The sequence below is a fragment of the Rhodococcus pseudokoreensis genome (assembly GCF_017068395.1).
In the GTDB taxonomy this organism is placed as follows: domain Bacteria; phylum Actinomycetota; class Actinomycetes; order Mycobacteriales; family Mycobacteriaceae; genus Rhodococcus_F; species Rhodococcus_F pseudokoreensis.
This window is the reverse complement of record NZ_CP070619.1, coordinates 3838767-4069452: the sequence shown is the minus strand read 5'-3', so window position 1 is coordinate 4069452 and position 230686 is coordinate 3838767. Positions and strand designations below refer to the sequence as shown.

Genomic DNA, 230686 nt, shown 5'->3' with positions numbered 1-230686 from the left:
GATCCTCGAGCGGCTGACCGACCGCTACACGCTGCTGACCCGTGGCAGCCGCGGTGCGCCGACACGGCAGCAGACGTTGCGGCTGTCCATCGACTGGAGTTTCGAACTGTGTACCGCCGGTGAGCAACTGATGTGGGGACGGTTGGCGGTGTTCGCCGGCAGCGTCGAACTCGATGCCGCGGAGCAGGTCTGCGGCGCCGGCCTGGGCCCGGACGAATTGCTCGACACACTGACCTCCCTGGTGGAGAAGTCGATCCTGATCCGGGAGGGGCACGGGCCGGTGGTGCGGTTCCGGATGCTCGAGACTCTCCGAGCGTACGGCTACGAGAAACTCGGGCAGACCGGCGAGACCGTGACTTTGCGTCGCCGTCACCGGGATTGGTACGAGACGCTGGCGCTGGGGGCGGAGGCCGAGTGGATCAGCGCCCGGCAGTTGGACTGGATCGCCCGTTTGAAGCGGGAGCAACCGAACCTCCGTGAGGCGCTGGAGTTCTGCGTCGACGACGATCCCGCCGTCGGCCTGCGCACCGCGGCCGCACTCCGCTGGTTCTGGACCTCCCAAGGCCTGTACAGCGAAGGGCGGCGCTGGTTCTCCGACCTGCTGGACCGCTACCCCGGAGAACCGACGGTCGACCGGATCAGGGCGCTGTACTGCGCCAGCGTGATGGCCAACGTGCAGGGCGATCTCGAGGCGGGGGCCGGACTCGTGGCGGAGGCGCGGAACCTCACCGGGCACACGAGCGATCCCATGATGCGCGCGTTCGTCTCCTTCGCCGACGGAACGCTGGCCCTCTACAGCGGGGACCTTTCAGATGCATGCACGCACCTCGAAACCGCACTCGCGGAGTTCAGCACGCGCGGGGATCGCACACTCGAGACGAACGTGCTCTATCTTCTCGGGTTGGCCTACGGACTGTCCGGCCAGACTGAGCGAGCCGTCGAATGCCACGAGCGGGTCCTCGCGATCACCGAAAAGTACGGCGAGAAGATGTACCGATCGCATTCGCTGTGGGCCTTGGGAATTGCGGTGTGGCGACAGGGCGCTGCCGATCGCGCAGTGCGATATCTGGAGGAATCGCTGGAGCTGTCGCGGCAGGTGCACAGCCCCCGCTTCGCCGCCGCGGCCGTCGAAGCGCTGGCCTGGATCGCGTGCGAGAGACGAGACCCGACTCGGGCCGCAGTGCTGATGGGAGCCGCGCAATGGCTGGCGAGGTCGGTGGGCAGTGCCGCGGTCATCCATTCCAATCTGATCGTCTACCAGACGGAATTCGCCGCGAAGGCCCGGCAGGAACTCGGGGGCAAAGCATTCGCGGCGGCCCACCGCAAAGGTGAAGGGTTCGGCTTCGACGCGGCCATCGCCTACGCCCTCCACGAAGTGCAGCCCGGCACCTCCACACCGGACACCGGCGCGCCGACCCGACTGACCAAGAGGGAAAGCCAAGTTGCCGACCTCATCGCGGAAGGCCTGACCAATCAGGCCATCGCCGACCGCCTCGTGATCTCACCGCGCACCGCCCAAGGCCACGTGGAGCACATCCTGGCCAAGCTGGGTTTCACCTCCCGCACCCAGGTCGCGGCGTGGGTCGTGGAGCAGGCGCACGACTAGGTCGGTGGCCGAGTTCGGTCTCTCGGACGCAGCGCACCGATGGCTGCGGCGATCAGGCAGGCGACGGCTCCGAGAAGCAGTCCTGCGCGGCCGCCCCATTGCTCACACACCCATCCGGTGATGGGTCCGCCGACCGCGGTGGATCCGATGAATGCCATGCCGAACAGGGCCATGACCCGTCCGCGTTTGTCCGGTGCGGCGGCAAGTTGCAGTGTGCTGTTCGTCGTCGAGTTGAACGCGACACTGCATGCTCCGACGCAGGCCATGACGACCAGCATGACCCAGAGATTGGGGGCGACCGCGGCGACGAGGAGAGCGGCTCCGAACGCCGTCGCGGTGAGGACGAGCGGCCGGGTTCCGGTACGGCCCCAGGTTGCGACCGCGAGTCCGCTCATCACCGATCCGGCGCCCATCGCGGCGGTGATGAAGCCGTATGCGCCCGGCCCGGCGTCGAGGGTCTGGTCGGCGATCACCGGCAGGACCACGGGGAATTCGAGGGCGAAACAACCAACCAGCGCCATCATGGTCAGCGGTACGGTCAGTTCGGAGGACTGCCGGACGTACGCGAGACCCTCGCGGAGCTGGCCGCGAGCCCGGGTTGTTGGCGGCGACGGATTCAGCTGCGAGACATCGAGGGTGAGCAGGGAGATCACGACCGCGACGAAACTTGCGGCGTTGAGAAGGAAACACAGTCCGACACCGCCGGCGGCGATGACGAGCCCGGCGATGGCAGGACCGACCATGCGGGCCGTGGAGGTGAGCACCGATTGCAGGCTGACGGCGTTGCGCAGTTGATCGGCCCCGACCATCTCGAGCAGAAACGATTGGCGTGTCGGAGTTTCGAAGCACTGGTTGAGGCCGAGCACGAGCGCGAGAACGTAGACGTGCCAGAGGTGGACCGTTCCGGTGACGGTGAGGATTCCGAGGACCAGTGCCTGCACCCCCATCAAGGTTTGCAGGGCGATCATCAGGCGTCGCTTGTCGACCCGATCGGCGACGACGCCGCCATACGGGGCGACGAGGAGCATCGGCACGGTCTGCAACGCCATCACCGCCCCGATTGCGGTGGCGGAGCCGGAAAGTTCGAGGACGAGCCATGATTGGGCAATAGTCTGCATCCACTTGCCGGCCTGCGAGATCGTCTGGCCGGTGATGTAGCGGCGGAAGTTGGTGGTGCGCAGCGACGCGAAGGTTTGTCCGCGGAGGCCGGAGAGGACGGTCATCGGCGTGGTTCCTCCCTTCCATCGGCGATCCTGAACATGCCGGTCGGCCGGGTGTTCGGCTCGGAGGAACCGAACACCCGGCAGGACCCGCGGTTTCTTGCGAAAAGTAGCTATCCGGCCAGGCCGGGGTACAGCCGTCGTGCCGTGCCCGCGAAGATTTCCCGGCGTTCGGGCTCGGGAACCTCGGCCAGCACCTCCTGGGCGAGGGCGACGAGTTCGGGCAGCGACTGTTCCGCGGCGGGAAGGTTGGAGCCCCACGCGATCCGGTTCGCTCCGAAGCTTTTGAGCACCGGATCCAGGAAACCTGCGGCCTTCGTGCCGGCGTCGTGCAGGCGTTCGAGGTTGCGGTGGGTCAGCTTGAGGTGCAGGGCGGGGTGAACAGCCAACTCCGCCACAGTCTCACCGGCATCGGTGGGCGAGGCGGCAATGTCGGGGTACCCCATGTGGTCGAGCAGCACGCGGACCTTCGGGAACCGGCGCAGCAGAAGATGCAGTTGTTCGGTTGCCGGACCGAGCCGCATCTGCAGGCACACCGTGACTCCGAGTTCGGTGGCCTTGTCCCAGAAGGGATACGTCTCCGGCGCGGCGAACCACTCGCCCTGCGTGGGCACCGTGCTGCCGCTGGTGAACAGCCGGACCCCGGCGAGGCCGGTGTCGCCGACCGCGGCCTCCAGGTTGTCGGCGGCGTCCGGCCGCAATGGATCCACCGTGCCCACCACGATGAACCGGTCCGGCCGCTGCGCCCGGCTGTCGAGTACGTAGGAGTTGTCGTAGCCGTAGGCGGTTGTGGCCTGTACCAGTACGGCCTGGCCGATCCCGGCCTCGTCCATGCGCTCGACCATGCCGTCGGCGGTGACCGGGCGGGTGGTCGCCCAACCGGACTGGGTCCCGCCGATCGGGGCCCGGGGGTAGCGGGTCACGTCGTCGGAGATGATGTGGCAGTGGGTGTCGACGATGTCCAAGGTCTACACCTTTCTCGTTCGGTGGGCTGGCTCAGGCGTCCGGGTACTCGCCCTTGGCGAACACCTGGTGGGGATCGGTGGAGAAGTCCGGGTCGAGGAGCCCCTGGTCCCGGGAGTACTTCACGAGCGCGCGCACACTCGCGTCGTTGGCATCGAGACCGTAGGGGATCGGATCGCCCTGGATCTTGTTGGCCTGCTTGCCCAGTCGCGGCAGCGCCGACCACTGCGGATCGGCCTCGATCTGACGGCGCTTGCTCTCGGCGAATGCGGCGTACAGGGCGGTGGGCAACGCCGGGTCGCGGTCGACAAGTTCGCTGCGGATCGCGATCACCGAGTGCAGCGGATAGATCCCGGTGCGCAGGTACCAGTCGGTGGCGAGCACCTCGTGGTCGGGGAACAGCGGGTACGGCCCGTCCTCGACCGCGGGTTGCTCGGCCGCCGCCGACCACCCGGCCCGCGGCGCCCCCGCACGTCCGGTGCCGGCGTTGCCGCTGAATGCGGCGTCGATCTCGCCGGCCCGCAGCAACTCGCCGAGCGAGCGGCCGTCGGTGACGCGCTCGACGTTCGAGGGAGCACGGCCTTCGATGTGGTCGTCGTCGTCCACGACCCACTTCACGGTGTCGATGTCGAGGCCGTACTCGTCGCGCAGGATGCCGCGCATCCACACCCCGGTGGTCACCGTGTACGCGCGGACACCGATCCGCTTGCCTTGGAGATCGGCGGGGAAGCGGATTCCCGACGCCGAACCGCACTGCACGTCGGCGTGGTGGAAGCGGCGGTTGAGGAAGACCGGGATACCGGTGAGCGGAACGCCGGCCTGCAACGCCATCAGGTAGGAGGTCGGCGCGAGTTCGCACACGTCGAACTCGAGATCGCGGATCATCCGGCGGTATGCGCCGATGATCGGGCTGACCTCGACCGGTTTCACGTCGTAGCCGTTCACCGGGACGTCGCCGCCCAGCAGGGCCTGCACGTGCTGGTAGTCGCCGAGTGCGACCGAGAGCGTGTTCATGTTCAGCCTTTCGTATTCCAGAAGGAGCGAGTGGTTCAGCCGCCGAGCCGGGACGCGGTCACCCCGAGCGCGGCGCAGGTGCGATCGACCAGTTCGTCGAATTCGACGCGGCGCGGCAGCACCCCCTGCTCGTAGGCGTAGCGGGCGGCGTCGGTGACAGGTCCGCGCAGACCGTCGAACCCGACGGGGCTCAGGTTCACCGGACCCGCTGTGGGAGCGGTAGTCGCGGCGGCCTCGGCCAGCGCGTCGTACACCGCGAGTACGGCTTTCGGGTCCTCGTCGGCGGCCGCCGCGCTGAACCCCACCACGTGGTTGATCGGAGCGAAACCCTTGCGTGCAGCCCATTCGGCGGCGACCGCGAGCGCGTTGGGAATGGCGGTGCGGATCCGGTCGTCGGAGGGCAGTTCATTGCCCATGATCCCGTAGTCGAGTCGGCCTTCGAGGAAGTCGGCCTGCAGTCTGGCGTCCTCGGGGGCGCGCGTGACCCACTCCGGGTCGGTGGCCCCGTCGACGTGCCCGCCCTCGTACGTGTGCCAGTTCACGTCGGAGAGATCGAGGCCGTACTGCTCGCTGAGGAACCCGCGCAGCCACACCCCGGTGGTCTGGCTCCACGAGCGCACGCCGACGCTCCGGCCCCGCACACCTTCGACGCCCAGTTCGCCCAGCGTCACCAGGGTCTGATGCTGGTACCGGCCGAGCATGGTGATCGGCAGCAGCGCCACCGGCTTGTCGTACGCGGCCGCCTGCAGCAGCGTCACCACGGCCAGCTCGCACACGTCCGCCGCCGCGTCGTTCACGAAACCGCGCGATGCCTTGTGCACGGGCCGGATGTCGACACGTTCGGCCGTGGCACCGGCGGCCGCGGCCCCCTCGACGGCGACGGCAGCGAGATCGTCTCTGCCCAATACGATTTTCATTGACGAGTCCTCGTTTCGTTGGTCGTGAACAGTCCCCGCGCGGTCATACGTCCTCGCCGTACTGCATGCGCCGGTACGGCACGCTGAGCACGTCGCGGGTGATGCGCACGTCGATCACGGTGGGCCGGGGGTCGCGGACGTACTCGGCCAGCGCGGCGCGCAGTTCGTCGGTCGTGCGGACGGTGGCGCCGCCGCCGCCGAGTGCCTTCCCGACCGTGCCGAGTTCGGGGGTGGGGATGACGGCGAGCTCCGGGTCGAGGCCCTTGGCCTTCGCCTTGTGGTACTCCGCGCCGAGGCCTTCGTCATTCATGACGACCACGAGCACCGGAAGCCCGTAGCGGCACGCGGTCTCGAACTCCGACAGGTGCATCAGGAAGCTCGCGTCGCCTTCGACCACGAACGTCGGCTTGCCGCCGTTGGCGACGACGGTTCCGATGGTCAGCAGCGGGGCCTGGCCGATGGCACCGAACATGCCGTAGTTCGAGGTGATCTCGCGGGACCGCTGGAAGAGCATGGTGCCGAAGTCCGTCTGGTGTCCGCTGCCGAGCACCAGCCCGATCTCGCCGGGAAGTTCGGCGTCCAGCACCGAGATCGCCGCGCGCGGGTCGAGAAGGCCCGGCTGACTGCGGTAGTCGGCAGGGTCGATCAGCGGGGCCGTGAGCCGGCCGTGCACCTCGGGGGTGTGGAAGCCTTCCATCTCGATACCGCGAACCCCCAGCGCGCCCGACAGGGCATCGAGGGCGGTGACTGCGTCGGCCTGCATGTAACAGTCGGCGACCTGACCGTTTCCCATCACCAGGTGCGGCGCCGTGTCGATCTGGATGAACCGGGCTTCGGGGAACAGGTATCCGCTCTCGATGGTGTAGTGGTTGAGGCTCGCGCCCACCGACACCACGCAGTCGGCTTCCTGCAGCAGCTCCATCGCGAGCCTGCTGCCGAACAGTCCCGCGATCCCCACGTGGTACTCGGTGTCGCCGCTGAGCCAGTTCTTGGCCTGCAGCGTGGTGGCGAGCAGGGCGCCGGTGCGACGCTGAAGCGCGAGGATCTGCTCGCCTGCTTCCGCGTTGCGGGCGCCCCGGCCGGCGACGATCACGACTCGTTTGCTCGCCCCGATGATTTCGCACGCCTGCTGGATCCGGTCCGGGTGCGGTAGCAGCTTCGGGGCCCGGAGCAGCTCGGTGGACGGGACGTACGGCATGTCGTCCTCGAACTCCTGCAGCTGCACGTCGAACGGGGCGCTGATCATCACCGGCCGGGATTGGGTGCGGGCCAGGTAGAAGGCGCGCTGCACCACTTCTGCGGCCGACTCGGCCTTGGTCACCTGGAGGAACTCGCACTCGATCGCGGCGGCGAACCGACGCTGGTCGAGGTACTGCACAGCGCCCTCGTCACCCAGCGGCGTCTCCCCGCAGAACGCGACCAGCGGGATGCGCGCCCGGCTCGCCACGATCATCGACGTGGCCAGCTGCGCGGTACCGGGCCCGCTCGTCGTCGTCACGACGCCGGGCCGGCCGGATGCGCGGGCGTAACCGTGCGCCATGCTCAGACCCGCACCCTCGTGACGCACCTCGTACAGGCGCGTCCCGCGGGTGGCCAGGGCATTCATCCAGTGCATGTTGGCGTCGCCCATCATGCCGAACACATCCGTGGTGCCCTCGGCGGCGAACGCTGCTGCGAGCGCTTCGTAGACCTTCACTGCGCGACCTCTTCTTGCTTGTGGTGGTTCCGGACGTGGCTTGCGAGGCGCGGGAACACCTTCAGCGCGTTGCCGCCGTAGATCGCCTGCCGGTCGGCGTCGCTGATGGAGTCGATGGAGTCCAGCAGCGCCTTGGTGTCGTCGAAGCGGCGCCCGGTCTCCGGGTCGACGCTGCGAACGGCGCCGATCATCTCGGAGGCGAAGAGCACGTTCTCGGCGGGGATGATGTCCGTGAGCAGTTCGAGGCCCCGCTTGTGGTAGACGCAGGTGTCGAAGAAGACGTTGCGCAGCAACGATTCCTCCAGAGGGGGCCTGCCCTGGTCCTGCATCATCCCGCGGTAGCGGCCCCAGTGGTAGGGCACCGCGCCGCCGCCGTGCGGCAGGATCAGCCGCAGCGTCGGGAAGTCGGTGAACAGGTCCGACTGGCACAGCTGCATGAAGGCGGCGGTGTCGCCGTTGAGGTAGTGCGCGCAGGTGCCCTGGATCGCGGGGTTACGGGACATCGCGACGTGAATCATCGCGGGCACGTCCAGTTCCACCATCTTCTCGTAGAGCGGGTAGTAGATCCGGTCGGTCAGCGGCGGCGCCTGCCAGTACCCGTCGGAGGGGTCCGGGTTGAGGAGACAGCCGACGAATCCGAGTTCTTCGACGCAGCGCTCGAGTTCTGCGGCAGAGTTCCGGATGGACGAGGCCAGCGCGTCGCCGGGCGACTGCGGAAGCTGGCACACCGCGGCGAAACGATCGGGGAACAGGCCGCACACCCGGGCGATGAGGTCGTTGCTGACCTGCGACCAGACCAGGCTGGTCTGCTCGTCGCCGTAGTGGTGGGCCATCTTTCCCGCGCCGGGGGAGAAGACCGTGAGGTCGGTGCCGCGTTCGATCTGGAGCTTCAGCTGCCCCTGTTCGATTGCGGTCCTGATCTCGTCGTCGCTGATGTGCAGCGTCTCGGGTGAGACGCGCGCGCCCGAATCCTCGAACGCCTTGATCTGGCGCTCGCGCCACTGTCCGAGCGCCGGTGGCGCGGTGGTGAAGTGGCCGTGACAGTCGATGATCATGAAGGTTTTTCTCCAGGTGAGTGTTCGGGGTCAGGAGCGACCGGTGAGTTTGCGGCCCAGTTCCAGGCCGGGATAGCTGCGCACCGGCGCGGACATGAGGAAGCGGTAGCCCTCTTCGAGCACCTGCTCGACGTTGCCCGGGGTCACGTGCGGATGGCCGACCACGACGTCGTGGTCGTGACAGATCTTCACGATCCGGCTCCTGGCCTCGACCATCAGCGGGTGGTCGAGTTGGCGGGGCACGCCCAGTTCCTGGCTGAGATCGCCCTCGCCGATGAGGATGAGACCGATTCCGGGCACCTGTTCGAGGATCGCCGGGAGGTTCTCGATGCCCAGTTGATCCTCGATCTGGATCACGACGAGGATCTCGCCGTCCGGGGCGAGCGGCCACACGTCGGCCTTCGCGTAGTACTCGTCGTTCGACAGGCCCCAGTAACGTGCGGCGGCGGCAGGCGCGTCGCCGCGCAGACCCGGCGGGTCGTACCGCTCCTCGCCCGGCAGACGGGGGTACCGGCAGGCCGCGACCGCGTTGCGCGCCTCCTCGACCCGGCTGATGTGCGGCCACACGATTCCGTACGCTCCGAGATCGAGTGCCTGCTTCGCATGCCACTGGCCGTGTTCGGCGCCGTTGACGGGAATCCGGATCAGCGGGGTGGGCGACGGGGCGAGCGTGCCCGATTCGAATATCCGTCGCCGGTTGAGCAGGTACTGCAGGCTGTCCCGCAACGTCGTTGCGTCCCAGGGCTTGTGCTCGGCCTCGAACACCAGACCGTCGTAGTCGCTGGTCGCGAAGTCCAGCGCTGCCGCCGGCTCGGGAGCAGCGAACGCCGCGAAGGCGTGCTGTCCCGATTCCAGCGCACCGATCACACTATTGAGTCTTGCCACTTGCCACTCCGCTCTGCTCGCTCTGTCGCTTGTGAATGGTCCTGAGCCACCAGGCGCGCACGCGGGCCCACACGGTCGGCCGACTCGGTGCAGGCACGACCGCCGTGTCCCCGGCGCACCGGCGCACCAGTTCGTCTGTGAAGTCGTTGGTCATCCGGGACACCACGGCGCCGGCGCCCGCTTCGATCACCGACGCGAGCTTGCCCGCGAGGGCTACCTCTCCGGTCACCTGCACCCGTGCGCCGCCCGCGTGGTCCTCGGTGATCCGGAAGTTCGCGTGCGCGGTGAACCGCGTCGCGCCCTGCCCGTCCCGTCCACGCGCCGAAAGTCGTCCCTCCCAGGCGGGCTCGTCCAGCTCCAGCGACATCCGGGCGCCGAACCGCACCCGGATCGCGCTGAATTTCACGACCAGCGTGCCGTCGAACGAGCCGTCGTCGTGGAACTGTCCGAGTTCGGCACCGTTGATGCACGACACCACCTCGGTGGGGTCGGAAATGACTTCCCACACCCGCCCCGGTGGTGCGGGTACGGCGATTGCTTCGTCGATCTTTATCACAACTGTGTCCTCGCTTGGCGATCGTGAACAGCCACCACAGACCACTGTGGCGCTTCGGGGAAACTCGCGAGACTCGATCAGCGAGCTGGTGTCGGAGGGCGTGCCCTCGCCGGCAGCGAGCAGGCCGGTCACCAGATGGCTCTGGCATCATCCGAGTCTCCCCGGTCGGCTCTCGGATTGTTTAACAACTTTCTGTCGCCAGACTAGCAGCGGGATGCGACGAACAGCAAGAACTTGTTTTCCTGGCATCGGATTGCCCGTCAATCCCAGCTCGATCGGGTTCATCTTGTAGAACAATCGTGAATCGAGGGTGGATTTTCCCAGTGTGGTCGCGCCGCCGGACGCGAACCCGGAGTCGTCGCTGCCCGCTCCACGCCGACTTTCGCGAAGTTGTTAGACGATCCGGGCCTCAAAGGCTTGTAATGGGCGTCACTCCCGCGTAAATTGAGCGAAACCGTAAGACAAAACCGATATTCACTCATCGGTCGAATGACGGCATCGGCGCACTGACACCAGTGCACTCCCCGGGTTCGGAGGCACACCACATGCACTCCCCGGGTTCGGACGCAACAGAGGAGTTGTATTCATGTCCACAACCTTGTCCATCGCGGCGAAGTCCTACCCGCACACGGCGTTCCTCACGGAACCCGGCTTCAACGTCGAGGGGCATCCCGTCGAGCTCGCGGCAGCGGATCCGATCTACAAGGCGTTCGCTCCCATGGTGCGTGAGCTCCGGTACGACTTCAGTGAATTGGCCATCGCCACCTATCTGCAGGCCCGGGAGGCCGGCGCCCCGATCGCGCTGCTGCCGGTGGTGCTCAGCGGCGACTTCCACCACCACTCCCTGACCCGCTGGCCCGGTTCGGCCGAGATCAGCCCGGCGGACCTGGCAGGCAAGCGGGTCGCGGTCCGGGCCTACAGCCAGACGACCGGCCTGTGGGTGCGCGGAATCCTGCACGAGGAGTTCGGCGTCGACGCCAAAGAAGTCACCTGGGTGACCACCGAGGAGCCACACGTCGCCAGCTACGTCGAGCCGCCGAACGTCGAGCGCACGACGGGCAAGGTGCTCGACGTGCTGGGGCGCGGCGACGTCGTGGCGGCGGTCCTCGGTCCGCCGGCGCTCGACGGGGCGCAGGGGCCGCTGGTGCCGATCATCCCGAACTGGCGGGAGGCCGAGGAGGCGTGGGGCGCCCGGCACAAGACGGTGCCGATCAACCACGTGCTCACCGTCCGGCGGGACCTCCTCGAGGCCGAGCCCCGCACGGTATCGGCGCTCTACCAGGCTTTCGGAGACCGGATCGAGGCGCGCAAGGCCGCCGAAACCGAGCCCGGTCCCCGCGTGCGCGCCCTCCGCTTCGGAGTGACCGACGAGCTCGTCGCCGGTCTGCAGATCGCGATCGACTACGCGTTGCAGCAGAACGTCATCCGCACACCCGTGACGGTGGCCGAACTCCTCGACGACTTCACCCGGCACCTCGGCGACCTCGCCTGAGCGTGCCCGCCTGCCACTTTCCGCCCGCCACCCCACCCACCAGTCGTGAGGTACTGATGTTCAGCGTCGACACACACACCCACATCATTTCGCCCGACACCGATGCCTACCCCGCAGATCCGCTCGGCGGCCACCGGTCCACCTGGTCCCAGGAACGACCCACCGACATCGACGGCCTGCTGCGCGCCGCCGACGCCGCCGACGTCGACCACCTGGTCGTCGTCCAGGCCTCCACGGTGTACGGATTCGACAACAGCTACGTAGCCGACCAGCTCACACGGCACCCCGACCGCCTCAGCGGGGTGTGCTCGGTGGACTTCCTCTCCCCGAAGGTGGTCGACGACCTCCACCACTGGATCGACGAGCGCGGCTTCTCGGGGGTCCGCATCCGGGCCGCGGACGGGACGACCGCCGTCCCGACGCCCGGCCGCGGGCTCGACGACGAGCGCATGGCGCCGGTCTGGCAGTTCCTGTCCGACCGCCGGGTGCCGGTCTGCATCCAGATGCACGCCCAGCACGCTCCGATCCTCGCCGGGCTCCTCCAGCAGTACCCGGGACTCACCGCGATCCTCGACCACGCGGGCCGACCGCAACTGGACTCCGCGCCGTACCCGAGCGCGGACGGAGTTCCCCAGCTCAGCGAGACGGGCCGCGTGTTCATCAAGATCACGCCGCCGGCCGTACTCCGCGCGCAGCGCGAGAGCGGATCCGCGGCACCGCTGGTCCGCACGCTGATCGAGGAGTTCGGCGCGGCCCACGTCATGTGGGGTTCGAACTTCCCCGCCTCGGCCGGATCGCTGGCAGAGCTGGCCGACCTCATCAGGGAGCAACTGCCGTCACTCGACACATCCGACCTGGAACTGATCGCGGGCGGCACCGCCGGCCGGCTGTACGGGCTCTCCCGGGGCAGCTCCGTCACCACTGCCGCGAAGGAATGTTGATCGCTATGAAGCGCTTTCGGCGCAGGCTCTGCATGGCCTCGGTCATGGCAGTCGCCGTCGTCCTGACCGCCTGCGGCGGTCCGCCGCCCGTTCCGGACACCAAGAACCTCGACGAGCTGTACCAGGCGGCCAAGGCCGAAGGGGAGGTCGTCTGGTTCGCGCCGAAGCCGGAGGCTCAGATGAAGCCGGCGATCGACGCGTTCGAGAAGAAATACCCGGGGATCGAGGTCCGGTACACGAACAAGAAGGCACCGGATCTGGTCACCCAGCTCAATGTGGAGCAGGCCGCCGACCGGGTGACGTTCGACGTGTCCAACGCAGGTGGGCTCACGGTCCTGCCGTCGCAGTCCATGGCGGCGAAGGTCGACTGGGCATCCTACGAGGTGCCCAGCGACCAGATCTTCGCCGACGACTTCGTCTACGTGTGGGCGGTACCGAAGGTCTGGGCCTACAACACCGACGCCCTGTCCCCGAATGATGTGCCCGCGAGCTGGAACGACCTGCTGGATCCGCGATGGAACGGCGGAAAACTCAGCGTCGAGTCGCGTGGCTCCTTCATGACCGTGTGGGCCCAGGACCCGGCCCTCAGCACCGACGCCGGTCTCGACTACGCGTCCCGGCTGGCCGAGCTGAACCCCCACTACACCGAGAACACGACGCAGGCCCACACACTCGTCGTGTCCGGTCAGACACCGGTCGGCACCGACCTCATCAACCTCGTGCTCGAGGACGAGGCGAAGGGCGCGCCGGTCGCCGTCGCACCGGTCGGCCCCACGAACGCCAACAAGTCCTACCTGTTCGTGGCCGACGGGGCCCCGCACCCGGCGGCCGGTCGCCTGCTCACCGCCTTCCTCGCCTCCGAAGAGGGCCAGTCCGCCCTGGTCGACACGTACAACTCGGCCATCCCCACCAACACGGACTGCACCGACGCCGCCACGAACCGTGTCATCGGCGCCCTGTGTGCCGCCGGCGTCGAATGGTTCGGCGAAACCGACCTCGCGCAGTACGAGCAGTTCTCAGATTTCTTTCCCGAGGTCGAAGAGGCCTTGGGTACCAACGTCAACTGACGGCTCCCACCGCCGCACCGCTGCCCGTGACGGGCGGCAGACTCTATCCCCTCACCCTTGGAGACTTCAGCGATGCAGTCCGGCACCCAGCTCTCCACCGGCGTACGCCCTCGACCCGACGACGTACGCCCTCAGCCCGCCGACGTACACCACCCCAAGCGCCGGGACCGCGTCCTGGTCGGCGTCAACATCGCCATCGGCGGGATCGTCGCCTATCTCATGCTCTTCCCCCTGGGCATGCTGTTGTTCAGCAGCCTCAAGGACAGCGAGACCAAGCTGCCCTTCCAGGTTTCCGGGTTCACGCTCGCCAACTTCACAGCGGTCTTCTCCTCGAAGCGCCTCGTCGACGTTGCGCTCAATTCGTTCGTCTTCGTGGTCGGCACCGTGTCACTGGCGCTGGTCGTCAGCGTCAGCCTGGCCTACCTGTTCGAGCGGACCGACATTCCGGGTCGCCGTTTCCTCGCACCGAGCACGCTGGCCCCCATGGCCGTGCCTGCGACGGTCATGGCGGTGGCCTGGGTCCTGGCCGCCAACCCCACCAACGGCCCGATCGCCATCGTCATCGAGCGGGTTTTCGGGCTCTCGATCGACATCTACTCGCTGCCGGGCATGATCCTGGTGGCCGGCATCTTCGGTGTCCCGGGCATGTACATCATGCTCGCGCCGACGTTCGCCCGGCTCAACCTCGAATTCGAGGAGGCCGCGGCCACGTCGGGTGCCGGCTGGTGGACGCGAACCCGCAAAGTGGTTCTGCCGCTGACGATGCCGGGGATTTCCGCGGCAAGCATGCTGCTCGTCGTCATCGCGCTCGAGGAGTTCGCGATCCCGGCCATCCTCGGAATGCCGGACCAGATCTTCGTGTTCAGCAGTCTCATCCAGGCGTCCCTGCAGCCGCCGTCGGGTCTGGCCAACTACGGCCAGGCCAGTGCCTACGGCATCATGCTCGTCCTGCTGTCCCTCGTGATGATCGCCGTCTACCGGCGTCAGACCCGTGAGTCCCACCGATTCCAGGTGGTGGGAGGCAAGGGGTACCGGTCCACACCGGTGCGGCTGGGGCGGTGGCGCATCCCGGTTGCCGGCATCGTCTCGTTCTACGTTCTCGTCGCGATCATCGTGCCCATCCTGACCCTGGTCTGGACGAGCCTGACCCCGTACCTGCAGCCGATCAACTTCGACAACCTGGGTGCGCTCAGCCTCGCCAACTACGGCGCAATCTTCACCAACCCGAATCTGACGCACGCGGTCGTCAACACCCTGGTGATCAGCCTGATCACGGCGACGCTGACTGCCGGATTCGCCCTGTGGCTGGCGCTGGCCTCGACCCGCGCCGGGCGCCTCGGCAGGGGCCTGTTCGATCTGTCCTTCCTGGTCTTCGCCATCCCCAGCGTCGTGCTCGGCATGGCGGTGCTGTTCCTCTACCTGTACCTGCCCATCCCGATCTACGGCACGATCTGGATCATCATCATCGCGTTCACCACCCGGTACATCCCGCGCGGATCACGCATGATTCAGACGGCACTGTTGCAACTCGACAAGGGACTCGAAGAGGTGGGACGCGTCAGCGGTGCGTCCAACGCCGTCGTGCTGCGGCGGGTGGTCTTCCCGCTCGTCGCTCCCGCGGTGTCGAGCACGTGGCTGTGGGTGTTCGCCAACTCGCTGGGCGAACTTCCGATCGCGCTGCTGCTGTCCAGTTCCGACAACCGCACCGTCGTGGTGCTGCTGTGGGACATGATCGGTGAAAGCGCGAACTATCCCGAGGCCAGTGCCCTCGCGGTCCTCCTGCTCGCCCTGTCCGCCGTCTCCGTCTGGTGGGTCAACCGCCGTGGCTTCCAACAACACATCTGAGGTGCCGTGAACATGAAAAACCTCGTTGGTTCCGACCATTCCGTGCAGATCTCCGGCCTGCAGAAGCACTTCACCCGCCCGCACAGCGGCGAGGTGACCCGCGTCATCGACGATGTCAGCTTCTCCGTGCCGCAGAACAGCTTCTTCACCCTGCTGGGGCCCAGTGGGTGCGGCAAGACGACCACCCTCCGCTGCCTCGCCGGGCTGGAGACCGCCGACAGCGGCGAGATCTGGATGAACGGTCAGGCCGTCTTCTCCGCCGCGGCGGGGCGCGACGTTTCTCCCGACGTCCGGCCGATCGCGATGGTGCCGCAGTCCTACGGAATCTGGCCGCACATGAAGGTGTTCGACAACGCCGCGTTCCCCCTGCAGTACGGCCGGAAGACGTACCCTCGCGCCGAGCGGGAGCGTCGCGTCCGGATGATGCTCGAACAGGTGGGCCTGTCGGAGTACGCGGACCGATGGTCCACCCAGCTCAGCGGCGGTCAGCAGCAGCGCCTGGCGCTGGCCCGCGCGCTGCTGTGCGAGCCGGAGGTCCTGCTGCTCGACGAGCCGCTGTCCAACCTGGACGCGAAGCTGCGCTCACAACTGCGCGCCGAGTTGCGCTCGTTCCAGCAGAAGTTCGGCGTCACCACCATCTACGTGACGCACGACCAGGGTGAGGCCCTGGCCATGTCCGACACGATCGTGGTCATGAACCGTGGCCGGGTCGAACAGATCGGGTCCCCGAGCGAGATCTACGACTCGCCGGCGACGCGGTTCGTGGCCGACTTCGTCGGCAGCGCCAACCTCATCCCCGGCGTGCTCGACCGGCCGGCGGGCTCCGGCGACCGCGTCGTCGACGCCAAGACGACCGTCGGAGTGGTGCGGTGTGAGCGTTTCACCACGCCACCCACCCCGCCTGCCGCCGGCCAGGAAATGTTCGTGTGCATCCGGCCCGAAAACATCCGCATCATCCCCGAAGATCGGGAAACCCACGGCCCCAACCGGTTCCCGGGACGCATCGTGACCACCGAGTATCTCGGCGACCGCCAGGAGATGGTCGTCACCGTCGGGGACGTGTCGCTCCGCGCGCACGCCGACGCGCACCTGCGGGCTCACCCGGGCGACGACGTGACCGTCGTCCTGGACCCGGCATGGACGGTCGCGCTGTGGTCATGAGTGCCGGGTGGGAACGTGCGGCCGGCGTGTTGTCCTGAGTCGGCCGAGGACCTCCTCACGAATCGAGGAGGTCCTCACCGCCAGTGTTCAGCCGACGGGAGCGCCGAACCACCGCGACAGCTGCTTGTCGAGTCCCGTCTGGTCGTCGCCGGTCCAGGCCACGTGGCCGTCCGGTCGGAGCAACACGGCCGGCACGCCCACCTCGGCGCCGGCATCGTCGACGGAGTCGACCCGATCCGCCCAGCCGTCGACCGAGAGCCGGCCGGTCCGGTCGAGCAGAAGTCCTCGGCCGCGGTGCATCCGCTCGTACAGGCGCCCGCGCCCCAGACCGATGTCCCGCAGCCGCCTGCCGAGCAGTTCATTTCCGTCGCCGAAGTCGTAGCGGACCCCGATGGCGGTGATCTTCTCCATCAGATATCGGCTCACGACCTCGAAGTCCATCAGCTCCGTCACCAGACGGCGCACGGCCTGGGGGCCCGGCTCGGTGGACATGAGCTCGCTCTGCGCGCGGGTGTTGTTCAGGACGTCGGCGCCCACGGGGTGCCGTTCGGAGTGGTAGCTGTCCAGCAGATCGACCGGCGCCCAGCCGTTGATCTCTGCAGCCAGTTTCCACCCGAGGTTGAAGGCGTCCTGGATTCCGAGGTTGAGGCCCTGACCTCCCAGCGGCGGGTGCACGTGCGCGGCGTCGCCTGCCAGGAACACCCGTCCGACCCGGTAGCGCTCGGCCTGACGGGTGGCGTCGCCGAAGCGGGAGAGCCAGCGTGGTGAGTGGACACCGAAGTCGGTGCCGGCGAACGCGCGCAGCTGCCGCTTCACCTCGTCGAGCGTCGGGGGGACCGTGCTGTCCTCGGTGACCTTCTCGGCGGGGACGACGACCCCGTACAGGCCGTTCCCGGCGGGACCGACGCCGAACCCCTTGTGGGTCTTGCGAACCTCGGCCACGATGGCGGCCAGTTCCTCCGGCGGGGTGGTCACCTCCATCTCGCCCCGTAGCCACTCGACCTTCGCGGGTTCGCCGGGGAATCCGACGCCGAGCAGCTTGCGGACGGTGCTGCGGCCGCCGTCGCAGCCGACGAGGTAGCGCGCACGCAACCGGGTCTCAGCCAGGTCAACGGTTACTCCGTCGGCGTCCTGGCTCAGGCCTACCAGTTCGCTGCCGCGCCGGATGTCGGCTCCGAGTTCGGCGGCGTGCTCGGCCAGCAGGCGGTCGGTGACCGGCTGGGGGATGCCGAGGATGTAGGCGTGCGCGGTGCCCGGATGTTCGGGCCACGGTTTGTCGATGCCGGCGAAGCGACCGCCACCCGGGTACTGCTTGCCGTGCTCGAGGAACCGTTCGAGCAGCCCGCGCTGATCGAGGATCTCGATGCTCCGCACGTGCAGGCCGAGTGAACGGACCTGATCGTTCGGCTGGGTCTCCTTCTCCAGCACCAGCACGTCCACACCGTGCAGCCGCAATTCGGCGGCCAGCATCATGCCGGTCGGGCCGCCGCCGGCGATGATCACATCGGTCATGAAATCCCCGTTCATCCCTTCCGCGGATCCAGCTGGTCGTCCGATGTCGGGAAGTTCAGCTGAAGTGCTCGCCGGGCCGACGACAGGTGATGCCGCATCGCCGCGGCGGCGGACTCCGGGTTGTGCGTGACGATCGCCGCGAGGATGGCTTCGTGCTCCCTGACGGAGTCGGTGCGCGGGTTCGCGCGGCGGTCCGCGTCGCGGTACTGCTGCACGACGAGCGGATAGAGCAGGCTGTCGACGAACCTGGTGAGCGTGGCCTGCCGCGCCGCCTGCTTGACCTGTTCGTGAAACTTGCGGTTGAGGTTCCAGTATTCCTCGCGCCCACCCGGTACCTGCAAGTCCCACATGCGCTTACAGGTCTCGGTCATCGCGGCGATGTCCGCCTCGGTGGCGCGTTCGGCGGCCTTCGCTGCCAGCGCCGACTCCAGGACCGCGCGGGTCTCGAGAATTTCGATCGCCTCGTCCACCGAGAACGACCGGGTGCGCGCGCTCCGGTTCGCCTCGGTGGTGACATAGCCCTCCTGCGCGAGGCGCGCCAGCACCGAGCGAATCGTCCCGCGCGAGACCTGGAGTTGGGTGGTGAGTCCAGACTCGGTGAGACGGGAATCCGGTTCGTAGTGACCGGAGAGGATCAGGGCGCGCAGGTCGTGATACGCCTGCAACGTCCGGTTGGCGCCCGCATCGGGGCCGCCCTCGTTGTCCGGGTCTGCGCCCGCAGCTAGCACCATCGTGTGTCACCTGACTCGCCGGGAGGAGTGAGCATCGTCATCATCGGAGCCTCACCCGTCATGTTGTACAACAACATCGAATGTATCGTGTCGAGCGCTCGTTGCGAACACGGTTCGGGGGCATGAAAATCTTCCCTTCCTGAGTCGATCAGGTCCGTACTGACGTGCACTATTGTTGCACAATTTCAAGCCCGGTCCGATGTCTGCATGGTTGCCTCGACCGGCCACAAGGGACTTCCGGTGATCGCCTGCAGACGCCTCAGGTGGCGGTGCTCGATGAGGCGCAAAACTGTGCTGCGCAAGCAGTTGACGGAAGCGCTCGGGCCCAAGTGCGGGCACGACACGCGCCGACAATGGCCACCAATGGACTTCCGTAGGTGATGATCGCTGGATGGATCCGCTGCAACTCCTCACGCATCTACTCGAGCAAGCAGCCTTGATCGACATCATGGCGGTCGTCGTAGTCACCGGTGGAGTTGTAGCGGCCATCTGGATGGTCTGGACTCGCCTATTTCCACGAGCTAGCGCTCTCGCCGTGCACACCGAGGTGCCTCCCATCGAAGGTTACAGTGACCCTGGGAGCTATCCCTCGCTCGAGCTTATCGAGGGATACATCGAAAGAACCGTCGATTCACAGGAACGACGCGTTACCAGCATGGACCAACGAGGAGGGGTGCTACTCGGTTTTGCCGGTGTCATTGTCGGACTTGTGTTCCGGGACATCGACCATCTGCATGGCTGGGGGATTGTCGGTGGCGTTCTCGCGGTCCTAGCGGGCGCATTGGCCGGGGCTGTTATTTTTCCTGGCACAGCCAACACGCTCTCCCCGGTCGAACTGCTCGAGGGGTATGCGTTGGAGGACCCGGCGGTGACCAGGTTCAACACACTGTCCACTTTGGCGGACTTGTTCAAAGAGGAGGAAGGTCGAGTTCGACGGAAGGGCCAGCTGTTGCAGGGCGCTACCCTCTTGCTTCCTCTTGCGGTACTGGTCCTCTTCATCGGGGCTATTCTGAATTACTAGATCGACGCGTAGCCGAGGAGGCGCAATGAGTGAATCAACCCAAGTTGAACGCGCGCCCAAGGCTGCACCGAGGGTGCGACTGAGGTCGGACCCAAATCTGGTCGGCAATCTCGACGGTGACCAAGGCTCGGTCGCGCGGGCTAAGCGGTACATCGAGCAGAAGGAGACTGAGCGCCGTGGCGAAGAATCAAAGTGAAGCGTCACCGGGAGGGACAGCGCCACCTCAGCCCACCGCCACTGATCCGCAGCCGAAGGCCAGGGCACCCCGGGTGAAAGCATCGTCGGATCCTCGCCTGAAGCAAGAAACCATGCAAAACAAGGTCGACAAGGCGACCGAGGCTCGCGACCTCTAAGAATGCTGCGCTGTGGGCTCGCCAACGCGAGTTGAGAGCCCTTATAGTGTGCCCGCTGCGTCGCCGGCCCCGGGTATGTGCAGGTTGAGGGGTGGAAGCGATTGCCATCCGCCTACCACCCGACTCGGTTGACTCACCTGTCTGCAACTTGAACACGAATATCTACAACATGGGCCAAGCGATCAACAGGACGATTAAGCCGCTTGGGTAAGTTTGGGTGGAGCTGAGGCTGGCATGGAACCCATACCAGCCTCAGCTCAGGTACCTACGCCACGTCGGTGGGGCGCACCCACTTCATGTCGACGAACTGCTTGAACTTGGCGATGAGATCCTCATCGTTCTCGTGCGCGCGCCGAGTGACGTTGAGGTTGGTTACACGACCACGACCGAGACCCGGTTCGTTCATCAGCTGATCCTTCGGGGTCTTGACCAGCTTTCCAGTGCTCAAGCGCACTGCCCGTTCGAGCTGGGCGTAGCCAAGCACCTTGGTCTCGTAGTACCTACCCGCCGGCATCAGCAGCGTCGACCCCACCCAGCCGCTCGGGACGAGGTCGTAGCGGGCGCGGGAGAGGTCTCGCCCCGGGTGAAGTCGCCGTCAGGGTGGGCGGCCAGATTGTCGCGGCGGGTGACGGTGATGCCGCCGGTCTCGACCATCGTGGTTGGCTGGTTGCAGAACACCGTCGGAACACACCCCCGACGTGGACGCCGAACCCACCAACCCTGCCGAGGCGCCGAGCAGCCGGGGCCGGGCCGATCGGAATCGTGCTCGATAATGGGCGCATGCGGTCGCGGAAGAAGATCTTGGACGCCACGCTCGAATTGATCGCGAGCGACGGCTTCGAAGGGGTCACCATCGCGGCGGCGGCCGGCGGTGCGGGCGTCACGCGCCAGACCGTGTACTCCAACTTCGGCTCACGCGAGGAACTGGTCTCGCAGGCGATCTCCGGTCTCGCCGTCGAGGTGCTGGGCGGGATCCGCTCCAGGCTGGACGCCACCGACACCACCTGCGAGTACGTCGTCGAACTCATCGTCGCGGGCCGGGAAGCGGTGCGCACGCATCCGGTGCTGGCCGCCCTGCTCCAGGCGGAACGGGGCAACCCGGTGTTCGACACGGGCATGATGTCTCGCGCGAAACCCGTAGCGCGCGAACTGCTCGCGCCGCTCGCCGAGCGCGACCCCGGTGTGGAGCCGAGTCTGGACGACATCGTGGAGATCGCGCTGCGGCTGGCGTTGTCGGTGGTCCTCTTCGACGACGACGCCGTCCACGCCGACGACGACCTGCGCCGGTTTCTCACCCGCTGGCTGCTGCCCGCGATGCCGGCGTAACCGCAGACCCAGTATTTCTTGACACATCTGGCTCGAGGTGTCTAGTTTGAGCACGCCCAAGTGAAGTGCTCCACGCTGATCGATCGACATCTCGCCGAGTGAGTCCGTCTGTGATCTGGGGGAAATCTGTGCCTGCACTCAACCGCCGTTCCTTTCTCGCCGGGGCCGCCGCCGCGGGCCTCGCGCTGGCGAGTCCGACTGTCGCGCAGGCCGGGACCGGCCGCCGCGCGACCGTTCCGCTCACGCGCGAAGACCACCGGGTCATCGTCGTCGGGTCGGGATTCGGTGGCGGCGTCGCCGCGCTTCGGCTCGCGGAGGCGGGCGTGCCCGTTCTGGTACTCGAACGCGGAATACGCTGGCCGACAGGGCCGGACGCGGAGACCTTCCCCCGTGCGACCGCCCCCGACAAGCGGATCCTCTGGTACCGGTCCAGTCCGCAACTGTTCGGCAGGCCGGTGGCGCTGGAGCCGTACACCGGCCTTCTCGAGGCGGTGCCCGGCGACAACATGACCGCACTGTGCGCCGCGGGCGTCGGCGGCGGTTCCCTTGTCTACCAGGGGATGACGTTGCAACCGGCCGAGGCCGTCTTCAACGCGCACCTGCCCGAGGCTCTCGACTGGGCCACGATGGACCGGGTGCACTACCCGCGGGTCGCGCGCATGTTACAGCTCAGCGTCGCCCCCGACGAGTTGATCGACAGCCCGAATTATCAGGCGGCGAGAGTGTTTGCGCAGAACGCGCAGCGCGCGGGGCTCCCGGTGTCGAAGATCCCGATGCCGATCGACTGGAACTTCGCGCTCGACGAACTCCGCGGCCGGATGAAGCCCTCGTACACCAACGGCGACGGCGCACTCGGGGTCAACAACGGCGGCAAGCACTCGGTCGACGTCACGTACATCGCCGCCGCGGAGGCGACCGGCCGCGTGACGGTGGAAACCCTGCACCAGGTCACCGACGTCGAGCGGGCCGCGGACGGCCGCTGGACGGTGTACGTCGACCGGATCGACACGTCCGGCACCGTGCTCGAGAACAAGATCCTCACCACGAATGCCCTGGTGATGGCAGGCAGCCTGAACACCACCAAATTGCTGGTGCGCGCGGCGGCGACGGGCCGAATTCCGGACCTGCCCGACGGACTCGGGGGCGGCTGGGGCACCAACGCCGACCGGATCTACGTCTGGACGAGCCTCGAACAAGAATTCGGTGTGCCGCAGGGCGGTCCGGTGGTCTACGGCAGTCTGAACTGGGATGACCCCGCCGCCGCGGCCACGGTCATCCAGGCGTCGATACCTCCGCTGTCGTTCGACGCACGCAGCACCATGCTGGTCGGCTACGGCGTCAGCGAGGGGCGGGGGAGTTTCGTGTACGACCCGGCCACCGACGACGCAGTGCTGCGCTGGCCCAAGGAGGGCGACGCCGTCATCCAGAACGGCACCATCGATCCGATGGTGCGGCAGATCGCCGGTCCGGCAAGCATCCTCACGGACACCAACGCACTGTTCCCCTCCACCTGGCACCCGCTCGGCGGGGCGTCGATGGGCTCGGTCTGCGATCTCGAAGGCCGGGTGCTCGGCCAGCGCGGACTGTACGTGCTCGACGGCGCCCTGATGCCCGGCAACACCGCCGCGTGCAACCCGTCGATGACCATCGCCGCGGTGGCCGAACGCGCGATGGACCATCTGGTCGCCCGGGACGTCGGAACGGTTTTCTGACCGACGATTTCGATCCGTAACGAATCGTCCCCGGAATCGGACATATCAGCGGAATCCGAACCAGGGGAGGGATCGACGTGAGTCGAGTAGTGCGACGGTTGATGATCGGGGTGCTCGCGGTGAGCGCATGGATCGGGGGCGCCGCGCCGGCGTTCGCCGAGCCGCCACAGTTCGACGGCGTGACCACCCTCCAAGTTCCCGGGACGGTGGTCGGCTGGCCGTTGACCCGCGGCGGCGCGTTCTACAACATCGTCGTCCACCACGGGCACGGGCAGATCTATCCGACCCCGGACGGCTACGGATACGAATTCCAGTGGATCAACCTTTCGACCGGGGCCTCCGGGGTCATCACCGACCTGACCCCCGGCCGGGACGCGGTCACCACCGGACCCGGCCAGATCCTCGTCACCGTGACCGCTCATCTCCCGGGACTCTACGACGTGTACGGCACACCGAGCGTCGGCACGTTCTACGTGACACCGTAGAAGGCGTGGACCGACTCGAGGAACTCGTCGCGCGCGCCCGGGCGCTGGCCGTGCCGGGCACACGCCGCGTTCTCGGCATCGCGGGACCGCCGGGCTCGGGAAAGAGCACGGTGGCGGCGGCGGTGCTGGCAGAGTTGGGGTCGTCCGCGGTGGTCGTGCCGATGGACGGATTCCACCTGGCGGGTGCGGAACTGGCCCGCCTCGGCCGGGCCGGACGCAAGGGCGCACCGGACACCTTCGACGCCGCCGGGTACGTGGCGCTGCTGCGCAGGCTGCGGGACCCCGACCGCGAGACGGTGTACGCCCCGCAGTTCCACCGTGAGGTCGAGGAGTCGTACGCCGGGTCGATCGCCGTCCCGCCGGACGTTCCGCTGGTGATCACCGAGGGCAATTACCTCCTCCTCGACGAGGGACCGTGGTCGGCGGTGCGTGGCCTGCTCGACGAGGCGTGGTTCCTCGCCCCGGACGGGGACGAACGCGTCGCCCGACTCGTCGAGCGGCACGTCCGGTTCGGCAAGTCGCCCGACGAGGCGCGAGAGTGGGTGCGGCGCAGCGACGAACGCAACACCGCGCTGGTCGCGCCCGGCCGCGCCCGGGCCGACGTCGTCGTCCTCGGAGACCCGGTGTGACCCGGTTCAGGCCGGGTACTCGATGGTCTCCATGCGACCGCTGGTGAGCGAGCGGGTCGCGGCCTCGGCGATCGCCTGCGCCTTCAACGCCTCCGACAGCGTGGGTCCGATGGGGGCGCCGTTCTCCAGCGCGTCGACGAAGTGGTCGAGCGCGGTGCGGTAGCTGGCCCGGATCCTCTCGAACCATCCCGCGTGCATCCCGTCGTCGACGACGCGGCCCGCGCTGTACCGGGAGACGGATCCGGCGCGCTGACGTCGAGCCTCGACCATGCCCGTGGAGCCGAGGACCTCGATGCGTTCGTCGTAGCCGTAGCCGATCCGCCGGGTGCAGTCGATCTGGACGAGTGCGCCGCCGGGCAGACGCAGCGTCACCGCCGACGTGTCGACGTCGCCGTACTCGGCGAGGCGGGGTTCGGCCAGCGTGGAACCGGTCGCGAACACCGAGTCGGGGTCGAGCCCGGAGATCCACCGCGCCAGGTCGAAGAAGTGGACGGTCTGGTCGCGCATCTGCCCGCCCGAGACGGCGATGTAGTCGAGGGGCGGCATCGCCGGGCCGCGGCTGGTCATCTGGATCAGCTCGACCGAGCCGATCTCGCCGGACGCGACCACCCGCTGCAGTTCGGCGTAGTCGCGGTCGAAGCGGCGGTTGAAATCGACCATCGCCCGCAGTGACCGGGAGTCGGCGAAGCGCACGACGTCGACGGCGTGCGCGAGGTCGAGATCGATGGGCTTCTCGCACAGGGCCGGGATTCCCGCCGTCGCCGCGGTGCGGAGGTGCTCGGCGTGGGTGTCGGTGGACGACGCGATGAAGACGGCGTCGATCGCCGTGGGATCGAAGACTTCCGCGAGATCGGTGGTCGCGCGGCTGCCGTGCCGCTTGGCGAGGGCCGTCGCGCGCGCGAGATCGATGTCGAAGACCAGGGCCAGGTCGACGTCGGGGTGCGCGGCGAGGTTGGCGCCGTGCACTCCGCCGATGAAACCGGCTCCGATGAGGGCGAATCGCTGCATGTCAGATACCGACCTTTTCGTGTGCGAAAGCGGGAACGACCCAGGCCGAGTCGGCGGCGTCGGAGGCGGCCGTCGCCTCGACGAACTGGACGCCGATCAGCCCGTCGCGTCCGGTGGGGAAGGAGAGATCGCGGACGGTGGTGGGATCGCCGTCGCGGCGGGCGCGGAGTTCGTCCGCGAGGTCGCGGTAAAAGTTCGCGAACGCCTCGAGGAAGCCCTCGGGGTGTCCCAGACCGGGACGGGTGAGCCGGGCCGCGTCCTCGGACAGTGTGCGCATTCCCTGCGCGAGGATCGTGGTGCCGCCGTCGAGGTCTCGCACCGTCAGGTGCTGCGGATCTTCGTGCCGCCATTCGATGCTCGCGGTGTCACCGAAGACCCGGATGCGCAGGCCGTGCTCGTTGCCGGTAGCAGCCATGCTCGCCCACAGCGTCGCGGGTGCCCCGTTGGACAGGGTGAGGCGCACGGTGGCGTTGTCGAACACCCGCCGTCCGGGGACGAGGGTGTCCAGTTCGGCAGACACCCGGGTCGCCTCGAGGCCGGTGACGAAACGCAACAGCTGGAAGGCGTGGGTGCCGAGATCGCCGACGACGCTGGGGAATCCCGCGACGTCGGGGTCGGTGCGCCACCGCGCCTGCCGATGTTCACCGAGTTCGAGGGGTGTCGCCGCCCACCCGGACGCGTGTTCCACCGCCACGAACCGGATGCGTCCGAGGTCGCCGTCGCGCACCATCCGGGCCGCGTGCCGGACCATGGCGTACGCCGAATAGCAGTGCGGAACGGCCAGAATGGCGCCGGACGACTCGGCGATCGCGACGAGTTCCGCGGCCGACTCCGAGTCGCGGGTGAGGGGCTTCTCACACACCACCGAGATGCCGGCCTCCAGGAACGTGCGTGCGATGTCGAAGTGGCTGTCGTTGGGGGTGGTCACGGCCACCACGTCGACGCCGTCCTCGCGGGCGGATTCCCGTTCGGCCATCTCCCGGTAGTCGCGGTAGGTGCGCTCGGCCGGAACACCGAGGCTCTCTGCGATCTGCGCCGACGACGCGGCGTCCCGCCCGAAGACCCCCGCCTGCAGGTCGTATCGGTCGTCCAGGCGCATGGCGTAGCGGTGGGTCTTGCCGATGTCGGCACCCTGCCCGCCGCCGACCATACCCGCGGACAGCCGCAGGCTTCCGTGCTTGCTCAACTCGGCTCCTTCCGGAAAGGGACAAACGTGGACCGGTCCCAGTTGTGATGAGCGTAACACGGCCCCGGCTCCATATGCTGTCCCTCGTGAACGAATCAGATCGCGGCACGGCCGAGGGTGGGACTGCGGACGTGGCCCCGGGTGCACCGTCGTTTCGCCCACCGACGATCCGCGACGTGGCCGCGCGGGCGGGGGTGTCGAAATCGCTGGTGTCCCGGGTGCTCCGCGGCGAGGCGAATGTCAGCGCCGCCCGCCGCGAGTTGGTCACGCAGGCGATGAAGGAACTCGACTACCGGACGAACACCATTGCCCGCGGACTGTCCGAATCACGCAGCGGCACAGTCGGGGTGATGTTGAACGACCTCCGCAATCCCTGGTTCGTGGAATTGCTCGAGGGGATGACGACGACGCTCGACGCCGTCGGAATCGCGCCGGTGCTGGCCGATAGCCACCTGGATCAGCGCGTGGGGCGGGATACCGTCGAGACCCTGCTGTCGCAGCGGATCGACGGGTTGGTGGTGGTGGGCACCACCGATGCCGGCCCCGCGATCGAACGGGCGGCCGCCCTCGTTCCCGTCGTCCTCGCGGGAACCCACGAACCGAGCCTGCCGAACGTCGACATCGCGGCGGACGACGACATCGCCGGTGCCCGGTTGGCCACCCGGCATCTGCTGGACCTCGGCCATCGGCGGATCGCCTACCTGCAGGGTCCCGGAGTGGTGGGCACGCTGCGCCGGGACGGGTTCACCGAGGCGATGACCGAGGCCGGGTGCGGCGACCTCGCGTCGGTGCAGTTCGCAGGCATGACCGAGGAGAGCGGATACGTCGCGGCCGGGCGGGTGCTCGACGCCGAAACCCGGCCGACGGCGATCCTCGCGTTCAACGACGTCACCTGCGTCGGGGCGTTGTCGGCGGCCGACGACCGCGGCCTGAGAGTCCCCGACGACCTCTCGCTCGTCGGGTACGACGACACGTATCTCGCACGGATCCGGCACCTGTCGCTGACGTCGGTCAACAACGGCAATTTCGCGGTCGGTGCGCAGGCCGCGAAATTTCTGCTGCAGCGGCTGGAGCGACCGTCACAGCCGCGGCGCATCCACCTGCACACACCGACGCTCAGTGTTCGCCGTTCGACAGCGGCGCCCGGCGGCGGGAAGGGGTGACCTTCCTGCTGCCGGGCGCCGCGGTGGAACGTGAAAACAGGTACTACTGAGGTGTTTTGACGGCGAGAACCGGGATCGGGGATTGCAGGATGAGCCGCTGGCTCACGCTGCCGAGGAGTGCCTTGCCGACCGCGCTGCGGCGTTTGACCCCGATTACGAGGCGTTCGATGTCGGGCCGGTCGTCGATCAGATCCAGCACGGCGGTCGCGGGATCGCGGTCGCCGCGGCCGATCCGGTCGAGGACGGTCACTCCGTCGTCCGCGAGGGTGTGCACCTCTTCGGGTTCGGTGAGGGAGAGGTTCACCACCAGCAGATCGGTGTCCAGCATCGCGGCTTCCTTCTTGCCGGCGAGGAGGGCGTGCGATCCTTCGGAGGTATCGGTCACTGCTACGAGCACTGTCATGGGATCAACCTTTCAGGAGACTCGGTGCGTCGGCGGTCACGAATACTCGCGCCGGAACTGCTCTTCGAGCTCCTCGAGGGAGCGGCCGCGGGTTTCCGGGACCTGGGTGGTGATGAACACGAGAGCCAGCACGCCGAGGCCGGCGAAGATGAAGAACGTAGCCGCGATTCCCAGTGCCGCCACGAGCGGCGGGAAGACAAGCGCGACAATAGCATTCGCGATCCACAGCATGAAGATGCAGATGCCGATGGCGAAGCTGCGGATCTTCAGCGGGAAGATCTCCGACAGCATCAGCCACACCAGGGGGCCGATCGTGCCCTGCATCGAGAAGACGAACAGAACCACGAACACGAGGATGAAGTAGGCCTTCGCGGTGCCGTCGGGCAGCAGGAATGCCGACAGGCCGACGAGCAGGTGGAACGTGGTGGTGAGCACGAAACCGCCGATGAGCATCTTGCGACGGTCGATCCGGTTGATCAGGGCGATGCCGGTGAGGACGCCGAGCACGCTGAACAGTCCGTTGAGGGTGTTCGCGACAATGGCTGCGTTGGAGGAGAATCCGGCGTCGCCGAGCAGCTGGGTGCCGTAGTACATCACCGAGTTGATGCCGGTGGCCTGCTGGAACACGCCGAGTCCGACGCCGATGAAGATGAGGCGGCGGATCCACTTCACCGACAGGTCCGCGGGCCCGCCGGTCTGCGCCAGTTTCTCTTCCTCCGCGAGCGCCTGGACCTCCGCCAGTTCGGCACGTGCCCGCTCCGGGGACCGGACCTGGAGGAGCACGGCAAGCGCTTCGTCGTGCCGATCCTGCGACATCAGCCAGCGCGGACTCTCCGGCATCCTCAGCATTCCGGCGAACAGGACGATGGCCGGAGCGACGGCGATCAGGAGCATGAAGCGCCAGACGCTCTCGTGCTCACCCCAGATGTTGAAGATGACGGCGTTGATCACGAATGCGGCGAACTGCCCGCACACGATCATGACTTCGTTGCGGGAGACCACGCTGCCGCGCCGTTCGACGGGGGAGATCTCGGCGAGGTAGACGGGCACCGTCGCGGAGGCACCGCCGACGGCGAGGCCGAGGATGAAGCGGAACAGCGCGAGGATCTCCCACGTGGGGGACAGCACGCAGCCGATGGTGCCGATCATGAAGATGATGGCGAGCACCAGGATGTTGTGCCGGCGTCCGTACCGGTCGGACATCCGGCCGCCGATGAGGGCGCCGATCGCGGCGCCGAAGATCAGGATGCTCACCACCAGGCCCTCGGTGAACGAGGTGAGCTGGAGGTCTTCCTTGAGCGGTTCGAGTGCGCCGTTGATGACTCCGGTGTCGTATCCGAAGAGCAGGCCGCCGAAGGTGGCGACGACGGCGATGACGCCGAGCCTGTGCGAGTGCCGTCCAGGCGCGTCGGCGGGCAGGTGCTGGGCGGTAGTTCGGGTGAGATCGCTGGCCATGAACATCTCCTCGACGTATTCCATGTGCAGAACACGTAATGTGTTTATGTCCGGACAAAGCTAACCCATTGTGACTCGAGGCACAACGGCTAGCTGATCGTCAGGTGGCTCTCGCAGTTCGAGCAACCGCTACCTACCGACGAGTAATAGAACGCATGATCTGTTATCGTTCGCCGTATGCCCAGGCCACGCGTCCACGACCTCGACGCCGCGCTCGATACCGCCGAACGGCTGGCCGTCGACGGCGGGCCGAGTGCGGTGACGCTGCGGGCGGTCGCTGCCGCCACGGAGATGTCCAACGGCGCCATATATCACGCATTCGGCTCCCGCGGAGGGCTCGTCGGACGCGCATGGTTGCGGGCGGCGCACCGCTTTCTCGACCTGCAACAGGAATCGGTCGAGCACGCGCTGGAGCGGGGTCCCGTGGACGCCGTCGTCGCGGCCGCCGACACCCCGGCCGTCTTCGCCGAGAAGTTCCCGCAGTCGTCGCGGCTCCTGCTCACCGTGCGGCGCGACGAACTGCTCGGATCCGACGTCCCCGAGGACGTTGCGGACGAGTTGGCGCGCCTCGACTCCGTGCTCGTCGAACTGTTCGTCCGGTTGGCACAGGCGTTGTGGGGGCGCAGGGACGGTCGCGCGGTCGAGGTGATCGAAGCGTGCGTCGTCGGACTCCCCACCGGACTGCTGCTCCGTGCCCGGCGGAAACCGGACGACGCCATGCGCCGGCGCCTGGAGGCGGCGGTCCGGGCCGTCCTCGCTCTCGACCCCCCGTCCCCGGGGACACGTCACGACAGCACCACGAAAGGTTCCTGATGACCGCCACCCTGACCTACCGCGACAAGATTGCCGTCCTCGACCTCGGCGAAGACGAGAACCGTTTCTCCCCCGAGTGGCTCGACACCGTCGACGGTCTCCTCGACGACGTGCACGAGCAGGGCGCGCAGGCCCTGGTCACCACGGCCACCGGAAAGTTCTACTCCAACGGCCTCGACCTGGACTGGCTGCTGGCCAACGGCGACCGCGCGGACTGGTACGTCGGGCGCGTGCAGGCCCTGTTCAGCCGAATTCTGACGCTCCCACTGCCGACGGTGGCCGCGGTCAACGGGCACGCGTTCGGTGCGGGCGCCATGCTGGGAATCGCCCACGACTACCGGGTGATGCGGTCGGACCGTGGGTTCTACTGCTTCCCCGAGGTCGACATCCACATTCCGTTCACCCCGGGCATGGCGGCGCTGATCCAGGCCAAGCTGACACCGCAGACCGCGATCACCGCCATGACCACCGGCCACCGGTACGGCGGCACCGAGGCGCACGCCAGTGGGTTGGTCGACGGGACCGCGCCCGAAGGCGCGGTCCTCGACGCTGCCGTCGACCTGATTTCGCCCCTCGGCGGGAAGGACGCCGGCACGCTCGGTGCGATCAAGTCGACCATGTTCGCGACGGCCGTCGCCGCGCTCGCCTCGGGTCGATCGTGAATCGCTGAGCGAAACCTATTGGGCGAGAGTGGGGGTCATTCTCCCGGCACGTGGAGGATCAGGGCGTCGCCCTGTCCGCCGCCGCCGCACAGCGCGGCTGCGCCGGTTCCACCACCGCGTCGCTTCAGCTCGAGCGCGAGGTGCAGCACGACCCGTGCACCCGACGCGCCGAGCGGATGCCCGATGGCGATGGCGCCGCCGTTCACGTTGACCTTCGACGGGTCGATTCCGAGTTGCCGGGTCGACTCGATGCCGACGGCGGCGAAGGCCTCGTTGATCTCGACGAGATCGAGGGCGGAAGCGTCGAGTCCCTCCCGGGCGCAGGCCTTGTCGATGGCGTTGGCGGGCTGCTGCTGGAGCGTCGAATCCGGACCGGCGACGACGCCGTGGGCGCCGATCTCGGCGATCCATTCGAGCCCGAGTTCCTCGGCCTTGGCCTTGCTCATCACCACGACGGCCGCGGCGCCGTCGGAGATCTGCGACGCGGACCCGGCGGTGACGGTGCCGTCCTTGCTGAACGCGGGACGCAGCTTCGACAGCGACTCGGCCGTGGTGTCGGCGCGGACGCCTTCGTCCTCGGTGACGACGACCGGCTCACCCCTGCGCTGCGGGATGGTGACGGGAACGACCTCGTCGTCGAAGAGGCCGTTCTTCCACGCGGCAGCGGCACGCTGATGCGACGCGGCGGCGAAGGCGTCCTGCTCCTCGCGACTGATCTTGTCGGTGTTCGCGTTCCGGGTCTCGGTGAGCGCGCCCATCGCCTGGTCGGTGAAGATGTCGTAGAGGCCGTCGTAGGCGAGGTGGTCGACGAGGGTGGTGTCGCCGTACTTGAAACCGCCCCGTGAACCTGGGAGCAGGTGCGGCGCCTGGGACATCGACTCCTGCCCACCGGCGACGACGACATCGAACTCGCCGGCGCGGATCAGCTGGTCGGCGAGCGCGATGGCGTCGAGACCGGACAGGCACACCTTGTTGACGGTCACGGCGGGCACCGACATCGGGATGCCCGCGGCGACCGCGGCCTGCCGGGCCGGGATCTGACCGGCGCCGGCAGTGAGGACCTGCCCCATGATCACGTACTCCACCAGTTCCGGTGCCACCCCGGCCTTGTCGAGCGCGCCCTTGATGGCGATGCCGCCGAGGTCGGATCCGGAGAGGGTGGCGAGTGAACCCGTCAGCCGGCCGACGGGGGTCCGGGCCCCGGCGACGATGACGGACCTGGTGCGTGCAGTCATGGGTATGTCCTTGGTGTCGTGTCGAATGTCGGTCAGACGAGCGCGGATTCGCGGATCTCGAGGGGGGTTCCGGTGGCGGCGACGACGTCGTCGACGGTGACACCGGGGGCGACCTCACGCAGGGCGAGGGTGCCGTCGCCGACCACGTCGATGACGGCGAGGTTGGTGATGATGCGGTTGACGACGCCCTGGCCGGTCAGCGGCAGGGTGCAGGTGTCGATGATCTTGGGGTTGCCGTCCCGGTCGGTGTGTTCCATGAGGACGATGACGCGGCTCGCCCCGTGCACGAGGTCCATCGCGCCGCCCATGCCCTTGACCATCTTGCCGGGAACCATCCAGTTGGCGAGGTCGCCGGTGCGGGAAACCTGCATGCCACCGAGGACGGCGGTGTCGATGTGGCCGCCGCGGATCATGCCGAACGACAGCGCCGAATCGAAGAACGCGGCGCCGGCGTTGACGGTGACCGTCTCCTTGCCCGCGTTGATCAGGTCGGGGTCGACGTTGTCGTCGGTGGGGTAGGGGCCGGTGCCGAGGATCCCGTTCTCCGAATGCAGGGTGACGGTGACGTCGGTGCCGAGGTATCCGGGGATCAGCGTCGGCAGTCCGATGCCGAGGTTGACGTATTCGCCGTCGACCATCTCCGCGGCCGCGCGGGCGGCCATCTGGTCACGTGTCCATCCGTTGGTGCCGGTCATCGAGTGGCTCCTTCCGTGCTGCTGACTGTCCGCTTCTCGATCCGCTTGTTCTGGGGGCCGGTCTCGACGATGCGCTGAACGAAGACACCGGGCAGGTGCACCTGGGCGGGATCGATGGTGCCCGCGGGGACGAGTTCCTCGACCTGCGCGATGGTCACCTTCCCGGCCATGGCCGCGAGGGGGTTGAAGTTCAGGGCCGTCTTGTCGAAGACGAGGTTGCCGGCGGTGTCGCCGCGCAGCGCGTGGACCAGGGCGAAGTCGGCGGTGATGCCGAGTTCGAGGACGTAGCGCTTGTCGCCGAACTGCCGGGTTTCCTTGGCGGGCGACGCGAGCGCGACGGAACCGTCGGCGGCGTAGCGCCACGGCAGGCCGCCGTCGGCGACCGGGCTGCCCACACCGGCGGGGGTGAAGAACGCGGGGATGCCCGCACCGCCGGCCCGGAGGCGTTCGGCGAGCGTGCCCTGCGGGGTGAGTTCCACCTCGAGCTCACCGGAGAGGTACTGGCGGGCGAATTCCTTGTTCTCGCCGACGTACGACGCGGTGACCCGGCTGATCTGGCGGGCGCCCAGCAGGATCCCGAGCCCGTGGTCGTCCACGCCGCAGTTGTTGGAGAAGACCTCGAGGTTCCCGACACCCGAGTCGGCGAGCGCGCGGATCAGCGCGTCGGGGATTCCGCACAGGCCGAATCCGCCCACGGCGATCGTCGCGCCGTCGGACACGTCCGCGACAGCTTCTTCCGGGGTGTCGAACACTCTCGATCCCATGTGCATCCTTTCTTCTGGCCGCCGAACCCGGCGAAACCGCCTTCCCGCGACATTTCGTCCATCCAGTGGACGTCCTCTGCGACGGGCTTTGCTCCACTAAAAGGGGTCGCTTCATGCATTTCAAGGAGATCCGACATGTTGCTCGCGGTCTGGACGTCGTGGACAAGAGCGTTCACTGAGTGGACGTATACTCCGGTCATGAACGAGGCGCAGCGGCCACAGGTCATCCACCGGGTGGGATCGATCCTGCGGGCCGTCGCGGCCCTCGAATCCTCGGGATCCTCGACGTCCGCCCTGGCGCGGGAGACGGGTCTCGCCCGCCCCACCGTGCATCGCCTCCTCGTCTCGCTGGCCGAGGAGGGGCTGGTCGACCGCGACCTGAAGTCGGGCAAATGGTCGCTCGGACCCGAGCTGTATCTGCTCGGCTCGCTCGCCGCCAGCCGGTACGACATCACGGATCGCTCCCGCGACATCCTCCGCGATCTCGCTCGCGAGACCGGCGAAAGCGTGTTCCTGTCCGCTCGCCGCGGCGACGAGACGGTCTGCATTGCGAGCGAGGAGGGCAGTTTCCCGCTGCGCTCGCACGTACTGCACATCGGAATCCGATTTCCGCTGGGGGTGGCGACGGCGGGGATGGTCATCCTGTCGCACCTGCCGGACCGCGAGATCGACGAGTACCTGGCGCGCGCCGACGTCACCGGCGAATGGGGGCTGCAGCACAGCCGGGAGAAGATCGCCGAGCGCATCGCGGAGACCCGCCTCAACGGCTACACCGTCAACCCCGGACTGCTCGTCGAGGGCAGTTGGGGGATGGGCGCCGCCGTCTTCGACACCCAGGGATCACCGGCCTGGGCGCTGAGCATCACCGGCGTGGAGAGCCGGTTCCGTGAGGAACGACGCCGCGAGCTGGGAGAATTCCTCCTCCGCGAGGCGCACCGGCTCACCCAACTGCTCGCCGACCGGCCGCGGAGCCGCGGCTGAACCAGCCGATCGGACCGTGCCTACGCGGCCTTCCGGCCCCGCCGCGGCCGCCCGTGGCGGGTGTCGATGCTCCACACGTGCGTGCAATCGGGGCACTGCAGGTGCACGTGGGTTCCCTGACTGCTCAGCAGGTACTGCCAGTGCCGGTCGCAGTTGCGGCCGGACCCGCAGTCGCCGCAGGTCGAGCCGTGGTCGCAGCCCGGGCACGGCAACCAGGCGCGACGGGAGAAGTCCGCGGTGGGATCAATCGGCAACACGGCCCACCGTCCGATCCGGGAGCACACCCGCCTGCACCAGTTCGTCGTAGATGCGCTGCTGCTCGGGGTCGAGCCCGGAGTACAGCATGTCGTACGCCCGCTCTTCCTCCGCCAGCACGGCGACAGGGTCCCAGTCCTCGCCGATCGCTTCGAGGACAGCGCTGCGCCGCCGCGCTTCGTCCAGCGTGAGGTCGAGAGCGAACGAGAGTTCGGAGTCGCTACCCATGTGGTCACCTTCGTTTCGCGGTCGCCGACATCGAACGGGCTCCGACATCGAAGGGGCCAGGGTCACTCGAGGCGGCCCAAGATCACAATGACCTGGATCACGTGGATCGAAAGTGTTGCGTCGTGTTCACGACGACCGCGCCCCGTCGTCCGGGTGGACGACGGGGCGCGGGTGGTGCTGGTGGGTCAGGCCTGCAGGGCGGCCTCGATCTCGAGGGTGATGGTGATCTTGTCGCCGACGACGGCGCCGCCGCCTTCGAGGGGCATGTCGATGGTGATGCCGAAGTCCTTGCGGTTGAGGACGGTGGTGGCTTCGAAGCCGGCGACCGGTCCGTTGCCCATGCCGGGGTTGACGCCGTTGAACTCGAGGGCGAGCTCGACCTGCCGGGTGACGCCGTGGAGGGTGAAGTCACCCTCGATCACGTAGTCGTCGCCCTTGGCGCGGACGGCGGTGGAGGTGAAGGTGGCGGTGGGGTACTGCTCGGCGTCGAAGAAGTCGGCGGACTTGATGTGGGCGTCGCGGTCGGTGTTCTTGGTGTCGATGGACGCGACCTGGATTTCGGCGGTGACGGCGGTGGTGCCGTCCTCGGCGACGGTGATCGCGCCTGCGAAGTCGTTGAAGGTGCCGCGGACCTTGCTGACCATGAGGTGGCGGACGGAGAAGCCGACGGTGGAGTGGACGGTGTCGATGGTCCAGGTTCCGGCGGTGAGGTTGGGGAGGGTGGCGGTGGCGGTGGTCATGAAAACTCCTTGACGGTGAACGGGGCACTCGAATCGAGGTAATTGAATCTGCAACTACTAAGTTAGAGAGAAGTCGTTGCAATGTCAACTAAAATCTGTGAAAGGTGGGTGAAGTGCGGTTACGGCTTCGGCTGGACCTGGTGGCGGCTGACGATGGAGATCCGGTTGAAGGCGTTCATCGTGACGGCGATCCAGCTCACCGTGGAGATCTCCTGCTCGGACAGATACCGCCGCGCGAAGGCGTAGTCGGCGTCCTGACTGTGTGCGTCCGGGAGGGTGGTGATCGACTCGGCCAGCGTGAGAGCCGCGACCTCGCGTTCGGAGAACAGTGCCGTCTCCCGCCAGGCAGGTAGGACCGCGAGGCGCTGCTGGGTCTCGCCCGCCGCGAGCGCTGCGGCGACGTGTACGTCCAGGCAGTATGCGCAGCGGTTGATCTGGGAGACGCGCACGTTGATCAACTCGACGAACCGCCGGTCCATCCCGGCCTCGGTGGTCGCGTGACGGATGGCCTTGGCGACGCCGATCTGCGCCTGATAGACGGCCGGGCTCTGCTTGTCGATGTGGACGTAGTCGTTCTGCGCTGAGGTGCTGCTCATGACCAGCCTTTCCGGTGGGTGGATCAGGGGTTTTCCAGCAGGTGGGCGCGCATTTCGCCGAAGTCGTGCCCGAGGATGACGACGTCCCGGGGGCTGAGCAGGTCGAACATGTTCCGACGCACCTCTGCCACGTGTCCGGGGCTGGCGGCGGCGAGTTTCTCGGCGCCGGCGTCGGTCAACTCGGCGAGCATTCCCCGCTTGTCGTCCTCGCATTCCACCCGGCGCACCCAGCCCGCCTCGACCAGCCGGTTGATCGCCCGGGTCACGCCACTGCGGGTCGTGGTGACGGCGTCGGCGAGTTCGCGCATCCGCAGTTGCCGCTGCGGCGCTTCCGACAGCACGACGAGAAGTTCGAAGTCGGTGAAGGAGATGCCGGCGTCGCGGGTGAGCTGCCGATCGAGTGCCTGCAGGAGCAGTCGGGTGGCGTCCAGGTAGGCGCGCCACGTGTTCTGTTCCTCGGCGCTGAGCCATCTGGTCGGTTCCACGGGACCAGCATATCCCAAGTAGTTGACAGCGCAACTACTTGGTGTACTGTGGTGATAGTTGAAAGCGCAATCATCGGCGTTTCGCGGAGAGGGGTTCGGGCAATGAGCACCACAGACGAGCAGGAGCGCTCCCAGAGGTTCGCGGCGCAACGCGACCGGATCCGCGCCGAGCACCTGAAGCCCGTGTCGTCGCGGCCCGCATCCTCGGCCCGCGGACTCCACCACACCGCGCTGATCAGCAGCGACGTCGAGCGCACCGTCCGGTTCTATCAGGATCTCCTCGAGTTCCCGCTGACCGAACTGATCGAGAATCGCGACTACCCCGGGTCTTCGCACTTCTTCTTCGACATCGGCAACAGCAACCTGCTCGCCTTCTTCGACTTCCCGGGCCTCGACATCGGGCCGTACCAGGAAGTGCTCGGCGGACTCCATCACATCGCGATCAGCGTCGAACCCGACCGGTGGAATCACCTGCGCACGAAACTGGTCGACGCCGGCGTCGAACTCATCGAACACAGTGAGGTGTCGCTGTACTTCCGCGACCCCGACGGTGCCCGCCTCGAACTCATCGCCGACCCGCTCGGCGAAATGTACGGCTCACACGTTCTGTGAAAACCCTGCTGTGAAAATTCTGGAAAGGATTCACTCATGACTGCCGCCCTGACCCCACCCCGTCTCGACGTCCGCCGCGCCGACGACCGCTTCAAGACGAACGTGGGCTGGCTCGATTCCAAGCATTCCTTCTCGTTCAGCAACCACTACGACCCAGCTAACACCCACCATGGTGTGCTCATGGTCAACAACGACGACATCGTCGACCCCGGACAGGGTTTCGACACCCACCCGCACCAGGACATGGAGATCGTCACCTGGGTGCTCCAGGGTTCGCTGGTACACCAGGATTCGATGGGCCACTCCGGCGTCATCTACCCCGGACTCGCCCAGCGCATGAGCGCGGGAACCGGAATCCTGCACTCGGAGAAGAACGACTCGTGGCGACTGCAGGGAGACGCCGACGAACACCGCGATCCGGTCCACTTCATCCAGATGTGGGTCGTCCCCGACGAAGCCGGGATCACCCCGGGCTACGAGCAACTCGAAATCGACCACGAGTTGCTCACCGGCGGACTGGTCCCCGTTGCGTCCGGCATGCCGGGCCACGCCGACCACTCGGCGATCCGCATCAAGAACAAGTACGCCGCGATGCACGTCGCACGGCTGCAGCCCGGCCAGGCGCCCATCACCCTGCCCGATGCCCCGTTCCTCCACGTCTTCGTCGCGCGCGGCGAAGCCTCTCTGGAGGGTGTCGGCATCCTGGCCGAAGGGGACGCCGTCCGGCTGAGCGGTGGCGGTGGACAGCAGATGACCACCGACACCGGCGCCGAGATCATCGTGTGGGAGATGCACGCGCAGATCGCCGGGTAGCGCCGCCGCGGCTGCTTCCGTTCGGGTTGCGGAAGCTGCTACAGTGCCCGGCAGCAGTGATCTAAGGAAGGGCCTTACAACCGCGCGAGCGGCGACCCAGGCCCGGGTCCTGCATCCGAAGGAGTTCAGTCCCTTGGACACGGCTTCGACCGTCGTCCGCCGATCCACCGTCGAGTACGCCCCCGATCTGTTACTCGATCTCGTACGCCCCGCCGAGGCAGCGCATCCCTTGCCTGCGATCGTGTGGCTTCACGGTGGAGGTTGGCGGCTTCAAGACCGCACTGCATGCCCGGATCTGGTGCAGCACTTCGCAGGACACGGCTACGTCATGGTCAGCATCGACTACCGGCTTGCGCCCGGCACCTGCCACCCCGGCCAGATCTTCGACGTCCGGCGGGCGGTGCGCTGGCTGCGCGCCAACGCCGACGGCCACGGCATCGACCCCGACCGGATCGGTGTGTGGGGCTCTTCGGCCGGCGGGCACCTCGCCGCGCTGGCCGGAGTGCATTCGGCCACAACACGATTGCCCGGGGAAGATCCCGTGACCGTCGACAGTGCGGTGCAGGCCGTCGTCGACGGCTACGGCCCCGCCGACCTGCCCGGTCTCGTCGACCTCTCCGCGCAGCGGGCACCGGCCGAGGACCAGTCCCCGGAGGCGTCGCTGCTCGGCGGCGCGATCCGCGACCGGTTGGACGCGGCAAGATCCGCCAGCCCCGCACTGCATGTGACGTCCGGAGCGCCGCCGTTTCTGATCATGCACGGGCTCGGCGACAATCTGGTGCCGTCCACGCAGAGCGTGGCGTTGTACGACGCGCTCGTCGCCAACGGCAACGACGCCGTTCTCTATCTGATCGAGGGTTTCGGGCACGGGTTCTTCAACCCCGGCCACGTCCTCGAACTCGGTCCCGACCAGACCCTCGACCAAGGGCATCTCGAGCGAGATCCGCACGCGCCGGCCTCGACCCACGCAGTGAGCGACTTCGGGCGTGCCTTCACCGAGCGGTACCCCACTGCGTCGTTCGCGGCGGTCGAGGCGTTCTTCTCGCACACTCTGAAATCAGGTACACACGCATGACCATCTTCGACATCCCCGCTCTGGACGACGTCCACACCGCCGCTCCGCAACTCGACACCCTCCCCGGGCGGTGCGTGCCCTACGCCATGGCCGCCGGTGAAGGCGAGCGCCACGAACTCGGCGGGCAACTGATCACCGTCATCGCCCGCCCGGAAGACACCGGCGGGCAATTCGGTGCCGCATATGTGTACGGCGGCAAGGGAACCGAGACCCCGTTCCTCGCCCACGATCGAGAGCACCGCTTCCTGTACGTCACCGACGGACGGCTGCAGGTGTGGTTGCCGGGCGAATCGCACCTGCTCGTGCCGGGCGACTCGGTCACCGTCCCGGCCGGGACGCCGTACGCGTACCGCATGCTCGCGCACCGGACCCGGTTCCTGAGCTGGCTCACCGTCGGCGACGCACACCGGTGGTCGCAGGCCACCGGTCACGCCACCCAGTCGCACGTCTTCGACGCCGCGGCGGCGCCGATGTCGGACGCGAGACAGTCCGAACTCGCGGACCGCTACGGCATCCGGTTCCACGACCTCGAGAAGAAGGATCTACCCGCGGTGACGGGCACGGTGCTCCCGGCAGGGGAGTCGCCGTACGTGCTGCAGGCCGGCGAAGGCGACCGCTGGGCGAGCCTCGACCAGCTGAACACCTATCTCACGCGGCCCCGGAACACCGGCGGAACGTATTTCGCGATGCACACGATGGGCGGCAAGAGTGCGTACATTCCCCGGCACTTCCATCGCGAGCACACCGAGAACTTCGTCTGCATCGAGGGACGGATCCTCCTGCACGCCAACGGCCGGGAGATCATGTTGACCAAGGGCGATTTCCTCCACGCTCCGGCCGGGACGATCCACAGTTTCGCGTTCGACAGCCACGACACGCAGATGCTCGGCCTGCTGACCACCGGGGTGTTCGAGAAGTTCTTCGAGTACATGAACACCCCGACGGACGCGCACGTGCACACCGAGGGTGGCGACATGCAGTTCCCGGCCGAGGGGTTCGCGCGGGCGCGTGCCGAGCTGGACCTCGAGGTCGTCGGACCGCCACCGGCCCGCGGCGGCGGCAGGTGAGACCGGCCCGGCGCACACACCGCCGGACGGGCTGAGCTCTACACTTGCGCCATGGCGATCCAGAGCACCGTCACCCGGGCCGAGTCCCTGGTCGCCCACATCCAGGACCGTATCGCCGCGGGTGAACTCGCGCCCGGTGACCGGGTGGGCACCCGCAAGGAACTCCAGGAGGAGTCGGGGATGGCCCGCGGAACGGTCATCGAGGCCGTCCGGCTCCTGCAGGACCGTGGAGTCATCACCGTGCGCCCCGGGCCCGGCGGCGGCCTGTTCGTCGCCGAGCCGTCCTCGGTGGTGCGGCTCGGCCGCACCCTGCTGACGGTCGAGGGCGACGCCGCGGGAGTCGCCGACGCCATCGCCGTGCGCGAGGAACTGGAACCCCTCGTGACGGAGTTGGCTGCCCGGCACCGGACCGAGTCCGATGTCGCCGACCTGCGGCGAACGATGACCGTCATGGAGGCGTCGGCGGGCGACCCCGAGGCCTTCATCCGCACCGTGTGGGATCTGCACCGCCGGATCGTGGCGATCGGCCCGAATCATGTGTTGCGCGAGACGTATCTCAGTCTCGAAACCTACGTGGAGCAGCACGCGACCCGCGCGAGCCGCGAACGCAGCGCCACCAACAGCGAGTACTTCGCTCGACGGATCGACGTGCACCGCGCGCTGGTCGATGCCATCGAGTCCGGCGACCCGGCCCGCGCCCGTGATGCCGCCCGCGCGCACGCGCACTGAGCAAGTACTTCTCGCCGACCTTTCTCGAACGCAGTTCTTGACAGAGGGCACCGGTCTGTGGCTACCATCACACATAACGGTTATAACCGTTTATGGAGGAGTCGATCCTCCCCTCACTGACCAGGAGTGTTCCAACATGAATTTCTCCACGTCCTCGCCCGGCGGCCGCGGCAGAGTGCTCGTGCCCGTCCTCTGCTGGGCTGCCCTCCTGAGCGACGGCTACGACCTGTTCGTCTACGGCGCCACGCTCCCCGCCCTGATCGGGCACGCCCCGTGGTTCGTCACGGCGGGAGCGGCCGGCACCGTGGGCAGTGCCGCCCTGGTCGGCGTTCTCGTCGGATCGCTGACCGCAGGCACGCTCACCGACATCCTGGGCCGCCGCCGGTTGTTCCTCGCCTGCCTGACGCTGTTCTCGACGGCAACCCTGGTCACGGCGGTCGCCCCGTCGTTCGAGGTCTTCGCCGCGACCCGCATGGTCGCCGGTCTGGGCATCGGTGGACTGATGCCCACCGCCATCGCGATGGCGGCGGAGTTCGCGTCCCCGGCCTACCGTTCCCGGATTCTCGGGATGGTGCTCACCGGACCGGCGTTCGGCGGCGTCCTCGCGTCGACGGCGTCCCTGCTGCTGCTCGAAGAGTTCGGCTTCCGCCCGGTTTACGCTCTCGGCGCGGTTCCGCTGATCACGTTGCTGCCGTTGGCATTCTTCCTTCTTCCGGAGTCGCGGGCGTTCGCCGTCGAGCGTCCCACCGACGACCGAGCATCGAAGTCGCCGGTCGCCAAACTGTTCGGAGACGGGATGGCGGGGGCCACGGTCGGAATCTGGTTCGTCGCGATCTGCAGCATGCTCACGATGTTCGGCGTCACCACCTGGTTGCCGCAGATCATGCGCAACGCCGGCTACCCCATCGGGTCGGCCGTGACGTTCCTGCTCGTCTACAGCGCCGGCGCCATCGTCGGGACGCTGCTCGCCTCCGTGCTGGCCGAACGTTTCGGGCCCAAACCGCTGGTGCTGTCCGGATTCGGTACGGCGGCAGTCTCTCTCGCGCTCCTGGGAACGCACCCACCGACCGTGGTCCTGATGCTGCTGGTGGCGCTGGCCGGATTCGGCGGCCTCGGCACCCAGAACATGCTCAACGATCACATCGCGACGTTCTACCCGGCCCGGTTCCGGGCAACCGGACTCGGATGGGCGCTCGGAATCGGACGGGCAGGCGCGATCGCGGGCCCCACCTACGGCGCGGTCTTCGTCGCGGGCGGCGGAGCCGTCATCGTCAGCTCGCTGGCGTTCGCCGTGCCCGCGCTGATCGGCGGAGTCGTGATGTCGGCCCTCCCCAGACGACCCCGCACCCCTGCCGAATCGGACAGCCGTCTCGACACGGCCACCGCGCGCAGCACCGAAATTTCCCGCTAGAACTCGCCACCGAAGCGTGGCGGACCGAAAAGGATGAAATAGATGAAGATTGTCGGCTATCGCAAGAAGGATCAGGACGCCGTGACCGTGGGTGTCCTCCGGGACGGCTTCGTCCGGCCGCTCGCCTCCCTCGACGAATTCTGGAGCGACGCCGCCGGCTGGCTCACCCGGGCCGAGCACCTCGAGTCGCCCGAGATCGACGTCACGCTCGTGAGCGTGGTGCCCCCGGTGCCCGACTCCGCCCGCGTCATCTGCGTCGGTCTCAACTACAAGGCCCACGCCGCCGAGGGCGGTTTCACCCCGCCGCCCTACCCGACGCTGTTCGGGCGGTGGACTCCGTCGCTGAGCGTTGACGGAGCCCCGACGCCGGTGCCCGCGAACGAGGCGGGCCTCGACTGGGAGGGCGAGGTGGCCGCGTTCATCGGCACCCGGCTCGAAAGCGTCGACGCGGCCACCGGGCAGGCCGGCGTGCTCGGCTACGCCTGCTTCAACGACCTCACCGCCCGCACGGCTCAGAAGCTGACCGCGCAGTGGACGCTCGGCAAGAACGGCGACCGATCCGGACCGCTCGGGCCGCTCGTCCCCGCGGTCGAGGTCGGCGACCTGTCCGACGGTCTGCGAGTGCAGACCCGCGTCAATGGAACGGTCGTGCAGGACGGCAACACCCGCGACCTGATCTTCTCGGTCGGCGAGATCATCGCCCTCATCAGCGAGACGTTCACCCTGCACCCCGGCGACATCATCGCCACCGGCACCCCGGAAGGCGTCGGCTACGTGCGGAACCCACCGTGGTTGCTCGGGCCCGGCGATATCGTCGAGGTGGAGATCGACAAGCTCGGCGTCCTGCGGACCCCGATCGTCGACGCCAGCGGAAGGAAGGGCGCATGACCGACGTCGCCTCCGGTGCCGACCGGACACCGGTACTGATCGCCGGCGGCGGGCCGTCCGGGCTGGCGGCCGCCCTCGAACTTGCCCACCACGGGGTGTCGAGCCTGGTCGTCGAACCGAGGATCGACGTCGATGCCGAACGCCCCCGCGCCAAGACCACCAATGCCCGGACCATGACGCACCTGCGACGGTGGGGACTGGCCGACGAAGTGCGCGCCGCATCACCACTGCCCGTCGAATGGGCGCAGGACATCGTGTTCTGCTCGACTCTGCTGGGCCACGAGATCACCCGGTTCGAAAACGGTTTCCAGCTCGACGTCGCGACGCCGACCCTCGCGCCCGAACGCGGTCAGCAGGCACCGCAACCCGTGGTGGAAACCGTGCTGCGGGAGGCGGTGCGGCGCAGTGAGTTCGCCGCCCTGAACCTCGGCGCCCGCGTCACCTCGCTCGAGGAACTGCCCGACGGCACCGTCCGTGCCGCCGTGGAGGAACGGGGACGGACCCGGACCGTCGTGGCCGACTACGTCCTCGGGTGCGACGGAGGCGCAAGTGTCGTGCGGGAGGCGATCGGCGCCCGGTTCGAGGGCACGTCCGGCGAGCGCCCCAATCTCAGCATCTTGTTCCGGGCGCCCGGCCTGGCCGAACGGGTGCGGTTCGAGAACGCCGTCCACCACTGGGTGATGGCGCCCGGGGCGGCGGGAATCGTCGGTCGCCTCGACCTCCAGGACACCTGGTGGGCGATCGTGCAGGGCGTCGACGTCCGTGACGAAGAGGCCGACGCCACCGCGCTCGTGCACAGCCTGATCGGCGAGCCCGTACCCGTCGAGATCGTCGCTACCGACCCGTGGGTCGCGCGAATGCTGTTGTCCGACAGATACCGCAAGGGGTCGATGTTCCTCGTCGGGGACGCCGCGCATCTCAATCCGCCGTGGGGCGGGCACGGGTACAACACGTGCATCGGTGACGCCGTCAATATCGCCTGGAAGATCGCGGCGACGCTGCACGGCTGGGCCGGGCCGCGGCTGCTCGACAGCTACGAGGCCGAACGCAGGCCCGTTGCCGCCCGCACCATCGCCGAAGCCGGAGCGCAGGAAAAGGCTCTGGCGCACCACTTCTCCACCGCCCTGATCGGCCAGGACGGCCCGGACGCGGACGATGCGCGCCACCGCACCGCGGAGGCCCTCGCCGTGAAGAAGAGCGAATTCCACTCGCTCGGACTCGTTCTCGGCTACGCCTACACTGCCTCACCCGTCGTCGTTCCCGACGGGACGGCGCCACCCGCGGAAGACCCCGTCGAGTACGCGCCGACCGCGTGCCCGGGATCGCTGCTGCCGCACGCGTGGACGGAAGAGGGGCGTTCGCTCTACGACGCGCTCGGCCCGGAGTACACCCTCATCGTGCTGGACGATGCCACCCGGTCGCCGCGGCACACCGGGGAACTCGACGCGCTCGCGATCGAACCGGATGTCCCGCTGACGGTGCTGCGGCTGCCCGATCCCACGGGCACTCTGGGTGATCTCCTCGGGGCACCGTTCGTCCTCGTCCGGCCCGACCAGCACGTGGCGTGGCGGGGCAGCGACCTCGCGGGCGCCGAGAAGGCCGTCGACATCGCGGCGGGATGGTGACCCGGCACGCGGGGCTCGGCCCCGAAGCCCCGTCGCCGGACGTTCCACCTCCACAACCGAGAAGGAAGATCGACGTGTCTGCTCTCCACGAGGCGCCCCGCACCGCCACCAAGCTGCTCGTGACCGCCATGGGCCTGATCGATACGTTCGACCCCCAGCAACGCGCGACCGCGATCATCGACGACTTCGACGACCCGCGGCGGCTGAACTGGGACATCATCCCCAAACCCGACCGCACGGGCATCCCGCTCCACCAGCTGGACCGTCACCAGAAGGTGCTGGTGTGGGATCTGATCCGGGCGGCGGTGCCGCTGCGCACCTTCACGAAGGTGCTATCGATTCCGCAGCTCGAGCACGTGCTCCGGGACTATGAGCAGGATTTCCTTGGACCGGCACTGCAGACGTGGCGGACGTCGGATTCGTACTTCCTGACGTTCTTCGGCCGGCCGGGATTCGAGGACACCTGGACGCTGCGCTTCCTCGGTCACCACGTCTGCCTCAACCTGACGATCGTCGACGAGCGGTGGATCTCCGCCACGCCGGTCGCGCTGGGCGCGCAGCCCACCGAGTACGACGGCGTGCTCAAACCGCTCGCGGACGACGAGGGCCTGGCCTTCGACCTGCTGGCCTCCCTCGACGACGAGCAGCGTGGCCTCGCCGTCATCCACGACGTCGCACCGGCCGACTTCGTCACGCGGCAGGTGCCGCGGATCGGGGCGTACGAGTACCCGGACCACTACGACCTCGGCATGCCCGGCTACACCATCACCGACGCCGACCGGATCGCCCTGAAGTTCGTCCGCGACCGGCCGTCGGGCATCAGCGGCGCGAAATTGTCCGGTGACCAGCAGCAGGTGCTGCTCGGACTGGTGGACTGCTACCTGGAACGGCTGCCCGAAGAAGCCGGTGAACGCCATCGGCAGGCGCTCCGGGACGGCGGCATCGACCGTGTCCACTTCGCCTGGGCCGGTGCGCAGAAGCGCGGCGCACCGCACTACTTCCGTGTCCACACCGACCGGTACCTCGTCGAAGCGGTCAACGCCGTCGCCGGCGGAAACCACCTGCACACCGTGCTGCGCGACTTCGACAACGACTTCGGGCACGACCTGCTCGCACTCCACGCGGGAACGGATTCGAAGTGGGGCGGCGGGCACCTGAGCAGCCGGACGGTGTCCAGCGAACAGTCCGATCCGCAGCTCGAACCCTGAGCGGCACTCGGCCCCGCACGGCAGACGTGCGGGGCCGCTTCGGGCCCGTCCGGGCTGTGCACGCCTCTGACCTCGGAGTGTGAGACTCGTCAAGTTTGCCCATTTCGGTTTCCTTGTTGCCTTATCAGTGGCGACACTGGTGAAGCAGGCAATTTACGTGGACGAAACAATGAGGTGAATCGTGTTGGGGCGCTCGAAGGCAACCGTGGTGTACTCGGTGTCGGGTCGACCGTCCAACCCGTTCGCACGACCGGTCGATCGCTACGCGGCCACCCTGAGATCCGTCATCGCCGCACTCGCCGGTGTCGCGATCGTGCTTGCCGCCGTGATGGGCACCTGGCAATGGAACCAGGAGAGTGCGCGGGCCGCGCAGCAGCGCGCCACCACCACCCTCGTCACGGCCGTCACCAGCACCGACGCCCCCATCACCATGTCGCCCCGCGGCTCGGTCCGGACCACTCCGATGGTCGAGGCGACGTGGTCGTGGACCGCCGAATCGCGCACCGAGAGCATCGAGGTCCCCTCGGGGACGCCGGCGGGCACCGAGAAGACCATCGCCGTCGACGCGGACGGCAAGTGGGCAGGCCCGCGGGTCACCACCTCCGACGTCGTCAGCGGCGCGGTCGCGGCCGTGCTCCTCACCCTCGCGGCCAGTGCGCTGCTCCTCGGCATGGTGTGGGCGATGTGCGCGCGCGCCGTCGAACGCCGCCGCCAGCAGTACTGGGACGAGAGCATCCGCAGGCTGTTCGCCACCTACAGTCGCTGATCCTTCCCTCGAAGGTCACCTCCTGATTGCACCGTCGCCACGGCGGTTTCGGTGCACTCGCTCCGGGCTATTCAGGTGATGCCGAGGAAAGGTGGAGCCATGTCCGACAGGGATGCTTCCATATTCGAGAGCGAGCGGGAACTCGACGAGGATTCCGTCCGGAACGCTCAGCGGACCGTCGCCCACCACTCGATCGACGCCGACGATTGCCGGATGCTGCTCGCTGCGCTCGGCATCCCCCTCGTCCGGGGTACCGGCAACGAGAGGCTCTCCGGCACGGCGGGCGCCGAAGCGTTGTGACCTGCTCACAGTGACTTCCCAGCGAATCTCCAGGGTGCCCGCACCGGGGGCCGGTTGTATGGGACCCAATCCCCTAACAGCCCTTGGAGGTCCTTATGGCGAACAGCCCGCGTCACCGCCACGCCGAAGAAGTGCACGAGCACGATCGCGGTCTCAGTCACGACCTGATGTCGATGTTGTCGCGTCGCCGCGCCCTGTTCGTGTTCGGCGCCGCGGGAGCGACCGCGCTCGCCGCCTGCTCGACGGCCGGCGGCGAGCAGGCAGCGAGCTCGTCCTCGACGACGGACGCGGCAGCGACCACGGCGGACGCGGCGAGCGACGGCACGTGCGTCGCGGCGGCGCCGCAGGAAACGGCCGGACCCTATCCCGGTGACGGGTCCAACGGCCCGAACGTCCTGGTCGAATCGGGGATCGTGCGCCAGGACATCCGCAGCAGCTTCGGTGCGTACTCCGGGACGGCGGAGGGCGTCGTGACCACCATCGAACTCGACCTGCAGGACCTGACGAAGGACTGCGCGGCCGGCGCCGGAATGGCCGTTTACCTGTGGCACTGCGACCGGGACGGCGAGTACTCGCTCTACGGAAAGGACATCACCGAGCAGAACTATCTGCGCGGCGTCCAGGTGGCGGACTCGGCGGGCAAGGTGTCGTTCACGTCGATCTTCCCGGCCTGCTACTCCGGGCGCTGGCCGCACATCCACTTCGAGGTGTTCGACACGCTCGAATCTGCGGTGGCCGGGGAGGACGCCCGCCTGACGTCGCAGATCGCGGTCCCGCAGGACGCGTGCGCCACGGTCTTCGCCTACGACACCGGCTACGCGAACAGCGTCTCCAACCTGTCGAAGGTCTCGCTCGATTCGGACAACGTGTTCGGCGACGGCTGGGATGCCGAACTGGCCACCGTGACCGGCGAACCCGCCACCGGCATGACCATCTCGATCACGATCGGCGTCGCGGAGAAGTCGGCGAACACGCAGTCCGCTCCGGCCGGTCCCGGCGGGGGCGGCGGACAGCCGCCGGCAGGAGCGCCCGGCCGGTAGCGCCGGTCCGTCAGCTGACGTGCCAACCCGGAGGTCTGTCGAGTTCGTTCCATTCTCGGGTCAACCGGGCCTGCTGGCGGCGGGACGCGACCCAGTGGACGATCAGGAACAGGACGCAGTAGCCGCCGGCCGACGTCACCCAGATCCCGCACGCGACGCTCACCGCCGTGGCGGCGTTCTGCGAACCGGTCTCCGGTGCGGCGACGAGGTCGCCGTTCGGGTTGAGCCAGACGGTGACGGTCTGGCCGGCCTTCGCGCCCGCCGCGGTGGGAACGTCGGCGGTGTGCGTCTGCCCGTTCACCGACCACTGCACCCGCGCGTGGGACTGGTACTGCGGTGACGCGGCCAGGGCCTCGCCGGCGCTGCCGCTGCGGGAATCCTCCACGAGCGTGGCAGGGGTCGAGTGCTGGGTGGCGAGTTCGGCCTGGGTCTGATTGTCCAGCCGCGAGTACGTCTCGGTTCCGACGGCCGCGGCCAGTGGAATCATCAGGAGCACGAAGACCACCCCGACGAGGACCAGCGCGGATCGCAGTCGGTCGCATCCCCGCATGAGCGGGTTGCGGCTCCACGGACCCAGACGCCACAGGCGTATCGGCGCTGCACACGTATCGCTCATCGCGCACCTCCGGGTGGTTGCCCACCACCATTGTGCAACTGAAACGCCTGCGCGTGTAGGGCCTTCTGTCAGGTCTTCATGCCTGGCCTCATTTCTCACCCGCCTGCCGGGTCAGACCTTTTGCACGAGGTCCGGCCACGGTGGACGGCGAAGCATGGCGAGGGTGGCGATCACGGCGGCGGCCAGTCCGATGAATTCGCCGAAGAGCGCTACCCGGGTGCCGTCGACGGCGGGCTCCCACGACACGGTGCCGTCGTGGACGACGAACACCCCGACCGGCGCGGGGCCCAGGATGCCGCGAGATCTGGTCACGGTGAGGATGGTGGTTCCGTCGGTCGTCTCGTAGGGTTCGCCGTAGATCCGCGCAGCGGTGGCGTTCGCCTGCGACTGGTTCACCACGTCCCGAATTTTCACCGCGACCCCTCTCGCCGTTCGGCCGAAGACCGTTCTCATGATGGCACTCGGGCCCGCCCCCGACGCGGCATTCCGGGATCGCGCGTCAGGCACCGATGCCGGCGAAGGCCTCGGTCAACGCCTCGATGCCCGCACGGACCGTGGGCCTGTCGTTGTCGGCGCGGCGGAGTGCGTAGATCTCCCGCTCGAGTGTGGGACGCACCGGGACGATCGCGATGTTGTCCGGCACCCAGACTCGGGCCAGGCGCGGCACGAGGGCGGCGGCGAGGCCGTGTGCGACGAATTCGAGTTGCGCCGCGAATTCCGGTACTTCGTATCGGATGTCCGGTTCGACGCCGCGGCTGCGGAGTGTCTGCACCAGCCAGGTGTGGAAGACCGCCCCCTTCTTCCACGTCGTCCACGGCATGTCCGCGATCTCGTCGAGGTCGACGTGGTCGCGGGAGGCGAGGGGATGGTCCCGGGACAGTGCGACGTCGGCCGAGTCCCGGTGCACCAGGGTGTGCACGGCGTCCTCGGGGAGGTGCAGGGGCATCGTGACCCAGCTGTCGACGACGGCGAGGTCGAGTTCGCGGCGGACGATTGCCGGTATGAGTTCCTCGGTCTCGCCGGCCGAGAAGCTGACCGTGAGTTGCGGGTGCCGCCTGCGCAGCGTGGCCACCGCGGTCGGCACGACGACCCTGCCTGCGGAGGAGAAGGATCCGATGCGCAGTTCTCCGACCACGTCGCGATCGAGGGAGACGACCTCGGATTCGGCCTGCGCCAGCAGCGATATCGCTTCCTGCCCTCGGCGGGCCAGGAGCCGGCCGGCGTCGGTGAGCTGAACGCCGCGGCCGGCGGGCACCAGGAGTGTCACGCCGACCTCCCGTTCGAACTTGCCGAGTTGCTGCGACACCCCGGACGGTGTGACGTGCAGGGCACGGGCCGCGGCGCCGATCGAACCGTGTTCGGCGACAGCGCACAGGGCGCGGAGGCGATCCAGACTCAACATGGTAGCGATGCTACTTCTTTCATGACACGACTATTCACTTGTTGTAACGGTTGGGGACTCGGAGAATTCTCAATGTGACTACTGCCCTCCGTTTGCGTCCCCGTGCCCTCGTCAGCCCCTCGTTCAGCATCGCGTCCGTGGATCCGCGACTGCTCGTTCTTGCGGGTGCGGTGGCGACTTCGCTGACCGGCAGTCTCATCAAATTGTCCGGGGTGGAGCCGGCCACGTCGACGTTCTTCCGGTGTGCGCTGGCGCTGCCGATCCTCGGTTTCCTCGCCCTCCAGGAGTTTCGGCGGCACGGCGGCATTCCCCTCCGGGTGATCGCCGCCCAGGTGCTCGGCGGGATGATGCTCGGTGTCGACTTCGCGCTGTGGGCGCGGTCGATCCAGATGATCGGGGCCGGGATCTCGACGGTCGTCGTCAACGTCCAGGTCATCGTCGTGCCGCTGCTGGCGTGGATCGTCTTCCGTGCGCGGGTGCCGCTCCGGTTCGTGGTGGCGGTGCCGTTCCTGTTCGCGGGAGTCGCCCTCGCCGGTGGAATTCTCGGCGGCAGCGGTGAAGGCGACCAGTTGTTCCTCGGAACCCTGCTGTCGCTGGCCGCGGGCGTGGCCTACGGGATCTACATCTTCGTCATCGGCCGGGCGGGATCCGCGCACCGGGCGTCGTCGCAGGTGTTCGTGTCGACGATCGCGGCGGGCGTCGTCGGGACCGCGGTGGGATCGCTCTGGGGAACGGTGGACCTCACGCCGGGCTGGCCCGCGCTGGGATGGTTGGCGGCGCTGTCGCTGAGCAGCCAGGTGCTCGGCTGGGTCCTCATCGGATTCGCCCTGCCGAGGCTCGCCGCCGAGGTCGGTGCCACGTTGCTGCTGCTCCAGCCGGTCCTGGCGATGATGTTCTCCATCGTGATCGTGCACGAGCGTCCGAGCATCGGGCAGTTCGCCGGTTGCGCACTGGTCGTCGCGGCGGTGTGGATGGTCACCCGGGCGCGGTCGGCGGGCCGTCGTTCGGTGACCGCGCGGATCGCCGAATCACCCGCCGCACGACCCGTGGTCAGGCGTTCCACCCCGTCCGCAGTGACGGTTCGTCGGCCGGCGGCTCGGGCGGGTGGTGTCGCTGCTTCGCGGTGTACAGCTCACGGTCGGCCCGTCGATAGAGCGCGGTGAGCGGGTCGGACTCTCCGGTGCACGACGCGACGCCGAAGCTGAACGAGGTGGGGCTCTGCCGCGCGAGTCGCGCCATCACCTCGGGCAGTTCGGCGTGGTGTTCGCCGACCATGCAGGTGACGAACTCGTCGCCGCCGACCCGGGCGAGCAGGGCGCCGCGCGGCAGGTGCGCGGCGAGGTAGTTCGCCAGATCGACGAGAACCGCGTCTCCTGCGGCGTGGCCGTAGTGGTCGTTGGTCGACTTGAATTGGTCGACGTCGACGAGCGCCAACGTGACGGCGGCCTGCTCCGTGCCCGCGTCTTCGAGCGCGTGCCGGAACGCGAGTTCGAAACCGGCGCGGTTGAGCAGTGCCGTCAGTGCGTCGGTGCTGGCCGATTCGATCAGGGTCCGGGTCAGGGATCCGAACATCTCGGCCGCACCGATCACACAGGTGACCGCCACGACGAGAACAGCGGCCTTCACGGTCGCCGTGTCCACGTCGACCGGCACCAGGGTGAAGGCGGTGGGAGCGAGAACGACCCCGACCGCCATCAGCCCGGTGAGGCAACCGACGAGGAGTCTCGACTGCCGTTTCGGGTAGAACACGACGAAATACATCGCCAGGAACGTCGCCGCGATCGCGCAGAGCAATTGGGCGACGGCGAGGATGAGACCGGACATCACGATCGGTGTGGCAAACAGTGCCGCCACGGTGCTGACCTGGTAGGCCCGCCGTCCCGGCCTACGCCCGCCCCGGTACAGCACCACGAGTGCGAGCAGTCCCAGGAGGATGCCGGCCGAGCGCGCGGCGACGGTCTCCGGCCGGATCGGCAACCCGACCATCGGAGGCAGGACGAACCCGGCCAGGTGCAGTGCCGTCGTGATCCACAGGTACCGGCGCAGGATGCGCGGCCGATAATCCTGAAGGACCGTGTCGACGGACGAAGCAGCGAGGGGCCTCACTGTGGTAATTATCCAGGAACGGTCCCGGGAAAGGCGGGTCCTTCGGGTCAGCCCGATACGAGATACTGCGAGTTACGGGTAACTTGGCTGTGCGTCACCGGCCGAGTACAAGGAGCCTCTCATCAAGATCCTGCAGCACGTCTCGAGCGAGATCCGCGAGTGGGAACAGGCCGTCACGACGGTCGTGCTCCGCATACGCCAGATCGGGGTGCTGATCGACCGCCTGGGTCCCGCCCTCGACGACCTGTCCGAACTGCTCGACGCCGCGAAGCAGATCGCGGAGACCGCGGAAGGGCTCGCCGTCAGCGCGAAGGGTATCGATCAGAGCGCCGAGATCATTGCCCGCGACGCGGAGAAGATCGCGCACGCGCTGCCCGCGGTGGAACGGCTGGGACGGCTCGCGGACCGCCTACCCGGGGGAGGCAGACGGTCCGCGGCCGGCCGATGACGAACGTCGGTCGGGGTTACTGCGCGAGATGCAGCGTCTCCGGTGCGGTGGCGCGCTGCTCCCCGGGTTCCGCGTTCGGGTCGTCAGCGATTCCGGCGATCGGCATCACGGCGAGGGCCTGATCGAACGCGTCGACGAGCCATTCCCCGGTCACCTCCACCAACTGCACGTCCGCGGCGTCCGGTTGCCGCTGGAAGAACCGCACGACCCACGGGTTCTGCGCGTCCGGATCGGAACTGAGATCTCCCGGCGCGTTGGTGGCGAGCAGATGGATGCCGCGTTCGAAATCGACCCGGACCGCGTAACCGGCGCCGGTGTTGACGACGGTCGCCGGGCGATGCGCGGCCAGAGCCAGTGTCATCAGGGCGTCGGCATAACGGGTTGTGTGCTCCACGGTGAGTGGCATGAGCACCTTTCGACTGTTGTGACCGTCGCGCCGCCCGCGGTCTTCGTCATGCAGGCACCCCGCAGATCAATGGGCCGGAAGAACAGACTTCCGGCAGATCACGAGAAGATCGAAATGGAAGGGGCGCCCTCGCGCACTGTGCGCGATCGCTACGCCAGAACGGAGTACGGACACGTTGGACGTCCCGCGAACTCGGTAGCTGTGTACTCAACTTCGACCAACCGTACGGTGCGGGGACCCGATGCGCGACCCCGGGTAGTCCGCGTGTGGGTATCAGTGCTGCAGCGCCGGGTAGTCGGTGTACCCCTTCGCGCCCTCGGAGTAGAAGGTCAGCGGGTCCGGGTCGTTCAGCGGCAGGTCTTCCTCCCAGCGCCGCACCAGGTCCGGGTTGGCGATCGCGGGGCGCCCGACGACGACGGCGTCGGCATGACCGTCGTCGAGGATGGACAGTGCCTCGTCGCGGCTGGTGACGGCGGTGAAACCGCTGTTGACCAGCACGGGACCGCCGAATCGCGTCCGCAGGTCCTGAACGAGGGAGCCGGCGGGGTCCTTGTGCAGAATGCTCAGGTAGGCGGGTTTCAGCGGCGCGATCGCGTCGACCAGTGCTCCGTAGGTCGCCCGAACGTCGTCGGCGTCCAGTTCCAGAACGTCCTGGATGTTGTGTTCCGGGGAGATGCGGATCCCCACCCGGCCCGCACCGATCGCCTGCGCCACGGCCTGGACGACCTCGATCACGAAACGTGCCCGACGTGCGGGGGAGCCGCCGTACGCGTCCTCGCGCCGATTGGACGCCGGGGAGAGGAACTCGTGCAGCAGGTAGCCGTTGGCGGCGTGGATTTCGACGCCGTCCAGCCCGGCCGCCACCGCATTTCGCGACGCCTGGACGAACTCTTCGATGACGGCGGGAAGCTCGTCGGTATCCAGCGCACGGGGCACCGGGTACGGCTCCTTCCCCTCGTACGTGCGGGTCTCGCCCTCGATCGCGACAGCACTCGGCCCGACGACCTCGCGGCCGCCGGTGGTTCCCTCGTGCGTGACGCGACCGGCGTGCATGACCTGGGCGACGATCCGTCCGCCGGCCGCATGCACCGCGTCGGCGACGTTCTTCCACCCGGTGACCTGCTCGGGTGTCACCAACCCGGGCTGGCCGGGAAAGCCCTGGCCGGCGTGGCTGGGGTAGGTGCCCTCGCTGACGATCAAACCGAGCGACGCGCGCTGTCGATAGTGCTCCACCACCAGCGGTCCCGGCACACCGTCCCGCCCGGAACGGACGCGCGTCAGGGGTGCCATCACCACCCGGTTGGGCAGTTCGAGGTCGCCGAGGGTCAACGGGGAGAAGAGAGTCACAGGCAAGTCTTTCGGTAGGCAATGCAGTATCGGGAGCCTCTGGGGCAACGAGTGCACAGGCCCGCCTATTCCGGGCTGAGACGGTCGTCACCGCTCTCGTGTGCCGATCTGAAAATGTTGCAGGTCAAGGAGAATGGTGGCCTGCTACCCGAGATCGCTCGCGAGGACGCGGCTCTGTTTGAGGGTTTCGAGGATCAGCGAGCTTTCCAGCCGGTCGACGTGCTCGAGCCATTCAGCTTCGAGCATCAACGCACGCAGGGCTTCCTTGGACGGCAGCCGGAAATCCGCGACGATCTGGTAATCGCCCATGATGATCGCCGCGTAACGGAGAAACGGCTGACCGGCGAGCGCCTCGGCGACGGCCGACACCCGCGACGGTCGGGCCCGGATCCACAGCAGCGCGGCAACAGGTAGGCCGATCAGCGCCGGGTCGAACACGGCGCGGAACGTGAGCAGCCCGGACTGCCGCATCTTGTCGAGGCGTCGTTTGACGGTCTGTTCGGATATGCCGACGAGGCGGGACAGTTCCTCGAAACTCGCCCGGCCGTTCTCGACGACCAGCCGCACCAGTGCCTTGTCCTCCCGGTCGAGGACGACCGGGTCGGTGAATTGCGGCCAGCGGGTCTTCGGGATCCGGCGTATGGCGGAGGTCTGCGACGGGGTCAGGATTCCCGGCTCCCAGTCGTGAAGCGTACGTATGTATTCCAGCACCGGTGAGATGTCCATCTGCAGAAACCCGGACGGCGTCGCCATCTCCTGCAGGAACAGCCGGGACTGCCGGCGGCGGGGCGCCCAGATGTCGGCGTAGCAGTGCTGCGGTCCCGACAGGACGTAGACGGTCACGCTCTCCGGTCGGTGCGCGAGGGCAACGGCCGCCGTCAACGTGCTGTCCGGCCGGCATCGGCCGTGGACGATGAACGGATCGGAATCGGCGGTGCGATGCGGGTCCGCCATTCCGCGGACTTCCACCATCCCCGTCTCCAGCAGTCGCGAGCCCCGGCGTGCGACCGTCCGCTCGGCCTCGCCGAGGGCGGCGGCGATCGTCGACCACGTCGCGCGGCCGTCGACGATCAGCGCGGCGATGATCTTGCGGTCCAGGGGATCCACTGTGCGTTCCGGCATGATCGGCCAATCGTACGGCTGAATCCTCCATATTGCTCGTTCTTATTGCTTGAATCCGGCGCCAGAGTGACGCTTGGGGCCGAAACTGACGTTCGTCCTGTGAGGAGCCCCCGATGTCCGATCTGATCCAGAAACCCGCACGCGAGGTCGTCCAATTGCTGCGCGAAGGAGCCGAGACGCCGACGAGCGTGCTCGAAGCCCTCCGGAGGCACGTTGCCGAGGCAGACCGGCAGGTCAACGCCCTGCCGATCCAGTTCTTCGATGCCGCCGCCGAACGCGCGGCGCGATTGGAGGACGAAGTTCCCGATCCGGCTGGGCGCGGCCTGCTCGCCGGACTACCGGTCGCGGTGAAGGACTACAACGACGTGGCGGGGCAGCGCACGACGCACGGCTCGCCTCTGTTCGCCGACCACGTCGCCACCCGGTCCGACGCGATGGTGAGCGTCCTCGAGAACAACGGCGGCATTCCGTACGCCAAGTCGAACGTGCCCGAGTTCGCGGGCGGCCACACGTACAACACGCTGTTCGGGCCCAGCCGCAACCCGTGGAACCTCGAGCGGTCGGTGGGCGGTTCTTCCGGTGGATCGGCGGCCGCGCTCGCCTCCGGCAGCGCCTGGCTGGCAACCGGCAACGACCTGGGCGGTAGTCTCCGCACCCCGTCCGGGTACAACGCGACCGTCGGTCTGCGCCCGACTCCCGGGCGGATCCCGCGCCGCAGGCCCGCCATCCCGTTCGACCCGCTGTGGGTGGAGGGGCCGATGGCGCGCAACGTCGGTGACGTCGCCCTGATGCTGGACGCGATGGTCGGGCACGACCTGCACGACCCGTTGACGAAACCGGAACGGCCGCGGTCGTTCCTGGAGCGTCTGACGACGTTCGACCCGCCCACCCGAGTCGGCTTCAGTCCGGACCTGGGGTGCCTCCCAGTGGAACCGGCGATCCGGCGCATCTGCGGTGACGCGATGAAACACTTCGACGCACTGGGCGCCGACGTCGTGACCGACTGCCCCGACTTCACCGGTGCCTACGACGCCTTCCAGGCGCTGCGCAGCCATCTGGTGGCGGCCGTGCACGGCGGGCTTCTCGCCGAGCATCGCGACGAGATCAAGCCCGACATCGTCTGGAACATCGAGCGTGGACTCACCCAGCCCACGGAGACGCTGCTGGCGGCGGAACGCGTTCGCGGACAACTGTTCCACGAGATCGCGGACTACTTCGAGACCCACGATCTGCTGGTGATCCCGTCGGCGCCGCTCGATCCCTTCCCCACGGAGTGGACGTATCCCGAACGCATCGACGGCGTGGAGTCGCGGACGTACATCGACTGGATCGCGATCACGTTCTGCGTGAGTCTCACCGGGTGCCCGGTCGTCGCGCTCCCGTGCGGCTTCTCCGACGCGGGACTGCCGGTGGGGCTGCAACTGGTCGGTGCGCCGGGGCAGGAGGCCCGGCTGCTCGCGCATGCGCAGATGTTCGAGTCCTCGGTGGGCATCGCGGCGAGTCTTCCCATCGTGCCGGGCCGACCGGAGGCAGCGAAATCATGAGCAGCACAGTCGAATCCGCGCTTCGAGACGAGGAGAAGCAGGACGCCCGCGAGGGTTTCCTGGCCCGGGTGGCGCTGCGGTTCGCGTCGGTGATCGAGCGGTGGTTCCCGGACGCGTTCATCTTCGCGCTGCTCGCGGTGGCGTTGGTGGCAGGAGCCGCGCTGGCCATCGGGGCGTCGCCGGCGACGGTGGCGACGAACTTCTCGACCGGTTTCTGGGATCTGATCCCGTTCACGATGCAGATGGCGATGGTCGTGGTCACCGGCTACATCGTGGCGTCGTCGCCACCCGCCGAACGTCTCATCACGCGGCTCGCGGCGATTCCGCGCACCGCCCGCGGCGGCGTCACGTTCATCGCGGTGGTGAGCCTCGTGACGTCGATGGTGAACTGGGGTTTCGGACTGGTCTTCGCGGGTTTGCTGGCGCGGGCGATGGCGCGACGCACCGAACTCGGCCTCGACTACCGGGCCGCGGGCGCCGCCGCCTATCTGGGAATCGGCGGAATCTGGGCGCTCGGGCTGAGCTCCTCGGCGGCGCAGCTGCAGGCGAACCCGAAGAGCCTCACCCCCGAGCTGCTCGCGGTCACGGGTGTCATCCCGTTCCGGGACACGATCTTCCTGTGGCAGTCGCTGTTTCTCGCGGCGGTGATCTTCGTGGTCAGCATCGTGATCGCGTATCTGTCCGCGCCGCACAAGGCGAACTCGGTCACCGCGGAGGATCTGGGGGTGGACGTCCACGACGTGTCGCCGCCGCTGCCGAAGCGGGAGCGCCCCGGCGATTGGCTCGAGTACAGCCCGGTGCTGCCCCTGATCGTCGGTGCGCTCGTATTCGGCTGGCTGCTGAGGGAGTTCGCGGCGAACGATCCGATTCTCGTGATCTCCAACCTGAGCACGTACAACCTGCTGTTCCTGACGTTGGGCATGCTGCTGCACTGGCGTCCGCGGCGCTTCCTGCTCGCGGTGAAGAATGCGGTGCCCGCGTGCGCGAGCATCCTGGTGCAGTTCCCGTTCTACGCCGGGATCGCCGCCATCATGACCCGGGCGCAGGACGCCGACGGCAACACGGTGGCGCACTACATTTCCGAGGGATTCGTCAACGTCGCCTCACACGGCACGTTCGGATTGGTCATCGGTGTCTACTCGGCGGTGCTCGGATTGTTCATCCCGTCGGGCGGTGGCAAATGGATCATCGAGGCCCCGTATGTCATGCAGGCGTCCAACGACCTTCAGGCGCATCTCGGGTGGACGGTTCAGATCTACAACGCCGCCGAGGCGCTGCCCAATCTCGTCAACCCGTTCTGGATGCTGCCGCTCCTCGGCATCCTGGGCCTGCGCGCCCGGCACCTCGTCGGGTTCACCGCGGTGCAGCTCGTCTTTCACCTGCCCATCGTGCTCGGACTGCTGTGGTTCCTCGGTAACACGCTCACCTACAACCCGCCCGTGCATCCCTGAGCGGCGCTACAGGTTGTGGTCGCGTTCGAGGAGGGCGTCGAGCCACAGCAATGCTTCGACGAGGGCCTGCACCCGTGTGAGTTCGGTGTCGGCAGGCACGGGCGGCCGGGGATCGGCTGCCGCCCGGTGCCTGCTGTGCAGGTGACTCACGACGGCGCTGAACAGCCATTCGGCGGGCGCGGGCAACTCGTCGTCCAGCTGGGGTGCGTCGTGCACGACGGGGACGACGCTGATGAAGCTGTCGACGGCGTCGGTGACACTGGCGGTCGGGTCTGCGACGAGGTCGGCGATGGTGGAGACCATCCACGTCACGACGGCGGTGAACACCGACCCGTTGCTGCCGGTGTCGCAGGTGATCCGCGAGATCTCGTGGGCGAGCGCGTGGAAGTCGCGGTCGCCGACCAAGGTCAGGAGGCGACCGCCCAGTTGTGCGCCGTCCGCGCGATCGGGCCCGTCGATCATGGCTGTCCCACGGCAGGTATTCGGCGCCGCTCCGATTGCGGATGGGGCCGGGTCGGTGAGACCTAGCTGCCGAACGGAATGCACAGGGAACCCGTGCACCCTGCGGTGGCTGCGACGGAAAACGGCTGGTCGAGTCCGGCGGCCAGAACGGTAGGGGTGCCGCCGGTGGCGGGCAGGGAGACCACGGAGCCGTTGCTTCCGCCCGCATCGCCCGCTACCGCGACGTAGACGGTGCCCGCCGAGACGGTGAGACCGAACGGGCGGACGAGTCCGGTCGTCAGGACGGTGGGGGTGCCGCCGGTGGCGGGCAGGGAAACCACGGATCCGTCCCCGGCGACGGCGACGTGGAGGGTGCCGCCGGTGACGTCGATTCCTGCCGGGAGATTCAGGCCGGCGGCCAGCACGGTGGGGGTGCCGCCGGTGACGGGCACGGCGATGACGGAACCGGTGCCGGGCGTCCCCGCGCCGGCGACGGTGACGTAGAGGGTGCTGCCTGCGACGGCGACCCCGACCGGTTGCTGGAGACCGGTGACGACCGGGCTGGGGGTGCCACCGCCGGCGGGCAGTGCGACGACATTGCCGGAATCGAACTCGGTGACGTAGAGCGTCCCACCGGACACCGCCACGTCGAACGCGTTACCCAGGCCGGTGGCGAGGGTGGTCGGGCTACCGCCCGCGGCGGGCACCGACACGACCGAGGCGCCGGCGGTGACGAACAGCGTGTCACCCGACACCGCTATCCCGCCCGGGGCCGGCGATTCCGGTGGCCACCGTGCCGGGGGTGCCGCCGGTGGCGGGCACGGACAGCACGGAACCGGTGCCGTTCTCGGTCACGTAGAGCGTGTTCGCGGCCGGCATTGCCGAGGTGGCGGGTGCGGCGGCCACCGCGGTGGCGAGGATCAGCGCGCCGGTAATGATGGCCGCCCGACGGCCGAGTCGGGTGAACGGTGATCGGCGCATCGGCAGTCCTCTCGTGGCCCGTGCCCGGAAGAATACCGCCGCCGAAGCACGATCCACCGCGATTCGGACACTCTGGGTGGCTCAGACCTCCGCGGCGACGGGAGGCTTGACCCCGACGACCGGGCACTGCGCCTCGAGGAGCACCCGCTGCGCGACGCTGCCCATGAGGAGTTTGCCGACGGGGGAGCGGCGCCGCATGCCGAGGACGAGGAGTTCGGCGGCGGAGTCGTAGGACGCGTCGATGAGGTTGTCGGCGTGGGAGCGGCCGGGTTCGTTCCGTGCGATGCGGTAGTCGACGCCGGCCGCGTCCGCTTCCTCTCTGGCCGAGTGGAGTTCGGCCTCGAACCCGGGCTCCGAGGCGCTGTCACCGTCGGCGATCACCACGAGATCTGTTGCGCGCATGCGTGCTTCGGTGAACCCGAAGGTGAGGGCGCCACGACCTTCGACGGTCGGGACGTAACTGAGAATGACGCTCATCGTGACCTCGGCTCGAGAACGGGGGTGGTCAGGGTGCCCTGGGCGAGGTACTCGTCGAGGTTCTGCAGGGTCAGAGCCTCCATCGCGGCGCGGGTCTCGGTGGTGCCGCTCCCGACGTGGGGGAGGAGGACGACGGTGTCGAGTGCGAGGAGTGCTTCGGGAACGTGGGGTTCCCGGGTGAACACGTCCAGTCCGGCGCCGGCGAGTTTGCGTTCGGTGAGCAGTTCGACGAGCGCGTCCTCGTCGACGACGCTTCCGCGTGCCACGTTGATCAGGTAGCCGTCGGGTCCGAGTGCTTCGAGAACCTCTCGGTCCACCAGCTTTTGGGTTCCCTTGCCGCCGGCCGCGGCGACGATGAGGACATCGACCCCGGCGGCGAGTGCTGCGGCCGAATCGACGTATGCGAACGGCGAACCGGGGATCTCCCGCCGGTTGTGGTATGAGATCGTGCAGCCGAAGCCGGTGAGGCGGGCGGCGATGGCGGAGCCGATGCGGCCGAGTCCGACGATGCCGACCCGCGTGCCGCTCACCTTCCGGGTGAGGGGGAAGTTGCCCTCGGCGGGCCAGCGGCCGGCGCGGACGAAGCGGTCGGAGGCGGAGAATCCGCGGAGCGTGTCGATCAGCAGTCCGACGGCGGTGTCGGCGACGCAGTCGGTGAGGACGTCGGGGGTGTTGCTGACGCCGATTCCGAGTTCTTCGGCGCGCTCGACATCCGTTGTGTCGTAACCGACTCCGAAGTGCACGATGGCGCCGAGGTTCGGCAGTTCGGTCATCAGGGCGGCGTCGACGCCGGTGCGTCCGGACGTCACGACGGCGGTGACGGTTTCGCCGTGCTCGGCGAGAAAGCCGCTGCGGTCTTCTCCGAGCGGGAGGGTGAGGGCGTCGTACTTCTCGGAGAGCGTTGTGGTGAGCGACGGCTTCAGCGGCCCGACCTGCAGGACCCGGCCTCCCGAAACGGTCTGTACGGCAGCTTCTTTCACGGACGCCTCTGCGGTCACCATCGTGCCTCCTGACGAGTGGCGACGCGGCTGTCCGCGCCGCCGGTTACCCGTAAGTTAAGCGGGCCTCGGAATACCTGTCCAACACGTAAATAACATGGATCGATACTGAAACGGCATTGGTCGGCGGCGCGCTGACGTGCGCAGATGCCGAATCGTCCTGTATGCGCCGGTCAGGGGCCCGCCGGGGTGATCGCAGTCTCCCCGATATCGCGTCTGTGACGGCCCTCACGAGCCGTTTTGCGCCGTCACCCCCTGTTGACGCCCCACCGGGCCGCTCATAGCGTGTGTCTACCGTCACAGGCGGGCCCTCTTCACTCGCGTCGAGTACGCGACACATCCCTACGGAGGACACCATGAGCCCTGCACGTTCGCTGCAGCAGGGAACCCGTTACCGCGTCGTCGCCGTGGCTACCGCCGCACTGACGGTGCCGGCTCTGGCCGGAGGTTGCTCGGTCGCCAATTCGAGCCACAGCGACGCCGCCAGCCCCGACACGTTGCGGATCGTGCTCCCGCAGGAGCCGCCCACGCTCGAGCCCTGCGACGCCTCACTCACCTCGACCGGAGTCGTCGTCCGATCCAACATCACCGAGCCCCTGGTGGAACGCAACGCCGACACCGGCGACCTCGAGCCGAAGCTCGCCGACTCGTGGGAGCAGACCTCGGACACGGTCTGGACGTTCCGGATCCGTCCCGGTGTCACGTTCAGCGACGGCAGCGCGTTCGACGCCGAGGACGCCGCGTTCTCGATCGATCGCACCGTCAACTCGACCATCGGCTGCGACGTCGACGGGTACGTCTTCGGCGACGACGCCCTCGTCGTGAATGCGGTCGACTCGTCGACCGTGACGGTCCAGACGCCCGCCGCCGACCCGATCCTGCCGCTGCGGATCTCGTTCGTGGAGATGGTGCCGTCCACCACCGACACCAAGGACAAGGTGCGCGATCCCATCGGCACCGGTCCCTACAAGATCGACTACTGGGATCACGGCCAGCGGCTGGCCCTGGTCCGCAACGACACGTACTGGGGCACGGCCCCCGAGTACGCGAGGGCCATCTACCAGTGGCGCGCCGAGGGCAGTGTGCGGGCGGCGATGGTGGTGAACGACGAGGCCGAACTCGCCACTTCGCTCGGCCCGGAGGACGGCGCCGGCGATCTCGGTGCCGCCTACCCCAACAACGAGACCACCGCGCTGCGCATCGACGGCAGTCAGGCGCCGCTCGACGACTACCGCGTCCGCGAGGCCATCGACCTCTCCGTCAACCGCGCGGGAATAGTCAAGGCGCTGTTCCAGGGCCTCGGCGAGCCGGCCGGGCAACTCGTCGGCAGCAGCATCGTCGGGTTCGACCCCGACCTGCAGCCGACCCCCTACGACCCCGACCGTGCCGCGCAACTGGTGGCGGAGGCCAAGGCCGACGGCGTTCCCGTCGACAAGCAGATCCGGTTGATCGGGCGCACGGGCCAGTTCCCCAAGATCAACGAGACCGTCGAGGTGATCCAGAATTCGCTGAGCAAGGCCGGCCTGAACGTGAAGATCGAGATGATGGACACGGCGGCTCAGCTGGAGTACCAGGTCCGGCCGTACCCGCAGAGCGGGCCGGTGATGCTGGTGATCCAGCACGGCAACCAGGCGGGTGACGCCCAGTTCACCGTCGACCAGTACATGCGCAGCGACGGTTACCAGAGTTACTTCGGCACAGCTGGTTACGACGCGCAGATCGACGCCGCCGAGAAGCTCGTCGGCGGCGCCCGCCAGGACGCGTTCGCATCGGTACTGGCGAACGAGCCGAAAGAGATCCGGCAGTTCGCGTACATCGCCCACATGAACGGGGTGCTCGCCAAGGCCCCGACCGTGCAGTACACGCCCAACTCCGCGACCGGCGACGAGATGCGCCTGAGCGAGATGACCCACGCGGACACATCCGCAAACGGCTAAGCCCTCTTCCCAGCCCCCCGGAGGAATTGTGATGTCCCAACCGAACCCGATCCGAAGGCGGTGAGTCATGTTCGCCTTCCTGCGCCGACGCGTCTACACCAGCCTCGTACCTCTCCTCGTCGTCCTCTTCGGTGTGTTCCTGCTCGCCCGCCTCACCGGCGACCCGACCAACCTCTACCTCCCGGTCTCCGCGACCCCCGATCAGCGCGCCGAGTTCGCGGCCGAGAACGGCCTCGACAAGCCGGTGCTGAGCCAGATGGCCGACTACCTGTCCGGGGTCGCCCACCTGGACTTCGGCGAGTCACTGCGCACCGGTGAATCCGCCGCGACCATGGCGCTTCGGGCGTTCCCCGCCACGTTGCAGCTGGCGTTCTTCACGATGCTGCTCGCGATCATCGGCGCCGTCGTGATCGGCTGCTGGGCGGCGTACCGGCCGAACTCGCTCGCCGACCGGATCTCCAGCCTGCTGTCGATGACGGCGGCCAGCATCCCCGACTTCTGGTTCGCCATCACCGGCGTGTGGATCTTCGCGGTGGTGCTGGGGGTGCTGCCCACGTCGGGCACCGGAAGCGCGCTGGCGTGGATCCTGCCGATCGCGACCCTGCTGATCCGCCCGCTCGGCGTGCTCACCCAGGTGGTGCGCGGCGCGATGGTGTCGGCGCTGTCCGCACCATACGTACGTCTTGCCCGCAGCAAGGGCGCAGGCGACCTGCGCGTCGTGAGCCATCACGCGCTCCGCAACGCCGCTGCCCCGGCGCTGACGGTGGCCGGCGACCTCACCGTCGGCCTGGTCAACGGCGCCGTCGTCGTCGAGGCGATCTTCGGGTGGCCCGGCATCGGCAAGCTGATGATCGACGCGATCCTGCAGCGCGATTTCGCGGTCCTGCAGGCGGCGGTGCTCCTGACCGCGGTCAGCATCTTCGTCCTCAACATCCTGATCGACGCGGGCTACGCACTGCTCGACGCGCGTGTCCGCGAGAAGACCAAGGTCTAGGAGGCCGCCGACATGTCCATAGACAACGCTCCCCGCCTCGACGGAGCCGGCGACGTCCACCAGGACCCCGACGAGACGTTCCCGACCCTCGCCGCCCCCGGCGGAGAAGCCGCTCCGGCGCCCAAGCCCGCCCGGAACAAGACACCGTTGTGGAAGCTGCTCCTGCGGGACCGGATGGCCACGGTTGCGGCGGCGATCCTGGTGTTCGTGTTCCTCGTCGCCGTCTTCGGCCCGTGGCTGGTCGGCGACGCCGCAACCGATCAGAACCTCGACCGGTCCAACCTCGCCCCGTTCCACGTGGCGAACGGGTGGATGAACATCCTCGGCACCGACCCGCTCGGGCGCAGCATGCTGGCCCGGTTGATCGTCGCGTGCCGCACCACCCTGCTGGTGGCGCTGCCCGCGGTCGCGCTGTCCTGCATCGTCGGGTCGCTCATCGGCATGTGGGCGGGTTACCACCGCGGCTGGCGGGAGACGACGGCGATGCGCGTCGCCGACGTCATCATGAGCTTCCCGTCGCTGCTGATGGCCGTCGTCGTCCTGTACGTGTTCTCGCCCAGCGCGGCGAACATCGTCCTGGTCCTGGCGATCACCCGCATCCCGATCTACCTCCGCACCGCCCGCGCGGAGTCGGCGGAATTGCAGAGCCGGTTGTTCGTGGACGCCGCACGCACGTTCGGCGCCCGCAGCGGGGCCGTCATCCGCAGGCACGTGTTCCCGATCCTGCTGCCGACTCTGCTCACCGTCGCCACCCTGGACTTCTGCTATGTGATGCTCGCCGAGTCGTCGCTGAGCTTCCTCGGCATCGGCATCCAGCCGCCCGACATCAGCTGGGGCCTGATGGTGTCCCAGGGCCGGACGTACCTGCAGACGGCGTGGTGGCTGTCCTTCTTCCCCGGGCTCGCCATCGTCATCACCACCGTGTCGGCAACCGTGCTCGCTGCGTGGGCCCGGATCGCCACCGACCCCGCCCAGCGCTGGCGCCTGACCGTCCCGCGGTCGCGTCGCTCCCGGCTGTTCCCCACCCGAAAGGTCGTCTCATGAGTGCACCCGCACCGGCTGTCGAATCACCCGACTTCGCCGCAGACACCGACCGCGTCGCGCTCGAGGTCGCGGATCTCACCGTCGACCTGCGCACCCCCTCGGGCACGGTCCGGGCCGTCGACCACGTGTCGTTCACCGCGCGACGCGGGGAGACCCTCGCGCTGCTCGGCGAGTCGGGGTGCGGCAAGTCGATGACCGCGCAGGCGCTCGTCGGCCTGCTCGAACCGATCGCCGACGTCACCGACGGCTCGGTCCGCCTCGGCGACGTCGACCTGGTGACGGCGAAGGCGAAGACCCGCCGCGCTCTCGCCGCCACCGAACTCGCCATCGTGTTCCAGGACGCATTGACCGCGCTCAACCCCGTCTACACCGTCGGCAAGCAGTTGGCCGAACCGTTCCGGATCCACCGCGGCCTGTCCGCGAAAGAGGCGCGGCAGGAAGCGATCTCGCTGATGCAGAGGGTCGGGATTCCCGAGCCCGAATCGCGCGTCGACTCCTACCCGCACCAGTTCTCCGGCGGCATGCGGCAGCGCCTGCTGATCGCGATGGCCGTCGCGCTGAGCCCGACGGTCCTGCTCGCCGACGAGCCGACCACCGCACTCGACGTCACCGTGCAGGCGCAGATCATGTCGCTGTTGCGGGACCTGCGCACCGAGCACGACATGGCCGTCATCCTCATCACCCACGACCTCGCGCTGGTGGCGGAGGAGGCCGACCGCGTCGCGATCATGTACGCGGGCAACGTCGTCGAGACCGGACCGGTCGCCGAGGTCTTCTCCTCGCCGCAGCACCCGTACACCAAGGGCCTGCTCGATTCGGTCCCCGTGCACGCGGTCCGCGGCGAGGACCTGAAGTCGATCGGCGGCACCCCGCCCGACCTGCACTCCATCCCGTCCGGGTGCGTCTACCAGGCGCGCTGCCCGCTCGCCCGCGACCTGTGCCGCACCACCCGCCCGCCGCTCGCCGGCGTCGCGGCCGGCCGCCGCTCGGCGTGCCATTTCCCCGAGGAGGTCTGACATGTCCGAGTCGATTCTGAAGGTGCGGGGCCTCACCAAGACGTTCAAGGTGCCTGCCAACGCGGCAGGTAAGAACCAGTTGCGTGCGCTCGACGGCATCGACCTCGACCTCGCCCGCGGCGAAACTCTCGGACTCGTCGGCGAATCGGGCTGCGGCAAGTCCACCCTCGCCCGCACGCTGATGATGCTCGAGCGTCCCGATTCCGGTTCGGTGACGTGGGACGGCGTCGACCCGTTCTCGCTGAAGGGCAAGGACCTGCTGGCGCTGCGCCGCCGGGTGCAGATGGTGTTCCAGGACCCGTACGCGTCGCTGAACTCCCGGATGTCGGCGGCCGACATCATCGCCGAGCCGTGGCGCACCCACAAGACGATGTACAAGACCAGCCGCGACCGGGCGGCGCGGGTGCGCGAACTGCTGCATCTCGTGGGTCTGCGGCCGAGCGACGAGCACCGCTACCCGCAGGAGTTCTCCGGCGGTCAGCGTCAGCGTCTCGGGATCGCCCGCGCCCTGGCGCTGAACCCGAGCGTCGTCATCTGCGACGAACCCGTGTCGGCCCTCGACCTGTCGGTGCAGGCCCAGGTGCTCAATCTGCTGAACGACCTGCAGAAACAGCTCGGCATCTCGTACGTGTTCATCTCGCACGACCTGTCGGTGGTCCGGCACGTCGCCGACCGCGTCGCCGTGATGTACCTCGGCCGGATCGTGGAGACGGGTGCGACGGACGCCGTGTTCGACCGTCCCGCCCACCCGTACACCGAGGCCCTGATGTCGGCGGCACCGAAGCTGGACGCCGACTCCCGCGGCAAGCGGATCATCCTCGAGGGTGAGGTTCCGTCGCCGCTGAACCCGCCGTCGGGCTGCCGGTTCCGCACCCGCTGCGCCCACGCGACCGACATCTGCGCGAGCACGGTGCCGCCCGCCGCCGTCGACGCGCGCGAAAGCGGCCACGTCGCCGAATGCCACCATCCTCGTCGTCCGGTCGCGCTCGGCGTGCCGGTCGCGGTCGGGTGAGCGGGGCCGAGTTCGCGGTCATCGCGCTCGCCGTCTTTCTCGCCTCGTGCATGCAGGCGTCGATTGGATTCGGGATGGGCATGCTCGCGGCACCGGTCGTGGCGCTCGTCGATCCGAGCCTGCTGCCCGGGACGCTGATCATGACGGCGACGGTCGTGACGGTGATGGTGGTGTGGCGGGAACGGGACGCGCTGGACCTGACGGGCACGGGGTGGGCTCTGGCCGGCCGGGTGCCGGGCACCATCGCGGGCGCGTTGCTGCTGGTGGTGCTGCCGGAACGGGGGTTGTCGCTGCTGCTCGCGGGCGTGGTGCTGTCCGGGGTCGTCTTCGCGACCCTGGGCTGGGCGCCGCCGCCGCGACGCCGGAACCTCGCCTTTGCCGGGGCCGCGTCGGGTCTTCTCGGCACGGCCACGTCGATCGGCGGACCGCCGATGGCGCTGGTGATGCAGGGGTCGAAGGGGGCCCAGCTGCGCGGCAACATGAGCGCGTTCTTCCTGGTGGGCTCGACGCTGTCGGTCGCCGTTCTCGCCGCGACGGGTTCGGTCCATCGCGAGTCCGCGGTGATGTTCGCGTTGCTCGTCCCGGTGACGGTGCTCGGATACGTGGCGTCGCGGTTCGTGAACCGTCACCTGGACGCCTCTCGCCTGCGCCGGACGTCGATCGCGGTGTCCTGTGTGGGTGCGTTGATGCTGATCGGACAGCAGCTTCTCTGATGCAGTGTCTGCATCGTTCGATGCTCAACAAGTCTTGGACATGTATCGATCGGGCCACTTAGAGTTTTCGTTGTGAGGCGCCTCACGGGCGGCGCTGCGCTGTGAAGGAAGGTTTCGGAAGATGAGTACAACGAGCACCCCGGTCGTCACCGACATGCGAGTGGTTCCGATCGCGGGACACGACAGCATGCTCCTGAACCTGTCCGGCGCGCATGCCCCGTACTTCACCCGGAACTTGGTGATCCTCACCGATTCCGACGGCAACACCGGTGTCGGCGAGGTCCCCGGCGGCGAGCCGATCCGGCGTACCCTCGAGGACGCCCGCGCCATCGTGACCGGGCGCAGCATCGGCGAGTACAACGGCGTACTCGCCGACCTGCGGCGCACGTTCGCCGACCGCGACTCCGCCGGCCGCGGAAATCAGACGTTCGACCTCCGCATCGCGATCCACGCCGTCACCGCCGTCGAGTCGGCTCTCCTCGACGTTCTCGGGCAGCACCTCGGTGTCCCCGTCGCGGCACTGCTCGGCGACGGTCAGCAGCGGGAGAAGGTGCAGGCGCTCGGCTACCTCTTCTTCGTCGGCGACCGCAACAAGACCGACCTGGACTATCAGTCGGGTGCGGGCGAGTCCGACGACTGGCTGCGCCTGCGGCACGAGGAGGCGCTGACACCGGACGCCGTCGTGCGGCTCGCCGAGGCCGCCCAGGCGCGGTACGGGTTCGCCGACTTCAAGCTCAAGGGCGGCGTCCTCGCGCCCCGCGAGGAGGCTGCGGCCGTCACGGCGCTGGCCGAGCGGTTCCCCGACGCCCGGGTCACCCTCGACCCCAACGGTGGGTGGCTGCTGTCGGAGGCCATCGAGACCTGCCGCGGACTGAAGGACGTGCTCGCGTACGCCGAGGACCCGGTCGGCCCCGAGGGCAGCTTCTCCGGCCGCGAGGTGATGAGCGAGTTCAAGCGCGCCACCGGACTGCCGACCGCCACCAACATGATCGCCACCGACTGGCGCGAGATGGGGCACACCATTCGCTCCGGCGCCGTCGACATCCCCCTCGCCGACCCACACTTCTGGACGATGGCCGGATCGGTCCGCGTCGCCCAGCTCTGCGACGCGTGGGGCCTCACGTGGGGATCGCATTCCAACAACCACTTCGACGTGTCGCTCGCCATGTTCACCCACGTGGCCGCCGCGGCGCCGGGCGACATCACCGCCATCGACACCCACTGGATCTGGCAGGACGGTCAGCGGATCACCAGGGACCCGTACGAGATCGAGGGCGGTTACCTGACCGTGCCGTCGACGCCGGGTCTCGGGGTGGAACTCGACATGGACCGGGTCGAGGCCGCGCACGAGCTGTACCTCCAGAAGGGTCTCGGCGCACGCGACGACTCGGTCGGCATGCAGTTCCTCGTGCCCGGCTGGTCGTTCGACAGCAAGCGTCCGGCGCTGGTCCGCGCCTGATGAAGATCGTCGTCGGCGACCGGAATCTGCTGCCGCATCGCGAACTGTTCGAGTCGGGGCTGCCGTCCGGCGCCGTGGTGTCGTGGCATCGGAAGTTCGACGAGTCGGCGATCGTCGCCGACCTCGCCGACGCCGACGTGTACGTGGGCGGCCGGTTCACCCCCGCGATGGCGGCCGCCGCACCGAAGCTGCGGTTGCTGCACGTTGCCGGCGCGGGCACCGACAACGTGGCCTTCGACGCGCTTTCCCCCGACACCGTGGTCGCCAACACGTTCCACCACGAGGACTCGATCGCGGAGTACATCGTGTCGTCCGCGCTGATGCTGCGCCGCGGATTCCTCGGTCACGACCGCGCCCTCCGCGGCGACGTGTGGGCGACGTCGGTCTACGACGACGCGATCCCGCAGTCCCGATCCATGCATGGCGCGCGGATCGGATTCGTCGGCTTCGGTCACATCGGCGGGAGGTCGTGGAGCCTGCTCCGCGCGTTCGGCGCAGAGGGCTGCGCGGTCACCGGGCGGGGAAATCTCGACGCCGACGCGGAAGGCCTCGAATGGGCGGGCGACAACACGTCGCTGCTCCGGCTCATGACCGAGTCCGACGTCGTGGTGGTGTCCGCGCCGCTGAATGATCACACCCGCGGGATGATCGGCGGGCTGGAACTCGAGGCACTCGGACCTGACGGAGTCCTGATCAACGTCGGGCGCGGCCCCCTCGTTCAGGAACGGCCGCTGTACGACGCACTGGCGTCGCACCGGATCGCGGCCGCGGCCATCGACGTCTGGTACTCCTATCCCGATGCCGGCGGTCACGGCGCGCCGAGTGCACTGCCGTTCCGCGACCTGCCGAACGTCCTGATGACCCCGCACTCGTCCGGCGTCACCGACCACACGTTCGTCGGCCGCGTCCGCGACATCACCGAGAACATCCGCCGCCTGGACACGGGGCAGACGGTCCTGCGCACCTGTGGCTGAGGCTTGCGACCTTCTATATGGGAGTCCCCATATAGAAGGAGTCGGTGCCGGCGAGAGTGGCAGATTCTGAAGGATCGGCGGCCGAAATCACTGCGACCAGGCGATTTGGAAATCCGCGCAAGGTTCGCGTAACTTATTCCAAGTCAGAGCGACACGGACACCGACATTCACCACCTGGTGATGCAACGAGGTTGTACGAAGTGCCTGGCAAATCCGAAGTTCACCATCGTGTATGGTTGTGCTTCAACCCCGGAATGTCTTCAGCGGGTGCCGGTTTGCGCCGGTCAGCCTGATGAGATAAGCTGGAAAAGTTGCCCCGGAGCGGCTGGCGAGTGAGTCAGAAGTGATGGTGTGCGCGTGTTCTTTGAGAACTCAACAGTGTGTCGATGAATGTCAGTGCCAAATGTTTTTGGTACTCCGCATCACGAATTGCTTTCGGGGCCTTCGGGTTTCGGGGTGTGTGTGGTGTGGGTATTTGCTGGCCCTTCCTCCTTCTTCCGTCGGTGGGGGGTCAGTGTTTGATTGAAGCTAGTTTGAGTTTTTTTGCTAGTGATTTGACTCGATGTCTATGACTGATTGCCGGTTCTGCCGGCCATCTTGAGTCTTCAACGGAGAGTTTGATCCTGGCTCAGGACGAACGCTGGCGGCGTGCTTAACACATGCAAGTCGAGCGGTAAGGCCCTTCGGGGTACACGAGCGGCGAACGGGTGAGTAACACGTGGGTGATCTGCCCTGCACTTCGGGATAAGCCTGGGAAACTGGGTCTAATACCGGATATGACCGATGGCTGCATGGCTGTTGGTGGAAAGGTTTACTGGTGCAGGATGGGCCCGCGGCCTATCAGCTTGTTGGTGGGGTAATGGCCTACCAAGGCGACGACGGGTAGCCGACCTGAGAGGGTGACCGGCCACACTGGGACTGAGACACGGCCCAGACTCCTACGGGAGGCAGCAGTGGGGAATATTGCACAATGGGCGAAAGCCTGATGCAGCGACGCCGCGTGAGGGATGACGGCCTTCGGGTTGTAAACCTCTTTCAGCAGGGACGAAGCGAGAGTGACGGTACCTGCAGAAGAAGCACCGGCCAACTACGTGCCAGCAGCCGCGGTAATACGTAGGGTGCAAGCGTTGTCCGGAATTACTGGGCGTAAAGAGCTCGTAGGCGGTTTGTCGCGTCGTCTGTGAAAACTCGAGGCTCAACCTCGAGCTTGCAGGCGATACGGGCAGACTTGAGTACTGCAGGGGAGACTGGAATTCCTGGTGTAGCGGTGAAATGCGCAGATATCAGGAGGAACACCGGTGGCGAAGGCGGGTCTCTGGGCAGTAACTGACGCTGAGGAGCGAAAGCGTGGGTAGCGAACAGGATTAGATACCCTGGTAGTCCACGCCGTAAACGGTGGGCGCTAGGTGTGGGTTTCCTTCCACGGGATCCGTGCCGTAGCTAACGCATTAAGCGCCCCGCCTGGGGAGTACGGCCGCAAGGCTAAAACTCAAAGGAATTGACGGGGGCCCGCACAAGCGGCGGAGCATGTGGATTAATTCGATGCAACGCGAAGAACCTTACCTGGGTTTGACATATACCGGAAAGCCGTAGAGATACGGCCCCCCTTGTGGTCGGTATACAGGTGGTGCATGGCTGTCGTCAGCTCGTGTCGTGAGATGTTGGGTTAAGTCCCGCAACGAGCGCAACCCTTGTCTTATGTTGCCAGCACGTAATGGTGGGGACTCGTAAGAGACTGCCGGGGTCAACTCGGAGGAAGGTGGGGACGACGTCAAGTCATCATGCCCCTTATGTCCAGGGCTTCACACATGCTACAATGGCCGGTACAGAGGGCTGCGATACCGTGAGGTGGAGCGAATCCCTTAAAGCCGGTCTCAGTTCGGATCGGGGTCTGCAACTCGACCCCGTGAAGTCGGAGTCGCTAGTAATCGCAGATCAGCAACGCTGCGGTGAATACGTTCCCGGGCCTTGTACACACCGCCCGTCACGTCATGAAAGTCGGTAACACCCGAAGCCGGTGGCCTAACCCCTTGTGGGAGGGAGCCGTCGAAGGTGGGATCGGCGATTGGGACGAAGTCGTAACAAGGTAGCCGTACCGGAAGGTGCGGCTGGATCACCTCCTTTCTAAGGAGCACATCTCCAATGCCGGTGTCACACAGGTGACACCGGGTTGGCAGAGACCGTTGAGTCCTCATCAGTAGGACTGCGGACGCTCATGGGTGGAACACTGACAACCATTCTTCTCGATGACTGCCGGCCCGAGTGCCGGCGGCGGGAAGTGTTATATCGATGCACTGTTGGGTCCTGAGAGAACACGCAATGTGTTTCCTCTACAGGAAAGTGACGACAAACAATTGTGGTGGTCATACCGGCCGGGTTTTTCCTGGTGTTCGGTGGCGACGTGAACATGGTTGGTTGTGTGTTGTTTGAGAACTGCACAGTGGACGCGAGCATCTTTGTTGTAAGTAATGAAGAGCGTACGGTGGATGCCTTGGCACCAGGAGCCGATGAAGGACGTAGGAGGCTGCGATAAGCCTCGGGGAGCTGTCAACCGAGCTGAGATCCGAGGATGTCCGAATGGGGAAACCCAGCACGAGTGATGTCGTGTTACCCGCACCTGAATATATAGGGTGTGTGGAGGGAACGTGGGGAAGTGAAACATCTCAGTACCCACAGGAAGAGAAAACAATAGTGATTCCGTGAGTAGTGGCGAGCGAAAGCGGAAGAGGCTAAACCATGGATGTGTGATAGCCGGCAGGTGTTGCATTCGTGGGGTTGTGGGGTTCATCTTGTCAATGCTGCCGTGTTGGCCGACAGTAAGAAATCATTGTGTTAGTGGAAGTGGTCTGGAACGGCCTGTCGTAGAGGGTGAGAATCCCGTACACGAAAACATGATGACTGTCGTGATGGAAACCCAAGTAGCACCGGGCCCGTGAAATCTGGTGTGAATCTGTCGGGACCACCCGATAAGCCTGAATACTCCCTGGTGACCGATAGCGGACTAGTACCGTGAGGGAAAGGTGAAAAGTACCCCGGGAGGGGAGTGAAATAGTACCTGAAACCGTGCGCTTACAATCCGTCAAAGCCTTTGCACACTTCGGTGTGGGGGGTGATGGCGTGCCTTTTGAAGAATGAGCCTGCGAGTTAGTGGCATGTCGCGAGGTTAACCCGTGTGGGGTAGCCGTAGCGAAAGCGAGTCCGAATAGGGCGTTTTAGTGGCATGTTCTAGACCCGAAGCGGAGTGATCTACCCATGGCCAGGTTGAAGCGACGGTAAGACGTCGTGGAGGACCGAACCCACTTAGGTTGAAAACTGAGGGGATGAGCTGTGGGTAGGGGTGAAAGGCCAATCAAACTCCGTGATAGCTGGTTCTCCCCGAAATGCATTTAGGTGCAGCGTCGCGTGTTTCTCACCGGAGGTAGAGCTACTGGATGGTCTAGGGGGCCCACAAGCTTACCGAAATCAGCCAAACTCCGAATGCCGGTGAGTGAGAGCGCGGCAGTGAGACTGCGGGCGATAAGGTTCGTAGTCGAGAGGGAAACAGCCCAGATCGCCAGCTAAGGTCCCTAAGCGTGTACTAAGTGGAAAAGGATGTGGGGTCGCGAAGACAACCAGGAGGTTGGCTTAGAAGCAGCCACCCTTGAAAGAGTGCGTAATAGCTCACTGGTCAAGTGATCCTGCGCCGACAATGTAGCGGGGCTCAAGTACACCACCGAAGCTGCGGCACTCACACAATAGTCTCCGGTTCTCCTGCGGGAGGGCCGGCAGGTGTGTGGGTGGGTAGGGGAGCGTCGTGTGGCCATGGAAGCGGCGGGGTGACCCAGCCGTGGAGGCCACACGAGTGAGAATGCAGGCATGAGTAGCGAAAGACGAGTGAGAAACTCGTCCGCCGAATGACCAAGGGTTCCTGGGCCAGGTTAATCCGCCCAGGGTGAGTCGGGACCTAAGACGAGGCCGACAGGCGTAGCCGATGGACAACGGGTTGATATTCCCGTACCCGTGTGAACGCGCCCCTGGTGAATCAGTGATACTAACCATCCTGAAGCGTCCTTACGTCCCTTCGGGGGCCCTGGATGTGGATGCATGGGACCTGATCTGGTAGTAGCCAAGCGATGGGGTGACGCAGGAAGGTAGCTGAGCCAGTCAGTGGTAATACTGGTGTAAGCCTGTAGGGCGAACGGTAGGCAAATCCGCCGTTCATCAAGCCTGAGAGGTGACGCATAGCCGAATGAGGCGAATTCAGTGATCCTATGCTGCCGAGAAAAGCCTCTAGCGAGCTTTCACACGGCCCGTACCCCAAACCGACACAGGTGGTCAGGTAGAGAATACTAAGGCGATCGAGATAACTATGGTTAAGGAACTCGGCAAAATGCCCCCGTAACTTCGGGAGAAGGGGGGCCTCGTCCGGTGATGGAACTTGCTTCCTGAGCGGGGTGGGGCCGCAGAGACCAGTGAGAAGCGACTGTTTACTAAAAACACAGGTCCGTGCGAAGTCGTAAGACGATGTATACGGACTGACGCCTGCCCGGTGCTGGAAGGTTAAGAGGACCGGTTAGCCACTTGTGGCGAAGCTGAGAATTTAAGCCCCAGTAAACGGCGGTGGTAACTATAACCATCCTAAGGTAGCGAAATTCCTTGTCGGGTAAGTTCCGACCTGCACGAATGGCGTAACGACTTCTCAGCTGTCTCAACCATAGACTCGGCGAAATTGCATTACGAGTAAAGATGCTCGTTACGCGCGGCAGGACGAAAAGACCCCGGGACCTTCACTACAGCTTGGTATTGGTGTTCGGTTCGGTTTGTGTAGGATAGGTGGGAGACTGTGAAGCGCTCACGCCAGTGAGTGTGGAGTCGTTGTTGAAATACCACTCTGATCGTATTGGACCTCTAACCTCGGACCATGATCTGGTTCAGGGACAGTGCCTGGTGGGTAGTTTAACTGGGGCGGTTGCCTCCCAAAATGTAACGGAGGCGCCCAAAGGTTCCCTCAGCCTGGTTGGCAATCAGGTGTCGAGTGCAAGTGCACAAGGGAGCTTGACTGTGAGACTGACAGGTCGAGCAGGGACGAAAGTCGGGACTAGTGATCCGGCACCGGCAAGTGGAAGCGGTGTCGCTCAACGGATAAAAGGTACCCCGGGGATAACAGGCTGATCTTCCCCAAGAGTCCATATCGACGGGATGGTTTGGCACCTCGATGTCGGCTCGTCGCATCCTGGGGCTGGAGTAGGTCCCAAGGGTTGGGCTGTTCGCCCATTAAAGCGGCACGCGAGCTGGGTTTAGAACGTCGTGAGACAGTTCGGTCTCTATCCGCCGCGCGCGTTAGAAACTTGAGGAAGGCTGTCCCTAGTACGAGAGGACCGGGACGGACGAACCTCTGGTGTGCCAGTTGTTCCACCAGGAGCACCGCTGGTTAGCTACGTTCGGAAGGGATAACCGCTGAAAGCATCTAAGCGGGAAGCCTGTTCCAAGATGAGGTTTCTCACCCCCTCGAGGGGGTAAGGCCCCCGGCAGACCACCGGGTTGATAGGCCAGAACTGGAAGTGCAGTAATGCATGCAGGTGACTGGTACTAATAGGCCGAGGACTTACCACAAAGAAGCTACGCGTCCACTGTGCAGTATCTGAAACAGCACACTCACTCGCTGCGCGAGGAAGTCGGAGTGAACGCTGCCCCCCTATAAGGGTGGGGCTGCGCCCCCCGACTCACTCGAACAGCGTGAGTGAGTCGAGTTTCATAGAGTTACGGCGGCCATAGCGGAGGGGAAACGCCCGGTCCCATTCCGAACCCGGAAGCTAAGCCCTCCAGCGCCGATGGTACTGCACCCGACAGGGTGTGGGAGAGTAGGACACCGCCGAACATCCGTTACCGAAAGCCCCCCAACACTGTTGGGGGGCTTTCGGCGTTTCCAAACAGTTTTGCTGGCGGCAGAGCGAAAGCCGTTGCGGCACGATCCTTGTCGACCGTGCCCGGCGTCCGTCAGTAGTTGCCGCAGGTCTCGGCGATCGTCAGCGCCTTCGCGCGCCACTCGACAGCCGGACCCTCGGTCGGAACGGTCTCCAGCCGGCTCTTCAGCTGCGGGTGCGCGTCGAGAACGGCCTGACGATCGGCAGGCGACTTCGAGAAGAAGTCCGCCAGCTGAGCCTTACGCTCGGGTGCCTGATCCAGGCGCGCGGCGAGCTGCGGGGTCACGTCGTGCATCGCCGCATCGATCTGGGCGAAGCTGCAGGTGCTGTTCACGAGGCGGGCGGAGTCGGCCGGATCCGCGGAGGCGATCCCCGGTACCAGCACGGCGGCGGCAAGGGTGCCGGCCGCCGCGATGCCGAGGTGCAGACGTGCTCGTGAAACGTTCATGACGAGTCCTCCAATGTCGGTGGGTATGCCGGGGACACATTAGGGGTAGGAGTTGTGATTCTTCTGAGGACCGCCTGAGAATCGGGGCCCGCGGTCACGTCGGGGCGGGCGAAATCATGGACACCACCGGACCCGTTGCGCGTCCGCGGTCGTCCAGGATGTGCCCCAGGTGCTTGCCGATCTGCATGACCACCGATCGGTCCGCCACCCGTGATCCGGGGAGGAGCTTCTCGAGGAGTAGTTCGAACCGGTGGACGTCGTTGAGGGTGCGTAACCAGACGGCCATGATCAGGTTGTATTCGCTGGCCACGAGCACCGCCAACCGCACTTCCTCGATCTTGCCCAGCGAGGTCCGCAGTCGCTCGACGAGGGGTGCGGGAACCTGCATGAAGTACCAGGCGTAGATCGGCCACTCCGAGTAGCTCCGGGCGATATCGGTGCGCAGCCGGAGGGAGCCGTCCCGCCGCATCGTCGCGATCGCGTCGGTGATGCGCTGATTGCTGACACCTGCGCGTTCCGCGATCGCCGTGGTCGGTGCGCGGCCGTCGATGCCCAGTTGGTGATGGATCAGTCGCTTGAGGCCGGGCGCGACCGTCCGCGCTGCGCGGGGGCGCGGCGGACGGGCTGCGGGCACTTTGGCGACCTGCTCCGCGGACAGCGTCCGCAGCCGCCAGTTCCCGGCCTCGAAGAGCACCTCCGTGATGAGGTGCGTCCGGGCGCGCCGGATCGCCGGATACTCCCCGAGACGGTGGAGCAGGAATCGTGACGTGTCCGCCGAATCCTCGGCCATCAGGGTGAGCAGCAGGTCGCGTCCGCCCGCCGTGAAATCGATGCTCGCGACCATCGGATCTTCGGAGATGGCCTCCGCGGTGGCAACGGATTGTCCGGGTGCGCATTCGATTTCGATCAGCGCGCCACGCCCGGGCGTCCCGGCGTCGTATCCGGTGATCCAGATCAGGCCGGCGTCGCGGAGCCGCTGGTACCGCCTCGACAACGTCACGGGGTCGACGGCCAGTGCGGGCGCGAGCGCCTTCCACGATGCCCGAGGCTCGATTTGCAGTGCATGTATGAGTGCGAAGTCGACGTCATCTGGCTCGTAATCCTGCATGGATCGCCCTTCAATGCCGAGAATGCTGCAAATTTACACGACGGAATTCACGCGGCGGCAATCTTCCATGAGTCACTTTCCACTCGTCCTCTTGGAGTCGACATGAGTTCTTCGCCCCACATCCGGGGAGGCGACGCTGCCACCGCAGCGGTCGGGTTCCTCGTGGTCATGGAGTTCGCGAGCGGGCTGCTGCAGGGGTGGTTCTCGCCGTTGCTGCCCGCGATCGGCGAGCGCTTCGACGCGTCGTCCGCCGCATTGAACTGGGTGAGCGCCATGTATCTGCTGGGAACGGCCGCCTGCGTGCCCCTGATCGCCAAACTCGGGGACCTCTACGGGCACAAACGCCTTCTCGTTCTCGCCACCACCTCCGTCGCGCTCGGCTCGTACCTCGTCGCGTTCGCGCCGTCCTACGAACTGCTGCTCGTCGGCCGGGCGCTGCAGGCACCGCTCGCGGCGTTCCTGCCGCTCGAATTCGCGATCGTGCGCGACCGCAACGCCGCCACGGCCGGCCGGAGCATCGGCCGGCTCGTCGGGTCGCTGACGCTGGGCGCCGCCGTCGGCGGCCTGCTCTCGGGCTTCCTCCTCGACTCCGTCGTCGACAATGTCGGGCTGGTCCTGCTCGTCCCCGCCGTGCTCATGACGATCTGCCTGCCCGTCGTCTACTTCCTCGTCCCGGAGACGACGGTGCGGAAGAAGGGAACAGTCGACTGGGCCGGTGCGGTCCTGCTCACGGTCGGACTGCTCGGTGTGCTCGGCGGTGTGTCCAACGCGAGCACGTGGGGTTGGACGAGCGCGCTGACGTGGTCGGCCATCGGCGTCGGAGCGGCGGTTCTTCTCGTGTGGGTGTTCGTCGAACGACGCGTCCGACACCCCCTCGTGGACCTCGACGTCATCGGGCGAGGGATGCGGGTGCCGATGCTGATGGCGTTGCTGTTCGGCGCCCAATTGTTCGGTGTGCAGACCCCGTGCGCGCTCTTCCTGCGTGCGATGCCGGAGACGAACGGCTACGGGATGGGGGTCACCGCGTCGGCGACCGGCCTGATCCTGGCGCTGTTCGCGCTCGCGATGTTCGTCGGCGCGTCCGTGAGCGACCGGCTCGCCCGATCCGCCCTCACCGTCCCCGGATCCCTCGCGCTGGGTGCACTGCTCTCGGCGGCGGCCTACGGACTGATGATCGTCGTCCCGGGCAGTGCCCCGCTGTTCGCCCTGTGGCTCGTCGTCGCGGGTCTCGGCGGCGGAGTGGTGGTCGGGGTGCTGCCCACCGTCATCGTGCAGCAGGCGCCGCCGGATTCGGTCGGCATCGCGTCCGGCCTCTACAACACGTCCCGCACCGCGGCGGGCGCCGTGTCCGGCGCCGTCTTCGCGCTCGTGATGTCGTCGATGGTCACCCCGGCGCTCACCGCCGACGGCAAGCAGATCCCGTCCGCGAGCGCCTATCACGTGGTCTGGGCAGTCTGCGCGGCACTGTGCGTCCTCACAGCCCTCCTTGCGCGCAAACTCCGGTCTCCCGCGACGACCACCGAGAACGACAAGCCCACGCTCGCCGACGGCGAGCAAGTACACGCCTGACAACCCGTGACACCGATGAAAGGACATTCTGTGTCTGTCGATCCACAACTCCTCGGCACCATCGACGAGCTCGGCCCGCAGTACGCCGCGTTGAGCGATGCCATCTGGGACAACCCCGAATTGCGCTGGGAAGAGCACGCGTCCGTCGATGCGCAGATCGCTGCTGCCGAGGCGGAGGGCTTCACCGTCACCCGGTCGGTGGCCGGGATCCCGACCGCATTCAGTGCGGAATCGGGAAGCGGTCAGCCGGTGATCGCGATCGTCGGGGAATACGACGCCCTCGCCGGGCTGAGCCAGAAGTCGGGAAGTGCTGTGCCGGAGCCGGAACCCGGCAACGAGTCCGGGAACGGACAGGGCTGCGGCCACCACCTGCTGGGCGGCGGTTCCCTCCTCGCCGCGACCGCGGTCAAACGCTACCTCGACGCGAACGGCCTGCCCGGAACCGTCCGCTACTACGGCTGTCCCGCCGAAGAGGCCGCTGCCGGAAAGACGTTCATGGTCAAGGAAGGTGCCTTCGACGACGTCGACGCCGCCGTGTCCTGGCACCCCGGCGACACCACCACCGTGCAACGGATCCGGACCCTCGCCTACGTCCAGGCGTACGTCCGGTTCACCGGCATCGCCGCGCACGCCGGAGTGTCCCCCGAACGCGGCCGCAGCGCACTCGACGCACTCGAACTGATGAACGTGGGCACGAACTTCCTACGTGAACACATGCCGTCGGACTGCCGGATCCACTACGCGATCCTCGATACCGGCGGCCGCTCGCCGAACGTCGTGCAGGCGTCCGCAGAGGCCTACTACCTGGTGCGCTCGCCCGACGTGGCTGGCATGCGTGAGCTGTTCGCCCGCGTGACGAAGATCGCGGAGGGTGCCGCCCTGATGACGGAGACGACGGTCGAGATCGAGATCGACGGCGGCTGCTCGGACATCCTGCCCAACGTCATCCTTGAGGATTCGATGCAGGAACGGCTCCGCGAACTCGGGCCGGTGCCGTTCGACGACACCGATCTCGCGTCCGCGGAGGCGTTCACCACCAGGACGGCGTCGGGACGCACGGCGAGCACGCTCGGTGGTGAATTCGACGGCGACGGAAGCGCTCTGCACACCGGGATCGTCACGTTCGACGCGCGCTCGCCGCGGCCGACGATGACCGGCTCGAGCGACCTCGGCGACGTCAGCTGGGTGACACCGCTCGTGCAGTGCGCCACGGCGTGCGTCGGTGTCGGCACGGCCGCCCACTCGTGGCAGATGGTCGCCCAGGGCAAGCTGCCCGCCGCGCACAAGGGGATGATCCACGCCGCCAAGATCATGGCCTCGACCGCCGTGGACCTCCTGACGGACGCCGAACTGCTGGCGTCGGCGCGTAAGGAGTTCAGCACCCGCACGGCGAAAACCCCCTACGACTCACCGCTTCCCGACGGGATCGTCGCGCCGCCTCTGCGTGACGCCGTCGCCGTCGCGCAGTGACCGTCGTTCACATTCACCAGGAAGGCACCCGTTCATGACTCTCGCCACCTCCGCAGGCGACACCACCGACGCGCGCACGGCAGTGCTGAAGGACGCTGCGGCGCAGATCATCCGGAACAACGAGCAGAAGCTGCTCGAGCTCAGCCATCGCATTCACGACACCCCCGAGATCGCGTTCGGGGAGCACCACGCGGCCGCGCTCGTCGGGGACGCGCTCCGGAACGCCGGCTTCGACACCACCGTCGGCGTCTACGGACTCGACACGGCCGTCGAGGCGACCTACGGCAGCGGCGACCTCACCGTCGCGATCTGTGCCGAGTACGACGCACTGCCCGAGGTCGGGCACGCATGCGGGCACAACATGATTGCGGCCGCCGGGGTCGGCACAGCACTCGCGCTCGCGGCCGTCGCCGACGAGGCCGGACTGCGGATCAAGCTGCTGGGCACACCCGCCGAGGAGCACGGCGGCGGCAAGATTCCGATGCTCGAAGCCGGCGCGTGGGAGGACGCGGCGCTGTCGCTGATGGTCCACGGCACATCGGGCACGGACATGCCCTGTGCCTCGCTGTGGATGCAGGCGGTCGACCGATTCGAGGTCACGTTCACCGGCCGCGCCGCGCACGCCGCCGGCGCACCCGAGCACGGGATCAACGCCGGAGCCGCCGCGACGATCGCGCTGAACGCCATCGGGCTGGTCCGTCAGCAGTTCCGGGCGAAGACGCGCGTCAACGCGTTCGTCTCGCACGGCGGCGACGTCACCAACATCATCCCTGCCCGGACGGTCGTGCAGGTCGAGGTGCGAGCACCGGACATCGACGAGTGGCGTGAGGTGAAAGCGCGCGTGCTCGCCTGCTTCGAGGCGGGTGCAATCGCGACCGGATGCGAGTGGGCTTACGCGGCGACGGAACCGCCGTACGCGCCGATGGTGCAGAACCCGGTGCTCGCGGACATCTGGGACCGGAACCTGCAGGCCACCGGCCGCGAACTGACGTCCGCCGCACTGGGCGGCGGGTCCAGCGACATGGGCAACGTGTCCCAGGTCGTGCCGTCCATCCACCCCGGGATCGCCGTCCTCGGGAGCACCGCGATCCCCCACAACGCCGACTTCGCGGACGCAGCGGCGACTCCCGCCGCCGACACGGCGATCATCGACGGTGCGACGGCGCTGGCATGGACGGTCCTCGACGCCGCACTGGATGCCGGGGTTCGCGGCGAACTGCTCCGGCTGCAGGCGGAACGCCCGGAGGGATACACCCGGACCGCGAACTGGGCCTGAAAGCGTACGACGATGCCCACCGCCGAGAGCGGGCGGTGGGCATCGTGGTGAAACATCCTGCCGGCTAGTAGAACTGGGCGCCGGGTACGGCAGCCGGATCGTTGCGGACCTCGGCGGTGTTGGTCTCGCGGAGCTTCCACGCGCAGAGGAACGTGACCAGCCCCATCAGCGCGACGAAGACCGCGACGAACGTGGTGGTCCCGGTCTTGGCGATCAGCGCGGTCATGATGAACGGGGTGCCACCGCTCACCGTGATCGCGGCCAGCTGGTACGCGAGCGAGGCGGCGGAGTACCGGACGTTGGGAGCGAACAACTCACCCATGTAGGCGGCGATCGGCCCGTACGTCATCGACTGGAAGACGCTGCCGACCGTGACGGCGACGAAGAACAGCAACAGGTTCCGGGTGTTGATCAGCCAGAAGTACGGGAACGCCCACACGATGATCATCGCCGCGCCGATCAGGATCATCGGCCTGCGCCCGATCTTGTCGGACATGTGCCCGGACCACAGCACCACACCGACCGTCAGTGCCGCGCTGAGCAGTGAGATCGCGAGCAGGTCGTTGCGTTTCATGCCCAGTTCCGCGGTGCCGTAACTGAGCACACCGGCGATGGAGATGTAGAACAGCGAGTTGGTGGCCGCGAGCAGTCCGCAGCCGAGCAGGATCTTGCGCCAGTGGTCCCGGATCGCCTGGGTCAGCGGTGCGCGGACGACGGTCTCGTTCTTCTTCTGCGCCTGGTCCTGCAGGTCCCGGAACTCGGGGGTGTCCTCGACCTTGGTCTGGATGTAGAGCACCACCGGGAACAGCAGTGCGCTGGCGAAGAACGGGATCCGCCAGCCCCAGCTGAGGAACGCCTCGTTCGAGATCGCGGCGGTGGCGCCGAGGAACACGAGGTTGCCGAGCAGGACACCGAACGAGACACCCATCTGACCGAACGTGCCGGAGAATCCCCGGCGCTTGGGACTGGCCGATTCGGTCAGCAGCAGCACGATCCCACCCCACTGACCGCCGCACGCGAGGCCCTGGACGAACCGCAGGACCACCAGCAGGATCGGAGCCGCGATCCCGATGGTCGCGGCGCCGGGCAGACAGCCGATCAGGAACGTCGCCAGACCCATGAACAGCAGGCAGGTCACGACCGCCGGTTTGCGGCCGTACTTGTCGCCGAAGTGACCGGCGACCAGGCCCCCGAGCGGGCGGGCGACGAAACCGGCCCAGAACGTGCTGAACGAGAGCAGGGTGCCCACCAACGCCGACGCGCCGGGAAAGAAGACGTGGGGAAAGACCAGTGCCGCAGCGGTTCCGTACAGGAAGAAGTCGTACCACTCGATCGAGCTGCCGACCAGCCCCGCCGCCAGCAGTTTCCGATGTGCACGCGTGCGTGAGACGGCCGTGTCGCCGGCCGCGTCCTTACTCGGCTGCACCGCGGATGAAGTCATCCGATCACTCCTCGAGGTAGGTCTCCGCTGGACTAGAACATGACGCCAACTTCAAGTTGTCGCGTGCCGGTCAGTCTCTTCGATCGGTGATGTGATGTCAATCACTTCCCGATGATTGGCAGGTTTCCGCCACTCCGGGCGTATCGGCCGAAACGGGCATATCGGGAGTGGCGGCTGAGCCTAGACTCCGAAGATGGAACGCAGTGCGAAGGCTGCACGCGAGCGGCGCACCGATCAGCGGTCGACGTTCGACAAGTTCGTCGAGCAGATCGAACTTCGGGTCAGCCAGGCACCGTTCTTCGGGATCTGTGCGGGCGTCGTGGTCCTGTGGGTCGTCAGCATTCCGCTGTGGAAGGACCTCCACGAGTGGCAGATCGCCATCCATACCGTCGGCGCCGTGTTCACGCTGCTGCTCGTGGTTCTGCTCGAGAATGCGAGCAGGCGTTCGTCCGAGGCGCTGCAGGAGAAACTCAACGTCATCGCCGAGGCCCTCGCCGCGCTGCTCGACTCCTCCGCCCAGGACGACCCCGAGCTGAAGAAGGCGGAGGAAAAGCTGCGGGAAGCGGTCGGGCTCGAGGAGCGGCACTGACCCATCCGCCCCTGTGACACGGGCCACCGAACGGGTAAGTTATGTGTAACCGCGAAAACTACTAACCAGTAGGGGTACGAAATGCCTGTTCCGACCGCCGCCACGTTCGCGCGGCTCGCCGACCTCATCGCCATCCCGGACGCCGCGGATCGCCCGACGCGGTCCGTTGTCGAGGCGTTCACGGGCAAGGAACTGGCCACCGTCCCCGTCGGCACGGCCCAGGACGCCGAGGACGCCATCGCGCGGGCCCGGGTGGCGCAGAAGCAATGGGCAGCCCGCCCGGTCACCGAACGCGCCGCGATCTTCCACCGCTACCGCGACCTGGTGCTCGAGAACCGCAACGCCCTGATGGACATGGCACAGGCCGAGACGGGCAAGTCCCGCGCCGCCGCGCAGGAGGAGGTCCTCGACATCTCGATGACCGCCCGCCACTACGCGCGCGTCGCCCCCAAGCTGCTGCGTCCCCGCCGCATCTCCGGCATGCTGCCCGGCCTCACCAAGACGGTGGTGCGGTACCAGCCGAAGGGCGTCGTCGGCGTCATCTCGCCGTGGAACTACCCGATGACGCTCGCGGTGTCGGACGCCGTCGCCGCGCTCCTCGCCGGCAACGCCGTCGTCCTCAAGCCCGACAGCCAGACCCCGTACTGCGCCCTGGCCTGCGTCGACCTGCTGTACCAGGCCGGTCTGCCGCGCGATCTGTTCGCCGTCGTCCCCGGACCGGGTTCGGTGGTCGGCACCGCCCTCGTCGAGAACACCGAGTACCTGATGTTCACCGGGTCCTCGGCGACGGGTCAGCTCCTCGCCGAGCAGGCCGGTCGCCGCCTCATCGGCTTCTCCGCCGAACTCGGCGGCAAGAACCCGATGATCGTCACCGCAGGCGCGAACCTCCGCGAGGTCACCGACGCCGCCGTGCGCGCCTGCTACTCCAACTCCGGGCAGCTGTGCATCTCCATCGAGCGGATCTACGTCGAGGAGTCCATCGCACCCGAATTCACCCGGATGTTCGGCGAACGCGTCCGCAACATGAAGCTCGGCGCCGGCTACGACTTCGGCATCGAAATGGGCAGCCTCGTGTCCGAGGACCAGGTCAAGGCCGTGTCCAGCCACGTCGACGACGCCGTCGTCAAGGGCGCCACCGTGGTCGCAGGCGGCAAGGCACGCCCGGACCTCGGACCGCTGTTCTACGAGCCGACCGTCCTGACCGGTGTTCCGGAAGACGCCGAGTGCTACCGCGACGAGACGTTCGGGCCGCTGGTCTCGATCTACCCCGTCGCCGACGTCGACGAGGCCGTCGAACGCGCCAACGACACCGAGTACGGCCTGAACGCCAGTGTGTGGGCGGGAACCAAGGCGGAGGGCGAGGCCATCGCCGCACGGATCCACGCCGGAACCGTCAACGTCGACGAGGGGTACGCGCCGGCGTGGGGCAGTACCGGAGCGCCGATGGGCGGCATGGGGGTGTCGGGTGTCGGGCGCCGCCACGGCGACGACGGGCTCCTCAAGTACACCGAGCCGCAGACCATCGCCACCACCCGCGTCCTCAACCTGGGCGGCCCGCGCGGACTGTCGCCGAAGGTGTGGGCCAAGATCATGCCGCCCTTCGTGAAGGCGCTGCAGTGGATTCCGGGCCGCTAGGCGTGGACAGCGCGAGCATCGTGATCGACGTCCCGCCGGCCCGGGTATGGGATGTGGTGACCGACGTCGAGGGCATGGGCCGGTTCAGTCCGGAGAACACCGGCGCGCGCTGGACGTCGGGCACCCCGGCGGCGGTGGGGTCGCGGTTCGTCGGCGCCAACCGGCACGGGCTGGTGCGCTGGAAGACGCACTGCACCGTCGTGGATGTGGTTCCGGACCAGAGGTTCTCGTTCGAGGCGGACGAACCGAAGGCCCGCTGGACGTACCACCTCGAACCCGCCGGCTCCGGCACTCTCGTCACCGAGACCCGGGAGATCTACGCGACGCCCGTATGGTGGGTGCGGCTGGTGCAGAAATCGAAGGTGCTGGGCAGCAACCGCGACCGGCTGATGCAGGACGGGATGCGGCAGACCCTCGAGCGCATGAAAGTCGCCCTCGAGAGCTGATCTTCCACCCTGGGGTGCGGATTCGTCACCCTAGGGTGCCTGTCGCAGGTCTCCGAAGGACCCGAGACTGGACGGTGTCCACACCTCTCGGAGGCGGCTCCCATGAATCCTCGGCCGACACCCGTCGAAGCTGGTCGGTCGTGCCCTGACGTCCGCCGCGAGGACGTCTCGTTCACCTCGCGAGGGCAGCGCTGCGCCGCCTGGCTGTACCGCCGCCGGGCCGAAACACCCACGCCGGCACCCTGTGTGGTGCTCGCGCACGGCTGGAGCGGAGTGCGCGAGCAGCGACTCGACGCCTTCGCGGCGCGGTTCGCGGCCGCGGGAATCGCGGCGCTGGTGTTCGACTACCGCCACTTCGGCGCCAGCGAGGGCGAACCCAGGCAACTGCTCGACATCGACAGCCAGCTCGACGACTGGGACAGCGCCGTCGCGTACGTGTGCACCCGCCCGGACATCGACCCCGGCCGGGTCGCGCTCTGGGGGACGTCACTGTCCGGCGGGCTCGTCCTGAGCACGGCAGCGCGGGACCGTCGCGTGGCCGCGGTCGTGTCGCAGGTTCCGTACGTCGACGGACTGACCAACCTCCCGCGACTCGGTCCGGCCGGGCTCGGCCGCATGGCGGTCGCCTACCTGCGCGACCGGTACGCCCAACTGCGACACCGTCCGCCGCACATGTTCCCCGTCGTGGGCCCGCCGGGCTCGTTCGCGGCCATGACCTCACCCGACGCGGAGGCGGGGTATCACGCGATGGATCCGCCCGGTTCGACGTGGCGCAACGAAACCCCGGGACGGGTGGCGTTGCAGGCGGCGCTGTACCGGCCGACGAGGACGGTCGCGAAGATCGCCTGCCCCGTCTTCTTCGCCATCGCCGACCACGACGTCGTCACGTTCACCCGCAGTGCACAGAAGGCCGCGGCCAGAACTCCCGACGCCGAGGTGCACGTGTACCCGGGCGGGCACTTCGATCCCTACTTCGGTGAATTGTTCGAGCGGGTGGTCGCGGACGAAATCGACTTCCTCGTCCGCCACCTCCTGCCGCCGACCGGTTAACTGCTCAGCGCGCCGAACTGTTCGCGCAGAACGCCTTTGACGACCTTGCCGCTGGCATTGCGGGGCAGTTGGGGGAGGATCTCGACGAACCTGGGTCGCTTGTACCGGGCGACCCGGCCGTCGAGCCAGTCCGCGAGGGCGTCGACCCCGAGCGCGGCGCCGGCCCGCGGGACGACGACCGCGACGGGAACCTCGCCCCACCGCTCGTCGGCCCGCCCGATCACCGCGACGTCGAGAATGTCCGGGTGGGCGGCGAGGGCATTCTCGACCTCGGCGCAGTAGATGTTCTCCCCGCCCGAGATGATCATGTCCTTCTTGCGGTCCACCACGTACACGAATCCCTCGGAGTCCACCCGCACCAGATCGCCGGAGTGGAACCAGCCGCCGTCGAATGCGTCCGCGGTGGCCTCCGGGTTGCGCCAGTACCCCTCCATGAGTCCCGGCCCGCGGTAGACGATCTCACCGATCTCACCCTGCGGCACGTCGTGCATCGCCTCGTCGACCACGCGCATCGCGACCGTGTCGATCGGCTTCCCGACCGACCCGATCTTGCGCACGGCATCCTTGCCGTCGAGCATGCACGTCACCGGCGACATCTCGGTCTGGCCGAAGAAGGCCACGATCGCGGCGTCGGGGAACGCGGCGTTCAGGCGGTCGAGGAGCGTCGGGGTGGCAGGCGCGGCGCCCCATCCCAGCACCCGCAGGGCCAGATCCCGGCCCTCGGGACCGGCGTCGTCGAGGATGGCCTGCCACTGGGTCGGCACCATGAACACACTGGTCACCCGCTCGCGCTCGAGCGCGTCGAGTACCTCGGTCGCGTCGAACGCACCGGTCGGATGGATCACGACGGTCGCGCCGATCAGCAGGAACGGCCCGACGCTGCCGAGGGCGGCGATGTGGAACAGCGGCGACGAGACCAGATTGACCTCGGACTCGGTGTCGAACAGTCGCCATCCCCTGATGAGGGTCAGCGCCTGCGCCTGCAGATTCAGGTGCGACAGCACCGCGCCCTTCGGACGTCCCGTGGTGCCGGACGTGTACATGATGGCGGCGGGGGAGTCCTCCGGCACGTCCGCAATCGGGACGTCGGGATCGGCTGCGCGCAACTGCTTCTCGAGCGACACGTCGTCGGCGGCGTCACCGACCACGAGCACCGGCACGGCGTCGTCGACCTGGGCGGCGAGATCGACGAGTGAATCCTCGACGACCACGACGGCGGCGTCGCTGTCGGCGACGATGAACTTCACCTCGCCGGGACTGAGCCGGAAATTGACGGGAACGGCGATCGCACCCAGGCGCGTCGCGGCGAGCATCACCTCGAGGAACTCGGGGCGGTTGGTGAGCAGCAGCACGACGCGGTCGCCGCGAGCGACACCGCGGGCGGCGAGCACCACCGCGGTCCGCGCGCTGCGGTCGTCGAGTTCACGCCAGGTGGTCGAGGCACCCCGGAACCGGAGCGCCACCGCATCGGGTTTCGCGAAGGCATGCCGGGCAACATGATTGGCCCAGTGCGTCCGCCGCGAGGCGAACGGCTGAGCGTGCGACGGCGCTGTCGCGGGGACGTCCGCTGTCACGGTGACCGTCCTCAGACCCGGCCGAACACAGCGGGACGCTTTTCCCGGAACGCTGCGACGCCCTCCTGGAAATCGGGGGCGGCGAGGAGATCGATCTGGCCCGAACGCTCGCGGGTGAACGCGTTGTCGAGTTCGGCGAGAGTCGCGTCGTTGACGGCGTCCTTGGTGAAGTGGAAGGCCTCCGACGGTCCGTCGGTGAGACGTCGCGCGAGGGCGTCGACGGTCGTGGCGAACTCGTCGTCGGGGTACACGTCGGCGATCAGCCCGGCCGCGAGAGCCTCACGCGCGGGCAGTCGTTCGGCCAGGAGGGCCATCTTCAGCGCGCGGGCACGGCCGATCGACGCGGCGACCAGCGCGGTGGCGCCGCCGTCCGGCATCAGGCCGACCTTCGTGAACGCGAGCAGGAAATAGCTCGACTCGGTGGCGATCGTGAGGTCGCAGGCCAGGGCGAGCGAGACCCCGACACCTGCCGCGGGACCGTTGACCGCACCGATCACGGGCCGGGGGAACGCGCGGACCGTGGCCGCCACGCGGTTCGCGGCGTCGATCGTCGCGGACGACGGCGGCCCGGAAAGGTCGAGGTCGCCCAGGTCCGCGCCGGTGCAGAAAGCGCGACCGGCGCCGGTGAGGATTGCGACCCGCACCTCGGCGTCACCGGAGTGCTTGTCGAAGGCGTCAGCGATGGCGTCGAGGGACTCGGTGGTGACGGCGTTCATGCGGGACGGGCGGTCGATGGTGACGCGAAGGACGCCGTTGTCGACGGTCGTGTGCACGCCGGGAATGTCGGAGGTCATGAGGATCCTTAGTCAGGAAGGGCGGACGGAGAGTGCGATCTTGCCGGTCGCGGAACGGGTTTCGAGTGTCCGCAGTGCGTCGCCGGCGTGTTCGAACGAGTAGACGGTGGGTTCGGTGATCCGGAGCGCACCGGATTCGAGGAGCGGGCTCAGGGCCGCCCACTGCCGGCCCGTGTAGCCGGGATGGGTGCGCACGTACTCGCCCCATCCCGCGCCGAGGACCGAGATGTTACGCAGCAGAAGCCGGTTGACCTTGACGGTGGGGATCTCGCCGCCGGTGAAACCGAGGACCACGAGCCGCCCGTTGGGGGCGAGGCTGCGCAGACTGTCGGTGAACCGGTCGCCGCCCACGGGGTCGAGGATGATGTCGACGCCGCGGCCGTCGGTGAGGTCGCGGACCCGGTCCTTCCAGTCGTCCACGAGGACGACGTGATCGGCGCGGTTGGCCTTCGCGATACCGGCCTTCTCCTCCGTGCTGACCACGGCGATCGTCTCGAGTCCCAGTGCGGCCGCGACCTGCAGCGCGGCCACCCCGACACCGCCGGCGGCGCCGTGGACCAGCACCGTCTCGCCTGCGCGGTAGCGGGCACGCTCGTCGAGGGCGAAGTGCACGGTGAGGTAGTTCAGCAGGAAACCGGCGCCCGCTTCGAGTGACACCGAGTCGGGGAGCGGGAACACCGAGTCGGGTTCCACCGCGACGGTCTGCTGCCAGGCGCCGTCCGTCGCGAGGACGGCCACCCGCTGTCCCGCCCGGATGCCGCTGTCCTCGGGGGCGCTGCGGACGACGCCCGCGCCCTCGAGTCCCAGCACGAAGGGCAGGTCGCGGACGATCTGATAGCTGCCGGTGGTCTGCAGCAGGTCGGGAAAGGCCACGCCGGCGGCGTGCAGGTCGACGACGACGCGTCCGGTTCCGTCGGGTTCGTCGATCTCGGCGAGCTGCACGCCGGCGGGGCCGGAAGCGCTGGTCAGTTGCTGGGCATACACGTGGTGATCTCCTCCGTCGGTCCCTGACTATCCATACCAGACGCTACTGAACGGGCGCTAGATAAAGTCGGCCATTGACCGTGCGCTCGGCGGCGTGGTACTAACTTTAACGAGCGATCAGTAATCAGGCCGAGTCGGAGGATGAGACGTGCCAGAACAGACGGAGACGACGGAGGCAGCCGCACTGTGGGAGCGGCGCGGTGGCATCGGCATCATCACGCTGAACCGCCCCAAAGCGCTCAATGCGGTGAACGGCGCGCTGTCGACCGCCGTGGGCAATCTGCTCGAGCAGGCCGAGAACGACCCCGACGTCCGGGTGATCGTCGTGACCGGGTCCGGCCGCGCGTTCTGCGCAGGCGCCGACCTCAAGGCCCTCGCCACGGGCGGGAACATCGCTGCGGACGGGCACCCCGAATGGGGCTTCGCCGGATACGCGCAACACTGGATCAGTAAGCCGACCATCGCCGCGGTCAACGGCTTCGCCCTCGGCGGCGGCACCGAACTGGTGCTCGCCAGTGACCTCGCGGTCGTCGACGAGGAAGCGAAACTCGGGCTCCCCGAGGTCAAGCGCGGACTGTTCGCCGCCGCGGGTGGCGTGATCCGCCTGCAGCAGCAGATCCCCAAGAAGATCGCGCTGGAGATCGCGCTGACCGGCGAGCCGATCACCGCAGCGCAGGGCAAGGAACTGGGCCTCGTCAACCGGGTCGCCCCGGCGGGCACCGCCCTCGACGTCGCGCTCGAACTCGCCGAGCAGATCGCCGCCAACGCACCGCTGTCGGTGCGCGAATCGAAGGCCATGATCCACCGCACCGCAACCGAACCCGACTGGGGTAACGGGGCATGGGAGGCGAACACCGCCGCCATCACCACCATCTTCACCAGCGCGGACGCCAAGGAAGGGCCGACGGCATTCGCCGAGAAGCGGCAACCGGTCTGGCAGGGCCGCTGACCCGTGAGTACTTGTTAACCGCGGGCGGTTAAGAAGTACTCACGGGCGGCGCAGCCGCAAACACTTCGAAAGGGAACATCATGACCAACGCTGTCATCGTGGACGTAGTCCGCCTCGCCTCCGGCAAGGGCAAACCCGGCGGCGCGCTGTCGGGTACGCACCCGGTGGAACTGCTCGCGCACGTGCTGCGCACCATCGTCGAACGTAACGGCATCGACCCCGTGCTGGTCGACGACGTCATCGGCGGCTGTGTCGGCCAGGCCGGCGAGCAGGCCCTCAACATCACCCGGACCGCCGTGCTGTCGGCCGGGTTCCCGGACTCGGTTCCGGCGACCACCGTCGACCGCCAGTGCGGCTCGAGCCAGCAGGCGGCGCACTTCGCGGCGCAGGGCGTGATCGCCGGCGCTTACGACATCGTGATCGCCGCGGGCGTCGAGTCGATGTCGCGTGTTCCGATGGGTACGACCACCATCGGGCAGGACGCGTCCGGCCCGGGCATCGCCGCACGCTACCCGGAAGGCCTTGTCAACCAGGGTATTTCCGCGGAACTGATCGCCGCCAAGTGGAAGTTCGACCGCGACACCCTCGACGCGTTCTCCGCGCAGTCGCATCAGCGTGCCGCCGACGCCGCGTCGAAGGGGTTGTTCGCCAAGGAGATCATCCCGATCGACGTGACCAACGCCGCCGGGGAGACGGTCACGCACACCGTCGACGAGACGGTGCGCGCCACGACCACCGCCGAGGGCCTGTCCGGGCTGAAGTCGTCGTTCCACTCGGAGAAGTACGCGGCCCGGTTCCCCGAGGCGCAGTGGCACATCACCCCCGGCAACTCGTCCCCGCTCACCGACGGTGCGTCCGCCGCCCTGATCATGAGCGAGGAGATGGCGTCGAAGCTGGGTCTGACCCCGCGGGCGCGGTTCCACTCGTTCGCCGTCGCCGGTGACGACCCGGTCTTCATGCTCACCGCGCCGATCCCGGCGACGAAGAAGATCCTCGCCAAGTCGGGGCTGAGCATCGACGACATCGACGCCTACGAGGTCAACGAGGCGTTCGCGCCGGTGCCGCTGGCGTGGGCGCACGAGTTCGGGGCCGACCCGGCCAAGCTCAACCCGTGGGGCGGCGCCATCTCGCTCGGGCACGCGCTCGGTTCCTCGGGCACCCGCCTGCTGAGCACCCTGGTCAACAACCTCGAGGCCACCGGCGGACGCTACGGCCTGCAGACCATGTGCGAGGGCGCGGGCATGGCCAACGCCACCATCATCGAACGCATCTGACCCACACTTTCCCGAAAACCCTGCTTCCGAAAGGTAAGACATGATCGTCAACGACAGCGTCGCACTCGTCACCGGCGGTGCCTCCGGCCTCGGCCTCGCCACCACCAAGGCACTGCTCGCCGACGGCGCCAGCGTCGTCATCATCGACCTGCCCTCCTCCGACGGTGAGACCGTCGCCAAGGAACTCGGCGACCGCGTGCGGTTCGCCGCAGGCGACGTCACCAGCGAGGCCGACGTGTCCGCCGCACTCGACGTCGCGGAGTCGCTCGGACCGCTGCGCGTCGCCGTGAACTGCGCCGGCATCGGCAACGCCGTCAAGACCGTCGGCAAGAACGGTGCGTTCCCGCTGGCCGACTTCACCAAGGTCGTCACCGTCAACCTGATCGGCACGTTCAACGTGATCCGCCTTGCCGCCGAGCGCATCTCGAAGAACGAGCCGATCGAGGGCGAGCGCGGCGTCATCATCAACACCGCCTCTGTCGCCGCGTACGAGGGCCAGATCGGTCAGGCCGCGTACTCCGCGTCCAAGGGCGGCGTCGTCGGCATGACCCTGCCGATCGCCCGCGACCTCGCGTCGCTGCTGATCCGCGTCAACACGATCGCTCCCGGCCTGTTCAAGACGCCGCTGCTCGGGTCGCTGCCGGAGGCCGCGCAGCAGTCGCTCGGTGGCCAGGTGCCGCACCCCTCGCGTCTCGGCGACCCGTCGGAGTACGGCGCCCTCGCCGCACACATCGTGTCGAACCCGATGCTCAACGGTGAGACGATCCGTCTCGACGGCGCCATCCGCATGGCACCGCGCTGATCGGCGACCTGTGACTCTGCGCGAGGATGGGCCTGCTACCACCGAGACGGTGTACGCCGACTGGCGGACCTTCGAGGCCCTGACGCTGACGCCCATCCTCGAGCAGGCACTGGATCTGTTCAACGAGAACGGTTACCACGGCACGACGGTGCGGCAGATCGCCCGTCGTGTCGGGGTGACCGTCCCCGCCCTGTACTACCACCACGAGAGCAAGGAAGCCGTTCTCGTGGCCCTGTTCGAACTGCAGATGCGCGAACTGAACGAACGCGCCGAGGCAGCCGCCCGCGAGGCCGGCGACGACGTGGTGGCGCAATTCGCCAACGTCGTCGAGGCGATCGTCCTGTACATGACGCACCGGGTGCGGCACGTCTCCCTCGACACCGAGTTGCGGCACGTCTCGGCCGACAGCCGCGGTCGCTACGCCGCGACCCGCAAGCGGCTCGAACTGATGATGGTCGACCTCGTCGCCGACGGCGTCGCCCGCGACGTGTTCCACAGCGGGGACGTCCCCGAGACCGTGCGCGCGCTGCTCGGGATGTTCCAGTCGATTCCGCGGTGGTACCAGCTCGGCGGAGCGCTGACTCCCGAGCAGGTCGCCAGCCGCTACGTCGACATCGCTCTCCACACCGTCGGGTATCTACCCGCTCACTGAACCGTTTCCCAGAGGAGCCGTGCCATGCTCTCCACCGCATTCACCAAGACCTTCGGCATCCGCCACCCGATCGTGCAGGGCGGCATGCAGTGGGTCGGTCGCGCCGAACTCGTCGCCGCCGTCGCCAACGCCGGAGCGCTGGGTCTGCTGACTGCACTGACCCAGCCGACCCCGGAGGACCTCGCCAGGGAGATCGCCCGCACCCGCGAACTCACCGACCAGCCCTTCGGCGTGAACCTCACGATCCTTCCGGCGATCACGCCGCCGCCGTACGAGGAGTACCGGCAGGTCATCATCGAGTCCGGCGTCAAGATCGTCGAGACCGCCGGCTCCAACCCCGCCCCGCACCTGCCCGACTTCCACGCCGCAGGCGTGAAGGTGCTGCACAAGTGCACCAGCGTGCGGCACGCGATCAAGGCCCAGGACAGCGGCGTCGACGGCATCAGCATCGACGGCTTCGAATGCGCCGGCCACCCCGGCGAGGACGACATCCCCGGGCTGGTGCTCATCGCCGCCGCCGCCGAACAGATCACCATCCCGATGGTCGCGTCGGGCGGATTCGCGGACGGGCGTGGGCTGGTCGCCGCCCTCGCGCTCGGCGCCGACGGGATCAACATGGGCACCCGCTTCATGTGCACCGCCGAATCGCCGATCCACCAGAACATCAAGGAAGCGATCGTCGCCGCCAAGGAGACCGACACCGAGTTGATCTTCCGGCCGCTGCGCAACACCGCCCGCGTCGCGAGCAACACCGTGAGCCGGGAGGTCGTCGAGATCCTGGACCGCGGAGGCAAATTCGAGGACGTCCGGGACCTTGTGGCCGGCGCCCGCGGACGCACCGTGTTCGAGAACGGCGACCCCGAGGCGGGCATCTGGACCGCAGGTACCGTCCAGGGCATCATCCACGACATCCCGACCGCCGGTGAACTCGTCGAACGCATCATCGCCGAGGCGGAGGCCCTGATCGCGGAGCGCCTCGCCGGCCTGTCGGTTCCCGTCAGCGCCTGATTCATCTGTAGGAGAGAAGTCATGCAGCGCACCATCTTCGAGAAGGATCACGAAGCGTACCGGGAGACGGTGCGCGAGTTCCTCGCCCGCGAGATCGAACCGCACTACGAGCAGTGGGAGGCCGACCGGCTGATCGACCGAGCGGCGTGGCTGGCCGCCGGAAAGTCGGGGATCGTCGGTCTCGCCGTGCCGGAGGAGTTCGGCGGCTCCGGTGTCACCGACTTCCGGTTCCGCTACGTCGTCGCCGAGGAGATCGCCCGCACCGCGACGACGTCGTTCGGTTCGGGACTGGCGCTCCAGGACGACATCGCTATCCCGTACATCGCGAATCTCGGCACGCACGAACAGAAGCAGCGGTGGCTGCCCGGCATGGCCGCGGGCGAACTGATCGGCGCGATCGCGATGACCGAACCGGGCACCGGAAGCGACCTGCAGGGCATCAAGACCACCGCGGTGCGGGACGGCGACGACTGGGTGATCAACGGTCAGAAGACGTTCATCACCAACGGTATTCACTCCGACCTCGTCATCGTCGTGGCCCGAACCGACCCGAATGCAGGGTCCAAGGGTTTCTCGCTCCTGGTCGTGGAGCGGGGCATGCCCGGCTTCAGCCGGGGTCGCAAACTGCACAAGGTCGGCCTGGCCGGTCAGGACACCGCGGAACTCGTCTTCGAGGACGTGCGGGTGCCCGCGGCCAACCTGCTCGGCACCGAGGGGCGTGGCTTCGTCCACCTCATGGAAAACCTGCCTCTCGAGCGTATCTCGATCGCGGTCAACGCGATCACCGTCGCGAAGGCCGCCTATCGGTGGACCCGGGACTACGTGTTCGAGCGCAAGGCTTTCGGCAAGCCGATCGGGGATCTGCAGAACACCCGGTTCGCGCTGGCCGAGATGCTCACCGAGATCGAGGTCACCGAATCGCACATCGACCGCTGCGTCCTCGCCTTGAACGCGGGCGAACTCACCGCCGTCGACGCGGCGAAGGGCAAGTGGTGGGCCAGTGAACTGCAGAAGCGCGTCGTCGACCGCTGCGTCCAATTGCACGGCGGCTACGGCTACATGATGGAGTACCCCATCGGCCGCGCGTACGTCGACAGCCGGATCCAGACGATCTACGGCGGAACCACCGAGATCATGAAGGAAATCATCGGTCGCGACATCGCGGCCGGGTAGGCGGCTCCGCCGCCCGTGCGTGGTTGACGAGTCTCTGGACTCCTTAACCGCGCACGGGCGCGTAGCGCCTACACCAGGAGGGCCTTCGCGTCCGCGTACTCACGGCTGAGGCGTTCGACGATCTGCGCTGCCGGGACGACTGCGTCCACGGCGCCGATGCCCTGTCCGGCGCCCCAGATGTCGCGCCAGGGCTTGGCTTCCGTTTTCGTGCTGGTGTCTGCGTCTTCGCCGACGCCGAAGTCCATGGCGGTCGGGTCGGAGACGGCGAGGTTGTTCGGGTCGAGTCCGGCGGATTCGATGCTGCCGCGCAGGTAGTTGCCGTGTACTCCGGTGAAGAGGTTGGAGTAGACGATGTCGGATGCGGTGGAGTCGACGATCATCTGCTTGTAGCGCTGGTCGGCGGTGGCTTCTTCGGTGGCGATGAACGCGGAGCCGATGTAGGCGAGGTCGGCGCCCGCGGCTTGGGCGGCGAGGACGGAGCGGCCGTGGGCGATGGAGCCCGACAGCAGGACCGGTCCGTCGAACCATTCGCGGATTTCCTGGAGCAGCGCGAACGGGGACAGGGTGCCTGCGTGTCCGCCGGCGCCTGCGGCGACGGCGATGAGTCCGTCGGCGCCCTTCTCGACGGCCTTCTTCGCGAAGGTGTTGTTGATGACGTCGTGGAGGACGATGCCGCCGTAGCTGTGGACGGCGTCGCTGACGTCGGTGCGGGCGCCGAGGGAGGTAATGACGATGGGGACCTGGAATTCGACGATGGTGGCGAGGTCTTCGTCGAGGCGGTCGTTGCTCTTGTGGACGATGAGGTTGACCGCGTAGGGGGCGGACGGTGTTTCGGGGTTGTTGGCGTCGTGCTTGGCGAGTTCCTCGGTGATCCGGGTGAGCCATTCGCGCAGCACAGGCTGCGGTCGGGCGTTGAGGGAGGGGAAGGATCCGACGACGCCGGAGGTGGATTGGGCGATGACCAGGTCGGGGCCGGAGACGATGAACATCGGCGACGCGACCACGGGTAGGCGGAGCCGGTCTTGCAGGATCGGGGGCAGGCTCATGAATTTCTCCTTCATGCAGTGGTGCAGGGTTTTGTAGGAACGCAGGGATTTACGACTGGGACAGCTGGGCGGCCATCAGTGGGATGAGCGCCTGCAGGCCCTTCACGGGCCGAACCATCACCTTGAACGACGTGATCTGATCGCGGTCGTTCCAGTGGATCAGGTCGATGCCGTTGACATGGATGCCGTCGAGTTCGGTGGCGAATTCCAGGACCGCCGAACGGTCGCCGTACCACTCCTCGACGTACCGGAATCCGGTGCCGTCGAAGACGGTCAGGGCGGCGCCGAGGTAGGCCAGGACCTTCGGCTTCCCTTCCTGCGGAGTGAAGACCGCGGGGGAGGAGAACACGGCGTCGTCCGCGATCAGGGCGTCGAGTGCGGCGAGGTCGCGGTGGTCGACGACGTGATGCCAGCGGTCGACGACGGCCGGCCGGGCCGGCTGTGCGGCGGTCATCCGCGGAACGCCGGGGTCGGGAGGTCTTCGCCGAACACGTCCGGCAGGTCGTCGCGGACGCTGTCGGGGAACACGGCGGGCCGTTTCTCGAGGAACGCGGAGATGCCTTCCCGCGCGTCCGGCCCGATGCCGCGGATGTTGATGCCGCGGGTTTCGACGCGGTGCGCGATCATCGGGTGCTCGGCGCCGAGTGCCCGCCACATCATCTGGCGGGACAGCGCCACGGACACCGGGGCGGAGTGCTCGGTGAGGCTCCGGGCCAGCGCGTAGGCCTCGTCGAGCAGGGATTCGCGCGGGTACAGCCTGTAGACGAGGCCGGCGTCGAGGGCCTCGGTGGCGGGGAACACCCGGCCGGAGTACACCCAGTCGAGCGCCGTCTGCAGCGGCACGAGGCGCGGGAGGAACCACGTCGAGCAGGATTCGGGCACGATGCCGCGGCGGTTGAACACGAATCCGATGCGGGCGTCGTCGGCGGCGAGACGGAAGTCGGCGGCGAGGGTCATCGTGATGCCGACGCCCACGGCGGGCCCGTTGATCGCGGCGATGATCGGCTTGCGGGATTCGAACATCCGGAGCACCACCCGGCCGCCACCGTCGCGGCGGGCGTCGGCGCCCTCGTCCTCGTCCTGCCACTGGTCGAACGTCGCGGCACCCGCCGACAGGTCGGCACCCGCGCAGAACGCTCGTCCGGCTCCGGTGAGCACGATCGCCCGGACCGTGTCGTCCGCGTCGAGCTGGTCGTATGCGGCGATCAGCTCGTTCTCCATCGTGGTGGTGAATGCGTTGAGCTGGTCGGGCCGGTTCAGGGTGATCGTCGCGATGCCGTCGGCGACGGCGAGTCCGATGTGATCCATCGCACCAGCATGACATTGCTACCGAACGATCGCTAGAGCGGAATCTGTGACGGGACCCACTACTCTGGTGTGGTCGTGTGACGATCGGAGCGGGGACGGAGTACCAGGGATGTGCGCTGCAAAGGTGGCCGCTACGAGCACGGGTACCGGGCGGCAGGTGATCCTCGACTCCGCTGTCGCCAACATGAACGAACGCGGCTATCACGGCACGTCCATGCGCGACATCGCGCGCGGCGCCGACATCACCGTCGCGTCGATCTACCACCACTTCGCGTCGAAGCAGGAGATCCTGCAGGACATCATGGTGCGCGCACTGCACGACGCCATCGCGATGACCCGGGGCGCGCTGCTGCGTTCGGGCGGTGTTCCCGCCGACCAGTTGCAGGCGCTGATGCGGGCGTGGGTCATGTTCCACACCACCCGGCAGCGGGACGCGATGGTCGGTGCCACCGAGATCCGCAGCCTCGACGACCCGGGCCGCCGACTCGTCGTCGCCCTCCGCGACGAACAGGAGCACCTCTTCCGCGACGTCATCGAGCGTGGTGTCGAGGAGGGCGACTTCGCGACCGAATACCCGCGGGACGCGGTTCGCGGCATCATCAACATGGGGCAGTCGGTGTGCACGTGGTGGCACGCCGACGGTCCTCTGAAACCCGAAGAACTCGCCGAGCGCTACGCCGACCTCGCCCTCGCGATGGTGAAACCGGCCGTCTGATCGCATGAAATTCGCCCGAAGACTCGACGCTCTCCAGCAGCGATATCCGGCGATGGGTTTCCCGATCGCCGTCGCGTACAAGTTCCTCGACGATCAGGGCGTGTACCTCGCGGCGTTGATCGCCTACTACGGGTTCATCTCGCTGTTTCCCCTCCTGCTGCTGCTGTCCACGGTGCTCGGGTTCGTGTTGTCCGGGCATCCCGAACTGCAGCAGGACATCATCGACTCGGCGGTCAGTCAGTTCCCCGTCATCGGAGCCGACCTGGCCGACCCGCACCGGATCGGCGGCGGAGTGACCGGCCTGGTGATCGGACTGGTCGGAGCCCTCTACGGCGGCCTCGGCGTGGCGCTGGCCTGCCAGAACGCCATGAACACGGCGTGGTCGGTTCCCCGCAACATGCGTCCTGACCCGCTCCGCGGCCGGCTGCGGGGTCTGCTGCTGCTCGGCACGATCGGGCTCGCAATTCTGGGGACGGCCGCGGTCGCCGGGATCGGTGCCGCGACGCACCTGTCCGGTTCGTTCACGGTGCTGCTGACGCTCGCCGCGATCGCGATCAACTCGGTGATCTTCGTCCTCGCGTTCCGGCTCGCCACGGCCCGGCCGCTGTCCGTCGCCGACGTGGCCCCCGGCGCCGTCGCGGCGGCCGTGCTGTGGCAGGTGCTGCAGTCGTTCGGTGCGTACTACGTCAGCAAGGTGGTGAGCACCGCGTCCGTGACGAACGGGGTGTTCGCCGTCGTGCTGGGGCTGCTGGCCTTCCTCTTCCTCGCCGCCGCGGCCGTCGTCGTGTGCGTGGAGATCAACGTCGTCCGCGTCGACAGGCTGCATCCGCGGGCGCTGCTCGTGCCGTTCACCGACAAGGCGGAACTCGTGGAGGGCGACAAGCGGACGTTCACCGACCAGGCGAAGGCGCAACGCGCGGTCCCGCGCCAGGGAATTCACGTCACCTTCGACGAACTTTCTGGGACGATGAACGAGTCTGCACCGACGGACGAGTCTGCACCGACGTCGAAGGAGGAGCCGTGACCGACCCGATCTTCGACAAGTCGGAACAGCTGAAGCAGGTCCAGCAGGGGATTCTGCCCGGCGAGACGATCATCGCCGTGTACGACTGCATCGGCGCGGGCACCGGCTTCCTCGCGATCACGAACCTGCGCGTCGTGATCCAGGACAAGAGCTTCGTCGGCAAGCGCACCGCGATCACGTCGATCCCCTACAAGAACATCCGGTCCGTGTCGTTCCTCAGCAACAAGTCGTGGGCAGGCCAGTTCTTCTCGTCCAGCAGCATCGCCGTCGACGTCGCCCAGACCACGTACGAGGCCGATTTCCGCGGCATGGACAAGGCCCACCACGTCCACACGGTGATCCTGCAGCACATCACGTGACGTAGGTCGCTCCGGTCGGGTGCGCCGGCCCACGTCTCACCTGCGTACCCGGTGAGTGGAATCACTCCCGGGTGGATTGTTAATTCGCTTGCGGCCTCACCCATACTGGGACGAGCCGGTTTGCCACGATCTCGGCCCGGCGCTTTCCTCAGGCGAGCCCACGACATGTGTTCGCCGAACCTACGATCTGCCCCGATGGGAGTCCTGCTGCCATGACGCCGCCCTCCGCTGCACTCACCGAACCCGCGGTCGCCGCTCCTTCGACGTCTCGGCGGCCGCGGATTCCGTCACCGAGCCGGCGCGGCGCGATGCTGGCGCTGGCGCTCGGTGGATTCGGCATCGGCACAACGGAATTCGCATCCATGGGACTGCTGCCGGCGATGGCGGCGGGCACCGGGGTGTCGGAGCCGGTGGCCGGGCACTTCGTGTCCGCGTACGCGCTCGGCGTCGTCGTCGGCGCGCCCACGATCGCGGCGCTGGCCGCGCGCGTCGAGCGGCGCACACTGCTGATCGCGCTGATGGCCACGTTCGTCATCGGCAATCTCGCGACCGCCCTCGCGCCCGGATACGAGACGCTGCTCGCCGCCCGGTTCCTCGCCGGCCTGCCGCACGGTGCGTACTTCGGGGTCGCCGCGCTGGTCGCCGCGCACCTCGCGGAACCGGGCAAGCGGGCCAAGGCGGTCGCGACGGTGATGATGGGCCTGTCGGTCGCGAACGTGATCGGGGTGCCTGCGACGGCGTTCTTCGGCCAGATCCTCGGCTGGCGGTCCGCGTTCGTGCTCGTGGTGATCATCGGAATCGTGACGCTGGTGGCGTTGGCACGCCTCGTCCCGCCGCTGGCCGGGGTGCACGTGAGCAACCCGGTCGCCGAACTCGGGGCGCTGCGCCGGGTGCAGGTGTGGATGACGCTGATCTTCGCGACGGTCGGCTTCGGTGGCTCGTTCGCGGTGTACACCTACATCAGTTCGACGCTCACCGACGTGTCCGGGCTGCCGCACTCGATGGTTCCGGTCGCGTTGATGCTGTTCGGCTCGGGGATGATCCTCGGCAACGTCATCGGCGGACGCATCGCCGACAGCGCGGTGGTGCCCGGGCTGTTCGGGTGCATGATCGCCCTGATCCTCGTCCTCGCGCTGTTCATCGCCGCCGCGCACAACCCGGTGACGGCGCTGGTCGTGCTGTTCTTCATCGGCATGGCGGTGACCGCGATCTTCCCGTCCGTCCAGGCACGGTTGATGGACTCTGCGGGTGACGCGAAGACGCTGGCGTCGACGCTGATCCACGGCGCGTTCAACCTGGCCAACGCGGGTGGTGCGTGGATCGGTGGTGTCGTGATCGCCGCCGGCTACGGCTACACCGCCCCGGCCGCCGTGGGCGCGCTCCTCGGCGTCGCCGGACTCGTCGTCCTCACCGTCGCGGTCCTGCTCGACCGCCGGCGCCGGCCGGAACCGGTCGCCGGCTGACGGTTCAGGCGTGCACCCCGGCGGCGTAGCGATCTCGTAGCGTGCCCTTGACGAGCTTCCCCGTGGGGGTGCGGGGGAGGTCGTCGCTGAAGACGAGGTTCCGCGGGACCTTGAACCGGGCGAGCCGTCCCCGCACGTGGTCGAGGAGTTCCCCGGCCAGCGCGTCGTCCCCGGTCACGTCCGGAACGGTCTGGACCACGGCCAGCACCGATTCGCCCATCTCCTCGTCGGGGACCCCGATCACGGCGACGTCGAGGACGGCGGGATGTTCGGTGAGGGTGTTCTCGATCTCCTGCGGATAGATGTTGACGCCGCCGGAGATGATCATGAACGACTTCCGGTCGGTGAGGAACAGGTACCCGTCCTCGTCGAGGTAGCCGACGTCGCCGGTGGTGGTCCACGTCGGGTGCTGCTGGTGCTGGGCGTCGCGTGTCTTCTCGGGGGCGTTGTGATATTCGAACGGCAGGGTGTCGCGTTCGAAATAGAGGGTGCCGACCTGGCCGGGTGCGAGGTCGGCACCGTCGTCGCCGCAGATGTGCGCGACGCCGAGCGCGGCGCGGCCGACGGTCCCGGGCCTGCGCAGCCATTCCTCCGAGTTCACCAGGGTCATGCCGTTGAGTTCGGTGGACGAGTAGTACTCCGACAGGATCGGACCCCACCACTCGATCATCTGCCGCTTCACGTCCACCGGGCACGGGGCAGCGGCGTGCACGGCGACGCGCAGGCTCGACACGTCGTACTTCTCCCGCGTCTGCGCGGGCAGTTTCAGCATGCGGACGAACATCGTGGGCACCCACTGGCTGTAGGTGACGCGGAACTTCTCGATGTACGCGAGCGCCTTCTCGGCGTCGAAGCGGTCCATCACGACGACGGTGCCGCCGAGGGCCTGCACCGACGCGCACGTGCGGAGCGGTGCGGCGTGATACAGCGGGGCGGGTGACAGGTAGACGGTGTCGGGCGTGACTCCCCACACCGTCGCGTTCATCCCGGTCATGGTGTCGCCCGGGTCCTGGATCTGCCGTGCGGGCAACTCCGGTTTGATGCCCTTCGGGCGGCCGGTGGTGCCGGACGAGTACAGCATGTCCGCCCCGCGCGGCTGGTCGGGCAGCGGAACGTCGGACTCCGCGGCCGCGGCGTCGTCGAGCGAGGCGTAGCCGGGAATCGTTCCCCCGAACGCCAGCCGGTGCTCGACCCCGGGGGTGAGGGCGGGAAGTTCACCGGCGACCGCGTCGAGTGCGGCATCGACGATCAGCGCTCCGGCACCGCAATCGTCGACGACGTACGCGATCTCCGGTGGCGTGAGATGCCAGTTCACCATGGTGAGGTAGAGCCCGGAACGCATGGCGGCCCAGTAGATGTCGAAGATCGCGGGGGTGTTCGTCGCCAGAACTGCGACGTGATCCCCGCGGCGCAACCCGAGGGCGTGCAGGTGGCGGGCGATGCGGACCGAGCGGGACTCGAGTTCGGCGAAGGTGACCGTCTGCCCGGTGCCTGCCATGATCACGGCCGGCTTGTCGGGTGTGGTGGCAGCATGAGCGCCGGGATACATGGTTACTCCCATTCGTGGTGGATCTCGGGTGGTGAATTCGTCTCGGCGTCAGCCGAGTTGCTCCTGCGCGACCTTGGACCGGCGTGCCACACCGGCCACCGAGATCAGTCCGATCACCGCCGCCACGATCACGAAAACGGCGGGGGAGAGGATGTTTCCGGTCTTCGCCACGAGCCAGACGGCGACGAAGGGGGCGGTGCCGCCGGCGATGACGACACCGAGGTTCCAGCCCATCGCGACACCGGTGAAGCGGACGTCCTTGTCGAACAGCAGCGGCATGAGCGTGTACGAGCCGACCTGGGCTCCGATGGTGTTGACCATGATCAGCAGATACGCGATCGCCGCGATCCACAGGCTGTGGTGCATGACGGCCATGGCGGGGTAGGTGACGATCGCGAATCCGGCGAAGCTGATCACGGTGAACCGCAACCGTCCGATGCGGTCGGCGAGGATGCCGCCGAGCGGCATCGCGAGTGCGACGACGCCGATGACCGCGGTCGCGATCCAGTAGACCGGGGTGCGTTCGTAGCCGAGGCTCTTCATCAGATGGATGCTCATGTAGGTGAGGCCGATGTACGCCGTTCCGTTGCACGCCACACTGATTCCGACCGACTGCAGGAGTGCGAGCGGCTGACGCCGGAAGACGGCGACGACGGGCGCCTGAGCCGGTCCGGAATCGGCGTCCTCACCGTGGGTTTCCTCGACCCGGGTGCGGGCCCACAGGCAGAGCAGCGTCAGCGGCAGCGCGAGCAGGAACGGGACCCGCCATCCCCAGCTCTCGAGTTGCACGTCGGTGGTGAACGCCGACACCGTGCCCGCGACCGCGGCGGCCATCGCGAACCCCATCGTGGAGCCGAGCGGGGTGAACGCGCCGTAGGTGGCCTTGAGATGCCGCGGCGCCGATTCGGAGATGAACGTGGCCGAGCCGCCGACCTCGCCGCCGGCCGAGAATCCCTGGACCATCCGGACGACAACGAGCAGCACCGTGGCCCAGATCCCGGCCTGCGCGTGGGTGGGCAGGAATCCCATCGCCATGCTGCCGAGGCCCATGCAGACGAGCGTCGCGAGGAGGGCCTTCTTCCGTCCGAACCGGTCGCCGATGTGCCCGAACACGATGCCGCCGAGCGGGCGCATGAGGTACGCGGTGCCGAACACGGCGAGCGCGGACAGCAGCGCGGTGGCCGGGTCGCTGCTGGGGAAGAACAGCGGGGCCATCACGATCGCGAGGTAGCCGTACAGGCTGAAGTCGTAGTACTCGATGAGGGTGCCCACTCCGCCTGCGATCGCGGCGCGACGCGCTCGGATGCGGTCTTCGGCCCGCCATTCGGTGGTGGCTGCAGACCCGGTCAACTGGTCCGTCATAGGTGTCCTGACCTTTCGAGGCGGATGAGACGTGCATCACTTCCCGTGGATCATGCCAACTGAACGATCGCTTGGCAAGCGCTTCGATTTTCGGGACTCTCAGTGATTAATTGCAGAATATCGGGATATTGACTTCCGGAGCTCGTTCGGCTGATGATGGGAACTGGCCGAACGAGCGTTTGGCTGAACATCGAAGGACTGGAAAGGACGCAGCGGATGACGACGTCCCACGCCGAAGCGGACACCCACGAGGGCCGGGAGGATTCGGCAGGCGTCGATCTCACCGCCCTCGCCCACTACCTCGACGGCGCACTCGACGGCGGCGTGAGCGGCGACCTCACCGTCTCGCTCATCAGCGGCGGCCGCTCCAACCCCACCTACCGGGTCGCCGACGCCGACCGGACGTGGGTCCTGCGCCGGCCCCCGTACGGGCACGTCCTGCCGAGCGCCCACGACATGAAACGCGAGTTCACCGTGATCCGGGGGCTGGCCGGAACCGCCGTCCCGGTGCCCGAAGCCGTGCTGCTGTGCGAGGACGCGGCCGTGCTCGGCGCGTCGTTCTACCTCATGGAACTGGTGGACGGCACGCCCGTCGGAACCGTCGAGCAGGCGTCCGCGCTCACTCCCGGCGAGCGTCGCCGGCTCGGACTGGATCTGGCCGACACCCTCGCCGCGCTCCACGACGTCGACCCGGACGCGGTCGGGCTCGGCTCGTTCGGCCGCCCCGACGGCTACCTGGAACGCCAACTCGACCGCTGGTCACGGCAATGGGAGGCCTCGCGCGCCGCCGACCGCCCCGAGGTGGCCGTGCTGCTCGACAAGCTGCGCCGCGCGCTGCCCACCTCACACCTCCCGGGCATCGTCCACGGCGACGTCAAACTCGACAACGTGCTCGCGTCCCGCGGTGACGCCGGGAAGATCGTCGCCGTCCTGGACTGGGAAATGGCGACCCTCGGCGACACCCTCGCCGACGTCGGGATCATGCTGAGCTTCTGGGACCAGCCCGGTGCGGTCGACAACCCGGTGACCAAGGGCCTCGCCCGCCTGGACGGATTCCCCACCCGCGCCGAACTTCTCGACCGCTACGCCGGCAAGCGCGGCATCGAGATCCCCGACATCGACTGGTACACGGTGTTCGCCGACTTCAAGATCGCCGTCATCCTCGAGGGCATCCACGCCCGGCACGCGCAGGGCGACACCGTCGGTGGCGGGTTCGACGACGTCGGCGACATGGTCGGCCCGCTGTTCCAGCGCGCGCTCGACCTCGCCGCGGCATCACCCGTGTCCGAGCTTCGCCGCTGACCGCGGCATCACCGAAACAGATTGGAGCCACGGAAGTGGAATTCGAGTACAGCCCGAAAGTCGTGGAACTGCAGGCGAAGCTGACGAAGTTCATGCAGGAGCGGGTGCTGCCCGCCGAGGCCATCGCCGAGGAACAGCTCGCGTCCAAGCCGGACCACTGGGGCGCGCCGCCGATCGTCGCCGACCTGAAGGCCGCCGCCAAACGCGAGGGCCTGTGGAACCTCTTCCTCCCCGCCCGCGAGGGCGCAGGCCTGACCAATCTCGAGTACGCACCGCTCGCCGAACTCACCGGCTGGAGCCCGTTGATCGCCCCCGAGGCGTTCAACTGCAACCCGCCGGACACCGGCAACATGGAACTGCTGCACCTCTACGGCACCGACGAGCAGAAGGAAGAATGGCTCGCGCCGCTGCTCGACGGCGAATTCCGCTCGTGCTTCTCGATGACCGAACCGGACGTCGCGAGTTCGGACGCCAACAACGTCCGACTCGAGATCGCCGAGGACGGCGACGACTGGGTACTGACCGGCCGCAAGTGGTGGTCGACCGCGGCGCTGCGCGACGACTGCCGGGTGGCCATGGTCATGGGCGTCACCGACCCCGACGCCCCGATCGGCAACCGGCACAGCATCGTTCTCGTCCCGATGGACACGCCCGGACTGACGATCGTCCGGTCCACCACCGTGCTCGGTTTCGCCGACCGCCACGAGGGCGGTCACGGCGAGGTCGTCTTCGACAAGGTCCGCGTCCCCAAGGCGAACCTCCTCGGTCCGCGCGGCAAGGGCTTCGCCGTCGCGCAGGCCCGGCTCGGTCCGGGGCGCATCCACCACTGCATGCGCCTGATCGGGATGGCCGAGCGGGCCATCGCGCTGATGACCGAACGCGCCCGCACCCGCGTCGCGTTCGGCAAGCCCCTCGCGGACGAGGGCGTCGTGCAGGCGACCGTCGCGGACGCGCGGATCCACCTCGACGCCGCCCGTTTGCTGGTGCTGCGGGCCGCGTGGCGGATGGACGTCGAGGGCACCAAGGCGGCCCGCCACGACATCGCCGCCGCCAAGGTGATGGTCCCGCTGACCGTCAAGCGGATCGTCGACGACGCGATGCAGATCTTCGGCGGCGCAGGCCTGTCGCAGGACACGATCCTGCCCGTCCTGTACGCGCAGGCCCGGTTCCTGCAGATCGCCGACGGCCCCGACCAGGTGCACCGCCGCTCGCTCGCCCGCGCCGAGTTCGCCGCCACGCCGGTCCTGAAAGAAGTCCGCGGGTGACCGACGACAGGACGCGCGCCCGGCAGCAGAGCATCGGCGACATTCCACGTCGGTCCGCGGCGCGCTTCCCGCACAAGCTCGCCGTGGTGCACCGCGACGTCCGGCTCACGTTCGCCGAATTCGACGCCGTGATCGACCGCGTCGCTGCGGCTCTGCACGCCGAGGGGCTGAAGCAGGGCGACCGGCTGGCGTTGCTGTCGCACAACTGCTGGCAGTACCCGGTGCTGAACTTCGCGACCGCCCGGCTCGGGGTGGTCCTCGTCCCGATCAACTTCATGCTCACCGGCGGGGAGATCGGGTACATCCTCGACGACTGCGCCGCCGACGCGTTCGTCGTCGAGGACGCGCTGGTGCCCGTCGCCGAGACGGCGCTCACGGAATCGAAGGGAAGCGTCCGGGTGCGGGCGGCGATCCCACTGGCCGGGGCGGGGGTTCCGGACGGGTGGGTCTCGGTGGCCGGCTGGACGGACGGTGCGGTCGCCTCGCCACCCGAGGTGTTCGTGGAGGACGACGACGTCGTCCGCATCATGTACACGTCGGGCACCGAATCGCGGCCGAAAGGGGCGATGCTCACCAGCCGGTCGCTGATGTGGCAGTACATCAGTTGCATCGTCACCGGCGGCATGAGCAGCGAAGACGTGGAGGTGCACGCACTTCCGCTGTACCACTGCGCTCAGCTCGACAACTTCCTCAGCACCGATATCTATCTCGGCGCGACGAGCATCATCGTCGACGGACCCGACCCCCGGGTGCTGCTGCGCACCATCGAGACCGAGCAGGTGACCAATCTGTTCTGCCCTCCGACGGTGTGGATCTCGCTGCTGCAGTCGCCCGACTTCGAGAACACCGACCTGCGGTCGCTGCGCAAGGGCTACTACGGGGCGTCGCCGCTGCCGCTGGAGATCCTGCGGGAGATGAACCGCCGACTGCCGGGCATCCGGTTGTGGAACTTCTACGGGCAGACGGAAATGGCGTCGCTCGCGACGGCACTCGGACCGGAAGATCAAGAGACACGCGGTGGTTCGGCGGGGAAGCCGGTGCTCAACGTGGAGACGCGGATCGTGGACGACCGCAACCAGCCGCTGCCTGCGGGCGAGGTCGGTGAGATCGTGCACCGCAGCCCGCACGCCACCGTCGGCTACCTCGGACAACCCGAGAAGACCGCGGAAGCGTTCGCCGGCGGCTGGTTCCACTCCGGCGACCTCGGCTACCTCGACGAGGACGGATACCTGTGGGTGGTCGACCGCAAGAAGGACATGATCAAGACCGGCGGCGAGAACGTCGCCACCCGCGAGGTCGAGGAAACGCTGTACGAACTCGACGGCGTCGGTGAGGCCGCCGTGTTCGCGGTGCCGCACCCGCGGTGGATCGAAGCGGTCGCGGCCGTCGTGGTCCCGTCCACCGGCGTCGAACTCGACGAGAAGGACGTCGTCGAGCACTGCCGCACACGGCTCGCCGGCTACAAGGTGCCCAAATACGTGATCGTCGCCGACTCCCTACCGAAGAACCCGAGCGGCAAGATCCTCAAACGCGTCCTCCGAGACACGTTCGGTTCCATTGCCCAAGACTGAGCAGGAGACCACCATGCCCACCGCCTCGCACGCGGGTCCGCCGAAGCCACGCGCGGCCCGCGCGTCCTTCGCCGCCGCCATCTCGACGTCGCTCGAGTGGTACGACTTCTTCATCTACGCCACCGCGGCCGCACTCGTTTTCAACACAACGTTTTTCGCGACCGACAGCCAGGTCGTCGCCGCGCTCAACTCGTTCGCGACCGTGGCGGTCGGGTTCATCGCCCGGCCCGTCGGCGGTGTGCTCGCCGGCCACTTCGGCGACAAGGTCGGCCGCAAACCCGTTCTCGTGGCCGCCATCGTGATGATGGCCGTCGCCACCTCACTGATCGGTCTCGTGCCCAACACCCAGCTCGTGTGGCTCGCACCCACGATTCTCGTGACGCTGCGGATCTGCCAGGGTCTCGCGGTCGGGGCGCAATGGGGCGGCGCCGTCCTCCTCGCCACCGAGAACGCACCCGCCGGACGTCGCGGGTTCTACGGCAGCTTCGCGCAACTCGGCGTGCCCATCGGCGTCGTCCTCGGAAACGTCGTCTTCCTCGTCATCACAGCGGCATTCGACTCCGAGTCGTTCCTCGCCTGGGCGTGGCGTATCCCGTTCTGGATCAGTCTCGTGATGCTCCCGGTCGCGTTCCTCATCCACCGCTACCTGGAAGAGACCCCCGAGTTCCAGGAGCTGTCGAAGAAGCTGGCCGAGGCGCCGGTGGCACGGAAGTCGCCGATCCTGCAGGTGCTGCGCAAGAACCCCGGCACCGTCCTCACCGCCGCCGGAGCGAACGCCATCGGCGTCATCTTCTTCTACACGATGATCACCGGCTCCGTGCAGTTCGCCACCACGTACCTCGGGATCGAACGATCCACCGTCCTCGGGTTCATCCTCGCCGCCTGCGTCCTGATGATTCCGCTGGTCCCGTTGGCCGGATACCTCTCCGACCTCTACGGCCGCAAGCTGATCTTCGGCATCGGCACCGCCGGGATGCTGCTGTGGGGAATCCCGATGTGGCTGATGATCGGACAGTCGAGCCAGGGCGAACTGTGGCCGTTCGCGCTGGCCGTCTTCGGAGCGGTGATCGTCATGTCGTTCCAGACCGGAACGCAGGGAACGCTGTTCGCGGAACTGTTCCCGCCCGAGATCCGGTTCTCCGGGGCGTCCCTCGGCTATCAGATCTCCGCCATCATCGGTGGCTTCTCCCCGATGGTCATGGTGCTGCTCATCAACGGCGACGCCGCCAACGCGTGGCGGGTCGGGGCCTTCCTCGCCGGCGCCGGAACCGTCGGGCTGCTGTGCCTCGTCGCGATCGTCCGGAAGTACTCGTCTTCGGACGTCCAGCAGTCGGCTGCCAGCCGGTCCACTGTGGCAGCCTGAGGTGACGTGAGTGGCAAAGTGTGGTCGGGCACGCTTTGCCACTCACCTGGGATGGAGGCGAACATGGGTACCGGATCCTGGAGGGACGTGCTGTCCCGCTCGCAGATGCACGGGATCCTCGAGGTTCTCGAATCGTGCTGCGACGTCGACGAGCCCGCCGACTACAAGCGGACCGTCGTGGAGTCCATTGCGACGGTGTTCCGGGTCCGTGATGTCACGTTCTTCTTCGGACCGACATTTGCCGACATCTTCGCCGACCCCGCACCGCTGCTGACGGGTGCCGCCTCCCCGCTGCTGCACGAGTATCACGCCCGCTGGCGGGACAAGGACATCTTCGCGCTCCCCGAGGCGCGCCGCTCGCTGACCGATAACGGTTTCATTTCCCTGGACCACCTGCATGCGCTGCCCGCGCCGCAACGCTCCTACGTCGAGGACTACCTGCACCCGCACGGAATGGGAACGGCGTCGGCGCTGCACCTCCGGTTCGCGGACGGTGAAGCGCTGGTCGGGATGTTCGACCGTGAACGGAGCTGGGATGCGAGTGAGTCACTGGCAGTGCAGGTTCTCGCCCGGCAACTCCGCGCCCAGGGCAGGTCGATGCTGTTGTCGGGGACCGGAGACGCCGACGCCGTCGATCCGCTGGGCAGTCTGACCCCGCGCCAGATGCAGGTGGCCGAGTTGGTGAGCGACGGCCTCAGCAACAACGAGATCGCCGAGGTGCTCTCGCTGTCCGAATTCACCGTGAAGAAGTATGTGAGCCGAATCTTCGAATCCACCGGTCTCCGGAACCGGGCGTCGCTGACCGCGTGCGTGCTCCGGCGAGGCCGGCGACCTACGGTGTGAGCGGCGAATAGGCGATGACGGTCAACCCGTGGGGTGACCGCAGCACCACCCGGCATTCGTGATCGCCGACGGCCGGTTCGCCCACGTCCCAGCCCGCGTCCCGTGCGAGCGTCGCGGCCGCGGCGACGTCGTGCGTCTTCCCGAGCAGGCACCAGGGCGGCACGTCCGTCTCGTCGGACAGGCACAGGGTCGCGAACTTCGCCCACGCCCGCCCGTCGCTGAACCCGGCGGGGCCGAGGACCTCGGCGAGGTCGTCGAATGTCTCCGCCCAGTGCGGGGTGGAATGCATCACCGACATCTTCTCGAATACCTGGCTCAACGGGACGCGTTCCATGGTTTCTCCTGACGTGTCAGTGGTGGGTGACGAGATGGGCGTGGGTGAGGTTGTGGCCGAGACGATCCCGCTTCGTTGCGAGGTACCGGGTGTTGTGATCGTTCGGCGCGATCTCGAGCGGCGTGGTGCCCGTAACGGTGATGCCGGCCGCGGTGAGTCCGGCGGCCTTGGCCGGGTTGTTGCTGAGCAGATCGACGCGGTCGACGCGCAGGTCGCGGAGGATGGCCGCGGCGTCGGCGTAGTCGCGGGCGTCGACGGGCAACCCGAGGCGAAGGTTCGCGTCGACGGTGTCGAGGCCCAACCGGTCCTGGAGTTGGTACGCGGCGATCTTCGCGGCCAGCCCGATGCCGCGGCCCTCGTGCCCCCGCAGGTACAGCAGCACCCCCGCGCCGGCGTCGGCGATGCGCTCCAGCGCGGCGGACAGTTGCGGGCCGCAGTCGCAGCGCCGCGACCCGAGGACGTCGCCGGTGAGGCATTCGCTGTGGACGCGGGTCAGGGCGGTGCCGACGGCCGGATCGCCGAACACCATGGCCAGGTGCTCGATCCCGGTGGCCGAACGGTAGGCGATCGCGGTGAACGCGCCGTGATCGGTGGGGACGACGGCGTCGGCACAGCGGACGACGGAGGGAACCGGTTCCGCCGTGGTCATGCCGGGCTCGCGGGGGTGAGCTGATGGAACGTGGATGTGTAGAACAGCAGCGGGTCGGGGGTGTCGGTGGCACCGAGTTCGACGACCCGGCCGACGACGAGGTCGTGGTCGCCGACAGCCTGGACGAGGTCGATGTGGCAGTCGACCCAGGCGTGGGCGCCGGCGAGGCGCGGAGACCCGGTAGTGGCAGGAGTCCAGTCGATTCCGCGGAATTTGTCCGCGCCGCTGCGGGCGAACGTGCGGCCCAGTTCGTGCTGGTCGGCGGCGAGGATGTTGGCGCAGAACCGGCCGTATGCGGCCACCTGGGGGAAGGTGGTGGAGCCCCGGCCGACGAAGAATGCGACGAGAGCGGGGTCGAGGGAGGCGGAGCTGAAGGAACCGACGGTCAAACCGATGGGATCGCCGGTGTCGCCCCGTGCGGTGACGGCGACGACGCCGGTGCAGAATTTTCCGAGGACGGTGCGGTAGGCGTCCCGGATGTGTTCGGGGGTCGTGGCGGTGATGTGCGGGGAGGTGGGGGTTCGCATCGCTACCTTCTTCGGTGCTGAATTTTCGGAGTCCGCCGACGGAAGGCGGACTCCGAACAAGGTCTATCCGCGGACGGACGGATTCGAGACGAGGATCGACAACTCGTCGAGTGCAGCGTGATAGATCGACTCGATCGCCGTCGTCAGCTCCGACTCGACCTCCGCCGAGTCGGCGGCGAACGTCGCGGCCCAATCCACGGTGCAGGACTCCGCGGACGTGCCGAGCACGGAGATGGTGGACCGGTAGTGCGTCAACGGCAGTGGCCCGTCGATGTACTCGTAGGTGTACCGGCGTTCGCTGTCGCTGTGCTCGGCGATCCGCTCACGGGCGGGCTGACCGTCGGCGAAGACGATGTGACGGATTTCCTGCTCCATCCGGGCGGTTGCCACCGACGGAATCCATTCGGCGATGGTTCCCGGGTCGCCGACGCGGGCCCAGATCGTGTCGGCACCGACGGGGAACTGCTTCTGAATGCTGATCTCGGCCATCGTCCTACACCCGTCCCAGCTCGGCCTCGTACTTCTTCGTCATGTGCGCGACGGCCTTTCGGTGCTCGTCCGCCTGCCCCTCCCGCACGCGGCGGGCCCGCTCGTCCGCGTCGAGCAGCGGTTGCGCCTGGCCCTGGAAGAACGGCATGACGTCCTGCGCGAACAGCTCGTACGACCGCGCGGTGGCTTGGGGGTTCGCCCAATCATGTCCCTGCAGAAGGAGAGTGCCGAAACCGCCCGACTGATCGACGAGACGCTGCACCTGTGCGCGGGCCTCCTCCGCGGTGCCGATGACGCCGATGCCGGAATTGTTGATGAAGTCGATCATCTCGCGCTTGTTCTCGCCCTCGACCGCCATCTGCGGGAACGCGGCGACGTGCTGCAGGTACTTGAACCAGTGTTCGATGCCGTGCTCGACGTCGCGGTAGGCCTGTTCCCGCGTCTCGGCGATGTGGAACGGACCCACCAGCCGCCACTTCGAGCGATCGACGTCCTCGCTCCGGCCCGCGAGCGTCGCGAATTCCTCGAGCATTCCCCAATGATGTTGCAGAGCACTGAATCCGTCTGCCGTCAGTGTGGCGGCGATCGACAGCAGCCCGATGCCGTGGTGGCCCGCGAGTCGCGCTCCCGTGGGGGAGGCGATCGCGGCGACGACGACGTCGAACAGGGGAGACGAGTACGGCGCCATCTGAATGCACGCGTCGACGAGGGTATGGGTCCGCGTCTTCGCGCTCACCGTCTCACCCCGCAGCAGACGCATGATGATGTCGGTGTTCTCCGCGAGCAGTTCGCGGGTGTCGATCTGCGACAGACCGAGCATCGCCGCATCGGTCGGCAGGGACCCGGGACCGAGGCCGAACAGGACGCGACCGTGGGTCAGGTGGTCGAGCATCACCATCCGCTCCGCTGCCCACAGCGGATTGTGGTACGACACCGACGTCACGCCCGTCCCCAGCTTGATGCGACTGGTCCGTTCGCCGGCGGCGGCGATCATGATCTCCGGGGAGGCGTAGATTTCGGAACCCGCCGAATGATGTTCCCCGAACCAGGCCTCGTCGTAGCCCAGCCTCTCGAGCAACTGGACCAACTCCAGGTCGCGCTGCAACAACAGCGTCGGATTGTGACCCGGTGTGTGGATCGGCGCCAGAAACGTTCCGAACTTCAGCCTGCTCATGATCACTCCTGTGTGACGGGGGCAACAGTGAGTGAAACGCTATGTCCGCGAGCACATCGCGTGTAGTCCTCTAAAGGAGACACTTCGCCGGATCAGCGGGACAGCCGCCGCTGCCTCGCATAGGCCACGCCGACGAGTGCGCGCAGCGCCTGCGGTGCCCGCTTCGCGGTCCGCAGGACGGCCTGGTCGATCATGCTCAGCTTCGGAGCGAGCCGCGGAACGGTCCGGGGCGCGTGGTCTGCGTCCGTGAGCGAGTACAGGGGCCACCGGCCCGGCACGCCCTTGAGTTCGCGTTCGCCCACGTCGGCGAACCGCAGTCCCGACCCCACCACGAGGTCGCGCACGGTCCGCGACACCAGCACCTCCCCGGCCCCGGCCGCGGAACCGATGCGCGCGCCGACGTGGACGGTCATCCCGCTGACGTCGGGTCCGTTCCGCTCGACCTGTCCGGTGTGCACGCCGGCCCGCACCTCGAGGCCGAGGGTGCACGCGTCGTCGACGACAGTCCGCGCGCACCGGACCGCCGCGGCGGGACCGTCGAAGATGCTGAAAGTGCCGTCGCCCGCCACGTTGAGGAGACGTCCGCCCGCGTTCTCCACCGCGTCGCGGACCTGCCGTTCGTGGGTGGCGCGCAGTTCGCGGTAGGCGGCGTCGCCGATCCGGGCGAGCATCTCCGTCGACCCGACGACGTCGGTGAACAGCACGGACGCGACGAACTGTCCGGCGTCCGGTGTCGGGTGTCCGCCGGTCGCGACTTGCTCGACGTGGTCGATGATCGGCTTCCACGCCTCACCGAGTGACGCGCCGCACTGCGCAAGCGGCAGCAGGTGGAAGGTGCCGCGCGGAATATGGGTGGCGACGTACTGCGAGGCCGTCGCGGGGACGGGACTGCCGGAGACGAGCAGCACCCGGGCCGGGCACTGGATCGACGGCAGAATGTCCGAGTAGTCGAGGCGGAAGATCCACTCCATGTGGGCGCGCGCGACGGCCGGCGTCGCGGAGTTCCGCTCGAGCATCGCCATCAGCCGCCGGTTGAACGGGGAATCCTCGCGGGGATCCCACAGCGGCACGCTGGCGCCCGACCCCCACGACTCCGTGGCCGCGCGCCATCCGGCGACGAACTGGTCCCGCTCGGTGGCCGTCCAGCCGTCCGGTACGTGGTCGCCGCCGATCAGCCGCTCGGCGAACGGCTGGATCAGCACCACCCCGGTGACCCGTTCCGGCGACCGCGCCGCCACGAGTGCCACGGCGCCGCTCGCGCTGGCCACACCCACCAGCATTGCCTCGCGCATCCCGATCGCGTCCATTACCGCGACGATGTCGTCGGCCTGCTCCTCGAGCGTCGGCAGGTGGTCGACCGGTTCGGACAGTCCCAGCCCCCGCTGCTGGAAATACGCGGTGCGGGCGAACGTGCTGCCGCGTTCCATCAGGTAGTGGATCTGAGGGTCGGTCCACATGAGGTCAAGGTGCATGTTGATCTCGAACAGCCACACGACGTCCAGCGCGCCGCCGCCCACCACCTGATACGCCAGCGCGTGTCCGTCCCGCTGGATGTACTGGACGACCGGTGGGTCCATTTTCCCAGCGTAAACGCACGTGAGCGGCAAAGTGTGTGTCCGGACGCTTTGCCGCTCACCTGGGGAGGGTGCCGAGCTCGCGGGCGCGGGCGATTGCGGAGGTCCGCGACTTGACGCCGAGTTTGCCGAAGATGTGGACCAGATGGGACTTCACGGTCGTCTCGGAGAGGAACAGTTCCTTCCCGATCTCCCGATTGGAGCGCCCGGCGGCCACCAGCGTCAGCACCTGGATCTCCCGTGGGCTGAGGCTGGTGGCCGGCCGGCGTACGCGCGTCATCAGTTTCGACGCCACGGCCGGGGACAGCACGCTGTCGCCGGCCGACGCGGCCCGGACGGCGGCGAGGAGTTCGGGCGGGGGCGTGTCCTTCAGGAGGTACCCGGCGGCGCCGGCGGCGATCGCGTCGAGGATGTCCGCGTCCGTGTCGTAGTTCGTGACGACCAGCACGTGCGGCGGGTCCGGCAGGGACCGCAGGTTCCGGGTGGCGTCCACCCCCGACGTGCCGTCGCCGAACCGAAGGTCCATGAGGACGAGATCGACCGGGGTCGTCGCGCAGAACGCCACGGCGGCGTCGGCGTTGGCCGCCTCACCGACCACCTCGATGTCGTCCTCGTGCTCGAGCAGGGCGCGCAGGCCCGCGCGCACGATCGCGTGGTCGTCGGCGAGCAGCAATCGGATCATGCGCCGGCCTCGAGCGGGAACGACACCGCGACCGCGGTCAGTCCCGGTTCCGACTCCACCGACATCGACCCGTCGAGCAGCTCGACGCGACGGCGAATCGAATTCAGCCCGAACGCTTTCGACGGCTCACGGTCGAGAAGTGCCACGTCGAAGCCGATGCCGTCGTCGACAACGTCCAACCGGACCGCATCCTCGTAGTAGGTGAGAGTGACCGCCATCCGGGACGCCTGCGCGTGCCGGACCACGTTCGACACCGCACCCTGCGCGATCCGCACCAACGCCGCCTCGACCGGCATCGGCAACCGCACCGGATCCCCCACGACGACGGCGATGGTGTCGAAGGTGTCGCTCCGCGCCTGCGTGCAGATCCGCGCGAGCGCGTCCGCGAGCGACTGCCCGTCGAGGACGGCGGGTGTGAGATCGCCGATGAGCTGCCGGGTTTCGGCGAGGCTGTCGGCGGCGGTCTCCCGCGCCAACCGGATACGGTCCCGCGCGGGATGGTCCGGGTCCGCGCGTTCGACGGCGTGGAGCAGCATCTGAATGCTCGACAGGTCCTGCGCGACGGTGTCGTGGATCTCGCGTGCGAGCCGCTCACGTTCGGCCAGGGACCCGGCGGCGCGTTCCTGCTCGGCGAGTTCGGCTCGGGTCCGGGTCAATTCGTCGATGAGGCGATCGCGTTCGACGGCCTCCCGGTACAGCGCCCGGTAGCCGAGGCCGATCGCCACCGCGACGCACGCCCCGATCACCGGACCGACGACACCCGCGACGCTCCAGCCTCGGTGCATTGCGGTACCTGCCACCGCCACGACGGTCGCGGCGGCGACCGCCAGGACGCCCCATCGTCGCGGCAGCAGATGCAGGTACAGGAAGAACAGTCCGAATGCGAGATAGGCGGCGTCGGGGGCGAGGACCATCAGCGTCACCCACAGTGCCGTCAGCGCCGCGAGCCACCAACCCCCGCGCAGGCGTCGCGTCGCCCCCGCCGCGTACACCGCGAGAAACGCCACCGACAGCACCACGATCGCCGGCGCGTTCGGCGCGTCCAGGAGGACGGCGCGCAGGATCACGACTGCAGTGAGCGCCGCGGTCAGCGCATGCAGTCCGAGTTGGAGTCCCGCGAACACGGGAGTGAGCGGGGAGCGGTGCACCCCGTCCAGCTTATCGACGTGAGCGCACCCGGCATCCATCGAAAGTCGGAACCCGCACCCGACCTTCGACCGCCGAGAATTCCATCCCACGTGTGATGGAACCGCGCCGTGCCGGGGGCACGGTGAGTTCGGAGGCCGTGAGCGCCGCCCCGGCCCGCATCGACTGCGGCGCCGGTCGTGATCTGGAGAGGACCATCTGTGTTCGTCGCATCGAGAGACCTGCGTGCCGCGCGTGGTCGCTTCGCGCTGATATCCGTCGTCGTGGTGCTGATTGCGCTGCTCGTCACGTTTCTCAGCGGTCTCACGGCCGGATTGCGCCACCAGAACGTATCCGTCGTGGAACGCATCGACGCCGAGTCGGTGGTCTTCGCCGCCTCCGACGACGGTCCGTCGTTCGACGAGTCCGCGCTGACGTCCGAGCAGGTGGCCGTCTGGCGGCGGAGCGCCGAGTCGGTGCACCCGATCGGCGTGGGACGAGGCTCGGCGTCGGCCGTAGGAGGTGCGACGAAGAGCGTCGCGCTCGTCGGCGCGGACGGCGGTGTGGGCGACCGCGCACCGTCCGCGCCGGGAACCGTGATCCTCGGGGACGGCGCGGCCCGGTCGCTCGGGGTGTCCGCCGGCGCCACGGTGACGATCGGCGGCCAGGCGTTCACCGTTGCCGCGGTCCGCGGCGACGACTGGTACGGCCACAGCCCGGCCGTGTGGATGACCCTCGCCGACTGGCAGCACGCGAACCCGCGCGGGGGTGCCGCGACGGTGCTCGCGGTGTCTGGCGGGGACGACGCCACGAACTCCGCCGCGGGAACGACGTCCCGCACCGTGGCCGGCTCCTTCTCCGCCATCGGCTCCTACACGTCCGAGAACGGGTCGCTGACGTTGATGACGGTGATGCTGTTCGCGATCTCCGCGCTGATGATCGGCGCGTTCTTCACGGTCTGGACACTCCAGCGCACCCCCGACGTCGCGACGCTGAAGGCGCTCGGCGCGTCCACCGGGTCGCTCGTGCGGGACGCGCTCGGGCAGGCGCTCGTCGTCCTGCTCGCCGGCGTGGGTGCCGGTGTCGGGACGGCGGCGGTGGCCGGGGCGATGATCGGCGACGCGGTGCCGTTCGTGCTCGACGTCTCCACCACCCTCCTGCCCGCCACCGCCCTCGTCGGGCTGGGCCTCCTCGGCGCCGCCTTCGCGCTCCGCTTCCTCGTCACCACCGACCCCCTCACCGCACTCGGGAGCACACGATGACCACCCCCGCCCTCACCCTCGACGACGTCACCCTCACCTACCCCGACGGCGCCGGACGCGTCACCGCCCTCGACTCGGTGTCGCTGACCCTCGGCCGGGGTGAGATCGCCGCGATCACCGGTCCGTCCGGCTCCGGGAAGTCGACGCTCCTCGCGGTGGCGTCGACCCTGATCCGGCCCGACTCGGGCTCCGTCCGGCTGGGCGACACCGAACTCACCGCCCTCAGCCGGCGCGAGGCGTCCACACTGCGCCGCGACCGGATCGGCATCGTGTTCCAGCAGTCCAACCTCGTGTCGTCGCTGACGGCACTCGAACAACTCGAGGCGATGGCGCATCTCGGACAGCGGTTGTTCGTGCCGCGGCGGGCGGGGCGCGCGAAGGCTCGCGACCTGCTCGACGCCGTCGGACTCGCAGACCACGCCGGGAAGCGGCCCGCGCAGTTGTCGGGCGGGCAGCGGCAGCGGGTCAACCTCGCCCGGGCGCTCATGAACGAGCCGTCGCTGCTGGTCGTCGACGAGCCGACCAGCGCGCTCGACCAGGAACGAGGCGCCGCGATCATGGACCTGATCCTCGGTGTCGTGCGAGAACGCGAGGTCGCGACGCTGCTGGTGACCCACGACCGCACGCATCTGTGCAGAATGGATGCAGTCCACCGCGTGGTCGACGGCTCACTCACCTGTGAGTACTTCTTAACCGCGGAGGGTTAACAAGTACTCACGGGTGTTTTACAAAGTCAAGGGTTGACGTTTCTCATGTGCGTGAGATTACATCTTAGCGGTAAGCCTTTAAGGGCTTAAGTAAATGCCTCGACCCGACCCTGAGGATGCTCATGACGACGGTATCGCCCGCCATGGCTGCCACAGCTGAGATGATCAGCGCACGACTCGAACGCCTGCCGATGAGCAGGTGGCACATCAAGGCCCGCGTCATCGTCGGCGCCGTCACGTTCTTCGACGGCTTCGACCAGCTGATGATCGCGTATTCGCTCCCCGTCCTCACCCCCAAATGGGGCCTGACCCCCGGCGACATCGCCTGGGTGATCGCCATCGGCGGCATCGGCATGCTCATCGGCGCGCTCGCCGGCGGCTGGTTCGCCGACCGCGTCGGCCGGCTCAACGTCATCATCGCCTCGCTCGCGCTGTACGCCGTGATGAGCCTCGGCATGGCGTTCACCGACTCCCTGGAACTCTTCCTCGTCTTCCGATTCGTCCAGGGCATCGGCCTCGGCGCCGAGGTCCCGGTGGCCGCGAGCTACATCGGCGAGATCACCAAAGCCCACAAGCGCGGACGATTCGTGCTGCTCTACGAGGTGATCTTCCCGATCGGGCTCGTCATGTCGGCGATCGTGTCGGCGTGGGTTGTCCCGAACTTCGGCTACAAGATCCTGTTCGCGCTCGGTGCCCTGCCCGTCGTGCTGCTGCCCATGCTGTGGAAGCTGCCCGAGTCGCCGCGCTGGCTCGCCTCCCGCGGCCGCCACGAAGACGCCCACGACGCCATGACGCGCATCGAGAACGAGATCACCCAGAAGTACGGCAAGACGCTCCCCGCTCCGCAGCCGTTGCCCGCCGTCGCCGTCGACGATCGCCACGGGCGGTTCCGTGAAGCGTTCCAGGGCGTCTATCTGCGCCGCACGCTGATGCTCGCCGCGATCTGGGGCTGCGCCTACTTCGTCAACTACGGCATCGCGTCCTGGCTGCCGACGCTCTACCACTCCGCATTCAATGTCAGCGTCGGCACCGCGCTGCACTACAGCATCGTCACCAGCGTCGCCGGTCTGATCGGCTGCGTCCTCGTCGCGTTCCTCATCGACAACCTCGGGCGCCGCATCTGCATCACCGCGTCGATGGTCCTGTGCTCGTCGCTGCTGTTCCTGCTCGCCGCCACCGGCGCCGACACCGCGACGAAGGTCCTGTTCTGGTCGGCCGGATCGGCCCTGTTCGTCTTCGCCGTCAACATGGCGCTGTACGTCTACACCGCCGAGTTGTACCCCACCCGGATGCGGGCCATCGGCTGCGCCATCGGCGGAGCCAGCGGACGCCTCGGCATCATCGTCGGACCCCTCGCCGTCGGAGCCATCCTCGACGGCGGCGGCACGCTCACCGTCGTCTTCGGAATGTTCTCCGCCGTCGCCCTGATCGGTGCCCTCGTCGTCGGCTTCTTCGCCGTCGAAACCCGCGAGAAGACCCTCGAGGAGATCTCCCAGTGACCGTTCTCGACACCGCACCACAGACACTGCCGTTCGTCCCGGTCGCCGACCGGATCCTTGTCGCCGGAGAGTGGCGGCAGGCGAGCGGTCCCGCCTTCGCCGTCACGGACCCGTCCAACGGCGACACCCTCCAGGTGATCCACCAGGCCACCGCCGACGACGCCGACGAGGCGGTCCGGAAGGGCCGCGCCGCCGCCGACGACCCGGCGTGGCGCGCGCTGCTCCCGCACCAGCGGGCGAAGTACCTGCACCGCATCGCCGACGCCATCGAGGCGAACACGTCCCGGCTCGCGCTGCTGCAGAGCTACAACACCGGCAAGACGGTCGCCGAGACCACCGCACTCGTCGGCAGCGCGGCGGGCACGTTCCGCTACTTCGCCGGCGTCCTCGAAACCGCGGACGACGACCTCACCGCCCCGCGCGGCAACTTCCTCACGATGAGCGTTCTCGAACCCATCGGCGTGATCGGCGCCATCGCACCGTGGAACTCGCCGGTGGCCAGCGACGCGCAGAAGATCGCCCCCGCCCTCGCGGCAGGCAACGCCGTCGTCCTCAAGCCCGCCGAGTGGACGCCGCTGGTGTCACTCGAACTGGCGCGGCTGATCGACGAGTCGGGATTGCCGAAGGGTCTGCTGTCGGTGCTGCCCGGCAAGGGTTCGGTGGTCGGCGACGCCATCGTCACCCACCCCGGCGTCGGGAAGGTGACGTTCACCGGCGGCACCAACACCGGCCGCTCCATCGCCCACGCCGCGGCCGACAAGCTGATGCCCGTGGCGCTGGAACTCGGCGGAAAGTCGCCGACGATCGTCCTCGACGACGCCGACCTCGATGCCGCCGTGAACGGCGTGATGTACGGGATCTTCTCGTCCACCGGACAGAGCTGCATCGCCGGATCCCGCCTGTTCGTGGACCGCCGCATCTACGAAGAATTCGTCGACAGACTGGTGGCCAAGACGACCCGGCTCCGCCTCGGGCCCGGCCGCGACCCCGACACCCAGATCGGTCCGATGGTCCACCGCAAGCACCGCGACAGCGTCGCCGCCTACGTGGACCTCGCTCGCGAAGAAGGCGGACGAGTGCTGTGCGGCGGGGCGATCCCCGACGACGAGCGGCTGCGCGACGGCGCGTACTACCTGCCGACGATCATCGACGGGCTGCCCAACAGCTCACGCACGTGCCAGGAGGAGATCTTCGGACCCGTCCTGGTGGTGCTGCCATTCGACGGCGAAGCGGACCTCGTTGCGCAGGCCAATGATTCGGTGTTCGGGCTGGCATCGGGAATCTGGACCGGCGACTACCGCCGCGCCTGGAAACTCGCCCGCCGACTCCAGGCCGGCACCGTGTGGATCAACACCTACAAGCAGTTCAGCATCTCCACGCCGTTCGGCGGCGTCAAGGAGAGTGGACTCGGGGTGGAGAAGGGGCGCAGCGGCATCGCCGCCTACTCCCGGCAGAAGAGCATCTACTGGAGCCTCGACGAGGAGCCCAACCCCTGGGCCGATTGACGTAATAGGTCGTCCGGAAAGAAATTCGCGTCACCTCTGTACGACCTATTACTTTAGCGCTAAGATATTGAGACCTAAGCAACTGGAGGCTTGCGATGAACCAACCCATAGCCCGGCTGCGGTGCCTGCGCTCCGTCGAACTGCGCACACAGGCCAGCCTCGAATCCACCGATTTCTACTCGGAGGTGTGGGGGCTGCGCGTGGTCGAACAGGGCGCGAACGGTGCCTGGCTGCGGGGGACCGGTGAGCACCACCACGCGCTGCAACTCACCCAGGCTGAGCGGAACGGCCTCGGCCGCATCACGTTCGCCGTCGCCACACCGGCCGAGGTCGACGAGGCCGCCCGCAGGCTCGAACTGCGCGGCGTCCCGATCGTCAGCGGTCCGGGGCCGGTCGACGACCTCGGCGGCGGCTACGGCGTGAGCCTGGTCGACCCCGAGGGGCGCGTCGTCGAACTGCTCGCCGACGCGCTCGCGGTCCCGAGACTCGGCCGCGACGACGCCGTCCCGGTGGGTGTCACGCACGTCGTCCTCAACACCGTCGACATCGACGCCGCGGTGACGTTCTACTGCGACATCCTGGGCATGCGGGTCTCCGACTGGTCCGAGCACCAGATGGCGTTCCTGCGGTGCAACACCGACCATCACAGCATCGCGTTCAACCAGGCCGAGTGGACGTCGGTGAACCACGTCGCCTACGAGATGCCCACCGTGGACCACTTCATGCGCGGCATCGGCCGGTTGCGGCACCACGGCACCGTGCCGCTGTGGGGTCCGGGCAAGCACGGTCCCGGCGACAACACGTTCTCCTACTTCGCCGATCCGGCGGGGCTGGTGTGCGAGTACACGTCCGGCATCGCGCAGGTCGACGAGGACCGGTGGCTGTGTAAGGTGTGGCGCCGGGTTCCGGAACTCTCCGACCTGTGGGGCACCGCGGGCCCGCCGTCCACGCAGGTCCGCGACCACATGGCCGGCATCCCCGACCCCGGGGCGTTCGAGCGGTTCGACCTCGGGCGGGCGTCGTGACGCACGTCGTCGAATCCGGCTCCGGTCCCGCGCTGCTGATGCTGCACGGAATCGGCGGCAGCGCAGACAGTTTCGCGCCGCAGTTCGACGAACTCGCGGGATCGTTGCGACTGCTGGCCTGGGACGCTCCCGGCTACGGTCGCAGCGAGGATCCGGGACGCCCGTTCGACCTCGACGACTACGCCCACGCCGCCGCCGACGTGATCCGCGACCGCTGCGGCGACGCGGGGGCGCACGTCCTCGGAATGTCGTGGGGCGGTGTGATCGCCACCCGGCTCGCGTTGCGTCACCCCGGCCTCGTGCGGAGTCTGCTGCTCGGCAGTTCCACCGTCGGCTCGGGAGCGGACGGCGAGGCCGCCGACCGGATGCGCGCCCGGGCCGCGACCCTCGAACAGGAGGGCGCGGAAGCGTTTGCCGCGGAACGGGCCCCGCGACTGCTGTCCGGAACCGCCGGCGACGAGTTGACGGCGAAGGCGACGGCCATCATGGCGTCGTCGATCCGACTGCCCGGCTACGGGTACGCCGCCGAGTCGATGGCCGCCACCGACCACACCGCCGATCTGCCGAAGATCGACATCCCCACCCTCGTCCTCGGCGGAGACGAGGACGGGGTGACCGGAATTCCCGCGAGTCAGGTTCTCGCGGGCGGAATTCCGGGCGCCGTGTTCGTCACCATCCGCGGTGCCGGACACCTCGCCAACCAGGAGCGACCGGACGCCTTCGGCGCCTGGGTCGAATCCTTCATCCACATCACCGAACGCCTGCGCAACCACGTCTAGAGAAGGAGCACAACATGACACTCGAATACGGCACCGCCGACCTGAAGGAATTCACCGACTCGCTGATCCTCACCCGCGGCTCCCGCCACGAGGACTGGGACACCCTGGGCTTCCAGGCCAAGGCCGGCGACCAGTTCAAGCGCGCGCAGATCCGCTACGTCGGCTCCGGCGCCACCGGCAACCACGAGAACGACAACCGCACCATCGCGTCGCAGGGATTCACGTTCTCCAACATGCTGCTTCCCTCCGGCGCCGAGGGCCCGGAGCACACCCACCACGACGCGGAAGAGGCCTTCTTCGTGCTCGAGGGTGAGGTGGAGGTCGGCGTCCACCGCGACGGCCAGGTGGAGAAGCGCACGCTCGGCTACCGCGACATGATCGTCGTCCCCGCCGGCGTGCCCCGCAGCCTGAAGAACAACGGCGACAAGGACGCCCTGTTCTGCGTCATCATCGGAGCGCAGAAGCCGCAGATCCCGACGTACCCCGAGACGTCGGCCATGCACGGCGTGACCCGGGACTGACCGTGAGTCTCGACGGACGCAGCATCCTCGTCACCGGGGCGGGGCGGGGTCTCGGCCTCGCCCTGGCCCGCCGCCTCGGCGAGGACGGCGCCACCCTGTGGCTCGCCGACATCCGCGAGGACTGGGGCGAGGCCGCGGCCGAAAGCCTGCGCGCGGACGGCGTCAAGGCGCAGTTCGTGCGGGTCGATCTCCGCGACGCGGAGTCCGTCGACGCGATGGCGGCCACCGTCACCTCCGATGGCCCGCTGTACGGCCTCGTCAACAACGCGGCCCTCGCGGACGGCGTGGGCGGCAAACCGATTCACGAACTCGACATCGACGAGTGGGACCGTGTGCTGGGCGTCAACCTGCGCGGCACGTTCCTCGTGAGCAGGGCGATCGTTCCCTCCATCATCGGGAACGGAGGCGGACGAGTCGTCACCATCGGCTCCGACGCCGCCCTGTACGGTTCGCCGCGGCTCGCGCACTACATCGCGTCCAAGGGCGGGGTGGCCGCGCTGACCCGCGCCATGTCACGCGACCTCGGCCCGCACGGCATCACCGTCAACACCGTGTCGCCCGGACTGACCGAAAGCGAATCGGCGCAGAAGGTTCCGGAGCACCGGCACGAGCTGTACCGGCTCAACCGCGCGCTCGAACGGCCGCAGCAGCCGTCGGATCTCGTCGGCGCCGTCGCGTTCCTGATGGGACCGGAGGCCTCGTACATCACCGGCCAGCAACTCGTCGTCAACGGCGGATTCGTCCTGCACTAGAGAAGGGGACCACGTCGTGGACCTGCAACTGAAAGACCGCACCCACCTGGTGACCGGCGGAAGCTCGGGAGTCGGGCTCGCCACCGTCGCGATGCTGCTCGAGGAGGGTGCCAATGTCGTCACCTGCGCGCGCGACCGCGACCGGCTCGACTCCGTGCTCGCGCCGCTGCCCGGCAGCGACCGCGTCCTCACCGCGTCCTGCGACGTCCGGGATCCGGCCGCGGTCGCCGCCCTGGTCGAGGCGGGTGTCGCCCGGTTCGGCGGCCTCGACGGTCTGGTCAACAACGCAGGCAAGTCCCGCATGGTCCCGCGCGGTGAGGCGACGCTCGACGACTGGCGCGACGAACTCGACCTCAAGTTCTCCAGCGTCCTCAACACCGTCGACGCGGCGCTGCCTGCGCTGCGCAAGTCCGACGCCGCGTCCATCGTCAACATCTCGGCGGTGCTCGCGCGCCAGCCCGAGCCGCGGCTGGTCACCACCAGCGCCGCCCGGGCCGGACTGCTGAACCTCAGCAAGTCGCTGTCGCTGGAACTCGCGGCCGACGGCATCCGCGTCAACTCGGTGTCGCTCGGGCTGGTCGACACCGGTCAGTGGCGTCGCCGCTACGAGGAATCCGGCACCGACGCCACCTTCGCCGAATGGGAGGCGGAGATCGCCCGGGACCGCGGCATCGGCCTCGGCCGGTTCGGCCGCGCCGACGAGGTGGCCGCCATGATCGTGACCCTGCTGTCCCCCCGCTCGTCGTATGTGACGGGCACCAGCCTCGACGTCTGCGGAGGCGTCGCACGCTATGTCTGAGAGGAACACCATGTCGGTAGGAAACGGGGGCGACCTGCTCGTCCAGGTGCTGCGCGAGGCCGGTGTCGACACCGTGTTCGGCATCGTGAGTGTGCACAACCAGCCCCTGGTGCAGGCGGTCGCCAAGCACCTGCGGTTCGTGCCGGTGCGGCACGAGGCCACCGCGGTCAGCGCCGCCGACGGATACGCCCGGGCCACCGGGGGACTGGGCTGCGCGCTCACGAGCACCGGGACCGGTGCCGGCAACGCGGCCGGGTCGCTGATCGAATCGCTCAGCGCCGGAACGTCGGTGCTGCACGTGACGGGCAACGTCGAGAGCCGCTACCTGGGATCGGGTCGCGGGTTCATCCACGAGACCAAGGATCAGCTGGGGATGCTGACGGCGACGTCGAAGCACGCCGCCACCATCCTCGACACCGACAGTGCCGGAAAGGTGTTGCGGGAAGGCGTCGCCGCCGCACTCGCCGCGCCCGGCGGGCCGTCGAGCATCGAATGGCCCATCGACCTCCAGTACGCGGAGCACGTCTTCGACGTGGTCGAGCCGGTGACGGAGTCGCCGCGCACTCCGGACGCCGACGAGTTGGCCGTCGCCTTCGCGCTGCTGCGATCCGCGGAACGCCCGGTGATCTGGGCGGGCGGCGGTGTCGCACGCGCACGCGTGGAGCTGACCGCACTGGTGGAGCAGTGGGGAGTCCCGTTGCTCACCAGCAACTCCGGGCGCGGCGCGGTGCCGGAGGACCACCCGCTGTGCATCGGAAACTACGGCAACACCCCGGCCGGACGGGAACTCCTCGCCGACGCCGACCTGCTGCTGTCGCTGGGCACCCACTTCCGGTCCAACGAGACCGGCGACTACTCCATGCCCGTCCCCGCCGTGCACGTGCAGATCGACCTCGACGCGGCCGCGATCGGACGCGTCTACCCGGCGCAGGCCGGCGTGACCGCCGACGTCGCGACGTTCCTGCGATCACTGTCCGAACTGCCTCCGGTCGACGCGTCGTGGACCGAACGCGGCCGGGCGACAAGGGAACTGGTCCGCACTCGGCAGCGCGCCGGACTCGGCGACCACGCCGTGCTGTGCGACGCCGTCCGCGCCGCGTTCCCGCAGGACGCCGTGATCGCCCGCGACGTCACCATCGCGTCCAGTTCCTGGGGTAACCGGTTGCTGCCGATGTTCGACCCTAGGTCCAACGTCTTCCCCCGCGGCGGCGGCATCGGGCAGGGCCTGGGCATGGCCATCGGTTCCGCACTGGCCGACGAGACCCGCCCCACCCTGGCGCTCGTCGGGGACGGCGGCCTGGCCGTCCACTTCGGCGAGATCCTCACCATGGCGCAGGAGAAGCCGTGGCTGGTGCTGCTCGTGTTCAACGACGGCGGCTACGGCGTGCTGCGCAACATGCAGCAGGGCGGCGGCGAAGACACGTACGCCGTCGACCTCGTCACCCCCGACTTCGCGTTGCTGGCACAGTCGATCGGCGTTCCCTACCTGCGGATCGGTGGTGCGGCCGAGGCGCACAGCGTGCTCGCCGACGCAGTGTCCCGGCAGGCCCCCGTCATCGTCGAGGTCGACCTCGCCGCGTACGGCGAGATGCCCGCCCCGTTCACGCCGCCCGTCACCGTCCCCGGAAAGGACCCGAAATGACCACAGTTGCGGTGTGCGGCGGCGGAATCGGCGGGCTCGCCACGGCGATCGCCCTCCGGAAGTTCGGCCTCGACGTCACGGTCTACGAGCAGACGCGGCAGTTCGCCCGCGTCGGCGCCGACATCAACCTCACACCCAACGCGGTCCGGGCGCTCGACGGACTCGGTGTCGGGCCGGCGATCCGCGACTCCGCCGCCCGGCCGCAGTTCCGGATCAGCCGCACGTGGGACACGGGAGCCGAGACGTCCCGGCTGCCGATGGGTGACAGCGCGGAACAGCAGTACGGCGCACCGCAGTTGACCATGCACCGCGGCGATCTCATGACCGCGCTCGAGAACCGGCTTCCGTCGGGGACCGTCGAAATGGGCCGCCGCGTCGGCGGCATCGTGGACGGGCGCATCGAGTTCACCGACGGCAGCACGGCTTCGGTCGACGTGATCGTCGGCGCCGACGGCATCCACTCCGCGGTCAGGACCGCACTCCTCGGACCGGATCAGCCGACGTTCACCGGAGTGGTCGCGTTCCGGGCCGTCGTACCGGCCGATCGCGTGGGGACGGTGCCGAACCTCGACTGCTTCACCAAGTGGTGGGGTCCCGACAGTGCAACACAGATCGTCACGTTCCCGCTGAACCAGGGCAAGGACATCTTCGTCTTCGCCACCTGCGGTCAGGAGGAGTGGACCGAGGAATCGTGGACCACACCCGGTTCCGTCACCGAACTGCGCGAGCTGTACCGCCACTTCCACCCGGAGGCGCGGGCGCTGCTCGACGCGTGCGACGACGTCCTGAAGTCGGCTCTCTACGTTCGGGACCCGCTGGCGTCGTGGACCGACGGCCGGTCGGTGCTCCTCGGCGACGCCGCGCACCCGATGATGCCGTTCATGGCGCAGGGCGCGGGCATGGCCATCGAAGACGCCGTCGTCCTCGCCCGCTGCCTGAGCCTGTTCGACGACCCCGCGGTCGCGCTGCAGACCTACCAGGAGACACGACTGGAGCGGACCTCCCGCATCCAGCGCGGCTCACGGTCCAACGAATGGCTGAAGGTGGCCGGCAACGGCGACTGGGTGTACGAATACGACGCCTGGCAGGTACCGCTGGAGTTGGCCGCCGCCCGAGCGGGCGCGTAAGTGGAACCGGTTGGCCGACAGACGCTGTCGAGGCGGCGGGCGCTGACCCTGCTGGGTTCCGCCGCCACCGCCGTCGCCGCGACCAGTTGCGCGTCGCACACTTCCGACGCGCAGCCGAGCGGTGCGACGCCACCGGACGCCTACGAGCTGTCCGGTGACGTCGACGGCTACGCGACGACGCTGACTCTGCTCGGAACCGCGGCCGGGCCCATCGCCGTGCCGGGGCGGAGCGGGGCATCCAGCGTGCTGGTCGTCGGCGACCGGCCGTATCTCATCGACGCGGGTCCGTGGTCGAGCCGGAAGATGATCCAGGCCGGCATCTCCGCCGACTCGCTCGGCGGCGTGTTCGTCACCCACATGCACAGCGATCACATCGCCGACCTGGTCAACGTGTTCTGGCTGGTCGGAGGCACGCCGTCGTACACGGCCCGGGGCGTCGTGCCCGTCTACGGGCCCGGTTCGGCGGGTGCCCTGCCGACGCCGCGTGCGGGCAAGACCATTCCGATCCGGAATCCGCTCACACCCGCGCCCGGGCTGAGCCAGCTCTTCACCGGCGTCCTCGACGCCTACGCGTACGACATCAACATCCGCAACGCGGAGAAGGGCGCGGGTACCGACTACAACCGCATGTTGTCGCTGCACGACGTGCTGCCGCCGGAGTCGTCGGGGGCGTCCGCCGAGAACACCGCGCCGGCGATGGAACCGTTCCCGGTGTTCGAGGACGACCGGGTGCGCGTCACCGCGACGCTGGTCCCGCACGGTCCCGTCTACCCGTCGCTGGCCTACCGGTTCGACACCGAGGCCGGCGCCGTCACGTTCTCCGGCGACACCGCGAAGTCGCCGAACCTGATTCGGCTCGCGCAGGGATCCGACATCCTCGTCCACGAGGTGATCGACGTCGACTTCTACGCCGCGACTTCGGGTCCGGCGTTGGTCGAGCACATGATTCAGGCGCACACCACCGCGCAGGACGTCGGACGCGTCGCCACCGACGCCGACGTCCGCCAGGTGGTGCTCTCCCGCATCGGGCCGGGCGACCCGCGGCAGGTCACCGACGACCAGTGGGAGCGCGGCGTGAAGTCCACCTTCGCCGGCGCCGTGACCGTCGGGCACGATCTCGTCCGCATCGGCGTCGGGCAGCGGCGGTAGCGGCGATCTGGAACCGCTGCTGCTGGCGCCGATGCACGCGCCGGTGTTCGCCGGTGATTGTGTGCAGAGTCTGCGCGATCTCGCGCAGGCGTACGAGGAGCGGATGGCGGCCGAGACCGCGCGGTACCGCGAAGCCGAATAATCGCCCTGCGAATTTCCCCGCGACTGTGGCGCAGAATACATCTTAGTGCTAAATTATTGAGCACTAAGGAACTATGCCTTCGGGTCGAGCTTGGGAGTGAGCGATGACAACAGACGCAGACACCGTCGCCATGATGGTGCGTCAGATGCGGGTCGAGTCCTCGGGCGTCGTCTCGCTCCGCCTCGAACGGCAGGACGGCGGCGCGGTCGACCGGTGGACGCCGGGCGCCCACCTGGACCTGCACCTGAACCGCGGGACCATCCGTCAGTACTCCCTCTGTGGAGACCCCGACGACAAGACCGGGTACCGCGTCGCGATCCTCCACGAGGTGACCGGCCGCGGCGGTTCCCGGCACGTCCACGAGACGCTGCGGCCCGGCGACAGCCTGTCGGTGAGCGCGCCCCGCAACAACTTCGAACTCCTGCCGTCGCCGCGCTACGTGTTCATCGCCGGCGGCATCGGCATCACGCCGATCCTCGCGATGATCGGCGAGGCCGAACGCATGGGCGCCGACTGGGAACTGCACTACGGCGGCCGCGCCCGCACGTCGATGGCGTTCCTCGACGAGCTGTCCCCGTACGGCGACCGCGTCCACGTCGTCACCGAGGAGACCGACGGCATCCTCGACCTCGGCGGCATCCTCGGCACCGCCCGCGAGGGGACGCTCGTCTACGCCTGCGGCCCCGAGGGTCTGCTCGGCGCGGTCGAGGGGTTCGCCGGCTCCTGGCCGGACGGCGCGATCCGGCTCGAACGGTTCAAGGCCAAGGAGATCCCCGCCGACACCCTCGCCGGCGACCGTCCGGTCCGCGTGATCTGCGAACGATCCGGCATCTCGGCCACCGTCGCACCCGATCGGACCATCCTCGAAACCCTCGAGGAATCCGGCGTCGACGTCCCCAACTCCTGCCGCGAAGGCATCTGCGGAACCTGCGAAACCCGCGTCCTCGCCGGCACCCCCGACCACCGCGACTCCCTGCTCTCCAGCTCCGAGCAGGAGTCCGGCACCACCATCATGATCTGCGTTTCCCGCGCCCGCTCCGACGAGCTCGTGCTGGATCTTTGAGAAGGGAAGAACCATGAGCCTGTATCTGCAGCCACGCCAGTCCGGCACGGCGCCCACCCCGTACGAACGGAAACTGGCCGGTGCGATCGAAGAGGTCTTCGGCACCGGGGTGCACCACCTCGAAGGCCTGGTGAAGGGCCTGAACGCCCTCGGAATCCACAGTCCCGGCGGCGACGCCTGGACCACCGACACTTTCACGGACGAGATCCGACGGATGGGGGCCTGACCATGGTGAACCGACTGCACAAGGCGGCACTGACCGGCGACGAGATCTTCGCGACCGGGATGCGCGACCAGTGGCACGCGGTGTGCCCGTCCGACTTCGTCGCGCGCGGCGACATGAAGAAGATCCGTCGCCTCGGCGAGGACTGGCTGCTGTTCCGCCAGTCCGACGGCACCCTCCGCATGCTCGCGGACCGCTGCCCGCACCGCGGCGCCCCGCTGTCCCAGGGACAGCACCTCGGCGACCGCGTCGCCTGCCAGTACCACGGTGTGCAGGTCGACGGCGGCGGCACCGTCGTCTCCGTCCCCGGAATGCCCGGCTGCAACCTCGAAGGCAAGCGGCTGGTGACCAGCCTCCCCGTGCAGGAAGTGGCCGGCGCCGTGCTCGCCTGGTTCGGCACCGACCCCGACGCCGAACCCGCACCCCTCGAACTGCCCGAGCGCCTCACCGACGACGGCATCTCGCACTTCCTCTGCTACGCCGAGTGGAAGGCGCCGTGGCGGTTCACGCTGGAGAACCTGCTCGACCCGATGCACGGGGCGTTCCTGCACCGGGAATCGCACTCGATGTTCGGCGGGGAGACGTCCGCGAAGTTCCGGATCCGCGAGACCGACCGCGGATTCTTCTTCGAGAAGACCGACCAGCGGGGCGTGAACTTCGACTGGGTCGAATTCTGCCGGACCGGCATCGACTGGGTGGACCTCGAGATCCCGTACCCGCCGACCGCGGGCCCGGGCGGGTCGTTCGGCATCGTCGGCATGGGAACGCCGATCGACGCCGAGACCACCGCGGTGTTCTTCTGGCGGTACCGCCGCGTCGAGGGCTGGGAGCGCGACGTCTGGCGGTTCCTGTACCGCACGAAGCTCGAGGAACGGCACTGGGTGGTGCTGGAGCAAGACCGCACCATGCTCGAGGCGATGGCATTCGACGCGGACCAGGCGGAGAACCTGTACCAGCACGACCTCGGCGTCATCCGGCTCCGCAGGCTGTACCGGGCGCAGGCCGAGGCCCAGGCGAAGGCGCTCCAGGAGGCGTAAGGTCGCGCGGGTTGACTCGAGTGAAATGTCAACTAAGAATGTGTGACGGCCGACACGTCGGGCGCCGGCCGGGTGCGAGGAGGCGCGAGCGGTGCTTACGAACGGTGACGATCGGGGTCGGCTTGCGCTGATCGAAGCGGCGGGCCGGTGCTTCGCCGAACTGGGATACGAGCGCACCACCGAGGCGGTCATCGCCGCTGCGGCCGGAGTGTCCGAGGCCGAGTTCCGCGCCCGGTTCGCGTCCCGCGACGACGCCTTCCGTGCCGTCGCGGCGGAAGTGTTCGACACGTTCGTCGAGGCCCAGCGCATCCCGGTCCCGCCGGACGCGGACCCGCGCAGCGTCCTGCGCGCCGCCACCGCCGCGTTCATCGAGACCGTCTACAGCAGCGGCCGCCTGTTCACGATGATCGAGGACCGCGCGGCCGTCGACCCCGTGATCGGCGAACAACTCGAGGCGGCGCACAACCGGATCCTCGGCCGGTACATCCGGTTCATCGAACGACTCAACCAGGCCGGCATCGCGACGCCGTGCGCCGAACCCGCCCAACTCGCCCGGAAACTGTCCGAGGCGCAGTGGACGGGTGCGGCGCGCCTGATCGGTGCGTCGCCGGACGAACAGCGGCGGTTCATCGTGGAGATGACGGCGGCGTCCGAACGATTCATCGGATTCGGTGAGGTCGCCGATCTGACCGCCCGCGCGGCCAGCTGAGCCTCCGGCTCAGGCAGTGGGGTCCTGGTTCTCGACGATCGAGTGCTCGAGCTTGCGGAGCAGTTCCGCCAGCGACGCCTGATCGTCCTTCGACATCCCGCTGAGGATCTGCGACTCGTTGGCGAAGTGCGCCTCCGCGACCTTGTTGATCACCCGCAGGCCCTCGTCGGTGAGTTGCGCGTGCACGATGCGGCGGTCCTCGGCGTCCCGCTCCCGCTGCACGAGTCCCGCCTTCTCGAGCCGGTCGACGCGCAGCGTCACGCCCCCGGTGGTGACGAGCGCGGACTCCGCGAGCTGTCCGGAAGTCATCCGGTAGGGCGGACCCGAACGCCGGAGGGCGGCCATGACGTCGAACGACGCCATGTTGATGCCGTGCTCCTCGAACACCGCGGCGAGGGAAGACTGGTAGCGCAGATACGAACGGTGCAGGCGGCCCAGCACTTTCAGCGGGCTCACATCCAGTTCGGGCCACTGGTGGGCCCACTGGTCGACGATGTCGTCGACGGCATCGCGGTCTGGAACGGGGCGTTGCGTCACCGGGCGCACCTCCTGGATTCTCGAGGGTCTCATCTGTTTAGTACCAAGATATCGAAACGAGCATAAGTGACGGCGACGCGCCGCGGGTCCCCGCCGATTGCTCTCGGAACGGGGACCCGCGGCGCGGCGCGACGTCGGTGCCGTCAGTGGCCAGCGACGGCCGCGACGGCGTCGATCTCGGCGATGGCGCCGTAGGGGAGGCTGCTCACCTCGAGGAACGTGCGCGCGGGCCGCGGCTCGTCGAAGATGCGCTCGAACTGGCGGTTCGCCTCCTCGCGCAGCGACAGGTCGGTGACGTAGTAGGTGAGCTTCACGACGTCCTGCAGCTGCCCGCCGACGGTGGCGAGACGATCGACCATGCGGTCGACGGCGGCGTCGAGCGCCTCGGTGCGGCCGGAGACGGCAATGCCCTCGGCGTCGACGGACAGTGCGCCGGAGACGAACGCCAGTCCGCCCGCGACCACGGCCGGGCTGTAGGGGTGGTGGGCGGTGACTTCGGTGAGGGACATGGAGGCTCGCTTTCTGGGTGGGCTTCTCCCGCCACTATATCTTAGCGCTAAACTAATTGACAGGGTTGGGCTTCGTCGGAACTCCTGGCGCGACGGACCGCCGAGGACGAGATTGAGGGCATGACGAATTCGAACCAGACCATGAAGGCCGTCTCCTACTCGTCCTACGGCGGTCCCGAGGTGCTCGAGGTCCACGACGTGCCGGTGCCCGAGCCCACCGGCAACCAGGTGCGCCTCCACATCCGGGCCGCCGGCGTGAACCCCATCGACTGGAAGCTGCGGTCGGGGTCGATGGCCGAGGTGATGTCCGTGCAGTTCCCGAAGATCCCCGGCAGCGAGGTCGCCGGCGTCGTCGACGCGGTCGGGCCGGACGCGACCGGAGTGCTGGTGGGCGACGACGTGTTCGGCTGGTCCGACACCGGCGGCTACGCCGAATATGCGCTCGCGTCGATCGTCGTGCCGAAGCCGAAAGGGCTGAGCTGGACGGCCGCGGCCACCATCCCCGTGGCCGGCGAGGCCGCGGATCGCGGGTTGCGGCTCCTGCGGCTGAAGTCCGGGGAGACGCTGCTGCTGAACGGTGCGTCGGGTGCGGTGGGAACCATTGCCGCGCAATTGGCGGTCGATGCGGGTGTCACGGTGATCGGCACCGCGAGCGAAAAGCACCACGACGCGCTGCGGGAGCTGGGCGCGACCCCCACGACGTACGGCGAGGGCCTGGCCGACCGGGTGCGTGAACTCGCCCCGAACGGCGTCGACGCCGTCCTCGACCTCGGCTTCGGCGGGCTCGACGCGGCGATGGACCTGCGCGGGGGCACCGACCGGATCGTCACGCTGTCGGACGGCGCCGCCTTCGGTCTCGGAATCACCTTCTCCTCCGGCAACGCCGGCGACCGGAGCGCGGAAACCCTCCGTCGGCTCAGCGCCCTCGCCGTCGCCGGAAAGCTCACCCTCCCACCGGTCCGCACCTTCCCGCTCACCGACGCCGCCGACGCCCAGCGCATCGGCGAGAAGGGCGGAAGCCGCGGGAAGCTCCTGCTGCACCCGTGAGTACTTATCAACCGCCCGACGTTAATAAGTACTCACGGGTCAGGCGGTGGTGGCCAGCGCGGCGGCGAGACCGAACGGAACGGCCATCACCACCACCTCGAGGATCGCGCGCCGCAGGGACCCTTCCGCGGTGATCCGGTGCGCGGCGGCCTGAACGACCCACGTTCGCCGCCACCACCAGCCGAGCCCGAGCAGCGCCGCCAATGCCACCGCCTTGGCGAGCACGATGCGGCCGTACCCGGTGTCGAACAGGGGAGTGACCCCGCCCAGCCGGACGGCCGCGTCGACGATCCCGGTCGCGGTCAGCAGCCACACGCACCGCCACGCGACGACGGAGTACCGCGGCAGCCACGACGACCAGTCCCCACGCGACCGGAGCATCAGGCCGAGGGCCGCGAGGAGCCCGAACCACACGGCGGCGGCGAGCGCGTGGACGACGTCGAGGACCGAGCCGAGAACCTGCTGCGACATGTGGCCGGTGATCGGCCGGGCCACCAGGGCGAGCGCCGCGAGCACCAGCACCGGGACGGGGAGCCGGGCGTCGCTGCGGCGGAACGCGACCCCCGACCACACGGTGGCGGCGACGGTGCACACGAGAACGGCGAGGTCGACGCGTCCCGCGCTGATCTCGGTCACGTAGGCGCCGAACCGTCCGACCGACAACTGCGACAACGTCAGGGCGTCGGCCTCGGCTGCCGTCATCGACAGCAGCACCGCCTCGGCGAGCATCCACGCGCCGGCGACCGCGGTCGACAACCGCCACAGTCGTTCGTCCCGCACCAGGGGACGGCTGTCCGCCCGACTCCACCAGCCGAGCGCGGCCAGCCCGAGGACCGCCGAACCGAGCACCAGGCACAGCGCCCGGACCGCGCTCGACGGTGACGGACCTTCCGGTTGCGCCAGCGCCCAACCGCAGCCGACCCCGACGAGCGACGTGGGTACGGCGAACAGCAGCCACGACTGCCGCGCCGTACCCACCGCGCTCAGTTCTCGCCGCGCGGCTTGCGGAGGGCGAACCACAGTCCGCCGCCGAACACGACCACCCCGGCAACGATGAACGGCCACAGCGGAACTCCGCCGCCGCCGGATTCACCGGAGCTGTCGGCGGCGGCGCCGGGTGTGCCCGACCCCTCCTGGGTGAGGGTGAACGTGCGGGTGCCGCTCACCGGATGCCCGTCGGCGGAGGTGACGCGAAACGCGACGGTGTACACGCCGGCCGGTCCCAGCTCGCCGAGTTCGGCACTGACCGTGGGTCCTTCGACGACGGGGTCGCTCTTGGTCCACAGGTTGCCGTCGGGACCCACCACGGTCAGCGACGCGAACGATTCCTGCAGCGCCTCGTTGAACGTGACGCTGACCCGTTCCGGACCGGACGCGATCTCCGCGCCGTTCTCGGGGGTGGAACCGATCACGACGGAATGGGCGAGAGCGGTGCCGGCGCCGAGCATGCTCGCGAGCATCGTCAGCAGTCCGACCGCGATCACCTTCACCGACGTGAAAGTGGTGTGCCTTCTCATTTTCGCCGGCTCCGGACCATCGCACCGAGACCGAGCGCCGCACCGAGCGCGCCCAGGATCAGACCGATGCCACCGAGCCAGCGGGCAGTGTCGTCGGTGCCGGACGCCGTCGTCTCGGTCTCCTCGGACGTCGTGGCGCCGCCGGCGTCGTGGCCGTGCTCTTCACCGCTCGACGCGGCCAGAGTGAGGGTGGGGGCAGGCTTGTCGGGCTCCGCGCCGTCGGGGCCTTCCGCCTGATCCCAGTTGACGACCTCCCCGTCGCTGTACGTCTGGGTGGCCGGGAACGACACGTCTTCCTGTTCCGGCAGCGGTCCGGCGGACAGCTCGAACTGCTGGAACTGGCCGGGTGCGACACCGACTCCGGGGTCGGCGGTCCACGTCACGGACTTCGCGACCTGGGACGTCGGGTCCTTCTCGACGACGGATGTCCACCCCGGCATCGGTGTGGTGCGGGCCGACTTCAGGTCGGGGAGTGTGACGGTCAGCTTGGTGGTGGACGCCGTCTCGGACTCGGTGGGAACGCGGAATGTCAGGACGGAGTAGCCGCCCTGCGCGGCGCCGGGGGCGACGACGGTCACGTGGGCGGCGGCCACACCGGCCGCGAGCAGCATGGCGCCACCGGCCGCACCGGTCGTGAAAAGGGCACGGGAAACGAGGGAATTCATCGAAGGTCCTTTGACAGGTCTGAAGGGAGAAGAGGCGAGAATCAGACCGGGACCGGTGGGCCGCGACGGGAAATGCTCGCGCGCAGCAGGGCGTCCACAGGATTCGCGGGACGCGCGGGGAGGTGCGCCGGCTTTGTTGCCGAGACGGGCTGCGGTTCGCCGCGCAGAACCGCCCGCCAGACGTGAACCAAAGTGCCGTGCAGCCGCTCGGCGTTCGCGATCAGCAGCGCGCAGACCACGGTGGCGGCCGCGTGCGCGGCGAGCATCGGCACGGCGGGGACCGTCGAGTGCACGTGCGAGGTGAGCGTGAGCGCGAAGTGCGCGGCCACCTGGCCTGCGCCGAGGGCACCCACGAGCGTGCGCGGTCCGTGGAAGCGGGCGGGCAGTTGCGCGGTGACCGCGCCGACACCGCTGCACGTGACGAGCAGCAGGGTCAGAGCCGTGGATTCGGAGAGACCGCCCCCGCCGATGCCGTGCGCCGCGACCGCGAGACCGGCGACGAGCGCACCGACCGCCGACCCCCGAAGGGTGGCGGTCGCGGCGGGGCGGGCGGGGGACATCGAGGTGGTCGGGTCGTTCAGCGCACGCCGAGGCGGGCGAGGAGATCGGCTTCGACTCCGTCGAGTTCGGACGAGATGGCGTGATGGGCGGCCTTGCGGCGGGCCTGCGGCATCTGCTCGGCCGCGCGGACGGCGGTGTTGAGGTCGCCGAGGCGGTCGCGGATGGCGGCGGCGAACTGCTGCGTCTCCGCGTCGTCCGGCTTCTGCGCGAGGATTTCCGTGGTGGAGCTTTCGGCACCGGCGATGCGGGCGCTGAGCTTGGCGCCGTGCCCGGTGAAGTTGGCGAGCTGGTCGACGTCGATGCCCATCCGGTCGGCACGCCGGGCGTCGATCTGCCCGCGCACGACGGTGGCGGCGCGGTAGGCGATCGGCAGCAGCACCGGTGTCAGCAGTCGAGCGACGCCGAGGTACTTGCGGACGGCGGCGACGGTGAAACCCTTCTGGGCGGCGGCCTTCTCCTCGGCCTTCAACGCAGCGATCTGAGCCTTCTCGACCTTCTTCAGCGACTTCAGCTCGGCGGCCTCGAGCTTGCGCCCGGCCTTCGCGGCCTGCTTGTCGCGTTTCCGTTCGTTCCTCGCGCTCAGCTTCGCTTCCACCCCAGCCTTGTGCCGGAGTGCCTTGGCTTCCGCCTTGCGGGTGGCTCGGGACTTACGTTTCTTCAACAACCCCATCGAAAAGACCCCTTTTCCTGGTGTTTCAGCGGAGCCCACGCTACCAACTGCATCCGGTGCTTCGGGATCAGCCTAGGGGAGCACATAATCTTCGTCATCGTGTGTTCCCATATCGGTCAGCAATCAGAACCCGACGCCTCTCCCGGAAAGGTGTCGGGGACGGTGATCGATGCCAGCGCCCTGACGCGGTGCCGCCACCGGGTGCACCTCGACGCGGCGTTCCCCGAACAACTCGCGGCCGCGCCGGAGGACCCGGGCGTCCGCCAGCGTCAGGATGCCGCCGCCGCCAAGCGCGAAGACGTCCGCCGGATCCTCACCGAGCACGCACCGGAACGGTGGGTGCAGATCGACACCGAACAGAGCCTGCGTCGGCGCGCCGAGGACACGCTCGCCGCATGCGAGGCGGGCGCGGACCGCATCTGGGGAGCCGTGCTCCCACTCGACCGCGACGCCGGCCGGAGGGCGCGCTGCGAGATCCTGCTCCGCGACGAGGATCACGGTGGGTACATCCCGGTGATCGTCGTCAACCACAAGGTCACCGATCCCGGCCGCGGCGCGCTGACGTCGGGAATGTTCGAGTGGAAACCCCGCGAGGACCCGTCGCGGAAGCCCCGCAGCCAGGTCCGCGACCAGATGCGCGTCGCGCAGGTGTACCGGATGCTCGAGCGGCACGGGCTGGCGAGCCCCGCGCTGGTGGCCGGTGCGATCGGCTACGGCTCCGACGTCATCTACGTGCACGACCTCACCACCATCCTCGACGACTACGACGAACGCTTCGCCGACCGGCTCGCCGTCGCCCGCGGCGAATCGGCGACCGTGCCGTCCCGGGTCGGCGAATGCCGTTCGTGCCCGTGGTGGCCCGGATGCGAGGAACAGCTCACGCAGACCCACGACGTGAGCCTGGTCGCTACCGGTTCCCGGGCCGACATGCTGCGCGACGCCGGATGCCACACCATCGACGACCTCGCGGCGTGGGACCGCGAACCCCTCGAGGACTGGCCGCACGGCGCGTTCGAGGACGCCGTCGTCACCGCCAAGGCCTGGCTCGCGGGGGCGCCGCTGGTGCGACGCTTCCCCGAGATCCGGGTGACGCGCGCCGACGTCGAGGTCGACGTCGATATGGAGAGCTACCAGGAGCACGGCGCGTATCTATGGGGCACGCTGCTCAACGTGGACGGGGTGTCCGCGTACCGGCCGTTCGTCAGCTGGGACCCGGTGCCGACGCAGGACGAGGCGCGGTCGTTCGCGGAATTCTGGACGTGGCTGATGGCGGAGCGGGAAGCGGCGGCGCTGAGCGGCAGAACCTTCGCCGCCTACTGCTATTCACGGTCCGCCGAGGACAAATGGTTGCTGGACTCCGCCCGCCGGTTCGCCGGGGCACCCGGAATCCCCACCGAAGCCGAGATCCGCGAATTCATCGACAGCCCACAATGGGTCGACATCTACCAGGCCGTCAGCGACCAGTTCATCTGCCCCGGCGGCAAGGGCCTCAAGAAGATCGCCCCCGTCGCCGGATTCCGGTGGCGCGACGCCGACGCCGGCGGCGAAGCATCGATGAGCTGGTACCGCGAAGCCGTCGGCTACGACGGCGAACCCGACCTCACCCAGCGCGAACGACTGCTGCAATACAACGAGGACGACGTCATCGCCACGAAAGTACTGCGCGAATGGATGTCGGATCGGGCCGAGAACGAGATCCCGCTCGCCTCCGACCTCTAGGCTGCAAGGCAGGCCAGAGACGGTAGGGGTGGTCAGGTGGACTTGCCGAAGACATCCACGACGCTGCGGTTCGCGCTGCTCCTCACCGCCGCGGGTGGCTTCCTCGACGCGTACACCTACGTCAGCCGCGGCGGCGTCTTCGCGAACGCCCAGACCGGCAACGTCATCCTCATGGCCATCGACCTGTCCGAGCGGCACTTCCACGCCGCACGCGCACACCTGTGGCCGATCCTCGCGTTCATCGTCGGCGTCGCATTCGCGCACCTGCTCAAGGGCGAACTCGCCCACAGCGTCTTCGACCACCCGATCCGGATCGCGATGGTCGCGCAGATCGTCGTCCTCGTCGCGGTCGCGTTCGTCCCCCCGGACGTTCCCAACGCGCTCGTCACCGTTCCCATCGCGTTCGTCGCGGCCATGCAATTCGGCCTGTTCCGCACCATCGGATCGCTGTCCTACATCGCCGTCGCCACCACCGGCAACCTCATGCGCTTCACCGAAGCGGCGTACGCCGGATTCATCGAGAAGGTCCCCGAATCACGCCAGCACACCCGGGTGTACGCCGCGATCATCAGCAGCTTCGCCGGCGGTGCCGTCCTCGGCGCGTACGCCACCCGCTACTTCGGCGGATCCGCCGCCTGGATCCCCGCCGCCCTCCTCACCGTCGCCCTCATCCTGTTCTACGTCGACGACGTGCGGCGCCGCCGCCCGTGAGTGGTTGACGAGTCCAGGGACTCCTTTCGCACGCACGGGTGGCGAAGCCGCCTATTCCGAATTCGCGGGTCCGATCCACTCCGGATACTGGACGGCGACAGGCATCGTCGGGGGCTCGAATCCGGGAGGCGGAACGAGATTGCCGGACGCATTCGCTGCGAACGTCGGAAACTGCTGCTGCCACCAGTCCGTGCACCCCTGAGGAATGACATCACCGTCCAGCCGGCGCAGGTAATGGAGCTTGGTGATCTTCCAGCCCTCGAACACATTCCACGTCGGAACCCGGTGCGCGCGAGGGTCCTGCTGGGCAGGGTCGGTGTCGGGAACGCCCGGCTGCCCGGGGTCGTCGGCGGTTCGCTCCAGTTCGACACGGAAGGCCGCGTTCAATGGATTCAGGGTGATGTTTGCGTGCGGCTCGGAAAAGATCTCGTAACTACATACCGTGGCTGCCACGCTTGAATCCGTGGTTGCAAAGTCGGCGATGTGTGCGAAGTTCGTTCCCGCAGCCTGGCGAGTGTCCTCGGGTTCTCGCCAGGTGAGGAACTCCTCCTTGTCGCGATTACTATGTCTCGCGGGCCCGCCGACAGCGCTTTCATATCCGAGATACGAGTTGCTCAGGCCTACATAGGACGTGAGTTCTCCCGCCTCGTAGGCCGCGCGTATGAGTTCGGCGCCACGGTTGGACAGATCGACACCGGACCCGCCGGACCAGACATTGGAGTACAAGACCGTGGGCTCTGCCGGAGGAGGTGGATCCGATTCAGGGGCGTTTTCCTCGGCGCAGCTGGTCGACAGAAGAACCACGGTTCCCAAGGTGAGAGCGAGACTCGCGCGATCAACCATCGTTGCGTACCACGTCGTCGTAGCCGTTTCGGATACGTTCCCCATTCCCGTCGGCTGGATCGCCGAGGTTGCTGAACATGGTTTGGAGAGGATCTTTTCCGTAACCTTTCAGCTCGGCATTCGAACGGAGGTCCTCCCAGGGCAGGAGGTCGCCAGACGAATCGAATGCCCAGGGATAATCCCCTCGGAAGCTCGCGGGAAGCTCTGGCGTCGCTTGGAGAATGTTGTAGTAGTCGCGGTAGAAGTCCGGAGCTTCCAGGGCGACGGAGGGGGCTGGCCCCGGCGCCTTGCCGATGACGGCGTCCTGCAGGGGGTCGCCGCCCGCGTCGATCATGGTGTTGATGAATTCCCCGCCGGGAAGGCGGTCCAGGCCTACGGACCCGATGCTGGTGAGAGCACCGTATGCCGCCGCTTTGCGGTCGTAGATGGCCTGCGCCTGCTCGGCCTTGTCGCTGTAGCTGTCCTCGGTCGAGAGGAGCAGTCCCCTGTCCATGAGGCCGTGGATTCGGCCGGCGGTGGAGAGATCGCCACCGGCGAGGGGTGCCGCGGGGTCGTGTGCGTACCGGCCCTCGGCGGCAAGGATTTCCTGCATCGAGGACTGGGTGAAGTGTGTTCCGGCCTCGGGGTCGGTGTTCATCACGGCGAATACGTTCGACGAGCCGCCGAAGTGGTTGTTGTCGGCGGGGTCTGCCCAGGTGCCGATGTCGAAGCCGGGGTTCTCTGATCGGCCTGCGCCTGCGAGGTCGCTTATGTACGGACTCATGCTGTGGGACATGGTCCGCAGAAGGTCCGGGTTGACCTCTCCGACGGATTGGCCGCCGCTGCCGGGTATCCCCCGCAGCGTGTCCCAGTCGGCACTCATGTTCTCGGCGACGGCCGACATGATCTGCCCGCTGCGTGTTGCGGCTTCGACGTTCGCCGGGTTGTTCGGGTCCTCGACGGTGGCCTCCGCGTCGTCGAACCGGAACATTGACGCTGCTGCTTGCCCGTTGTCGGACCAGTTGTGGGTGAGGAGGTCGCGAACCAGATTCTGGCCGGTGTCGGGCTGGGTGACCGCGTTCTGGACGGCGATCTTGTCGTCGCCGACGGCGGTGAAGATGCCTTCGGTGATCGCCGTGTTCTCGGTTCCCCGGCCGTCGACCGTGAAGTACTCGAATTTGTGGTTCGGGTTCTGTTCGTGCGCGACCTGGGCGTCGAGGTACTGGCGTCCGACGTCCAGCAGGTGCTGGTCGAGGCTGCTGCCGTTCTTGTACTGCGCATCGCCTGCCTGAACGATTTCGGCGATCGCCTGGTTGTCGGCGACTCCATGCAGTTCGACGCTGGATGCACCGGTTGCCCCGACCATTTTGAAATCTCGGGTCACGAGATCGTCCCGGGTCAGCGATTCGACCATCTTGTCGGGTAGCAGGTTCAGGCCGCCGGTTGTCGGCACCTGCGAGTCGCCCTTGACGGTGGCGGTGATCTTGTCGTTCGACACGATCTGAAGCGAGTTCGCGAGGGCGCGCGCAGAGTCCGGAGGCAGTTTGTCCATGATCTGCTGGATCTCCTGTGGACTCTTTCCGTCCAGTGACCGGCTGACCTGATTCAGGTACTCCATCTGCGACGCAGGGATCGTCGCGGCGTTGCCGGAGTTCACGGCGTCGAGTTGTTCGGGGGTCAGTTCCCCGGCCTCGGTCAGCCTCTGGATCTGCTCGGGATTCAATCCGGCGGGGTCGGAGACGAGTTGCGTCCCGTCGGACGCACCCTGATCGGAGCCCAGCGCCGCGGCGGAGGTGAACGTTGCCCGCAGCCCGTCGCGAGCGGAAGCGAGTGCGTCCCTGACGGTTGCGTCGGCAGTCTCCGTTGCCGACGCGGCGTCGGCGATGTCGCGTTGCCACCCCGTCATTTCGTTCAGGCGATCGTTGTCGAGATCGGGGGTTCCGGGATCGGTGACGGTCAGGTCGTCGGCTACGCGGAAGCCCGCAGACTCGGCGGCCACGATCGCCATCCGCGCACGCTGCAGGGGTGCGTCGACGTCGTGGAAACCCTGCTTCGCACGGTTGGCGAGCGCTTCCAGTTGATCCACCACGACGAGCGCCGTCTTTTTGTCGGCGTTCGCCCGGTTCTGGGCGGCTTCGGCGGTCTTACCCTCCCAGTAGGCGTCGTTGACCCTGGTTACGCCGTCGACGTATCGGGTGAAGAGGTCTTCGACCTTCGTGCCGAGAGCGATCCATGCGTCACCGATCTCGGTCAGAGTCGCGGGATTCCAGGACTCGATCTGGGTGCGAGTGAGGCTCATGCTTCACCGCTCCACTCGCCGGTGGCGTTCGTGTACGCGGCGACGAACCGGTCGGCTGACGATTCGTCCTGGTTCCGGTACTCCTGCGCGACATGGATCATCACGTCCCCGGTCTCGCCGAGTCGTTCCTTGATCGCCGGGACGAGCGCTGCATCCACGAGATCCGCGGAGATGCTCGACGCCTCGATGACCGAGGCCATCACGCCGCCTGCGGACGACGAATAGGGGCCCGCCGCCGGGCCGGTTCTCAGACCGCCCGCCTCGTCGGCCAGCCCGTGCAAGGTTCCCCCCAGCCGTTCGAGCTCTTCCAGATCAGCTTTCAACGTTCCCACGAAGCCCCCCTCGTCTGTTCACGAATCGTCAGCAGCCTAGCGCCCCGTGAGTGGTTGACGAGTCCCCGGACTCCTCAGGCGCGCACGGGCGGCGAAGCCGCGATCCCGAGGGAGTAGGCGCCGACGATTTTCGGTGCGGCGGTCTCGTAGAAACGGTCGAGGTCCTGGATGTCGAAACCGGCGGTCGTCAGCAGGGCGGGGATGTCGCGGGTGAGGTGGCAACCACCGGCGACGGTTTTCTGGATCGGTTCGAGCCGCCGCTGCCAGCGCTGGACGTTGTCGTCCGGCGCAAGGCCGTGCTCGACGAAATGCAGTGTGCCGCCGGGTTTCAGGACCCGTCGGATCTCCCGCAGTGCGGCGTCAGCGTCGGGGATGGTGCACATGGTCCAGGTGGACAGTGCGGTGTCGAAACTGTTGTCGGGGAAGGGGAGTGACTGGCCGTCCAGGCCGGACCTCTCGACCGGCGTCGTCGATGCCGCCAGACGCTTGCCTGCCAGCTTCCAGCCGAGGTCGGCGGGTTCGACGGCGCTCACCGACTCGACGGCGGCCGGATAGAACGGGACGTTCAGACCCGATCCGAATCCGATCTCCACCACGCGTCCGTGAAGCCCGGCGCAGACGCGTCGCCGCGACGGTTCCGTGAACTTCAGCCCGCAACTGATGTCGACGAGCCGCGGAACGATCCGGTCCGAGTAGAACCCCATGCTCACCTCCAGCGAAGGGCGCTTCGCGCCCCGTGCGTGGGAAAGGAGTCCAGAGACTCGTTAACCACGCACGGGCGGCGGAGCCGCCTACCGCGGCGCCATGCGCAGGGCGCCGTCCATACGAATGGTCTCACCGTTGAGGTAGTCGTGTTCGACGATCATCTGGGCGAGTTGTGCGTATTCGGCGGGTTGTCCGAGGCGGGAGGGGAACGGGACGCCGGCTTCGAGGCCCTTGCGGTATTCGTCGGTGACGCCGGCGAGCATGGGGGTGTCGATGATGCCGGGGGCGATGGTGTTGACGCGGATGCCGAACTGGGCGAGGTCGCGGGCGGCGGGGACGGTCATGCCGTGTACGCCGCCCTTGGATGCGGAGTAGGCGATCTGGCCGATCTGGCCTTCGAAGGCGGCGACGGAGGCGGTGTTGATGACGACGCCGCGCTGCCCGGATTCGTCGACGGTGTCGGTCTTGGCGATGGCGTCGGCGGCGAGGCGCATCACGTTGAACGTGCCGAGCAGGTTGACGGTGATGACGGTGCGGAACAGTTCGAGGTCGTGGGGGCCCTTCTTGGACAGGATGCGGCCGGCCCAGCCGACGCCGGCGCAGTTGACGACGATGCGCAGCGGCAGACCCGACTCGACGATCTTCTCGATCGCGGCCTGGACCTCGTCGCCGCTGGTGACGTCGGTGGCGAGGAGGGTGACGCCGTCGGGGACGTTGTCGCCGGCGCGTTCGATGGACTGGGGCAGGTCGAGTCCGAATACGGTGGCTCCGGCGTCGGCGAGACGCTTGGCGGTGGCGGCACCGAGGCCCGAGGCTGCTCCGGTGACCAGTGCGGCGGTTCCCTGAATTTCCACAGTTCGCATCCTTCGTTTCCGGCGACCTCCGTTGGCCGACCCTGGTGACCTGCACCATAACGGTCGCTCGGTGTGACGGCAGAGGCGAGGGAAGCATTGCAGGCGGGGGAGCGGGTAGTTTCTCTCGCGGGTGGAGCGACGACCGTAGGGGGACGGATGATCGAGGATCGGCTCGAAGTGGATCGGGACGCGTTGGTGCGGTGCATCGCCGCGTGTGACACGTTGGCGGCGGACATGCGGGACCTGCGGGAGCGGGCGCTCCGCGAACTCGCGCCCGAGAGCTTCGGTCTCGGCGAAACCCATCTGCGGTCGGCGGCGGAATTGGCCGCGCGGTTCCGGGCGACGGCGATCGGCGGCCCGGGCGTCGCAGTCGAGAATTCGGCGGTCGGGACGTTCGCCGCGCACGAGCGTTACGCCCTCGACCTGAAGGCGAAGTTCGAAGCGGCACTGAACCGGTACGACGAGCAGGACGCGGCGACGGCGCAGCGTTTCGCGCAACTCTGACCGTGCTCGGCGCACACCTCCAAGGGAACGTCGAGGGTCAGTGGATGTACGCCTGCCAGTCCGGCGGAACGCGCGAGCCGGGACCGGGGACCGTCTGGTCGATCGGGCGGTGGTGCGGCGAAACCAGTTCGGGGCCTTCGAACGCCGTCTCGGAGGTGTAGTTCCAGAACCACGACTCGCCCGGTTCGAAGCTCTGGACGACGGGATGGCCGGTGGCCGCGGCGTGCGAACTGGCGTGCTGTTCCGGTGACGAGTCGCAGCAGCCGATGTGTCCGCACTGCGCGCAGCGGCGCAGGTGCACCCACCACCCGCCGGCGCTGTCGCATTCGACGCAGCCGTCTCCGCTCGGCGGCACGTTCGGGTCGATTCCGTCCAGCTCACCCATCGGTGACTCCTTCTGCTGCTGCGACTTCGGGTTCGATCGGAATGCGGACCTGGAACCGGGTGTCGCCCGGCTCGGACTCCACGCGCAGGTCGCCGCGGTGCTTCTTCACGACGATGCGCCAGGAGATGTCGAGGCCGAGCCCGGTTCCCTCGCCCACGGGTTTCGTGGTGAAGAACGGTTCGAAGATGCGGGACCGGATCTCTTCGGGCACACCCGGTCCGGTGTCGCCGATCTCGATGAGGGCCATGTCGCCGTCGCGGCGGGTGCGGACGGTGAGGGTGCCGTGGCCGTTCATGGCGGCGACGGCGTTGTCGATGAGGTTCGTCCACACCTGATTGAGTTCGGCGGCGTACGCGGGGATCTGCGGCAGCGCCGGGTCGTACTCCTTCACCACCGTGACCGTATCGCCGATCTTGCGTCCGAGCATCACCAGTGAACTGTCGAGCAGTTCCCGCAGGTCGACGCGCTGGTAGGGGGCACGGTCCATCTGCGAGTACTGCTTGGCGGCGTTCACCAGCGTGGACACCCGGGCCGTGGAGTCGGCGATCTCGTTCATCAGCAGTTCGGTCTCGAGGGTGTAGTTGAGCCAGCGGATCGCGCTCTCGACCATCGAGTCGTCGTCGACGCTGGCGACGATCCGCTCGAGCCACGGCACGTCGAGCCCGGCCTGCACGAACGTGGGCGCGAGGTCCCAGCCGCCGGAGACGCCGTGGTCGTCGAACCAGTCGCCGAGTTCGTCCTCCCGGTCGGACGCTTCGAGCGGGGTCAGCGTCGGGGCCTTCGCCACCAGTTCGGCGGCCTCGTCCTGCAACCGGATCAACGTGGCCAGCGCCTGACTGTCGTACACGCCCGAGGCGATCACGCTCAGCTTGTGCCGCATGTGCGACACCCGGTCGCGCAGCGACGCCGTCGCCCGGACCGCGGCGGCCGCCGGGTTGTTCAGCTCGTGCGTCAGCCCCGCCGACAGCGACCCCAGCGCGAGGAGACGTTCCCGCTGATCGACGACTTGCTTCGCGTTCTGGTTGCCGAAGAACAGCCCCTCCAGCAGATGCACGGCCATCGGGAACCATTCGCGCATGAGCTGCCCGAACCGGTCGGCGTCGAGGACGAAGAACTTCGACGGGGCGGTGACGCGCATCGACGCGGTGTACGTCTGGGGTGCGCGGTCGCCGAGATACGACTGCCACGCCCCGGCGTACACGCCGCGCTGGGTGGTCCGGTTGAACTCGATGTCTTCGCCGCCCGACAGCTTGCTCAGCACGAGTTCGCCTTCGATCAGCACGTAGAAGCACGTCGCGATCTCACCCTCCGCGAACACCGGCCCGGGTTCGATCAGCTCGACGTGCCCGTTCTCGCAGAGCTGCTCGAGCTGGTGGTCGGTGAGCTTCTCGAAGAGGAACAGCGTCCTCAGCTCGGGGGGATCGCACGGTAGTCGGCTCATGGTCTGCCCCCGGTCACGGTTGGCCGATGTAGCGGTGGACGAGCATGACGGCCATGGCGCCTTCTCCGACCGCCGACGCCACCCGCTTCGCCGACTCGGAGCGCACGTCTCCGGCGGCGAAGATGCCCGGAACACTCGTTTCGAGGTGGTGGGGGAGGCGGTCGAGGGGCCAGCCGCGCGGCGGCTTGCCGTCGACGACGAGGTCGGGACCGGACACGACGAACCCGTTCTCGTCCCGCGCGACGACGCCGTCGAGCCAGTCGGTGCGTGGGGCGGCGCCGATGAACAGGAACAGGAATCCGGCGTCGACGGTCTGCTCGTCGCCGGTCGCGTTGTTGCGCAGCCGGATCTTCTCGAGGTGCGCGTCGCCCTCGACGCCGATCACCTCGGTGCACGGCCGCACGCGAATGCGCGGGTTCCGTTCGATCTGCTGGACGAGGTAGTACGACATCGAATCCTCCAGCGACTGCGCCCGCACCACGATGGTGACCATCCGGGCGCCGCGCGACAGGTAGACGGCGGCCTGACCGGCGGAGTTGGCCCCGCCGACGATGTACACGTCCTGGTCGGTGCAGCGGGCCGCCTCGGTGACGGCGGAGCCGTAGTAGACGCCGCGGCCGGTGAGGTCGTCGACGCCGGGCGCGGGATGACGCCGGTACGAGACGCCGGTGGCCAGGATCACCGTGTGCGCGTCGACGGTGTCGCCGTCCGCGAACCGGACCGTCCGCGCCGAGCCGTTGACCTCGAGCGCCACGACGTCGCGGGTGGTGATCAGTTCGGCCCCGAACCGGGTGGCCTGCCGGCGGGCTCGTTCGGCGAGCTGCGCACCGGACACGCCGTCGGGAAACCCGAGGTAGTTCTCGATGCGCGAACTCTGCCCCGCCTGCCCACCGGTGGCCGTCCGCTCGATCAGCGCGGTGCGCAGCCCCTCCGACGCGCCGTACACGGCGGCGCCGAGACCGGCCGGGCCGCCGCCGACGACGACGAGGTCGTAGAAGTTCTCCGACGGGTCGGTCCGCAGTCCGAGATGCCGGCCCAATTCGGTGTCCGACGGTTCCACCAGGCATTCGCCGTCGGCGCAGATCACCACCGGCAGGCGCCGGCCGTCCTCACCGGCGGCGCTGAGCAACCGCCCGCCCTCCGGCTCGTCCGACATGTACCAGCGGTACGACAGCTGGTTGCGGGCCAGGAACTCGCGCACCTCCGAAGACCGCGGCGCCCAGCGATGCCCCACGACCTTCGTCTCCTCGGCGGGGTGGTGATCGGACGACGCCCACGCCTCGAGCAGCGCGTCGACCACCGGGTACAGCTTCTCTTCGGGCGGATCCCAGGGTTTGAGCAGGTAGTGGTCGAGGTCGATGACGTTGATCGCCTCGATGGCGGCGTCCGTGTCGGCGTACGCGGTGAGCAGCACCCGGCGCGCGACCGGATACAGGTCCATGGCCTTCTCGAGGAACTCGATCCCGCTCATCGCCGGCATGCGGTAGTCCGCCAGGATGGCCGCGACGGGATCGCCCCGCAGCTTCATCTGCTTCATCGCGTCGAGCGCGGATTCGCCGGATTCGGCGCGGATGATCCGGTACTTCTCGCCGTATCGGCGCCGCAGGTCGCGGGCGACGGCGCGCGACACCCCGGGATCGTCGTCGACGGTGAGAATCGCGGGCTTGCCGCTCGCTACGGGATGGTTCACACACGCCCTCTCGTCCGTGAGAACTGCGAGGTATTCGAGGCTTCCGAGTATTGCCCGAGGGCGCGTCTTTGTCGACCGGGTTCAGTCCTGGCGCTGCATCTGTTCCTGCTCGGCCGTGGCCCCTCGGCGGCGCCGCGACCACACGGCGCGTCCGGCGGCACCGGCCAGCGCCAGAACGACGACGGCGGCCCCGGCGATCGGGCCGGCGATGTTGCCGGGGAACAGGCCCTCGAGCAGCAGCCAGACGCCGAACGCGAAGAACAGCACGGCCGCGCCGATGCGGATGACGCTCTCGGGCAGATGCTTGCCCAGCACGGCGCCGACGACGATGGCCAGGGCGTCGGCCGCCACCATGCCGACGGTCGAGCCGATCCACACGCCGATCGTGTCGTGGTCGGTCGCGAGGGTGATGGTGGCGAGCATAGTCTTGTCGCCGAGTTCGGCGAGGAAGAACGCGGAGGTGACGGCCAGGAACGCGGAGCGGGTGGCGCGGCGGGCCTTGAGTTGCTCGTCTTCGCTGAGGTTGTCGCCGCGCAGCGTCCACGCGCCGAAGATCAGGAAGGCGACACCGCCGACGATGCTGATCGCCGCGGTCGGCAGCGCGACACCGAGGTAGTGGCCGACGGCAACGGACACCAGGTGGACCACGGTGGTCGCGACGGTGATGCCGGCGATCACGACCCACCAGCGGTAGCGCAGGGCGAACGTCATCGCCATCAGCTGGGACTTGTCGCCCAGTTCGGCGACGAAGATCACGCCGAAACTCAGCAGCGCGGCGGTCAGCACGACACATCCTCCTCCAGTAGTGGGTCGGAGGATGGAATGGATTCCTCCGGCCTGGCAGACGCGGCGATGCGTCTGTCGGCCGAAGGTCTCGCCCACCGGTGTCGGAACCGGTCCGCCAGGCCGGGCCCGGAACCTCACAGTGCGAGATTGCCGCGCCAGTATGTCGACACAGGCGATTGGGGGCTACTCCCCTTCGTTGCGACCCACGTTAGCGAGGGTCGAATGAAAAGGCAAAAGCGACAAGAAGTTTGGACTCCCGGGGGCTCAAACTTCGGGTACCCTCACGAGGCCAGCAGCATGGCCAAAACGGCGGTGTCGGGATCGCTGATCGGGTCGATGCCGACCCGGCTGACCATGGACGTCACCGTCCCGTCCGCCTCTGCCTCCACCCACGCCGCCCGGTGTTCGAGCCCGAGGTGGGGGAGACCCGGGAGCAGAACGCAGCCCGAGGCCGCGCCCGCGCACTCGGGGAGCGACGGGGTGGTCTCCGACGGCGGGTGCAGCATCATCAGTGCCGGCGGCAGATGATCCGCGAACCGGCCCGGAGCGAGCGCGAACTCCCCGAGGACGGTGCCCTCGGCCACCACGAGGCCGACCGTCTCGGGCTCGGGTTCCTCCGGCAGATCCTCGTGCGCGCCGAAGACCGTGGTGGTGTGGAGCAACCCCGGAACGCACGCCACGCGCACGGCGAGCGCCAGGAGCTGAGCCCATTCCTTGGTGGTATCGGGCCAGCGCCCGGAAATGACAAATCCCCGCAAAGTACCCGCGGCCTGGAAGGGCGAGATGCCGATGTAGCCGTCCCTGTTCATCTCTGCCTCCTCGGTGTGATGACACGCTGCGAACACGACTGGTTCTGCACACCTCGTTGGGTACTTGAAGGATGCGCCCGACAATGCCTGGCACACAAGAGCATGTGAGTGCTAATTGTCCCCAGTGAACGCGAATCCACTCACGGGTGAACGGCATCCTGACGGCCCGGCGTACAGAAAACTGCCAGCTTTACTGCAGGTTTACTCGAGGCGCGGCGGTTGAGGTGGGAGAGCCCACCGACGAAAGGCCGAAAAGTATGGGATCGTCCGCGCCCGAACCGGAAGCGTCCGGATACCTGAAGACCGCCAGCGCGCTGCACGCGTTCAACAGGTACGAGATCAAGTACCTCGCCCAGGAGTCGGACGTTCCCCGCCTCCGCGAGGCGCTCGCCGCGCACATGGCGTCCGACGAATTCTCGCCGGTGGGCGGCCACCCCGTGACGAGCCTCTACTACGACACCCAGAATCTGCGCTTCTACTGGGAGAAGATCGAGGGCCTGAAGTTCCGCCGCAAACTGCGGGTCCGGCTGTACGGGCCGCCCGCGGAGGCCACCGCCGAGACCCCCGTCTACGTGGAGATCAAGCAGCGGGTCAACCGGGTCACGCAGAAGCGCCGGATCCGGCTGCCGTACTCGGATGCGATGCGGCTGTGCAACGCCCGCCGGCCGATCGACCACGACCCCACGGCCCGGCCCTTCGTGAATGAGGTGACGATGCTCGTCGGCAACCTCGACCTGTGCCCGACCGTCACCACCGGGTACCTCCGGGAAGCGTTCGTGGGCACGGACGCCGATCTGGGGCTGCGCGTCACGATCGACCACCGGGTGCACGGCCGCGACCGCGACTTCCACTTCGCGGCACCGGCCGAGAACCGTTTCATCATTCCGCCGCACCTGTGCATCGTCGAGATCAAGGCCAACGAGCGGGTGCCCTACTGGGTCACCGATCTCACCGCGCGACTGGACATGTCGGTGGTCCGGGTGTCGAAGTACTGCCAGAGCGTGGAGGCGTTCGGGCTTGCTCCCCGATCCCGCACGCACGTGCCTGACGAACTCTTCCCGTCCCCGGCCGTCCACGGCCGCACCCTCGCGAAAACAGGAACCCCGTCATGAATTTCGATCTCCAGGATCTCAGTGGAACGTTCTCGACGTTCGACATCGTCGTCTCGCTCGCATTGTCGTTCGTGTTGTCGGCGATCATCGGGTACGTCTATCGCCTGACGCACAAGAACGTCTCCTACAGTCAGTCCTACGTTCAGACCCTCGTGATGGTCGGCATGGTGATCACCTTGATCATGCTGGTGGTCGGTTCCAACATCGCCCGCGCGTTCGCGCTCGTCGGCGCGCTGTCGGTGGTGCGATTCCGCAACGCGATCAAGGAAACCCGCGACGTCGGGTTCATCTTCCTGGTGATGGCAATCGGCATGACGACGGGCACCCGGTTCTACGTGCTCGCCATCGCCGCGACCGTCGCGATCTGCCTCGTGCTCGTCCTGATGAGCCGGTTCGACATGTTCAAGCTGGACGTGCAGCGGCAGGTGGTGAAGGTGCAGGTGCCGCCGGAGACGGGGTACACCGCCCTCGTGGAGGACGTGCTGATCGAGTACACCAAGGAGTTCGAGTTGGTGAGCACCGAGTCGGTGCGGTCGGGCGCCCTCACCGAGCTGTACTACACGGCGCGGTTGAAGCCGGGCAGGAAACCGGCGGAACTCATCTCGGCGCTCAGCGGGGTCAACACGGGTCAGCGAGTCACCGTCCTCACCGGTTACGACCAAACCGACATCTGATGCGCCGCAGACTCGTCCACCGGCTGCCGACCCCGCTCCGTCAGCACTGGAAGATCCTCGCCGCCTTCCTCACGTTCGTGGCGGTGGCGGTCGGCGTGTTCGGTCAGGCGCGGGTGCGGCCGTACATCACCGGCGACGCGACGGTCATCGCCTCCGACATCACCGAGAACGTCGCCGGCTCGGTCGATTTCTTCGACACGGAGACGTCGCACGACGTGAGCATCGAGTACTCGCAATCCGATTACGACGACATGATCGCCGCCTACCGGGACGAGGGCGGGAAGGAGTGGATCACCGCCGACATCACGATCGACGGAACCCTCGTCACCGACGTCGGGGTGCGGCTGAAGGGCAACTCCACGCTGATGGGACTCCGCGGGACCGGCGGCGGCCTCGGTGGTGGTCCGGGCGGCGGGCAACCCGGGACGCCGGAGGGGCGGGAACCTCCCGCGGGAATGGCGATGCCGGAGGGCGGAGGCGCCGGCGGCGGCATGGTCACGCTGTCGGCCGACGACCCCGCGTCGCTGCCACTGCTGATCAGCTTCGACAAGTACGTGTCGGGGCGGGCGTATCAGGGGATGACGCAACTGTCGGTCCGGCCGGGCTCGCCCGTGCTGAACGAGGCGGTGGCGCTGTCGCTGACCGCCGAATCCGGTCAGCCCACCCAGCGGTACGCCTACACCACGTATTCGGTGAACGGGTCGCCGACGCAGACCCGGCTCGTGCTCGAGCACCCCGACGAGGGGTACGCGAACTCACTGTTCGACAGCGACGGCGTCCTCTACAAGGCCGACGCCGACTCGAGTTTCACGTATCAGGGCGACGACCAGACCACCTACACCGATCAGTTCGTTCAGATCAACGCCGAGGGCTCGCAGGACCTGCAGCCGATCATCACGTTCCTGAAATGGCTGGACGGTGCGACCGACGAGCAGTTCGACGCCGAACTTGCCGACCGGGTGGACGTCGACTCCTTCGCCCGGTACGTCGCCACCCAGAATCTGCTGGTCAACAGCGACGACATGGCGGGCCCGGGCAAGAACTACTACCTCTGGTACGACCTGGGGACGAAGAAGATCTCCGTCGTGTCCTGGGATCTCAACCTCGCGCTGAGCGGCAACTCCGATGCGGGCCCGCACGACTCGATCGGAATGGGCGGCGGGGGCCGCCCGGGCGGCGGAGCCACTCCGGAAGGTGCCCTCGGCGGCGGCATGCCCGGTGGTGAGATGCCCGGCGGCGGGAACGCGCTGAAGGAGCGGTTCCTGGCTTCGGCGGCGTTCACGGGCGTGTACGACGACGCGTACCGCGACCTCTACGCGCAGTTGTTCGGCAGCGGCCGGGCCGTCGAGATCCTCGACGAGATCGCGCAGACCGTACCGGTATCCGACGGGCTGAGCGCCGAGAAGCTCGCGTCGGACGTCGAGACCCTGCGTGCGCGGTTGCAGGCCCGCACCGACGCGCTGGCCGCGAACGAGGTGATCGTCGCCGGGTAGAAATCTCGCCCGGGAAAAGATGTCTCAGAGAATCCTCAGACTCGTCACAATCTGCCGCTACGAAAGCCGCCTATCCTCACCGGAATGACCTCTGAGCGCACACGGAATTCCGCGAATCACGCCAAAACCGAGTCGACGCGAAAGGTCCTCACACCGCGGCGGGTCGCCGCGGCCGCCATGGCCGGTCTGGTCCTGGCATCGGCAGGCGGGCTCGGATACGTGTTTCTCGGCGACGGTGCGGCCGACAGCCGGACCGTGGCGATCGTCAACACCGACGCCGGCGCGACCGTGGACGGAAAACCGGTGCGGGCGAGCGACACCCTGATCGAGAAGCTCGAGGCGAACGAGGCCTTCGACTGGCAGGTGGTCGACGCGGGCGGGGCGGCGGGCGGCGACTGGTTCGCCACGGTGACCGTGCCCGAGGACTTCAGCGAGGCCGTCTCCTCGGTGTGGGGTGCGAAGCCGCGGCAGGCGACCCTCGACGTCGACGTCGCGGGTTCCGACTCCGCCGCGTCCGAGGAACTGTCCGGGGTGGTGTCCTCCCAGATCGGCGCGGACGGCATCACGGATCTGCTGGCGGACATGTCCTCGTCGCGGACGCGGTTCCAGCAGGCGGGAATGACGGCCGGGTTCCTCGCGGCCGGGACCGCCGCGGCGGACGATGCGGCGCAACAACTCACCGAGGGCGCCGACACCCTGCTCCCGTATCTCGAGACGGCCCGGGCCGGCTCGGTGCAACTGCTGGGTGTGGCGGATCAGGTGGCGGGCGTGGTCGGCGAGACATCGGGAACGGCCAATAATCTCGCGGACCGGTTGAGCGCGCTCGGGCTGACCCTGGGCGAGGCGAACGACAGCGCCACCCAGATGCGCACCAGGATCGACGACGCGATCCGCGTCCTCGACGGCACTCCCGTTGCACCGGATGTGGTCCCGTCGCTCCGGCAGGTCGGTGCCGACCTCGACCAGCTCTCCTCCCAGCTGGGTTCGGTGCCCGGTCTGCTCGGCGGGCAGGTCGGCCCCGACACCGACCTCGGCGAACTCGTGCGGGTGGCGATGGGGCAACTCACCGACGCCAGCGATCAGCTGAGCAGCGGGGCACGGCAACTGAACGATGGCATCGTCCCGATCGCCGATCAGGCGCCTGCGATGCTCGAAGGCGCCACCTCACAGATCGTCGACGGGTTCGCGAAGCTGAAGACGCTGTCGGGGCAGCTGTCCACGGACCTCAACAACGGGGTCGCGGCGATGCCGGTGAGGACGGCGGCCCAGCAGAATCAGTTGGCGACGGTGCTCGCCGAACCGGTCGCGGTGACGCGCATCCTGTCCGCACCGGCGCCGATCCTCACGGCCGAGCACCTCGCCGTCGCCTTCGGGATCACCACCGTGCTGCTCGCCGGCGCCGTCGTGTGGATGGGTCTGCGGCGCAGGGCCTGACCGTCAGCCGGCGTCCTGGATCCGACGCCACGGAGCGGCCTGCTCGAGTTCGAACGCCAACTCGAGCAGGGTCCGCTCGTCGCCGTGGTCGGCCGAGAAGTGCGAGGCCAGCGGCAGACCGCGGGACGTCTCGTGCATCGGCAGCGAGATGGCGGGCCCGCCCGACGCATTGTTCAACGGCGTGAACGCCGTGTAGGCGATCAGCTTGTCGAACAGCTCCTCGAAACTCTGCGTCGGCGAGAGGTATCCGAGCTCCGGCGTGGTGTGGGCCAGGGTCGGGGACAGGATCACGTCGTACTTCTGGAAGATCTGCGCGTACTCGCGGTACGTGCGCCGCAACCGGTACAGCACCCGTGGCGTCTTCGCGATGTTCTTGCGGTACATCGCGGCGAGTCCGCGCGTCAGGTTGTCGGTGGCGTCGCGGTCGAAGTCCGGTCCGAGCATCCGCTTGCCGTTGCTGGAGATGACGAACGACAGGAACCCCCAGTAGATGCAGAAGTCCTCGACGAACGACGTGCCCACCGGCATCGGGCACTCCTCGACGTGGTGGCCGAGGTCCGCGAGCAGATCGGCGGTCGCGTGGACCGATTTGCGGGTCTCGTCGTCCGTGCGGGAGACGGTGACCGAATCGACCACCACCCCGACCTTCAGGCGGGTGCTGCTCGGCCCCTCCACCAACCGGATGGGCGGCAGCGTGGGATTGCGGTAGTAGCGTTCGGCGGCCGCCATCCACCGTGCGGTGTCGCGCACCGAGCGGGTGACAGCGCCTTGCGCGATGATCCGGATCGGCAGCGTCTTGTCCATGGCGTCGGGGATCGTCCGCCCGCGGGACGGCTTCAGGCCGACGAGCCCACAGGCGGCGGCGGGGATGCGGATGGATCCGCCGCCGTCGTTGGCGTGTGCGATCGGCACCACACCGGAGGCGACGAGGGCCGCCGAACCTCCCGAGGACGCACCCGGCGAGAACGCGGGATTCCACGGATTGTGCACGGCCTCGGCGTCCATGAATTCGGTGGACGCACTGAACCCGAACTCGGGCAGCCTGCTCTTGCCCAGCGAGAGCACACCGGTGGACAGGTACTGCGTGACGAAGTCGCTGTCCACCAGGGCGGGTTTCGCGGCGAACGCGACGCTGCCGTGCTGGGTGGGCACTCCGGCGACGTCCACGTTGTCCTTGACGACGGTCGGAACTCCCGCGAAGACGCCCTCGTGCGGGCGGTCCGCTTCGGTCAGCGCACGATCGAAGTCGGCGAACGCCAGAGCGTTCAGGGCCGGCCCGACCGACTCGGCGCGCGCGATCGCCGCCTCCGTCACCTCACGGACAGACACCTCCCCGGCGGCGATCCGGGCCGCGAGACCGGTGGCGTCGAGGTCGCCGAGCGCGTCGTCGCGGAAGGCGTGGACGACGGCGTCGTCCCTGGCGGGGGTGCTGGACTCGGTCACTCGAGAAGCCTATTGGACGCTCGGCCTGCTCGGACGGGATTTCGCGCCCGAAACGAGCACGGGCGCCCGGAACACTCGATGGTGTTCCGGGCGCCCGTGGCCGAGAAAAAGCGAGAACTAGACGATCAGGCCCGCGGTCTGGGTGCGTGCCTTCTCGAAGCGAGCGGCGACGTCCGCCCAGTTCACGATGTTCCAGAATGCCTTGACGTAGTCGCCCTTGACGTTCTGGTAGTCGAGGTAGAAGGCGTGCTCCCACATGTCGAGGAGCAGCAGCGGCGTGAGGCCGATCGGGATGTTGCCCTGCTGGTCGTACAGCTGGACGATGAGCAGGCGCTGGCCGATGGAATCCCAGGCCAGGATGGACCAGCCGGAGCCCTGGATGGCGTTGGCGTTGGCCGAGAAGTGGTTGCGGAACGCGTCGAAGCCGCCGAACTGGTCGTCGATCGCGGCCGCGAGCTCACCGGTCGGCTTGTCGCCGCCGTCCGGGGAGAGGTTGTTCCAGAAGACGGTGTGGTTCGTGTGGCCGCCCAAGTGGAAGGCGAGGTTCTTCTCGTGCAGGTTGACCACGGCGGGCAGGGTGTCCGACTCGCGGAGCTCGGCCAGCTTGTCGAGCGCCGTGTTGGCACCGGTCACGTACGCGGCGTGATGCTTGTCGTGGTGCAGTTCCATGATCTTGCCGGAGATGTGCGGCTCGAGAGCTGCATAGTCGTACGGGAGTTCCGGCAGCGTGTAAACAGACACGAGGGTCCCTTCATCAACGGGCTGTGAGCCCTGGTGTGTTCCGGGTGTCGACGACACGTGGACACGCGTCTGACACCCGCCTTTGGCGAATCGTTCTCGGGTATATACCCAATCTCATTGGTACACCCTGCGCAACAGTTGGGGTCACGGAGCGATTCCCGGAACGGAAAGTTCGGGCACCCGAAAAAAGGCTGGCGCGGCGACACTGAATGTCGTGAGAATTCGTCCGAGCGGTGAACGGAACCTTAAGCTGACGCGATGCCTTCGCTGATACCCGTTGCAGATTCGCATGCGGCCGCGCCGCGTGTGGAACTCACGGGCGCGAATCTGCTCCGCTTTTTCGCAGTTCTGGCCGTGATTTACTCGCACATCTCGTTCTATCTGATCGACGACCTCGGAACCGGATGGTGGTTCATCGACGTCGTCTATCAGATCTTCGTCGAGCGGGGCGGACTCAACCAGCATCTGTCGTTTCTCGGGGTCGCCGTCTTCATGATGCTGACCGGTTTGTTGATCACCCGTTCGGCCATTCGCCACGAACCCGGGCACTTTCTGTTCAATCGGCTCGGCCGCATCCTTCCCGCATTCTGGGTGGCCGTCCTCGCTGCGATCGTCCTGGTCCGCCTCGGCATCAACGGCATGTTCAGCGGCCAGGAGGGTGTGTCGAACATCGACGCCGCGCTGAGTTTCGTCCTCGGCGGGTTCTTCCTCAAACCGGAGGTCGCGGTGCTCGGGGTCACGTGGACCCTCGCCGTGCAGATCCTGTTCTACTTCGCCTGCGTCGCCGCGCGACCCGTGCTGCGCACCCTGCCCATCGCGATGCCGATGGCCGGCGCCTCGATCTGCGCCCTGATCCTGCTCTACAACCTGTACGCGCCGCAGCCGTACACGGTCCCGATGCTGTCGAAGATCGCCGCGACGCTGCCCGCCGTGTTCCTCGGGCAGATCATCTACCTCGGCTGGGCACGACTCGCGGACTGCCGGTGGATCGTCGTCGCCGGGCTGGCCCAGGTCGAGGTGATCCGCCTCGCCACCGACTTCCGGGTGTACTGGGCGGGCGATCACTACCTCTGGACGTTCGCCGTCGTCACCGCGTGCGTCGTGCTGGTGGGCCGGTACGACGGGCCCGCCGCGCACTGGGCCGTCGTGCGGTGGACCGCGACGCGCAGTTACGCGATCTACCTGGTCCACACGCTGATCCTCTACCGCGTGTACGAGCACACGGTGGGCTCGTTCGGCGAGACCGGGGCCGTGGTCACGTTTCTGGTGGTGACGGCGCTGGTGTCGGAGGCGCTCTACCGGTGGGTGGAGGTGCCCGCGACGGGCTGGGTCACCGCCCGCGCCGAGCGGATGCGCATGCAGTCGGCGCTCGCCCGGGAGACCACTCCGGCACCGCGCGTAGCATCGAACCATGTCTTGGTACGACGAGCTTCTGGGTCGAGCAGCCGCTAAGTCCGTGATGGTCACCGCCGAGGACGCACTCCCCGGACGGAGTCAGGCGATCCCGGTTCCGGCGACGCACTACGTCAACGGTCACCCCCTGAAACCCCCGTTCCCCGAGGGCATGCAGACCGCGGTGCTGGGCATGGGATGTTTCTGGGGCGCCGAGAAGGAGTTCTGGCAACTCGACGGCGTCTACACCACCGCGGTGGGGTACGCAGGCGGCTACACGCCGAACCCCAGCTACGAGGAGACCTGCTCGGGACGCACCGGGCACACCGAGGTGGTGCTCGTGGTCTTCGATCCGAAGGTGATCTCGTACGCCGAGATCCTCAAGGAGTTCTGGGAGAACCACGATCCCACGCAGGGCATGCGGCAGGGCAACGACCAGGGAACGCAGTACCGTTCGGCCATCTACACCATCGACGAGCAGCAGGTGGAGATCGCCGAGGCCACCGGTGAGGCGTTCGAGAAGCGGCTCGTCGAGGCCGGGTACGGCGCGATCACCACGGAGATCGCCCCACTCACGCAGTTCTACTACGCCGAGGACTACCACCAGCAGTACCTCGCGAAGAACCCCGGCGGATACTGCCCCGTGCACGCCACCGGCGTCAGCTGCCCCGTCGGCCTGTTGAAGCAGGACGAGGTCCCGGCGCAGACCGACATCCTGCCGCCCTCGTAGATCCCGGACTATCGACCGCGGGTCGCGGACCACGTGAGCACGGCGGACGCCGCGATGGCGCTGACGGTGCGCACGTGGTTCCACCCGGTCCAGCCCGACACGTAGTCGCGCCAGTAGTCCGCCGAGCCCGCCGCAGTGGGATCGATCGCGTCGAGCGCGTTGTTGTGCGGCACGTGGTAGACGATGGTCAGCACGATCCCCACGAGATACAGCGCGCACGCGATCACCGCGTACACGCCCGAACCGTCGTGCCGCACCACGCTGACGATCGCGAGCGCGATCGACGTCAGCGCGGTGCCGAACAGCGCCGTCATGAACCAGAAGTTCGGCGCCTCTCGGTTGATCGCCTGCATCGCTGCGATGCCCTGAGCCGGGTCCAGGCGTCCGAGCCCGGTCATGATGAACGTGGAGAACGCGAACATCACGCCGCCCACCACACCGGCACCGACCGCCGTGACGATCGTCAGGTAACGCTCCATGATCAAACCCTCCAGACCCCGGCCGCTGCCGCGGCGCGGACGTAGTCGGTGAAGTCGCGGGGCGCTTGTTGCGGAGCCGTTGTCATGTGTTCAGTCAAGACGGCGGCAGCGAGACTTTCCATGGTTGAAAATCGCTGCTCCATACGCGAGCGTCTACGGTTGAGGTGTGGATCCCCTCGCCGGTCTCATCAGTGGTCCCCGCGCCGCCGGAGCGTTCGTGCTCCGGTCGATCATGGAACCGCCGTGGTCGCTGCAGATCGACGACCACGCGCCGCTCAGCCTCGTCGCGATGGGCCGCGGCGAAGCCTGGATCCTCCCGCACACCGGCGAACCGGTGCAGCTCACCGAAGGCGACGTCGCGATCATCCGCGGACCCGAGCGGTACGTCGTCGCCGACCACCCGGACACCCCGCCGCACGTGATCATCAACCCCGACCAGAGTTGCACGACGCTCCGCGGTGAACCGCTCGCCGAGGCGATGGACCTCGGCGTGCGCACCTGGGGCAACAGCGCGAACGGCCGCACCGTCATGTTGACCGGCACGTACCAGACCCCCGGCGAGATCAGCCGGCGACTCCTGTCCGCGCTCCCCGAACTCGTCGTGCAGCGCCGCGCCGACTGGGACTCCCGGCTCGTCACCCTCATGCACGACGAAGTGGTGCGCGACGAACCCGGGCAGGAAGCGGTCCTCGACCGACTCCTCGATCTGCTGCTGATCGCCGTGCTGCGCGCCTGGTTCGCGAGGCCGGCGGCCGATACGCCGTCCTGGGTGCGGGCGCAGGGCGACCCGGTGGTCGGCAAGGCGATGCGCATCCTGCAGAACAATCCCTCACACCAGTGGACGGTGGAGTCGCTCGCCGCGGAAACCGGACTGTCGCGGGCAGCCCTGGCGCGTCGGTTCACGGAACTCGTCGGTGAACCGCCCATGACCTTCCTCGCAGGCTGGCGGCTGTCCCTCGCCGCGGATCTGCTCCGCGAACCCGACGCGACGGTCGCGTCGGTGGCGCAGCGGGTGGGGTACGGAAGTGCATTCGCGCTGAGTGCGGCGTTCAAACGCGTGCGCGGAATGAGCCCGAAGGAGCATCGTGAGATGGCGGGGAGCAGATGAGTGTATTACGGCACAGTGCCCAATAACACACCGAATCGACTTGATCTTGTTTGCCTTGCGTACGACTCTGGATTGTAGGGAATTGTCGGCGAGAGGACCGGATCCGGAATGTGGAACAACTCTCAAGCACGAGGGCTGCGTAAGCGGTCGGCTCGTCAGCGGCACAACCCGCTAATCCGGCGCTCGGACCGGATCGAGAACATGCTCACCCTCGCCGTCGTGGTGCTCGCCTTCGCGATGCTGCCCCTCGCCATCCTCGTGGGCGCCCGGACCATCGACAGCCAGCTGACGTTGGCGGAGAAGCAGGTCGCGGACTACCGCACCGTCACCGCCACCACGCTCGCCGACTCCACCGGCGTGTCCGTCACCTCCGACGTCGCACCGTCGGGCGTCGACACCGCCCCCGCCAAGTGGACCTGGGGTAACGAAACCCGGCACGCCGACATCACCGTCGACCCCGCCACCCCCTCGGGAACCAGGCAAGACATCTGGGTCAACGCCGACGGCAACCTCACCACCGAACCGATGTCGTCGTCCGCCGCCCGCGTGGCCGGCGTGATCGCCGGACTGTTCACCTGGTTCGCGGTGATGATGATCGCGCTGTCCGGCTTCCTCATCTGCCGCGCCTCCCTGAACCGCTCCCGCGACGCGCAGTGGGACCGCGACCTCCGCCAGTTCCTGGATTCGACGACCCGGCACTGAGCCGGGATCAGGATTCGACGACCCGGCACTGAGCCGGGATCAGGATTCGACGACCCGGCACTGAGCACCGAGCCCGGGATCAGCTGATCGCGCCCCGGAACTCGACCGCGTGCTGCGCGGCCTGCGTGGTGACGGCGATGTCGGCGACCGGGTAGACGTGGAACTCGAAGAAGGGCCCGAACTTCGTCGGACCGTCCAGGATGTCGTTCGGATCGTCCGCCTCGACGAAGGCGAATCCCCCGTTGCCGTCCAGGCGGCCGAGGAAATGATGGAAGTCTGCCCCCTCGGCCGGCGTCCATCTCGCGAACACTTCGAGGCTCCGCCGCGCGGCCTCCTCGTTCTCGGCGGCGGAACCGCCCTCACGCACCGTCCACGTAATCACGTACTTCATCGCACCTGTTCATCTCCTCGTGGAGTCGACGCACGGTCGTTCCGGACGTGCTTCGAGCATTCCACCGCGGGGGAAGGAACGGAACGTTGCTGAGCCCGCCGAACGAACCTGCCGGTCTCGAACGGGCGGTTCCGCCTCCACCTAGCTCAGCTGCGGGACGACCTCACTGGCGACCAGTTCCAGGTGGTCGAGGTCGCCGAGGTCGAGGGTCTGCAGGTAGATCCGCTGCGACCCGGCCTCCGCGTAACGGCCGATCTTGTCGACGAGTTCGGCGGGCGACCCGGCGAGTCCGTTCTCCCGCAGTTCGCTGACCTCGCGTCCGATGTTCAGGGCGCGCTTCGCGATCTCCTCCTCCGTCCGCCCGCAGCACAGGACGAGCGCGTTGGAATACACCAGTTCCTCGGGGTCGCGGTCGATCGTCTTGCATGCGATCCGGACCCGGTCGAACACGTCCCGCGTCTCGTCGATCGACTGGAACGGGACGTTGAACTCGTTCGCGTACTTCGCGGCCAGCGCGGGGGTCTTCTTCTTACCGGTGCCGCCGATCAGGACGGGCGGACCCTGCGGCTGCCGCGGCTTCGGGAGTGCCGGCGAATTCTTGACCGTCAGGTGCGTCCCGTCGTAGGAGAACGTCTCCCCGAGCGGGGTGCGCCACAGTCCGGTGATCACGGCGAGGGACTCCTCGAGCCGCTCGAACCGCTCCTTCAGCGGCGGGAACGGGATGCCGTACGCCTGGTGCTCCTCCTCGTACCAGCCGGCGCCGATGCCGAGGTCGACGCGACCGCCGCTCATCTGATCCACCTGCGCCACCGAGACCGCCAGCGGCCCCGGGTACCGGAACGTCGCGGACGTGACGAGGGTGCCGAGACGGATCGTCGACGTCTCGCGGGCGATGCCCGCCAGCGTGATCCACGCATCCGTCGGTCCGGGCAGGCCCTCGGTGTTCATCGCGAGGTAGTGATCCGAGCGGAAGAACGCGCCGTACCCGAAACGTTCGGCGGCCTGCGCCACCGCCAGAAGTTCGTCGTAGGTGGCACCCTGCTGGGGTTCGGTAAAGATTCGCAACTCCATGTGAACCACTCTGCCCGATCCGTGATCGGTACGCTGATTTCATGGCGAAGATCCCACTGAACCTGCCGAAACCGCTGGCCGACAAGCTGCCCGACGCGTTCGGCGGTTCCGGCGCCGGGGTGGTCCCGGTGGTGCGGCTGCAGGGGATGATCGCGTCCGGCGGAGCGGGTTTCGGGCGGGTGCTGAGCGCGGAATCCGTCGAGGAACCGTTGCGGCGCGCGTTCACCACGCACGGCGCGAAGGCGGTGGCGCTGCTGATCAACAGTCCCGGCGGGTCTCCGACGCAGAGCGAATACATCGCCGCCCGCATCCGTCAGCTCGCCACCGAACACGAACTGCCCGTGCTCGCGTTCTGTGAGGACGTCGTCGCGTCCGGCGGCTACTGGCTGGCCTGCGCGGCCGACGAGATCTACGCGACCGCCACGTCGGTGGTCGGCTCCGTCGGCGTCATCTCCGCGGGCTTCGGGTTCTCCGAACTGATCGACCGCCTGGGCATCGAACGACGGCTGCATTCGGCGGGCGAGGCGAAGGCCCGCCTCGACCCGTTCTTCGCGGAGAAGTCCGAGGACGTGCAGTGGCTCGAACAGATCCAGGAAGGCATTCACGACGAGTTCCGCGACTGGGTGGTCGGCCGCCGCGGGGGCAAGCTGAAGGCGGCCGAGGCGGAACTGTTCGACGGCGACGTCTGGCTGGGGCGCCGTGCCGTCGAACTCGGCATCGTCGACGGGATCGGCACCCTGCGCGAGGTGGTGGAGAAGCGGTTCCCCGACGCCACGATCGAGATGACCGGGCCGCGCCGCTCCCTCTTCGCGAAACTCGGGCTGCCCGCCGCGAGCTGGGACGACGTGGCCGCCGCGATCGTCGGTGCGGCGAACACCCGCGTCGCCTGGTCGCGCTACGGGCGGTAACTACTTCGGCACGACCACCCCGACCGGGCCCACCCCGATGCACACGGACAGGTCCGGGGTCAGGGTGCTCACGCGCAGGCCCTGACCGCCACCGGTGAGTCGCACGAACACCGAATTCGGGCCGCGGCGCACGGGCACCCGCACCGGGCTGCCCTCCTCCATCGCGACGGCGATCTCACCGTCCGCCGTGGCCAGGTAGTTGAGCTGCGCCGTCCACTCCCAGCCGGTCAGCGGCCCGTCGAGGGGAATCGTGTCGAAACTGCGTCGGTCCACCAGGTGCCCGCAGTCCGGGACGGGGCCGGGCTCGATCGCGCGCACCCACGTCACCTGAGCGTCGACCACCGAACCGGCGTCGTCGATCATCCGGAGGTCCGGGGTGCTGTCGGAGAACGCGGGCCGGTCGCGGAGTGGAGCGAACACCCGGCTCACCAGGTTGTTCGGGTACGCCACCGGCAACAGCACCCAGATGGACGTGGGCTGCTGGAGAATTGGCGCGTCGTTCCGGTCGGCGAGCGACGCACGCGCGGTCGCGAGGTAGTCGGTGGTCGGGTTCTCCTCCCAGCTGCGGGTGAACGTGTACGTCGACCACAGGCTGCTCGCGACGAACGCGACCACGGCACCGGCCGCCACCAGGGGTCGCAACCGGACCGGTTCGGCTCGTTGACGCGGTGCGCGGGCGATCACGGCGACGGCGATCGCAAGGATCACCGCGGTGTCGGTGAAGTAACGCAGCGTCTGCGCGAGCTCGTACGTGGTGTCGGCGCCCCACCGGGTGACGACCATCGCCGTCACCGACAGCAGGAAGTACGCGGCCGTGAGCACCCACACCCAGCCGATCCGGCGCTTCAGCCGGACCGTCGCGACGACCGCCGCGGCGAGGGCGACCCAGCCGACCACCTCCAGCGTCGTCGAGGGGGACGCCCACGGGGGGCTCGGAATCCACCGTTCCCACGTCCACGGCCCACCCACGAACGTGGGCAGCAGTCCGAGCGACGTGCTGTGGTGGAGCAGTTCCAATGCGCGCGACGTCCCCGCCCATTCCCACTGCGACGCGACGGTGGAGATGTAGAACGCGGCCCACACCGCGAGCACCGCCGCCGACGGGATCCAGAGGGTCGCGCCCCGCCGCAGCGTCGACCGCACCGGCCGCTCCGTCTCGCCGACGTGCGCGAGCAGAGCGACGGTCGCGAACGCGGCGAACGGGACGACGACGGACTTCTCGAAGAACAGCAGCGACACGATCAGCACGAGCGTGCCCGACACGGCGTACCGCCGCCGTCCGGTGCGGCACAGTTCGAGGGCGTCGCCTGCCACCCACGCCAGCGCGATCTGCAGAGGCAGCGCGTTGAGTGCCGCCGCCCACCACGCGAACGCCGGCACGGTCAGCGGAGAGAACAGATAGAGCGCCAGCGGAACCAGCAGCACGGGCCGAGGCCCGAGGATTTTGCGAAGCAACCGGAACACCGCGTACGACGCCATCGCCTGCAGCGCGACCATCGTCAGCATCGGCAGGATCCACTGATACGGCGCGATCCGGGTCGCGATACCCGCCACCAGGAACGCCCCCGGCATGAGGTGACCGTCGTGGTCGTAGAGCAGGAGGTCGCCGGAGAAGAGGGGGAGGCTGCCGCCGCGCCCGGCGAGGATCAGATCGTCCCAGTAGAAGTCGCTGTTCGCGGCCACCCACGTCCGCACGAGAAGTTGCACCACGATCAGGGCGGCGGCCACCCGGAGGACACGGGCGGGCCCGAGGTGCCACCGCGATCCGGCGTCTTCCGTCATCGGTTTCCGAGATTACAGATTGGGTGGAACCAAACCGCGCCGGGCTGCGTCAGATCAAGTGTCGGGACATTTTCGCCCGGCACAGGTGGGGGAGACGACGGCCGGTCCGGAGTTCTCGGGTCGCTTCGCGGGCGATCCGAACTGGAGGGGTAATTCCGGGCCGAGCCGTCGGTCACCCGAAACCGGTTGTTCACCGAGCTGCGATGTCAAGTTCATCCACCGCTGTGGACCGTTCACCCGAAGCTGTCAACAACGCCGGATTCACATGCGCTCTGACCTGTGTATAAGCACTACTCACACTGTCCATAACTGTGTATGAACCTGTGGAAACTGTGGATAACTCGGCATTTCCGGTGCTGCAGCTCACACATTCTCCCCAAAAAGGACGATTCGGTCGTGGGCTGCCCGCATTCGCGGGCCGTGACAGAATCGGCAATGTGAAGTGGGTGCGGAGGGCATGAGCGTCGTCGTTCAGGTGTGCGCGCGGTGCGCGGCCCGGTGGCCGGTCCTCGGCGCCCCGGCGCAGTGGTGCCCCCGCTGCCACGGTGTGCTGCTCGCCCCCGTCCGGACCGGCCACAACCAGCCGCCCGCAAGCCGGGGATTCCGCTGGATCGCGCGACCTCCGCTGCAGCGCAGCGGTCTCGCCGACGAGCCGTCGACACCGAGCCCCACCCCGCACTACACCGAGATCCCCCGCTGGGGACTCCACGATCACGTCGACGCCCCCTCCACCCGCCGCGACTGGCCGGAACTGCTCGCAGGCAAGGCCGCGCGCTTCCTCACAATCACCACGGGCCTGTACGCATTCGGAGTGCTCGCCGAACTGGGCCGGTACGCCGTCCTCCTCCGCAACCGGACCCGGCTGATCGACCCCACCGTGCTCGCCGTGTCCGACCTCGCCGTGTTCGTCGGCCAGGCAGGCGGGATGCTCTTCGCGCTGCTGTCGGGCATCGCCGGAGTGTGCTGGCTGCTACGCATGCGTCGCCGCACGTTCGCCCAGGCGAAGAAATCCGACCCCCGCACCCCCACCGACGTCGTCGTCGGGTGCGCGGTGCCGGGCCTGAACCTGGTGATGCCCGGTGTGTTCCTGCTCGAGGTGATCCGCCGCGACCCCCGCGCGGTCCTGCTGGTCCGCGCCTGGTGGAGTCTGTGGGTCTTCGGCGCCGTGCTCGTCGTCTTCAACTGGTTCTGGCGGTCCAGGCCGGGGCTGCAGGCCATGGCGGACGGCGTCCTGCTGGCCGCGTTCACGGCGCTGGTCGCGTCCGCGACCGCGCTCCTCGCGCTGATGGTGCTCCGGCGGCTCGAGGGCCGGACGCTGAAGGGCGCGAAGGAACCGGTCACCCGCTGGGTGATCGCCACCGATCCGCTGCCGCGGACCGATGCGGACAAGCCCGCCGGGAAGTCGGCCGAGAAAACTGAGACGACGTCCGGTGACGCCGACCGGGAAGCCGTCGCGTCGTGAGCCCCGACCGGCGCGGGCCCCTGGTGGTGGCCCACCGAGGCGCATCCGCGGCCATGCCGGAACACACGCTCGCCGCCTACGAACTGGCACTGGAAGAAGGCGCGGACGGACTCGAGTGCGACGTGCGGCTCACCCGGGACGGCCACCTCGTGTGCGTCCACGACCGTACCGTCGACCGGACGTCCACCGGCACCGGCGTCGTCAGCGAGATGACGCTCGACGAACTGACGGAGTTCAACTACGGCACCGAGGAGGAGCCCGCCGAACTTCTCGAGCTGAGCGCGCTGATCGCACTCACCCTGGACTGGACGGCGCGCCCGGTGAAACTCTTCATCGAAACCAAGCACCCCGTGCGCTTCGGCGGCCTCGTCGAAAGCAAAGTCCTCGCCGAACTGCAACGCTTCGGCATCGCCGCACCCCCGTCCGCCGACCACTCCCGCGCCGTCGTGATGTCGTTCTCCGCCGGAGCGGTGTGGCGGATCCGGCGGTCGGCGCCGATGCTCCCGACCGTGCTGCTCGGCGAATCCGCCCGGTACCTCGGCGGGGGAGCCGCGACCACCGTCGGCGCCACCGCGGTCGGTCCCTCGGTGAAAACACTGCACGAACACCCGGACATCGTCGACAAGGCCGCCGCCGCGGGACGGGCCACGTACTGCTGGACCGTCGACAACCGCAGCGACGTCGAACTGTGCCGCGAACTCGGGGTCAGCTGGGTGGCCACCAACCACCCCGGTCGCACCAAGAAGTGGCTGGCCTCCTGACCGGACCGGCGTCGGCGTGTAGGTTTTGGCCTCGTGGCAAAGAAGAGCAAGAGAAACAGTGGTCCGAAGCCCGACAGTGGCCGCGCCGAGAAGCTCGCGCAGCGGCAGGCGGAACGGGAGAGCGCCGCGGCGGCCGTGACCCGGCCGTTCGAAGGCCTCGCCGCCGAATGCGATCTGGTGGCGCTGCGCGAGTTCGTCCCGTCGGCGACCGCCCCGCTTCCCGTCAAGGATTCGTCCCGTCCGGTGACGCTCGCGACCGTGCTGCCCGGCGCCGTCGCGGCGCTGGTCCGCGACGAGGGGGACAGTGCCACCGGGTTCGTCGGTGTGCAGGTCCAGGCGCATTCCGCTGACCTCGGCGCCGACCTGGCCGCGTCCGTCGCCTGGGTCCGTGACGCCGCCGGCGGCGAATCGCTGGCCTCCGCCAACCCCGGATCCGAGACCCCGGCACTGGCCGACGTGATCGACGCGGACGCACTGCTCGACATCACCGTGCACCAGGATTTCAACTGGTGGATCCCCGAAGGCGTGGAGCCGGCCCCCGAGGTCGCGACCACCGTGCAGCACGCGAACGCGGCGATCATGCCGTCCGCGCGCGTCGAGGCCGAGGGTGTCGTCGCCGCGTGGTGGGTCGACGCGGGCGAGAAGGCGCACATCCGCTGGGTGCGCCCCGAGAACGAGGACGATCTGATGCTGGCCCTGGCGCGCGTGCACGCGACCGGTGGCCTGCACCTCGGTGAGGGTTCGCGCTACGCCGGGTCGTTCCGGACCGACGGACTGCTGGTCCCGGTGTTCGACCTGGACCGCGAGAAGCATGCGAACGAATGGGCCGCCGCCACCGTCGAACTCGGTCAGCGACTGGCCGAGGCCCTGGCCGTCGACGCGCCCCTCACCACCGAGGAACGACGCGCCCGCGACGGACTGCGGGGCCGGCAGGTCACCCTGCGGTAGGCCCTCCGGGCTCGTGAGTGGTTGAGGAGTGCAGAGACTCGTCAACCACTCACGGGCGGCGGAGCCGCCTAGATGGAACCGCCCGCTGCGTGCGGTGCGCCGGACGTGTCTGCGACGCCGCTCATCTCGCGCGCGACGAACTCCTCGAGGTCGAACAGGTTGCTGCCCGCGCGGTCGGCGATGGTCAGCAGCGTCGTCATGCTCGCGACCTCCTCGACCTGCTCCTTGAGGAACCACTGCATGAACTGCTCGCCGAGGTAGTCACCCTCCTCGCGGGCGGTGCTCGCCAGCTGCACGATCTGCTCGGTGACCGTCTTCTCCTGCGTCAGAGCGAGTGCGATCGGCTCGCGTGCGTTCTCGAACTGGCCCTTCGCCGCGTCGACACCCGACAGGTCCACGGAGATGTCGCGGTCGAGGAAGTACTGGACGATCATCATGGCGTGGTTGCGCTCTTCGACGGCCTGCTTGTAGAAGTGCTTGGCCAGCTGCGGCAGGTCGGAGTTGTCGAAATAGACGGCAGTCGCGATGTACTGGTGTGACGCGTTGAATTCGTTGCGAATCTGGTCGTGAAGCAGAGCGTGGAATTTCGTCTTGTGCGCGTCGGTCGAAGTCATGAAATGGATAATATCGCTGGTCAGAGCACGTGTCATCCAAGTTCGACCTAATATTGGCAAGCGTTCCCAAACTAAAGTCAACCTAATTCCGGGACCATTCTGATCTCATTTTCCTAACGTGAACTGGCGACGAACGGTGGGACGGAACGGCGCAATCCGCGTCGCCGGGCGCCGGCCCCTGTATAAAATTCACACCGTTCTGACGGCGCGGCCCGGAGGGGCAGGCAATTGTTGAGACGATCCAGTGCGTGGATAGCGTTGATTCTCGGTGCTCTTTTCCTGGGCGTGACGATTCCGGTTCCCGCGCAGGCCGACCCGTTGTATCCCTGGCCGGACCCCGACCCCTTCTATTCGGCCCCCGCCGACCTCGGTGTCCTGAATCCCGGCGACGTCGTGCGGACGCGGCGGATCGACACCTGGATGTATGCGAACTCCGACGGGTGGCAGATCGCGTTCCGGTCGACGAACTCGGCGGGACATCCGATCCTGGCCGTCACCACCGTGCTGCTTCCCCGCGGCGTCGCGAACCCTCCGCTCGTGTCGTATCAGGCGATCGTGAATTCGCTGGGCACCAAATGCGCCCCGTCGCACTCGTTGTTCAATCTGGAACTGCAGGAGTCGCCGGGCCTGTATCTGGGTCTGCAGCGCGGCTGGGCCGTGTCGGTGCCCGATCATCTCGGCCCGACGGGCGCGTACGGCGCCGCGAAGCTCGGCGGCATGATCACCCTCGACAGCGTGCGGGCGGTGCAGCGGGTGGCCGAACTGGGGTTGACGCACAGCCCGGTGGCGCTGGCCGGCTATTCCGGGGGCGGCATGGCCAGCGCGTGGGCGGCGGCACTGGCCCCGACCTACGCGCCGGAGCTGAAACTCGACGCGGTGGTGGCGGGTGGGATTCCCGCGGACCTCGAGCAGATGGCCCTGGGTCTGGGGTTCAATCCGCATCCGGGGTTCGGGCTCGCATTCGCCGCCGCGATCGGCCTGGAACGCGAATACCCGGAGCAGCTGCCGATCTCGTCGCAGCTCAACGAGACCGGGCTGTGGCTGCGCGAGTGGATGTCGAACGAATGCCGCCGGTTCCTGCTGTTTCACGGCGCCTTCCGCAGCGCCGGACAGCTTGCCGCGTCCACCAGCCTCATGGCGAGTTCGGGTGCGCACCAGGTGTTGCGCGAGAACAGTCTGCGGTACTTCGAGGGTGTCCCGACCGCGCCCCTCTACCTGTGGCACGGCACCCTCGACGGGCTGACGCCGTTCGATTCGATCGCGGAGACCGCGCACCGCTATTGCGCTGCCGGCGACAGACTCACGTTCGTGCCGTACGAGATATCCGAGCACATGACGACGGCAGTGGTGGGCTTTCCGGACGCCTACGAATACGTGGCCGCGCGATTCCGCGGCGAACCGGCGCCCACCCGCTGCTAACCCGTCAGGTCAGACGCCGCCGCCCGCTCTCTTCGGCGCACCCGGCCGGACCGGCGCGTTGCCGCTCATCTCGCGGGCGATGAAATCCTCGATGTCGAACAGGTTGTCGCCGGCACGCTCGACGATCGTCAGGAGCGTGTGCATGTCCGAGACCTCCTCGACCTGTTCCTCGAGGAACCACTGGATGAACCGCTCGCCGAGGTAGTCGCCGCTCTCGCGGGCCGTGCGGGCGAGCTTGGTGATCTGTTCCGTGACGGCGCGTTCGCGCTCCACCGCGAGTGCGACGGGGGCGCGCACCGAGTCGAAATCGGTGACCACGTCGTCGATGCCGGTGACTTTCACCTCGAGGTTGTTGTCGATCAGGTACTGGATCATCATCATCGCGTGGCCGCGCTCCTCGGCGGCCTGCGAATAGAAGCGGCGAGCCAGTTGCGGGAGAGCGTGCGAGTCGAAATAGACGGCCACCGCGATGTACTGCTGGGATGCGGTGAATTCGTTGCGGATCTGCTGCTGCAGGAGGGCATGGAACTCGCTGGGTGCTTTCGCCGCCGGTTGCGTCATGGATGTCAGTTTACGGCCGGGCGTCACGGACCGGTGGTGACAAGTTCGGCCGGAACCTGACGGTCGTTGGCCAGCGCGTCGAAGAACTGCGACGCCCGGTCGTGATCCCAGAGCAACACGTTCCCGGAGCCGTCGACGTCCTCGAAACCGCCGACCGGGACGGTCGTCGTGACCATGTCGCCCTTGACCGCCCAGGCGAGTGCGGCGAGATTCCAGATGTGGTCGCTCTCGTCGACGCGCAACGATGCGGCGGTGTCGGTGACGAGCGGCCAGACACGGAACGGGTTGAGCCACGTCGCCGGACTGGTGGCCTTCGACATCAACGCCGCCATGAACATCCGCTGATGGTTCATCCGGTCGATGTCGGCGAGCGCGGTCGCGCGGCTGCGGACGAAGCCGAGCGCCTCCGCTCCCGCCAGTTCCTGGCAGCCGGGCGCGAGGTTGATCCCCGCGAGCGGGTCGTCGATGGCGGTGTCCAGGCACATCTCGACGCCGCCGATCGCGTCGACGATGCCGGCGAAACCACCGAACCCGATTTCCGCGTAGTGGTCGATGTGCAGACCGGACGCCTCCTCGACCGTCTGGGTCAGCAGTTGCGGACCACCGAACGCGAACGACGCGTTGATCTTGTCCTCGCCGTAGCCGGGGATCGACACGTACGAGTCGCGCGGAATGCTCACCATCGTCGCCGGGCCGCCGCCGCTGGGGACGTGCACCACGATGATGGTGTCGGTGCGGTCGGGACCGCTGTTGCCGCCGGTCGACAGCTGCTGTTCCTGCTCGGGGGTCAGCCCGGTGCGGCTGTCCGAACCGACCAGCAGCCAGTTCGTGCCGGGGGTGTCGCCGATCCGGCCGGGGTAGTCGGCCAGTGCGTCGATCCGGTTCAGCGAACTGTCGAGGTAATACGTCATGCCCGCGAGCGCCAGGACCAGCACCAGGAACAGGATGCCGATGCGACGCCCCCAGTGCCGTGGCCGCCGGGGCCTGCGCTGCTGCGGCGGCTCCGGGGTCCGCGACGGTGCGGGCGGCGGAGGGGGTGGTGGTGGCGTGCGCGGGGGACGCCGGTCGGGCACCCGTTGCGGCGGCGGTGGTGGTGGCGCGTCGCGGTACGGCTGCGGCGTCTGGGTGGGTGCGTAGCCGCGCGGACCCTGCGGCGGGGCCGAGCGGGACAGCTGCGGTTCCGGGGCCTGCGACCACGCCTGCTGGGGCGGCGGCGGGGCGCCACGGCCGTCGCGGCGGATCACCTGGGTGCCCTCCTGCGGCGGCGGGGGGCCCTGACGGGGTGCGGGGTGTCGCGGGCGGGGCGCAGGAGGCCCCTGTTGCGGCGGTCCCTGCGGCGGCACTCGCCGCGTCTGCGGAGGGACTCGCTGGTCAGGGGGCGGAATTCGGCGGTTCTGGGGCGGCGGCACCTGCTGCCCGCCCGGCGTCCGCCGAGGCGGACGGGGCGGCAGCGGAGGATAGGGGGCGTCGCCGGTCACCCGCACGACTTTACTGGTCCGGCCGGATTACGGAATCCAGCCGACGTGCCCTCGCAGCGCGGCGTAGCCGACGAACGCGACCGAATCGATGGTGGCGTGCGCGATCACGAGAGGCCACAACCGTCCGGTCTTCTGCCAGTACCGGCCGAACACCAGACCCATCGCGACGTTGCCCAGCCCGCCGCCGAAGCCCTGGTAGAGGTGGTACGTCCCCCGCAGCACCGCCGACGCCAGCAGTGACGAATTTTCGCTCCACCCGAGTTGCCGCAGCCGGGTGATCAGATACGCGACGACAAGCACTTCCTCCGCGCCGGAGTTCGCGATCGCCCACAGGATCAGAGCGGGCAGGCGCCACCAGTGGTCCCCGATCGTGCTGGGGACGACGGTGAGGTTGGCGCCGATCGCCCGGGCCAGCAGGTAGAAGCCGAGCCCGGGCAGACCGATGAGCGCGGCCAGCCCGACACCGTGCGTCGCGTCGGGGCGCCAGCGGAACCGGCCGAGCCCGACGTCGCGCGGGCGGACACCGCTCCGCCACAGGAGATACAGCCCCAGGGCGGCCCACGAGAGGAGTTTCACGATGCCGAGCAGCTGCCGGGCGACGTCGATGATCTGGTTCTCGGCGCGGGCGACGTTGAGGGCGACGGCCTGGTCGGCCAGGTTGCCCGGCGTCAGCAGCGATTCGGTCAGCGACAGCAGTCCCGACAACCCGCTCGTCCCGAACGTGACGAGCAGGACGATCGTGATCTCGATCCACAGGGCGCGGCGCTCGGTGCCGGTGGCCACCGGGGCGGCCGGCTCGGGTGAGGCCGGCTGTAGCCAGGAGGTGAGCGTTGCGCGCGAGATCACGCCGCACACGCTAGCGTGCGGCGACGAAGGCCGGGTCAGCCGCGCGCGCGGAGTCCGTTCACGAACGGGCATCCCACCAGCAGCCGGATCGCCCTGCTCAGGGAGGCCGTGTCGTCGACCGGAGCGGAGAACGGCATCCAGATGTCGCGGTCGCCGTGTTCGTTCTCGACGCGCAGCCGCAGTCCGTACCGGTCGAGGCCCAGGGGGCGGACGCGTCCGCGCCGCATGTGCGGTGGAAGTTTGCGGGACAGCATGTCGATGAGGTCGCGGTGGTCTTCGTCGAGGTGCTGGAGCCAGGAGGTCTCCATCTCCCAGAACGGGTCGGGCCGGGCGGCGAGCAGATCGTCGAGGGCGACGGGTTCGGCGCCACTCGAATCGGCGACCACCGCCGATTCGAGGCGCAGTTGCAGCAGCGTCGCATCGTGCCCGACGTCGAGAAGTCCGGGGTGCGGGTATTCGGAGGCCACCTCGTCGGCGAGGGTGCGGGTGTGCGCCTCGCACAGCGCGTGGAGGGTGCCGCGCAGCCACACGAGCGACCGGACGGGCTCACGCAGCGCGAGCGGTGAGTTGTCGGTCAGTTCGAGCACGGCCGGGATGCCGCCGCCGCCGGCGAGCCAGGACAGCGTGGCGGCCGCCGACTCGGTGGGCACCGCGACGACGACGTCGCCGCTGGACCGCAGGTGGTGGACCGACGTGACGGTCGGTGCGCTGCCTTCGACGGCGAGTACCGCGTCCTGGGTCCGTGCGCACGAGCTACGCACACGCTCGGCGGTGGACGGACCGGTGGTCGTGACGGGCATGGAGCCTCCTTCAGGGTTCCGCGATACTGAGGTAACCCTAACCTAATGTGACGGAACCGGCGAGGCAAGACCCCGAAAAGATTCCGGTCCACGAGACGGGCATACGGTGGGACGGTGGCCATACCTCTCTCCCTCGGTGTCCCGCGCTCCCGCGGACCGCAGTCGTTGCTCGCGGATCTGCTCAGCGGGACCGGGGACACGAGCCCGGCCTCCGGCGGCGCATTCGGACCGCGGGTGGTCGCGGCGTCCGCGCTGCTCGACGCCGTCGGCACCGACGCCGGCCGCGTGATCGTGGGGCTCGACGTCGACCCGGCCGTTCTCCGCACCCGCGAGCAGGCCTCCTACGAGGCCGTCCGCTTCCACCTCGACTGCCCGGCGGCCCAGCTCGGCGACGCGGTCGCGCTGCGGCTGCCGTCCCCGCTCGCCGTGTTCGTCACCGCGGACGGCAGCGACGACGGAGGCCTGGCCGAGACAGCGCAGCACCTCGCGGACGCCGGCCGCATCCCCGGACTCGCGAGCGGGCACTCCATCGGCGAGGTCGCCGACTTCCTCGCCGTCCTCGCGCACGCCGACGTCGGATACGTGGCGCGGGCCCGTGACACCGCCGAGGTGCTCGCGCTGCTGTCGGGGACGGTCGCGTCGCTCCGCGGCGACGACGTGCGGGCGGCGCTCGCGACCCCGGATCCCACCAGGCTCACCTCGCTGATCCCCGAGGCCGCGGAGGCTGTCCGGGAGGTGCTGCTCGGGGTCGAGGTCGACGACCCGGTGCTCGTCGCCCGTGAGCTGGCGGACGCGGGTCTGCGGTAAAACATTCACCGTCAATGCGCCGGACCGTCAACGCTCGGTGCGTAATCTCGTAGTCGTGCCAAAGATCGCGTATTTCGGACCGTCGGGAACCTTCACGGAGATGGCGCTCGCCCAGCTCGAGGCCGAGGGTGCCTTCGACGGGCCCGTCGAACGGGTGGCCGCGACGAGCCCGCCCGCCACCCTGGCCATGGTGCGGGACGGCGTCGTCGACGGCGCCGTCGTTCCCATCGAGAGCTCCGTCGAGGGGGCCGTGGTGCCCACCCTGGACACGCTCGCGCTGGGCGACCGCCTGCAGATCGTGGCCGAGACCGAACTCGACGTGGCGTTCACGATCCTCGGCGGGGCGGGCATCGAGCGGCTCGACCAGGTGCGGACCGTGCGGGCTTACCCGGTGGCGGCCGGTCAGGTGCGAATCTGGCTGGAGGAGAACTGCCCCGAAGCCCAACTCCAGACGGCATCCTCCAACGCCGGCGCCGCCGAGGACGTGGCGAACGGCCTCGCCGACGCCGCCGTGTCCACCGCACTCGCCGGCGAACGGCTCGGGCTGCGCAGCCTCGCCGACGGGGTCGCCGACGAGAAGAGCGCCCGCACCCGATTCGTTCTGGTCACCGCGCCCACCCGGGTGCCCGCCCGCACCGGCGGCGACCGCACCTCCGCCGTCCTCGAACCCCACAACACACCCGGCTCCCTCGTCAGTGTGCTCTCCGAGTTCGCGACGCGCGGAATCGATCTCATCCGCATCGAATCGCGCCCCGTGCGCACCACCCCCGGCCTGTACCGCTTCTTCGTCGACTGCATCGGGCACATCGACGACCCGCTCGTCGCCGAGGCGTTCCGTGCGCTGCACCGGAAGTCGCACGTGCGGTTCCTCGGTTCCTGGCCCGCCGCCAACCCGAGCGGCCCGCCCCCGCCGTCCGACGGAGACGCGGCGGACTGGATCGAACGAATCCGTCGGGGAGAGAGGGAATCGTGAGCGGCAAGCTGATCCTGGTCCGGCACGGGCAGACCGAGGCGAACGTCGAGCGCAGGCTCGACACGAGGCTGCCCGGCGCCCGGCTGACACCCGAAGGGCTCTCCCAGGCGGAGCGGCTCGGTAACGACCTCGCCGCGCAGGCGACGACGGCCGCCCTCGTGTCCTCGCAGGCGCTGCGCGCCCGGCAGACGGCGCGGTTCGTGGAACTGGCGTCGGGGATCGCCGTCCAGGTGCGGGAAGGACTGCACGAGGCGCAGGCCGGCGAACTCGAGGACCGCAGCGACGAGGAGTCGCACAAGCTGTTCATGAAGACGTTCCACCTGTGGCACACCGGCGAACTGGACGCCCGGGTTCCCGGCGGGGAATCCGCCAACGACATCCTCGACCGGTACGTCCCGGTGGTGGACTCCCTGCGCGAGCAGTACCTCGACGACCCGGCGGCCTCGGGCGACGTCGTGCTGGTCAGCCATGGCGCCGCCATCCGGCTCGTGGCAGCACAACTCGCCGGGGTGCCGGGGTTGTTCGCCGCCAACAATCACCTGGCCAACACCCAGACGGTGGAGTTGACCCCGCTCGCGGGCGGCGGCTGGGAGTGCGTGCGCTGGGGAACCGTGGAGCCGCCGTTCGAGCACCGGGTGATCCCCGGCGCCGACGACCCGATGGGGTGACAACAGCGACCTGATCGCCGCCGGTCGGCGTCGTTGCGCGTACCCCGGGGTTGCGCGACGATGGAGGAAACCGTCCTCGAGGAGTGACGGCGGTGGATTGGTTCGTTGGCGAAAACTATTCGCTCGGTCGGCTGCTCGTCACCGAGGGGCTCGCCGCGATCTACCTCGTCGCGTTCCTGGCCGCGAGAAACCAGTTCCGGCCGCTCGTCGGCAGCACCGGGATGCTGCCCATCCCGAGGTTCCTCCGTGCCGTCCCGTTCACGCGTTCGCCGAGCATCTTCCACCTGCACTACTCGGACCGGTTCTTCGAGGGGATCTGCTGGACCGGCGCCGGGCTGTCCCTCGCCGCGCTGCTCGGTCTGACGCAGGTCGTCCCGCTCGCCGTGTGCATGCTCGTGTGGTTCGCCCTGTGGGTGCTCTACCTGTCGATCGTCAACGTCTCCCAGCTCTGGTACAGCTTCGGCTGGGAGTCGCTGCTGCTCGAAGCGGGTTTCCTGGCGATCTTCCTCGGCAACGCGTCGGTCGGGCCGCCGATCCTGGTGCTGCTCATGCTGAGGTGGTTGCTGTTCCGCCTCGAATTCGGGGCCGGGCTGATCAAGATGCGCGGCGACCGATGCTGGAAGAAGCTCACCTGCCTGTACTACCACCACGAAACCCAGCCCATGCCCGGACCGTTCAGCTGGTACTTCCACCGGCTGCCGAAGCCGCTGCACCGCGTGGAGGTACTCGGCAACCACTTCGCTCAGCTGGTGGTGCCGTTCGGGCTGTTCGCGCCGCAACCGGTCGCCGCCGTCGCCGCGACGATCATGATCGTCACCCAGCTGTGGCTGGTGGCGAGCGGCAACTTCTCGTGGCTGAACTGGACGACCATCGTTCTCGGCCTGTCCGTCGTCCCCGACAGCGTGTACGAGGCGGTGCTGCCCCTCGACGTCCCGGCGGGCAGCGACTCGGCGCCCGTCCCGTTCGCTGCGCTGGTGATCGCGGTGACCGCGCTCGTCGTCGTGTTGAGCTACTGGCCGATTCGCAACCTGATCTCCCACGGGCAGCGCATGAATGCGTCGTTCAACAAATGGCACTTCGTCAACACGTACGGCGCGTTCGGCAGCATCACCCGGGTGCGGTACGAGGTGATCGTGGAGGGCACGTCCGACGCCCACCTCGGCGTGCATTCCGAGTGGAAGGAGTACGGCTTCAAGGGGAAACCGGGCGACGTCAACCGGCGACCGCGCCAGTTCGCGCCGTATCACCTACGGCTCGACTGGCTGCTCTGGTTCACCGCGATATCGCCCGGCTACGCCGAACCGTGGTTCCGGGGATTCGTCGAGCGGCTGCTACGCAACGACGCGGACACCCTGAAGTTGTTGCAGTACAACCCGTTCCCGGATCAGCCGCCGAAACACGTGCGTGCCCGCATGTACCGGTACGAGTTCACCACCTGGAAGGAACGCCGCGAGACCGGTGCGTGGTGGAAGCGGCAACCCGTGTAGGTCAGCGGAGCCGGTCGGCCAGCGACTCCAGCGCCTGCCGCAGGCGTTGCGGGGTGCCGGGGCTGAGCGACGACCACGCCACCCCGTGCGCGGACACACTGGACGTGCCGACGATGCGCCCGGCCCCTGTGTCGAACACCGTGACGGGGCCGCCCACCGGATCGTATTGCCCATCGCCGTAGACGATTCCGACGATCTCGGCGTACGTGGTGCAGCCGGCCATCGCGTTGCCCAGTACGGTCGCGTCGACCGCGGGCACACCGAGCGCGGCGAGCGCGGCCGCGAGCGACTTGCCGTCCCCGCCCTGATCGAAGGCCTCGCCGAGCGAGGCGGTGGGTGCGTTGACGACGCCGACGTTCATCGGTTCCACCGCCCCCAGCGCGCCGATCACCGGCGCGAAGATGTCGGCGCCCGCATCCTGGACGACGTACGTGTCGCCGGCCCGCAGGGCCAGCACCGACAGTGCCTCGCCCTGGGAGACGCACAGTCTCGAGATGCTGCCGTCGACGTACCAGCGCAGGGCGATCTCCCACAACGGCCGGGCCAGAACCCGCAGTCGGTCGGCGAGTTCGGGGTGGACCTCGCCGCCCGGGAGCAGATCCCGGGCGGCGAGGGTGCCTGCGGCGCCGCGGAACGCGGCGTCCCTGGCGTCGTACGTGTCGTACCGCGGGGTGGCGTCGAGCACCACAGGCAGCACGTCGAGCGCGAGCGTGTCGACGAGATAATCCATTTCGTCGAGGCTCAGGGTCACCGCCGGCAGGGTCGGTACGCCCGGCTGGGTGCCCAGGTCGATCACCGTCCGGACTCCCGGTGGTCGGGGTTCGCGCCGATGACCGAGGGGATGACCGTGCGTCCGTCCGAGAAGTGCTCGAAGTTCTTCAGGTAGTCGGGGGTCTCCCGCTCGTCGTCGTCCTGTGAACCGCCCGCGCCCGCCCCGCGACCGACCGACATCGGTCCGTTGCCGGTGCCGCCGCGCGCCGCCGCGGCCGGGTTCACGTCGGCGCGGACGTCTCCGATCACCCCGCCGGGTGCGGCCGCCGGTGCGCCGGGCCGTGCACCCTGGCCGCCGTCGGCCCGGCCCCAGCCCTCGGGCAGCGTCGCCCCGCCTGCCGCGCCGGCCGCGATGCCACCAACGGAGGTGCGGGCCGCCGCCGCGGCACTGGTCGACGCGGAACCGCCGCCGTACGAGCCACCGGACAGCATCGGCGCACCACCCATCATCGGGGCGGCGCCGCCACCGGTGACCGCGGACAACGCCGCGCCACCGATGTTGCTCGCCGCCGACGTGGCGGTGGAGACGGTGGTGCCCGCGATGCTGCCGACCTGCGACGCGGCCGTGGTGACGGCCGGATTCTGGCCCACGGCCATCACAGCGGCCGCGGCAGCGCGCGTCGGATCGAATTCACCGTCGGACGGGATTTCGTCGAAACTCCCGACCTCCTTCGAATCGGCCTTGGTGACGATCCGAGGGGGCTGCCGATAGGTGCGTTTCAGCGCCAGGATGTTCGACGCGGCCTCGTAACCCTCCATCACGAGCCCCGCGCGGATGTCCATCGCACGGTCGGCGGCCTCCGCGGCCGCAGCGGTGCCGTTGAGCGCGCCACCCGTCGTGTACGCGGTGGCCTTCGCGGTCTTCACGGCGACGATCTCGGGAATGCTCGGCATGATCAGCGCGGCGGTGGTGTACGCGCCCGCTTCGAGGCCCGCCTTCGCGGCCGTGTCCGCGGCGAGTTCCGCGCATTCGGCCGTCCACACCGTGAACGGCGTGATCTTCGCGAGTGCCGCGACCGCGGACACACCCTGCCAGCCGGCCGCGAGTTCGGCCATCACACGGACCAGCGTGAGGTTGGCGTCGACGAAGCTGGTGGACAGCGCCGTCCACGCCGCACTCGCCACGCTCAGCGGCACCGGTCCCGCGCCCGCGATGAGCGTGGTCGAGTTGACGGTTGCCCCGCGGGGCAACCAGATGACACCTGTCAGTCCCATGGTCATGTCTGATCTCCTGGTGGTTTCGAGGCGCCGGCCGTCACATGCCCGCGGCGAGGGTCGCGCCGAGCGCGACGTCCTCGGCGACATACAACGCGGCCTGGGTGCGGAGCGTGTTCGCGGTCTCGCGCATCTCGAGGATGCCCTGCGCGACAGCGGGGGTGAACGTGCTTGCGACGGTGTTGAAATAACCGGCCGCGTGCAGGGACACCTCTTCGCTCCCGGAGGGGAGCACGCGGATGGCTGCGGAGCTGAGAGCGACCGCTGTCTCGAGACGCGCCGCGAGCGCGTCGAGTTCCACGGCGGCGGCGACGAGCGCTTCAGGTGCGACGTGCAGATCTGGCATGTGCGTCGAACTCCTTCTGACCTAGGCAGGCGGAAGGCAGTTGCCCCCCGGCAAACGAACTGCATGTGCAGCTGTCCCTACACACTTGGACGCCGCACCGCGCTCTTCGGTTCCCCCCGATCCCGAGAAATTTCTTCTCGGGAAAACCGTTCATCCCCAGCCGAGCTCGTGCAAGCGATCTTCTTCTATCCCGAAGTAGTGCGCAACCTCGTGTATGACGGTTACGGCTACCTCGTGGACGACTTCCTCCTCCGAACTGCAGATTTCGAGGAGGGCGTCGCGATAGACGGTAATCGTATCGGGCAGCGATCCGCCGTAATGACTGTCCCGTTCCGTCAGAGCGATCCCGTGGTAGAGGCCCAGCAGATACGGGTCCTCGTCGTTGCGGTCGTCGACCAGGACGACGACGTTGTCGATCGCGGCCGCGAGCTGGGGTGGGATCAGATCGAGTGCGTCGCCCACCAATTCCTCGAATCGGCCGGGCGTCATGCTCACCGCCACATCAGTTCCCGGGGGGCGGGGCCGCGCCGGGGAGCGGCGTCGGCATCGACCTGCCCTCCGGGACCGGCGGCGGAGGCACGGGTGCCGCGCCGTTGATGAGTATCTCGCCCTTCGCCGACCCGGTGATGGTCGAGAAGCCGCCCGCGTCGGTCTCCTTGCCGACCGAGCAGTTCACCCGCCGGCTGCCCGCGAGCCAGCTGTCGAGTTCCAGGTTGTCCCAGAACAGCGTGAGCGTCTTGTTCCGCAGCGCGTCGGCGGAACCGAGGTATTCGTTGGCGGCCTGCGTGCACACGCCCTCGAGATACTTGTCCTGATCCTCGACGGACGGCATCGACGACGGGAACTGGGTGGCCAGGTCGACGACGGAGATCACTTCGAAGGCATGGGGTTGCGCGCAGTCGACGGGATCGGTCGGCACGTTCTGGTTGATGCCGATGCACGTGCCCGGGTCCCAGATGTTGGATTGGTCCTGCTCGGCGACCTTCCCGGTGAACGGCAGCAACGTTCCTGCCGTGCTGGAGAATTGGAGGCCGCACCGCAGGGTGCGTTCGCCCGCCGCCCAGCCGGACTCGCTGGGGAACATCAGGCCCACACTGAACTTGCCGTACGGATCGAACTTCGCGCCGAGGTAGGAGTCGACGGCGGGCACGCAGTGCTCGTCCCGCAGCGCGGCGAACCGCAGCGCACCCGGGTAACGCGAACCGGGACCGAACTCGGCCCCCGGGTACACGCTGAGATCCAGCGGTGCCGTCACCTCGAACCGGTGCTCGTCCGCGCAGTCGACCTTCGCGACGTCCTTCCGGTCTTCCTGGGGGTCGGTCGACGGCGTCCAGTCGAGGCAGTCGCCCGCCGTCGCCGAAGAGAACGCGTCGCCCTCCGCCGAACCCGTCGCCTGCGGTCCGGCACCGGTCGAGTGCGTGGGGAGGTTGTCGCTGCGGTTGAAACCGCCGGCGATCGCGAACGTGGCGATCGCCGCCACCACGGCACCTGCCGCGACGGCCGCGAGCGCGCGACGCGTCGTGGTCGCGGACATGCTGCGGGGAGCCTTCTCCGGTTGCCCGGCATTCTGCGGCTGGGGGTCGGCGCCGTTCGACTGATCTGAGGACATCGATTTCCATAATGCCCGTTCCGATCGAGGAAGCAGAACAACTCCCGCAATCGGCTCGAACCCGGCGTAACTTCGATCACCATGAGTGACGACTCTCAACGCTCCGCCGAACCGGTGGATCCCGAACTGCAGGAGCTCGCCGGGCGCGTGTTCGACACGGCACGATCCGGCGACGCCGTGTCCCTAGCCACGTACCTCGACGCGGGCGTCCCGGTGAACCTGGCCAATCAGAACGGCGACACGCTGGTGATGCTGGCGGCCTACCACGGCCACGCCGAGGCCGTGCAGGTCCTGATCGACCGCGGGGCCGACGTCGACCGGCTCAACGACAAGGGACAGTCGCCGCTGGCAGGGGCGCTGTTCAAGGGCGAGGACGCCGTGGTGCGGGCCCTCGTCGCCGGTGGCGCCGACGGCACGGCGGGCCATCCGACCGCCGTCGACGCCGCCCGGATGTTCGGCCGCGAGGACCTGCTGAGCCTGCTGGAACCGAAACCGGAGTGAGCCGCTCCGCGGCGCCCGGTAGGGTTTGAAGCCGTGATTGACCTGAAGTTCCTCCGCGAGAACCCCGACGCCGTCCGCGAATCGCAGCGCACCCGTGGCGAAGATCCCGCCCTGGTCGACGCGCTGCTCGAGGCCGACGCGTCCCGTCGTGCCGCCGTTCTCGCCGGCGACAACCTGCGTGCCGAGCAGAAGGCGTTCGGCAAGAAGGTCGGGCAGGCGTCCCCGGAGGAGCGTCCGGCGCTGCTCGAGGGATCCAAGGAGCTCGCGGCCAAGGTGAAGCAGGCCGAGGCCGAGCAGCACGAGGCGCAGGCCGCGCTCGACGCCGCGCACCGGGCGATCTCCAACGTCGTGCAGGACGGCGCTCCCGCGGGCGGTGAGGACGACTTCGTCACCCTCGAGACGGTCGGGGAGATTCCCGCGTTCGACTTCGAACCCAAGGACCACCTCGAGCTGGGTGAGTCGCTGGGCCTGATCGACATGGAGCGCGGCGCGAAGGTCTCGGGCGCCCGCTTCTACTTCCTCACCGGCTTCGGCGCCATGCTGCAGCTGGGAATGCTGCAGCTGGCCGCGCAGAAGGCGATGGCCAACGGCTTCCAGATGATGATCCCGCCGGTGCTGGTGCGACCGGAGATCATGGCGGGAACCGGGTTCCTCGGCGCGCATGCGGACGAGATCTACCACCTCGCCGACGACGACCTCTACCTCGTCGGCACGTCCGAGGTCCCGCTGGCCGGGTACCACTCGGGGGAGATCCTCGACCTCGCCGACGGCCCCAAGCGGTACGCCGGCTGGTCGACGTGTTTCCGTCGCGAGGCGGGCAGCTACGGCAAGGACACCCGCGGCATCATCCGGGTGCACCAGTTCGACAAGGTGGAGATGTTCACCTACTGCAAGCCGGAGGACGCCGACGCCGAGCACCAGCGTCTGCTCGCGTGGGAGCGCGACATGCTCGCTGCCATCGACGTGCCGTACCGCGTGATCGACGTGGCCGGCGGCGACCTGGGGTCGTCGGCGGCCCGCAAGTTCGACTGCGAGGCCTGGGTGCCGACGCAGCAGGCGTACCGGGAGCTCACGTCGACGTCCAACTGCACGACGTTCCAGGCACGTCGTCTCGGGGTGCGGTACCGCGACGAGAACGGGAAGCCGCAGACGGCCGCGACCCTCAACGGCACCCTCGCCACCACTCGGTGGATCGTGGCCATCCTGGAGAACCACCAGCAGTCCGACGGCACCGTGCGGGTGCCGGAGGCGCTCGTGCCGTTCGTCGGGACGGATGTTCTGAAACCGTGACGCGCTTTCCTGAGATTTTGGGAAGGCTACCCTTGCGCGAACGGCAGAATGATGTAACCCTTACCTAATCTCGTTGGTAAGGAGCTCCACATGTTCGTGTGCATCTGCAAGGCCGTGACGGAAGACGAAGTGCATGAGCACTGTGCCGCCGGGGCCGACAGCGCGGATGCGATCGGCGAGCGTTGCGGCGCCGGCTGGGGATGTGGAACCTGCGTAGATCGGTTGAAGGAGATTCTGGGCGAGCGGACGCCCGTCGGCAGCACGGCCGCGTGACGAATCTGCAGCACAACTGAATCCCGCGATTCGCCTCACAGGCGTATAGCCAGTGGTACGTTCGCCTCAACCGGGGCGAACGGAGAAGTCATGCGTGGCGACGACGAGATCATTGCTCTCCTCAACGAACAGTTGACCAGTGAGCTGACCGCGATCAACCAGTACTTCCTGCACTCGAAGATGCAAGCCAATTGGGGCTTCACGAAACTCGCGGACAAGACTCGCGCGGAGTCCATCGAAGAGATGACTCACGCCGAGATTCTCACCGACCGAATCCTGTTTCTCGAAGCGCTTCCGAACTATCAGAAGCTGCTGCCGCTGCGCATCGGGCAGGACCTGCGCGAGCAGTTCCACTCCGACCTCTCCATCGAAGTCGAGGTCGTCGAACGCCTGCGTCCGGGCATCCAGATGTGCCGCGAGAAGGGCGATGCCACGTCGGCGAAGCTGCTCGAGGGGATCCTCAAGGAAGAAGAGGATCACATCGACTACCTGGAGACGCAGATCGAGCTGATGGATAAGATGGGCGACCAGCTCTACATGGCCCAGCTCGTCGATCAGCCGCCGACCGTCGGCTAGACCGGGTGACACCCGCCGCCGGGTGAACGTACCTTTCGACGCCTCGGGTGCGCCGAAGGGTACGTTCGCCCGGCGCGGTCAGAGCTTGGTGGACCGCAGCTCGTGTCCCTTGGACGTCTTGCAGCGCCCCGACTCGAGGTCCCACTGCCAGCCGTGCAGGTTGCAGGTGAGGTTGGTGCCGTCGACGACGCCGAACTTCGACAGGTCGGCCTTCAGGTGCGGGCAGCGGCGCTGGATCTCGTAACCGCCGAGTTCGATCGACGCGGAGTCGTCGTGGGCCTCGGCGAACCAGCCGTCGGCGTACGCGATGCGCTCGTCGGTGAGGCACTTGAAGAACGTGTAGAGGAACTCGTTGTACCCGCCGACACGCCACGCCTCGAAGCGGGTGGACAGAAAGATGGTGTTCACCCAGTCGGGCTCGTCGTCGCGCAGCACCGTGCGCACCAGTTCGGGGGCGATGCGGAAGCCGTACCGGTACTTGCCGTCCTTCTCGCCGCGCGGGCGGACGGTGCGCGCCGGGAAGTCGAGGACGACGGTCTCGTCGCCCATCACCAGGCCGACGGGGTAGCCGATGCCGTCGCAGATCAGGTCGGACTGCTTCATGATCGGCTCGAACTTCGCCTTCAGCGCCTCGAGCAGCGGTTCCCCCTCGGCGGGTGCCCAGGTGGCCTTCTCGGCGGCGAGGACCGGCGCCATCCGCTGCGCCATGCTCTCGATGTACGCGGCCTTCTCGGAGAAGATCTTGTCGACCTCGGCGTCCGGGATCGGGTGCGTGAGCGTCAGCTCGCCGCCCTTCAGGTCCGCGGTGGACCCCGGGATCATGAGGATGCCGCCGTCGTTGCCGTGGATCCGCATCTGCTCGAGGAACGTGATCTGGTCGGGGAAGATGTTGCCCTCGTCGCCCCGGTCGTCGTTGAGGTAGCGCAGTGCGTCGTCGAGGAACACCGGCGGTCCGGCGGACGGCACCACCCACGTGGCCGCAACCTGCTCGATGTAACTGCGGCAGCGGTCCATGCCGCGCTGACGCTTCTGCTTGCCGAAGTTGGCCTTCGTCTTGGTCGGGATGTCGTACACCATCGGGTACCAGATGGCCCCCGAGTACTGCAGCAGGTGGATGTCGATCTGGCCGAACTCGTCGTGCAGGACGTCCATGTCGACGGGCCGGGCGTCGTTCATGTTGAAACAGGTGGTTTCGCCGTCGGACACCACGAGACCCGAGTCGCCGATCGGACCGTCGGCGGGCGCACGCAGCGCGATGATCATGATGTCCAGGTCGCCTTTGGGGCCGGTGACCGTGTGTTTGACGGAGTCCTCGGTCTCGAAGAACTTGTGGAAGCCCAGCGCCTCGAGCTCACGCCTGAGGTCCGGCACCGGATAGTCGGGGAGCAGCACCGTCGCGTCCTTGTCGACGTGCTTGGCGAGGTTCTCCGGGTCGAAGTGGTCCTTGTGCAGGTGCGACACGTACAGGTAGTCGCAGTTGCCGAGGGTGTCCCAATCGAGCTGGGTGTTGTCCGGGAACGGGAACCAGGACCCGAAGTACGCGGGGTTGACCCACGGGTCGCACAGGATCGAGCCTGCCTCGGTCTGGATGTGGAATCCGGCGTGTCCGACGCTGGTGACCTGCACTGGTATGCCTCCTGGGAGCTGAGCGACTGTTCCAGGGTAGGCGTTCCCCCCAGGTGAGTGACAATGCGCGCTCCAGCACACCGTGCCACTCACGTGGGGTCAGGTCACTTCGCCCAGGCAATAACCGTCGGGTCCGATGGACAGCGTGATCTGCTTGGTGACGGTCACCCCGGACACGTCGGTGACCGGAACGGACACGTCCAGGTAGTCGCCGCGGACGGGGGTGGCGGTCATCGCGTCGGCGGCAAACGCGGTGGTCCCGGCCAGGACGTCCGGGTCGAGCCGGAGCGGTGGCCGGCCGCCTGCGCCCGTGCCCGCCGGATCCCACGGGCTCAGGCCGGGGCAGATCAGCGGGTAGGCGGTCTCGGTGTCCGCCCTGTTCACCGGTGCCCCGGACTCCCGCGACAGGAATCGGGTGACGGCGTATTCGGCGTCGGCGGGGGTGTAGAAGTCGACGGTCCCGGCGGGGTGGACGTGCGGGCAGGCGTAGCCGGACGCGATCTCGCTGCGTTTGACGGACACCGTGGTGCCGCCGCCCGTCCACGACACCGCGAACTGCCCGTCGAGGCCGGGTTGCGCGAGCGCCCCGAGGATCGCGGCCGTGTCGGCGTACTGGTCGGCGGCCTGGGCGGCCGGCAGAGTCCAGCATTTCGCGGGGACGGCGGCGGGCCGGATGACCAGGTCGGTGGCCCAGGCACGGACGGCGTCCACCGCTGCGGGGTTGCCGGGCACCTCGCCGACGACCACCTGCGGCACAGGGGCCGGCGGCGCCGTGGTCGTGGGCTCGGCCGCGGAGGTGGGCGCGGACATCGTGTCGGCCGGGGGCTCCTCCGTCGGAATGCCGGACTGCGAATCGCACGCCGCCCCCGCCCCGAGAATCACCGCGACGACCGGCGCGATGAGCGCCCTCCTGCCCCTGCCACCCATCTCCAGCGCGCCCTTTCTCTCGACTCCCCACCGAATGTCCGTCCCCGACGGCGGGCCAGATCGCGGATACCCGGCTACGCTAGCCGATTGTGGAACCCGTCTACCGAACCGTCATCGGCATCGCCCGCACCGTATTCACCCTCGAGGGGCTGAAGTTCACGGTCAAGGGTGATCAGCACATTCCGGCGACGGGTGGGGCGGTGATCGCGATCAATCACACCGGCTACATGGACTTCACCTACGCCGGACTTCCGGTCCGCAGCGTGAAGCGCTACGTGCGCTTCATGGCGAAGAAGGAAGTGTTCGACAACAAGATCTCGGGCCCGATCATGCGCGCGCTCAAGCACATTCCCGTCGACCGGTCGGCGGGCTCGGATTCGTACAAGGCGGCCGTCGACTTCCTGCGTCGCGGCGAACTGGTGGGCGTCTACCCGGAGGCCACCATCAGCCGGAGCTTCGAGATCAAGGAATTCAAGTCGGGTGCCGCCCGCATGGCGATCGAGGCGAACGTGCCGATCGTCCCGATGGTCATCTGGGGTGCGCAGCGGGTGTGGACCAAGGGGTTCCCGAAGCGGCTGGGCCGCACGAATACTCCCATCTCGATCGCCGTCGGTGAGCCGATCCAGCCGTTCGAGCCCGCATCCGAGCTGACCGAGAAGCTGCACGCCACGATGACAGCGATGCTCGCCGACCTCCAGCAGGGGTACGAGCACCCGGCCGGCGAGTACTGGGTGCCCGCGCGGCTCGGGGGCAGCGCGCCGACGCTCGACGAGGCGAACAAGATGGACGCCGCCGACGCCGAGGCGAAGGCGCAGTCCCGTCGGGCCAGGGAGACCGGTAGCTAGACGGTGGCGGTGGAGCCTGTCTACACGGCCGTCGAGTCGGCGGCCAAGGCGTTGTCCCTGTTCCAGGGGCTGAGGATGACCCGGGTCGGCCTGGACAACATTCCCGCCGAGGGCGGCGCCGTACTCGCGGTCAATCACACCGGGTACCTGGATTTCGTCCAGTTGGCGCTGGCCGTCGGCGCGGTGGACCGCAAACTGCGGCTCATGGCCAAGGCCGAACTGGCGAACAACAAGGTGATGGCGTTCCTGATGCGCGGATGCGGCGTCATCCCCGTCGACCGGACCGCGGGAGCGGGCGCCTACCTCGCCGCGGTGGAGCGACTGCGCGAGGGCGAACTGGTGGGCGTGTACCCGGAGGCGACCATCAGCCGGAGCTTCGAGATCAAGGAACTGAAGTCGGGTGCGGCGCGCATGGCCCTCGACGCCGGGGTGCCGATCGTGCCCGTCATCGTGTGGGGTGCCCAGCGGATCGCCACGAAGGGCCGACCGAAAAGTCTTGGGCGGCATCGGTTCCCCGTGACCGTCGAGGTGGGACGGCCGATCGGGCCGCGCGAACCCGCGGACGCCCTCACCGAAACCCTGCACAAGGAGATGGACGCGATCCTGCGCCGGGTGCAGGACGGATTCGACCACCCGGCGGGTGCGGACTGGGTGCCCCGGCGCCTCGGCGGCAGCGCGCCCACCATCGAGGAGGCCGCCGAGATGGACCGCCGCGAGGCAGAGGAACGCCGGTCCCGGTAACGGCCGCCCGGCGGCGTCGCCGGCCCGGCAGGCAGAATGGCTGGGTGAGCCCAGACCGACCGAGCCTTGTAGCGTCCGATGTCGACGGCACCCTGATCGGGGAGGACGAGCGCATCAGCGCCCGCACCCGGGACGCCGTCGCGTCGGTCGTCGCGTCGGGGACACCCTTCGTGCTGGCCACCGGCAGGCCGCCGCGCTGGATCCATCCCGTGGTCGAGGGCCTCGGCTACGCGCCGCTCGCCGTCTGCGCGAACGGCGCCGTCATCTACGACAGCGACAGCGACCGCGTGCTCAGTGCCGCGACCCTCGACGTGGACACCCTCACCTGGTTGTCGGCGATCGCCCTCGACGTGCTGCCCGGTGCCGGGCTCGCGGCCGAGCGGGTCGGGGTCAGCGCCCACGACGCCGCGACACCGCAGTTCGTCAGTTCTCCCGGCTACCAGCACGCCTGGCTCAACCCGGACAACACCGAGATGTCCGAGAACGAGGTCGTCGCGGCCCCCGCGGTGAAGTTGCTGATCCGGGTGCCGGAAATGTCCAGTCAGGCGATGGTCGACGCGCTGGCGCCGCACATCGGGCGCCGCGCCGACGTCACGTTCTCCACCGACAACGGGCTGATCGAACTGTCGGCGGCGGGCATCACGAAGGCGTCGGGTCTCGCGCTGGTCGCGGAACGGCTCGGCGTGACGGCGTCGCAGATCGTGGCGTTCGGTGACATGCCCAACGACATTCCGATGCTGAACCTCGCGGGCCGCGGTGTCGCCGTCGAGAACGCCCACCCCGACGCCAAGGCCGCCGCCGACGAGGTGACGGCCACCAACTGGGACGACGGGGTCGCGAAAGTACTCGAGCGCTGGTGGTCCTGAGACCACCAGCGCCCGAGAGGGGGTAAATCCGGTCAGCCGGCCGGAACCGGTGCCGGCTCGACGGGAGCAGGCGCGGGAGCCGGTTCGGGCGCAGGCGCCGGTTCAGTAGCAGGAGCCGGTGCGGGCTCGGCGGGGGCCGGCGGAATCTGTGCCGGGTCCGCGGGCGGTGCGACGGGAGCCGCGGCGTCGACCCGGGCGCCGTTCTTGTAGGCCTCCGCGTACGTGTCGTTGTACGTCTTCAACACCTTGGTGACGATGCCGGTGAGCTCGTTGAAGATCAGCGAGCCGTTCTCGAAGTCGGTGCGCAGACCGCCCGGGATCGTGTACTCGTCGCTGGTCGGCAGGCCCAGTTCGCCGTTGTCGGCCCCGAGGTTCTGCCACGTCTTGAAGATCTGGCCGAGGACCGCCCACACGCCGCCGTTGGGTGAGGTGAAGATGGCGCCGTTGGCGAACTCTGCGCCGGAGTTCCCGGCCTTGGCCTGCAGTAGTCCGGTGATGGCCTGGCCGAGCCTGCCGGTGTCGCCGCCTTCCGCGACCCACTTCTGGGCGACCGGCGATGGATCGGTGAGCCGCAGCAGTTCGTTGACCAGGGCGGGGATCCCGGCGCCGAGGCTGCCGCTGGCGTCGGTGCCCGGACCGCCGGACGGCGCCGGGGCCTCACCCGAGGGTGCGTCCGAGGCCTGTGAGGCGTTGCCGCCGCTGAGGTTGGCGGCCGCGATCTGCCGGATCTCGTCCATGTGCGAGTACGCCGCGTCGCCCGGGCAGGACGTGTTGCCGACGTCGCGGTGCGCGAAGATCACCGGCAGGTCGACGGCCTCACCCTCCGCGTACGGGGTGAACTCGGTGCCCTCGGAGTACATCGTCGTCTCGCCGAGCGGGTCGAGTCCGGCCTTGCCGAGCTTCCAGCCGAGGAACTTGCCGACGGCGTCGAGCGTGGCCTGCGGCGGGTCCTCGGACGAGAAGTCGCCCATCATCGCGACGCCGGTGGTGTTCTCGTTGAACCCGCCCGCGTGTGCGCCCTGGACGGGACGGTCGAGACCGCCTGCGCGGCCCTCGAAGATCTGGCCGTATTTGTCGACCAGCGCGTTGTAGCCGATGTCGCACCAGCCGAGCGTCTGCGCGTGGTACGCGTAGATCGCGCGGACGATCTCGGCCGATTCGGCCTTCGAGTAGTCGTTGGCGCCCGCGGTGTGGTGCACGGTGGCACCGCCGATGAAGTCGTCGTAGTCGGGGTCCTGGCAGCGGATCGACTCGTCCGCGCCCCACTGCTGGCGGCTGATGACCTTCGGGCCGCCGCTGTCGAGCGGGCTCGCGATGTCGCTGAGTGTGGAGTCGCCGGGGCCGCTGCCCGGTTCGATGAGCACGGCGGTGACGTCGTCGGCGCCCGCGCGGGCAGGCTGCTGTCGCAGTGGCGTGTTGACGGCGGCGGGGGTGTACCCGAGCGGCGCGGCCCCGTCGGCGGCGGGCGCCGGTGCGGGAGCGGGGGCTTCGGGTGCCGGGGCGGGCGCGGGAGCGGGAGCGGGGACCGCGTCGGGTGCGCCTGCCGAAGTGGGGGTCAGGATCTGGATCGCCTTCGTCAGCCCGACGTAGACGGGTTCGGTGGCGACCTTGCCGTCCGACGCGGTCTTGTCGGTGCGGCGGGTGTCGATCATGTCGGGGGAGACCCACTGTCCCCACGTTCCGTCGGCCTGCAGCGCACGGACCTTCGACTCCGCGGACGCGAGGGTTTCGGACGTGAGCGCCACCATGCTGAACGGGGTGTCGCGGGACAGTTCCTTGACGATCGCGCCGGGTTGCTGATCGGCCGGGGGCAGGATCGCGGGGTCGGAGACGTCACCCGGGGCGGGGATTTTCAGCGGGATCTGCAGGCTGGGGATCTGGATTCCGCCGGGGAGTTGCACGTTGCTGGGGATGTGGAGGTACGGCGGGATCTTCAGGTTCCGGAGGTCGCCGATGTTCACGTCCGGCAGGTTCAGCCCGGTCAGTTCCTTGAGCGGAATCACGATGTCCGGGATCTGCGACAGCACTACCTGCGCGATCTCGGTGGACACGGCGGAGTTGGAGGTTTCGTTCGTGGATCGGACGTCCGAGGGTGCGCTACTGATGCCGTAGACCGCAACGGGACTTGCGACAGCCAGCGCGGCGACAGCCCCGAGGACGATCGAGGGCTTCGGTCGACGGTGCGGCAAGGGGGACTCTCCTCAGTTGTAGTTTCCTGCGAGCGACCTCGCGTGTCTGCAACTTGTGATGCTCATGTGACGGAAGAGACTGTTGTTGCTAACTCCAATCACTCTTGCCACACTAGTCACACAGGTCCATAACGCTCAACCTTACATTGAGACTTTATCCCGAATTTCTCGGACCCGCTGAGACGAGGTGCACGCCCCGTCTCGGCGCTCGTTGTTCAGCGATGAGGAGTGCAGTGATGGCGAAGACCGAATTCGGGGTTCGTGCAGGTAGACCTGCCTGGACTCGCAGGAGGCGGTACATCGCGGGCCCTCCCGCCCCGCGCGGGTTCAGGGCCACACTTCTGCGCGCGTCGGCGCTCGGTATCGCACCCGTCCTCGTCGTCGGCGCCGTCACCGGCGTCGTCGTGCAGGTGCGCTCCTCGGGCCAGGACGTCCGGGAAACCGTCGCCTCCGACGCGCCGTTCACACTCTCCGGACACGGCAACGGCCACGGCCGCGGGATGGGTCAGTGGGGCGCCTACGGATACGCGAAGGATCAGGGGTGGGCGGCCGAGCGCATCCTCGGCCACTACTACGGCGGCACCACGCTCGGCACCCTCGCCGACGCACAGATCAGCGTCCGGCTGCAGGCGCGCGACGACCAGCCGCTCGACGTCTACTCCGACGCCGGCGCGGTCGTCGCAGGCAAGCCAGTCGGACCGGGCGAGGCCGTCCACCTGACCCCGACAGCGGACGGCGGCGCCAACGTCGTCGTCACCCGCGGATGTGCCGGCGACGTCCTGTGGCAGGACGCCACCGACCACCCGTGGGTCGACCCGATCGACCTCGCCCCGGACCGTCCCGCGAACGAGCACCTCAAGCTGTGCGCCGGTGACACCCCCTACCGCGGTGCCCTCGGGGTCGCGCTCGACGGCGCCGCCGTGCGCACCGTCAACGTCGTCGACATGGACGACTACCTGCTGGGCGTGGTGCCCGCCGAGGCGAAGGCCGGCTGGGCCGACACCGGTGGGGCCGAGGCGCTTCGGGCGCAGGCCGTCGCGGCCCGCTCCTACGCCGCCGCCGAAAATCGGGAAGAGTACGCGAAGACCTGCGACACCCAGAGCTGCCAGGTCTACGGCGGTTCCTCGAAGGAGGACCCCCGGACCACGGACGCCGTCCGCTCCACCAAGGGCATGATCCTGACGAAGGACAACAAGCCCGTCGCTGCCGAATTCTCCTCGTCCACAGGCGGATACACCGCGGGCGGCGAGTTCCCGGCCGTCGAGGACCAGGGCGACACGGTGTCGCCGAACCACGACTGGGTGGTGACCCTCACCGCGGGCGACATCGCGTCCGCGTTCAACGTCGGCGAACTCGAATCGTTCGAGGTGGTCACGCGCAACAACTTCGGGGTCGACGGCGGACGCGTCACCGGCGTGAAGGTGGTCGGAACGTCGGGGACCGCCGAGGCGACCGGCGCCGAGGCGCGGGCCAAGCTGAAGCTCAAGTCCGACTGGTTCACGCTCGGTGACGGACTCGCGGTGCCGGCGCCGCCTGCCGTCCCCGGCGAACCCGATCCGTCCATCCTCGCTTCCGCGGGCGAGGACGAGGACACCGTCGGTACCACCGAGGGTTCGCCGATCGCCGAGAAGTACAAGGAGCTCGGCGGCGTCAACAGCACACTCGGCGCGCCGATCGGTCCCGAGATGATGCTGCCGTCGGAGGCGGGCAAGTTCCGGATGTTCACCAACGGAACCATCATCTGGACCAAGAAACTGGGAGCGCAGGTGATCGACGCCAGCGTGCTCCGCGAGTGGCTCCCGACCGGTGGCAGTTAAACGGAAGACAGGGGAGCGGACCCCTCGAGCACGGCGAGCATCCCGTCGACGGACTCGGCCCAGCCGAAGTCCTCGGCCCGCCGCCGGGCCGACGCCCGGCGGGTGCGCGAGGGGATCTCGAGGATGCCGCTCACCGCTTCGGCGAACGCCGGACCCCGGTCCCGGGCCAGGGCGCCGCACCCGGGTGTGATGATCTCGGCGAGAGCCGACGACTGTGACGCGACCACCGGGGTGCCCGCTGCCAGCGACTCGAGCGCCGACAGGCAGAACGTCTCGTGCGGTCCGGGCGCCAGCGACACGTCCGCCGAGGCGAACAACGACGCCAGGCGGCCCTTGTCGCTGATGAACCCGGTGAAGTGCACGGGGAGCCCCCGGGCTCGGTACTGCAGCGCGTCGCGCCGGGGGCCGTCGCCGGCGATGACTAGCCGGGCGTCATGCCCCTGCCGGCGCAACAGCCGGACGGCGTCGATGCTGCGCTCCACCTGCTTCTCCACCGACAACCGGCCGCAGTGCAGGAGGAAACGCTGTGCCGGATCGGCGAAGGAGTCGCGCATCACCTGGTCGTGTTTGCCGGGGTGGAACATCGCGAGGTCGACGCCGAGCGGGACCCGGTGCAGGTTGGGGGCCCCGATCCGGGTGAACTCCTCGCTCGCGAAGTCCGTCGTGCAGACGACGGCGTCGTAGTTGCCCGCCATCCGGCGGTTCGCGACGTCGGCCCAGCCGCGGGCCACGCGCCGGGGAGCGAACTGGCCGAGCAGCCGGTCGAGGCGCTCGTGTGACACGACGACACTGCGTACTCCGCGGGCGCGGGCCCAGCCCCCGAAACCGCGCAGCGTCAGCCGGTCGGACACCTCCAGGACGTCCGGTCCGAGACCGGTGACGACTTCGGCCACCCGGCGCGGATCGACGACGCGATAACCCCCGGTCCACGGGATGGTCGGGGCGGACCGGGTGATCCGCAGGACCCCGCTCGGCAGCAGCTCCTCGCAGTCCCGCTGACCTGGGACGACGAGGATAACCTCGTGTCCGCGTTCGACGTACCCCTGACCCCAGTTGTGGAGGGCGGTGCGGAGCCCACCCGACCGCGGTCCGTAGAAGTTCGCCAGCTGGACGATGCGCACCCGCTCATGAAGCGCGATCGCCGCGTCGGCGGGAACAACGAGGTCTGCAGAACCGGTGAATACAGGGAGAACTCCTCGTGCGTGCCGAAGGGGTCCCTGCACCCCTTGGCCGCGCACAGGTCGCGGAGTCGCTTACCCTGGTTCATCGTGACCGCTGCAACCCCAGAGACAACCGCCCCTGGCCGGTACGACCTCATCGTCGTCGGCTCCGGATTTTTCGGACTGACCGTCGCCGAGCGTGCAGCAACACAGCTGGGTAAGCGTGTGCTGGTGCTCGACCGCCGTCATCACCTGGGCGGAAACGCCTATTCGGAGGCCGAGCCCGAGACCGGCATCGAGATCCACAAGTACGGAGCGCACCTGTTCCACACCTCGAACAAGAGGGTGTGGGACTACGTCACCCAGTTCACCGAATTCACGAACTACCAGCACCGGGTGTTCGCGCTGCACAAGGGCCAGGCGTACCAGTTCCCGATGGGTCTGGGTCTGGTGTCGCAGTTCTTCGGGCGCTACTTCACCCCGGACGAGGCGCGGAAGCTGATCGCCGAACAGTCCTCCGAGATCGACTCCAAGGAGGCGTCGAACCTGGAGGAGAAGGCGATCTCCCTGATCGGCCGGCCGCTGTACGAGGCGTTCGTGCGCGACTACACCGCCAAGCAGTGGCAGACGGACCCGAAGAATCTGCCCGCGGGCAACATCACCCGCCTGCCGGTGCGGTACACGTTCGACAACCGCTACTTCAACGACACGTACGAGGGCCTGCCCGTCGACGGCTACACCGCGTGGCTCGAGAACATGGCGAAGGACCCGAAGATCGAGGTCCGGCTGGAGACCGACTGGTTCGACGTCCGCGACGACCTGCGCGCCGAGAGCCCCGACGCCCCCGTCGTCTACACGGGCCCCCTCGACCGCTACTTCGACTACTCCGAGGGCGAGCTGGGCTGGCGCACCCTCGACTTCGAGACCGAGGTGCTCGAGACCGGCGACTTCCAGGGAACGCCGGTCATGAACTACAACGACGCCGACGTGCCCTTCACCCGGATCCACGAGTTCCGCCACTTCCACCCGGAGCGGGACTACCCGAAGGACAAGACGGTCATCATGCGGGAGTTCTCGCGGTTCGCGGAGAGCAAGGACGAGCCGTACTACCCGATCAACACCCCGGACGACCGCGCGATGCTCGCCGCCTACCGCGACCGCGCGAAGGAGGAGATGTCCGCGAACAAGGTCCTGTTCGGCGGCCGTCTCGGCACCTACCAGTACCTGGACATGCACATGGCGATCGCCAGCGCGCTGTCGATGTTCGACAACTCCCTGCGTCCGCATTTCGAATCCGGTGCGGACCTGGTGGGGGAGGCCGAATGAGCGCCCGGCACCTGCTCGAATCGGAGAAGGTCACCGAGGACGCGCCACTTCTCGGCAAGTCGCTGCTGCAGCGGGTGATCCTGCCGCGCGCCGGTGAACCGCTGGACGTGCGCACCCTCTACCTGGAGGAGGCGAAGACCAACAGCCGCCGCGCGCATTCGCTGTCGCGGACGTCGCTGTCGGTCGGCGCCGAGTCGGAGGCGTCGTTCTGCACCTACTTCAACGCGTTCCCGGCCAGCTACTGGCGCCGGTGGAGCACGCTGAACTCCGTCGTGCTGCGGCTCGAACTGTCGGGGCACTGCCGCATCGACGTGTACCGGTCGAAGGCCGATTCTTCGCGCATCCACGTCGAGGGGCGCGAGTTCCAGGACGGCGACGCCGCCCTCGAGTTCGAGATCGAGTTGGCACCGTTCGAGGACGGTGGCTGGATCTGGTTCGATATCACCAGTGACACCGAGGTCGTGCTGGAGAGCGCAGGCTGGTACGCGCCGGTCGACGCCCCCGGTGCGGCCACCGTCGCCGTCGGCATCCCCACGTTCAACCGGCCCACCGACTGCGTCAAGGCGCTGACGGCGCTGGCGTCCGACGAACTCGTCATGGACGTGGTCAAGGCCGTCATCATCCCGGACCAGGGCACCCGCAAGGTCAAGGACGAGCCCGGCTTCACGGAGGCCGCGGAGGCACTCGGCGACCGGCTGGCCATGCACGACCAGGCGAACCTCGGCGGGTCCGGCGGCTACAGCCGGATCATGTACGAGGCGCTGAAGACCACCGACTGCCAGCACATCCTGTTCATGGACGACGACATCGAGATCGAGCCCGACTCGATCCTCCGCGCGCTGGCCATGTCCCGGTTCGCGAAGTCGCCGATGCTCGTCGGCGGGCAGATGCTCAACCTCCAGGAGCGCAGCCACCTGCACTCGATGGGCGAGGTCGTCGACCGCAGCATCTTCATGTGGACGGCCGCCCCGAACGTCGAGTACGACCACGACTTCTCCCGCTACCCGCTGAGCGACCGCGAGAACTCCCGCCTGCTGCACCGCCGCATCGACGTCGACTACAACGGCTGGTGGATGTGCATGATCCCGCGGCAGGCCGCCGAGGAACTCGGTCAGCCGCTGCCGCTGTTCATCAAATGGGACGACGCCGAATACGGTCTGCGCGCCCGCGCCGCCGGCTACCCGACCGTCACCATGCCCGGTGCCGCGATCTGGCACATGGCGTGGAGTGACAAGGACGACGCCATCGACTGGCAGGCGTACTTCCACCTGCGGAACCGTCTCGTCGTCGCGTCGCTGCACATGCCCGGCAACGGCCGCGGCCTCGTGATCAACACGGTCAAGGCCACGATCAAGCACCTGCTGTGCCTCGAATACTCGACGGTCGCGATCCAGAACCAGGCGATCGCCGACTTCCTGCAGGGCCCCGAGCACATCTTCGAACTGCTCCCCACCGCGCTCGGCAACGTCCACGCGATGCGCAAGGAGTACCCGGACGCCGTGGTCGTGCCGTCGTCGACGGACCTGCCGCTGCCCTCGGGCGCCGAGGTCGGCGCCGTCGGTGAGCCCCGCAACCCGCTCGCGAAGATCGTGCGACTCGGCAAGGGACTCGTCCACAACGTCAGGCCGGCCCACGAGGAACACCACGAGCGTCCGCAGCTCAACGTGCCCACCCTCGACGCGCGGTGGTTCCTGTTGTCCCAGGTGGACGGTGTCACCGTCACCACCGCGGACGGCCGTGGAGTCGTCTACCGCAAGCGCAACCCCAAGCTCGCGCTCGCGCTGCTGAAGGAAGCGATCCGGCTGCGCCGCGAACTGGCCCAGCGATTCCCCGAACTCAAGCGCGAGTACCAGGACGCCGTTCCTGCCCTGACCAGCAAGGAGAGGTGGGAACGTGTCTTCGGCATCCAGTGAGATCCAGATCCTGCAGACCGTCCAGTCGACGATCGCGAGCCGTCCCGGCGTCGTCTCGACCGCACGGGGCATGTCCCACTTCGGTGAGCACGCCCTCGGATGGGTGGCCGTCGCCGGCATCGGCGCGGCACTCGACAAGCCCCGCCGCCGGCAGTGGGCGGGCGTCGCCGTGGGTGCCGTCGGCGCCCACGCGGCCTCGATCGTGATCAAACGCATCGTCCGCCGCCCGCGGCCGAACGACCCGTCGATCCAGGTCAACGTGTCGACGCCCAGCAAATTGAGCTTCCCGTCCTCGCATGCGACATCCACCACAGCGGCTGCCGTGCTGCTCGGCCGACTCACCGGGCTACCCTTGCCTGCGTTGTTGGTACCGCCGATGCTGCTTTCCCGGCTCGTTCTGGGAGTGCACTACCCGACCGATGTGCTCGCCGGATCTGCCCTGGGGGCCGCCTCCGCGGTCGCGGTGCTGAAGGCCGAGCAGAAGTTTGGAGAAAAATGAGCGAGGAACCGGCTGTCGTCACCGGACCCCCGACATCCCTGGCGGCTGGCATCGTCAAGGCCGTCCGCCCGCGTCAGTGGGTCAAGAACGTCCTGGTCCTCGCAGCTCCCGTCGCCGCGGGCACGGCGACGGAATCCGCCGTCCTGCTTCCCGTCGCACTCGCCTTCGTGGTGTTCTGCATGGCAGCGTCCGGCATCTACCTCGTCAACGACGCGATGGACGTCGAAGCGGACCGTGCGCACCCCACCAAGCGATTCCGCCCCATCGCGGCCGGTGTGCTGCCCGTCAACCTGGCGTTCGCGATGGCCGTCGTGCTGCTCGGCGGCTCGATCGCCCTGTCGTTCCTCGCGAACTGGCAGCTCGCGGTCGTGATGGCCGTCTACATCGGCATCCAGCTGGCGTACTGCTTCGGCCTCAAACATCAGGCCGTCCTCGACATCTGCATCGTCTCGTCCGGGTTCCTGCTGCGCGCCATCGCCGGCGGTGTGGCCGCCGAGATCGCGCTGTCGCAGTGGTTCCTGCTGGTCATGGCATTCGGTTCGCTGTTCATGGCGGCCGGTAAGCGGTACGCCGAACTGCAGCTCGCCGAGCGCACCGGCGCGAAGATCCGCAAGTCCCTCGAGAACTACACCACCACGTACCTGCGGTTCGTTTGGACGCTGAGCGCTACCGCGGTCGTGCTCTGCTACGGGCTGTGGGCGTTCCAGCAGGACGACCTGAAGGGCACCAACTGGTACGCCATCTCCATGGTGCCGTTCACGATCGCGATCCTGCGCTACGCCGTGGACGTCGACGGCGGTGAGGCGGGGGAGCCCGAGGAGATCGCGCTGGGCGACCGTGTGCTCCAACTTCTCGCGATTGCCTGGATCGGAGTGGTGGGTGTCGCTGTCTACCTCGTCTGACTTGGTAGGCGACGCCGAGGAATCGGGCGCCGCCGCGGAGCGGACCACCGAACGCCACCGGAAGGCCATCCTCTCGAGGGTGGTCTTCCTCGGGGGTGTGGCCATCTCGGCTCTCCTGATGTTCTGGGGTGCCTGGGAACGGCGATGGATTGCCGACGACGGTCTGATCGTGCTGCGCACGGTCCGGAACCTGCTCGCGGGCAACGGTCCGGTCTTCAACTCGGGCGAGCGGGTCGAGGCCAACACCAGCACCGCGTGGACGTACATCGTCTACGCGTTCAGCTGGCTGTCCCAGGCCCGGCTCGAATACGTGGTTCTGACGATCGCGCTGATCCTGTCCACGGCGGCCATCGTGCTCGCCATGTTCGGCACCGCGCGGCTGTACCGCGGTGGATCCTTCGCCGGTGGCGGCACGCTGCTCCTGATGCCCGCCGGTGTGCTCGTCTACATCGCGGTGCCCCCGGCCCGCGACTTCGCGACGTCGGGCCTCGAAAGCTGTCTCGTCATCTTCTGGATCGCGCTGCTGTGGCTGCTGCTGGTCCGGTGGAGCCAGGCGGCCACCCCGTCCACCACCTCGGTGCTGACGCTCGCGTTCATCGCAGGCATGGGCCCGCTGGTGCGCCCCGAACTGGCGATCCTGGGTGTGCTGTCGCTGGCCATGATCTTCCTGGCGCCCGGTCTCACGTGGGTGGTGCGGGTCGCGATGGTGTTCGTCGCCGGCATCGTCCCGGTGGGCTACCAGATCTGGCGCATGGGCTACTACGCCCTCCCTTACCCCAACACCGCGGTGTCGAAGGACGCAGGCGGCGCGAAGTGGTCGCAGGGTTTCGCCTACCTGTGGAACCTGCTCGGCCCGTACCTGCTGTGGCTGCCGCTGGTCTTCCTGTTCGCCGGCGCCGTGATCGCCTGGCGCGGCCGGGACAAGGACATCGAGCATGGTGTTCGTCACACCGAGGGGAGTCGGCTGACGCGCCTGCGCGGATGGCTGCGCACGCAGAATGCCGTCGTCGTCTTCGTCCTCGCGAGCGGCCTGATCCTCGGTCTGTACTCGTTGCGCGTCGGTGGCGACTTCATGCACGGCCGAGTTCTTCTTCCCGTTCTGTTCTGTTTCATCGTCCCCGTCGCGGTAATTCCGGTACGAATTCCGGACCGCGCATCATGGGGCCGTAACAGGGAATCGTCGATTTTCCTGGCAATGGCTTTCCTGTGGGCCGGCACGGTCGTGTGGGCGTTTTTCGCCTCGAACACGACGGGAATGCCGGAAGGTGTCGTAATCGGACGTTCCGGAATTGTCGACGAACGCGCGTTCTACGTTCTCAACACCGGTCATGCGCACCCGATTCGCGCGGACGACTACCTGGACTACCCGCGGATGCGCGCCATGGTCCAGACCATCGCGGACACCCCCGACGGCGGCCTGCTGATCCCGTCCGCCGACTACACGTACTGGTTCGTCGTCCCACCGCCCCTTCCGATCCCGGAGGACGGCGCAGGCCATACCGTGTACTTCCTGAACCTCGGCATGACGAGCATGAACGTCGGTCTCGACGTGCGGGTGCTGGACCAGATGGGTCTGGCGTACCCGCTTGCGGCGCACACCGAGCGGCTGGACGACGGCCGTATCGGGCACGACAAAGCCCTCTACCCCGACTGGGTCGTGGTGGACACCGGAATGATCGACAAGCACCCCTGGATGCCCGGATTCCTCGACGAGGAATGGGTGACCGAGGCGCGGGTCGCGCTCACCTGTCCGGAGACGCAGGACCTGCTGACGTCGTACCGGTCCGAACTGACGTGGCCGCGTTTCAAACAGAATTTCAAGGATGCGCTGCATTTCGCGAGTTATCGATTCGAGCGCGTTCCCGCATATGAAATTCAGCGGTGCAATCTCGAGCCGCCATTCCCGGAACCGGCCAAATAGGGCGTACCGGGCGGAGCCTGTGTCACCGGGGCGTCCCGGGCAGATCTCGATGTCGGAACATCAGATCTCGTTTGTGTAACGCTGGAACTGTCGGCGACGATGTACGTCGATGATGAGTCATCGTGACGGTGGTCTGGAAGTTCCCCGAAAAGCGCTCCGCGAGCGTTTGTCAGGGAAGTTCGTGTGACATACAGTCCACCAAGCGCAGTGTGACTTGGAAGAGGTCCGCTGCCGACCCGGCCTCGTGCCGGGGCCGGCAGGTCGCCTGTTCCCCGACGGAATCCGCCGGAGCCGCCCAGTTGGCGGAGTCCGCAGACGAAGAGAGTGAGCAGTATTCATGCGTTTTGCCAGACCGAGGTTGTCTCAGCGCCTCAAGCAGCGTGCGATGGCCATCGGTGCCGTCGCACTGGTACTGCCTGTAGGCGCAGGAATCGCTGGTGGAGCCGTTGCTGCAGCAGCACCGACGCACGCGGGGCCCGCCAAGACCGCGCCGGCCGGTGGCTACGAGGAACTGTGGGTTCCCTCTTCCATGGGACCGATCAAGGTCCAGGTCCAGTGGGCGGCCCGCGGCGGTAGCTCCGCGCTGTACCTGCTCGACGGACTGCGCGCCCGCAACGACCGCAACGCATGGAGTTTCGAGACCAACGCGTTCGACCAGTACCGCAACGACAACGTGACGCTCGTCATGCCTGTCGGCGGCGAGTCCAGCTTCTACTCGGACTGGTACTCGGCGAGCAACTTCAACGGTCAGCCCGTCACCTACAAGTGGGAGACGTTCCTGACCCAGGAACTGCCCGACTTCCTCGCCAATTACGGTGTCTCGCGCACCAACAACGCCGTCCTCGGCCTGTCGATGGGTGGCAGCGCCGCTCTGACGCTCGCCGCGTACCACCGCGACCAGTTCAAGTTCGCCGGTTCGCTGTCCGGCTACCTGAACATCTCGGCTCCCGGCATGCGTGAGGCGATCCGCGTCGCGATGCTCGACGCCGGCCGCTTCAACGTCGACTCGATGTGGGGCCCGCCGTGGAACCCGGCGTGGCTGCGCAACGACCCGTTCGTGTTCGCCCCACGGCTGCAGGGCCTGTCGATGTTCATCTCGGCTGCCAGCGGTCTGCCCGGTGAATTCGACCACCCGCGTGCGCCGATCGACTACTACAACACCGCGAACGGCATGGGCCTCGAGGCCCTCGCCCTGGCCAACACCCGCGCCTTCCAGGTGCGCCTGGCCAGCCTCGGTGTGCCGGCCACGTTCGACTTCCCCGCCAACGGCACGCACTCGTGGCCGTACTGGGGTTCGGAGCTGTGGAAGGCTCGCGGCCAGATCCTGGACACGCTCGGCGCCTGGTGATCTAGACGCCACCACGTTCGTGGCGAATGCCGCCCCGCCTCACCGGCGGGGCGGCGCTCGTGCGTTCTGAAGTGCACGGTCCCGGATCGGGCGGTGAGAGGAAAACCTCGGAATCCGTTCCCCCCGGGAGTGCACAACGGGTCCTTTTGTCAGTAAGGTGATCCCGTCGAGACGCCACCCGCGCAGCGAGCGCTGCGCGGGTGGCGTCTGTACGTGAGATTTTCACGAGAGTTATCAAGAGGTTGCCGCGGCCGCGGCGCGAGACGCATCAAGCGGAGGGAAGACGAGTTCATGCGAGTTGGGGGTTCGACGAGAACAAGCGGATGGGCCAGGCGTACCGCCGCCGCAATTGCTCTGGCGGTCGCACTGCCACTGGGCGTGACCATGGTGGGCGGCGGCGCAACCGCATCCGCAGCCTTCGACCCCGCAGCGCAGGACTTCTGGGTCGACTCCTCCATGGGTCCGATCAAGAGCCGCATCTGGCGGGCCGCTGACGGCAACACCAACCGTGTCGTCTACCTGCTCGACGGTCTGCGCGCGCAGGACGACCTGAGCGGCTGGGAAGTCAACACCGACGCGGGCCCGTTCCTCGCCTCGCAGAACATCAACGTCGTCCAGCCGGTCGGCGGGCAGTCCAGCTTCTACTCCGACTGGTTGTCGAACTCGAACCTCAACGGGCAGAAGACCCCGTACAAGTGGGAGACGTTCCTCACCGAGGAACTGCGCGACGCACTGGCGAACCGCCTCGGCTTCCAGTCCACCCGCAACGGCGTCATCGGCCTGTCGATGGGTGGCAGCGCCGCCCTGACGCTCGCCGCATACCACCCGGAGCAGTTCAACTACGCGGGCTCGCTGTCCGGGTACCTGAACATCTCGGCTCCCGGCATGCGTGAGGCGATCCGTATCGCGATGCTCGACGCCGGCCGCTACAACGTCGACGCCATGTGGGGCCCGCCGTGGAACCCGGCGTGGCTGCGCAACGACCCGTTCGTCTTCGCGAACAAGCTTCGCGACAACAACACCCGCCTGTGGGTGTCGGCCGCCAACGGCATCCCCGCCCCCGGCGGAGCCGCACCGACCGGACCCATGGACGTGTTCAACGCGACCACCGGTGCGAGCCTCGAGGCGCTGTCGCTGGCGAACACCCGTGCCTTCCAGGTCAAGATGGCGACCCTCGGCGCGCAGAACGTCACCTACAGCTTCCCGCCGCGCGGCATCCACACGTGGCGCTACTGGCAGCAGCAGATCCACGATCTGGCAGGCGACCTCGGCAACACGATCGGGTAGCTCGCAAGTAACAATTGCACCAGCTGTAACAGCGCGGCACTCCCACTCGTCTGTTGTTTGCGTGTAGAAAGAACCGGAACGCGAGGCCGTGCTCCGTGTTGGCCTCGACGCGCAGAGAGAGAGTGAACGTCATGCGAGTAGGCCTGTTCAGGGCAGAACGTCAGCGTTCGTCGACCGGAAACGTTCGAAGGCGCGCGCTCGCCTCGCTTGCCGCTGTGCTCGTGGTGCCGGTGGCGGTCGGGTTCACCCAGACCGCCACCGTCTCGGCTGCGCCCGTCGCCGCGCAGGCTCCGGTGGCCACTCAGGCCCCGGGCGGCGCGACGATCCATCACGTCGACTGGCTCACCGACCGTCGCGTGGCGATCTGGATCAACTCTCCGTCGATGGGTGTGCCGATCCAGGTGCAGATGCTGCTGGCGCGGGACTGGAACTCGAAGCCGACGGAGAAGTTCCCGTCCGTCTACATGCTCGACGGCCTCCGCGCGCAGGACAACGAAAACGGCTGGACGCTCGAGACCGACGCCGAATCGTTCTTCGCGGACAAGAACATCAACGTCGTCCTCCCGGTCGGCGGCCAGTCCAGCTTCTACTCCGACTGGGTGGCCCAGGACAACGGCCAGAACTACCAGTGGGAGACGTTCCTCACGAAGGAACTGCCCCCGATCCTCGAAAGCGACTGGCGCACCACGCAGACACGCGGCGTCGTCGGACTGTCGATGGGCGGCACGTCCGCGATGTTCCTCGCGGCCCGCAACCAGGGATTCTTCAAGTTCGCCGCGTCGCTGTCGGGCATGCTCACCACCACGGCGCTCGGCATGCCGCAGGCCGTCGCATACGCGATGAGTGACGCCGGCGGTTTCGACGCGGACGCGATGTGGGGTCCGCCGACCAGTTCAGCGTGGGAGGAACACGACCCGTACCTGCTGGCCGACAAGCTCAAGGGCGTCAGCCTGTACATCTCCAGCGGCAGCGGCACCACGGGCCCATACGACCAGCCGTCCGGAATCCCCGGCGTCAGCACCAATTACGCGGGCATGGGGCTCGAGATCCTCTCGCGACTGACGTCCCAGACGTTCGCGACCAAACTCAACAAGCTGGGCATCCCCGCCCAGGTCAACTACCGGCCGTCCGGCACGCACTCGTGGCCGTACTGGCAGTTCGAACTGCACCAGCTGTGGCCGCAGCTCGCGAGCGCCGTCGATGTCGAACCCGAGAAGCCGGTGTGCACCACCGGTGGGTCCATCGCCGGTGTCGCAGGCGCGAACCCGTGGATCGGCGACTGCCTGACCCCCGAGTACAGCCTCGCGGGCGGAACGGTCCAGGACTTCCGCAACGGCCGGATCTTCGCCAAGTCCGACACCGGCGCACAACCGGTGGCCGGCGCAATCGGCGGTGTCTACCAGGCGACCGGTGGTCCCGGCGGGCCGCTCGGCTACCCGACGACGCCCGAACTGGCCACCCCCGACGGGCGCGGCCGCTTCAACCACTTCGAGCACGGGTCCGTCTACTGGTCGCCGCAGACCGGGGCGCATGCCGTCCGCGGCGCGATCCGTGACGAGTGGGCACGTCAGGGCTGGGAGAGCGGACCGCTCGGATACCCGGTGGCCGAGGAAGTTCCCACGCCAGGCAAGGACGGCGCGGTGCAGGGCTTCGAGATCGGCGCCATGTACTTCAGTCCCGCCAACGGAACCCACCGCGTGCAGGGAATGATCATGGGCAAGTACGCCGAACTCGGTTACGAGGGCGGCTGGCTCGGATTCCCGAAGACCAGCGAGATCCCCGTCAAGGACGGCGGCCGGTTCAACCAGTTCGAGGGCGGCAACATCTACTGGAGTCCGCTGTCGGGCGCCTGGGCCGTCGAGAACGGGCCGATCTTCGACGCCTGGAAGAGCGCAGGCTACGAGGGTGGCCGTCTCGGCTTCCCGATCAGCGACAAATTCGCCATTCCCGGTGGCGTCCAGCAGAACTTCCAGACCGGATTCGTCACAGTGATCGACAACAAGGCCGAGATTCACTGATGGCCGGACCGTACTAGAAATCTCACACGCAGCGGGCGGGGCCGGGTCCGGCGGACCAGGTTTCCGCCCGAACTGCGTCTGTACCCTGTCGAGAGACAACGACTTGGAAAGCAAGGACGGAAATAGATGCCGCAGCACTCACGTATCAGCACCACCTTCCGACGGTCGATCGCGGTAGGCGCGCTCGCCGTCGCAGCGAGCGGATTGTTGGTCGGGTGCGGTAGCGACGACTCCACGGCGACGTCCAACCCGTCCACCAGCGCGCCCACGACGTCCGCGGCCGCGTCCAGTTCCGCCGAGAGTTCGGCGTCCGCCGCGCCCAGCGCGAGCGCGTCCGCTTCGGCCTCCGCGCCGGTGACGAGCCCCGGCGAAGCGGCCACCGCACCGCCCGCGCAGCCCGAGGAAGTTCCGGGCGACTTCCCCGGCCCCAGCGAGGTCCCGGTCAGCGCCGACGGCCAGAAGTTCCTCGACGCGCTGAAGGCCAAGGGCATCGAGCCCGCCGCCGACGGCACCATGGCCGTGAGCACCGCCGACTTCATCTGCCAGGCCAAGGCCGAAGGCAAGAGCGACCCCGAGACGATGGTGTTCGTCACAGCGATGGTCGGCACCGAGGCGTCCGCTGCGGGGAAGGAACTGACCCAGGAGCAGGCGACGGCCAACGCCACGACCTACATGGACGTCGCCCACGCGACCTACTGCAAGTAGACGCCGATGTCGGTGACCGGGCGCGGAACGCGGAAGAAGAAGAGCAGCCTCCTGCGCAAACTGCTGGTGCTGATCGTGATCCTGCTGGTGATTCTCGTCGCAGTGATCGCGCTCTGGTATCTGCTCGCCGGGCGGCTGCCCAAACCGATCCCGACCCCGCCCGGTCCCGAGCGTCCCAATGCCCAGCCGGCGAGCTGCCCCGACGTCCAGGTGGTCGTCGTCCCGGGCACGTGGGAGTCCAGCGCCACCGACGACCCGTACAACCCGACGGCCAACCCGGCATCGCTGATGCTGAACGTGTCGCGGCCGCTGCAGCAGCAGTTCGAGTCCTCGCGCGCCGACGTGTACACGGTTCCGTACGTCGCGCAGTTCTCGAACCCGGTCGCCTTCCCGCCGGACGGGCAGCAGTCGTACAACAACAGCCGCGGCGCCGGCACCGCGGCCACCAACGACATCCTGATCCGCCGGCACGCCGAGTGCCCGCTGACCAGTTTCCTGCTCACCGGCTTCTCTCAGGGCGCCGTCATCGCCGGCGACGTCGCCTCGAGTATCGGTGCAGGTGACGGTCCTGTTCCGGCGGATCTGGTGCTGGGTGTCGGGCTCATCGCCGACGGTCGACGCGACCCTGCCGCCGCGACGAACGTCGGGCAGCCGGTCGCCGGTGTCGGAGCCGAACTGTCCCTGGCCGGTCTGCAGATCCCGGGAATCACGATGACCGGTCAGCGGCCCGGCGGATTCGGTGAACTCGCCGACCGAGCGGTCGAGATCTGCGCCCCCACGGACGGGATCTGCGACGCGCCGGCGCAGGCGCTGAAGCCGAGCAACTGGATCGGCAGCGGGTTGCGTCTTCTCGAGTACAACAACAACCCGGTCCACGCGATGTACAACTCGTACGTCGTCGACGACTCCGGCACGACGGCCACGCAGTGGATCGCCGGATGGGCAGCCGAGAAGATAGAGGCCGCCCCGACCCCGGCCCACAGTTGATTTTGTGGCGGGTGGGTTCACCGTGGTCGGTGAGCCGTGAATCGTCCCAAACAGATAGGCACGACGCGTACTCGCCGGTAGTGTGCGTTTCCCGGCACCGGTAGAGTGCTGCACTGTTGCTGCACCACCCGTGCCCGACCCACCGATGTTCACGTCCTGAACGGGGGCGTTTCACCACAGGAGAAGCTATTCATGAGTTCCGACGCCAGCTCGTTGCGTAAGTTCCGATTCGCCGCAGGCGGAGAGGGCAACGCGGACGAGGGCGGCGCGCGTCGGTTCGTCAAGCTTGCGCAGAAGGCCGAGGAACTCGGGTTCGACAGCTTCATGATCCCCGACCACCTGGGTAACCAGGTCGGACCGATCGCCGCGCTGGGCGCGCTCGCGATCGCGACGGACAAGATCCGCCTCGGCACCGCGGTCCTCGCCAACGGCTTCCGGCATCCGGCGATCCTCGCCAAGGACGCCGCCACCATCGACGTGCTGTCGGGTGGCCGCCTCGAACTCGGCATCGGCGCGGGCTGGATGAAGGAAGAGTTCGACAAGGGCGGCATCGACTACGAGCGCCCGGGCGTCCGGATCGCCAAGCTCGAGGAGACCCTGCAGATTCTCGACGTGCTGCTGCGCGGTCAGGAGTGCAACTTCGACGGCAAGTACTACCAGATCAAGGGTCTGACGGGCAGCCCGCGACCGCGGCAGGGGCCGCGTCCCCCGATCGCGGTCGGCGGCGGCGGACCCAAGATGCTGGCGCTCGCCGCCAAGTACGCCGACATCATCTCCGTGGCGACGCCGACCAGCAAGGAAGGCAAGCTCCTCCTGTCGGGTGTCACGCTCGAGAAGACGATGGAGCGCGTCGACCGGATCCGGGAAGCTGCCGGGGACCGGTTCGACGACATCGAACTGAACTGGACGATCACCACCATCGTCATCACCGACGACCGTGAGCAGACCGCCGAGATGGCGCTCGCCGCCATCGACCAGGGCTTTCCGCCCAACATCGAGGCCGACGTGAAGCTGTCCGTCGAAGACATCCTGAGCTCGCCGTATCTGGCGATCGGCAGCTTCGAGGAGATCGCCGATCAGATCCGTATGGTGCGAGAAAAGACGACAATGTCCTACGTCGGTGTGTTCCCCACACAGATGGATGCGTTCGCGCCGATCATCTCGCAACTGAAGGGCGAGTAGACGCAGCGGACCGAGGGCGGCGATGCCAATCTGTAACATATCGATGGTTTGGAATCGATGAACTTATTCGGGTGAGTGGCGTGTTACGTCGTTTCCCACGAGTTTTACAAGATCCGATTCGGCGAAGGAAGTCTGGGGCGCAGTCATGCCGGTGGCATGCCTGTGTGATCGCTTCGGAGGAGATGGAATGAACGCGAAGTTCGATGATTTTATCGACGAGAAGGGCCACATCAGGCTCGACTCGGGAAGCACGCTGGTCGACTACGTCCAGCGGCACACCCGGGAGAACTCGGACGAGCTGGCATACCGCTACATCGACTATTCGCGGGACAGAGACGGCGAAGCGCAGGAGCTGACCTGGGAACAGTTCGGCCACCGGCTGCGCGCCGTCGCGGCTCGCCTCCAGCAGGTCACCAAACCCGGCGACCGTGTCGCGGTCCTGGCGCCGCAGGGTCTCGACTACGTCATCTCCTTCTTCGCCGCCATCCACGCCGGAGCGATTTCGGTACCGCTGTTCGACCCCGACGAACCCGGCCACACCGACCGTCTGCACGCCGTCCTCGGCGACTGCAAGCCTGCCGCCATCCTCACGGCCACCTCCTCCGCCGCGGGTGTTCGACAGTTCTTCCGGTCTCTCCCCGCCGCCGAGCGCCCCCGGATCATCGCCGTCGACGCCATCCCCGACAGCGTCGGCGAGTCCTGGGTGCGCCCCGAGATCGATCTCGACGACATCGCGTACCTGCAGTACACGTCCGGCTCGACCCGGGTGCCCGCCGGTGTGGAGATCACGCACCGCGCCGTCGGCACCAATGCGCTGCAGATGGTCGACTCCATCGAACTCAACGAGAACTCGCGCGGCGTCACCTGGCTGCCGCTGTTCCACGACATGGGGCTGCTGACCGTCATCCTGCCCGCCCTCGGCGGCAAGTACATCACCATCATGAGTCCGCGCGCGTTCGTGCAGCGGCCGTACCGGTGGATCAAGGAACTGGCCGCGGTGTCGGACGGTGCGGGCACGTTCGCGGCCGCACCCAACTTCGCGTTCGAGCACGCGGCCGCCCGCGGCCTGCCGAAGAGCGGCGAGAGCCTCGACCTGAGCAACGTGATCGGCCTCATCAACGGCAGCGAGCCGGTCACCACGTCGTCGATGCGCAAGTTCAACGAGGCGTTCGCGCCGTACGGCCTGCCGAAGACGGCGATCAAGCCCTCGTACGGCATGGCCGAGGCCACGCTGTTCGTGTCCTCCACCCGGCACTCGGACGAGGCCCGCGTCATCTACGTCGATCGCGACGAGCTCAACGCCGGTCGCGTCGTGAAGGTGGACCAGGACGCCGAGAACGCCATCCCGCAGGTGTCCTGCGGTTACGTCGCGCGCAGCCAGTGGGCGGCCATCGTCGACCCCGAGTCGCGCATCGAGCAGCCCGACGACCGCGTCGGTGAGATCTGGCTGCACGGCGAGAACATCGGCATCGGCTACTGGGGACGCACCGACGAGACCGCAGAGACGTTCCACAACAAGCTCACCAACCGGCTCGCCGAGGGCAGCCACGCGGAGGGTACGTCCGAGGACGCCAACTGGATGCGCACCGGCGACTACGGCGTCTACATCGACGGCGAGCTGTTCATCACGGGCCGCGTCAAGGACCTCGTGATCGTCGACGGCCGCAACCACTACCCGCAGGACCTGGAGTTCTCGGCGCAGGAGGCCAGCACCGCGCTGCGCCCCGGCTTCGTGGCCGCGTTCGCCGTCCCGGCCAACCAGCTGCCCGCCGTCGTGTTCGAGAACTCGCACTCGGGTCTGAACTACGACGCGGACGACTCCTCGGAGCAGCTGGTGATCGTCGCCGAGCGCGCACCGGGTGCCGGCAAGGCCGACCCGCAGCCCGTCGCCGACACGGTGCGGGCCGCGTTGTCGACCAGGCACGGGGTCACGGCGCGTGACATCCTGCTGGTGCCCGCGGGCTCGATTCCTCGCACGTCGAGCGGCAAGATCGCCCGCCGCGCGTGCAAGGCGAGCTACATCGAGGGGACCCTGCGCGGCGGATACACGCAGACGGCGTTCCCCGACAGCGTTTCCGAATAGTCCACTTCCTGACGGGTAGCTTGGTGAGTTGATGGCTGAAAAAGATGATGACCGGACCAGCACGGGTGACATGACGGTCGCGCAGCTGCGTGACTGGCTGCGCAACTGGATTGCCGACGCAACCGGGCAACCGGTCGGTCAGATCACCGACGACCGCCCGATGGAGGAGTTCGGTCTGTCGTCCCGCGACGCCGTCGCACTCAGCGGCGAGATCGAGGAACTGGTCGGAGTCACGCTCACCGCGACGGTCGCCTACCAGCACCCCACCATCGCGTCGCTGGCCACCCGCATCATCGAGGGCGAACCCGAGCAGCCCGACGACTCGGCCGACGCCGCGTACTACGCGTCGGCGCCGACGTCGGACGCGCACGACATCGCGATCGTGGGCCTGGCCTCACGCTTCCCCGGCGCGGGCAAGACTCCCGCCGAGATGTGGCAGATGCTCGCGGAGGGCCGCGACGGCGTCTCCGACCTGCCCGCGGGCCGCTGGGAGGAGTTCACCTCCGACCCGCAGATCAAGGCCGCCGTCGAGAAGGCCAACACGCAGGGCGGTTACCTGGACGACGTGAAGACGTTCGACGCGGAGTTCTTCGCGATGTCCCCGCTGGAGGTCGCGAACGTCGACCCGCAGCAGCGTCTCGCGATGGAACTGACGTGGGAGGCCCTCGAGCACGCCCGCATCCCGGCCAGCGACCTCAAGGGTGAGCAGGTCGGTGTGTTCATCGGCAGCTCGGCCAACGACTACCAGTTGCTCGCCGTCAGCGACCCCGTCCACGCGCACCCGTACGCGCTGACCGGCACGTCGACGTCCATCGTCGCCAACCGGGTCTCGTACTTCTACGACTTCCGCGGACCGTCCATCGCCCTCGACACGGCCTGCTCGTCCTCGCTCGTCGCGGTGCACCAGGCGGTGCGCTCGCTGCGGTCCGGTGAGTCGGATCTCGCGCTCGCCGGCGGCGTCAACATGCTCGTGGCGCCGCCCGCCACGCTGGGCTTCGACCAGCTGGGTGTGATGGCCCCCAACGGCCGCATCAAGGCGTTCTCCGCCGACGCCGACGGCATGATTCGCGCGGAGGGCGGCGGTCTCGTCGTCCTCAAGCGTCTCGAGGACGCCGAGCGCGACGGCGACGAGATCTTCGCCGTCATCGCGGGTAGCGCCGTCAACCAGGACGGCCGGTCCAACGGTCTCGCCGCCCCGAACCCGGACGCGCAGGCCGACGTCCTGCGGCACGCCTACCGGGACGCGGGCATCAACCCGGCCGGCGTCGACTACATCGAGGCGCACGGCACCGGCACCATCCTCGGCGATCCCATCGAGGCGGACGCGCTCGGACGCGTCGTCGGTCGTGGACGCGCCGACGACAAGCCCGCGCTGCTCGGCTCGGCCAAGACCAACTTCGGTCACCTCGAGGCCGCCGCGGGCGCCGCGGGTCTGATCAAGGTCGTGCTGTCGATGCGGGAAGACACGCTTCCCCCGACGCTGAACTTCGCCGGACCCAACCCGTACATCGCGTTCGACAAGGCGCACCTGCAGGTCATTCCCGAGGGTGCGGCGTGGCCGCGCTACACGGGTACGGCCGTCGCCGGTGTGTCCGGATTCGGGTTCGGTGGCACCAACGCCCACGTCGTGGTGCGCGAATACACCGGGCCTGCCGTCGACGACACCGCCGAGCCCGCCGACACGGTCGCCCCCGCCGAGGTGACGGTGGCCGAGACCGAGCCGACGGTCGTCCTCGCGGTGTCCGGTGCGCTGCCGTCGCGTCGCCGCCGGGCCGCCGCGGATCTGGCCGACTGGCTGGAAACGGAAGAGGGCAGCACCACCCCGCTCGCCGACGTCGCCCGCGCTCTCGCGCGCCGCAACCACGGTCGCTCGCGTGCCGTCGTCCTGGCGAAGACCACGTCCGAGGCCGTCACCGGTCTGCGCGCCGTCGCCGCAGGCAAGCCCGGGCAGGGTGTGTTCACCGCGGATTCGCCGTCGTCGAAGGGCGCCGTCTGGGTTCTGTCGGGCTTCGGTTCGCAGCACCGCAAGATGGCCAAGCAGCTGTACCTGGAGAACCCGGTGTTCGCCGCGGCCATCGACGAGGTCGACGCGCTGATCGAGGACGAGGCCGGCTACTCCATGAAGGAGAAGTTCCTCGACGACGCGATCGACTACGACGTCGAGACCTCGCAGGTCGGCATCTTCACCATCCAGATCGGTCTGGCGGCGCTGCTGCGTCACCACGGCGCCGAGCCCGAGGCCGTCGTCGGCCACTCCATGGGCGAGGCTGCCGCCGCGTACATCTCGGGTGGCCTGCCGCTCGAGGACGCGGTCCGGGTGATCTGCGCCCGGTCCCGCCTCATGGGTGAGGCCGAGGCCACGCTCGAGGGCGACGACATCCGCCTGATGGCGCTCGTCGAGTACAGCGCCTCCGAGATCGAGACCGTGCTCACCGATTTCCCGCACCTCGAGGTCTGCGTGTACGCGGCCCCGACGCACACCGTCATCGGCGGCCCCGAGCCCGAGGTCAACGCCATCGTCGCGCGGGCCGAGGGCGAGGAGAAGATGGCCCGCGTTCTCAAGACGAAGGGCGCCAGCCACACCTCGCAGGTCGACCCGCTACTGGGCGAACTGGCCGCGGAACTGGCGGGCATCGAGCCGACCAAGCTGAAGCTGGGCGTGTACTCGTCCGTCGACCAGGACACCTACTACCGCGCAGGCCACGAGCCGATCCACCGCGAGGAGTACTGGACCAAGGGTTTGCGCCACAGCGTGTACTTCACCAACGCCGTCCGCCTCGCCGTCGGCAGCGGGCACACGACGTTCGTGGAGCTGGCACCCAACCCGGTGGCCCTGATGTCCGTGGCCGCCACCGCGTTCGACGCCGGCCTGCACGACATGCAGCTCATCCAGACGCTCAAGCGCAAGGAGGACGAGCCGCTCGGTGTCCTCGCCGCGCTCGCCCAGCTGTACGTCCACGGGCACGCCGTCGACCTGTCCTCGCTGCTCCCCGAGGGCGATTTCGCGGCCGTTCCGCGCACCGCGTGGATCCGCAAGCCGTACTGGGTGGAGACCCGGATCGACTCGAGTGGCAACACCCGGGTCCCGGGTGCGCACGTGTCGCTGCCCGACGGCCGCCACGTGTGGGAGGTCCAGGCCGGCGCGGTCACCGACCTGCCCACACTGGTCACCGCCGCCGCGTCGCAGGTGCTGTCGGACGTGACGCTCGCCGCGTCCGTCCTGCACGCGCACGCGCCCGCCGAGGGAACGCTCACCACCACGCTCAACCCGCATCCGGGTGGCGCGTCGCTGCAGGTGCACGCGAAGAGCGGTGCGAGTTTTACGCTGCTGTTCGACGCCGCCGTCACGTCCGGGGACGCACTTCCCGAGCCCGTAGTCGCGGCGCCGGTGCAGGCGGCGTCGCCGGTGGAGGAGCTGCCCGAGGTCGTCGAGGACATCGGCGAGAAGTGGGACCCGAACGGATCGCAGACGCTCGAAGACCGTCTCGCGCTGATCGTCGCCGAGTCCATGGGTTACGCCCCCGAGGACCTGCCCGCCGAGATCCCGCTGATCGAGCTGGGCCTCGATTCGCTGATGGCCGTCCGCATCAAGAACCGCGTCGAGTACGAGTTCGACATCCCGCAGCTGCAGCTGCAGGCGGTCCGCGACGCGAACCTGATGGAGGTCGGCAAGTACCTGCGCTACGCGGTCGAGAACCGCGAAGAGGTGCAGGCGCTCGCGGACAAGCAGAAGGCCGAGAAGGAAGCGGAGGAGGCCGCGGAGGCCGACCGTGAGGCGGAGGCCGCGGAGGCTGCAGAAGCTTCGGAGGCCGCGGCTCCGCTCGACGCCGAGGACACGTCCGTGGAGGCGGAGGCCGAGGCGATCATCGCGGCCACCCCGGTGCCGCAGCCGGAGGCTGCTCCCGATGTCCCGCAGGCTGCGCCCGAGGAAGCCGCCGTGGAAAGCAAGGAAGCGTTCGCCGAGGCGACCGGCACCGACGTGCCGCCGCGTGACGCCGCCGAGCGTCTGACGTTCGCCACGTGGGCCGTCGTCACCGGCGAGTCCGCCAAGGGCATCTTCAACACGCTGCCGATCCTGAACGACGACACGGCGGAGAAGCTGGCGGCCCGGTTGTCGGAGCGCGCGAACGGTGAGATCACGTTCGACGACGTCCTCGATTCCACCACCATCGAGGAACTGGCCAATGTGGTGCGCGGCTTCCTCGAGGATTCCGGCAAGATCGACGGGCTCGTCCGCGCGCTGCGGGCTCGCCCGGAGGGATCCGACGCCGTCCCCGTGTTCGTGTTCCACCCGGCCGGTGGGTCGACGGTCGCGTACGAGCCGCTGCTGAAGCGTCTGCCCGAGGGCACGCCGATGTACGGGTTCGAGCGCACCGAGGGTCCGATCGACGTGCGGGCGGCGGAGTACCTGCCGCTCATCCGCGAGATCCAGGGCGACGGACCGTACGTGCTGTACGGCTGGTCGCTGGGCGGTGTGCTGGCGTACGCGGTGGCGAAGCTGCTGCGCGAGTCGGGCGCGGACGTCCGGATCGTCGGCCTGATCGACACGGTCATGGCCGGGGAGAAGGTCGAGGACACTCCCGACGAGATCCGTAAGCGCTGGCAGCGGTACGCGGCGTTCGCGAAGAAGACGTACAACGTGGACTACCCGCTGCCGTACGACAAGCTCGCGGCGGCGGAGAGCGACGAAGAGCAGATCAAGATCCTGACGGAACTGCTCAAGCTGAGTGGCACCAAGATTCCGGGCGGAATCATCGAGCACCAGCGCACGTCGTGGCTCGACAACCGGGCCATCCAGACCGCCGAACTCGAGCAGTACGACGGCGACGTCGTCCTGTACATGGCCGACCGCTACCACGACGACGTGATGAACCTGGAGCCCGCGTTCAAGACCCGGAAGCCGGACGGCGGCTGGGGCGACGCGGTGAAGAACCTGGAGATCATTCACGTGGGCGGCGATCACATCCAGATCGTCGACGAGCCGTACATCGCGAAGGTCGGTGCCGACCTCACCAAGAAGCTGGCGGCGATCCAGGCCGCCGGAACCGGAGCGCATCAGTGACCACCACGACCGCAGAAAAGCTTGCCGAACTGCGCGAAAAGCTGGAAACGGCGAAGGAACCCGCGGGCGAGCAGGCTATTGCCAAACGCGCGAAGAAGGGCATTCCGAGCGCGCGCGAACGCATCGACATGCTGCTCGACCCGGGAAGTTTCATCGAGGTCGGCGGTCTGATGCGCCAGCCCGGTGACCCGAACGCGCTGTACAGCGACGGCGTCGTCACCGGCCACGGGACCGTCGAGGGACGTCCGGTTGCGGTGTTCTCGCACGATCAGACCGTGTTCGGTGGTTCGGTCGGCGAGATGTTCGGCCGCAAGGTCGCCGCGATCATGGAGTTCGCCGCGAAGATCGGCTGCCCGTGTGTCGGCATCAACGACTCCGGTGGAGCCCGCGTGCAGGACGCGGTGACGTCGCTCGCCTGGTACGCGGAGCTGGGCCGTCGGCAGGAACCGCTGTCGGGCATGTGCCCGCAGATCTCGATGATTCTCGGCAAGTGCGCGGGCGGTGCGGTGTACGCGCCGATCAACACCGACGTGCTGGTGGCCACCGAGGAGTCGTACATGTTCGTCACCGGGCCCGAGGTGGTTCGGAAGATCACCGGCGAGGACGTCAGCCTCGACGAACTCGGTGGTGCCCGGAACCAGGCCCAGTACGGCAACCTGCATCACGTGGCGCCCGACGAGAAGGCCGCGTTCGAGTGGGTGCGCAAGTACCTCAGCTTCCTGCCGTCGAGTTGCATGGAGAAGCCGCCGGTCGTCAATCCGGGTCTCGAGCCGGAGATCACGGACTCCGACCGCGACTTGGACACGTTCATCCCGGACGCCGACAACGCCGGCTACGACATGCACGACATCCTGTTGCGGATCTTCGACGACGGCGAGTTCCACGAGATCGGCGGGCAGGTGGCGCTGAACATCATCACCGGCTTCGCCCGCGTCGACGGCCGTACGGTCGGCGTGATCGCGAACCAGCCGCTGGTGGCGGCGGGTGCGCTGGACGCGCAGGCATCGGACAAGGCCGCGCATTTCATCCGCATCTGTGATGCCTTCGACATCCCGCTGGTGTTCGCGGTCGACACTCCGGGATTCCTTCCGGGGCTCGAGCAGGAGCGGATCGGTGTCATCAAGCGCGGTGGCCGGTTCATCTTCGCGTTCGTGACGGCGACGGTGCCGAAGGTGACTGTCGTGATCCGCAAGGCCTACGGCGGCGCCTACGCCGTCATGGGCTCGAAGCAGTTGGGCGCCGACATCAACTTCGCGTGGCCGACCGCCCGCATCGCGGTGATGGGCGCCGAGGGCGCTGTCGACCTCATCGGTCGCAGGCAGATCGAGGCCGCGGGCGAGAACGCGCCCGCCGTCCGCCGGCAGTTGATCAACTTCTACAACGAGAACATTGCGACGCCGTACATCGCTGCGGAGCGCGGATACATCGACGCCGTCATCGAGCCCGCCACCACCCGGCTCGAGATCCGCAAGGCGCTGACGATGCTGCGCGACAAGACGGTGCAGCGCAATCCGCGCAAGCACGACCTGATGCCGCTGTAGTTCGATGCCGCTGTAGTTCGTGTCCGCACCTGCAGTCGGCGGTCAGGCCGACCGCAGGTGCGTGTCGGTGTGCCCGGACACCGGCGGCCGGGGACGCGACGCGGCCAGCGTGTACGCGGTGCGCAGATCGGCGAGAACGGTCGACGGGTCGGTCCGGATCTGCTCCGGCGGGTGCGTCACGACGACGATTCCCTCACGCTGCATCCGGGCCCGCCGCGTCCGCGTCGCCTCGTGCAGTTCGGGCGAGAAGTGGTACTTCGGCGAGTCGATCTCCCAGGCGACGGCGACGTCGTCCAGCCAGCCGTCGGGTCGGGCGACCCACAGCCCGGCCGCGGACAGCACGTCGACGTCGTGCCGCATCGGCGGAAGCCCGCTCGTCGCATACAGATTCTGCGCGTGGACCCGGGCGACGGAATGCGCGTCTTCGGTCAGTTCACGCAGGACAGCCCGGGGCAGGTGGTTTCCGCGGTCGCTGCCGTGTGCGAGTTCGCGGACCAGTTCGTCTACCGTCACGTCGCCGCGCCGGATTCCCTCCGCCAGGAGCGCGTGACAGGCCTCGGCCGTGAGCGTGCGACGTCCGGCGTCCATGAGTGAGCGCGGCGGCGGAGCGAGGCGCAGAAGCCCGCGGTGGACGGGTGCGGGCAGGTGCCGCGTCCGCTCGACCTTCACGTACGACCAGTCCCGGCGATGCCGGGTGGACGGGATGAGCAGCAGCACGTCGTTCCGCGGCGACGACGCCGGGTAGCCGAACGCGGCCAGCGCGGCGTGCCCCGACAGGAGCGCGTCCGGGCCGCCGTATTCGAGCGCCGCCAGGTTGCGCTGCAGCGTCGTCGGTGGCCCGTCGTGCAGGAGGACGACGCCGGGGAGGATCCGCTGCCAGGGACCACCGTCGCGGCAGCGTGCGGCGATGGTGCCCCTCGCGACGCCCAGCCGCTCCAGGGCAGCAACGCGGACCACTCCGTCGCGACCGGCAGCGGCTGTCCCGGGGAGGTCGTCGGCCCAGTTTTCACTTCGCATGGGTCCGAGCCTGCCCCGGGCGCAGCGGCCCGCCGCCGAAAAGCCCAGGTCGAAAATTGGCCTGTGGATGGACGGAAGGTTGTGGACAACTCCGCCCCCGGGCCCGCTACGGGGTGGGGTACACCCGCAGGGTGCCCGGCTTCCACAGCCCGGACCGGGTGGCGGTCTCGGTGTCGACGGTGGCCGCGGTGGCGTCCGGGTAGTACCGGTCGAAGCGCTCCAGGGAGCCCCAGTCGCGTCCCCAGTCGTCCCGCATGTACGTGGGGATGGCGGTGGCGCTGGCGAGCAGTTCGGTGAAGCCGAGCGGGCCACCGTTCTCCGCGGACTGCCAGGTGTCGGTGGAGCTGACGGCCAGCGGGCGGTCGGGGAGGATGCGGTAGTTCGGCATCTCCGCGACACCGTACTGGTGGTCGAACGGGCGCTGGCACGGGAACTGCAGTCCGACGGCCCAGTCCAGCAGCACGGGCTGCGAGCTGCCGATCGTCGAGTTGAGGGTCTCGAGCTTCGGAACCCGCGGCGGGGTGAACGCCAGCCACTGGTCGCCTGTGAGGTTGGGGTCGTTGGCGACGATTCGCACGGAGTCGGCGTCGGGGGACAGTTCGCTGATCGGCACGCGCAGGTTGCGCCACGACGGCGCGGGCCCGATGTCCTTGGGCAGGTAGGTGCCCTGGGCCTGGACGGTGCCGTCGGGCTGACGCTTGCCGTATTCCAGCAGCAGCGACTGCCCGTACGTGAGGGCGCCGGTCGGGTCGACCGACCAGATGCGGCCCGCCGCGGACATGACGATCAGCGGGGTGTCGTCGCTGCGCTCGGGGAGGGCGTACCAGCTGGACGACAGCGTCGCCGGTTCCTGCACGCCTTCCTGGTAGCTGCCCATGACGGGTGTCGTGGCCGGGTTGAGCCCGAACGGCAGCTTGGCGGTGCTGCCGTTGACGCCGACATTGCCGGTGCCGCCGGAGGTTCCGGCGCTCGATCCGGTCTCGAAGCTGGGGCCGACGCTCTGGTTGTCGGTGTTGCCCATGCCTTGCTTGACCTCGACGTAGTCGGCGGTCAGGTCGGACGGAACCCCGTTGGGGGAGAAGCCGACTGGGTTCGCTCCGCCGAGCGGGTCGGCGGGGTTCGCGAGCGGCTGCGCGGGATCGTTGATGGGCGTGAGGTTTCCGCCGTTGGTGTCGCCCTCGACGAGGACGTCCTCGGCGAGACCGCACGTCTGCCCGGTGAGGGAGTCGAAGTTGGAGCGGGCGAGCGAGTACGCCGGGTACTGGGAGACGGCGCCCTTGAGTAGGGAGAGGACTTCGAACAGCACCATGATGCCTGCGATGACGGTGAGCGGGGCGGCCGCGAATTTCCTGATCCGCCTGCCCTTCTCGGTGTTCGCGCGGACAGGTGGTGCGGCGAATCCCTCACGCAGGTACTGCCAGGCGGCCAGGGCGACGGCCAGCCCGAACAGGACGAGGAAGAACGTGTTGGACTGGCGGCCGCCGATGGAGACGGTCTTGTCGAACCACGGCACGCCGTAGCTCGAGACGTACCAGTAACCGTTGATGCCCGCGAACGTCAACGCCAGCATGAGCAGCAGTCCGGCCAGGAAGATCGTCCGGTTGCGGCGCGAGCGCAGCGCGGACGCCGACACCGCGACGGCGGTGAGTGCGGCCAGCGAACCGGCGATGCCCGCGTACGCCCCGAAGTGGTGGGTCCACTTGGTGGGGTTGAACATCATGAAGAAGATCGTGCCGAACACGACACCGAGCAGGCGCCACGACGGTCCGGTGGCGGCACCCGGAATCCGCTTGCGGCGCAACAGGATGAACAGCGTCGTCAGCAGACACAGGATCATCGTCAGGAACGCGAAGCGGCGGGCCACGGAACCGTCGACGGTCGGGACGAACAGGTAGTAGTAGCGCAGGAAGTCCTTGTACCACTCGAGGTTCGGGCCGATCAGGGTACGGACCCGGGTGGCCTCCATCACCGCGGCCACGGTCTGGTCGGCGAACACGACCACGAGGACGATCGTGCCCGCCGCCGCGATCGGCGCGAGCAGCGGCAGAGTCCCCACCTGGCGGTGACGTTTGACGATGATCCGGACGAGCGGACGGGCGCCGGCGAGCAGTGCGGCCACACACATCAGACCCGTCGGAGCGGCCGCGAGAGTGAATGCGCCGATCAGGACGGCGACGGCCGCGGGGAGGAGACGTCCGGTCGCGATGGAACGCTCGATGGAGCACCACGTGAGCAGGGCGCCGAGCGCAACGATGGGCTCGGGCCGCAGACCGTTGTTGTAGGGCAGCCAGAACGCGAGGAACACGAGTCCGCCGGTCCACAGCGCCACCTTGTTGCGCCGGACCGACCGGCCGAGGCGCGGAGCGACCTCCCGGCTGATCACCATCCAGCACAGGATCCCGGCGATGAGGGCGGGCAGTCGCATGAACGGGCTGGCCGTCGAGATCTTGGCCATCGCCGCGAGGACGTCGTAATACCAGCCGAACGGCGCCTCGGGGACACCGAACCAGCGGAAGTAGTTGGCCATGTAGCCGGCGTGGTCGGAGACCCGGGCCATGGTGAGCAGGTAGCCGTCGTCGGACGTGTTCGCGCCGATGAAGTGCCACAGCACCAGCGTGCCCACGACGATCGTGTCGAGGCCGGTGAACTTCCACCAGTGCGACGGCAGGAAGTTGCGGTGCCCACGCCCGTCCGTGCCGTCGAGGCGGCCGAGGGCGACCAGGGCGATCGCCGTGGCGAGGAGGGCCACGATCATCGCGACCAGCTTGATCAGCGTGGGGCTCGACGAGAACCGGGAGTCCACGTTCATCGTGAACGACAGACCGGCAGGCGCCGCCCCGTCGCGGAGGTCGCTGAACACGCCCACCACCTGGGGACGGAGGTCGCCGGTGAGGGAACCGGCGATCGGGTCGCCGGTCGGGGTCGTCAGGCCCCCGAACTCGGCGGACGTCGCGTCGATGTTCGATGTGATGCGGATCTCGCTGCAGGCGGCCGACTGCACCTGCGCGCGCGGCGCCGTCGCGATGGTGACGTTGCGGTCGAGCACGTCCACGGACTTGTCCGACACCCGCACGAACATCGCGTTCAGCGCTGCACCCTCGCCCTGCGCGGGCGCCGTGGCCAGCAGGATCCCGCCCTGCGCGGGCAGCCCGGCCACCGCCGAACACGGGATCGTCGCCGCCAGGTCGATCGGGACCTGCGACACCAGCGGTGCCTCGAGGTCGCCGACGACGCCGTTCTCCGGCCAGTTCACCGCTGCGGTCGTCTGCTGCACCGGCATGAACGGCGTGGCCACTGCCAGCACGAACCCGATGAGGCCGGTGACGATGGCGATCAGACGAGCGGTCCGGTACTCACTCCGCCGGTCCTGGCGAGCAGGCGGCGAAGAGGCTTCGGGATCGGAGACGGTAGTTGTCAGAGCATCGGGCACGGTTGTCGATGGTATGTCAGGAACCTGAGGAGGCATATTGCCGCCTACCAGAGGGTAGGGCGCTTCTAGTAGTAGCGCACCGGTCCGGCCGACCACGTGCCCGACCTGGTCACCTGTTCGGATTCGACCTGGGCGGGCGTCGCCGACTCGTCCAGCGGCGTGTACCGCTCGAGCGAACCCCAGTCGCGGTCCCAGTCGTTCGACAGGTAGGTCGCCAGGGTGCTCGCCGACAGCAACTGGTCGGTCCAGCCGAGCGGTCCGCCGCCGAACTTGTCCTGCCAGGCATTCGTGGACTCCGCGCCGATGCGGTCGGGCAGGACACGCCACTGCGGGACCTCGGCGACCCCGTACCGGTGGTCGAACGGGCGCTGGCAGGGGAACGCGAGCCCGACGGCCCAGTCGAGGAGCACGGGGTCGCTGGACCCGACGACGGTCTGCAGCGTCTGCATCTTCGGCACCCGCGGCGGGGTGACCGCCAGCCACTGGCCGGGGTCGGTGTCCGGGTCGTCCGCAACCAGCCGGACCGTGTTGGCCTCGGCGGGGAGCTGATCGAGCGGCACCCGCAGGTTGCGCCACGACGGCGACGGTCCGATGTCGATCGGGTCGACGGTGCCGAGCGCGGTGACGGACCCGTCCGGGCCGGTCACCCCGTACTCGACCTTCAGACTCTGACCGGGGGTGACGACGCCGTCCGCGTCGACCGACCGGATGCGTCCGGCCGCCGAGACGGTGAGGATCGGTGCGTCGTCGCTGCGGCCGGGCAACCCGTACCAGCCGGTGGTGAGGGAGGCGGGTTTCTGCTCCCCGCCCTGCTGGTAGCTACCGAGGACGGGTGTCCGGGCGGGGTCCAGGCCGAACGGCAGCGTCACGGTGCTGCCGTTGACTCCGGCGGTGGCCTCGGTGCCGCCGCCGGTGCCGGAACTGGTGCCGGTGGTCGTCTCGTCGGTTTCGGTGTCGACGGTGTTGGCGCCGCCGGTGGCGATCTTTTCGGAGTCGGCGGTGAGGTCGTCGGCGATGCCGTTGGGGGTGAAGCCCTCCGCGGACGTCGCGCCGAACGCGCCCGCACCGCTCTGGTCGGTGACCGGGGTGAGCGGCTGCAGCAGCGCGGCGGTCGGGTCGGTTTCGACGAGGACCTCGTCGGCGAGCGCACACGTGCCGCCAGTGACCGATTCGATGTTGGCCTTCGCGATGGAGTACCCGGGGTACTGCGTGACCGCGCCCTTCAGCAGCGACAGCACCTCGAACAGGACGACGGCACCGGCCGCGACGGTCAGCGGCGACGGCGCGAGCATCCGGGCGCGCTTCCCGTTGGGCTTCTTGCCCGCCTCGTACGGCTCGCGAACGTGGTACCAGGCGGCGAGGAGCAGCGTGAGGACCGTAAGTCCGAGGAACAGCGTGGAGAAGCCCTTGCCCGCGATCATCGGCGGCTTGTCCCACCACGGCACGCCGTAGCTGGAGACGTACCACCAGCCGTTGGAACTGGTGAACGCGACGGCGAGGATGAACAGGACACCTGCGGCGAACAGCGTGCGGTTGCGTTTGGAGCGGATACTCGCCGCCCCTACCCCGACCGCGGCGAGCACCGCGACCGAGCCCGCGAGCCCCGCGTACACCCCGAAGTGGTGGGTCCATTTGGTGGGCGTGAACATCATCAGCAGCAGCGAAGCGAACACGATGCCGAGGATGCGGCGCGACGGTCCGATCGCGGTCCCGGGCACCTTCCCCTTGCGCAGGATCAGCATCACGCAGACCACGACGCACAGCAGCATCACGAACACACCGAAACGGCGGGCCAGCGAGCCGTCCGGGGAGATCCCCATCAGCGAATCCCAGCGCAACCGCTCGTCGAACCAGGCCACGTTGGGGCCGAGTGCGGTGCGGACGCGCGTCGACTCGAGCACCGTCGCGAGTGTCTGATCCGCGAAGACGGCCACCATCACGACGGTTCCCGCGGCGAGGATCGGCAGGATCTGGGACGCGAATCCCACCCGGTGACCACGCGCGATGATGATCTGCAGGATCGGCCGCGCACCCGCGATCAGGGCCGCGATACAGATCAGCCCGGACGGTCCGGCGGCGAGCGAGAACGCGGCGATCAGCACGGCGACGGCACCGGGAAGCAGTCGTCCGGTGGCGATGGCCCGCTCGATCGAACACCACGTGAGGAGGGCGCCGAGCGCGATGACCGGTTCGGGACGCAACCCGTTGTCGTACGGCAACCAGAACGCCAGGAAGACCAGGCCACCGGTCCACAGGGCAGTCCTGTTGCGGCGCACGGCCACACCGAGGCGGGGAATGACCTCCCGGCTGATCACCATCCAGCAGAGCAGCGCCGCGAGCAGCGTCGGCAGTCGCATCCACATGCTCGCCGTGCTCACCTTCGCCAGCGCCGCGAGCAGTTCGTACGACCAGCCGAACGGCGCCTCGGGGACGCCGAACCAGCGGAAGTAGTTGGCCATGTAGCCGGAATGCTCCGACACCCGCGCCATGCCCAGGAGGTAGCCGTCGTCGGACGTGTTCGCGCCGACCACGTGCCACAGCAGCAGCGTCCCGATCACGACGGCGTCGACACCGGTGAACTTCCACCAGTGCGCAGGCAGGAAACGTCGGGCGCGCCGGCCGTCGATGCCGTCCACCCGGTGCAACGCGTACAGCGACGTCAGCGTCGCGAGGACGCACACGATCATCGCGAGCAGTTTGAGCAGCGTCGGGCTGGACGAGAACCGGGAGTCGAGGTCGACGTGCACGCTCAGGTCCGTCGGAGCCGCGCCCTGCAGATCGGTGAACAGGCCGACCATCTGCGGTCGCTGGTCGCCGTCGACGGAACCGGCGAGCGGTTCGGCGGTGCCCGTGACCTCGGCCGACGTCCGCTGATAGTCGGAGGTGACGGTGAGTCCGGTGCAACCCTGCAGGTCGGCCGCACCCGCCGAGATCAGGGACCTGCCGCGCAGGATGACGTCGACCGTGCCGTCGGCGCCGGCCTTCACGACGAGGCCGTTCTTCTCGAAATCGGGCGCCCGGTTCGGGAGGGTCGAGACGACGGTGCCGCCGTCGGATCCGAGTTGCGTGAACACCGAGCAGGGCACGTTCACCTGCATGGCCAGCGGCGTGTACGAGACGAGTGGCGCCTCGACGCTGGCGAGGGTGCCGCCCTGCGGCCAGTCGATCGTCGCCGCGTCCTGCTTCACCGGCAGAAACGGGGTGGCCAGCGCGAGAACGAAACCGATCAGGCCGGTGACGATCGCGATCAGCCGGGAAGTGCGGATGCTCCGAACGTCGGGCAGCGGCGGTTGTGGCACAGCACGATGTTAGTCACCCGTGAGTACTTGTTAACGTCCGGCGGTTAATAAGTGCTCACGGGTGGCGGAGCCACCGGACGTCCCACACCCACACGCCGTCGACCGGTTTCGCGGGCGCCCCGACGAGTTGCCGGACCGTCTCGCGCAGGACGCGATCGTTCTGGGTGTGCGGCAGGACCAGGACGTCGGCGTTCCAGAACTTCAGGTCGGTCAGCGCCTGAGCCTTTTTCGCGTCGTCGATGGCCGGCACCTGGCCGGACGACTGCGCGGACGCGAGCAGCAACGCGGTCGGGCGGTCGTCGGGCCCGTACTTGCCCTGCTGCTCGCTGCCGGCCGGTCCGACGAAATAGCCACCGGCGATGGGGAATGCGAGATCCTGCTCGGTCTGCCAGCGCAGCATCCGGGCGTTCTCCGGGGAGGGCAGCGGCACCGTGACGACGGAACCGTCGGTGACGTACTCCCGCCACGTGCCGTCGGCGAAGAAGTTCGGTGCGGTGTCACGCTGCACGACGGCGAGTGGTGTGGGCGCCAGCGGAAGCAGCGCCACCGCGAGCCACCCGACCCACAGCAGGGTGGTGGTCCGCTGGCCCTCGCGGGCGGACGCCAGAGCGCGGTCGGTGCCCAGCGCGAGCAGCAGGGCGGCGGCGGGCAGGCAGCCCATCGCGAAGCGCGATTCGAGGACGGACTCGAGGAGCGGCAGATGTGAGATCAGCTTCCACGGCAAGGGAATTCCGGTGTCCCAGCCGCCGATCGTCAGCGACGTCCCGAGCGACAGGACACCCATCACGGCGACCGTCGCGCCCGCGGCGCGCGCGAGCGGCATCCGCCACAGCCACAGGGCGGACAGGCCGAGGAGAATCAGCAGGGGCCAGCCGAAATACGCGTTCTCCTCGGTCGCGTTCATGCTGAACTCGGCGGACCCGGGCTCGCCGGCCAGGGAGGACGTCGGGAAGCTGGTGAACGATTCGGTGTCGTTGCCCACCGGGCCGTGTTCGATCGCCCGGTAGCTGTCGGGTCCGAAGAACTGCCACCACAGGGGAACGGCGGCGATGGCCAGCGCGACGCCGCCCGCGATCGCAAAACCCTTGATGCTGTGCCTGACTGCCGCGTATGCGGTCCGCGGGCGGGAAGCCGCGTAGGCGACTCCGAAGACCGTGAACGCCAGCGCGTAGATCAGCAGCGGTTCCTCGCCGAGGAAGATCTGGTAGGCGATCAGCAGGCCCAGCACGATGCCGTCGCGCACGGGTCGCGCGCCGCTGCCCAGCCTGATCACGGCCAGCGCGATGAAGGGCAGCAGGAATAGGGCGACGAAGTTGGGATGCCCGTTGGTGTGCGAGATCAGGGCGGGGGCGAAACCGCACAGGCCGCCGCCGACGGCCGCCGCGAGACGCGAGGACACGACGTGCCGTGAGAAGACCCAATACCAGGCAATTGCCGTGCCCGACAGGCCAAGTGTGAGTGCCAGAGTGAAGGTGACGTTTGGTCCGAACAACAGCGTGACGGGCGCCAGCGGAATGCTGATGCCGAACATCGCCGTGTTGCCCATGAGGTTGACGCCCAGCGGGTAGTTCTGCAGGTCGCTGGACAGCGGGTTCTCCAGATGGACCAGCGAACGTGCGGCGACCGCGAAGAACCACTCCCACATGGTCTGGTCCTGGCCGCTGCGCACCAGATAGCCGGTCCCGAGGTGTTTCCACTGGCGGGCCAACACGAATGCGGCCAAGCCGACGTAGAAGACGACCACTGCGACATCGGCCGGGTGCGGCCGGAAACGCGAGCGGACGGGGCGAGCGGTGGTGCTGGTGCTCTCGGCGGGCCGAGTCGTCTCGACCGGGGTGAGTATCTCAGTCACGCAGCAGCGCCTCCGGTTCTCGGGTCG

At 68.1% G+C, this 230686-nt stretch carries 213 protein-coding genes, 3 rRNA genes and 2 pseudogenes (1 of these 218 running past the window's edge); 123 read left to right on the top strand and 95 right to left on the bottom strand.

Going from position 1 to position 230686, the window contains the following annotated elements:
- Positions 1-1606, top strand: the 3' end of a protein-coding gene (locus tag JWS13_RS23770; protein ID WP_206007769.1) for a protein kinase domain-containing protein. Its footprint begins 1649 nt before the window's first position; only the last 1606 of its 3255 coding nucleotides appear in the window; its start codon lies off the left edge, out of view; its stop codon occupies positions 1604-1606.
- On the opposite strand, the gene JWS13_RS23765 is transcribed toward JWS13_RS23770, so the two are convergent.
- The 8 genes from JWS13_RS23765 to JWS13_RS23730 all read right to left on the bottom strand — a co-directional run bounded on the left by JWS13_RS23765 (position 1603) and on the right by JWS13_RS23730 (position 9912).
- Positions 1603-2829 (bottom strand): MFS transporter, encoded by a 1227-nt coding sequence (locus JWS13_RS23765; protein WP_206007761.1) that lies wholly within the window; start codon positions 2827-2829, stop codon positions 1603-1605. The genes JWS13_RS23770 and JWS13_RS23765 overlap by 4 nt on opposite strands.
- Before the next feature lie 110 nt (positions 2830-2939).
- A complete protein-coding gene (locus tag JWS13_RS23760) occupies positions 2940-3791 on the bottom strand; it encodes an amidohydrolase family protein (RefSeq protein WP_206007759.1) in 852 nt (283 codons plus the stop codon).
- Between the two features lie 31 nt (positions 3792-3822).
- Complete coding sequence (locus JWS13_RS23755; protein ID WP_206007758.1) at positions 3823-4803, bottom strand: substrate-binding domain-containing protein; 981 nt, start codon at positions 4801-4803, stop codon at positions 3823-3825.
- A 35-nt stretch (positions 4804-4838) separates the two neighbouring features.
- Entirely contained in the window at positions 4839-5720 is an 882-nt protein-coding gene (locus JWS13_RS23750; RefSeq protein ID WP_206007756.1) for a hypothetical protein, read from the bottom strand.
- Positions 5721-5763: 43 nt separating this feature from the next.
- Positions 5764-7416 carry a thiamine pyrophosphate-binding protein gene (locus tag JWS13_RS23745; RefSeq protein ID WP_206007754.1) on the bottom strand — a complete coding sequence of 551 codons (1653 nt, stop codon included), beginning with the start codon at positions 7414-7416 and terminating at the stop codon, positions 5764-5766.
- Entirely contained in the window at positions 7413-8471 is a 1059-nt protein-coding gene (locus JWS13_RS23740; protein ID WP_206007752.1) for an amidohydrolase family protein, read from the bottom strand. Before JWS13_RS23740 ends, JWS13_RS23745 begins: the two co-directional genes overlap by 4 nt.
- Positions 8472-8501: 30 nt before the next feature.
- Complete coding sequence (locus tag JWS13_RS23735; RefSeq protein WP_206007750.1) at positions 8502-9356, bottom strand: HpcH/HpaI aldolase family protein; 855 nt, start codon at positions 9354-9356, stop codon at positions 8502-8504.
- Positions 9340-9912, bottom strand: coding sequence for an SRPBCC family protein (locus JWS13_RS23730; RefSeq protein WP_124391920.1), 573 nt, complete (start codon positions 9910-9912; stop codon positions 9340-9342). The genes JWS13_RS23735 and JWS13_RS23730 overlap by 17 nt, the downstream gene beginning before the upstream one ends.
- A gap of 586 nt (positions 9913-10498) precedes the next feature.
- Between JWS13_RS23730 and JWS13_RS23725 the strand changes: the two genes are divergently transcribed.
- The 5 genes from JWS13_RS23725 (at position 10499) to JWS13_RS23705 (ending at position 16418) form a co-directional block, all read left to right on the top strand.
- Complete coding sequence (locus JWS13_RS23725; RefSeq protein ID WP_206007749.1) at positions 10499-11404, top strand: substrate-binding domain-containing protein; 906 nt, start codon at positions 10499-10501, stop codon at positions 11402-11404.
- Positions 11405-11460: 56 nt separating this feature from the next.
- The gene (locus JWS13_RS23720; protein WP_206007747.1) at positions 11461-12345 is read left to right on the top strand and encodes an amidohydrolase family protein; all 885 of its coding nucleotides are present in this window, start codon (positions 11461-11463) and stop codon (positions 12343-12345) included.
- Positions 12346-12350: 5 nt separating this feature from the next.
- The gene (locus JWS13_RS23715) at positions 12351-13412 is read left to right on the top strand and encodes an extracellular solute-binding protein (RefSeq protein WP_241032273.1); all 1062 of its coding nucleotides are present in this window, start codon (positions 12351-12353) and stop codon (positions 13410-13412) included.
- Positions 13413-13484: 72 nt separating this feature from the next.
- Complete coding sequence (locus tag JWS13_RS23710) at positions 13485-15257, top strand: ABC transporter permease (RefSeq protein WP_206007737.1); 1773 nt, start codon at positions 13485-13487, stop codon at positions 15255-15257.
- 12 nt (positions 15258-15269) lie between these two features.
- Complete coding sequence (locus JWS13_RS23705; RefSeq protein WP_241032272.1) at positions 15270-16418, top strand: ABC transporter ATP-binding protein; 1149 nt, start codon at positions 15270-15272, stop codon at positions 16416-16418.
- Between the two features lie 87 nt (positions 16419-16505).
- Here JWS13_RS23705 and rox read toward each other — a convergent pair whose 3' ends face one another.
- Positions 16506-17930: a rifampin monooxygenase gene (gene rox / locus JWS13_RS23700; RefSeq protein WP_206007733.1), complete on the bottom strand. Its 1425-nt coding sequence runs from the start codon at positions 17928-17930 to the stop codon at positions 16506-16508.
- 11 nt (positions 17931-17941) lie between these two features.
- The gene (locus tag JWS13_RS23695; protein WP_087555256.1) at positions 17942-18661 is read right to left on the bottom strand and encodes a GntR family transcriptional regulator; all 720 of its coding nucleotides are present in this window, start codon (positions 18659-18661) and stop codon (positions 17942-17944) included.
- A 391-nt stretch (positions 18662-19052) separates the two neighbouring features.
- Here JWS13_RS23695 and JWS13_RS23690 point away from each other — a divergent pair, with 391 nt between their 5' ends.
- Positions 19053-19682 (top strand): hypothetical protein, encoded by a 630-nt coding sequence (locus JWS13_RS23690; protein ID WP_206007732.1) that lies wholly within the window; start codon positions 19053-19055, stop codon positions 19680-19682.
- A 618-nt stretch (positions 19683-20300) separates the two neighbouring features.
- Here JWS13_RS23690 and JWS13_RS23685 read toward each other — a convergent pair.
- Complete coding sequence (locus tag JWS13_RS23685; RefSeq protein ID WP_206007730.1) at positions 20301-20567, bottom strand: hypothetical protein; 267 nt, start codon at positions 20565-20567, stop codon at positions 20301-20303.
- 248 nt (positions 20568-20815) lie between these two features.
- On the opposite strand from JWS13_RS23685, the gene JWS13_RS23680 reads away from it, so the two are divergent.
- The 4 genes from JWS13_RS23680 (at position 20816) to JWS13_RS23665 (ending at position 24187) form a co-directional block, all read left to right on the top strand.
- Entirely contained in the window at positions 20816-21361 is a 546-nt protein-coding gene (locus JWS13_RS23680; RefSeq protein WP_206007728.1) for a TetR/AcrR family transcriptional regulator, read from the top strand.
- Positions 21362-21489: 128 nt separating this feature from the next.
- The gene (locus JWS13_RS23675; protein ID WP_206007726.1) at positions 21490-23073 is read left to right on the top strand and encodes a GMC oxidoreductase; all 1584 of its coding nucleotides are present in this window, start codon (positions 21490-21492) and stop codon (positions 23071-23073) included.
- A 77-nt stretch (positions 23074-23150) separates the two neighbouring features.
- Positions 23151-23558, top strand: a complete 408-nt coding sequence (locus JWS13_RS23670; RefSeq protein ID WP_241032271.1) for a hypothetical protein — start codon at positions 23151-23153, stop codon at positions 23556-23558.
- A 5-nt stretch (positions 23559-23563) separates the two neighbouring features.
- Positions 23564-24187 carry a nucleoside/nucleotide kinase family protein gene (locus tag JWS13_RS23665; protein WP_206007724.1) on the top strand — a complete coding sequence of 208 codons (624 nt, stop codon included), beginning with the start codon at positions 23564-23566 and terminating at the stop codon, positions 24185-24187.
- A gap of 6 nt (positions 24188-24193) precedes the next feature.
- Here the strand turns inward: JWS13_RS23665 and JWS13_RS23660 are convergent, their stop codons facing one another.
- Both JWS13_RS23660 and JWS13_RS23655 read right to left on the bottom strand, forming a co-directional pair.
- Entirely contained in the window at positions 24194-25195 is a 1002-nt protein-coding gene (locus JWS13_RS23660; RefSeq protein ID WP_206007722.1) for a Gfo/Idh/MocA family protein, read from the bottom strand.
- 1 nt (position 25196) lies between these two features.
- Positions 25197-26381, bottom strand: a complete 1185-nt coding sequence (locus JWS13_RS23655) for a Gfo/Idh/MocA family protein (protein WP_206007720.1) — start codon at positions 26379-26381, stop codon at positions 25197-25199.
- A gap of 86 nt (positions 26382-26467) precedes the next feature.
- Here JWS13_RS23655 and JWS13_RS23650 point away from each other — a divergent pair, with 86 nt between their 5' ends.
- Entirely contained in the window at positions 26468-27544 is a 1077-nt protein-coding gene (locus JWS13_RS23650; protein ID WP_241032270.1) for a LacI family DNA-binding transcriptional regulator, read from the top strand.
- 43 nt (positions 27545-27587) lie between these two features.
- On the opposite strand, the gene JWS13_RS23645 is transcribed toward JWS13_RS23650, so the two are convergent.
- On the bottom strand, positions 27588-27947 hold the full coding sequence (locus JWS13_RS23645) for a universal stress protein (RefSeq protein WP_124391936.1): 360 nt from the start codon (positions 27945-27947) through the stop codon (positions 27588-27590).
- Positions 27948-27983: 36 nt separating this feature from the next.
- A complete protein-coding gene (locus JWS13_RS23640; protein ID WP_206007718.1) occupies positions 27984-29426 on the bottom strand; it encodes a sugar porter family MFS transporter in 1443 nt (480 codons plus the stop codon).
- A 153-nt stretch (positions 29427-29579) separates the two neighbouring features.
- Between JWS13_RS23640 and JWS13_RS23635 the strand changes: the two genes are divergently transcribed.
- Both JWS13_RS23635 and JWS13_RS23630 read left to right on the top strand, forming a co-directional pair.
- Complete coding sequence (locus tag JWS13_RS23635) at positions 29580-30215, top strand: TetR family transcriptional regulator (RefSeq protein ID WP_206007716.1); 636 nt, start codon at positions 29580-29582, stop codon at positions 30213-30215.
- A complete protein-coding gene (locus tag JWS13_RS23630) occupies positions 30215-30877 on the top strand; it encodes an enoyl-CoA hydratase-related protein (RefSeq protein WP_206007715.1) in 663 nt (220 codons plus the stop codon). Before JWS13_RS23635 ends, JWS13_RS23630 begins: the two co-directional genes overlap by 1 nt.
- A gap of 35 nt (positions 30878-30912) precedes the next feature.
- Here JWS13_RS23630 and JWS13_RS23625 read toward each other — a convergent pair whose 3' ends face one another.
- The 3 genes from JWS13_RS23625 to JWS13_RS23615 are packed head-to-tail and all read right to left on the bottom strand — an operon-like array spanning position 30913 to position 33571.
- Positions 30913-32112 carry an acetyl-CoA C-acetyltransferase gene (locus JWS13_RS23625; RefSeq protein ID WP_206007714.1) on the bottom strand — a complete coding sequence of 400 codons (1200 nt, stop codon included), beginning with the start codon at positions 32110-32112 and terminating at the stop codon, positions 30913-30915.
- Between the two features lie 32 nt (positions 32113-32144).
- Positions 32145-32807: a 3-oxoacid CoA-transferase subunit B gene (locus tag JWS13_RS23620; RefSeq protein WP_160096952.1), complete on the bottom strand. Its 663-nt coding sequence runs from the start codon at positions 32805-32807 to the stop codon at positions 32145-32147.
- Positions 32804-33571 (bottom strand): CoA transferase subunit A, encoded by a 768-nt coding sequence (locus JWS13_RS23615; protein ID WP_206007713.1) that lies wholly within the window; start codon positions 33569-33571, stop codon positions 32804-32806. Before JWS13_RS23615 ends, JWS13_RS23620 begins: the two co-directional genes overlap by 4 nt.
- 198 nt (positions 33572-33769) lie before the next feature.
- Between JWS13_RS23615 and JWS13_RS23610 the strand changes: the two genes are divergently transcribed.
- Positions 33770-34552 carry an IclR family transcriptional regulator gene (locus JWS13_RS23610; RefSeq protein ID WP_206007712.1) on the top strand — a complete coding sequence of 261 codons (783 nt, stop codon included), beginning with the start codon at positions 33770-33772 and terminating at the stop codon, positions 34550-34552.
- 20 nt (positions 34553-34572) lie between these two features.
- Here the strand turns inward: JWS13_RS23610 and JWS13_RS23605 are convergent, their stop codons facing one another.
- The 5 genes from JWS13_RS23605 to JWS13_RS23585 form a co-directional block, all read right to left on the bottom strand.
- A complete protein-coding gene (locus tag JWS13_RS23605) occupies positions 34573-34809 on the bottom strand; it encodes a hypothetical protein (protein WP_206007711.1) in 237 nt (78 codons plus the stop codon).
- Entirely contained in the window at positions 34796-35035 is a 240-nt protein-coding gene (locus tag JWS13_RS23600; protein ID WP_087555278.1) for a DUF6400 family protein, read from the bottom strand. Before JWS13_RS23600 ends, JWS13_RS23605 begins: the two co-directional genes overlap by 14 nt.
- Before the next feature lie 185 nt (positions 35036-35220).
- A complete protein-coding gene (locus tag JWS13_RS23595; RefSeq protein ID WP_206007710.1) occupies positions 35221-35775 on the bottom strand; it encodes a YceI family protein in 555 nt (184 codons plus the stop codon).
- Between the two features lie 119 nt (positions 35776-35894).
- A complete protein-coding gene (locus tag JWS13_RS23590; protein ID WP_206007709.1) occupies positions 35895-36371 on the bottom strand; it encodes a carboxymuconolactone decarboxylase family protein in 477 nt (158 codons plus the stop codon).
- A gap of 23 nt (positions 36372-36394) precedes the next feature.
- Complete coding sequence (locus JWS13_RS23585; RefSeq protein WP_206007708.1) at positions 36395-36856, bottom strand: MarR family winged helix-turn-helix transcriptional regulator; 462 nt, start codon at positions 36854-36856, stop codon at positions 36395-36397.
- A 102-nt stretch (positions 36857-36958) separates the two neighbouring features.
- Between JWS13_RS23585 and JWS13_RS23580 the strand changes: the two genes are divergently transcribed.
- The 12 genes from JWS13_RS23580 (at position 36959) to JWS13_RS23525 (ending at position 48390) form a co-directional block, all read left to right on the top strand.
- Entirely contained in the window at positions 36959-37468 is a 510-nt protein-coding gene (locus JWS13_RS23580) for a VOC family protein (protein ID WP_087555282.1), read from the top strand.
- A gap of 36 nt (positions 37469-37504) precedes the next feature.
- Entirely contained in the window at positions 37505-38281 is a 777-nt protein-coding gene (locus JWS13_RS23575) for a pirin family protein (protein WP_206007707.1), read from the top strand.
- Positions 38282-38414: 133 nt separating this feature from the next.
- Positions 38415-39356, top strand: coding sequence for an alpha/beta hydrolase (locus JWS13_RS23570; protein WP_206007706.1), 942 nt, complete (start codon positions 38415-38417; stop codon positions 39354-39356).
- Positions 39353-40423, top strand: a complete 1071-nt coding sequence (locus JWS13_RS23565) for a quercetin 2,3-dioxygenase (protein ID WP_206007705.1) — start codon at positions 39353-39355, stop codon at positions 40421-40423. The genes JWS13_RS23570 and JWS13_RS23565 overlap by 4 nt, the downstream gene beginning before the upstream one ends.
- A gap of 51 nt (positions 40424-40474) precedes the next feature.
- Entirely contained in the window at positions 40475-41152 is a 678-nt protein-coding gene (locus tag JWS13_RS23560) for a FadR/GntR family transcriptional regulator (RefSeq protein WP_206007704.1), read from the top strand.
- A 136-nt stretch (positions 41153-41288) separates the two neighbouring features.
- The gene (locus JWS13_RS23555) at positions 41289-42563 is read left to right on the top strand and encodes an MFS transporter (protein WP_206007703.1); all 1275 of its coding nucleotides are present in this window, start codon (positions 41289-41291) and stop codon (positions 42561-42563) included.
- 42 nt (positions 42564-42605) lie between these two features.
- Positions 42606-43451 carry a fumarylacetoacetate hydrolase family protein gene (locus tag JWS13_RS23550; protein WP_206007702.1) on the top strand — a complete coding sequence of 282 codons (846 nt, stop codon included), beginning with the start codon at positions 42606-42608 and terminating at the stop codon, positions 43449-43451.
- Positions 43448-45076 (top strand): FAD-dependent oxidoreductase, encoded by a 1629-nt coding sequence (locus tag JWS13_RS23545; protein WP_206007701.1) that lies wholly within the window; start codon positions 43448-43450, stop codon positions 45074-45076. Before JWS13_RS23550 ends, JWS13_RS23545 begins: the two co-directional genes overlap by 4 nt.
- Positions 45077-45150: 74 nt before the next feature.
- Positions 45151-46284, top strand: a complete 1134-nt coding sequence (locus tag JWS13_RS23540) for a DUF3500 domain-containing protein (protein ID WP_206007700.1) — start codon at positions 45151-45153, stop codon at positions 46282-46284.
- Positions 46285-46465: 181 nt separating this feature from the next.
- Positions 46466-47050: an Rv1733c family protein gene (locus JWS13_RS23535; protein WP_206007699.1), complete on the top strand. Its 585-nt coding sequence runs from the start codon at positions 46466-46468 to the stop codon at positions 47048-47050.
- A 99-nt stretch (positions 47051-47149) separates the two neighbouring features.
- Positions 47150-47350, top strand: coding sequence for a hypothetical protein (locus JWS13_RS23530; RefSeq protein WP_206007698.1), 201 nt, complete (start codon positions 47150-47152; stop codon positions 47348-47350).
- A 95-nt stretch (positions 47351-47445) separates the two neighbouring features.
- Positions 47446-48390 carry a dioxygenase family protein gene (locus tag JWS13_RS23525; RefSeq protein WP_206007697.1) on the top strand — a complete coding sequence of 315 codons (945 nt, stop codon included), beginning with the start codon at positions 47446-47448 and terminating at the stop codon, positions 48388-48390.
- Between the two features lie 10 nt (positions 48391-48400).
- Here the strand turns inward: JWS13_RS23525 and JWS13_RS23520 are convergent, their stop codons facing one another.
- From JWS13_RS23520 to JWS13_RS23510, 3 genes are all read right to left on the bottom strand, one after another.
- Complete coding sequence (locus JWS13_RS23520; RefSeq protein WP_206007696.1) at positions 48401-49006, bottom strand: Rv1733c family protein; 606 nt, start codon at positions 49004-49006, stop codon at positions 48401-48403.
- 111 nt (positions 49007-49117) lie between these two features.
- Positions 49118-49420, bottom strand: a complete 303-nt coding sequence (locus JWS13_RS23515) for a hypothetical protein (protein WP_206007695.1) — start codon at positions 49418-49420, stop codon at positions 49118-49120.
- A gap of 85 nt (positions 49421-49505) precedes the next feature.
- Entirely contained in the window at positions 49506-50408 is a 903-nt protein-coding gene (locus JWS13_RS23510; RefSeq protein ID WP_206007694.1) for a LysR family transcriptional regulator, read from the bottom strand.
- A 74-nt stretch (positions 50409-50482) separates the two neighbouring features.
- Between JWS13_RS23510 and JWS13_RS23505 the strand changes: the two genes are divergently transcribed.
- Complete coding sequence (locus JWS13_RS23505) at positions 50483-51571, top strand: DMT family transporter (RefSeq protein ID WP_206007693.1); 1089 nt, start codon at positions 50483-50485, stop codon at positions 51569-51571.
- Here JWS13_RS23505 and JWS13_RS23500 read toward each other — a convergent pair.
- Positions 51459-52514, bottom strand: coding sequence for a GGDEF domain-containing protein (locus JWS13_RS23500; protein ID WP_206007692.1), 1056 nt, complete (start codon positions 52512-52514; stop codon positions 51459-51461). The genes JWS13_RS23505 and JWS13_RS23500 overlap by 113 nt on opposite strands.
- Before the next feature lie 184 nt (positions 52515-52698).
- On the opposite strand from JWS13_RS23500, the gene JWS13_RS23495 reads away from it, so the two are divergent.
- Positions 52699-52962 carry a hypothetical protein gene (locus JWS13_RS23495; RefSeq protein ID WP_241032269.1) on the top strand — a complete coding sequence of 88 codons (264 nt, stop codon included), beginning with the start codon at positions 52699-52701 and terminating at the stop codon, positions 52960-52962.
- A 16-nt stretch (positions 52963-52978) separates the two neighbouring features.
- Here JWS13_RS23495 and JWS13_RS23490 read toward each other — a convergent pair whose 3' ends face one another.
- The 3 genes from JWS13_RS23490 to JWS13_RS23480 all read right to left on the bottom strand — a co-directional run bounded on the left by JWS13_RS23490 (position 52979) and on the right by JWS13_RS23480 (position 55837).
- Complete coding sequence (locus JWS13_RS23490; RefSeq protein ID WP_206007691.1) at positions 52979-53368, bottom strand: hypothetical protein; 390 nt, start codon at positions 53366-53368, stop codon at positions 52979-52981.
- Between the two features lie 273 nt (positions 53369-53641).
- Positions 53642-54715 (bottom strand): alkene reductase, encoded by a 1074-nt coding sequence (locus JWS13_RS23485; protein ID WP_206007690.1) that lies wholly within the window; start codon positions 54713-54715, stop codon positions 53642-53644.
- Positions 54716-54859: 144 nt separating this feature from the next.
- Positions 54860-55837, bottom strand: coding sequence for an Lrp/AsnC family transcriptional regulator (locus JWS13_RS23480; RefSeq protein ID WP_206007689.1), 978 nt, complete (start codon positions 55835-55837; stop codon positions 54860-54862).
- A 113-nt stretch (positions 55838-55950) separates the two neighbouring features.
- On the opposite strand from JWS13_RS23480, the gene JWS13_RS23475 reads away from it, so the two are divergent.
- Positions 55951-57381: an amidase gene (locus JWS13_RS23475; RefSeq protein WP_206007688.1), complete on the top strand. Its 1431-nt coding sequence runs from the start codon at positions 55951-55953 to the stop codon at positions 57379-57381.
- Positions 57378-58832, top strand: coding sequence for a short-chain fatty acid transporter (locus JWS13_RS23470; protein ID WP_241032268.1), 1455 nt, complete (start codon positions 57378-57380; stop codon positions 58830-58832). The genes JWS13_RS23475 and JWS13_RS23470 overlap by 4 nt, the downstream gene beginning before the upstream one ends.
- A 6-nt stretch (positions 58833-58838) precedes the next feature.
- Here JWS13_RS23470 and JWS13_RS23465 read toward each other — a convergent pair whose 3' ends face one another.
- From JWS13_RS23465 to JWS13_RS23445, 5 genes are all read right to left on the bottom strand, one after another.
- Positions 58839-59294 (bottom strand): hypothetical protein, encoded by a 456-nt coding sequence (locus tag JWS13_RS23465; protein ID WP_206007687.1) that lies wholly within the window; start codon positions 59292-59294, stop codon positions 58839-58841.
- A 62-nt stretch (positions 59295-59356) separates the two neighbouring features.
- On the bottom strand, positions 59357-60028 hold the full coding sequence (locus JWS13_RS23460) for an NHL repeat-containing protein (protein WP_206007686.1): 672 nt from the start codon (positions 60026-60028) through the stop codon (positions 59357-59359).
- Positions 60018-60254: a hypothetical protein gene (locus JWS13_RS23455; protein ID WP_206007685.1), complete on the bottom strand. Its 237-nt coding sequence runs from the start codon at positions 60252-60254 to the stop codon at positions 60018-60020. Before JWS13_RS23455 ends, JWS13_RS23460 begins: the two co-directional genes overlap by 11 nt.
- Positions 60255-60335: 81 nt before the next feature.
- Positions 60336-60731 (bottom strand): universal stress protein, encoded by a 396-nt coding sequence (locus JWS13_RS23450; RefSeq protein WP_206007684.1) that lies wholly within the window; start codon positions 60729-60731, stop codon positions 60336-60338.
- Positions 60728-61732, bottom strand: a complete 1005-nt coding sequence (locus JWS13_RS23445) for a 2-hydroxyacid dehydrogenase (RefSeq protein ID WP_206007683.1) — start codon at positions 61730-61732, stop codon at positions 60728-60730. The genes JWS13_RS23450 and JWS13_RS23445 overlap by 4 nt, the downstream gene beginning before the upstream one ends.
- Before the next feature lie 353 nt (positions 61733-62085).
- Between JWS13_RS23445 and JWS13_RS23440 the strand changes: the two genes are divergently transcribed.
- From JWS13_RS23440 to rrf, 11 genes are all read left to right on the top strand, one after another.
- Positions 62086-63666, top strand: a complete 1581-nt coding sequence (locus JWS13_RS23440) for an ABC transporter substrate-binding protein (RefSeq protein WP_206007682.1) — start codon at positions 62086-62088, stop codon at positions 63664-63666.
- A gap of 67 nt (positions 63667-63733) precedes the next feature.
- On the top strand, positions 63734-64660 hold the full coding sequence (locus JWS13_RS23435; RefSeq protein WP_124395292.1) for an ABC transporter permease: 927 nt from the start codon (positions 63734-63736) through the stop codon (positions 64658-64660).
- 12 nt (positions 64661-64672) lie between these two features.
- Positions 64673-65704 carry an ABC transporter permease gene (locus tag JWS13_RS23430; RefSeq protein ID WP_206007681.1) on the top strand — a complete coding sequence of 344 codons (1032 nt, stop codon included), beginning with the start codon at positions 64673-64675 and terminating at the stop codon, positions 65702-65704.
- The gene (locus JWS13_RS23425) at positions 65701-66720 is read left to right on the top strand and encodes an ABC transporter ATP-binding protein (protein WP_206007680.1); all 1020 of its coding nucleotides are present in this window, start codon (positions 65701-65703) and stop codon (positions 66718-66720) included. Before JWS13_RS23430 ends, JWS13_RS23425 begins: the two co-directional genes overlap by 4 nt.
- A gap of 1 nt (position 66721) precedes the next feature.
- Positions 66722-67732 carry an ABC transporter ATP-binding protein gene (locus JWS13_RS23420; protein ID WP_206007679.1) on the top strand — a complete coding sequence of 337 codons (1011 nt, stop codon included), beginning with the start codon at positions 66722-66724 and terminating at the stop codon, positions 67730-67732.
- Entirely contained in the window at positions 67729-68445 is a 717-nt protein-coding gene (locus JWS13_RS23415) for a sulfite exporter TauE/SafE family protein (protein ID WP_206007678.1), read from the top strand. The genes JWS13_RS23420 and JWS13_RS23415 overlap by 4 nt, the downstream gene beginning before the upstream one ends.
- Before the next feature lie 121 nt (positions 68446-68566).
- Positions 68567-69904 (top strand): glucarate dehydratase, encoded by a 1338-nt coding sequence (gudD, locus tag JWS13_RS23410; protein ID WP_206007677.1) that lies wholly within the window; start codon positions 68567-68569, stop codon positions 69902-69904.
- Entirely contained in the window at positions 69904-70878 is a 975-nt protein-coding gene (locus JWS13_RS23405; protein ID WP_206007676.1) for a 2-hydroxyacid dehydrogenase, read from the top strand. Before gudD ends, JWS13_RS23405 begins: the two co-directional genes overlap by 1 nt.
- Before the next feature lie 605 nt (positions 70879-71483).
- Positions 71484-73002: ribosomal RNA gene (locus tag JWS13_RS23400) — 16S ribosomal RNA — on the top strand.
- A 335-nt stretch (positions 73003-73337) separates the two neighbouring features.
- Positions 73338-76470, top strand: a 23S ribosomal RNA gene (locus JWS13_RS23395).
- Between the two features lie 148 nt (positions 76471-76618).
- A 5S ribosomal RNA gene (gene rrf, locus JWS13_RS23390) occupies positions 76619-76735 on the top strand.
- Together the 16S, 23S and 5S rRNA genes form the textbook arrangement of a ribosomal RNA operon.
- A 119-nt stretch (positions 76736-76854) precedes the next feature.
- Here rrf and JWS13_RS23385 read toward each other — a convergent pair.
- Positions 76855-77229 carry a hemophore-related protein gene (locus JWS13_RS23385; protein WP_206007675.1) on the bottom strand — a complete coding sequence of 125 codons (375 nt, stop codon included), beginning with the start codon at positions 77227-77229 and terminating at the stop codon, positions 76855-76857.
- Between the two features lie 94 nt (positions 77230-77323).
- The gene (locus JWS13_RS23380; protein WP_206007674.1) at positions 77324-78337 is read right to left on the bottom strand and encodes an Lrp/AsnC family transcriptional regulator; all 1014 of its coding nucleotides are present in this window, start codon (positions 78335-78337) and stop codon (positions 77324-77326) included.
- Between the two features lie 102 nt (positions 78338-78439).
- On the opposite strand from JWS13_RS23380, the gene JWS13_RS23375 reads away from it, so the two are divergent.
- The 3 genes from JWS13_RS23375 to JWS13_RS23365 are packed head-to-tail and all read left to right on the top strand — an operon-like array spanning position 78440 to position 82652.
- Positions 78440-79906 (top strand): MFS transporter, encoded by a 1467-nt coding sequence (locus JWS13_RS23375; RefSeq protein ID WP_206007673.1) that lies wholly within the window; start codon positions 78440-78442, stop codon positions 79904-79906.
- A 30-nt stretch (positions 79907-79936) separates the two neighbouring features.
- Positions 79937-81376 carry an amidohydrolase gene (locus tag JWS13_RS23370; protein ID WP_206007672.1) on the top strand — a complete coding sequence of 480 codons (1440 nt, stop codon included), beginning with the start codon at positions 79937-79939 and terminating at the stop codon, positions 81374-81376.
- 34 nt (positions 81377-81410) lie between these two features.
- Positions 81411-82652: an amidohydrolase gene (locus JWS13_RS23365; protein ID WP_206007671.1), complete on the top strand. Its 1242-nt coding sequence runs from the start codon at positions 81411-81413 to the stop codon at positions 82650-82652.
- 64 nt (positions 82653-82716) lie between these two features.
- Here the strand turns inward: JWS13_RS23365 and JWS13_RS23360 are convergent, their stop codons facing one another.
- Entirely contained in the window at positions 82717-84093 is a 1377-nt protein-coding gene (locus JWS13_RS23360) for an MFS transporter (protein WP_206007670.1), read from the bottom strand.
- Between the two features lie 193 nt (positions 84094-84286).
- On the opposite strand from JWS13_RS23360, the gene JWS13_RS23355 reads away from it, so the two are divergent.
- The 4 genes from JWS13_RS23355 to JWS13_RS23340 all read left to right on the top strand — a co-directional run bounded on the left by JWS13_RS23355 (position 84287) and on the right by JWS13_RS23340 (position 87813).
- Positions 84287-84682, top strand: a complete 396-nt coding sequence (locus JWS13_RS23355; RefSeq protein ID WP_206007669.1) for a low affinity iron permease family protein — start codon at positions 84287-84289, stop codon at positions 84680-84682.
- An 81-nt stretch (positions 84683-84763) separates the two neighbouring features.
- Positions 84764-86317: a succinic semialdehyde dehydrogenase gene (locus tag JWS13_RS23350; RefSeq protein ID WP_206007668.1), complete on the top strand. Its 1554-nt coding sequence runs from the start codon at positions 84764-84766 to the stop codon at positions 86315-86317.
- A 2-nt stretch (positions 86318-86319) separates the two neighbouring features.
- Positions 86320-86763 carry an SRPBCC family protein gene (locus JWS13_RS23345; RefSeq protein ID WP_206007667.1) on the top strand — a complete coding sequence of 148 codons (444 nt, stop codon included), beginning with the start codon at positions 86320-86322 and terminating at the stop codon, positions 86761-86763.
- Between the two features lie 102 nt (positions 86764-86865).
- Complete coding sequence (locus JWS13_RS23340; RefSeq protein ID WP_206007666.1) at positions 86866-87813, top strand: alpha/beta hydrolase; 948 nt, start codon at positions 86866-86868, stop codon at positions 87811-87813.
- Here JWS13_RS23340 and JWS13_RS23335 read toward each other — a convergent pair.
- From JWS13_RS23335 to JWS13_RS23325, 3 genes are read right to left on the bottom strand one after another with little or no spacing between them, the layout of a single operon-like run.
- Complete coding sequence (locus JWS13_RS23335; RefSeq protein ID WP_206007665.1) at positions 87810-89387, bottom strand: long-chain-fatty-acid--CoA ligase; 1578 nt, start codon at positions 89385-89387, stop codon at positions 87810-87812. The two genes, JWS13_RS23340 and JWS13_RS23335, sit on opposite strands and share 4 nt — an antisense overlap.
- Positions 89388-89398: 11 nt before the next feature.
- Entirely contained in the window at positions 89399-90181 is a 783-nt protein-coding gene (locus JWS13_RS23330) for an enoyl-CoA hydratase (protein WP_206007664.1), read from the bottom strand.
- A gap of 12 nt (positions 90182-90193) precedes the next feature.
- Entirely contained in the window at positions 90194-91165 is a 972-nt protein-coding gene (locus JWS13_RS23325) for an NADPH:quinone oxidoreductase family protein (protein ID WP_206007663.1), read from the bottom strand.
- Between the two features lie 148 nt (positions 91166-91313).
- Between JWS13_RS23325 and JWS13_RS23320 the strand changes: the two genes are divergently transcribed.
- The 6 genes from JWS13_RS23320 to JWS13_RS23295 all read left to right on the top strand — a co-directional run bounded on the left by JWS13_RS23320 (position 91314) and on the right by JWS13_RS23295 (position 97023).
- A complete protein-coding gene (locus JWS13_RS23320; protein ID WP_206007662.1) occupies positions 91314-92114 on the top strand; it encodes a crotonase/enoyl-CoA hydratase family protein in 801 nt (266 codons plus the stop codon).
- An 80-nt stretch (positions 92115-92194) separates the two neighbouring features.
- Positions 92195-93388, top strand: a complete 1194-nt coding sequence (locus tag JWS13_RS23315) for a thiolase family protein (RefSeq protein ID WP_206007661.1) — start codon at positions 92195-92197, stop codon at positions 93386-93388.
- 40 nt (positions 93389-93428) lie between these two features.
- The gene (locus JWS13_RS23310) at positions 93429-94190 is read left to right on the top strand and encodes a 3-hydroxyacyl-CoA dehydrogenase (RefSeq protein ID WP_160099462.1); all 762 of its coding nucleotides are present in this window, start codon (positions 93429-93431) and stop codon (positions 94188-94190) included.
- Positions 94191-94200: 10 nt separating this feature from the next.
- Positions 94201-94842, top strand: coding sequence for a TetR/AcrR family transcriptional regulator (locus JWS13_RS23305; RefSeq protein WP_206007660.1), 642 nt, complete (start codon positions 94201-94203; stop codon positions 94840-94842).
- Between the two features lie 24 nt (positions 94843-94866).
- On the top strand, positions 94867-95850 hold the full coding sequence (locus JWS13_RS23300; RefSeq protein ID WP_206007659.1) for an NAD(P)H-dependent flavin oxidoreductase: 984 nt from the start codon (positions 94867-94869) through the stop codon (positions 95848-95850).
- 21 nt (positions 95851-95871) lie between these two features.
- On the top strand, positions 95872-97023 hold the full coding sequence (locus tag JWS13_RS23295; protein ID WP_206007658.1) for an acyl-CoA dehydrogenase family protein: 1152 nt from the start codon (positions 95872-95874) through the stop codon (positions 97021-97023).
- Positions 97024-97091: 68 nt separating this feature from the next.
- Here JWS13_RS23295 and JWS13_RS23290 read toward each other — a convergent pair whose 3' ends face one another.
- The 3 genes from JWS13_RS23290 to JWS13_RS23280 are packed head-to-tail and all read right to left on the bottom strand — an operon-like array spanning position 97092 to position 99377.
- Complete coding sequence (locus JWS13_RS23290) at positions 97092-98069, bottom strand: NAD(P)H-dependent flavin oxidoreductase (protein ID WP_206007657.1); 978 nt, start codon at positions 98067-98069, stop codon at positions 97092-97094.
- Between the two features lie 49 nt (positions 98070-98118).
- Positions 98119-98523, bottom strand: a complete 405-nt coding sequence (locus tag JWS13_RS23285) for a nuclear transport factor 2 family protein (RefSeq protein ID WP_124392032.1) — start codon at positions 98521-98523, stop codon at positions 98119-98121.
- Entirely contained in the window at positions 98520-99377 is an 858-nt protein-coding gene (locus JWS13_RS23280; protein ID WP_206007656.1) for a crotonase/enoyl-CoA hydratase family protein, read from the bottom strand. Before JWS13_RS23280 ends, JWS13_RS23285 begins: the two co-directional genes overlap by 4 nt.
- A 109-nt stretch (positions 99378-99486) precedes the next feature.
- Between JWS13_RS23280 and JWS13_RS23275 the strand changes: the two genes are divergently transcribed.
- The 4 genes from JWS13_RS23275 to JWS13_RS23260 all read left to right on the top strand — a co-directional run bounded on the left by JWS13_RS23275 (position 99487) and on the right by JWS13_RS23260 (position 102938).
- Positions 99487-100092, top strand: coding sequence for a TetR/AcrR family transcriptional regulator (locus JWS13_RS23275; RefSeq protein ID WP_087561911.1), 606 nt, complete (start codon positions 99487-99489; stop codon positions 100090-100092).
- Between the two features lie 4 nt (positions 100093-100096).
- The gene (locus tag JWS13_RS23270; RefSeq protein WP_206007655.1) at positions 100097-101116 is read left to right on the top strand and encodes a YihY/virulence factor BrkB family protein; all 1020 of its coding nucleotides are present in this window, start codon (positions 100097-100099) and stop codon (positions 101114-101116) included.
- Complete coding sequence (locus JWS13_RS23265; protein WP_087561913.1) at positions 101113-101475, top strand: PH domain-containing protein; 363 nt, start codon at positions 101113-101115, stop codon at positions 101473-101475. The genes JWS13_RS23270 and JWS13_RS23265 overlap by 4 nt, the downstream gene beginning before the upstream one ends.
- A gap of 308 nt (positions 101476-101783) precedes the next feature.
- Positions 101784-102938, top strand: coding sequence for an MFS transporter (locus JWS13_RS23260; RefSeq protein WP_206011697.1), 1155 nt, complete (start codon positions 101784-101786; stop codon positions 102936-102938).
- Between the two features lie 4 nt (positions 102939-102942).
- Here the strand turns inward: JWS13_RS23260 and JWS13_RS23255 are convergent, their stop codons facing one another.
- Together JWS13_RS23255 and JWS13_RS23250 are read right to left on the bottom strand one after the other, a co-directional pair.
- Entirely contained in the window at positions 102943-104487 is a 1545-nt protein-coding gene (locus tag JWS13_RS23255) for an acyl-CoA synthetase (protein ID WP_206011696.1), read from the bottom strand.
- Between the two features lie 48 nt (positions 104488-104535).
- Entirely contained in the window at positions 104536-105849 is a 1314-nt protein-coding gene (locus JWS13_RS23250; protein WP_206007654.1) for an MFS transporter, read from the bottom strand.
- A gap of 216 nt (positions 105850-106065) precedes the next feature.
- Between JWS13_RS23250 and JWS13_RS23245 the strand changes: the two genes are divergently transcribed.
- The 5 genes from JWS13_RS23245 to JWS13_RS23225 all read left to right on the top strand — a co-directional run bounded on the left by JWS13_RS23245 (position 106066) and on the right by JWS13_RS23225 (position 112193).
- The gene (locus JWS13_RS23245) at positions 106066-107151 is read left to right on the top strand and encodes a phosphotransferase family protein (RefSeq protein ID WP_206007653.1); all 1086 of its coding nucleotides are present in this window, start codon (positions 106066-106068) and stop codon (positions 107149-107151) included.
- A 35-nt stretch (positions 107152-107186) separates the two neighbouring features.
- Positions 107187-108416, top strand: a complete 1230-nt coding sequence (locus JWS13_RS23240; RefSeq protein WP_206007652.1) for an acyl-CoA dehydrogenase family protein — start codon at positions 107187-107189, stop codon at positions 108414-108416.
- Positions 108413-109987, top strand: coding sequence for an acyl-CoA synthetase (locus JWS13_RS23235; protein ID WP_206007651.1), 1575 nt, complete (start codon positions 108413-108415; stop codon positions 109985-109987). The genes JWS13_RS23240 and JWS13_RS23235 overlap by 4 nt, the downstream gene beginning before the upstream one ends.
- A gap of 13 nt (positions 109988-110000) precedes the next feature.
- Complete coding sequence (locus JWS13_RS23230; protein ID WP_206007650.1) at positions 110001-111350, top strand: MFS transporter; 1350 nt, start codon at positions 110001-110003, stop codon at positions 111348-111350.
- A gap of 63 nt (positions 111351-111413) precedes the next feature.
- Entirely contained in the window at positions 111414-112193 is a 780-nt protein-coding gene (locus tag JWS13_RS23225; protein ID WP_206007649.1) for a helix-turn-helix transcriptional regulator, read from the top strand.
- Here JWS13_RS23225 and JWS13_RS23220 read toward each other — a convergent pair.
- From JWS13_RS23220 to JWS13_RS23185, 8 genes and pseudogenes are all read right to left on the bottom strand, one after another.
- Positions 112183-112527 carry a hypothetical protein gene (locus tag JWS13_RS23220; RefSeq protein ID WP_206007648.1) on the bottom strand — a complete coding sequence of 115 codons (345 nt, stop codon included), beginning with the start codon at positions 112525-112527 and terminating at the stop codon, positions 112183-112185. The genes JWS13_RS23225 and JWS13_RS23220 overlap by 11 nt on opposite strands.
- A gap of 16 nt (positions 112528-112543) precedes the next feature.
- Positions 112544-113149 (bottom strand): annotated as a pseudogene (locus tag JWS13_RS23215) (GTP cyclohydrolase II); the annotation flags it as partial.
- Between the two features lie 23 nt (positions 113150-113172).
- The gene (locus tag JWS13_RS23210) at positions 113173-113703 is read right to left on the bottom strand and encodes a flavin reductase family protein (protein WP_206007646.1); all 531 of its coding nucleotides are present in this window, start codon (positions 113701-113703) and stop codon (positions 113173-113175) included.
- 63 nt (positions 113704-113766) lie between these two features.
- Positions 113767-114192 (bottom strand): SRPBCC family protein, encoded by a 426-nt coding sequence (locus JWS13_RS23205; protein ID WP_206007645.1) that lies wholly within the window; start codon positions 114190-114192, stop codon positions 113767-113769.
- Between the two features lie 4 nt (positions 114193-114196).
- Entirely contained in the window at positions 114197-115366 is a 1170-nt protein-coding gene (locus JWS13_RS23200; protein WP_206007644.1) for an LLM class flavin-dependent oxidoreductase, read from the bottom strand.
- Between the two features lie 92 nt (positions 115367-115458).
- Positions 115459-116943 (bottom strand): adenylate/guanylate cyclase domain-containing protein, encoded by a 1485-nt coding sequence (locus JWS13_RS23195; protein WP_206007643.1) that lies wholly within the window; start codon positions 116941-116943, stop codon positions 115459-115461.
- Positions 116944-116998: 55 nt separating this feature from the next.
- Positions 116999-117622, bottom strand: a complete 624-nt coding sequence (locus JWS13_RS23190) for a response regulator (protein ID WP_206007642.1) — start codon at positions 117620-117622, stop codon at positions 116999-117001.
- Positions 117619-118809: a sensor histidine kinase gene (locus tag JWS13_RS23185; RefSeq protein ID WP_206007641.1), complete on the bottom strand. Its 1191-nt coding sequence runs from the start codon at positions 118807-118809 to the stop codon at positions 117619-117621. Before JWS13_RS23185 ends, JWS13_RS23190 begins: the two co-directional genes overlap by 4 nt.
- Before the next feature lie 159 nt (positions 118810-118968).
- Between JWS13_RS23185 and JWS13_RS23180 the strand changes: the two genes are divergently transcribed.
- The 16 genes from JWS13_RS23180 (at position 118969) to JWS13_RS23100 (ending at position 134688) form a co-directional block, all read left to right on the top strand.
- Complete coding sequence (locus JWS13_RS23180; protein ID WP_206007640.1) at positions 118969-120009, top strand: ABC transporter permease; 1041 nt, start codon at positions 118969-118971, stop codon at positions 120007-120009.
- On the top strand, positions 120006-120716 hold the full coding sequence (locus JWS13_RS23175) for an ABC transporter ATP-binding protein (RefSeq protein WP_206007639.1): 711 nt from the start codon (positions 120006-120008) through the stop codon (positions 120714-120716). Before JWS13_RS23180 ends, JWS13_RS23175 begins: the two co-directional genes overlap by 4 nt.
- 116 nt (positions 120717-120832) lie before the next feature.
- Positions 120833-122215, top strand: coding sequence for an MFS transporter (locus tag JWS13_RS23170; RefSeq protein ID WP_206007638.1), 1383 nt, complete (start codon positions 120833-120835; stop codon positions 122213-122215).
- The gene (locus tag JWS13_RS23165) at positions 122212-123720 is read left to right on the top strand and encodes an aldehyde dehydrogenase (RefSeq protein WP_206007637.1); all 1509 of its coding nucleotides are present in this window, start codon (positions 122212-122214) and stop codon (positions 123718-123720) included. The genes JWS13_RS23170 and JWS13_RS23165 overlap by 4 nt, the downstream gene beginning before the upstream one ends.
- A gap of 95 nt (positions 123721-123815) precedes the next feature.
- On the top strand, positions 123816-124745 hold the full coding sequence (locus JWS13_RS23160) for a VOC family protein (RefSeq protein ID WP_206007636.1): 930 nt from the start codon (positions 123816-123818) through the stop codon (positions 124743-124745).
- Positions 124742-125524, top strand: a complete 783-nt coding sequence (locus tag JWS13_RS23155; protein WP_206007635.1) for an alpha/beta fold hydrolase — start codon at positions 124742-124744, stop codon at positions 125522-125524. Before JWS13_RS23160 ends, JWS13_RS23155 begins: the two co-directional genes overlap by 4 nt.
- Positions 125525-125538: 14 nt before the next feature.
- Positions 125539-126045: a cupin domain-containing protein gene (locus tag JWS13_RS23150; protein WP_206007634.1), complete on the top strand. Its 507-nt coding sequence runs from the start codon at positions 125539-125541 to the stop codon at positions 126043-126045.
- A 2-nt stretch (positions 126046-126047) separates the two neighbouring features.
- On the top strand, positions 126048-126797 hold the full coding sequence (locus tag JWS13_RS23145; protein ID WP_206007633.1) for a 3-oxoacyl-ACP reductase family protein: 750 nt from the start codon (positions 126048-126050) through the stop codon (positions 126795-126797).
- A 16-nt stretch (positions 126798-126813) separates the two neighbouring features.
- Positions 126814-127596: an SDR family oxidoreductase gene (locus JWS13_RS23140; protein ID WP_206007632.1), complete on the top strand. Its 783-nt coding sequence runs from the start codon at positions 126814-126816 to the stop codon at positions 127594-127596.
- Positions 127589-129238, top strand: coding sequence for a thiamine pyrophosphate-binding protein (locus tag JWS13_RS23135; protein WP_206007631.1), 1650 nt, complete (start codon positions 127589-127591; stop codon positions 129236-129238). The genes JWS13_RS23140 and JWS13_RS23135 overlap by 8 nt, the downstream gene beginning before the upstream one ends.
- Complete coding sequence (locus tag JWS13_RS23130; RefSeq protein ID WP_206007630.1) at positions 129235-130365, top strand: FAD-dependent monooxygenase; 1131 nt, start codon at positions 129235-129237, stop codon at positions 130363-130365. The genes JWS13_RS23135 and JWS13_RS23130 overlap by 4 nt, the downstream gene beginning before the upstream one ends.
- Positions 130366-131514, top strand: a complete 1149-nt coding sequence (locus JWS13_RS23125) for an MBL fold metallo-hydrolase (protein WP_206007629.1) — start codon at positions 130366-130368, stop codon at positions 131512-131514.
- 245 nt (positions 131515-131759) lie between these two features.
- Positions 131760-132719 carry a PDR/VanB family oxidoreductase gene (locus JWS13_RS23115; RefSeq protein ID WP_206007628.1) on the top strand — a complete coding sequence of 320 codons (960 nt, stop codon included), beginning with the start codon at positions 131760-131762 and terminating at the stop codon, positions 132717-132719.
- Positions 132720-132732: 13 nt separating this feature from the next.
- Positions 132733-132945, top strand: a complete 213-nt coding sequence (locus JWS13_RS23110) for a recombinase-like helix-turn-helix domain-containing protein (RefSeq protein ID WP_005248918.1) — start codon at positions 132733-132735, stop codon at positions 132943-132945.
- Positions 132946-132947: 2 nt separating this feature from the next.
- A complete protein-coding gene (locus JWS13_RS23105) occupies positions 132948-133979 on the top strand; it encodes an aromatic ring-hydroxylating oxygenase subunit alpha (protein ID WP_206007627.1) in 1032 nt (343 codons plus the stop codon).
- A gap of 91 nt (positions 133980-134070) precedes the next feature.
- On the top strand, positions 134071-134688 hold the full coding sequence (locus tag JWS13_RS23100; RefSeq protein WP_206007626.1) for a TetR/AcrR family transcriptional regulator: 618 nt from the start codon (positions 134071-134073) through the stop codon (positions 134686-134688).
- A 9-nt stretch (positions 134689-134697) separates the two neighbouring features.
- Here JWS13_RS23100 and JWS13_RS23095 read toward each other — a convergent pair whose 3' ends face one another.
- Both JWS13_RS23095 and JWS13_RS23090 read right to left on the bottom strand, forming a co-directional pair.
- Positions 134698-135258, bottom strand: coding sequence for a MarR family winged helix-turn-helix transcriptional regulator (locus JWS13_RS23095; protein ID WP_179220486.1), 561 nt, complete (start codon positions 135256-135258; stop codon positions 134698-134700).
- Between the two features lie 110 nt (positions 135259-135368).
- Positions 135369-135734, bottom strand: a complete 366-nt coding sequence (locus JWS13_RS23090) for a RidA family protein (RefSeq protein WP_206007625.1) — start codon at positions 135732-135734, stop codon at positions 135369-135371.
- A gap of 120 nt (positions 135735-135854) precedes the next feature.
- Here JWS13_RS23090 and JWS13_RS23085 point away from each other — a divergent pair, with 120 nt between their 5' ends.
- The gene (locus JWS13_RS23085; RefSeq protein WP_206007624.1) at positions 135855-136781 is read left to right on the top strand and encodes an NADP-dependent oxidoreductase; all 927 of its coding nucleotides are present in this window, start codon (positions 135855-135857) and stop codon (positions 136779-136781) included.
- 39 nt (positions 136782-136820) lie between these two features.
- Here the strand turns inward: JWS13_RS23085 and JWS13_RS23080 are convergent, their stop codons facing one another.
- From JWS13_RS23080 to JWS13_RS23060, 5 genes are read right to left on the bottom strand one after another with little or no spacing between them, the layout of a single operon-like run.
- On the bottom strand, positions 136821-137759 hold the full coding sequence (locus JWS13_RS23080) for a CopD family protein (RefSeq protein ID WP_206007623.1): 939 nt from the start codon (positions 137757-137759) through the stop codon (positions 136821-136823).
- Between the two features lie 5 nt (positions 137760-137764).
- A complete protein-coding gene (locus tag JWS13_RS23075) occupies positions 137765-138298 on the bottom strand; it encodes a copper resistance CopC family protein (RefSeq protein WP_206007622.1) in 534 nt (177 codons plus the stop codon).
- The gene (locus JWS13_RS23070) at positions 138295-138963 is read right to left on the bottom strand and encodes a YcnI family copper-binding membrane protein (RefSeq protein WP_206007621.1); all 669 of its coding nucleotides are present in this window, start codon (positions 138961-138963) and stop codon (positions 138295-138297) included. The genes JWS13_RS23075 and JWS13_RS23070 overlap by 4 nt, the downstream gene beginning before the upstream one ends.
- Before the next feature lie 41 nt (positions 138964-139004).
- Positions 139005-139523, bottom strand: coding sequence for a hypothetical protein (locus tag JWS13_RS23065; RefSeq protein WP_206007620.1), 519 nt, complete (start codon positions 139521-139523; stop codon positions 139005-139007).
- 17 nt (positions 139524-139540) lie between these two features.
- Positions 139541-140194 (bottom strand): DUF6474 family protein, encoded by a 654-nt coding sequence (locus tag JWS13_RS23060; protein ID WP_206007619.1) that lies wholly within the window; start codon positions 140192-140194, stop codon positions 139541-139543.
- 162 nt (positions 140195-140356) lie between these two features.
- Between JWS13_RS23060 and JWS13_RS23055 the strand changes: the two genes are divergently transcribed.
- A complete protein-coding gene (locus JWS13_RS23055) occupies positions 140357-141913 on the top strand; it encodes a TM0106 family RecB-like putative nuclease (RefSeq protein ID WP_160099524.1) in 1557 nt (518 codons plus the stop codon).
- Between the two features lie 36 nt (positions 141914-141949).
- Positions 141950-142624 carry a YoaK family protein gene (locus JWS13_RS23050; protein ID WP_087561942.1) on the top strand — a complete coding sequence of 225 codons (675 nt, stop codon included), beginning with the start codon at positions 141950-141952 and terminating at the stop codon, positions 142622-142624.
- A 51-nt stretch (positions 142625-142675) separates the two neighbouring features.
- Here the strand turns inward: JWS13_RS23050 and JWS13_RS23045 are convergent, their stop codons facing one another.
- The 5 genes from JWS13_RS23045 to JWS13_RS23025 form a co-directional block, all read right to left on the bottom strand.
- Positions 142676-143077 carry a hypothetical protein gene (locus JWS13_RS23045; protein ID WP_206007618.1) on the bottom strand — a complete coding sequence of 134 codons (402 nt, stop codon included), beginning with the start codon at positions 143075-143077 and terminating at the stop codon, positions 142676-142678.
- 382 nt (positions 143078-143459) lie between these two features.
- Positions 143460-145745, bottom strand: a complete 2286-nt coding sequence (locus JWS13_RS23040; RefSeq protein WP_206007616.1) for a TPR repeat domain-containing protein — start codon at positions 145743-145745, stop codon at positions 143460-143462.
- A complete protein-coding gene (locus JWS13_RS23035) occupies positions 145742-146077 on the bottom strand; it encodes a hypothetical protein (protein WP_206007615.1) in 336 nt (111 codons plus the stop codon). Before JWS13_RS23035 ends, JWS13_RS23040 begins: the two co-directional genes overlap by 4 nt.
- Before the next feature lie 74 nt (positions 146078-146151).
- Positions 146152-146781: a class I SAM-dependent methyltransferase gene (locus tag JWS13_RS23030; protein ID WP_206007614.1), complete on the bottom strand. Its 630-nt coding sequence runs from the start codon at positions 146779-146781 to the stop codon at positions 146152-146154.
- A gap of 87 nt (positions 146782-146868) precedes the next feature.
- Positions 146869-147636, bottom strand: coding sequence for an SDR family NAD(P)-dependent oxidoreductase (locus tag JWS13_RS23025; protein ID WP_206007613.1), 768 nt, complete (start codon positions 147634-147636; stop codon positions 146869-146871).
- A 156-nt stretch (positions 147637-147792) separates the two neighbouring features.
- Here JWS13_RS23025 and JWS13_RS23020 point away from each other — a divergent pair, with 156 nt between their 5' ends.
- Complete coding sequence (locus tag JWS13_RS23020; RefSeq protein ID WP_206007612.1) at positions 147793-148140, top strand: hypothetical protein; 348 nt, start codon at positions 147793-147795, stop codon at positions 148138-148140.
- A gap of 37 nt (positions 148141-148177) precedes the next feature.
- Here the strand turns inward: JWS13_RS23020 and JWS13_RS23015 are convergent, their stop codons facing one another.
- From JWS13_RS23015 to JWS13_RS22995, 5 genes are all read right to left on the bottom strand, one after another.
- Positions 148178-148525, bottom strand: coding sequence for a UBP-type zinc finger domain-containing protein (locus JWS13_RS23015; RefSeq protein ID WP_206007611.1), 348 nt, complete (start codon positions 148523-148525; stop codon positions 148178-148180).
- Positions 148518-149966: an ATP-binding protein gene (locus JWS13_RS23010; RefSeq protein WP_206007610.1), complete on the bottom strand. Its 1449-nt coding sequence runs from the start codon at positions 149964-149966 to the stop codon at positions 148518-148520. The genes JWS13_RS23015 and JWS13_RS23010 overlap by 8 nt, the downstream gene beginning before the upstream one ends.
- Positions 149967-149979: 13 nt before the next feature.
- Positions 149980-151656: an NAD(P)/FAD-dependent oxidoreductase gene (locus JWS13_RS23005; protein ID WP_206007609.1), complete on the bottom strand. Its 1677-nt coding sequence runs from the start codon at positions 151654-151656 to the stop codon at positions 149980-149982.
- Positions 151657-151737: 81 nt separating this feature from the next.
- On the bottom strand, positions 151738-152442 hold the full coding sequence (locus tag JWS13_RS23000) for a TMEM165/GDT1 family protein (RefSeq protein WP_206007607.1): 705 nt from the start codon (positions 152440-152442) through the stop codon (positions 151738-151740).
- A 281-nt stretch (positions 152443-152723) separates the two neighbouring features.
- The gene (locus JWS13_RS22995; RefSeq protein ID WP_087561244.1) at positions 152724-153251 is read right to left on the bottom strand and encodes a peptidase; all 528 of its coding nucleotides are present in this window, start codon (positions 153249-153251) and stop codon (positions 152724-152726) included.
- A 257-nt stretch (positions 153252-153508) separates the two neighbouring features.
- Here JWS13_RS22995 and JWS13_RS22990 point away from each other — a divergent pair, with 257 nt between their 5' ends.
- From JWS13_RS22990 to JWS13_RS22975, 4 genes are all read left to right on the top strand, one after another.
- Positions 153509-154363 carry a polyphosphate polymerase domain-containing protein gene (locus JWS13_RS22990; protein WP_206007606.1) on the top strand — a complete coding sequence of 285 codons (855 nt, stop codon included), beginning with the start codon at positions 153509-153511 and terminating at the stop codon, positions 154361-154363.
- Positions 154360-155037 (top strand): DUF4956 domain-containing protein, encoded by a 678-nt coding sequence (locus JWS13_RS22985; RefSeq protein ID WP_206007605.1) that lies wholly within the window; start codon positions 154360-154362, stop codon positions 155035-155037. Before JWS13_RS22990 ends, JWS13_RS22985 begins: the two co-directional genes overlap by 4 nt.
- On the top strand, positions 155037-156530 hold the full coding sequence (locus JWS13_RS22980) for a CotH kinase family protein (RefSeq protein WP_206007604.1): 1494 nt from the start codon (positions 155037-155039) through the stop codon (positions 156528-156530). The genes JWS13_RS22985 and JWS13_RS22980 overlap by 1 nt, the downstream gene beginning before the upstream one ends.
- A gap of 84 nt (positions 156531-156614) precedes the next feature.
- Positions 156615-157964, top strand: coding sequence for a YhgE/Pip domain-containing protein (locus JWS13_RS22975; protein WP_206007603.1), 1350 nt, complete (start codon positions 156615-156617; stop codon positions 157962-157964).
- 3 nt (positions 157965-157967) lie between these two features.
- Here the strand turns inward: JWS13_RS22975 and JWS13_RS22970 are convergent, their stop codons facing one another.
- Positions 157968-159407 (bottom strand): amidase, encoded by a 1440-nt coding sequence (locus tag JWS13_RS22970; RefSeq protein WP_206007602.1) that lies wholly within the window; start codon positions 159405-159407, stop codon positions 157968-157970.
- Positions 159408-159524: 117 nt separating this feature from the next.
- On the bottom strand, positions 159525-160148 hold the full coding sequence (locus tag JWS13_RS22965) for a superoxide dismutase (RefSeq protein WP_012691075.1): 624 nt from the start codon (positions 160146-160148) through the stop codon (positions 159525-159527).
- A 258-nt stretch (positions 160149-160406) separates the two neighbouring features.
- Between JWS13_RS22965 and JWS13_RS22960 the strand changes: the two genes are divergently transcribed.
- On the top strand, positions 160407-161600 hold the full coding sequence (locus JWS13_RS22960; protein WP_206007601.1) for an acyltransferase family protein: 1194 nt from the start codon (positions 160407-160409) through the stop codon (positions 161598-161600).
- Complete coding sequence (gene msrA / locus JWS13_RS22955; RefSeq protein WP_206007600.1) at positions 161560-162270, top strand: peptide-methionine (S)-S-oxide reductase MsrA; 711 nt, start codon at positions 161560-161562, stop codon at positions 162268-162270. Before JWS13_RS22960 ends, msrA begins: the two co-directional genes overlap by 41 nt.
- A gap of 8 nt (positions 162271-162278) precedes the next feature.
- Here the strand turns inward: msrA and JWS13_RS22950 are convergent, their stop codons facing one another.
- Complete coding sequence (locus JWS13_RS22950) at positions 162279-162749, bottom strand: anthrone oxygenase family protein (protein WP_206007599.1); 471 nt, start codon at positions 162747-162749, stop codon at positions 162279-162281.
- A 166-nt stretch (positions 162750-162915) separates the two neighbouring features.
- Between JWS13_RS22950 and JWS13_RS22945 the strand changes: the two genes are divergently transcribed.
- Together JWS13_RS22945 and JWS13_RS22940 are read left to right on the top strand one after the other, a co-directional pair.
- Positions 162916-163857, top strand: a complete 942-nt coding sequence (locus JWS13_RS22945) for an AraC family transcriptional regulator (RefSeq protein WP_206007598.1) — start codon at positions 162916-162918, stop codon at positions 163855-163857.
- A 108-nt stretch (positions 163858-163965) separates the two neighbouring features.
- Positions 163966-164559 (top strand): Rv1733c family protein, encoded by a 594-nt coding sequence (locus JWS13_RS22940; RefSeq protein ID WP_206007597.1) that lies wholly within the window; start codon positions 163966-163968, stop codon positions 164557-164559.
- A 79-nt stretch (positions 164560-164638) separates the two neighbouring features.
- On the opposite strand, the gene JWS13_RS22935 is transcribed toward JWS13_RS22940, so the two are convergent.
- Together JWS13_RS22935 and JWS13_RS22930 are read right to left on the bottom strand one after the other, a co-directional pair.
- A complete protein-coding gene (locus JWS13_RS22935; RefSeq protein ID WP_206007596.1) occupies positions 164639-164950 on the bottom strand; it encodes a DUF3303 domain-containing protein in 312 nt (103 codons plus the stop codon).
- 141 nt (positions 164951-165091) lie between these two features.
- Complete coding sequence (locus JWS13_RS22930) at positions 165092-166021, bottom strand: LLM class F420-dependent oxidoreductase (RefSeq protein WP_206007595.1); 930 nt, start codon at positions 166019-166021, stop codon at positions 165092-165094.
- A gap of 41 nt (positions 166022-166062) precedes the next feature.
- Between JWS13_RS22930 and JWS13_RS22925 the strand changes: the two genes are divergently transcribed.
- The gene (locus JWS13_RS22925) at positions 166063-166929 is read left to right on the top strand and encodes a S49 family peptidase (RefSeq protein WP_206007594.1); all 867 of its coding nucleotides are present in this window, start codon (positions 166063-166065) and stop codon (positions 166927-166929) included.
- Here JWS13_RS22925 and JWS13_RS22920 read toward each other — a convergent pair whose 3' ends face one another.
- Positions 166930-168711 carry a hypothetical protein gene (locus tag JWS13_RS22920; RefSeq protein ID WP_206007593.1) on the bottom strand — a complete coding sequence of 594 codons (1782 nt, stop codon included), beginning with the start codon at positions 168709-168711 and terminating at the stop codon, positions 166930-166932. It abuts the gene before it with no gap.
- A gap of 457 nt (positions 168712-169168) precedes the next feature.
- On the opposite strand from JWS13_RS22920, the gene JWS13_RS22915 reads away from it, so the two are divergent.
- The 3 genes from JWS13_RS22915 to JWS13_RS22905 are packed head-to-tail and all read left to right on the top strand — an operon-like array spanning position 169169 to position 171882.
- Positions 169169-170173, top strand: a complete 1005-nt coding sequence (locus tag JWS13_RS22915; protein ID WP_206007592.1) for a DUF4328 domain-containing protein — start codon at positions 169169-169171, stop codon at positions 170171-170173.
- Complete coding sequence (locus tag JWS13_RS22910) at positions 170170-170934, top strand: glycerophosphodiester phosphodiesterase (RefSeq protein ID WP_206007591.1); 765 nt, start codon at positions 170170-170172, stop codon at positions 170932-170934. The genes JWS13_RS22915 and JWS13_RS22910 overlap by 4 nt, the downstream gene beginning before the upstream one ends.
- 33 nt (positions 170935-170967) lie before the next feature.
- Positions 170968-171882, top strand: coding sequence for a DUF5926 family protein (locus JWS13_RS22905; RefSeq protein ID WP_206007590.1), 915 nt, complete (start codon positions 170968-170970; stop codon positions 171880-171882).
- A gap of 68 nt (positions 171883-171950) precedes the next feature.
- Here JWS13_RS22905 and JWS13_RS22900 read toward each other — a convergent pair whose 3' ends face one another.
- Positions 171951-172496, bottom strand: coding sequence for a ferritin (locus tag JWS13_RS22900; protein ID WP_206007589.1), 546 nt, complete (start codon positions 172494-172496; stop codon positions 171951-171953).
- A gap of 228 nt (positions 172497-172724) precedes the next feature.
- Between JWS13_RS22900 and JWS13_RS22895 the strand changes: the two genes are divergently transcribed.
- The gene (locus tag JWS13_RS22895) at positions 172725-173915 is read left to right on the top strand and encodes a lipase family protein (RefSeq protein ID WP_206007588.1); all 1191 of its coding nucleotides are present in this window, start codon (positions 172725-172727) and stop codon (positions 173913-173915) included.
- 9 nt (positions 173916-173924) lie between these two features.
- On the opposite strand, the gene JWS13_RS22890 is transcribed toward JWS13_RS22895, so the two are convergent.
- From JWS13_RS22890 to JWS13_RS22875, 4 genes are all read right to left on the bottom strand, one after another.
- The gene (locus JWS13_RS22890; protein ID WP_192581772.1) at positions 173925-174476 is read right to left on the bottom strand and encodes a ferritin; all 552 of its coding nucleotides are present in this window, start codon (positions 174474-174476) and stop codon (positions 173925-173927) included.
- A 23-nt stretch (positions 174477-174499) separates the two neighbouring features.
- A complete protein-coding gene (locus JWS13_RS22885) occupies positions 174500-175720 on the bottom strand; it encodes an LCP family protein (RefSeq protein ID WP_241032267.1) in 1221 nt (406 codons plus the stop codon).
- Between the two features lie 261 nt (positions 175721-175981).
- On the bottom strand, positions 175982-176800 hold the full coding sequence (locus tag JWS13_RS22880; RefSeq protein WP_206007587.1) for a CPBP family intramembrane glutamic endopeptidase: 819 nt from the start codon (positions 176798-176800) through the stop codon (positions 175982-175984).
- Positions 176801-176835: 35 nt separating this feature from the next.
- A complete protein-coding gene (locus JWS13_RS22875) occupies positions 176836-177600 on the bottom strand; it encodes a DUF2470 domain-containing protein (RefSeq protein ID WP_206007586.1) in 765 nt (254 codons plus the stop codon).
- Between the two features lie 114 nt (positions 177601-177714).
- Here JWS13_RS22875 and JWS13_RS22870 point away from each other — a divergent pair, with 114 nt between their 5' ends.
- The 4 genes from JWS13_RS22870 (at position 177715) to JWS13_RS22855 (ending at position 181535) form a co-directional block, all read left to right on the top strand.
- Positions 177715-178407 (top strand): hypothetical protein, encoded by a 693-nt coding sequence (locus JWS13_RS22870; protein ID WP_206007585.1) that lies wholly within the window; start codon positions 177715-177717, stop codon positions 178405-178407.
- Between the two features lie 55 nt (positions 178408-178462).
- Positions 178463-179380: a prephenate dehydratase gene (gene pheA, locus JWS13_RS22865; protein WP_206007584.1), complete on the top strand. Its 918-nt coding sequence runs from the start codon at positions 178463-178465 to the stop codon at positions 179378-179380.
- On the top strand, positions 179377-180048 hold the full coding sequence (locus tag JWS13_RS22860; protein WP_206007583.1) for a histidine phosphatase family protein: 672 nt from the start codon (positions 179377-179379) through the stop codon (positions 180046-180048). Before pheA ends, JWS13_RS22860 begins: the two co-directional genes overlap by 4 nt.
- 83 nt (positions 180049-180131) lie before the next feature.
- On the top strand, positions 180132-181535 hold the full coding sequence (locus JWS13_RS22855; protein ID WP_206007582.1) for a lipase maturation factor family protein: 1404 nt from the start codon (positions 180132-180134) through the stop codon (positions 181533-181535).
- Between the two features lies 1 nt (position 181536).
- Here JWS13_RS22855 and JWS13_RS22850 read toward each other — a convergent pair whose 3' ends face one another.
- From JWS13_RS22850 to JWS13_RS22830, 5 genes are all read right to left on the bottom strand, one after another.
- Positions 181537-182331 (bottom strand): ESX secretion-associated protein EspG, encoded by a 795-nt coding sequence (locus tag JWS13_RS22850; protein WP_206007581.1) that lies wholly within the window; start codon positions 182329-182331, stop codon positions 181537-181539.
- Positions 182328-183527 carry a PPE family protein gene (locus JWS13_RS22845; protein WP_206007580.1) on the bottom strand — a complete coding sequence of 400 codons (1200 nt, stop codon included), beginning with the start codon at positions 183525-183527 and terminating at the stop codon, positions 182328-182330. Before JWS13_RS22845 ends, JWS13_RS22850 begins: the two co-directional genes overlap by 4 nt.
- A gap of 34 nt (positions 183528-183561) precedes the next feature.
- Complete coding sequence (locus JWS13_RS22840) at positions 183562-183867, bottom strand: PE family protein (RefSeq protein ID WP_087561195.1); 306 nt, start codon at positions 183865-183867, stop codon at positions 183562-183564.
- A 150-nt stretch (positions 183868-184017) separates the two neighbouring features.
- Positions 184018-184368 (bottom strand): metallopeptidase family protein, encoded by a 351-nt coding sequence (locus tag JWS13_RS22835; RefSeq protein WP_012691102.1) that lies wholly within the window; start codon positions 184366-184368, stop codon positions 184018-184020.
- Between the two features lies 1 nt (position 184369).
- Complete coding sequence (locus JWS13_RS22830) at positions 184370-185476, bottom strand: septum formation family protein (RefSeq protein WP_206007579.1); 1107 nt, start codon at positions 185474-185476, stop codon at positions 184370-184372.
- Positions 185477-185557: 81 nt separating this feature from the next.
- Between JWS13_RS22830 and JWS13_RS22825 the strand changes: the two genes are divergently transcribed.
- The 4 genes from JWS13_RS22825 (at position 185558) to bfr (ending at position 188116) form a co-directional block, all read left to right on the top strand.
- Entirely contained in the window at positions 185558-185977 is a 420-nt protein-coding gene (locus JWS13_RS22825; protein WP_124390709.1) for an ankyrin repeat domain-containing protein, read from the top strand.
- A gap of 33 nt (positions 185978-186010) precedes the next feature.
- Positions 186011-187267: a serine--tRNA ligase gene (gene serS, locus JWS13_RS22820; protein ID WP_072938633.1), complete on the top strand. Its 1257-nt coding sequence runs from the start codon at positions 186011-186013 to the stop codon at positions 187265-187267.
- A gap of 90 nt (positions 187268-187357) precedes the next feature.
- Positions 187358-187540, top strand: coding sequence for a (2Fe-2S)-binding protein (locus tag JWS13_RS22815; protein ID WP_206007578.1), 183 nt, complete (start codon positions 187358-187360; stop codon positions 187538-187540).
- A gap of 90 nt (positions 187541-187630) precedes the next feature.
- Complete coding sequence (gene bfr / locus JWS13_RS22810; RefSeq protein WP_072938629.1) at positions 187631-188116, top strand: bacterioferritin; 486 nt, start codon at positions 187631-187633, stop codon at positions 188114-188116.
- A 78-nt stretch (positions 188117-188194) separates the two neighbouring features.
- On the opposite strand, the gene JWS13_RS22805 is transcribed toward bfr, so the two are convergent.
- Positions 188195-189742, bottom strand: coding sequence for a Rieske 2Fe-2S domain-containing protein (locus JWS13_RS22805; RefSeq protein WP_206007577.1), 1548 nt, complete (start codon positions 189740-189742; stop codon positions 188195-188197).
- 99 nt (positions 189743-189841) lie between these two features.
- The gene (locus JWS13_RS22800) at positions 189842-190669 is read right to left on the bottom strand and encodes a hypothetical protein (RefSeq protein WP_206007576.1); all 828 of its coding nucleotides are present in this window, start codon (positions 190667-190669) and stop codon (positions 189842-189844) included.
- A gap of 89 nt (positions 190670-190758) precedes the next feature.
- Here JWS13_RS22800 and JWS13_RS22795 point away from each other — a divergent pair, with 89 nt between their 5' ends.
- From JWS13_RS22795 to JWS13_RS22785, 3 genes are read left to right on the top strand one after another with little or no spacing between them, the layout of a single operon-like run.
- Positions 190759-191514 carry a lysophospholipid acyltransferase family protein gene (locus tag JWS13_RS22795; RefSeq protein ID WP_124390707.1) on the top strand — a complete coding sequence of 252 codons (756 nt, stop codon included), beginning with the start codon at positions 190759-190761 and terminating at the stop codon, positions 191512-191514.
- Positions 191515-191523: 9 nt separating this feature from the next.
- Positions 191524-192255 (top strand): lysophospholipid acyltransferase family protein, encoded by a 732-nt coding sequence (locus tag JWS13_RS22790; protein WP_420855017.1) that lies wholly within the window; start codon positions 191524-191526, stop codon positions 192253-192255.
- Positions 192256-192299: 44 nt separating this feature from the next.
- Positions 192300-193121 carry a Cof-type HAD-IIB family hydrolase gene (locus JWS13_RS22785; protein WP_072938619.1) on the top strand — a complete coding sequence of 274 codons (822 nt, stop codon included), beginning with the start codon at positions 192300-192302 and terminating at the stop codon, positions 193119-193121.
- Between the two features lie 32 nt (positions 193122-193153).
- Here the strand turns inward: JWS13_RS22785 and JWS13_RS22780 are convergent, their stop codons facing one another.
- Positions 193154-195310, bottom strand: coding sequence for an N-acetylmuramoyl-L-alanine amidase (locus tag JWS13_RS22780; protein ID WP_206007574.1), 2157 nt, complete (start codon positions 195308-195310; stop codon positions 193154-193156).
- A 236-nt stretch (positions 195311-195546) separates the two neighbouring features.
- On the opposite strand from JWS13_RS22780, the pseudogene JWS13_RS22775 reads away from it, so the two are divergent.
- Positions 195547-197124: pseudogene (locus JWS13_RS22775) on the top strand (SpoIID/LytB domain-containing protein); the annotation flags it as partial.
- On the opposite strand, the gene JWS13_RS22770 reads toward JWS13_RS22775, so the two are convergent.
- Positions 197124-198248, bottom strand: a complete 1125-nt coding sequence (locus JWS13_RS22770; RefSeq protein WP_206007572.1) for a glycosyltransferase — start codon at positions 198246-198248, stop codon at positions 197124-197126. The pseudogene JWS13_RS22775 and the gene JWS13_RS22770 sit on opposite strands and share 1 nt — an antisense overlap.
- Positions 198249-198395: 147 nt before the next feature.
- On the opposite strand from JWS13_RS22770, the gene glf reads away from it, so the two are divergent.
- From glf to JWS13_RS22700, 14 genes are all read left to right on the top strand, one after another.
- Positions 198396-199613 (top strand): UDP-galactopyranose mutase, encoded by a 1218-nt coding sequence (glf, locus tag JWS13_RS22765; protein ID WP_206007571.1) that lies wholly within the window; start codon positions 198396-198398, stop codon positions 199611-199613.
- Positions 199610-201526 (top strand): glycosyltransferase, encoded by a 1917-nt coding sequence (locus tag JWS13_RS22760; RefSeq protein ID WP_206007570.1) that lies wholly within the window; start codon positions 199610-199612, stop codon positions 201524-201526. Before glf ends, JWS13_RS22760 begins: the two co-directional genes overlap by 4 nt.
- Positions 201507-202025 (top strand): phosphatase PAP2 family protein, encoded by a 519-nt coding sequence (locus tag JWS13_RS22755; protein ID WP_012691118.1) that lies wholly within the window; start codon positions 201507-201509, stop codon positions 202023-202025. Before JWS13_RS22760 ends, JWS13_RS22755 begins: the two co-directional genes overlap by 20 nt.
- Positions 202022-202927 (top strand): decaprenyl-phosphate phosphoribosyltransferase, encoded by a 906-nt coding sequence (locus JWS13_RS22750; RefSeq protein WP_072938605.1) that lies wholly within the window; start codon positions 202022-202024, stop codon positions 202925-202927. The genes JWS13_RS22755 and JWS13_RS22750 overlap by 4 nt, the downstream gene beginning before the upstream one ends.
- A 1-nt stretch (position 202928) precedes the next feature.
- The gene (locus JWS13_RS22745; RefSeq protein ID WP_206011694.1) at positions 202929-204848 is read left to right on the top strand and encodes an arabinofuranosyltransferase AftB family protein; all 1920 of its coding nucleotides are present in this window, start codon (positions 202929-202931) and stop codon (positions 204846-204848) included.
- A 337-nt stretch (positions 204849-205185) separates the two neighbouring features.
- Positions 205186-206196, top strand: coding sequence for an alpha/beta hydrolase (locus tag JWS13_RS22740; RefSeq protein ID WP_124390700.1), 1011 nt, complete (start codon positions 205186-205188; stop codon positions 206194-206196).
- Between the two features lie 291 nt (positions 206197-206487).
- A complete protein-coding gene (locus JWS13_RS22735) occupies positions 206488-207483 on the top strand; it encodes an alpha/beta hydrolase (protein WP_124390699.1) in 996 nt (331 codons plus the stop codon).
- Positions 207484-207614: 131 nt separating this feature from the next.
- Entirely contained in the window at positions 207615-209501 is a 1887-nt protein-coding gene (locus tag JWS13_RS22730; protein WP_206007569.1) for an alpha/beta hydrolase-fold protein, read from the top strand.
- A 126-nt stretch (positions 209502-209627) separates the two neighbouring features.
- A complete protein-coding gene (locus tag JWS13_RS22725; RefSeq protein WP_124390697.1) occupies positions 209628-210206 on the top strand; it encodes a DUF732 domain-containing protein in 579 nt (192 codons plus the stop codon).
- Between the two features lie 6 nt (positions 210207-210212).
- Positions 210213-211193 carry a cutinase family protein gene (locus JWS13_RS22720; protein ID WP_206007568.1) on the top strand — a complete coding sequence of 327 codons (981 nt, stop codon included), beginning with the start codon at positions 210213-210215 and terminating at the stop codon, positions 211191-211193.
- A gap of 192 nt (positions 211194-211385) precedes the next feature.
- The gene (locus JWS13_RS22715; protein ID WP_087561213.1) at positions 211386-212375 is read left to right on the top strand and encodes an LLM class F420-dependent oxidoreductase; all 990 of its coding nucleotides are present in this window, start codon (positions 211386-211388) and stop codon (positions 212373-212375) included.
- 187 nt (positions 212376-212562) lie between these two features.
- A complete protein-coding gene (fadD32, locus tag JWS13_RS22710) occupies positions 212563-214458 on the top strand; it encodes a long-chain-fatty-acid--AMP ligase FadD32 (RefSeq protein WP_206007567.1) in 1896 nt (631 codons plus the stop codon).
- Positions 214459-214528: 70 nt separating this feature from the next.
- A complete protein-coding gene (pks13, locus tag JWS13_RS22705; RefSeq protein WP_206011693.1) occupies positions 214529-219520 on the top strand; it encodes a polyketide synthase Pks13 in 4992 nt (1663 codons plus the stop codon).
- Entirely contained in the window at positions 219517-221061 is a 1545-nt protein-coding gene (locus JWS13_RS22700) for an acyl-CoA carboxylase subunit beta (protein WP_072938577.1), read from the top strand. Before pks13 ends, JWS13_RS22700 begins: the two co-directional genes overlap by 4 nt.
- A gap of 42 nt (positions 221062-221103) precedes the next feature.
- Here JWS13_RS22700 and JWS13_RS22695 read toward each other — a convergent pair whose 3' ends face one another.
- The 4 genes from JWS13_RS22695 to JWS13_RS22680 form a co-directional block, all read right to left on the bottom strand.
- Positions 221104-222078, bottom strand: a complete 975-nt coding sequence (locus JWS13_RS22695) for a hypothetical protein (protein WP_206007566.1) — start codon at positions 222076-222078, stop codon at positions 221104-221106.
- A gap of 106 nt (positions 222079-222184) precedes the next feature.
- Complete coding sequence (locus JWS13_RS22690) at positions 222185-225508, bottom strand: arabinosyltransferase domain-containing protein (protein ID WP_206007565.1); 3324 nt, start codon at positions 225506-225508, stop codon at positions 222185-222187.
- Positions 225509-225573: 65 nt separating this feature from the next.
- Positions 225574-228807 (bottom strand): arabinosyltransferase domain-containing protein, encoded by a 3234-nt coding sequence (locus JWS13_RS22685; protein WP_206007564.1) that lies wholly within the window; start codon positions 228805-228807, stop codon positions 225574-225576.
- 55 nt (positions 228808-228862) lie between these two features.
- On the bottom strand, positions 228863-230659 hold the full coding sequence (locus tag JWS13_RS22680; protein WP_206007563.1) for a glycosyltransferase family protein: 1797 nt from the start codon (positions 230657-230659) through the stop codon (positions 228863-228865).
- Between the last annotated feature and the right edge of the window lie 27 nt (positions 230660-230686).

What these genes read in the sequence shown, in the direction of transcription:
- JWS13_RS23765 (WP_206007761.1), bottom strand. Translation starts at nt 2,829, where the DNA reads ATGACCGTCCTCTCCGGCCTCCGCGGACAAACCTTCGCGTCGCTGCGC.
- JWS13_RS23755 (WP_206007758.1), bottom strand. Translation starts at nt 4,803, where the DNA reads ATGAACACGCTCTCGGTCGCACTCGGCGACTACCAGCACGTGCAGGCC.
- JWS13_RS23750 (WP_206007756.1), bottom strand. Translation starts at nt 5,720, where the DNA reads ATGAAAATCGTATTGGGCAGAGACGATCTCGCTGCCGTCGCCGTCGAG.
- JWS13_RS23740 (WP_206007752.1), bottom strand. Translation starts at nt 8,471, where the DNA reads ATGATCATCGACTGTCACGGCCACTTCACCACCGCGCCACCGGCGCTC.
- JWS13_RS23725 (WP_206007749.1), top strand. Translation starts at nt 10,499, where the DNA reads ATGTCCACAACCTTGTCCATCGCGGCGAAGTCCTACCCGCACACGGCG.
- JWS13_RS23720 (WP_206007747.1), top strand. Translation starts at nt 11,461, where the DNA reads ATGTTCAGCGTCGACACACACACCCACATCATTTCGCCCGACACCGAT.
- JWS13_RS23715 (WP_241032273.1), top strand. Translation starts at nt 12,351, where the DNA reads ATGAAGCGCTTTCGGCGCAGGCTCTGCATGGCCTCGGTCATGGCAGTC.
- JWS13_RS23710 (WP_206007737.1), top strand. Translation starts at nt 13,485, where the DNA reads ATGCAGTCCGGCACCCAGCTCTCCACCGGCGTACGCCCTCGACCCGAC.
- JWS13_RS23705 (WP_241032272.1), top strand. Translation starts at nt 15,270, where the DNA reads ATGAAAAACCTCGTTGGTTCCGACCATTCCGTGCAGATCTCCGGCCTG.
- rox (WP_206007733.1), bottom strand. Translation starts at nt 17,930, where the DNA reads ATGACCGATGTGATCATCGCCGGCGGCGGCCCGACCGGCATGATGCTG.
- JWS13_RS23695 (WP_087555256.1), bottom strand. Translation starts at nt 18,661, where the DNA reads ATGGTGCTAGCTGCGGGCGCAGACCCGGACAACGAGGGCGGCCCCGAT.
- JWS13_RS23690 (WP_206007732.1), top strand. Translation starts at nt 19,053, where the DNA reads ATGGATCCGCTGCAACTCCTCACGCATCTACTCGAGCAAGCAGCCTTG.
- JWS13_RS23680 (WP_206007728.1), top strand. Translation starts at nt 20,816, where the DNA reads ATGCGGTCGCGGAAGAAGATCTTGGACGCCACGCTCGAATTGATCGCG.
- JWS13_RS23660 (WP_206007722.1), bottom strand. Translation starts at nt 25,195, where the DNA reads ATGCAGCGATTCGCCCTCATCGGAGCCGGTTTCATCGGCGGAGTGCAC.
- JWS13_RS23645 (WP_124391936.1), bottom strand. Translation starts at nt 27,947, where the DNA reads ATGACAGTGCTCGTAGCAGTGACCGATACCTCCGAAGGATCGCACGCC.
- JWS13_RS23640 (WP_206007718.1), bottom strand. Translation starts at nt 29,426, where the DNA reads ATGGAATACGTCGAGGAGATGTTCATGGCCAGCGATCTCACCCGAACT.
- JWS13_RS23635 (WP_206007716.1), top strand. Translation starts at nt 29,580, where the DNA reads ATGCCCAGGCCACGCGTCCACGACCTCGACGCCGCGCTCGATACCGCC.
- JWS13_RS23630 (WP_206007715.1), top strand. Translation starts at nt 30,215, where the DNA reads ATGACCGCCACCCTGACCTACCGCGACAAGATTGCCGTCCTCGACCTC.
- JWS13_RS23625 (WP_206007714.1), bottom strand. Translation starts at nt 32,112, where the DNA reads ATGACTGCACGCACCAGGTCCGTCATCGTCGCCGGGGCCCGGACCCCC.
- JWS13_RS23620 (WP_160096952.1), bottom strand. Translation starts at nt 32,807, where the DNA reads ATGACCGGCACCAACGGATGGACACGTGACCAGATGGCCGCCCGCGCG.
- JWS13_RS23615 (WP_206007713.1), bottom strand. Translation starts at nt 33,571, where the DNA reads ATGGGATCGAGAGTGTTCGACACCCCGGAAGAAGCTGTCGCGGACGTG.
- JWS13_RS23610 (WP_206007712.1), top strand. Translation starts at nt 33,770, where the DNA reads ATGAACGAGGCGCAGCGGCCACAGGTCATCCACCGGGTGGGATCGATC.
- JWS13_RS23600 (WP_087555278.1), bottom strand. Translation starts at nt 35,035, where the DNA reads ATGGGTAGCGACTCCGAACTCTCGTTCGCTCTCGACCTCACGCTGGAC.
- JWS13_RS23595 (WP_206007710.1), bottom strand. Translation starts at nt 35,775, where the DNA reads ATGACCACCGCCACCGCCACCCTCCCCAACCTCACCGCCGGAACCTGG.
- JWS13_RS23590 (WP_206007709.1), bottom strand. Translation starts at nt 36,371, where the DNA reads ATGAGCAGCACCTCAGCGCAGAACGACTACGTCCACATCGACAAGCAG.
- JWS13_RS23580 (WP_087555282.1), top strand. Translation starts at nt 36,959, where the DNA reads ATGAGCACCACAGACGAGCAGGAGCGCTCCCAGAGGTTCGCGGCGCAA.
- JWS13_RS23575 (WP_206007707.1), top strand. Translation starts at nt 37,505, where the DNA reads ATGACTGCCGCCCTGACCCCACCCCGTCTCGACGTCCGCCGCGCCGAC.
- JWS13_RS23565 (WP_206007705.1), top strand. Translation starts at nt 39,353, where the DNA reads ATGACCATCTTCGACATCCCCGCTCTGGACGACGTCCACACCGCCGCT.
- JWS13_RS23560 (WP_206007704.1), top strand. Translation starts at nt 40,475, where the DNA reads ATGGCGATCCAGAGCACCGTCACCCGGGCCGAGTCCCTGGTCGCCCAC.
- JWS13_RS23555 (WP_206007703.1), top strand. Translation starts at nt 41,289, where the DNA reads ATGAATTTCTCCACGTCCTCGCCCGGCGGCCGCGGCAGAGTGCTCGTG.
- JWS13_RS23550 (WP_206007702.1), top strand. Translation starts at nt 42,606, where the DNA reads ATGAAGATTGTCGGCTATCGCAAGAAGGATCAGGACGCCGTGACCGTG.
- JWS13_RS23545 (WP_206007701.1), top strand. Translation starts at nt 43,448, where the DNA reads ATGACCGACGTCGCCTCCGGTGCCGACCGGACACCGGTACTGATCGCC.
- JWS13_RS23530 (WP_206007698.1), top strand. Translation starts at nt 47,150, where the DNA reads ATGTCCGACAGGGATGCTTCCATATTCGAGAGCGAGCGGGAACTCGAC.
- JWS13_RS23525 (WP_206007697.1), top strand. Translation starts at nt 47,446, where the DNA reads ATGGCGAACAGCCCGCGTCACCGCCACGCCGAAGAAGTGCACGAGCAC.
- JWS13_RS23520 (WP_206007696.1), bottom strand. Translation starts at nt 49,006, where the DNA reads ATGAGCGATACGTGTGCAGCGCCGATACGCCTGTGGCGTCTGGGTCCG.
- JWS13_RS23510 (WP_206007694.1), bottom strand. Translation starts at nt 50,408, where the DNA reads ATGTTGAGTCTGGATCGCCTCCGCGCCCTGTGCGCTGTCGCCGAACAC.
- JWS13_RS23490 (WP_206007691.1), bottom strand. Translation starts at nt 53,368, where the DNA reads ATGCCACTCACCGTGGAGCACACAACCCGTTATGCCGACGCCCTGATG.
- JWS13_RS23480 (WP_206007689.1), bottom strand. Translation starts at nt 55,837, where the DNA reads ATGCCGGAACGCACAGTGGATCCCCTGGACCGCAAGATCATCGCCGCG.
- JWS13_RS23475 (WP_206007688.1), top strand. Translation starts at nt 55,951, where the DNA reads ATGTCCGATCTGATCCAGAAACCCGCACGCGAGGTCGTCCAATTGCTG.
- JWS13_RS23470 (WP_241032268.1), top strand. Translation starts at nt 57,378, where the DNA reads ATGAGCAGCACAGTCGAATCCGCGCTTCGAGACGAGGAGAAGCAGGAC.
- JWS13_RS23465 (WP_206007687.1), bottom strand. Translation starts at nt 59,294, where the DNA reads ATGATCGACGGGCCCGATCGCGCGGACGGCGCACAACTGGGCGGTCGC.
- JWS13_RS23455 (WP_206007685.1), bottom strand. Translation starts at nt 60,254, where the DNA reads ATGCGCCGATCACCGTTCACCCGACTCGGCCGTCGGGCGGCCATCATT.
- JWS13_RS23450 (WP_206007684.1), bottom strand. Translation starts at nt 60,731, where the DNA reads ATGAGCGTCATTCTCAGTTACGTCCCGACCGTCGAAGGTCGTGGCGCC.
- JWS13_RS23445 (WP_206007683.1), bottom strand. Translation starts at nt 61,732, where the DNA reads ATGGTGACCGCAGAGGCGTCCGTGAAAGAAGCTGCCGTACAGACCGTT.
- JWS13_RS23440 (WP_206007682.1), top strand. Translation starts at nt 62,086, where the DNA reads ATGAGCCCTGCACGTTCGCTGCAGCAGGGAACCCGTTACCGCGTCGTC.
- JWS13_RS23435 (WP_124395292.1), top strand. Translation starts at nt 63,734, where the DNA reads ATGTTCGCCTTCCTGCGCCGACGCGTCTACACCAGCCTCGTACCTCTC.
- JWS13_RS23430 (WP_206007681.1), top strand. Translation starts at nt 64,673, where the DNA reads ATGTCCATAGACAACGCTCCCCGCCTCGACGGAGCCGGCGACGTCCAC.
- JWS13_RS23425 (WP_206007680.1), top strand. Translation starts at nt 65,701, where the DNA reads ATGAGTGCACCCGCACCGGCTGTCGAATCACCCGACTTCGCCGCAGAC.
- JWS13_RS23420 (WP_206007679.1), top strand. Translation starts at nt 66,722, where the DNA reads ATGTCCGAGTCGATTCTGAAGGTGCGGGGCCTCACCAAGACGTTCAAG.
- gudD (WP_206007677.1), top strand. Translation starts at nt 68,567, where the DNA reads ATGAGTACAACGAGCACCCCGGTCGTCACCGACATGCGAGTGGTTCCG.
- JWS13_RS23405 (WP_206007676.1), top strand. Translation starts at nt 69,904, where the DNA reads ATGAAGATCGTCGTCGGCGACCGGAATCTGCTGCCGCATCGCGAACTG.
- JWS13_RS23385 (WP_206007675.1), bottom strand. Translation starts at nt 77,229, where the DNA reads ATGAACGTTTCACGAGCACGTCTGCACCTCGGCATCGCGGCGGCCGGC.
- JWS13_RS23380 (WP_206007674.1), bottom strand. Translation starts at nt 78,337, where the DNA reads ATGCAGGATTACGAGCCAGATGACGTCGACTTCGCACTCATACATGCA.
- JWS13_RS23375 (WP_206007673.1), top strand. Translation starts at nt 78,440, where the DNA reads ATGAGTTCTTCGCCCCACATCCGGGGAGGCGACGCTGCCACCGCAGCG.
- JWS13_RS23365 (WP_206007671.1), top strand. Translation starts at nt 81,411, where the DNA reads ATGACTCTCGCCACCTCCGCAGGCGACACCACCGACGCGCGCACGGCA.
- JWS13_RS23360 (WP_206007670.1), bottom strand. Translation starts at nt 84,093, where the DNA reads ATGACTTCATCCGCGGTGCAGCCGAGTAAGGACGCGGCCGGCGACACG.
- JWS13_RS23355 (WP_206007669.1), top strand. Translation starts at nt 84,287, where the DNA reads ATGGAACGCAGTGCGAAGGCTGCACGCGAGCGGCGCACCGATCAGCGG.
- JWS13_RS23350 (WP_206007668.1), top strand. Translation starts at nt 84,764, where the DNA reads ATGCCTGTTCCGACCGCCGCCACGTTCGCGCGGCTCGCCGACCTCATC.
- JWS13_RS23340 (WP_206007666.1), top strand. Translation starts at nt 86,866, where the DNA reads ATGAATCCTCGGCCGACACCCGTCGAAGCTGGTCGGTCGTGCCCTGAC.
- JWS13_RS23330 (WP_206007664.1), bottom strand. Translation starts at nt 90,181, where the DNA reads ATGACCTCCGACATTCCCGGCGTGCACACGACCGTCGACAACGGCGTC.
- JWS13_RS23315 (WP_206007661.1), top strand. Translation starts at nt 92,195, where the DNA reads ATGACCAACGCTGTCATCGTGGACGTAGTCCGCCTCGCCTCCGGCAAG.
- JWS13_RS23310 (WP_160099462.1), top strand. Translation starts at nt 93,429, where the DNA reads ATGATCGTCAACGACAGCGTCGCACTCGTCACCGGCGGTGCCTCCGGC.
- JWS13_RS23300 (WP_206007659.1), top strand. Translation starts at nt 94,867, where the DNA reads ATGCTCTCCACCGCATTCACCAAGACCTTCGGCATCCGCCACCCGATC.
- JWS13_RS23295 (WP_206007658.1), top strand. Translation starts at nt 95,872, where the DNA reads ATGCAGCGCACCATCTTCGAGAAGGATCACGAAGCGTACCGGGAGACG.
- JWS13_RS23290 (WP_206007657.1), bottom strand. Translation starts at nt 98,069, where the DNA reads ATGAGCCTGCCCCCGATCCTGCAAGACCGGCTCCGCCTACCCGTGGTC.
- JWS13_RS23285 (WP_124392032.1), bottom strand. Translation starts at nt 98,523, where the DNA reads ATGACCGCCGCACAGCCGGCCCGGCCGGCCGTCGTCGACCGCTGGCAT.
- JWS13_RS23280 (WP_206007656.1), bottom strand. Translation starts at nt 99,377, where the DNA reads ATGGATCACATCGGACTCGCCGTCGCCGACGGCATCGCGACGATCACC.
- JWS13_RS23275 (WP_087561911.1), top strand. Translation starts at nt 99,487, where the DNA reads ATGTGCGCTGCAAAGGTGGCCGCTACGAGCACGGGTACCGGGCGGCAG.
- JWS13_RS23270 (WP_206007655.1), top strand. Translation starts at nt 100,097, where the DNA reads ATGAAATTCGCCCGAAGACTCGACGCTCTCCAGCAGCGATATCCGGCG.
- JWS13_RS23260 (WP_206011697.1), top strand. Translation starts at nt 101,784, where the DNA reads ATGCTGGCGCTGGCGCTCGGTGGATTCGGCATCGGCACAACGGAATTC.
- JWS13_RS23255 (WP_206011696.1), bottom strand. Translation starts at nt 104,487, where the DNA reads ATGTATCCCGGCGCTCATGCTGCCACCACACCCGACAAGCCGGCCGTG.
- JWS13_RS23250 (WP_206007654.1), bottom strand. Translation starts at nt 105,849, where the DNA reads ATGACGGACCAGTTGACCGGGTCTGCAGCCACCACCGAATGGCGGGCC.
- JWS13_RS23245 (WP_206007653.1), top strand. Translation starts at nt 106,066, where the DNA reads ATGACGACGTCCCACGCCGAAGCGGACACCCACGAGGGCCGGGAGGAT.
- JWS13_RS23230 (WP_206007650.1), top strand. Translation starts at nt 110,001, where the DNA reads ATGCCCACCGCCTCGCACGCGGGTCCGCCGAAGCCACGCGCGGCCCGC.
- JWS13_RS23225 (WP_206007649.1), top strand. Translation starts at nt 111,414, where the DNA reads ATGGGTACCGGATCCTGGAGGGACGTGCTGTCCCGCTCGCAGATGCAC.
- JWS13_RS23220 (WP_206007648.1), bottom strand. Translation starts at nt 112,527, where the DNA reads ATGGAACGCGTCCCGTTGAGCCAGGTATTCGAGAAGATGTCGGTGATG.
- JWS13_RS23210 (WP_206007646.1), bottom strand. Translation starts at nt 113,703, where the DNA reads ATGCGAACCCCCACCTCCCCGCACATCACCGCCACGACCCCCGAACAC.
- JWS13_RS23205 (WP_206007645.1), bottom strand. Translation starts at nt 114,192, where the DNA reads ATGGCCGAGATCAGCATTCAGAAGCAGTTCCCCGTCGGTGCCGACACG.
- JWS13_RS23200 (WP_206007644.1), bottom strand. Translation starts at nt 115,366, where the DNA reads ATGAGCAGGCTGAAGTTCGGAACGTTTCTGGCGCCGATCCACACACCG.
- JWS13_RS23195 (WP_206007643.1), bottom strand. Translation starts at nt 116,943, where the DNA reads ATGGACCCACCGGTCGTCCAGTACATCCAGCGGGACGGACACGCGCTG.
- JWS13_RS23190 (WP_206007642.1), bottom strand. Translation starts at nt 117,622, where the DNA reads ATGATCCGATTGCTGCTCGCCGACGACCACGCGATCGTGCGCGCGGGC.
- JWS13_RS23185 (WP_206007641.1), bottom strand. Translation starts at nt 118,809, where the DNA reads ATGGATGCCGGGTGCGCTCACGTCGATAAGCTGGACGGGGTGCACCGC.
- JWS13_RS23175 (WP_206007639.1), top strand. Translation starts at nt 120,006, where the DNA reads ATGACCACCCCCGCCCTCACCCTCGACGACGTCACCCTCACCTACCCC.
- JWS13_RS23170 (WP_206007638.1), top strand. Translation starts at nt 120,833, where the DNA reads ATGCTCATGACGACGGTATCGCCCGCCATGGCTGCCACAGCTGAGATG.
- JWS13_RS23160 (WP_206007636.1), top strand. Translation starts at nt 123,816, where the DNA reads ATGAACCAACCCATAGCCCGGCTGCGGTGCCTGCGCTCCGTCGAACTG.
- JWS13_RS23150 (WP_206007634.1), top strand. Translation starts at nt 125,539, where the DNA reads ATGACACTCGAATACGGCACCGCCGACCTGAAGGAATTCACCGACTCG.
- JWS13_RS23135 (WP_206007631.1), top strand. Translation starts at nt 127,589, where the DNA reads ATGTCTGAGAGGAACACCATGTCGGTAGGAAACGGGGGCGACCTGCTC.
- JWS13_RS23130 (WP_206007630.1), top strand. Translation starts at nt 129,235, where the DNA reads ATGACCACAGTTGCGGTGTGCGGCGGCGGAATCGGCGGGCTCGCCACG.
- JWS13_RS23115 (WP_206007628.1), top strand. Translation starts at nt 131,760, where the DNA reads ATGACAACAGACGCAGACACCGTCGCCATGATGGTGCGTCAGATGCGG.
- JWS13_RS23110 (WP_005248918.1), top strand. Translation starts at nt 132,733, where the DNA reads ATGAGCCTGTATCTGCAGCCACGCCAGTCCGGCACGGCGCCCACCCCG.
- JWS13_RS23105 (WP_206007627.1), top strand. Translation starts at nt 132,948, where the DNA reads ATGGTGAACCGACTGCACAAGGCGGCACTGACCGGCGACGAGATCTTC.
- JWS13_RS23095 (WP_179220486.1), bottom strand. Translation starts at nt 135,258, where the DNA reads ATGAGACCCTCGAGAATCCAGGAGGTGCGCCCGGTGACGCAACGCCCC.
- JWS13_RS23090 (WP_206007625.1), bottom strand. Translation starts at nt 135,734, where the DNA reads ATGTCCCTCACCGAAGTCACCGCCCACCACCCCTACAGCCCGGCCGTG.
- JWS13_RS23085 (WP_206007624.1), top strand. Translation starts at nt 135,855, where the DNA reads ATGACGAATTCGAACCAGACCATGAAGGCCGTCTCCTACTCGTCCTAC.
- JWS13_RS23075 (WP_206007622.1), bottom strand. Translation starts at nt 138,298, where the DNA reads ATGAGAAGGCACACCACTTTCACGTCGGTGAAGGTGATCGCGGTCGGA.
- JWS13_RS23070 (WP_206007621.1), bottom strand. Translation starts at nt 138,963, where the DNA reads ATGAATTCCCTCGTTTCCCGTGCCCTTTTCACGACCGGTGCGGCCGGT.
- JWS13_RS23065 (WP_206007620.1), bottom strand. Translation starts at nt 139,523, where the DNA reads ATGTCCCCCGCCCGCCCCGCCGCGACCGCCACCCTTCGGGGGTCGGCG.
- JWS13_RS23060 (WP_206007619.1), bottom strand. Translation starts at nt 140,194, where the DNA reads ATGGGGTTGTTGAAGAAACGTAAGTCCCGAGCCACCCGCAAGGCGGAA.
- JWS13_RS23040 (WP_206007616.1), bottom strand. Translation starts at nt 145,745, where the DNA reads ATGAGCCTCACTCGCACCCAGATCGAGTCCTGGAATCCCGCGACTCTG.
- JWS13_RS23030 (WP_206007614.1), bottom strand. Translation starts at nt 146,781, where the DNA reads ATGGGGTTCTACTCGGACCGGATCGTTCCGCGGCTCGTCGACATCAGT.
- JWS13_RS23020 (WP_206007612.1), top strand. Translation starts at nt 147,793, where the DNA reads ATGATCGAGGATCGGCTCGAAGTGGATCGGGACGCGTTGGTGCGGTGC.
- JWS13_RS23015 (WP_206007611.1), bottom strand. Translation starts at nt 148,525, where the DNA reads ATGGGTGAGCTGGACGGAATCGACCCGAACGTGCCGCCGAGCGGAGAC.
- JWS13_RS23010 (WP_206007610.1), bottom strand. Translation starts at nt 149,966, where the DNA reads ATGAGCCGACTACCGTGCGATCCCCCCGAGCTGAGGACGCTGTTCCTC.
- JWS13_RS22995 (WP_087561244.1), bottom strand. Translation starts at nt 153,251, where the DNA reads ATGAACAGGGACGGCTACATCGGCATCTCGCCCTTCCAGGCCGCGGGT.
- JWS13_RS22990 (WP_206007606.1), top strand. Translation starts at nt 153,509, where the DNA reads ATGGGATCGTCCGCGCCCGAACCGGAAGCGTCCGGATACCTGAAGACC.
- JWS13_RS22985 (WP_206007605.1), top strand. Translation starts at nt 154,360, where the DNA reads ATGAATTTCGATCTCCAGGATCTCAGTGGAACGTTCTCGACGTTCGAC.
- JWS13_RS22980 (WP_206007604.1), top strand. Translation starts at nt 155,037, where the DNA reads ATGCGCCGCAGACTCGTCCACCGGCTGCCGACCCCGCTCCGTCAGCAC.
- JWS13_RS22975 (WP_206007603.1), top strand. Translation starts at nt 156,615, where the DNA reads ATGACCTCTGAGCGCACACGGAATTCCGCGAATCACGCCAAAACCGAG.
- JWS13_RS22960 (WP_206007601.1), top strand. Translation starts at nt 160,407, where the DNA reads ATGCCTTCGCTGATACCCGTTGCAGATTCGCATGCGGCCGCGCCGCGT.
- msrA (WP_206007600.1), top strand. Translation starts at nt 161,560, where the DNA reads ATGTCTTGGTACGACGAGCTTCTGGGTCGAGCAGCCGCTAAGTCCGTG.
- JWS13_RS22950 (WP_206007599.1), bottom strand. Translation starts at nt 162,749, where the DNA reads ATGGAGCGTTACCTGACGATCGTCACGGCGGTCGGTGCCGGTGTGGTG.
- JWS13_RS22940 (WP_206007597.1), top strand. Translation starts at nt 163,966, where the DNA reads ATGTGGAACAACTCTCAAGCACGAGGGCTGCGTAAGCGGTCGGCTCGT.
- JWS13_RS22935 (WP_206007596.1), bottom strand. Translation starts at nt 164,950, where the DNA reads ATGAAGTACGTGATTACGTGGACGGTGCGTGAGGGCGGTTCCGCCGCC.
- JWS13_RS22930 (WP_206007595.1), bottom strand. Translation starts at nt 166,021, where the DNA reads ATGGAGTTGCGAATCTTTACCGAACCCCAGCAGGGTGCCACCTACGAC.
- JWS13_RS22925 (WP_206007594.1), top strand. Translation starts at nt 166,063, where the DNA reads ATGGCGAAGATCCCACTGAACCTGCCGAAACCGCTGGCCGACAAGCTG.
- JWS13_RS22920 (WP_206007593.1), bottom strand. Translation starts at nt 168,711, where the DNA reads ATGACGGAAGACGCCGGATCGCGGTGGCACCTCGGGCCCGCCCGTGTC.
- JWS13_RS22915 (WP_206007592.1), top strand. Translation starts at nt 169,169, where the DNA reads ATGAGCGTCGTCGTTCAGGTGTGCGCGCGGTGCGCGGCCCGGTGGCCG.
- JWS13_RS22900 (WP_206007589.1), bottom strand. Translation starts at nt 172,496, where the DNA reads ATGACTTCGACCGACGCGCACAAGACGAAATTCCACGCTCTGCTTCAC.
- JWS13_RS22890 (WP_192581772.1), bottom strand. Translation starts at nt 174,476, where the DNA reads ATGACGCAACCGGCGGCGAAAGCACCCAGCGAGTTCCATGCCCTCCTG.
- JWS13_RS22875 (WP_206007586.1), bottom strand. Translation starts at nt 177,600, where the DNA reads ATGCCCGTCACGACCACCGGTCCGTCCACCGCCGAGCGTGTGCGTAGC.
- JWS13_RS22845 (WP_206007580.1), bottom strand. Translation starts at nt 183,527, where the DNA reads ATGACCATGGGACTGACAGGTGTCATCTGGTTGCCCCGCGGGGCAACC.
- JWS13_RS22840 (WP_087561195.1), bottom strand. Translation starts at nt 183,867, where the DNA reads ATGCCAGATCTGCACGTCGCACCTGAAGCGCTCGTCGCCGCCGCCGTG.
- JWS13_RS22830 (WP_206007579.1), bottom strand. Translation starts at nt 185,476, where the DNA reads ATGTCCTCAGATCAGTCGAACGGCGCCGACCCCCAGCCGCAGAATGCC.
- JWS13_RS22825 (WP_124390709.1), top strand. Translation starts at nt 185,558, where the DNA reads ATGAGTGACGACTCTCAACGCTCCGCCGAACCGGTGGATCCCGAACTG.
- JWS13_RS22815 (WP_206007578.1), top strand. Translation starts at nt 187,358, where the DNA reads ATGTTCGTGTGCATCTGCAAGGCCGTGACGGAAGACGAAGTGCATGAG.
- bfr (WP_072938629.1), top strand. Translation starts at nt 187,631, where the DNA reads ATGCGTGGCGACGACGAGATCATTGCTCTCCTCAACGAACAGTTGACC.
- JWS13_RS22800 (WP_206007576.1), bottom strand. Translation starts at nt 190,669, where the DNA reads ATGGGTGGCAGGGGCAGGAGGGCGCTCATCGCGCCGGTCGTCGCGGTG.
- JWS13_RS22760 (WP_206007570.1), top strand. Translation starts at nt 199,610, where the DNA reads ATGAGCGCCCGGCACCTGCTCGAATCGGAGAAGGTCACCGAGGACGCG.
- JWS13_RS22750 (WP_072938605.1), top strand. Translation starts at nt 202,022, where the DNA reads ATGAGCGAGGAACCGGCTGTCGTCACCGGACCCCCGACATCCCTGGCG.
- JWS13_RS22740 (WP_124390700.1), top strand. Translation starts at nt 205,186, where the DNA reads ATGCGTTTTGCCAGACCGAGGTTGTCTCAGCGCCTCAAGCAGCGTGCG.
- JWS13_RS22735 (WP_124390699.1), top strand. Translation starts at nt 206,488, where the DNA reads ATGCGAGTTGGGGGTTCGACGAGAACAAGCGGATGGGCCAGGCGTACC.
- JWS13_RS22730 (WP_206007569.1), top strand. Translation starts at nt 207,615, where the DNA reads ATGCGAGTAGGCCTGTTCAGGGCAGAACGTCAGCGTTCGTCGACCGGA.
- JWS13_RS22725 (WP_124390697.1), top strand. Translation starts at nt 209,628, where the DNA reads ATGCCGCAGCACTCACGTATCAGCACCACCTTCCGACGGTCGATCGCG.
- JWS13_RS22720 (WP_206007568.1), top strand. Translation starts at nt 210,213, where the DNA reads ATGTCGGTGACCGGGCGCGGAACGCGGAAGAAGAAGAGCAGCCTCCTG.
- JWS13_RS22715 (WP_087561213.1), top strand. Translation starts at nt 211,386, where the DNA reads ATGAGTTCCGACGCCAGCTCGTTGCGTAAGTTCCGATTCGCCGCAGGC.
- fadD32 (WP_206007567.1), top strand. Translation starts at nt 212,563, where the DNA reads ATGAACGCGAAGTTCGATGATTTTATCGACGAGAAGGGCCACATCAGG.
- pks13 (WP_206011693.1), top strand. Translation starts at nt 214,529, where the DNA reads ATGACGGTCGCGCAGCTGCGTGACTGGCTGCGCAACTGGATTGCCGAC.
- JWS13_RS22695 (WP_206007566.1), bottom strand. Translation starts at nt 222,078, where the DNA reads ATGCGAAGTGAAAACTGGGCCGACGACCTCCCCGGGACAGCCGCTGCC.